Source organism: Pedobacter gandavensis (assembly GCF_032678465.1).
GTDB lineage: Bacteria > Bacteroidota > Bacteroidia > Sphingobacteriales > Sphingobacteriaceae > Pedobacter > Pedobacter gandavensis_B.
The window spans coordinates 173015-403700 of record NZ_JAVTSK010000002.1; the positions used below are offsets into that span (position 1 = coordinate 173015).

The window sequence follows — 230686 nt, forward strand, 5'->3', positions numbered from 1 at the left end:
TTTCCAAGATATAGGTATTGAAAACTGAGTTCAGGCGCTACAGAAAGCCGCTTGTTGAAGATAAAATCATGGCCAAAACCTAAACCAACTGTTGCTATTTTTGCCGTGTCTGAATAGTTTTTTCCAACAAAAATCACATTGTAAAGGTTGGCATTCCCGGTTTTTAAAGCCACATTGCTGGGGATCAGTTCATTTGCAGAAAGGCTTACTTTATAATAACCATCAGCCACGATATTAATGAGCCCTAAACTAGTACCAGTAGAGGATCCTGAAAAATTCAATAGTGCCAATTGAAAACCGGTATTCTTTTTTGCAAAATTAAATAGTCCGGCAATTTGAATGCCTTTGGCCGTTTTGGAAGTGATATTACCCAAGCCGGCAATCTCAGCACCTTTAGAGCTTTTAGAATTCATATTGAGTAATCCCGCAAGCTGAAAAGCGTTTGTCTCTCCACTGTTCAGATTCATTAACCCTGCAGCCTGGAAACCTTTCATATCACCCTTTACAATATTGCCGAGCCCTGCCATCTGAAAGGCTTCCACCTTGCCTCTCACAATATTCAGGAGTCCTGCAGCTTGAAATCCAATCATATTCTTCCGCACATCATTGTGCAAGCCTGCAAGCTGAAGTCCTTGTACTGAACCGCCAACCACATTAAAAGCGCCGGCAGCCTGCAGGGCCCTGACTTCGCCTTTGTTGATGTTGAATATACCTGCCATCTCAAATCCATCCACACCGGCCGTATAACCACCAAAAACATTTAGAGAAAATTTATTGACTACCTGGGAACTCATCATTCCATGAGAACTCAAGCCTGGGGTAAGGGAAGCCTGGAAAGGGGTGTTCGCGAAAAAACTGGGGATATTCAGGTTTTGTATTTTCTGCTTCGAAGAGATAAAAAAACGTCCAATACCCAGCTTGTCGATGGCATTTGAAAACATAGCCCCTTTTTCTTTGTCCGGGTCATCATAAGATTCCGGTTTCACGGTAATATCCGATAAGAATACCAAAGCAGTATCTCTGTAGGTTTCTTTACTGGCAGTCAGAATCACCTCTTTATGTTCTCCTTTGAAACGTAGTTTAAAATAACCCTCATTATCTGTCAGGGTAGATTGCAATAATCGTTTTTCATAAACACTGGCTTGCTTTACCCTCCGTCCGCTTTCTGTATCGATCACGTAACCGCTAATCAGATATAGGTTGTCGGCAGTGGTAATGTTCTCCGGTTCAATGGTCAGGTGATTGACAGCATATCGTAAGATGATGTAATTTTCAGATTCTTTGTAATCCACCTTGCCCTGAAACATTTGGTCCAGCACCGTTCTTACCGGTATGTTTCTAATATTGAGGTTCACCAGGCTATCCTGATTAAATAAGGCTCCATTATAGGCAAAATAAAAATCCCCTGCTTTACTCATTTTGTCGAGTACCTGACTAATCGGTTCCTGTTTAACGCTAAAGCTCAGGCGCCTGGAAAGGTTTCTTTGGAAGTTTCCGCCAGATCCAGGAAGCTGTTGAGCTACCGCAATGCTGAAAAGGGAAAGAAAAAGTAGGGTTAGTTTGATCTTCATTACTTTTTGTTTGACAACAATATCTCTTTTCCGTTACCGATATATGTTAAATTTAAACCCTCACAAATGATGTTCAGGTTGTAATCTAAAGGTGCTGTCAGTTTTAAAGTTGTGTTTAAAGTGAGGTTTTTTAGGTTTGGGTCTATTTTGATTTTAGCATCATACGCTTCATTTAAAACGTTGATTAATTTCCATAACTCTGTGTTTTTAAGTACAAAAACTTTTGTTCTATAGTAGTTGTACAGCTGGTCCTGATTTTGCTCTTTCATCAGTTTTTCGGAAGTAGCGCTGATCAGTATCCGTTCCCCGGCAAGGAGGTCTACAGTTTCTCCGCTTAGGCTCACTTTTACGATTCCAGTTTCCACAATTACCTCTGTCTGATGGTTCTGGTACCTGACATTAAAGGAAGTACCCACTACTTTTACCGAAACTTTATCTACTTCTATAGTAAAAGGGTGGCTTTTATCCGGAACCACATTAAAGAATACCTCCCCGGAATCGAGACGAAGGCTTCGATCTTTCTTAAAATCTGAGGCATAACTCAGTGCAGATTTCTTATTTAAAGTCAGCTCTGATCCATCCGGAAGTTTCTGGACCAAAATTTCCTGGTTTGCAATCAGCTCCATGTATTTTTTCGGAGTAAATACCTCGTAAAATATCAAGGCTCCAACCATCAATACGAAAACAGCAGCAACATTTATCCAGGTATACTTTCTTCTCAATGGCAATACCCTTTCCTCTTTTTTTACTTGTTCTTTAAAACGCAGCCAGGCATCCATTTCGTTTACCTGAATTTGGGGCGCGAGGAACTGGCTGCTTTCCCAAATCTTCTCTAATTCCAGAAATTCTGAAACATGTGCAGGATCGGCTGCCAGCCATTTTTCAATAGCAGTGCTTTCTTCTTCACTGGTCTCCTTCAATAGAAACTTTATCAATAATTCATCAGTCATCGCCATGGGGTTAATTAAAATAATCTTTGAAGTATAGAATCCCTAACAGGATGATCACCAGGAAATCGGCTAACTTTAACCGCAGTATCCGAAGCGCTTTGCCCATCTGATTTTCAATCGTTTTTACAGATAGCCCTAATTGATCTGCAATTTCACGGTATTTGAGTTCTTCAAATCTGCTCATTTGAAAAATAGTTCTGCATTGTTCCGGTAAATCATTCAGGGCAATACTCAGTTTGTATTGCAATTCTGTCATCTCTACCCTGGAAGAGGCAGGCTCTGAATGGGTAGGAACCTGATGTTGTGTGTACTCCTGATGTTTAAATTTTATCTTTTGGTGTTTGAGGTAGTTCAGACAATCATGGTAAATACATTTGTACAGATAGGCGCTTAAGGATGATTGTATTTGGAGCAGTTCCCGTTTCTCCCAGAATTTCATAAACATTCCCTGTACCATCTCTTCAGCGGCATCCTGATCTTTTAGCATCACAAAAGCATAGGCGTGTAATGCCTTGTAATATGTCTTGAACAGTTGTTCAAAGGCCACATCATCGTATTGATTCAGGTTGGGGGATAAGGGGACTATGATTTTCACGCGTAATTTCTATTCAAATATATTAGTTTCTTTGACTTAATCGCATACTCAAATTGATCGTAATGATTATAGCTTTCGATTAAAAATCAATTCTTTTTAGCATTTCTATTCCACTTTCAGAGTTTGTGGTAATCAGATCAATGTAAGCGACTTTCGGAAACCAGAATGAACCGCCTTTAACTTTTACAAACACTCTTTTTAATAAGTGATGCTGCCCTTCATCTCTGATGTAGATATGATATTTTTGATCTTCCGTGGATTTAAGCAGGTACATTGGCATCTTCTGGTAGGCCGCCAATCGAATTTCATATTCCTCATTTCCTAATGCTTTTGATTTTACGCCATAAGTAAACTGCTGTTCAATGGAAGTCAATGGTTTTAGGCGCCCCTGCTCTTCATATCTGATCCAGGATCCCTTTACAGGTCTCCTGGGATCTAACTGTCCATCGGGTTTATAATTTAGCTCATAGAGCACTATATTGACATCTGGTGTTCTTTGTAAAAAGAACAAGAGGTTTTTTTCAGCTGGAATAGAGAGGGGAGATTCTGATTTCAGGGGCTGAGCATCTACCATCTGTGATAAGAGTAACATCATGATCAATACAATAGCCGTTGTCTTCGTATGGGGCTCTTTTGGTAATGGTACCTGCTGGTTTCTATCCAGCTTATGTCGGTATATTTTTCCTGGACTGGCAAAAATGAAAAACAAACATTCTTTGATCCCATCGCTTCCTTTCACATCTTTTAACATGTCCCGGTATTCATGAAAATTCAATACCAATGGATTGGTCTTGTTTTCAAGCGGAGTAGTTAATCCATAAACCGGTTTTTCTTCTTCATATTGAAAAGTACCAAACCAATGGTCCCAGATCATAAACGTTGCACCAAAATTCTTATCCAGGTATTTCTCCTGACTGCCATGATGCACCCTGTGATTGGAGGGGCTTCCAAAATATTTCTCAAAAAATGGAGATAGCTTTCCAATGGCCTCTGTATGAACCCAAAATTGATACAGTGTGCTAAGCTGACTCGCCACCAGAAAAATCACCGGATGAAAGCCCATTAATGCAACTGGAATAAAAAAAACCGTTTTGAGATGCTGTACCCAACTCTGGCGGAAAGCAACCGTCAGGTTATAGTGTTCCGCAGAATGGTGTACCACGTGACTGGCCCAAAAGAAACGGTTAATGTGAGAGATCCTGTGGGACCAGTAGCTACAGCAATCATACAGCATAAAGCAGGGAATCAATGTCCACCAATTCAGTTCCATGCGCCATGGCAACTGGTTGTAAATCCAGATCGCTCCATAAATCAACACCACTTTCATCAGGAGATTGAGGCAAAGGTTCCCTAAGCCTACGAGTACAGATCCAAGTGTTTCTTGCTTTTCATAGGTCTTATGCGAACCAAAGTGAGCGACCAGAAATTCTATTAGCGTGAGGATAATTACTGCTGGGAGCGCATAAGCAATAAGGTTTGGAGCTTCCTTTTGCATCAGGTAACTGTCTGCAAAATCAATTTTTGTTGCACCAAATAATGGAAAATTCGCTGACCATAGGGTATTTAGGGTTGCCATGGGCTTTGGATTAGGAAATGAATGAAATGATGTTAGAAAATAAATTGGATCCCTCCCGAATAACCGAAATACAAGGCCTGGAAATCGTTGTTGCGATCGCCCCAGGTATGAATGAATTTTTTATGCAGGTTTCTGCCTTCAGTAGTATTTGTGCTTAGGAAGTTAATGGATGGGCCGGCGAATAATTCCAGGTGATTTCCAATCTTTAGCGCTGGTGAAACCCTGAAAGAGGATTTAAAATATTCTCCTGCTTTGAAACTCTCGAGAACGCTTCCCGTTATTTCAGTATTTAACCTGAAAGCATCAGTTTGAAACCAATGCGCACCTAAACCAATTTCCATTCCATACACTTCTTTTTTATTTTTGAGGTTATAGCCAATGCCCAGAATTCCATAGGTTACCCTCCCTCCGGAACGGAAAGAAAGCATGGAGGTTTGCGTTTCATCCAAAGTTAAGCTGATGCTTTTTTCGCCTTTTCTTACCAGGTTAATGATCCCGATAGGGTACTCGCAGCTATCGGCAACATTGATAAATCCGGCAGCCTGAATGCCTTTTACTTTCTTCGCAATATTGATGAACCCGGCAAATTGTGAACCTTTTACATCCTCCGCTTTATTGATAAATCCTGCCAGTTGTGAAGCAGACAGATTTTTCTTGGCAATATTGATAAAGCCTGCCAGCTGAGATCCTTTAACCGCATTCGCTTTATTGAGGAAGCCGGCAAATTGTGCGCCCTCCAGGTCTTTGGCGATATTGGTAAAACCTCCCAATTGCAGACCTTTAACATTTCCTTTGGAAACATTGGCAAAGCCTGCAAAAGCAGCCCCCTCTCCGGCACCATAGCTATTTAGAAAACCAGCAATTGTTAAGCCCTTAACTTTTTTGCCAATATGGTTGGAAAACATAGCGATCTGTGTTCCGGTAGCATCATTCCTGACAATGTTTGAAAAACCGGCAAAGCTGAAACCCTGTTCTGCTGAAGAAATTCCAGCCAGTAAATGAAAAGAAAAATTGTTCGTGTCTAATGGGGCATGTGTTCCATTACTACTCAATGGATAAATTAAGCCGATATGGATTTTTCCAATTCCTTTTTCCTGATCAGGATTGACATTGCTGGCCTCGCTTTGCGCAAAACCAGCTAATCCCGGTAACAATAGGCTTGCCAGGACAATTGCCCTGTAATTTGGCTGAAATGATTTTAGTGTTTTAGTGTAATTTGTAATCCTCATTTTTGTCTGATTTTGAAATGAGACAACGCAATGAGGATTTACCCCTACGATCTTTTGAAAAATTAATGAATAAAAGTACTGGCCTCTTTACTTTCTGCGAGCTGAACTTTGATATTCCTTCTTCCAGCCACTAATAGCACCAGGGCCAGGATCGTGGTTCCGCTCATAATTGCCACCATTGGGACTGCAGATTTTACTTCAAACATGCTGACACCAAACGAAGCTAATGCCCCAAGTCCCATTTGTACAGCGCCCATTAAAGCAGAAGCACTACCTGCATTTTTGCTAAATGGAGCCAGAGATAGGGCGGAGGTATTTGGATTGGTTAAGCCCAGACAAGAAAGAAAGATGAATAGGAGCAGTACGGTTTCGGTAAGACCAAACCAGTTGTTGATGCTGCCCAAAAGGAAAAATAAAACCACCAGAACCTGTGTACTCAACGCTGTAAAAATGACTTGCTCACTTTTATATCTCCTAAGTAAAAGCGTGTTAATCTGACTGGAGCCAATCAGACCGGCGGCTAATAAAGCGAAAATCCAGCCGTAGGCTTCTTCGGAAACTTGAAAAATATCAATGAAGACCAGTGGTGAGCCAGAAATGTAGGCGAAGAGTCCTGAGAAGGCCAGGGCTCCGGTAAAGGCATAAGTGTAAAACTGTGGTTCTTTGACAACAGCAAGAAAGTTCTTTAGAATAGGAAGCGGTTTTAAGGAAAGGCTGGTGTCTGGTTTATAGCTGTCCGGTAGCCAAAGCCAGCTGGCTACTAAATTCAATATACCTAAACCCATCAAAATGATAAATACAGAATGCCATCCCCAGGCTACTGTCACGTAACCGCCTAAAGTAGGGGCAATCATTGGAGAAACACCTACAACAAGCATTAAGAGTGCAAAGACCTTCGCATTTTCTCTAACCGGGAAAAGATCTCTTACCATAGCGATTGAAGCAACGGCTGCGGCACAACTTCCAATAGCCTGCAGGAAGCGTAAAATGATCAGGGCATCAAGACTGGCTGCAAACACACAGCATGCAGAAGCAAAGATGTAGACTGCTAAACCGATGAATAATGGTTTTTTTCGCCCAAATCGGTCCAGTAATGGACCGTAAAGTAGTTGCCCTGCCGAGATCCCAATGAAATAGCTGGAAAGAGATAAGGAGACTTTGAGTACAGTGGTATTCAGGTCTTTTGCAATAGCTGGAAAGCCAGGAAGGTACATGTCGATTGAAAAGGGGCCCAAAGCAGTTAGGGAGCCTAATAGTACGATCAGAAGGAAGTATTTTTGTTTTGTCATTAGTTGTTACAAATATAGGAATTGTATATTGGGATCTGTTTGAATCTGTGTTTCTACCAAACATAATTGATCTCTTTTCGTTTTTAATTATATAAGTTTTAAGCAGGATTATGTAAGGACTAAAAAAGGAAATACATTATTTTTGCAATTAGATTTAAACCGCTTCGGAGATAGATATTATGGTGTTATATGTGAAAAACATGGTTTGTGACCGCTGTGTGATGATTGTTCGTCAGCAACTGGAGCAACTTCATTTCGAAGTAAAAGACATCGTGTTGGGAAAGGTGGAGGTGGTTCCAGAGCCAACTGTAAATCAAATACAGGACATTTCTGCTACCTTGCAGATGTTGGGTTTTGAACTGATGGATAGGGAGAAGGATCAATTGGTAGAACAGGTGAAAAATAAAGTCATCGAACTGGTTCATTATTCTGATTTAAATGAGATTAACCAAAGTCTGATTACGATGATCGCCGATCGCCTGGATAAGGATTACGCTTATCTTAGCCGTCTGTTCTCTGATGTAGAGGGAATTACTATTGAAAAGTACATCATTCAACAGAAAATCGAAAAGGTAAAGGAGCTCCTGGAATACGGGGAGTTGAATCTAAACGAAATTGCTTATAAAATGGGCTACAGTAGCAGTGCGCACCTCTCTGCACAATTTAAGTCGGTGACCGGTTTGAGTCCTAGTAAATATAAAGATTCCAGTTTAAATAAGAGAAAGCCGCTGGATAAAATCAAATAAGTCAGGTGAAATATGTAACATTACCTCGCTAATTTAATTCTAAACTGGAAATTTAACATACAGATGCCCTTTTATAAACACTATTCATTTGATTTGTGGTTAACACTGATCAAATCCAATCCTGATTTCAAAACGGAGCGGACAAAATATTTTCATACCAATTTTAATTCCAGAAAGAAGTCTATTGAAGAGGTTGCGCTAATATTTAGGCAGGTCGATTTAATGGTGAACGCCATCAATGAAAAAACCGGGAAAAACATTGATGCTGATGAGATGTACCTGATGGTGATCAGTATCATCAATGATTATTCAACAGAATTTCAGGATTTAGATATGGACGCATTGTATCTGGAAATGGAGGTGTTATTGTTAAATCATATGCCTTTGCTTTACCATCCTGAATCGCTTCATGTGTTAACTGAATTGAAATCCTCAGGAAGGAGTACGGTGAATATTTTAAGCAATACCGGTTTCATTAAAGGGAAGACCCTGAGAAAGGTTTTGGAGAACTTGCAACTCTCGGAATTGCTGGATTTCCAACTGTACTCAGATGAAGTGCGGTTGTCTAAACCCAACCCAGAGTTTTTTCAACTAATGTTGAACACGATCGACCAGGATAAGCATCCTGAAATCCGACTAGAGGAAATCATCCATATCGGTGATAACCCTATTGCAGATGTAAAAGGTGCCAATGCAATGGGAATCAATTCCCTATTGATCAATTCTAATGAATTAACCATTTCATACTTACGCTCATGATTCCATACAGCTATTCCCTTCATAAAATAAATGATACGGTTAATTTCGGATTCTCTGCAGATGATTATAGCCGCTTTAAATTTGGCGATGACTCGGTGGCCAGATATTTTGGACAAGACCTCGCTGAAGGCTTCATCAGATATTACCTTCAGGAGAACTTTATTACCGGACAGATTGTGGTCATTTCCAGTCCCTATTGCTTTATTCCGACCGCGACTTTTGCGATGAAAAATGCATTTGTATCTCATTTAAACCGTTGGTTGGTTGAACATGGTGGATTAGTGGTGCAGGAAGCCAAAGTGCACAGGACCATTACCTATAAGGAAGATTACGGTGGCCTGAGTGCTGAAGAAAGAATGAATTTAATTGGCAATGATTCCTTTCATATCGATAAAGATTTCCTGGAAGGCAAAACCTTGCTTTTCCTGGACGACATCAGAATTACAGGAAGTCATGAGCGTATGATCTTAAAAATGGTTAAAGAGTACAATCTTAAAAACGATATTCATATGCTTTATTTTGCGGAATTAGTGAACAAGAATATTCATCCGAATATTGAAAATCACCTCAACTATCATCAGGTGAAGTCTGTTTTTGACCTGGACGAGATCATTAAAGCTGGAAATTTTGCGGTCAATACAAGAATCGTTAAGTATATATTGAACAGTGACTTTGAAAGTTTTTCTGTTTTTATTGCGCAGCAAAATATGGCGTTTATAAACAACCTCTATGATTTGTCATTAGGAAATAGTTACCATACCATCCCCGCCTACGAGGAAAACTTAAACCACCTGAAGAGTTACCTACAATTGCAGCAAAATTGCAAAGTCAGCTAAATCAATAGTTTCTTTTAGAAAAGGCTCTTGCATCAAATGCAGGAGCCTTTTTGGTATAATCGTGCCGGTTGGGAGGCTTCGCAATGAGTTTAGGATGCCTTCTGCTTGCCTTATATATGCCTAAAGCTTTTCAAAGTCTTTAATAGATCTTTAATAGGTGGTTGATAGGTCCTTGATAGGTCTAAATGACCTTTCAAAGTCCTTTTAATGATGAATGAAACATGAGGAAAACAACAAGTCATTTTAAACTCAACCTAAACTCATTCCGAAGTATTAGGCAAGGATATCCTGGTTTTTACTGAAAAACCTTGAAATCCAGTCAGGGAATCTGTGATAAGAAATCTTTAGCTAAGAATAATTGTCATCCGATCTTCAAATAGGACTTAGTAAAGGTACAAAAAACATCTTTTTTGCATTAAAAAGCTAGTTTTTTCCCCTAAAAATTGATATTTTGCAAGTACTGATGCAGGCCGATGATTTTGTTAGGAGGAGCTTATAAACTTTGGGAATTTTAACACATCATGCGCAAAAATCGGTAGTGTAAAAAGATTATAATTTTAAATTGATTGAATATGGCAATTAACTTGCAAAAAGGACAAAGGGAGAGTATTGATGCTCCTAAATTTACGATCGGTCTTGGATGGGATACCAATAGTTCTACTACAGGTACAGCATTTGATTTAGATGCTTCCATTTTTATGTTAAACGATCAGAAGAAATTAGTGTCGGACCAAAACCTGGTATTCTATAACAATCTGGTTTCTCCAGATGGTTCTGTAGAGCATACTGGTGATAACCTGACTGGTGATGGCGATGGTGATGATGAGCAAATTAAGATTGATTTAACTAAAATTGATCCTAAAGTGAATGAGATCTGTGTGGTGGTAACGATTCATGATGCAGAAAACAGAAAACAGAATTTTGGTCAGGTTAGAAATTCTTTCGTACGTATTTTTGATGCTGTTACAAATGAAGTGATCTTAAAATATGAACTGGAAGAAGATTTCTCTATTGAAACGGCTGTAGAATTTGGTAGAATTTACAAACGTGAAGGAAAATGGAAATTTGAAGCGGTTGGAATGGGTATGAAAGGTGGTTTACAGGATTATTTAAATAAATATCAATAGAAATTATGGCAATAAATCTTCAAAAAGGACAGCGTATCAGTCTTGAAAAGAGTAACGGAAGCAAACTTCAGAATATCTGTGTAGGAATCAACTGGGGTGCCATTGAAAAAAAAGGCATGTTTGGTTTTGGTAAAACAAAAGAAGCAGTAGATTTGGACGCAAGCTGCGCCTTATTTAATGACAAGAAACAACTGGTAGATGTTGTTTATTTCGGTAGCTTAAAATCTAAAGATGGAGCAGTAAAACATAGTGGTGATGACTTAACCGGTGATATGGGCGGAGATGATGGCCTGGATAATGAGGTGATTACTTTAGATTTCAGTCAGCTAAACCCTGCTGTAGAATATGTGGCGTTCGTTTTAAACAGTTTCAGAGGTCATGATTTTGGAACTATTCCTTTTGCATCTATCCGTATTTATGAAGGGAGTCCGAAACAAGTAAGAGAGGTATTTGCAACTTATGATATTGCAAATGGCGCAGGTTTTGCTGGTCATGTTTCTATGGTATTGGGTGTATTTTATAAGAGAAACGGAGAATGGAAATTCAATGCGATCGGAGAACCAACCAAAGATAAGAAATTAGAAGAAACAGTAAATACAGTAACACAAAGCTATCTGTAGACTCTAAAGGTAAAGGAACATTTTATTGAATTATGGAAATAAACCCGAATAATACCCAAAGCCTTAGTCCGGTTCCTGTAAAATTGGATAAGGATGGAAATGTTGATTTAACAACAATCAGCCCTGAAGAGGTCAAAAAATATAGTGAAATTAATAAATCATTAGAACCGTCTGATGTTAATTCTATTCTTAATTATGGAGTAGAAGCTCAGAACTCTATGGAAAAATACAGTAATGATTTTTTATCATCTGTACGAACCTATAATAGCGGAGACGTTGGTGGATTGATTAATGAACTACTCACTGAGCTGAATTATATTGATGTGACGGAGTTGGAACAAAGTGGTTTTAAATCTTTTATTTCAAAAATCCCTTTCCTCAAAAACCTGGTAGTTGATGTAAAAAAACTCTTTCAGAAATATGATGTGGTGGTCAATAATATTGACAAAATCACCAATAAGATTAAAGCAGGCCGTTTAAATTCCATCAAGGACAACAGTTCATTGCAAACCATGTTTGATAACAATGTAGGGTATATCCATCAAATGGAAGAACTGATTATTTCGGGACAACTGAAGTATGAAGAACTTAAACTAAAGCTTGCAGAAATGGAAGGCAGACCTGCTGATTTTCAGGATTATGAAATCGCCGATTTAAGGGATTTTGTAAGCAGGCTGGACAGACGTCTGGCTGATATGAAAATTGTTCGCTTTATCATGTTACAATCTCTGGCACAAATCAGAGTGGTACAGAATAACAACACTTCCATCGCTGAAAAAGCACAGTCTATCGTTTCTACAACCATTCCGGTATGGAAGAATCAGTTGACCATTGCTGTGGCCTTACAAAGGCAAAAAGCCAATGTGGAAATGCAGAAAAAAATCTCTGATACCACGAATACGATTCTCCAGAAAAATGCAGAAATGCTGAAACAGAATAGTATTGATGTGGCTAAAGAGAACGAGAAGACAGTGGTTTCTCTTGATACACTGAAAATGACAACGCAATCGTTGATCGAAACCTTGAATGAGGTGAAGAAAATTCATGAAGAAGGAGAGAAGAGCAGAAGAGTGTTGGATGGAGAATTAAAAACTCTGGAATCTGAATTGAAAAAAAACGTGACCCGCGTTAATTAAAAAAATCGATGGATGACCGCCGTAACTATATTTTAAAAGAATCCCGCACAGAGATCAGCCGCTTACAGCTGCTCTCTGTGTTTTTTGAAGAGGAAGCGGTTTATAAAATATACCTGCGTAGCCAGGTGATTCATCAGCTATTTGAGCAGAATGAAGAATTGGATATTGATAAACTGGAGCTTTTTCATGTACAGTTTACTTCCAGTGTAATTGAGCTGCTCAGAAAAATCAAAAAAAATAATGAGAAAAATGTCAGCCTGATTTATGATGAAATTGAGCTGAATAAAGAACTGATTGAACGGATGAGTAATTCTGTTTTTACAGAACAGAATTTTAAGCTGGACAAACAGAAACAAGCCTTAAAGGTTAATTTATCCTTGAGGAAGTTGTTTGAAGTGCTTTCGGATTTAAGTACCGATTTTCCTTTTTCAAAAAACATCAACTCATTTAGCTCTAGATATGCTAAAGATTTTTATTATAACATTAGTCCGGATCAATTGAGCGAGTTAATTCAGTACGACCCTAAAGAGGTGTATTTGAATATTCATGCAACAATTGAAAGGAAACTAATGGGGACACTTTGTAAGTATGATTTTAAAACGGAATTTTTCTGCGGATTAAAGTCCGGTCAAATGATCATCGAGGTTTATAAGTTTATAGAAGTCGACCGGTATTTCCTCTTTTTCCCTAACCGGAACCTTTTTCTGTTCTGCGATATGCAAGTTTTGAAAGATGTGGACTGGACCAATAACCTCTCGGAAAAGGAAAAGATGATTCAGGAACTTTCTTATAAAAATGATAAACTGGAAAGTAGTGCTGCGGCACTTAAGACCCATATTCCACAGGAAATTATCGATCTCCTCGAAGAGAATTACCTAAAAATATCTGACATAGATTTCCTGGAACATTTGAACAATTTCGATGTACAGGCTAATATTTTAAAAGCAATGCTTAAAACCGATCTTTTTTAAGCATTTTTATCAAAGCAAATAACAAAACAATAATTTAAACATGGATAATAATTTAATTAATCATCCTGGTGTGATCATCGGGTTTGCAGTACTGGTCGTCGTTATGCTACTGCTGGATTTGGGCGTTTTTAATAAAAAGGTACATGCCGTATCCAGCAAAGAAGCTGCAATATGGTCTGTGGTATGGATTACTTTATCTATGGCATTTAGTGGCGTGATTTACGTGACTTCCGGATTTGAGAAGTTTACACAATTTCAGTCGGCCTATTGGATTGAGAAGGCCTTGTCTGTAGACAACCTCTTCGTTTTCATTCTCGTATTCGGCTTTTTCAAAGTACCAAAAGAATTACACCATAAAGTGTTGTTCTGGGGAATTATAGGAGCTTTATTGTTCCGCGCAATCTTCATTTTTGCAGGTGTGGGATTAATAAACCTGACTTACCTGCCAGAAATGACCTTGTTTGGTGAGTCAATTAGAATCAATGCTGTACTATTTGTTTTTGGTCTTTTCCTGATTTATGCAGGGATCAAATCATGGGTTTCAGATGATGATGACGATGAAGAAAAAGACTTTAGCAAAAGTGCAGGTGCACGATTAATTTATAAGTTCTTCAAAGTGAGCAAAGAATTTGATGGCGCCAAATTTTTTACGATAGAAAACGGGATTAAAATGGCTACGCCTTTGTTAGTGGTTGTTGCGGTAATTGAGTTTACCGATTTACTTTTTGCAGTAGATTCGATCCCTGCTATTTTTGCGATTGCTCCGGATGATCCGCTGATCTTATACACTTCTAATATTTTTGCAATTCTGGGCTTAAGAGCATTATACTTCCTATTGGCTAACTTCATCCATATGTTCAGTTTATTGAAATATGGCCTGGCTATCATTTTAGCATTTATCGGAGTGAAAATGGTGATTGCACCGTTTTATCATATCTCTTCACCACTTTCATTGTCGATCGTAGGTGGGGTATTGATCCTGTCGGTAATTGCCTCAATTATATTTGCACCGAAAGAGAAAGCAGTATAATTTTATAAACTAATTCGTTTAAAAAGGTCTGGGAATTAAAAAGCCAGGCCTTTTTTTGTTTCAGGTTTAGCCTGATCTGGTTTGTTATCTTTCGTTTAAATTGTAATTTTAGCGTTTAAGCCCTTAATTATGCAATATTCTTTAAATATAGGACTGCCTGATACTTTTGCTTTGGGGTATACCGAGGATCCGGAACAAGCATTGTTAGACCTTTTAGTTGGTCAGGAGGAAAAGATAGCATTCATGCTTCAGGGCTATCATAGCAGGGAAAAAGTTAGGCATGTAGATTTTGTTCAGGGGAGTTTACAGATAAAGGAAGATGGGCAGGGGAGCCTGACGGTAGTTTATCAATTGGAGGAGTTCAATGTTTGCAGTAATATCGACAGTGTAGATTCGGAGAAAATGACCTTGTCCTATTTAATTAATGAAAGTACACAGATACTCGAATTGAAGGGGATTGATATCCCGGAGCGGGAACCTGATTCTTTTGACTAAGCAGCTGGTTTTATAGGATTGATTTAATTCATCAGAACATCGAATTGGTAACACCAATTATGTAAAGGATAGATCATTTTGTTTATAGGAAGACTTATTTTTTTACCCTGAGAATCCCTTAGGTTTCCTCTTGGACCATGTTTAAAACCACTTTTATTCTTCGTCCCATTTACTGCATATCTAGCTTTTGCTCCTAGCGGAGATTTCTTACAACAAAGCTTTACCACATCATTTTTTAAAAGAACTTTTTCGAGAATATTATTGTTCGAAGGATCAATTACACTAAAGCCAAAATGATCTGCATATTTTACATTTGTGGTATCTAGTACGAGTGGAGGAGTTGGAACGTCGAATTTAATTAATATGGTATCACCGGAAACTGTAAATTTCTTTGGAATGAGACCATTACTTGGTTTTGATTCTAAGAGTCTGATGAGTGATAATCCAGCCATATAACCTATTCTTTTTTGAGATATGCCATCAATGTGAACACGTTCGTTAACAAATGAATATGGGTAGGTAGGACCGCTTGCTGTAAACATTTTGTCCTCAGAAATCAGGTCTAGTTGGGCCTGTGGAATAGCTGTTTCTTTACAATTATAGCTAGTTGCATTAAAATCATCAGCTAGTGTTAGGCAATTGGTCTGGTACAGAATACAAACCACATCCTCACGTTGTTTGGTAATCGCTTTAATATCTTTATTTAAGTCGGCTTGAAATCTTTTAAGGTCCTTTTTGTAGTTGCTGGACTTTCCCCATACAATATCATCTTCGCCTTGCATCCAGCAAAAGGCAGGCATTACAAAATCCCAGCCAATATTTGATGCTTTTTTATAAGCACCTTTTATTTCTTCGAGAAACTTTTTATAGGCTTTCGATCCTTTACTCATTTCATTAATTCCTGTTGCCCCCTTGCCACCAGGAAAAGTAGCGATTAACACACTGTCTCCCATTCCTTTTTTTAAAAGGTATTTTGAAGTCAGTTCAGCCATACCATAAACAGAGAGTTCGAATGATCTTTCTCTGGCATTCATCATCTTTTTTAGCCATTGTTTTAAATGTGTATCAGAGTGATAACCAAAGTTCTCGTCCAGATTTTCTGTAACCACCATATGATTTGTCTCTGAAGTTAAGGTATCAAAATCTGTAATTCTGATCGCTTCTTCTCCAAGTGCTAAACTTTGTCCATAAACAGGAATCGCCAATACTCTTTTCTTTTTTGAGCTTTTAGTTTGACAGGCTATAAATGAAAACACCACCAAAATTAGGACCAGGGAGAAGCGTTGTTTCATATTTATATGGATGATTTTTTTACGAACATAGCCATTATTTTTTAACTATGTGAAATGGGAAGATCCGGGTACTATTTTATGGTAAAAAAAAACCGGCAATTGCTTGCCGGCTTCTTTCTTATGATTGATTAAACTAATACAATGTAAATTCAACTCTACGGTTTTCCTGACGTCCTGCAGCAGTTTTGTTGCTTGCAATTGGTTGGTTTGGACCGTAACCTACTGCTTCAATGCGTGAAGGGTTAGCGCCTTGTGATACCAAATAAGCTTTTACTGCTTCTGCTCTGTCTTTCGATAAACGTAAGTTTAAAGCCATAGAACCAGTATTGTCTGTGTGACCTGCTAATTTAAGGCTAAAGTTTTTCTCTACTAAAAGTGCTGCAACACGGTTTAAAGTAGGATAAGATTTGGCACGGATTGTTGCTTTTCCTAAATCAAACTCTAAATTTTTAATTGCTTCAGATACTACTTTACGGTCAGCTTCAGTGATGATGATTTTTTCTTTGATGACTTCAGCTTTTGTTACTAAAGGACATCCTGAACCATCAACAACTACACCTGCTGGCGTGCCAGGGCATTTGTCAAATTTGTTTGCTACACCATCTCCATCATCATCTCCCATTTCTTTAGCATACGTTGCTCTGTCACGCTCTGCATTTTGTTCTGCTGTAGATAAGGCCCTTCTTAATTCAGCACTTTCTTCTGCACTTTCGCTACGTAAGTTAGCCAAAGAGCTGTAGTTCTGTAATTGAGGTTTTGATTTGCTACCCAATGCAAATTCGATACCTGCATGGCCGTAAGAGAATTTATCAAATTTTCCAGTGTTTAAACCATCAAAAGTAGCTGATTTTACAAAGTTTACATCGTAACCAAAGTCTAAATTAATCCCTTTAGCTACTCCTAATTTGAAACCAGCACCTACAGGAATAAAGTACTTTTCTTTGTAAGAATTTCCAGTTGTAACTGAACCTGCATAAGTATCACCACCAGAAGACATGTAGCCTACACCACCTTTAACATATGGGATCAACATGGCATTTTCATTATTGATGCTAATGTTAGCCAGGTTGTAAACTGCAGTTAATGCTGCAGACCATTCAATACGGGTGTTAAAGCCAGTGTTGTCCAGATATTGTGGTGTTCCAAGTGGGTTTAATGCTCTTGTACCTTTTACCTTTCCTGCAAGGAAATCAGCCTGAAGTCCTAAAGCCGGTAAAATTTGCTTTTTGATATAACCACCATATCCTAAGGATTCTTTGGCCGTGTTATAGTCACGTGTTGCGCCATTAAAGATTGTGTTTGAACTCAACACACCACCATGAACACCAATCGACCAGGTGCGAAACTCTTTCTTTCCAAAACGTCCTGTTGCATCTGGATTAGTATCTTGCGCGAATAATTGCGATGATGCGCCCAATAGGGTCACTACCATTGCGGCTTTTGTAATGTTAGATTTCATATTATTTTTCAATTAGATATTTGTGTTCTTTATTAGATGAACTACAATCCCTCTTGAAATAATCCTGCCAAACACATTTTAGCGCTAGAATAATTATGAATATCTTAGTAATGAGTTAGTTATTGGTTTTTTGTAAAAAGGTATGTTTTAGATGTATCTCGATCTGAACACTGGAAAAATGTCCAGTATTTGATACAGTTATTATAATTCGAAGCTTTCTCCAAGCTCAGGAATGCTCACTTTATAATCGATTTCCCGAAGCGCTTCGGCCAGACTTTGCAGGCTTTTGTCTTCTCCATGGACCAGGAAAACCTGCTTCAGTTTTGTAGGATCTTGTTGTTTTACAGTGTTAATTAGATCCTGATGATCACCATGGCCACTTAAAAGATCGGTTTTTTGAATGCTGGCGTATACCATCAGGTCGCGGTTTCGAAGCCTCACAATTGAGTCGCCGCGAAGTAAGCGGTGCCCTAAGGTGCCTTTTGAGCAGTATCCGATGAACAGGATGGTGCAGTAATAATTCTGGATATTATAATAAAGGTGATCTTGTATCCTTCCGCCTTCCAGCATACCTGCCGAAGAGATAATGATACATGGTTCGTGATAATTTGAAATGGAAATACTTTCGCGTTTATCATGTACATAGGAAAGTCCTTCAAATTCAAATTGATCTCCCTGATGTTTATAGAATTCCTGAGCTTCCTTATTTAATAAATGATGATGCTTCCGGTAAATACTGGTTGCTGATTCGGCCAGCGGACTGTCCACAAATATTTTTACATAAGGCAGAAGCCCTTTACTGAAGATCTGATTTAAAGCAAATACAAGTGCCTGAGTTCTACCAATACTAAAGGCAGGAATGATCAGTCGACCCGGAGATTTGATGCAGGATTCATGGATAATACTTACCAGTTTTTGTTCCAGACTCATTTCCTTGCTGTGGAATCTGCCGCCATAAGTTGCCTCAGAAACTAAATAATCGACTTCTGGAATGAGCTCAGGATCTCCCAGAATCGGGTAATTGCTGCGACCAATGTCGCCTGTAAAGGCTATCTTTTTTCGGATTCCCTGCTCTTGTAAAGTCAACACCACCGCTGCTGCACCTAGTAAGTGTCCTACCGGGATAAATTCCAGTGTTACCGCATCGTTGATATGGAAGGGTTTATGAAAATTCAGGGTCACCATTCGATCCATGGTTTCCATGACATGCTTATGCAGGTATAGCGGTTGTGGACCTGCACCTTTTTTTTTGCGTCCCTTCGATCTTTTAGTTTGTTTATTTAGAAAAATATTCACCGAATCGAGTAAAAGCAATTCTGTGAGGTCCGCAGTTGCCGGTGTACATAAAACCTGACCTTCAAAACCCATCCGGATTAGTGTAGGGAGATTTCCGGAATGGTCAATGTGCGCATGGGTAAGAATCACCACATCAATAACAGCCGGGTCAAAAGGAAAATACTGATTCTCTTCCTGATAGGTTTCTTTCTCATAATCCAGACCACAGTCGATGAGAATTTTGTAATGATCTAATTCCAGCAGATGCATACTCCCTGTTACCTGTCTTGCTGCTCCCCAAATGGTCAATTTCATATTTCCGGTGTTCCTTAAATGCAGCAATATATCAAATTATAAGCGATCAGTATCCATCCATTTGGAAAAATCAGTAATGCTGTATTCATAATTGACGCCTGAATTGTGTGTTCTACCGGAAATAATTTTCCATTTTAAAAGTTCATCAAGAAAAGTTGGCAGAGGAAGTTGAGACTGCTGGGCGGCTTTAACATAGAAGTCTTGTTTACTGGGGTGATCCGGGCTACAAACATTATATATTTTTCCAAATGCAGCCTGCTGAATCAGGGCAAGGGTAAACCCTATACAGTCTTCCTGATGTACCAGATTTACCGGTGCCTGACCGTTGGGGATGTTTTGTTTTCCAGCGAAAAATCTTCCTGGGTTTCTTCCTGGCCCAATGAGTCCGGCGAAGCGAAGAATGGTTGTAGAAAAAGAAGGGTTTGAGGTCAGGAATTGTTCTGTTTCCAGCATGGCTTTCCCGGAAGCGGTATCTGGTAGCGCAGGACTAGAAACCGTAATTTCTGAATTGGACTCTCCATACACGGCAGTGGAGCTGATAAAAATAAGCTGTGGTATTTGATGTGTCGCTGCTTGTGCTGCTATCTTTTGAATTTTCCCCAGGAAAGAGCTTTGTTCAGCCGTATTTCTTTTTGGAGGTATGGCGACTATTAATAGATCAGTATTAAAGAACTCCGGATCGGTTTCCACACTTTGTTCCTGGAAATTTAGTAAAAAGGGGAGGATAGATGAGGAGGAAAGGAGCTCCAATTTTTCTGGACTCGTGGTGGAGCCTTTAACTATGTATCCTTCATTGACCAGACGCTTTGCCATTGCTAAGCCATACCAGCCACAACCGAGAATGCTAATGCGAGGTTTTTTTTGAATTGAGGAATTGTTTTTCATTTTATGTGTTTAGGTAAAAAAAAAGGGGTGATGCCTTAGCATACCCCCTTTTGTAAATTGAATGTTAAGACTAAAGAACTACTACGTTTGAAGCCTCAGGACCTTTTTTTCCTTCATTCAATTCGAATTCTACGTTGTCTCCTTCATTTAATTCTCTAAATGAATCCCCTGCAATCGCAGAAAAGTGTACGAAAATATCTTTTCCTCCATCTTCTGGAGTTATAAATCCAAATCCTTTTGCAGAATTAAACCATTTAACTTTTCCTGTTGTACGCATATTATTATGTATATATTTCGTGGTGAAAATAATGAATTGAATATTAATATCAAAATCTTAAAATAAGGCTGTACTTTATTTCAAACTAATGAAATTTTATTCTGTTTAAACCTATCTTAGGGAAGCTTATTCATTAATCAAGATGATTATCCTGGAGATTGATTTCTCCATGTGATGTTCTTAATCAGGGTTATTCTATAATTGAAGGCCTGGATAGCAGCCGATTTTTGAGGTAAGTATTAGATGAGAATGATTAAATGAATTTCGTTATGAATGATCGTAAAAAACAACGTAAAAGCAGAATTTATGAAGAAAGAAATAACCTTGGTTTGGATGCTGATGGCTCATCTGAGGATTTTTCGTTTAATAGTTATTTGAATAGTGACCATGACCGGGTTACTGGAAATCCAGACGGGGAGAACGACCTTGAAAGTCCAAACAGCCCTGTTGATTACAACCCTTTGATGGACAAATAGCGCCTTGGCGTAACCAGTATAAAACCTCCTTTAGCTATATAAAATGCAAGATTATAGTTTGAAGAGTTGTAGAAAAATGCCCACAATGGGGCGTTTATTGGGAAAATTAACCTCCTTAATTAGAAGTTTATGACCTCCTCATTAATATTTTTAATATCGAAAATGATGCCCAATTGGCTTACATCATAGTTTAAGCCTTTATTTTTAGCTTGATTTTCCCAAAATAGAGGCTTGGCTTAATTTTTTCCTTCCCCATCTCATTAAACTATAGAAAAATGAGAGTATTATATTCATTATTGTTATTTGTTGTTGTGTTTTTAAGCAGCTGTAAAAAGGATAATTCTTTAGATAGCTCGTCCGACGAAAGTTTAAGGAAGGAAGGACTTTTAAGAGTTGAATGTAATAAATGCGTGATCAACTATCAGGTGAAAGGTAAAAACTATAAAGTGAGAGTAGATAGAGGAAGCGATGATATTGCTTTTTACTATGTGGATAACTTTTCGTTATTCACAGAAGTGGAGTCTAAAGAGCAGCAAAAGATTCGCGTTTTAGTGATGGATGCTTTCGGAAGAGTTGTGGGAAATGAATTAAAGGACTGGACAGAAGGTGAGATACGGCAGCAGACATTTTTGATTAAAATTAAATAATTGAGCTAAGCCGAAATACGCTGAGTAATAAAATTCCTGTTTTTTTTTAATCAAAGGAAGTTTAATCAAGGGTTTAACTAGAAAAAGTATTATGTTTACAGGTAAAATCAGTAACAACAATAGTACAACTAGCAACACTAAAACTGATCATGTCCATTATTTGGATATGTTTTTGATGTGGACTGCAGGTCTAACGCATACTAAAGAATACATGGAAAGTAAAAACGGTCACAAAAAAAACATACTAATTGTAGATGACGAACTAAGTATTCTTAAGTTATTGAGTTTTATATTAGCAGGAGACTATGATTTAATCATCAAGAAGAGTGGGATAGAGGCGATCGCCTGGTTAGAAGAAGGAAATGATCCGGATTTAATTATCTCCGACTTAATGATGCCTTATTTTGATGGAAGTTCTTTAATTAGGAATCTTAAAATTAGTGGTTTTTATAGAAATACTCCAGTTATCCTGCTATCAGGTGCTGAAGATCTTGCTGATAAAGTAAAAAATATGCCGTTTAAAATAGACAGTTATTTAGAAAAACCTTTTAATCCGGCAACCTTAAAATCTCAAATAGCTCAACTTATTTTATAATGAACACGTCTACAATTAATCGGCCTCAAATAAATGCGAAAATTGTGCATTTTGGGAAACTTCTAAAAAGTGTAATTACTGAGGAGTTTGATGCTAATGTAGAGCAAATGGATGATCCTGAGGATTTTAAAAGATATCTGGATCGTCAGTCTTTATTGACTCTACCAGACATTATTTTAATTGAAGTAGATGACAATAAGAACTGCTTCGATCAAATTAAAGAAATCAAAAGAAATCCTCTACTTCAGGGGTTGATTATTGTTTTGCTTGGAATCAAAGAAGATAAAAAATGGAGAAAACAAGCATTGGAGCTTAAGGTGAATGATTATTATACCTATCCATTTCCTTTGGAAGATTTTTGTGAAAGATTAAATTTTTTGGTTAAATTTAAGCTAATCAAACCTAAATTAATGGAACTCGCTCAACAGGTAGAGGTTGAATATCAAACCCCATTTGCCAAACGCGCTTTTGATGTCATTGCATCAGGGATAGCGCTGTTGCTTTTATTTCCTTTGTTTATAGTAGTAGCTATATTAATCAGAATCGAATCAAAGGGCCCGGTAATTTATAAAAGTAAAAGAGTGGGCGCAGGGTATCGTATTTTTGATTTCTATAAATTCCGCTCCATGCGAAGCGATGCAGATAAAATGTTGGACTCTATAGCTAATCTGAATCAATATGCCAGTGAATCTGATAAAAAGAACAGCAAAGCAGCTTTTGTAAAGTTTAAAGATGATCCAAGAATTACCAAATTGGGTTCTTTTTTAAGAAAAACAAGTATCGATGAATTGCCACAACTTATCAATGTTTTTATAGGAGATATGTCTCTGGTAGGAAATCGGCCACTACCATTATATGAGGCAGAACAGTTGACCACAAACGAATGGTCTACTCGATTTCTTGGCCCTGCAGGTCTGACTGGGCTATGGCAAATCAGCAAAAGAGGAAAGAAAGATATGTCTGAAACAGAACGTAAAGAATTAGACAACTATTATGCCGACAATTACTCCATACTCTTAGATCTTAAAATTATTTTAAAGACAATCCCTGCATTAATACAAAAGGAAGAAGTATAGCTGGAAACTAACCCATAAAATTAAACGCTTAGACACAACCCTCTTAACCACCTCAAATCATGAAAAATTTATTTAAACTCTCATTAATTGTATTAATGTTTATAAATCTGGATTCGTATGCCCAGGAATCCATAATTGGAGATATCAAGTACGCTGATTTGGAGAAATATATTTCATTAGCGAAGCAAAATTACCCAAGAAGAAAAGCGGTAAATGAAACAGTTACTAAAGCTAAAGCTGAAATACCTATTACTACCTTATCGTATTTAGACATTTTTAACGGCTCCTATTTTTATAGACCTCAGGATAAGACGGTAATTGATCCTATTAATCCATATAATGTAAATGGATTTCAGTTTGGTATAAATCTGAATCTTGGTGCATTTCTACAAAAACCATTTAATGCTAAAAAGGCAAAGTCTGATTTAAAAATTGCACAATATCAAGCTGAAGAATATGAACTGGCCATTGAAGTAGAAGTAAAAAGAAGATATTATGCCTATATACAACAACTAAATCAATTGAAGATAAATACACAAAGTGTACAGGATAATAAAAACGTAGCAGATAATTTAAAGTATAAATTTGAGAAGGGTGAAATCTCATTAGATATTTACAATCAATCTAGAATTAATTTATCGACTTCCTTAACCTCGAAAATTCAATCTGAAGTCAGCCTTTTGTCGGCGAAGGATTCATTGGAAGAGATGATAGGCATGAAATTAACAGACGTTAAATAACAACACTTATTATTATTTTACCTCAATGGATTTTAAGGATTTTTTAAAACATTTAAACCGATACAAGTGGCTGGTTATCATTGTGCCTGTTGTTACTGTTGTAATAACATACTTCATGGTAAAAAACATGCCAAAGGAATATAGTTCTGAAGTACAGATTTCTACAGGATTAGTAGATCAATCAAAGCAAGTTTATACAGAAGCTGGACAAGGGAGAGATTATTATCAAACGAGTCAGCAATTTGCTAATATTATGGAGAAGATGAAAATGAAGAAAATCATGAGTATTCTTTCTTATAGTTTGATACTACATGATTTAGAAAATCCAAAAAATCCATTTAAAAAATACAGTTCAAAGCTTGACTCATTATCTGCTACCCAAAGAGAGGAAGTCATTGCCCTTGTGAAAAATAAACTCGCATCAAAAAGTGTCTTAACGGTAGCTGATAATAATGAGAAATACCCACTATATGCTATTATTGAATCAATGGGCTTTGATGAAAAGTCAATTGATAAAAAGCTGAGTATTAGCCATACAGATGGTAGTGATTTTATAACGGTAAAATATCTTTCTGCTAATCCTGAGCTATCTGCTTATGTAGTGAATACCCTCTCAAAGGAGTTTATTTCGAACTATGCTTTAGATGTAAACTTCAATCAGAATAATTCTATGGTGATGCTGGACTCATTGCTTCGAAAGAAGGAGGAGGTCATGAATCAGAAGAATGAGGCGCTAAGGAATTTCAAGATGGCAAATGGTGTCCTTAATCTTGATAAGCAAAGTGAAATCGTTTATAGTCAGATCTCTCAGAATGAAGAGCTAAAAGCTCAGGCTATACGTTCTATACAGTCGAATCAAGGTGCAATTGCTGCAATTGAGGCAAAGCTTCGGGGTAGTGATCCCTATGTCGGTGGAAATATAGTTTCAGACAACAGAGATATCGTCAATATAAAAAATCAACTTAAAGTTGCCAACGATCGTTATATTGATGGTGGTTTTAAAGTTTCTGATAAGCGTAAAATTGATTCACTCAGTAATATCTTGAGTAATATGACTGCGCGCAATTCAGACAATAACATCACAGATCCAACTGTCTCAAAGCAAAATTTAATTCAGCAAAGAGCTGCCTTACAAATAGCCACAGATCAGGCTAAAAGTAGTATTGCTGCAATCGACAAGGAATTGGCGATGTTAAGGGGAAAGTATAATAAAATGGTGCCATTTGATGCAGGCATACAAAACTACGAACGTGATGCTGATCTTGCTACCAAAGATTATATGGAGGCATTAAATCGCTATAATCAGACAAGGACAGAACAGAACATTGGATTAAAGTTAAATATTGCGCAGTATGGTCTGATCGGTACGCCAGAGCCTTCTAAAGCCATTATTTATCTCGCCCTTTCAGGAATTGGAAGTTTCTCACTTTGTTTTATAGCTGTAATTGGTCTTTATTTTCTTGACAATAGTATTTATTCACCAAAACAATTGGAGCAGGTCAGCGGCTTACGTGTAATTGGCAACCTGACTTTAGTAGATGTAAAAGGTAATTCTATAAAAAGTATCTGGAATGATACGAATAATCCAGAGTATATTGCCTACAAAAACTTACTCAGATCTATTAGGCTCGAGATTTCCAATGAGATGGAAGCTGACGACAGTAAAATTCTAGGCATCACAAGTCTTGGAGAGTCTGAAGGGAAGTCATTTTTAGCCTCTAGTCTTGCACAGGCATTTGCTGTGACGGGGAAAAAAATTCTTTTGATTGGAGGGGAAAACCATGTTCCGGTAGCAAGTAATACAAAGGAACTCGTAACCAGAGAGAACTTTGAGACTTTCCTGGTTAAAAAGGAAATTCGTTCTGATGACCTTATTACTGTCTTGAATAAGAACAATGAAAATACTTCTCTTTTAGAACTGCAAAGCAATAAAAGTTTGAAAGCGGGTTTCGAAGCTCTAAAAGGAGAGTTTGACCTGATTATCGTTGATATCAATAGCATGAGAGATCTGAATGTGGCTAAGGAATGGTTGATGTTTATGGAGAAAAGTTTAATTGTTTTTGAAGTGGGTGGTGTGATTTCAGACACAGACAGAGATGCCTTGAATTATTTAAAGGAACAACCAGGTCTAATTGGATGGGTTCTCAACAAAATTCGGACGAATAGTAAAAACTAGACCTTAGTTTTAGCGTTCTATCTTCAATGAATAGATTTTAAAAGAGTTCAAATGCACAATACTCCCGGGTTAAATCAGCGTAGCAAAGTTGCGATTACAATCATCTCACTTGTCATACTCATTTGTCTCTGTACCTCTGTATTTATTGTGGAATTGGGTGTTTTAGCCCCTGCATTGGTCATTGCCATCTCTTGCGGGATTGCAATGCAGATTTGTTTTATACAAGAGCCTAAAATGATCATCTGGATGATGATTTTTTACATTTTCACTTTTGGTATCCTGGGAAGAGAAATAGGTGGTTTTCCTTATGGAACACTGCAGGAAGTGATTCTTTTGATGGGTTGGTTTACTGTGATCTTTACTGCCAACAGATATGATTGGAAGGTCTTGAATAACGATTGTGTCTGGCTGCTTCTAATCTGGCTGGGTGTTAGTGTTTTGGAGATTGCAAACCCTGCTGGAGCCAGTCCACAAGGCTGGTTACAAGAGATTAGGGCTGCGGCATTGTATCCTTTTCTATTCGTCCCCCTCGGTTTTCTTTTGTTAAAAAAGAACAAAGATTTAAATACTTTTTTGTATTTGATCCTGGCCTTATCTTTACTTGCCTCCTTAAACGGATTAAAACAGATGTATATCGGTTTATCCCCAGGGGAGCAGCGATTTTTGGATGAAGGAGCCGCAAATACCCATCTTATTTGGGGGAAATTGAGAGTTTTCTCTTTTTATAGTGACGCTGGACAATTTGGCGCATCTCAGGCGCATCTGGCATTAGTAGCCTTAATTTTGGCTTTAGGGCCGTTTAAATGGTGGAAGCGTGCATTGTTATTGATTGCATCAATGATTATGATTTATGGAATGATGATTTCAGGTACGCGAGGAGCTTTATTTGCTTTAATTATTGGCCTTATGTTGGCATTGTTGTTAAGCAAAAAATTTAAAGTCATGATTGTTGGGGGATTAATTGCCCTTTCTTTTATTGGCTTTTTAAAGTTTACCAATATTGGAAATGGAAATTATCAGATTCTTCGACTGAGGTCTGCTCTCGACACAAAAGATGCATCCTTGAACGTTAGATTGGTAAATCAAAAGATTTTACGTGATTATTTGCAAAGCAGGCCCTTTGGCGGTGGATTAGGAGTAATTGGCGTTTGGGGAGAAACCTATAATAAAGATAAATTTCTATCCACAGTACAACCTGATAGTTATTGGGTAAAGGTATGGGCAATGTATGGCATTGTTGGATTCATTTTGTGGTTTTGCATCATGATGTATATTCTTGGCAAGTGTTGTGGTATCGTATGGAAGACAAAGGATCATGGCTTGCGTATAAAGACTATGGCATTGACTTCGGGATATGCAGGAATTTTGTTCTGTAGCTATGCCAATGAGGTGATCAATACGGCACCATCTTCTTTTGTGGTGTATATTTCCTGGGTACTGGTATTTATTAGTCCTAAAATCGAAGAAGAATTAAAAAATCAACACATTAGAAGTTTAAAACCAAATAGATAATGCCATTCGAAATATTCGCTATCCCGGCTTTGATTTGCTTCTTAATTGGGTTTTTCAAAGGAAAAAAGAAAAATGAAAACTAATCTTAGTATTAATGTCTATAGTTGAAAAGATAAAATCTAGACCTGAATTAAAGAAGTTTGCGCTAAAATTGATGATTCCCAGCAATGAACATCGTCCGAGGCTTTGGGTGAGGTGGTTCGTAAATCCTTTTGTACATAAAAAAGGAAAGGATTCCATCATTAGGAACAGAACACGCATGGATGTCTTTCCTTATAATAAATTTACAATAGGTATTCAGTCTGTAATAGAGGATTTTGCTACCGTTAACAATGGTGTAGGTGATGTAATTATAGGTAATCAAACAATAGTAGGAATTGGTAATGTGATTATTGGTCCTGTAAGGATTGGGAATGAAGTTATGCTTGCTCAAAATATTGTGATTTCTGCTTTGAACCATGGCTATGAAGATGTTTTGATTTCTCCTAGAAGACAAAAAGAAAGCTGTAAACAGGTCACAATTGAGGATGATGTCTGGGTAGGAGCCAATTCGGTAATTACTGCTGGGGTGACACTCGGAAAGCATTGTATAATAGGTGCAGGAAGTATAGTAACCAAAGATATTCCTCCTTTTAGTGTTGCTGTTGGTAATCCGGCAAGAGTCATTAAACAATACAATGCAATTTCTGGAATTTGGGAAAGGGTAGCACCAAAAGACAATTAATTGATAACAGTAAGAATCAAAAAAACTAATCTTTCTACATGAGTTATATGATCAGGAATAGAGATATTATAATTATTGGGCAACAACCCTGGGATACGGACATTGGAAGCAATTGTAAGAACATCGCACTCGAATTTAGTAAACATAATCGGGTATTGTACATTAATTCCCCATTAGATCGAATTACTCTGTATAGAAATAAGCAAGATATTAAAATCAAAAAACGATTAGATATTATACAGGGAAAAGAGGAAAATCTAATCTCAATTAAAGATAACCTGTGGAATTTCTATCCGGATTGTATGGTGGAATCTATCAACTGGATTGGAAGTACCAAGCTCTTTAATATTTTAAACCTTCGTAATAATAAAATCCTCGCGCGTTCGATTTTTCCAGTGTTAAAACGATTGAAATTTAAGGATGTGATCCTTTTTAATGATAATGAAATTTTTAAGGGTTTCTTTCTTAACCAGCTCTTAAAGCCTTCCTTAAGTGTCTATTATTCTAGAGACTATATGGTGGCCGTAGATTATTGGAAAAAGCATGGTAAAAGTCTGGAACCGAAGTTGATTAAAAGTAATGATTTATGTGTAGCAAATTCTACTTTTCTTGCGGATTATTGTAAGCAATATAATCCTCATTCCTATTACGTTGGACAGGGTTGCGATCTGGATATCTTTGTAGCGGATCCTGAAAGGAAAGCTCCATCAGACATTTCTGGTTTAAAAGGACCAGTTGTTGGTTATGTTGGAGCGCTTCAAAGTATTCGTTTGGATATAGAGATCATTTCTCATTTAGCCTTGTCTAAACCTGATTGGAATGTGGTGTTGGTAGGTCCTGAAGACGAGGTTTTCAAGAATAGCAAGCTTCATGATATTCCCAATGTGATTTTTACGGGAATCAAGGAAATGGGGCAATTGCCTGATTATATCAACGCCTTTGACGTGTGTATCAATCCACAGTTGATCAATGAGGTCACAATTGGTAATTATCCTAGAAAAATCGATGAATATCTGGCCATGGGTAAACCTGTGGTAGCTACAAAGACAAAAGCTATGGAGACCTTTAGTGATTTCGTTTATCTTGCAGATTCAAAAGAGGATTATGTAGATCTGATAACGAAAGCACTGGAAAACGATGATCAAGAGTTACACCAGTTGCGCAGAAACTTTGCACTGGAACACACCTGGGAAAATAGTGTGGCAGAAATATATCATGCAATGGATTTGGTTCAACAAGGCCATGCAAAAAAATAGGTATTCAATAAATTTAAAGGCCTTTCAAGCCGCTGAAAATGATCTTTAATATGGAGATTTTATATTATTTTTTTCTGGTATTACAAGTTTTGATAGGAATCCATTTGATCCTTCCGTTAATCTTGTATATACTTCATTTTACTAAAAAGCCTGATTTAAATGCCTTTGTTGCTCAAAATAAAGGCTATGATTATGCGATTATTGTGACTGCCTACCAGCAAACCAATTTATTGCCTTCTGTTGTAGACTCCATCCTAAAACTAAATTACGAGAATTACCTGATATATGTAGTGGCCGACAATTGTGACATTACTGGGTTAAATTTTAATAGTGATAAGGTAATTTTGCTGAGGCCGGAAGAAACTTTGGCCAGTAATACTAAATCTCACTTCTATGCAATAAAGCATTTTAGAAGAGATCATGAATACCTTACAATTATTGATAGCGATAACCTTGTAGAATCCGAGTATTTAAATGAATTGAATGTCTTTTTTGAAAAAGGATTCATAGCGGTTCAAGGTGTTCGGAAAGCAAAAAATCTAAATACAGATTATGCTTGTCTGGATGAGGCTGGAGATATGTATTATCGGTTTATCGATCGTAAATTGTTATTTGATGTCGGTTCTTCAGCTTCATTGGCTGGCTCAGGAATGGCCTTTTCAACTAGCTTTTATAGAGAATGTCTGGAATTCTTAAATATTGAAGGTGCAGGTTTTGATAAAGTATTACAAATGGAGATTTTAGCTCGTGCAAAGCGTATTGCTTTTGCTGAAAGGGCCATAGTATATGATGAGAAGACTTCTAAACCCGATCAATTGGTCAACCAAAGAGCACGCTGGATTAATACCTGGTTTAAATATTCAGGTAAAGGTTTGAAGTTGATTGGAACCGGTCTAATAAAACTGAACTGGAATCAGTTTTTATGTGGATTGGTTTTCTCCAGACCTCCTTTATTTATTATTGTTGGCTTAACGGGCTTAAGTGTTTTACTGGATTTATTCCTGATGCCTGAAATGTTACTGTTTTGGGGATTTTCTGTTTTTAGCTTTTTCCTGATCTTCTTTCTGGCTTTGAAATATTTTAATGCACCTAAAGCAATTTATCGTGCGCTTCGTAAAATCCCGATGTTTGTAGGATTGCAAATCCTTTCTTTATTCAGAGCCAAAAGGGCGAATAAAATTTCTACAGCAACAGTCCATTATCACGAACACAAAATTGATGAAGTCTAACCTTTTTCCATTGTATTCAAACTTATGATAAAAAAAATAAAGATTCTCCAGGCCATCAGACAGGGGAAAGTAGGGGGTGGAGAAACTCATGTTCTGGACCTGGTCAATGAATTGGATAAGCAGGTATTTGAATCTGTTGTGTTATCCTTTACGGAAGGTCCGATGGTGGACAGACTACGTTCCGATGGTTTTAAAGTTTATGTGGTACCTACAGAAAAGCCATTCAATTATAAGGTGTGGAAGGCGGTAAGGAAGATTGTGGAGCAGGAGAAAATCGATTTGATCCATGCGCACGGAACAAGGGCAAATTCTAATACGTTTTCAACTGCAAAGTCATTAGGCATTCCATTAATTTATACTGTTCATGGCTGGTCTTTTCACCCAGACCAATCTTCTACAGTTAAAATTATTCGAACCTTAAGTGAGCGTTTTCTTGTGAAAATGGCAAATAGAACAATTTGTGTTTCTCAAAGCAATTTAAAGGAAGGCCTGTCAAAATTTCCAATGCATGATGCTCAGGTAATTTTAAATGGGATCAATCAGCAGAAGTTTAATCCAGATCAGCAGTTTAAAGATGTTAGAAAGGAATTGGGTATTCCAGCTGAAGCTGTCCTGATCGGATATATTGCCAGAATTACGGCACAAAAGGAACCACTTAATTTTCTGCGTGGCATTGCCCAGGTTCCTACAGACTTAAATGCGAAGTACCTGATCGTTGGTGATGGTGAGCTTAAATCCGAGATGCTGGAATTGGCCAGTTCCCTAAATTTGAATGATCGTCTGATTTTTCAGGATTTCAGAAGTGATATACCAGATATACTAAATGCTGTGGATATTTTTTGTCTGCCTTCTCTCTGGGAAGGTTTACCAATTGCACTATTAGAGGCTATGGCTATGAAAAAGGCAATAATAGCTACTGAAATAGATGGGATTATTGATTTGATTCATCCTGGTGAAAATGGCGTGCTTATTCCGATTTCAAACCCGGATAAAATTGCAGAAGCCATTTCCTTACTGATCGAAGACCCGGTATTAAGAACTAAGCTTGGTGAACAAGCAGGAGCTACCGTGCGTGAAAAATTCAATGTCGACAAAATGACCAGGAGTGTTGAAGATGTATATAAAGCCTTAGTTCCGCTTACGTAAGTGAGTAAAACTAAGGTTTTTTACTAGCCTGTCTTTCGTTGCCTTATAAATTCCTCCATCGATTTGAATCCTTCTGTCAGTAGTCCATACAATACTCCTGTTGCTGGTTACCCAATGAAATTTTCCATATCCTTTTTCACGGAGTTTAATGGCTAGCCAACCATCTTCATTTGTTCCTGGAGGATGATTAAAACCATCTACAGCAATACATTCTAATCTTCGGCAAGAAGAATTAAATCCATAAACATTGAGTGCTTCTTCTTTAAAAAGCTGGCAGATTTTTCTGTTCAGATCTGAGATATATTCGTAAAAGAAGTATACGAGTCTAGGTGTTTTTGCGATTGGAATAAAGGAAAACTTACCATAGCTTAGACATATGGATGGGTCATTGATTAAGATCGATACCATATCGTCCAGCCATGGGGCAGGGTAAATGGTATCAGCATCGGCATTTACTATATAGGTTCCTTTCGCAACAGCGAGTCCACTATTTCTTGCGTTAGTTATCCCTTGTTTTGGTTCTGTAATACAAACTACTCCACAAGCTTTAGCTAATGCCTCAGTTTCATCCTTAGAATTGTTATTTACGACGATTACTTCAATTGGATGTAAAGAAGAGGTTAAAGAAAGAGAATATAAAGTTTTTAAAATATTTTCCTCTTCATTATAAGCAGGTATAATGATGGATATCAATGGATTTTCAGAATGTAATCTTTTGAAATTTTCGGAAATAACTGGGATCTTTTTTTCTAGCTCGGCCCGTCCTTTGTTAAACTTAAAAATATTGTTTGGAATAGATATGGGTCTCATTAAGTGATTCTGGCGATAAATTTTGATAAATATAATAAATTACTTACAATACTCAATAAGTGTGCCTTTTATAGATTATACTTGTTTTCTTACCGATGATATTCCTTTCGGAATTTCGTATTATATCTATATATTTACGATGAAATGCTTAGGTTATTTAAAATAAAATGAACAGAAGGACACTAATAAAGGGTATTGCTGTTTTTTCATCGTTAGGGCTCTCATCTTTTTCAATTTACAAATGGTTTAGTCTAAATGCAAGACCGGACCATCATTCACTTCATGAGATGCAAGGTTTAATTGCTGAACTAGCTGAAGTCATAATCCCTAGAACAAATACACCAGGCGCAAAAGATGCAATGGTAGAAGTTTTTATTGTAGATATGATCAAATCCTGTTCGGATCTGAAGACTCAAAATAATTTTATCAACGGTTTAACTGAGCTGAAGAAGTACACTTCAGACCATTATAATACCTCATATTCTAAATGTTCATTGAGTGATAAGGTGTTGATTCTTAAGTTTTTTGAAGATAAGGCTACTTATCATTATAATATTTTGAATAAAATCGATCGCAAGCTTCTAGGACAACCTTTTTTTACAAAACTCAAAGAACTCACCATTGAAGGATATTGTAGTTCCAAAATCGGGGCAACTGAGGGCTTGGCTTATGATTATATCCCACATAATTTTCAATGCTGTATTCCGCTTACCAAAGACCAGAGATCCTGGGCAACAAAATAGTTTTATATGTATAGTTCAAATGCTGCAGGTACAAGTTATGATGCCATAGTTATTGGATCAGGGATTAGTGGTGGCTGGGCCGCAATGGAATTGTGTAAGAAAGGTATGAAAACATTGCTCCTGGAAAGAGGCAGAAAGGTTGAACATCCTGTTGATTATTCTACGGCAATGTTAAACCCCTGGGATTTTAAGCATGGAATGAATCATACACTCGAAGAAATTAAAGAAAGTCCTGTCCAATCCAGAAATTCTGATCCTGGAAATGCACACTTTTATGTGAATGACACGGAGCATCCATATATTCAGGAAAAGCCTTTTGATTGGGTTAGAGGATATCAGGTTGGTGGGCGTTCACTTATTTGGGGCCGACAATGTTACCGCTGGAGTGATCTTGATTTTGAGGCGAACTTAAAAGACGGTCATGGAGTAGATTGGCCAATTCGTTATCATGATCTTGCACCATGGTATAGTTATGTTGAGAAGTTTATCGGAATCAGCGGTAAAAATGAAGGGCTTTCCCAACTTCCTGACGGGGATTTTTTGCCTGCTATGGAATTGAATTGCATAGAAAGCCACCTTGGTGATAGTCTGCGGAAAAATGATCAGAACCGTTTACTTACTATTGCAAGAGTTGCCAATTTAACAAAAGGATGGGACCACAGAGGGCCTTGTCAGAATAGAAATCTATGTTCCAGGGGATGTCCCTTTGGAGGATATTTTAGCAGCAACAGCTCTACCATTCCTGCTGCTTTTGCAACAGGAAATCTGACTTTACGCCCTTATTCCATTGTCGCAGAAATTTTATATGACGATAAACTTCAAAAGGCGATAGGCGTTAGGGTAATTGATACCTTAACAATGGAAAGTTTTAATTATTATGCAAAAATCATCTTTTTGAACGCCTCTACAATTGCGAGTACAGGTATATTGATGGCTTCAAAATCAGGAAGATTTCCCAATGGTATGGGGAACGACAGTGGAGAGCTGGGACGGAATTTAATGGACCATCATTCTTCTGCAGGGGCCTATGGCATTCATGAAGGTTTCCAGGACTTCTATTATAAAGGGCGAAGACCCTCAGGTTTTCTTATTCCCAGGTATAGGAATCTAAAGAATGAAAAGGGAAATGACTTTATACGTGGCTATAATATCCAGGGCCATGGTGAACGATCGGAATGGACTGATCGTGCTAATGAACCTGGTTTTGGTGCGGAATTTAAAAATAGACTTACTACTCCAGGTCCTTGGACGGTGTGGATGGCAGGCTGGGGAGAATGTTTGCCTTATCAGGAAAATAAAATTAGTCTGGATGGCAATCAGCTGGATAAATGGGGACTGCCTTTATTAAAGATCGATTTTGAATTTAAACAGAACGAGCGTTTGATGATGAATGATATTAAATATAGTGCTGAGGAAATGCTCAATGACGCAGGATTTAAAGGGATTGAAGGGTTTAATTACCATAGACCAGGCGGGGCTACAGTGCACGAGATGGGAACTGCCAGAATGGGAAGAGAGCCAAAAACTTCAGTTTTAAACGGCTTTAACCAGATTCACTCGGTTAAAAATGTATTTGTGACTGATGGAAGTTGCATGACTTCTTCTGCTTGTCAGAATCCTTCATTAACCTATATGGCCCTAACAGCAAGGGCTTGTGAATATGCGGTTACTGCATTAAAGAAAGGAAATTTATAATCAATCGGGTTAATTTGGCTATTCAACTGTCGAAGTACTTTATCAGTTCAAAAACCTGTGTGATTGATGAGGATGAATTTCTAATTGATAAAAGGTTTTCCAATGCAGGTTGACCATTTTGATTTTTTTGCAATTGGTAAAAAATATTATGCTTTTAATTCCTTTGATATAAAGATCCCTCTAATCACATTAAACGATAGATAAAGCTACGAATATTCTAAAATATGAATTAACTTGCCCTAAAATTTATCCCGATCATGGTGTTTAAGGAATGATTAATTTTAGAGAACTGATTTAAAAGTTCTTTATAAAAGTCTATTCAAATAAATAGCATGATTATGGATTTTAAATCTTTGCTCCAACTATTAGTTAATTATGTCATTTGTAAAAACAATACTTTCATCCTTTAGGAATATACATTTTCAATCCTTACTCGGCAATGGCGTCATGGCTGTATTTGGAGTGGTCACCATTGCAATCCTTTATCGTGCATTACCGGTCAAAGAGATTGGATTATATGTTTTTTTTATGATGATTTGGGGCCTGGTAGATACCATCCGATCAGGTTTTTTAACCATTGCATTTGTGAAATTCTATTCAGGAACCACACCTGAACGTGGACAGGAAGTAATTGGTTCTGCCTGGTGTTTTGCATTAATCATCACAGGAAGTTGTATCCTTTTGAATGGAATTACCTACTTTTTATCTCCATTCATAACAAATGAAGGGATGTTATTATTTCTAAAGTATTTTTCCTTAATCTCTTTGGCCACTTTACCATTGTTTATGGCCAATCTTGTTGTCCAGGGTGAGAAGCGATTTGATCGATTACTCTGGCTTAGATTGATCAATCAAATTCTATTTATGGGAACGGTGATCTTATTGATTGTACTTGAAAAAGCATCTTTAACGGCCATCGTACTCACTTATATTGGTTCAAATTTTATCGCGAGTTTATGTGTGTTGTTTTTGGGCTGGACTAAAGTAGGAGCAATTAGAAAGATGACAAAGTCCTGTTTTATGGAGATTTTTCACTTTGGGAAGTATAGTGTTGGTTCTGGATTAAGTGCCAATTTGTTTAGAGTTACTGATGCATTTTTTATCAATTTTTTCCTGGGCCCCTCAGCATTAGCGGTATATAATTTAGGTGGCAGGTTAATGCAGATTATAGAAATTCCATTAATGAGTTTTGCTGCTTCAGGTATGCCTAGTCTTTCTACACATTATAACAATAATCAAAAAGAAGAGATGATGTACGTCATGAAAAAAATGATTGGAATGTTGTCGATATGTATTTTTGGAATTGCCGTAGTGTCCATTATTTTTGCCGAACCAATTATTGGATTAATTGGAGGTGCTAAATATATGGATACAGAAGCGCCTAATTTGTTCCGTATTTTTATGACAATGGCCATCTTGTTTCCAGCGGATCGCTATTTCTCTTTAGGGCTGGATGTCATTCACCTGCCTAAAATTAATTTTTATAAGCTGCTGATCATGCTTGCGGTAAATTTAACCGCAGATTTTGTTGGTATATATTTATTTAAATCTGTCTATGCGGTTGCAGCAGCAGATGTTTTCCCAGTAATAGTAGCTGTGGTGATCGCTTATTTCCCTCTTAATAAGTTTCATAAATTTAGCTTTTGGGGCATGTATGTCATCGGCTATAAGGAGCTTGTTTTGTTTGTTAAAAAGATCTATTTTACACTTTTCAACCGGGATAAGACTGTAAACGGCTAATCATATTTAATTCATTTAATGTGCCTCGAATAGCCTGAGGGATGAATCTAATTTTTACAAAAAAGGGTAGCTTCCAGTGGAAAGCTACCCTTTTTTGTACTTGTATTTTCTTTTACATGGCTGGTGCTCCAATGCCTGTATACTTGGATTGAAATGTATTGGTGTCAAATACAGCTTCAGCCTGGCTTGCAAGGTATTTGTTATTTACATCCTTGAGAATCTTGGTGTCACTCATATTATTGATCATATTGCTGATCGTTTTTTTACTGTTTAAGTCAAAACCAAGGTTGTTGTAATATTCTAAACTCCCAAATGTATTATATAGGTCAAGAATCTGACCTTCAAAATCGTGGGAAGTATTCATTTTACCAGCAGTGTTATTGTACACTTTAGCATTTGCATAAGTTGATTTACCTGCATAAATATTTCTGGTAAATGCCTGTAATTCGAAGGCGCCATACTTGCGGGTATTGTAGCAAATGTTATTGTAGATTTCATTTGTTGCCGGAGTACTGCCTCTGGAATAAAGCCACATTCTTATCGCATTTCCCTGGTAGTTGGTGAGTTTGTTGTCATGGAACTTTCCGTTTCCCTGCATGTAAAATATACCATTGTGGTTATTGTTGATTGCATTTATATTGTTGACTACGTTATGGTGAATATCGTAATCCTGGACGTTACTAAATGAACACAGGGTGCCAACATCTGCACTATTTAAAAAGGTGTTATAAGCAATTTCAACATTTTTAAATAAACCTGAATCTTCTCCTGTATCGCTGTTTAAGTTTCCTCCAAAAGCAATCGAACCTGCATTGTCAAAAAGACAGTTTAAAATTCTAAAATTTTCGGTCCTGCTTTCTGGGGTTCCTTTATATGGGAAAGCATCACCATTATTTTTTTCTCCTGCAATTACATAATCTCTTACATTTTTGAAGCTCATATTTCTGATGGTAACACCACTCATTTTTCCATCCATCATAATTGCTCTAAAACTGATATTCTGAAACTGGAAGCCATACTTTTGACCCTCTACATAATCTCCTGAAATCACCACATTGCTGATGTTACTGGTATGCATGACGTTGGTAATGGTGACAATACCATCATTTTTTACAAAGAACGGTTTGTTTGCCGGAGCAGATATGTTTTTAATCACAATAGCGCTATATCTACCCCCTTTTATTTTAATAAAAGCATTTGATGTAACCTTCAACGCTGCACCATCTATGGTCAGTTCTTCACCCTCTCCACGTCCAAGTTGTATAATGGTTGCATCGGCAGGAACATCACTTGGTGGGGATGTGGGTTCAGGGGGTGTGGGAATACTTGTTGGAGGCAGAACTTCAATATCCGGTGGAGGCGTGTTGTCTCCTTTCTTACATGCCATAAGGACGAAAAATCCAAATACAAGAAATGGCATTTTATATTTTACTGTCATAAGTGTTTGAAGTTAATAGAATTTATTCCCCTAATATTTTTGCAATGGTAAGGAATTTTCCATGAACAAATGTGATGAAGATCATCTCTGCTTTTCAAAGTTTTCAACCTGGATCAGTAAAAAAGTTATTTTCCTCAATGTGGGGAATGTTTTTCCCATAATTTCAAGTAAAATAAGTTTTTTTGATCGAATCATTTTATGACATTAATATGACTTAGTGGTTTTTTGTGTCTTGTCAAAATCTAGTTATGAAGGGGTTAGCTATTCCGTTCGATAAAAAAAATCCGAAATCTGTGTGTTCTAATTAAAATATACTGCTTTTAGAACTTTTTTGCTTTCATATTTATTTGGAGATCACATCAACATCATTGATCGTTTGTTTATAAGAATCGAGATTTCTAAATAAAAATAGCAATTCTCAGTATTTTGGTTTTTTGAGCATAGACTTTGATGAGTAGCGAACAATGGTTATATTGGTAGTCGCAAAATATTTAGTTTTTTTCAGCCTGGCAGCCTGATCATCCCTAAATATCTTGATAGTAAGAGGTGGTTAATTCATAATAATAGTCGGATTCTGTTTAAATTAATTAGAAGAAAATGAAAATTGCCCATTTAATAATGGCATATAAAAATTCAAGACAAGTAGAGCGGATGGTTAAGGCTATGAATCACCCTAATTTTCATTTTTACATTCATCTAGATCTAAAGATCGATATCAGGGAATTTGAACATTTAAAGCAGATTGAAAACCTAAGTTTCATCCGGAATCGGGTATTGTGTAACTGGGGTGGTTTCTCCTTTGTAAAGGCCATTATAAGCTCCTTATCAGAAATTTTAAAAGCAAATGAATCCTATGACCTGATCAATCTGATGAGTGGGCAAGATTATCCAATCAAGCCTTTGAATAGCCTTTATGCTTTTTATAAAGCACATCCTGGTAAATGTTTTATTTCCTATGATCAGGATCCCAATAAATTGTGGTGGAATGAAGCGGTGTCAAGAGCAGAGCTTTATCATTTTACAGATCTTAATTTTAAAGGAAAGTACTTCATCCAGGGGATTTTTAATAGATTCTTGCCTAAAAGGTCATTTCCCTTGTCAGTTCCATTGTATGGAAGTAGTGATTCCTCCTGGTGGACTATAACCTCTGAATGTGCTGCTTATATTGTCGACTTTATGAAAGGGAACCCGAGACTGGAGCGATTTATGCATTATACCTGGGGTGCTGATGAATTTCTTATTGCAACCCTCATTATGAATTCCCCATTTAAGGATCAGGTAATTAATGATAACTTACGTTTTATATCCTGGGAAAGTGGTAAGCCAAATCCTAAGGTGTTGACAGAAAACGATATAGATGCCATAAAAAATTCAGATAAATTTTACGCCAGAAAATTTGATAATCAGATTAATGATAAGGTCCTTGATCAACTAGATGAGTTTATTGCGGAAAAAAAGCATAGCTAATTAATCGATTTTCCTTGTAGTTTTTATCAAGCAGTAATGTAATGTTGACATACACAAAATAATAATAACAATGAAAAAAGTTCACGCTCTAAACTTTGTACTCTTATTAAGTCTTCCGCTCTTTTTAACTGAATGTCGAAGCGATAACCATCAAAAGGAGGAAGTTCCTGTTGTCTCAACAGGTACAAAGGTGAAAATGAAAGATATGTTGGGTATCAACGCTTTCGAATGGGATTTTCTTCAGGATCCCAATAACCCCAATGATGGCAGTAAGATTTATGAGCCTAAAATGGAACTGATGAAATCATTTTCCTCAGTTAGACATTATATGGATTGGGAAAAGCTCGAAGACAGTCCTGGGATCTATTCTTTTAACCCTACAAAAAGGGGAGGCTGGAACTATGATGCAGTTTATGCCAGAGCGAAACAAGAAGGAATTGTGATGTTGGCCTGTTTAAAGAATGTACCTGACTGGTTGTTTAACAGTTATCCAAAGCATCAACGCGAAGTGGATGTGGTTGCGGTAAAATATGGAGCCAATCGCGAACAACCTGCGTCTTATATTGAACAGGCAAAGGCGATTTACCAGTTTGTAGCCCGTTATGGTTCCAATAAGCATATTGATACAAATGCTATAGTGTTAAATACCAAGCCAAGGTGGCATGGGGATGAGGTAAATAAGGTGAAAGTGGGTCTGGATTTGGTCAACTATGTAGAGTGTAACAATGAACCCGACAAATGGTGGAAAGGTCAGATGGCTCAGCAAACCGGAAGAGAATACGCCGCAAATCTTTCTGCTTTTTATGATGGTCACAAAGGAAAGTTGGGTAAATATGTGGGTGCAAAGACAGCTGATCCAAATATAAAAGTAGTGATTGGAGGACTGGCGAGACCCGATATTAACTATATCAAAGAAATTGTGGAATGGTGTAAAGAGAATCGGGGATATAAAGCAGATGGCTCAGTGGATCTATGTTTTGATGTGATCAATTATCACCTGTATTCCAATGATAATACGGGATGGTTTGCCAAGTTTTATTCTACCAAAAGAGGAATTGCTCCAGAGCTGGGTAATATGCCCGAAATAGCAGATACATTTGTTAATTATGCAAAAAGTCTGGGCAGTGATATTGAAGTATGGACCACCGAGACTGGCTACGACTTAAATAGTAAAAGTATTCAAAGAGCTATTCCTATTGGCGCAAAATCGGTGTTGTTAACCCAGGCAGACTGGATTCTAAGAACTTCGTTAATGTATGCCAGGCAAGGTGTAAACCGGGTATTCTTTTATTTGGCTTTCGATATTTTAGCTCCGGGAGCTGAAGACACAGAAACGCCTTTTGGGACTTCCGGATTGTTAAACGCGGATAAACGCAGGCCTGCTGCAGATTATCTTTTACAAACAGGTAAACTGATGGGGGAATATGTTTATGAAGGAACCATTAATAAAGACCCTTTTGTAGACGTTTATAAATACAATGGAAAAACAATGTATGTTTTAGTGGTGCCCGATGAAAAGGATAGAAGAGAGACTTATGAACTGGACTTAGGGAAAGCAAAGATGGCAAGAATTCATGAGCTAAAACCTGGAGCTGATCAGATGGTTCCTAAAGATATTGCGATAAAAGATGGAGTGTTAAAGTTGACTGTAACCGAGACTCCAATCTTTGTGGAAGCCTTATAAATTAATCTGTTGCAGGAATTCTACGGGTATCAAAGAGTTCCTGCAACTAGATTTATGAAATTATTACCTTCTTTTTCTTCCCTAATTTTAATTTTCGGTTTAAGCCTAAAAACAAGATGTTTGGGATCGTTTTAAGCGTAAAAGGAATATCCACTGCAAAGGAAGTCCCAAGGAGTTTTAAGGAATCTATTATTTTAAATTCTCTCAGTAGGTTATGTTTGGACAATTCAACAAGACTAGACATGTATCTTTCTTCCAGTATTCTTAACTCGGCTGGTTGAAGTAAATGACCCAGTTTATCCATATTTCTTTTCAGGTCCGCGATATGGAGAAATTCTAAGACTTCACTCCATTTTCTACCGTCATATACATTAATGTCGTCGACTCTTTTTCTCCATAACTTTTCAAGCGTAAATGCTGCCCGACAAGGTTTTGAAAGGATCATTTCCAGGTACATAGCCCAATCGTCACCAATGTTCATTTTCTCATCCCAACCAGATACTATTGATGATTTTCGAATCACCATTGAGGAAGATGGGGATGGGCAGGACTGGATGTATAGTGAACGTACTTCGTGATTCTCTAAATTTATCCAGTTGTTTTTTTGTTTTTCAAAATATGAGGTGAGGAAAGGATCATTGATGAGAAAGTCCCAGCTTGAACCGATTTTTGCATCCTGAGACCAGTTGGCAAAGACAAAATCCAATTGTTCTGATTCGAGTTTGTAAATACACTTTTCAAGAAAATCCATATTCCACATGTCATCAGAATCCAGAGAGGCGATGACTTCCCCATTAGCAAAACTCAACCCCTTGTTTCTAGCTGATGCTTGTCCGGCATTTTTTTGATAATAGTAAGCAACCTGTGGGTATTTTTTAACCAAATCGGCAGTTTCATCTGAAGAACCGTCATCAACTACAATAATCTGAGTGTTTTTATAAGTTTGATTAATTGCGCTTTCTATTGCATCAGGAAGTTTGGATGCTCGGTTAAATGTGGGAATAATTATGCTAACAAGTGGATAGACGTTCATTAATCTTTTGTTTATAAAGGAAAAGTGCCAATTACCTGGCTGTCCTTTTTTATTGCACTAATATAGAAATATAGCAACGGGTAGGCAAGATAAATGAGCGTTTTGTGTTCCAGAATGATAATTAAAATGATTCTTAGATTGTTTTTTTAAATAAAATGAACTTAATAAATTTCAGGTAATCTATTATGGCGTTTTTTAAGCCTGTATTAAACATGACCGAATGAATCGCTAATATGATCCAGTTCTGTGGCTGAAGCTGAACGGCGACCAGTAGGAGGGCAATTGGAAAAAAAACCTGATAATAATCAGCCATTAGAATCTGAAAGGGCTTGTCTTTTCTGAAAAGAATTAGAATCAGTTGGGTATGGTACATCAGATATCTAGCAAGGACCAATAGGAAATACAAGGCCAGGAAGACCAAGGCAAGCAAGGATTGTAACACATAAAGCATGATTATAAAACAAATGGACTCCAAGCACATGATAAGTACTGCCCGTTGCTTAAAATCTGCAGGAAGAACATGACTGGCGTAGGTATTGAGATTTACCTTAATATCGTTCTCCCGATCGGAAAACTGATGCCATAAAATACCTCGAAGACCATAACAAAATGACCAGCCGGCAATGGCGATAAACCATGGCAAATTTAAGTCCTGATGTGTTAGGTAACTCACACTGGAAACCATAAATAAGCTGGTAAATACATGTGAACCTGCCGCATCAGCCAATACTCCCCAGATCCCTCTGTTTTTTAAGCGGATTGGTTGTATAGAATAAAGACTGAAAACTATCCAGGAACATAAGTAGAGCACACAGGAAAGTAAATCTGGATAGAGGAAATAACCAAACATCAAACCCAGGGATATACAGAAGATAGGGATTAACCACCTCAGTTTTACTGGGATTTTCTGGATCCTGTTAGATTTACCGCTGGCCAGGTCTTCCTCAAGATCAGTAATGTCATTGATAACGCTCACGTAAATTGCACCGACGATTAAAGCTGCGAGTAAAAAAAGCAGCTGAAGGGCTATCTGATGTAGAGGGACATCAGACATTAAGGCCGTTGCATAGCCAATGGCCAGTAAAGGAGGGAGTTTATAGCCCCACCATTCCTGAGATCGGATTACTTTAAATACGCCCATTTTGTTGTTGTTTTTGAATCGAGTATAGCCTAAGTGCTTCCAAACAAAATCCGGTGGTTAATTCCTCCGATCCGTAGCATAAACGCTTTTTAGGACCTCCATAATACAATGCCCATCGGGGCCAGCCTCCGGATTTTTTCTGTTTACTGATGATAAACTCAACTGCCTGGTCAAGGATTGCTGTTTCATGGCCTCCGTTGATAAGCGTGATCAGACCTAATGCGGTATCCAATATTCCGGTTCCAAATGAGCCATCAGCATTGGCGGCTTTCAAAACCCGATCATTGATGGCAGATCTTGCAGATTCCATCTCTTTAATCCCTGCTTTGTAAATTCTGGAAAAGAAGTAATAAATCGTAAAAGGATTGCGGTACCAAAGATCACAATCAGCCTCTTTTTCCATTTTAATAATTTGAAGTAGGAAAGGAACAATAGCTGCAGTTTCTTCCTTATAGCCCAAATGAAAAAGTACATTGGCATTGACCACAGCATCGATATCGTAGCGTGAGGCCTCAGTGTTTTTCCAGAATAAAAAACTGCTGATTGGATGCTTCAGTTCACGCAGGCACAACAACCAGTAATCTTTGACTGGCACGAAAAATTTCCTGAAAGTGTACCAGGTATATAGTAAGCCTGACTTACTGCGGTTGGCTAGAATTATTTGTTCGTTTGAAGGATAGTCTTTATTTAAGGCATTTAGAACATAGGAAGCGCATACTGTGTTGTCGACATCTGGTGGACAAATGGGAAATAGGGGATTCAATACTGTGAAATTGTTCCAGACTCCAGCCCTCATGGTCTGGTATTGTAAAAACGCAGCTGTCCGGTCCAGTATCTGATTCACTACGGGCAAATGCCTCAATTGGAGTAGGGAATAGGCGATCAGGGAACTTGGAAAAATATTACTCTGGGTAATACACATTTTCATTGTATCTTCATCCCCGATATAACAGCAAAACTCTCCATTTGGAAATTGATGATCCTCCAGGAAATCCAGCCCTTTGAGTATAGCTAATTCAGTTAAGCTTTCAAGTGTTTCCATCGTTATTCGGTTAAAATTTCAAGGATGAGGTCTGCAAAAACTTGTTCCGGATGGTCAGGAACATTGGCTTTGACAAATTTTGACGCATTTTCTCCAATGGTTTTCCATTGTTCACGGTGTTGCCATGCACGTTCCATCGCATTGGCAAAAGAACGCTCATTTGCCTCTCCGATAAATCCTGTTACACCTTCCTCTACAAGTTCGGTATTTCCACCCGCATGGGTAATGATCACAGGTCTGCCTACAGACATGGCCTCTACCATGGAAAGCGGAAGTCCCTCACTCCTGGAAGGAAGTAGGAGTGCATGGTGACTTTCCCAGATCTTTCCGATGTCCTCTATTTGACCTGCAAAGGTCACATTAGTGATGTTGAGTAAGTTAACCATGTCTTTTAAACCTGCTTCATCAGGACCTTTTCCGATAAAAGAAACCTGAATCGGTCTTGATCTCCATTCCTCCTGGGCTAAAATTCGCAGCAGGATATCCTGGCCTTTATCCAATACGAATAACCTGCCTACACAAGCTAATTTATAAGTACCCTCAGCTGAGGGATAAGGTATCGGAGCACCAGCCAGTTTCACTGGATTGAATACTACTGAGGAATTGGACAATCTTTGGCCAAATTGCTCTTCAGTGAGCCTTTTGTTATGATGGGAAACAAAAAAGCAATGTTTTGCCTGTTGTAATACGTTTAACATCATTGCTCTGTCGTTTGGAGAAGGCCAGTAAAAGTCTACCGCTTTCTGCGAAATGATGACATAAGGTATCTTTAAACTTAAGCACTCATTGGCAAGCTTAAGTCCATCAAAATTGATTCCCTGCCCAATAATGACGAGTGCAGGTCGCTGTTTTTTAATGGCTTTTCTAAAAGTTTTCAGTTCCTGGTGCTGGTGTTTTTTTATTTTTAGCGTTGCTGCTACTTTATGAAAAGCACTTTTTGCCTTTTTTAAAAGTTTATATAAAGTGGGACTGCCTGGATCCAGTTCAATTAATTCTACGCCAATCTTTGCAAGTGCAAGGAATTCTGGCTGGGATTTGTTGATGTTGGATTTTAAGAGCGCAATCTGATAGCCATCTTGTTGAAGATAAGGAATACTTCTGGCCCAGAGTTCTTCACTACCTCCCCAGTCTGCCACGCAGCTTACAATTGCGATCTTTTTCATGTACTGTGATTTGTAGTGTTCTTACTAAACAATTTATAATAAGCACCGGCCATGGAGATCAGTTCATCATGTGTACCGGATTCTACAATTCGACCATTGGCAAGCATATAAATGTAATCAGCATGTTTCACTGCCGACTGTCGGTGGCTAATGATTAAAGCGGAACGGTTGCCGATTCTTTCCCGGAAGGAATCAAATAACAATTTCTCTGCAGTTGCATCTAAGGCACTCGTGGCTTCATCTAAAATGATAAAGCGGGAATTGCTGTAAAATGCGCGGGCAATGGCAAGTTTTTGCCATTGTCCGATACTCACCTCATGGCCATCTTCAAAGATTCTGCCCATGATGGTTTGATAACCATTTGGAAATTTATCCACAAATATATCTGCACCAGCATTTCTTGCCGCTTCTATAATTTCCTCCTGTGGACGATCGCCATAGATATCACCAAACCTGATGTTATCAGAAACGGTTACATTGTATTTTCCGAAATCCTGGAAGACAGCACAGATTTGTTTTCTGTACTCCACACTATTGAATGCCCTGATGTCCGTTCCATTTAATGTAATGTGCCCGGAGCTCGGATCATAAAGTCTGCACAACAGTTTTATCAATGTTGATTTTCCTGCCCCATTCATACCCACTACGGCAATTATTTTCCCAGAAGGAAGTTTAATGTTGATGTCGGATAATGTGGGTTTACTGGAATGAGGATAGCTAAAACTCAGGTTTTTTAACTCCAGATCGATATGGGGATCATTTGGAATTGGGAGTCCCTGCACAGGTTCAGGTAAACTACTTTCCAAATCAAATAACTCGAAAATACTTTTCACAAAAATATTATTTTGATAAAGTGTAGAAATACTAGAGGATAATCCTTGCAAGATACTGAAAGACTGAGGGAAAGCAACGAGGAATAAGGTGATGTCACCCACACTGGTGGTTCCATGAATACTCCCTATTGCGATGTATGCAATACAAGAGAAAAAACCCACTGCTGCAATGGTAGAAGTCATGAGTTCCTTGTAAGTCCGGCGTTTACTAATGTTAAGACGGGCGGCCAGTAAATCTAATCGAATATCGGAGTACAATTTACGAAGGTGCGGACCAAGCCCAAAGCTTCTGATTTCCTTCGCATGCACATCAGTAGTCAGGAGCGTACTCAGGTAACCGGATTTCCTCTCTAAAGCGGTTTGCGCAATCCTCAACGCATTTTGACTATCTGCAAAATTAATCCTGACCCATAAGGTTGGAATTACGAAAAAGGCCAGAATAGGAAACAACCTCCAATCAATAGAAACCAGCATTGAGCCGATAACTAAGAGGCTAAAGCTGTTTCTTGCAATGTCTACGATGGTAAAAACAATCAGATTTGGACGGTCTGTCCCCATATCCCTGGCTCTTTTCAGGATATCAAAATATTCCGGGCTCTCATAGAAAGAAAGGTCTAGTCCGATGGCACTTTCATGAATTTTACTGTCAATGTATTCCGCAACTTCTCCCGATTGTTTCTCCGTAATATAGCCGGAAATGGCTTTAATTGCCGTATAAAAAACGGCAGATAATGCGGCTAAAATTAAATATTTGATGACTTCTGATTCATTTTGAATGTTGTTGATTCCATGTTTGGAAATGGTGTCAATCAGCAACTTCAGCATATATAAGGACGAGAAGAACAAGGCACTTTCTAAAACAATAAATACCAAAGATATGGTAGTCCATGTTTTTGAAGCAGTCCATATCAGTTTTAAAATTCTTAAAAGATTAAGATTTGTTCTTAACTTATTAATTTTATTAGCGAATGATTCAATCATTTTATTTGGTAACTAACATACGATTTTAGATTTCCCAAAAGGAACCTTCATATCGGAAGGGTTTTAATTGAAGGTAATACTTTTCCTGAGCAGAAATGAAACTATACTGTTTTTTGTAAGCGACTTTCAATGCGTCTTCTATTTGGTTTTGGTCCGGGAAATTGCAAGGGTAGGATGCCTCAATTCCATAAAATACAGGGGGTACATACTGAATGGTCATTCTATCCCCAGCCTGGTCATTGTAAGCGATAAAATCAAGCATTACATGCGGTATGAGACTTTGTTTTACTTCCTCTAGCAATTGATACGGGTTTGGAAGGTATTGAAGTACATTGCAGATCAGGAATAAATCCACCTTATTTTCTGCCATACAATCTGCAATTGAACCATAAAAAGTAATGTGTTCATTTTCAAATTCCTTTTTGCCAGCTTCAACAAATGCGGGTTGTTCAATAATGCACCATTTCAGCCGTTTTAAATGTCTTAGAAAAGCTATGTTTTGGTAATAAGTTGTACCTAAGGAACCTCCAAAGTCAATTAGCGTAAGTTCATTGTCATTCTTGGATGCGACATACAACAATACACTAAGCAAAGGAAAGTTCATTTGAACCTGATCGTAAGCAATCCCATCGCGTTCATAGGGAATTTCCTGATTGATTACCCTTAAAGTACTCTGCTTGATTTTGTTTAGAATATGACCTTCATCATAGCCTCTGCAATGTTGCTTTGCAGTGTCATAATTAGGGTATTTTCCCTTCCATCCATATTTAAAACTATACCATCTGAGACTATGGACAATAGGAGGAATGGATTCTTTTACAAGATAATACATGAGCGATTAAGGATTGAATTTGTTCAGGACTTCAACCACCCGTTGAACATCCTCTTTACTATGGGCAAATGAACAGGGTAAACTTAGCGTATGCAGGTGAATTTGACTGGAAATTGGATATTCGAAATGAGTTAGGTGATTTTTTAATGCGGCCTGGTTTTGAGGAGCCACCGGGTAATGAATCTCAGTTCCAATACCATGGTCCAATAAATATTGTTTTAACTGATCTCTTTTCGGGTGTAGTATATTGAAAATATGGTAAACATGGTGAAAATCAGGATCAACAGTTGGTTTGATGAAATCATCTTTCAGGCCCTGGTGATAAATGCTTGCTAAGCTTCGTTTATGATTGTTGATTTCATCCAGATGAGGTAGTTTTACCCTTAAAAAGGAAGCCTGAAGTTCGTCCAATCTGGAGTTATAGCCAACTATACTGTTATGGTACTTTTTCTCTGAGCCATAATTTCTTAGTTGCCTGATTTGATGACTATCTGCTTCATTCTTACAAATCACGGCTCCTGCATCGCCTAGCGCACCTAAGTTTTTCGTAGGATAAAAACTGAAAGCACCAAAATCACCGAAAGTTCCTGCAAGCTTATTTTTGTATTTTGCACCATGAGCCTGCGCACAATCCTCTATAACTTTAAGTCCATGTTCTGCGGCTATTTCCAAAATAGGATCCATTTCACAACATAATCCATAAAGATGAACGACCATTATGGCAACTGTTTTGGGCGTAATTGCCGCATTAATTTTTGCAGGATCCAGGTTATAGGTTTTTGGATCAGGTTCTACCAAAATAGGGGTTAAGCCACAATGCAGAATGGATAAAATAGTAGCGATGTAAGTGTTGGAAGGTACAATTACTTCTTCTCCAGGCTGGAAGTTACAGCATTTCAAGGAAAGGATTAATGCATCCAGCCCATTGGCCACACCAACAACATGTTGTTCATTGTGGTATTCTGCAAATTCCTTTTCAAATAAAGCAACTTCATCTCCCAGAATATACCAACCTTTAGCTATGAATAGATCGAATTTGTTTCGTAATTTTTCTTCAAATGGTCTATTTAAAGTTTTTAGATTTTCATACTGTATCATAGGGCTCGTAAATATAGTCTTTAGGATCAAACGCAGTGGAAGCAAGGACTAGCAAAATTGCATCCGACGAAAAATCATGCATCACATGCCAGTCTTCCGGCAATAAAAATAAACACTTTTCAGGACTATCGAGATCGAAAATCTCAGTTTTTGAACCGTTGTTATTGGTGATTTTGCAGGAACCTTTAATACAGATTGCTGCTTGGTGGGTTTCATGATGCCTGTGTCCGCCACGATCAGTCTGATCGACATCATAAATGTAAAATAATCTTTTAATTTCAAATGGAACAACCTGATCCAATACGGTCAGTACGCCTCTGCTATCTTTAAAAGTTTGAATGTTAGTAATGTGGGCCATTTTTTAGGATATGGTTGTCAATTAAATCTAGAATTTCAGGGCTGTTGACCACATCAAATTTTCTGGCAAACAACATTTCTGTCTTTTCTAGTTTTTCGTAATCTGTTTCATTTAATACTTTAGGGTTTGCACCACCAGCACTCCAGTCAATATACCTGTAGTTATTATTTACAACCCTATCTTTGTATTTAGAGTTGAGAATTAGCGTCTGGAATACAAATTCATCACTCGCCCAGCTAAAAGAGAAGAACTGGCGCAGCTTTTTATCATTTTCTACTTTATGCACTACATACATGGCTACTTCCGGACTCAACATCCAAAACATGGATTTGCCATAAGGATGCAGATTGTGAGGTAGTTTTCGATTGGGCATAATTTTATTAATGATTTTTTCCAGGCGGTGTTTCCCGGGAAAACTGTAGCTCGATAGAAAATAGTTTTCCATACGGATCAAGCCTTCCTTCCAATCGTTTTTGAAATCCCTGTAACTCAAAAATTCCTTGCCTACATTTTCTTTGAAGAAGCTATAGATTCTTTGAGGGGATTTTAGAGGGTAGTCCTGGCCACTTAAAAAATTAATAAATTTATAAGGAATTCCCGTCCCAACAATTTCCTTAATGCATTCGAAAGTAGCAATGACCGTACTAAAGCCCGCCCATTTTACATCCACCCGGTTGTTGATGAAATAAACATTTGGAAGTGCCTCAAGAAATAAATGTGGATTGATATCAAATTTCTTATCTACATGAATATAGAAGTCGAAATTCTCATGATACATCATTTTGATCATTCTTTCGGTCTGCTTGGGATTGGTATAAGTTAATATCAAATGGGCGATACGCATGTTAAAGTAAAAGTTTCACTATGAAAATATAGTGCCAATATGTTAGGAATCCAAGAAGTTCTTAGATTGTGCCTAAAATATTACAGGCTGTTTAATGATTTCTGACTGAATTAGACCGATCAATTTTCCTTTAAAAGGGCTAATCCAGCATAGGTACAAACGCGATAGGAATGATCATCTTCCTGAGCTGCATCCCCACGTTGCATGCGATAATAGAAAGTTTGTTTTTCTGTAACAGGATTTTGAAGTAACAATTGCCATGTTTTTCCAGAGCCTCTTAATTGTAAGACTTTGTTTCCTGGAATTTCATAGGCTTCTGCTTTGCGCTGCTTTACCGGTAAATCATAAACAATAGTAATGATGTTTCCTTTAAAGCTGATTTTTAAAATTTGTGGAGGTAATTTATCTTTAAAAGGATCTCGGATTCTGGACCTGTCGGTTTTGTAAATATTGACCAGGCCGGTTTTAGGATTAAAAGTAACATCGTTGATTCCAGTGGCTTTGACATTGGTGATCTCTCCGCCCTGTACAAGAAAACTCATGTTCCTGTAAATGACATTTGGATCAACTGCATCCATATCCAAAACAATGTGGTATTTTCCTTTTGCCGGATCATACTTTTCTTTAATGACCTTTACTTTCGCTTTTGTCTTTACATAATCCATCAATTCTTTTGAGGAAGTCATCCATACGCTATCCCGGTTCCCAGGGTGATGCTTGATGTAATTTATAAAGTCAAAGAAAATTTTAGCGCCTTCTTTGTGATCTCCAAACGGACCATGACTAAATGCAGCACCAATTAGTTTTTTTGATTTTTCGGGATGATTCAATACGTAATCAACAAAACTTTTTGAGTTCTTAAGCTCGGAGGAATTCCATTGGTCGCCTAAATTTGTCCTGGAAATTAATACTTTATTAAAGTTCTGGCTTTCCATGCGAATCACACTTCCCCAACTTATATTTTCATTGCCGGGATTATTATTACCATCTGGTACAGGTTCTCCGAATTCTGAGCTGATCAAAGGATAGCCCAGCTGAATCCCAGTTTCTACGAAACCTTCTTCATTTGAAGGAATCGCAATTTCCGTCATCCGATAATGGGTATGACGCCACAGATTTTTTTCGGCATCTTTTAAGGCCTTTAATTTATCTGTCCCACCGTGATTTAAAGTATGGTTCATCATGGAATGCCCCTTAGACACCATTTCTGAAATCTGTGACCAGGACGTTACGTTTGAAGAACTGCTGTGTTCTTCATTGGGATTAATCGCAAAAGAATATTTATAGCCAATATTTTTACCTGCACCATCAGTATAGCTGAAGCCAGGATAGCGTTGCCCATCAATTATCCCACCAGACAATACCTTATAAACAATGTTATAATCTGAAGCCAGCCCGTCGTCTTTCATCAACAGAAACCCCTTACTTTTATTAAAGGCTAAGTCGGTAAAATGCAAACCAGGTTTTTTGACTTTTTTTAGGTCTATATCTATAGTTACCAATCTCGAAGTATCACCTAAACTGAGCATTGGGATTACTATAGCCGAATCATTAGCGCTGTGCTCTAATTGTCGCCCTACAGTAACCGGTCGGTTACATTGCGTCAGTGACGTACTCATAAGTATGCCCAGATATTTTAATACCTTTGATAGCTTATTTAGTGATGACATCTTTTTTAAGCATGGGTAACTGCTGTTTTATTTTTACTTAATTTAACGATTACAATGATAACGTTTTTAACAATTAAATCCTTAAAAAATGAGTAATCAAAATCCTATTTTTACACCAGATGAAACTGACTTCTATAATTTCTGTAAATTTTAACCAGCCTGAAGTAACATTAGCCTTCCTGCAATCGGTAAAGGACAATACGATAGGCATCCCAATTGAATTGATTTTGGTAGATAATGGGAGTAAAGAGGATAATGGTCCCAGGTTTTTAGCTGCATATCCTGAATTGATCTATTTGCGTTCTGAACAAAATCTTGGCTTTGCAGGCGGAAATAATATGGGAATTAAAATCGCTAAAGGTGAGTTCTTGTTGTTATTAAACAACGATACAGAAATCAGCCCTAATCTGATTACCGTACTAACAGAGACCATGGAGCAGGACCAGGAAATAGGCATCATATCTCCTTTAATACTTTATTATGACCAGCCAGACATCATCCAATATGCGGGTTTTACAGAAATGAATTACCTCACGGCGAGGAATAGAGGGATCGGTAATATGGAAAAGAACGAGGGTCAATTTGATTTGGATAGTCGAGAGACGGGCTTTTGCCATGGTGCAGCAATGATGTGCAGGAGGAAAGACCTCAATCATGTTGGACAGATGGCGGAAAACTATTTCTTATATTATGAAGAGTTAGATTGGTGTGAACAGTTTAAGCGGGCAGGAAAGAAAATCTGGTTCTGCGGAAAAACAAAAATCTATCATAAGGAATCGATAAGTGTAGGTAAGGAAAGTAGCATCAAAACTTATTTCATGACCAGGAACCGGATGCTATTTATACGTAGAAATACCAGTTTTCTAAATCTCTTGCTTTTTTCTTGTTTTTATATCGGTGTTGCTTGTCCAAAACAAATATTTATTTATCTTAAAAAAGGAAGAACAGATTTGATAAAGTGGGTATTTAGAGGAATCATGTGGAATTTTAGCCACAGTAAAAGCAGTGAGAATTTAGGTTTTAAAATATAGCATTAATGATTATAATTTTCTGGATCAGCATTTTTCTGATCATTTATACATTTGTAGGATATGGTTTCGTACTTTACTTTCTGTTAAAGATCAAAAACCTAATTATAAAACCTTTCATTTTCCAGGAAGGAAAAGAGTTGCCAAGAGTAAGTTTGCTGGTGGCGGCCTATAACGAATCCGAAATTATTGAAGAGAAAATCAAGAACACACTGGCTCTGAACTATCCTAAGGACAAGATTCAGTTAATTTTTACCACAGATGGATCCTCTGATGACACCCCAGATAAGGTGCGCCAATTTTCAGAAATTACCTTACTTCATATAGATAGCCGAGCAGGTAAAATGGCTGCTATCAAAAGAGCAATACCATTTATCAATGGGGAAATAACGGTTTTTACCGATGCCAATACATTTTTGAATAAGGATGCGCTCCTGGAACTGGTGAAGCATTATCAAAATCCAAAAGTAGGGGCAGTTGCAGGAGAAAAAAGAATACTTGTTCCTGAAACCGCAGATGCAAGTTCTGCTGGCGAGGGCTTTTACTGGAAATATGAATCCTTGTTGAAAAAATGGGATTATGCCTTGTATTCAGGTGTAGGTGCCGCAGGCGAGTTGTTCAGTATCCGAACGGCATTATATCAGCCTGTAGAATCAGATACCATCATTGATGATCATATGATAGCGATGCGCATCGCTGAAAATGGATACATCATTGCTTATGAACCCAATGCTTATGCTATGGAAACGGCTTCTGCCGATGTAAAAGAAGAGTTAAAGCGAAAAATTAGAATTGCTGCAGGAGGAATCCAATCGATTTTAAGGTTGAAAAAATCTGCCAATCCATTTCATAATCCCATTTTTACATTTCAATATATCAGTCACCGTGTTTTAAGGTGGACCATCACACCATTTCTTTTAATACTGGCTTTCATTTTAAATGGGATTATTGCCATAGAAACAGCTGCTCCGTTTTATCAGATTCTATTTGGCCTGCAGGTCATATTTTATACGCTTGCGCTCATCGGGTTCTATTTTGAAAATAGAAATATCAGAATTAAAGCCCTGTTTATTCCCTATTATTTCTGTATCATGAATTATGCGGTGATGGCAGGCATTATCAGGTATTATAAAAAGAACCAAAGTGCCGCCTGGGAAAAGTCTAAAAGAAAGTAAATGCTGTCGTCAGATCCCAGAACACAAATGGCTTTTCTATAGCGGGGTTGGCTGTTGTGAAAAGATGATTTGCTGTTGCAAGATAACTGGTTACTTGGTAGTTTGTTCCATTCCTTAGGATTTGTCTTTGAAGGCTGGGTACTGTCTGAAGTTGTTCTTCAATTCCTTCTCCGGTAGCTTTGATAATGGCCTCTTTTCGGGTCCATATCAGGTAAAATGCCAGCATAGGTTGATCTGCCATTTCTACCAGCAGTATTTCTTCTTTTGAGAAACAAAGAGCCATTATATCCTGGTATTGGAAATTCGGATCGATATATTCCAGGTCAATTCCAATGTCGGTGCTACTGAAAGCAATGGTGATTAAATCCCTGGAATGACTAACATTGAAAAACAAACCATCCATACCAGGTTTCTTATTTGCCATCAGTTTAAAAACCAATTCGGTAGGAGGGATCCCCGTAAAAACAGACAGTAGTTTTCTCAGGAAATACTTGCGCACCGTGTAGTTTTCTTTACTTTGTTGCTGGAGAAACCGGGCAGCTTTAGCGAGTTCTTCGGCAGAAAGAATGTCCTCTGCTCTTATTTTTTTAAAATAATCACTGGCTTTAATTTTGAAGACCTGGACAAGATCTTTCAGAGAAAGATCCTGCCCGTCGTAAGGTCGCCAGTGAACAGCTCCATTTAATAAGGTTTCAGCAGTTTCCATTAAATTTTGTTGAGCGCATCCTGTAGAATTCTTGCAAATTCTTCATTGTTTGGTGGATAAAGGAAAGTCTCATGGTCGCCTGGCACATAATGACGTTCAATTCCTTTTTTCGCATATTTTGCCCAGCCGAGTGAATGGTTGTCATCCAGGAAATACAACCTTTTTCTTACCGTAAACAGACTGATTTTAAGTGCTTCCGGAACCATTGTGTAGTGGTTGTGTGCCTGATCGTAGCTATTGTAAATCTTCTTTTCGTATGGACTGAAATGGAGGGTGTAATCTTCCCCCATAGGTAAGTTCTTACCATTTATCTTGCGTTTCAACATTTCCAGCTGATAAGAGAATGATTCAGCGGGGTACCGGAAGAAATTACCGATAAGAAAAGGAATCTTGTAAAATTGTCTTTTAATTTTATTAAACAGTTTTGTAGATTTTGTAACTGAGCTTCCTACATCTCCGGCATAGGTGTCCATGATACCTAAAAACTTAACTTCTTTGCCCATACTGATGAGCTGTTTAGCCATTTCATAAACGATGAAACCACCCAGGGAATAGCCGGATAAAGAATAGGGACCTTCTGGCTGCACTTTTATGATTTCTGAGACATATACAGCAGAAATTTCTTCGATGCTATCTGGAAGATTGGCTTCCTGGTTTAATCCTATGGCCTGTAAACCATAAAGTGGTTGGTCTTCATCCAGGTATTTGCTCATCGACTGGAATACCATTACATTTAATCCACCTCCATGAACCATAAAGAGGGGGTGTTTTGATCCCGAAGTTTTGATGGGTACCAAAGCTTCCCAGCTTACTTCCTGTTCAGCCGGACTTAGTTTTTTTGCTAGTTTCTGAATATTGGCATTTTCAAATAATGTAGCCAGCGGTAATCTCTTTCCGGTTTCTTTTTCAATTGCTGCCATTACTTTTACTGCCAATAGGGAATGTCCGCCAAGCTCAAAAAAATCAGCAGTGGTATCCATATATTCTAATCCCAAAACAGCCGACCAAATGTCAAAGACCATTTGCTCTGTCTTATTTTGAGGAAGCTCTCTCGCTTGCCCTTGATGGCCAGATTTCGGCTGGGGTTTCGGCAATGCCTTCTTGTCGATTTTATGATTAGGAGTAAGTGGAAATGCTTTTAAAGCGATAAAGTCTGTTGGTACCATATAATCTGGCAGTTGACGGGCCAGCGTTTCCTTCCATTCTGTTATCGTTTTTTTAGAGAGAAACAGTTCATTTGTGGAATCAGGCGTTTTGGCAAAGTCCAGTAAATTTAGATTTCTGAGGTCCATTTCAGGAGCTGCCGGAACAAGTTGTTCTGTTCCGTTCTTGATGAACACCACATCATATTTACCATCTGTACCATCCGAACTCCAGCGAATATGTGTACGGAAACCCAGTTTTGCACCTAATTCCCAAAAATCGTCCGGATGAATTCCTGTTGATACCTGTGTCAGTTGTTTTTTAATGTCGCCGACGAGGGCGGTGGCAGGAGCAGATTGCAACCAATCCAGTAAGGTATGGTCTTTTGCTGTTCTGGAATTGAAAACTCCATTGATCGCAATGCAGTTTGTAGCTTCCTGAGATAATAGTGTCGTTACCGCATTCAGGTCCTGCAATGTGGCGAAATCCAGAGATACATCCGGATGGATCGTTTTATGATTGGAATTTACATAAATCCAAACATCATAATGATATTTTGTGGTTTCATTTAGGGAGCTTCCTTCCCTAAGTTGTACATCTACCGCAGAAATCTCAGGCATTAATTGAGGTAAGAGGTAGAAAAAGGCAGGGTCTGCAACAAACTCGTCTTCAATCCTAACCCGGTTGTTTACCACTTCATGGAAATCCGGTAGTGTGCTGGTATCTTTTGCATTGGCGAGATAGTCCATCGCATGATACATGGTTAAGCTGTTTTTACCTTGCATATCGCCAATAAATAAACAGCCTCCAGTTTTTAAACGCGCTATCGCAGCAGTGATCACCTTCAGGAAATACGCGGTGTCTGGAAAATACTGTGCCACACTGTGGATCAGTATCAGATCAAATGAGGAACCATTGAGGCCACTAAAATCATCAGCAGCATTGGCCATGGTTTTAACATGAGGCCATTTTCCGGGATGTGTATCCAGTTTTTCCTGTAGCTTTTGAATCGCCGTCTCCGCATAATCTGTCGCCAGATAGGACTTGGCAAATGGAGCAAGCTCAAACATGAGCTGACCACCACCGCTACCAATCTCTAAAATATCCTGAGCATTTAATGCCTTAATCCTTTGTGCAGATACCTTCAGCCATTCCGCCGCCTGTTCCACCAAGCTTTCGCTATTCTTCCACTGTTCCAATAAAATCCCATCAATTTTTTGTTCAGATTCTGCTTTTCCAGCTGAAGATGATGCGGCCATATCATAAATGGTATCCCAGCGGTCTTTCCAGGAAGGAGTTTCATTATTTGTAAGTAATGTTTCCGGAACCACATAAGCGACCAGTTTTTGTTCCGCCGATTGGTCGGCTCTGGCCAGAACTACAGCTTGCTTTACATCCTTGAGTTCAGTAATACAATTTTCGATTTCCCCAAGCTCTATCCTGTGGCCGCGAATTTTCACTTGCTGATCAGATCTGCCCAAACAAATGATCTCGCCCTCTTCTGTAAATTTTCCAAGGTCGCCGGTTTTATACAGCCTGCCTCCTGGTTTTCCACTGAAAGTATCTTTGATGAATTTTTCTGCGGTCAATTCCGCTTGATTCAGGTAGCCTTCCGCCAAACCTTCGCCACCAATTAAAATTTCTCCGACATTTCCTGGAGGCACCAGTTGTCCATGCTCATTGACCAGATAAATACTGGTATTGAAAATTGGCCTTCCAATCGTGATCTGTTCATCATCTTTTTTAACTTCTTTTAAAGTCGACCATATGGTGGTTTCTGTAGGACCATACATATTCCATAAAGACGCACAACGCAGTAATAATGCTGTCGCCAGGTCTTTAGGCAGCGCTTCACCACCACAAAGTACCTTTAAAGGGAGCTCATTGTTCCAGCCGGATTCTACCATCATTCTCCAGGTAGAAGGTGTGGCTTGCATGATGCTGATGTTTTTTGCCTGAATCAAATCTAATAATAAACGTCCATCTCTTGCAGTTTCTGTATCACATATTACCAATTCTGCGCCGGTAATGAGTGGCAGGTACAATTCCAGGCCGGCAATATCAAATGAAATGGTAGTAATGGCCAGTAAACGGTCTGAAGGAGTAATTCCAGGTGAGCATTGCATACTCAGTAGAAAATTCAGCAAATTGCTATGGGTAATTTTAACTCCTTTAGGTCTTCCTGTAGATCCCGAGGTATACAATATATAAGCGAGGTCATGACCTGAGAGATCGACAGCAGCTATTTTTGAGCTTTGGTTTTGCAATTCAGGCCAAATCTCCTCTATGATTAATTCAGTGGCTGCTGTGGGATATTTACCTTGAAGGTTTTGGGAGACCAACAATATTTTCACTTTGGAATCTTCCAGCATGTAGACAATACGATCCTGTGGGAAATCCGGATCCAGAGGAAGATATACGCCACCAGCTTTAAGGATCCCGAGTAAAGCAACCAGCATTTCTATTGAGCGGTCGGTTGCCAGGGCAATGATATCTCCGGTTTTGATTCCATGGTCAAGTAAATAAGCAGCAAACTGATTTATACGAACAAGGAGCTCTTCATAGCTCAGTTGCTGAGCTTTAAAAGTAACCGCTTTATGAGCCGGAAACTTTAAGGCGGCTGCTTCGATCAGCTCCAGTAAAGTACTTTTTTTATCAATATCAACTTCCGTTTGATTCCATAGTTTCAACTGATCCAGCCAGGCTTCTGAATTAGCCTGGGTATGGTCCTGTATTGTTTTTCCAGGTTCTGCGATAATTTGATTTAGCAGTTGTTCAAAATCTTTGGCCATTTTCTCAATGGAACCGGCATTGAACAATTGGGTATTATAAGTCCATTCTAAAGTAAGTCCACGTTTAGAACTGGTGGCATTCAAAAACAACTCAAACGTTTCGTAAGCTCTGGGATTAGAAATCAGCTCATAGCTCAATTGATCAAATGATACCGAGTTGTCCATGCCCATGTCAATGTTGAAAACAACAGGGACCAATGGAATCCTGGAAGGATCTCTTTTTAGGTTTAGTGCTTTGACCAACTGTCCAAATGTGAACTTTTGATGGTCATAGGCATCAAAGAATGCTTTCTTTCGTTTTTTTAAGTACTCAGCGAAGCTGAGCTCTGGTTCAATCCTTGTTTTCAAAGGAAGGAGGTTTACACAGTGGCCAACCAATCCGAATTTCTCTGTTGCCGCTTGTCCGGCAGCAGGGAGCCCCACTGTCAGTTCCTGCTGATGGGTTTGTAAGTAGAGAAATACCTCAAATGCGCTCAGCAAAGTGTTCACCAGACTCGCTCCGGAACTTGCCCCGGTTTTTTTGAGCTGTGTGACCATTTCCAAAGGAAGATGTAAATCAAACCTGGCTGCTTTATAGGTTCTAACTGCTGGTCTGGGGAAATCGGTAGGTAGATCTAAGACCGGCACATGGTCCTGGTACATCTGTAACCAATAATTGAGTGTTTCCCGGTATTCCGGACTTTGCTCAAAAGCCATCATCTCAGTCGCATAATCGCTGATCTGCGGAGGCGGACTTAAGGCCAATGCTTTTCCAGCTAACTTTGCATTGTAAATCTTACTCAAATCTTCCAGAAATACACCGGTAGACCAACCGTCACTAATGACATGGTGTTTAACAATGGTAAAGAAATGGTGATTATCGCTTTGTTTGTGTAAGAATAAGCGCAATAACGGACCTTCCTGCAAATCGAAAGGATTTTGCATTTCTTTTTCTACAAACGCTTTCAAAATGCTTTGCTGATCGATTTCCCCGGAGAGGTCATAGATTGAAAGAGGGATGTCCAATGATTTATAGACGATCAGAGTTTCCCCATTCGGACTAACTGTAGCTCTTAAGGCTTCGTGCCTTTCTACGACTTCCTTAAGGGCAGCAGAAAAATGGGACAAGTGGAGTTCGCCCTTAAGATCCAGGGACACCGACTCGTTATAAGCCAGGTTCGCGGCAACTTCTCCAATCATACAGGAAAGCCAGATTTCTTTCTGTGGCTCATTTGTGTATACGATCTTCGAAATCACTTTTGCTTCTTCAAAAGGATTAAAATCAACTGGGGTAAAAGTATATTGGGACATTAATTATTTGATTTAATTTACCTGAAGGTACTTTCCTGGATTTTTTTCATCCTCAATAAACCAGGCCGGATTACCTGCTTCGTCTTTTCCTAATCTGGCATTGCTTAACGGCGGATGACTAAATATATCTTTTTTTAATGAGATTTTCTCTTCTTCCACTGGATGATGATAGACAGGTATAAAACCGGCAGATTTTAATTCTGTTAAGCAGACTTCAAAAGTATGTATGATCTTGTCAATGTCGTCCTGACTATGGGCGGTGGTCAGGAAACAGGAGAAACCCTCTAAAATATGAATGCCTTTTAACCTCATCAAGGTAAAGAACAACTCAGTATAAGGATATTCTTCCAAAAACTTAACGCGCCATAAAGAACCAAATTGTGCAATAAACATCGGTACCTCCAGCTTTTTGATGATCCCGTTTAGGGTGTCTGCAATGTATTTGGTTTTTTCATTTAAATCGGATTGCAAACCAGGGCCCTGTTCCTTCATATAGTTTAAAGAAGCTTTGGCTGTGGCCAGAGCCAGGGGATGGCGAACAAAAGTACCAGCAAAATAGGTGACGCCAATTTCCGGAATGGAATCGTCTCCGTATTGCCAGAAACCACCATCTAATGCATCCATAAACTTCCTTTTACCAGCGATGATGCCGATAGAAATACCCGCACCAGCAACCTTCCCATAAGTCCCCAAGTCGGCTTTGATGTCAAAAAGACCCTGAGTGCCCCTTGGATGGAAGCGGAAACCCGAAATTACCTCATCAAAAATCAAGGCCGTGCCAGACTGTTCTGTTAATGCTCTTAATTCTTTCAAAAAGGCAATAGGCTGGAACTCTGGTCTGCGACTCTGAACAGGTTCAACCAATACAGCAGCAATTTCATTTGCACGTTCTTTAATGATCTTTAAAGATTCTTCAGTCCCATAATCCAGAATCAACATATTCTGTACTGCCTCCGGCATAATGCCTGGTGCAGCCGGGAAAGACTTCAATTTCTTACTGCCCCTTACAATCACTTCATCCACGATTCCATGGTAAGAACCGGTAAAGGCAACAATCAGGGACCTACCGGTTACGGTACGTGCAATACGCATTGCGCCTAAAACCGCCTCAGAACCCGTGTTACATAAGGCAGAACGGTCGAAATCAGTAAACTCACAGATGAGCTTACTGACTTCTCCTGCAAGTTCATGCTGCGGGCCAATCTCATAACCTTTTTCTATCTGTTCTAATAATGCGTTTTTGATCACTTCAGGTTGATAACCCAGCATATTTGAACCAAAGCCATTTAAGGCGTCGATATATTCATTGCCATCTAAATCCCAGAATTTACTTCCTTTGGATTTATTGATCACAATAGAATAAACCAATTCCTTCGTTGCCGGTTTAAATCCTGAAACGACCCTGGGATCGGCCATATGTGCGCGGTTTTCCTGGGTGTAGGCCTTGCTGGCCTTTGTTTTTTGAGTATATCTGGACGTTAAATCGTCCAGGTATTGTTGCTGGGCAGGATTTAAAACCGCAGATTGTTTTTCTATCTTAGGACTCGCACCAAAAGGTTTTTTTATCTCAATGAGTTCTTCGGCTGTTAAATCAGGCGTTTTTCCATTGGTTAAGGTCAGACCAGGATTAGAACCATGGTTCGTTTCTGGAAATGGGGCGGGCGGTATTACAGTCACTGTTTTACTAGCCAATGGTTGCCCTTGTAATAAAGCCACTTGTTGCGACAGCAGGCTGATCTGCTGACTGATCAATTCCATTGCTGTGGCGGTATGTGATGTAGGGTAAGCCGATCCATTATGCTGTTGACCATTTACCGGATTGGGAATAGCGATAGCTGCTGAAGGTGTGGCAGCATGGTTTACACCTGATGGAGCTAAATTTTCCGGAGGCAGCTGCTGATCCAGGTAATTCGCCAAAGATTCAAGATTATTGAATTCTTCATTTAACTGGCGAAAGGTAATAGGTACATTAAAACTCTTTTTTAAGGCAATTGCGATTTGTGTCAATAGCAGGGAATCCAATCCCATTTCTATGAAGCTGATTTCTGCAGGTGCATCCTGCATATCTATTCCTGAAGTATTTTCCAGAATGTCTTTGATCTGACCGATTAAGGATTGCTTTCTCATTACTGGTGAAGGTTGTAGGGTTGATGTAATAGGTGATTCTTCCATATAAACTGGAGGAGTAAAAGCAGCCGTTGAAATAGGAGGCTGAACCCAATATTTTGTTTTGTTAAAGGCGTAAGTAGGCAGGTTTGTTAACCTGGTAGGTTTGTCTTGACCATAGAAAGCAGACCAATTGTTTGGATAGCCATTTGACCACAACTGTCCAAAAGCCCTCAGGATACTGTGGTAAGCTGATTCACTTTCCTTTGGCATTTCCATTGAACTCAGGATCAGGTTATCTTTCCCCAGTGGCTGCTGGCGTAAAAACGTAGCAGTAGCATTACCCGGTCCCATTTCAATAAATGCTTTGCCCTGATGCTCAGAAAGCAATAATGCCGCGGCATTGTCAAACTGTACGGTAGCGCGTAAATGATTGGCCCAATACGATGGATCTGTAGCTTCTTCATCTGTAAGTTTTCTTCCTTTAACGGTAGAATAGATAGGTAGTTGCGGAAGATTAAATTTCAGTGCCAACAATTCTTTTGTGAAAGGCTCCAATACAGGATCCATCATAAAGGAATGGAAGGCATGGCTGGTATGTAATAACCTGTTGGCAATTTCCTTTTCATTTAACAGCGTACTGAATGCAGCGATACCTTCATAAGTACCCGCCAGGACACAAAGATCGGGGGAGTTGACGGCGGCCAAAGCCACATCTTCCGGAAGCATTGGTTTTATTATTTCTGCTTTCTCACGAACAGAGAGCATACTTCCTCCGGGAAGCTCACTCATGAGTTGTCCCCGGGTAGCAATGATATTTAAGGCATCTTTTAAATCAAATACACCTGCAAAATGGGCAGCAACAAATTCTCCAATACTATGACCGATGAAAGCAGAAGGAAATACCCCCCAGCTCATCCAGAGTTTAGTTAAAGCATAGCCGATCATAAATAGGGCGGGTTGGCTGTACTTTGTGTTTTTTAAACGTTCCTCTGCCGCGGCATCAATTTCCTGAGGATAAATTATAGCCAGGAGACTTTCCTTTAACTTAGGACTTAAAAGCAGGTTACATTCGTCCATTGCAGCACGAAATACAGGTTCATGATCGTACAATGCCCTGCCCATGCCCGGAAATTGTGCTCCCTGTCCGGGGAAGGTAAATACCGCTTCTCTAATGACACCTGGATTTTTTTTAGTTTGTGCAGGGGATAAATTTTTTCCTTTTTGTAATTCTGATTTTAGCGATTCCAGATCTGAAGCGAGGACAAATCTCCGGAATGGAAAAGTTTGTCTGAACTGATTCAAAGTGTAAGCGAGGTCAGCAAGCTCCAGCTTTTCCTCCTGCGCCAAAAATTCTAATAACTTTTCGCCATACTGATTCAAGCTTTGCTCGTTTTTAGCAGACCAGCAAACTACTTGTAAGGGAAGGGAGGTTTTTTTTATTGCCTGAGCTTTATTCAGGTGCTGATCTTCATGCGACTCCAGAATCAAATGAACATTTGTACCTCCAACACCAAAAGAACTGACTCCCGCCAGTCGACGCTCGCCTTTCCATTCCTTTAAACTGGTGTTCACGATAAAAGGACTATTTTCAAAGTCGATATTTGGATTTGGTTTGTTGTAATTGATGCTGGCGGGAATCTGCTGATGGTATAAGGCCAGACTGGCCTTAATTAATCCTGTCACACCTGCGGCACAGGTGAGGTGACCGAAATTACTTTTCACCGATCCAATGGCACAATATTGTTTGTGCTCCTGTTGTCCAAATGCAAGATTCAAGCCTTCAATTTCAATAGGATCGCCTAAAGGGGTTGCTGTGCCGTGTGTTTCTATATAGCTGATCTGAGCAGGATCTATTCCTGCATCATTAATGGCCATTCGTATGGCTGCCGCTTGTCCTTCTGCACTTGGTGCAGTGAAACTGCCTTTGCCTCCTCCATCATTACTGATCCCTATCCCTTTGATGACGGCATAAATCTGATCGCCATCTCTTAAAGCAGCATCTTTATCTTTAAGTAATACTACGCCGGCGCCATCACTAAATACCGTGCCTTCTGCTGCGGCATCGAATGGCCTGCAATGTCCATCATTACTCAGCATTGCACCTTCCTCATAAAGATGTCCCACATTCACCGGCGAATTAATGGTTGCGCCGCCAGCAAGGGCCATCTCACATTGGCCAGTTCTAATGCTCTGTACAGCCTGAGCGATGGCAAGGAGAGAAGTAGAGCAGGCAGACTGAACATTTACCGCCGGGCCTTTTAAATTAAGTGTGTATGCGGTTCTGGTGGCAACATAGTCTTTATCATTTACGGTGACCACCTGAAACTTTCCTACATTGTCGATCAAGGCTGTATTTGGCACTACATTATTTGCATAATAGGTATTGACGCGGACACCAGCAAAAACACCAGTTGGCCCTTCATCGTTACTGGCCGCATAACCCGTTTTTTCCAATAACTGCCAGGCTATTTCCAGAAAGACGCGTTGTTGAGGGTCCATAAGTTCTGCTAGCTTTGGACTGATGCCAAAGAAAGCAGCATCAAAGCCTTGAACTTCCTCTATGATACCTCTTGCCTTCACATAGTCAGGATGGTTCCTGATCTCGGGAGCTACGCTTGGGTCTAACTCTCCATCAGAAAAGAATTTTGTACTTTCTTTTCCAGCCTTAAGCAGCTCCCAGAGCTCATTTACTGAATCTGCACCTGGAAAGCGGCCAGTCATGCCAATAATGGCCACCTCAGTATCCTGGTTTTTCGTTGTTTTTGTGTTTTTATAGGTTTTGGCCTGGTCTTTTCCATCCAGAAATTCTGCAATGTCCCGGATTCTTGGGAATTGGTATAGTTTGGTGACCTGCAAGTGTAAGCCGTGTTTCAGTTTTAATAAGGCAACAGATTTTTGTGCCAGTAAGGAATTTCCTCCAAGTTCAAAAAAATTGTCATCAATGCCTACCCGGCTCAAACCGAGGATTTCTTTCCAGATTTCTGAAAGGTAATTTTCTGTTTTATAATTGGGTGCCTGATAACTGTTGGTCAGGAGCTTTTCTACCTCCGGATCTGGTAATGCTTTTTTATCCACTTTTCCATTTGGACTAAAAGGCAGGGCCTCCAGGGGTACAATCAGCTGCGGCACCATGAAAGCTGGTAGTTTGCTTTCTAAATAGCCGATTAACGTTTTCTTATCGTAATGCTCATGAACTACTACATAAGCCACTAGTCTTTTGTCACCCAGCAGATTTTCTTTGACCAACACTACGCCTTGTTTAATGCCTGGTGCAGTCTGCAGGATGCTCTCAATCTCTCCAAGCTCGATTCGATAGCCGCGGATTTTTACCTGATCATCAATTCGGCCCAGGTATTCAATTTCTCCATCTTCCCGTTTCTTTCCAAGATCGCCGGTCAGGTATAAGCGTGCATTGGGTTCATTAGAGAAGAAATCTCTGACAAAGCGTTCTTCAGTAAGCTCTGGACGGTTTAAATAACCTCTGGCTAAACCAGAACCTCCGATATAAATTTCGCCAGTTTCATTAATTCCTGCTTCTTTTAAGTCTGGATTAACGATATATACCTTTGCCTTGCTAAAAGGTTTGCCAATGGGAATGGTGTGGTCGTAAACGGTATTCCCATTGACAAGGTGTAAGAGTTTACCAATGGTTGTTTCTGTAGGTCCATAGTGGTTTACGATGCTACAGGTATTTCCAGCTGGAGGCTTGATTTCTTTAACCATACTGGCACTTAGCGCTTCACCTCCAAAAATCAATATTTGCTGAGGCATTAAGTCAATGCCCGCTAATGCCAGAGATTTCCAATGAGATGGTACAATCTTCAGGCAGTCGATTGCATGTGTGTTGAAATAAGGATGTATATATTCCGGATGGTTAAAGTTCTCCTTGCTGAATAGATGTAAAGTGCCTCCCAGCGCCAATGAACTAAATATGGCCGTGTTTCCAAGGTCAGTGGCCATAGTTGCACCTACCGCATAGTTTTTGCAGTCAGATAAAGGCAAATGAGCAGCCAGTCCAAGTATATAATCTGTCAGGGAATGATGTTCAATCATGACACCTTTAGGAACTCCGGTAGAGCCTGAGGTATAAATCACATAAGCGATTTGATCCGCTGAGACTGTCGGGACAACAGCATGATCTGGTAATCCGGAAAGGATAGACCAGTCCTGATCTGCCAGAACAATTTGTAATCCCGTAGCGGCGCTTAGAAAAGACAAAGATTGTAGATCTGTGATCACTAGTGTAGCTCCGCTATCCTGAACCATGTATTTCATGCGTGCTACAGGAAAATCTGCATCAACAGGCACATAGGCGGCTCCAGCTTTGAGTATCCCAAGAATACCGATCAGCATGTTTTTAGGATCATTCATGCAGATAGGAACCAGCGATTCCTGCTGAATTCCCTTGCTCATCAGATAATAGGCAAGTTGGTTGGAAATCTGGTCTAATTCCTGGTAGCTGACATTTTGGTTTTCAAACGATACAGCAGTTTGAGAAGGTATTATTTTGACTTGTTCTGAAAACAAATCCAGTATCGTATTTCTATCTGAAAAATGGGAGAGGTTATTCATATGGATTCACGTTAATCTCTTTTTATATTTGGTTCTTTTGCAAAAAACAGACTCTTTTTATTGAAATGATCATGATCAAAGGAAATTAAACATTTTGTCATAATCAAAAATACTAAAATAGCCGGTTTATTTATAGGGAAATAAACCTGAACAGGCCAGTTTAGACTGGTAAACCTTTGTCTCAGAATAAATCCGGGATCCTGAATTTTTATTTGTTGATTTGTTTCCTAAGGAAAAAGGAAGGAGTTGTTTTCAATGTTGAAAGAAAAAAAAAAAATCCCCTTCAGAAATAGAAGAGGACTGGTATGACTTATTGCCTGTATTTGTGGCATTGTGTACCCAATTTGCACAAAAAAAAGCCGCTTAAAAGCAGCTTTCTAAAGATATTATTTCTTTTCTGGTCCTTTTACTGAGGGGTTTTCCGGTGGAGTGGATACAATCTCTCCGAATTCATTCACATAAGCCATCATGCTTTCCAGATCACCACCAGTAGAGTTTTGTTGACGTTCAAGCTTACGCTGTTCTTTGTCTTCTTTTTTCTTCTGTCTGTTTTTTTCTAGTTGCTTCTTCATGAAGGTAGCCTGAGATTTAGCCATAAATTATATGTATTAGTTAAAAAATAACCTTCTCCTCTGGTTTTACCTATTCTATAGAGCCTGATTATCTGATTCCCCTATGGATCAATAATGGCAAGAATGTAATTTAATTCTCGGGAGGCAACGGATCAGCAACCTGGAGAAATTGAAACCTAATCATAAGATTGATCATGATTAGTGGGTAAGTAGTAAGAGAATAGTTGTAATGATATCCCGTTTCATGCAAATATAAACAATTTTAAGTTCATAATCAATTTTGAAGGCCCTTAAATCGCGGATATTGGCAGAAATGGATGTTTAAACGTTTTTCCGGCGCTTAATCTGAATGAATCTAAATTGCAATCAGGCGCCCTGGTTGAAATTTCAATTTCTATTTTTGTCAAAAATATTTAAAGATGTCAAAAACGAAATTAACGATAAATAATAATGGATCTGTGAAGATCGAGGGAGACTTTGAAATCGTAGATATGCAAGGTAACGAGTACGGATTACAAGGTAGAACTACTTTGTCGATTTGTCGCTGTGGATTGTCTGCAAATAAGCCTTTCTGTGATGGTGCACACCGTGGACATTTTGAGCATGATGCAGTTGCCTTTGAGCTGCCTCCACGAAAAGTATAAACTAATCTGGTTTTCTACCGCTTAGTAAGTAGGGTGTCCAATTCATTTTGGACACCCTATTTTTTTATCCAGCATGCATTAACTACAAGTTAATCCATTAAAGCTGATGAACCCAGGCTTCATAGTGATTTATCTCTTTAGTTTTTGTGATGCTTTTCTTTTGCTCAGCTAATACAGGAGTAAAATAAAAGGAAAAGAAAAGCAAAAGAGTAGCAAAACAGATAGCGATCTCTGGCGCTTCAAGAGCAAGCAAAAACAGTGGGAGTTGTCCTCTATATTTTTGAAAAGCAATCAGGAAATGTGGAGAAGGATTGAAAAAAACGAGTTCAATCTTACTGGAAATGATGGTTTCTTCTCAGCTTATTTTTATTTCTTTATGTGATGGCTATTTCTTAAGCGTCATGGTGTAACTTGTTCCTATTTTAGCCTTAATGGTATCAATAGTTGATTTTCTTGGTTTAATCACGAGGCTGTACTTTAGGTTGCCGTTATTGAGGTAGTTTCTTAATAGATCATTACTCATGACCTGTTTCAGCGTAAGTTTAGCGGAAAAGGAATCTAAAGAAGAGTTGTTGGTGATTTCGGCCAGCTTGTCCTTTTGCGTGCCGCTGGATAAATTGGCGTTAATCAAACCAATACTGCTAAAATTACTTCTATTGTTTACGGTGTCGTTCTTATTAGGAATGAGGTCTACCGTAAAGTTAGAAAGACGAATCTCGCTGATGTTGTTGACACTATAGATTTCTCCTCCCTGTCTATTGAGGCTATCTAAAAAGTTGTTTATAACGAGTGTGGTTGGGAGGTTGTCTATCACGATTGAATCTCCATTAACTGTCATCGGGGGGATGGAGAATTTGATGGAATCCGGACTGATGATGAGGTCACGCTGGATGTCTTCTGAAATTTTATTGCAGGCAGAAAATGCCAGGATTAGGATAGCCACTATTAAAAGTAAATTCGCTTTCATCTCACAAAAGTACGTATAAACTGGCGGATTTATAAAATGCTTTTAAGCTTGATTTGCAGTTTTAAATCCGGAGGGATATGACCCGATTATCGAAGTTTTTGGCAGGGCATTCTAGTGTTTCCTGCCTTGAAAATAGGAGGGAAGATGCTTGTGTTTTAAGATAAAATGGTACCTTAGTGCTACTTCTTTTATACGCTGTTTTTTTAAGATAAAAACTCAAAACCTCCCTATTATTTGGCTATTTTACCTGCCCATACAATATTTTGTTAGATTACTTAACTGTTTGTTTTTCAGTAATATTATTTTGATTTGCTTAATCTAATACTATATATAGGTGTAGTTTTGAGTTTAAATTTATCCTTATTTTGCAGAATTAAATTTTGTGTTTGAATTAATCGTACTGTTTTACAGTTAGTTACGTATATCTTTGTCTACTAATATTGTTGACGCTGATAGGCGGCTGAAAAATCCGTTCTCATCTCTTTGAACCTGGCTACAACGGTAGCGATAAATGCTTCGTCCAGGATCTGGAAAATTTCATTGGCGCCACCTCCTGAGAGGTCTAATTCTGATAGCTTGTAGCTTTGTTCAAGTCCGCCTTGTTCAAACTTAATGATGTATTTCTGGTTCATGTTGAACAGGGTGATTTTGCATTCCGGATGCGGTAGTTCTGCGATTACTCTCATTGGATCTTCTGTAAAAAGGGCCGCCTTAATGGTAATTAAAGACGGCCCGGTGATTTGATGTTTCTATTATAATTTAACGCCCATTTCCTTGATCAGGTAATCGGCTTTGTCGATTTTTGAAGCTACCCATAATACGTAGCGGATGTCTACACCTATTGATCTGCTATAGCTTTCGTTCCAGGCGTAATCATTGATAGTAGCACCATAAGCGCGGTCAAAGTTAACGCCAATCAATTCGCCATAAGCATTCATAATTGGTGAGCCTGAGTTTCCTCCTGTGGTGTCCATATTGTATAGGAAAGCAACAGGAACATCATTAAGGTCTTTTTTGGCATAAGGGCCAAAGTCTTTAGCCTCCCATAGTGCTTTGATTTGTGCAGGATAGCCGAAGTCTGGATTTCCAGTGGTTCCTTTCTCCAAAATGCCCTTAATGGTGGTGTAAGGTCTCATGTAAGAAGCGTCTGCAGCCCAGTATCCCCTTACGTAGCCATAGGTAAGGCGTAGGGTACTATTGGCATCTGGGATGAAGTCTTTTTTCATGAACTTCTCTTTAACATTCACATAGTCGCCCATTAACTTATTTAAAAGTCCCTCTCTGCGGTCTTTCTCAGGTTTTAATTCATTGATTTGTTTGGCGATGTCCTTTTCAAACAACAATAGGCCGTCGTTGTAGTCGGCAATTGATTTAGGAGATTTTAATAAGGTATTCATCACGTAGGATTCGTCTTTGAGCTTGCTTAGGCCGATGCTGTTGTCTATGAATTGCGCTATGATGGCATTGCTATTTGTTCCTTTGCTGGTGATTTTGTTCACTGCGGTTACTTTTTGCATCGGATTAAAAGCTGCTGCGTCAGAAAGCATTCTGTTGAAGATCTTTTTGTCGACGTCCAGATCATAAGCTTCATAATTTGCGGCCAGGCTTTGTTTGAGTCTATTGATGTTTTGGTCAAAGAAAGCTTGTTTTTGAGCTGCTGGCTGTGCATCAAGTGCTGTTTTAAAGGTGTTGATGTTTCTGGATACGCCTAGCAGGCTGGTTGAATTGTAGATTTGAGAGAACCATAAATCTCTTTGTGCGTCTCCATTGATCAATTTGTAAAGATTGTCAATATCAGCCATCAAGCTACCGTATTTTGCTTTTACATCAACATTGTTGTTTATGAATTCAGCAAGCGCCGCATCTTCCTGTTTCTTTTGAGCAATGAGGTCAATGCCTTTCAGTCCCTGAAGCTTGCCTTTGTAGTTTTTCAATACATTGGCGTTTCTTTTGATTCTGGTGGCCAGTTTGATCTCTGTAGTTTTGTCTTTTTTGCCTGCATTTTCCATTGTTGCATTCTGGAAATCATACAATTCAGAAGTGTATGGCAGTAAAAACTGTTGCTGATATTGGATGAATTCAGCTGGGCGGTGACGAAATGTTCTTCCTGGGTAGCCTAAGATGAATACAAAATCTTCTTCATTTGTACCTTTTGGGTTGACCTTAAGGAACTTTTTTGGGGTATAAGGAACGTTGTCTTTTGAGTATTTAGCTGGAGAACCATCTTTTGCAACATATGCGCGCATGAATGAAAAGTCGCCGGTATGACGTGGCCACACCCAGTTGTCTGTTTCTCCCCCAAACTCGCCAATCTGACGGTTAGGTACATATACCAAACGCACATCCTGAATGGTTTTGTAGCGGAACAATACATAGGTCTTTCCGATGAACATTTCCGAGACTTCTGCTTTGATACCTGGGTCTTTTTTTTCTGCTTCCAGGGCAATGTTTTTCATCGTATTGTTGATGATCTGTAGTCTTGAAGCGGGATCTTCTATTTGAGCAACTGCACCTAATACTTTATCCGAAACGTCTTCATAACTGTCAGTAATTCGACAAGTTAATCCTTTTGCTTCAATTTCTTCTTCATGTGATTTGGCTACAAATCCATTGGTCAGGTAGTCGTGTTCAGGCGTGCTGGCCAACTGTACGGCACTAAAAGCGCAATGGTGGTTGGTGATGATCAGACCTTCATTTGAAACAAAGGATCCGGTACAACCACCTACGTTTACAAGTGCGTCTACCAGGCTGGTGCCATTAGGATTATAAATTTCATTCTGATTTATCTTTAAGCCTGCTTTTTTTAGGTCAAGCTTATGAATCTCGCTTAAAGGAAACATCCCTTCATCCCATGGCTTGTAGCCCGATTGGATCAGGCCAAAAGCGAGTAGGGAAGTGATTAATAAGATTTTCTTATTCATTTTGATGGTGTATGTGATTATAAAACCACAAACTTAGATAAAATTTCGCAATTGAATTTTATTGCTTTTACGGTGGCATGGCAGGAAAGGAGGCGGGCTTTTGTATCTTTGGTTATTAGAGAAAAAGAAATGGCAGAAGATTTAAAAATAGTAACAGATATCAGTAAAGCGGAGCAGTATCAATCATTGATTCCTCAGATAGCGGCTTTGATTACCGGAGAAAGGGATCAGATCGCGAATTTGGCTAACATTGCTGCGGCACTGAAAGAGCAGTTCAACTGGTTTTGGGTGGGTTTTTATCTGGTGAAGGAAGGTGAATTGGTGTTGGGTCCTTTTCAGGGACCAGTAGCTTGTACCAGAATTCAAAAAGGAAAAGGGGTTTGTGGTGCTTCCTGGTTGCAAAAGGAAACCTTGATTGTTCCGGATGTAGATGCTTTTCCTGGACATATTGCCTGTGCAAGTGCTTCGCGTTCAGAGATTGTTTTGCCCTTTTTCAATGGGGAGGAAGTGATTGGAGTGTTGGATGTGGATTCTGAATATCTTGCTCATTTTGATGAAGTTGATGCTAAATATTTAAAGGAAATAATTAATTTATTGCATGGCTAAATTGCCCTTCTCTTTTTATCAGCAGGAAGATGTGAATGCTCTGGCGAAAGCGCTATTGGGTAAGCAGTTGTTTACTTTTGTAGATGGAGAGTTGACGGGAGGAATGATTGTAGAAACCGAAGCTTATAAAGGAGTTGAAGATAAAGCTTCACATGCTTATGGCGGGCGGTTTACGGATCGGACCAGGGTAATGTATGAGTCCGGAGGTTTGTCTTATGTATACCTCTGCTATGGAATTCATCATTTATTTAATGTGGTGACTGCTGCAAAAGGCACACCTCATGCGGTGTTGATTCGCGGATTGGAGCCGCTCATTGGCATAGACGTGATGTTGCAAAGAAGAGGGATGGAGGTGTTGAAGCCGAGCCTGACCGCAGGTCCGGGAGTATTGGCCAAAGCAATGGGAATAGACCGGCGACTGAATGCTAAAGAGCTGGATGGCCCGGAGATTTGGATAACCGATGCGCCGGAGGAATGGCTTCCGGGTACGATCATTGCAAGTCATAGGATAGGCGTGGATTATGCAGAGGACCATGCTTTGCTGCCCTGGCGATATTACCTGAAAGGGAATCGTTATGTGAGTAAAGCCAGGGCCTGATCTGGTAGATTGGGGATAGGTTGTGGATAACAAAAAGGGAGCCGACCTTATTTATTTCCCTTTTTTATTGATATTTGAGACAATGAATTTTGAATACAGTTTAGCATTTGCAAAAGACCAGGATCTTGCGGATCCTCTTTCAGGTTTTAGAAAAGATTTTTTATTTCCGAATCAAAACGGGGTTCCATTTATATATCTGTGCGGTAATTCTTTAGGGTTGCAGCCTAAAGTAGCACGTGAGGTTTTAGAACAACAGATGTCCAACTGGGAAAACCTCGCGGTTGAAGGCTGGTTTGAAGGAGAAAGTCCCTGGATGTTCTATCACAAAGAGCTGAAATCACTGATGGCACCAATTGTTGGTGCAAGCCCAATGGAGGTTTGTCCGATGAATACGCTGACCCTGAACCTGCATTTGCTAATGGTGAGTTTTTATAAGCCTCAGCCCGGAAGATTCAAGATCATTATGGAGGCTGGTGCATTTCCTTCAGATCAGTATGCGATCGAAAGTCAGGTTCGCTTCCATGGTTATGATCCTACTGATGCGATTATTGAAGTCAGTCCGAGAGCGGGAGAATATACCCTGAGAACCGAAGATATTGTGGCGAAGATTGCTGAAGCAGGTGCGGAAACAGCATTGGTCTTGTTTGCTGGGATAAATTATTTTACCGGGCAATGGTTTGATATGGAAGCAATCACCAAAGCCGGCCATACGGTTGGCGCTATGGTTGGATTCGATCTGGCTCATGCGGCTGGAAATGTGCCCTTGAGCTTGCACGACTGGGGTGTTGATTTTGCTTGCTGGTGTTCCTACAAATACCAGAATTCCGGTCCCGGGGGGATCAGTGGTATTTTTGTCCATGAGAAACATTTTGGTGATAAAACCCTGAATCGCTTTGCAGGTTGGTGGGGTTATCAGGAAGATCAACGTTTTAAAATGGAAAAAGGCTTTGTACCGGAGGCTGGAGCCGATGGATGGCAGGTGAGCTGTACGCAGGTGATGCCGATGGCTTTATACCATGCTTCCCTAAAGATTTTTCAGAAAGCAGGTTTTATGGAAGGCTTAAGAGCTAAAAGTGAAAGTTTGACTGAGTACCTTATTTTTGCTGTAAACCAGGTGAATATAGAGTTAGGATTTGTGCAATTCAATATCATTACACCAACTGAAGCTATAGATCGTGGAGCGCAGGTCTCGATCATTGCAAAAGAGAAAGGGAAAGAAATATTCCAGCAGTTGGTGGCGAATAATGTGCTTGGCGACTGGAGAGAACCGAATGTGATCCGGCTGAGTCCGGTACCGTTGTACAATTCTTTTGAAGATGTTTTTAGAACAGCTGAGCTCATGCTCAAAATTAGCAAGGAGATAGGCTTATGATCAATTATAATCCAAAAGATTGGATCAGTTTTATATTTCATGTAGACCAGGCAGATGTCTTTAGAAAGCTATGGGCCTTAATGATTAGTGTAGCAATCTTTTCTGCTGGTATTGCATTTTTGGAATTGAACTACCTGAAACTATCCGCCACCCAATATGTGAAAAACATAGGGATGATGCACAGCTTGCTGGGTTTCGTAATTTCCATGTTATTGGTTTTTAGAACAAATACTTCCTACGACAGATGGTGGGAAGGCCGAAGGTTATTAGGAGGATTAACCAATGTAAGTCGCAATTTTGCGATCAAAATTAAGTCCTTAAGGTTAAGCAAAGAAGATGAGGAATTCTTTGAATATGCCATCCCTAAATTTGCTTTTGCCCTGAAGGAACACCTTCGTGAAAAGCAGTATTTCGGGAAGAATAGTTTACTGATTGAAGTGGATGGAGGAAAACACATTCCAATACAAATTGCGGCTAGTATTTCCAGTCGGGTTTACGATTTACAGGCTGCTGGAAAGATCAGCCAGGAGCAGTTGATTATACTTAATGCAGATGTTGAGAAGTTTATGGATATCTGTGGTGGTTGTGAGCGGATTAGGAGAACGCCTATTCCGTATTCTTACAGTGCTTTTATCAAGAAGTTTATCTTTGTTTATGTGATTACCTTACCGATCGGCTGGGTATTCAGTTTAGGGTATTATGTGGTGCCGATTGTGCCATTTATCCTCTATGTTCTGGCTGGTTTGGAGCTGATTGCCGAGGAGATTGAGGATCCATTTGGCGAGGATGCCAATGACCTTCCTGTCGAGGAGATTTGCAATAATATTGAGAAGCATGTGGGAGAAATTTTAAACTAAATGGGGAGAATTGCCTGGCATCCATTATTTGCACATCCTTTGCCAGAAGGTCACCGTTTTCCAATGTTAAAGTATGAGCTGATTCCAGAACAATTGCTTCATGAAGGGGTGATCACCAGGGCGCAGCTTTTTGAGCCTTCAGTGGCATCAGAAGCCACTGTATTGCTGACGCATGATGCCGCTTACTGGGCGCAGTTGAGGGACCTCAGTTTGCCGGCCAGGGAGCAGAGAAGAATAGGTTTTCCTTTAAACGCACAATTGCTGGAAAGGGAGCTGAGGATCGCTCAGGGAACGATAGATGGGGCAATTTTTGCATTGCAGCATGGTATCGCTTTTAATGTGGCAGGTGGGACCCACCATGCAGGCAGCAATTGGGGAGAAGGCTTTTGCCTGTTGAATGATCAGGCGATTGCCGCAAATTACTTGTTGAACAAGGGGCTGGCACAAAGGATTTTAATTATAGATCTGGATGTGCATCAGGGAAATGGTACTGCAGAGATTTTCGAAAATGAAGATCGGGTATTTACCTTTTCCATGCATGGGGATAAAAATTTTCCCTTTAGAAAAGAGATTTCAAACCTTGATCTCCCTCTGGAAGATGGATTAAAGGATGATCAGTTTTTAAAGAAGCTGGAGGCAGTGCTTCCGGAACTGTTAAAACATCAACCTGATTTTGTATTTTACCTTTCCGGCGTAGACGTGCTGGAAACAGATAAGCTAGGTAAACTGGCTTTATCAAAAGAAGGCTGCAAGGCCAGAGATAAGATGGTTTTTGATTTTTGCAAAGACAACAACCTGCCGGTACAGGTGAGCATGGGCGGGGGATATTCCCCAAACATCCGGGACATTGTGGAAGCACATTGTCATACTTTTAAAATTGGTTTAGATATTTTTGAATAATTATGAAGATTGTAATTGCAGAAAAACCCTCCGTAGGGCGTGAGTTAGCTAAAGTCTTCGGTGCTACGACAAAAAAAGATGGTTACATTGAAGGAAAAGGGTATTCTTTTACCTGGGCCTTTGGTCATTTACTTCAATTGGCGCCACCGCAGGAGTATGGTTTTATAGGATGGAGAAGGCAGCACCTACCCATGTTACCCAAAAAATTTAAACTGGCGATTCGTAAGATCAAAACCAAAGATGGTTTGGTGGAAGATCCAGGCGTTCGTAAACAACTGGATACGATTAAGATGTTATTCGATGAAGCTACAGAAATCATCGTGGCGACGGATGCGGGGCGGGAAGGTGAACTGATTTTTCGCTATATCTACTATTTTCTGAAATGTAAAAAGCCTTTCAAAAGACTCTGGATCTCTTCTCAAACTGACGAAGCGATCAAAGAAGGATTTAGAAACCTGAAACCCGGAACGGATTACGATACTTTATTCAATTCTGCACATTGCAGGTCGGAGTCGGACTGGCTGGTCGGGATGAATGCAACTCAGGCACTGAGTATTTCCGCTGGAAATCGCTCTGTGTTGTCTTTGGGAAGGGTGCAGACCCCAACATTGGCCATGATCTGCTCACGATATCTGGAGATCAGGAACTTTGTACCCCAAACCTATTACCAGTTGGCTATCCAGCTGGATAAAGACGGACAGCTATTTAGAGCGATGTCTATTGCTAACTTTAACAATAAGGAAGAAGCACAAGAGCTGTTTGACAAGATCGAGGATGTTGCCACAGGTTTCCCGAATGGAGGGAAGATTCTCAATGTAGAAGCGAAACCAAGAAAGGAACCACCTCCGCTTTTACACGATTTAAGTAGTTTACAGCAGGAAGGAAATAAAAAGAAGGGATTTACTGCTGATCAGACTTTGAGTTTATTACAAGGGCTGTATGAGAGTAAATTGATCACTTATCCCCGTACAGGGAGTAGATATATTGGCGATGATGTTTTTGCAGGGGTGCCGGCATTGATCGACAAGCTGAAAGACCATAAAGATTTCGGTAAACAAGCCGAATTTTTGAGTACAGCCAAGTTGAGCAAACGCAGTGTCAATGCGAAAAAGGTAACGGATCACCATGCCATCCTGCCTACAGGAGAATCTCCATATCAGCTGAGTGGTGATAAACAGGCCATTTATGATATGGTAGTTGGCCGTATGCTGGAGGCATTCCATCAGGAATGTGTCAAGGAGATTACTAAAATAACTGTGGAGTCCGGTTCTGTATTTATTGCCAATGGTACCGTTATCCGTTCTGCAGGATGGAGATCAGTATTTAACGATGCTGATGAAGAAAAAAAGGATGAGGAAAACCCTGCATTGCCTAAAGTAAAGGCAGGAGAGCTGTTGCCAATCCTGAATAAGGCCTTCATGGAGAAACAAACCAAACCCAAACCGATGTACAATGAGGCTTCTCTTTTGAAAGCTCTGGAAACTTCAGGTAAGGACATCGAAGATGAGGAGCTGCGTTATGCGATGAAAGATAGTGGTTTGGGTACTCCGGCCACCAGGGCTGCGATTATCGAGACCCTGATCAACAGAGAATACATCCTCCGGGAGAAGAGAAATCTGGTGCCTACACCGAAAGGACTTGCCGTGTATGATGTGGTGAAAGACCAGAAAATTGCACAGGCAGAATTGACGGGGCAATGGGAGAAACGCCTGGAAGAAATTCGTTCAGGAGCTTCTGTGGCCGATTTTAAAGCGGAAATCACAGAATATACCAAGGAGATTACCAATGAGATGTTACTGGCTGGAAATGGGATTGCAGCGAAATTAGCGCCAGCACCGGCTCCAGCAGCAGCTGTACCCGTTCCGGAAGCTAAATAAAAGCGGAGCAGAAAATGGCTGAAAGCAGGATTTAAATGAAGAAGTTTATGTATATTTTTTTAGTACTGGTCATTTTGATTGGTGGTTTTACCTTTTGGGTAATCAGTTTGCCGGTGTTTGGAAGTTTGTCGGAGGGCACACGTCTCCAAAGGATCAAAGCTTTGCCAAATTATAAGGACGGTGGATTGGAAAACCTATCACCTACGGCGATGAAGCCGGATAATGTGAGTTATTTGGATATGCTGATTGGGATGATCAAAGGAAATGAGCATTCGAGTCCAAAGAAAATGCTTCCACATGTGAAGCCTGATTTCTCAACCAGAGATGGGGTTAAATTGATATGGTTTGGCCATTCTTCCTATTATCTACAGGTAGATGGTCTGAATATTCTGGTAGATCCGGTATTTTCCCCGCGTACTTCCCCATTCTCTTTTTTAGGGAATAAGAACTACGAAGGAACCGATTTTGTTAAGACAGAAGATTTTCCGGCTTTAGATGTGGTTTTGATTACGCATGATCATTACGACCATTTGGATTATCAAACGATACTTAGGTTAAAAGATAAAACGAAGCATTTTGTGACTTCATTAGGTGTTGGCGCGCATTTGGAACGTTGGGGGATTCCTGGAGATAAAATTACAGAATTGGCCTGGGGAGAAGCTACGGAAATAGCCGGCTTGAAATTTTTAGCGAGACCGGCCCGACATTTTACAGGTCGGTTGTTTAAAAGAAATCAGTCCTTATGGTCTGCTTTTATTTTTCAAACACCAAATCACAAGCTATACCTGGGTGGAGACTCTGGGTATGATACTCATTTCAGGGAAGACGGAGTCAAATATGGCCCTTTTGATCTGGCAATTCTGGAATGTGGACAGTATAATGTTTATTGGCCATTGATCCATATGTTTCCTGAGCAAACTGTTCAGGCAGCGGTAGATTTAAAGGCTAAAGTGCTGCTGCCGGTTCATTGGGGGAAATTTACACTTGCGATGCACGATTGGAATGAGCCGGTGATCAGGGCGGTGAAAAAGGCAGAGGAACTGAATTTAAAAATCAGCACCCCGATGCTGGGAGAGGCCATTGTATTGGATGAAAATTATCCGCTGAAGAAATGGTATCTGGACTAGGTTCTTGTAAACAATATCTTGTGAATCATGTTATTATGGAGTTCGTTGTACTCAAATTTAAAACCAATACTCATGAAAACTGATCTTGTAGAAATTTTTCAAACCATTAGAGCCACCATGCAGTCTTACGAAGCAATGGGATTCAATAATCGGGTGAATAGTGATACGGCATATGAACTTTGGACTGAAAAAGAAGTGTTGGTTCAAGGGAAGAAAAGATTAGGCTGGTTTTTTGCCAGTGTAGTGATTCTAAAAAATGATGTAGGGTTTTATTTTATGCCGGTCTACGTAGAACCAGAAATGAAAACTACTTTTGATCCAAAATTATTGAAGCACTTAAAAGGAAAGTCTTGTTTTCATATTAAGAAGCTTGATTTTGATTTGCTGTCTATGATAGAAAGCGCCCTTGCAGATGGATTTAAATTATATAAAGAAAAGGGTTGGGTAGATTAAGGCCGGATTGGCAAATAGATTTTATAACCGAATTAGTGAATAAAGGTATCGCTTTTACGGAAGAAGAAGGAAATGACCTGGTTTTTCTGGACCATCAACAAGTAGCCATACATTTGGTTTCCTTAGCAGATAGCGGCAATCCTGAAGATTTTATTGCCTTACAAACAAAGTACCAGGAGCAAAACTGCTATTTAGTTCATTTATGGGAAGATGTTTGGCACAGTCGCAGGTATCAGGTTCTGGGAAGAATTGCTTCTATTTTAGGTTTAAATAAGACACTTCATGGTCGTAAAGGCAAAATCTTAGCGATTAATCAGGTTCAGGCAGATGAATTCTTATGGAAGCACCATTTGCAGGGTTCTGCAAAAACAAAATACAAATTTGCATTGGTCATTGGAGAGGAAATCGTGGCTGTTGCTTTATTTAGTGCGGCAAGGCCGATGAAGCGCATTGCCCCGGATTATCGTTCTTATGAGTTGGTACGTTTTGCCAGTCAGATTGGTTTCACCGTAACCGGTGGTTTTAGTAAATTACTCAAACATTTTATCCATCTCGTAAAACCCAATGATCTGATGAGTTATGCGGATAGGGATTGGTCTTTAGGAAATGCTTATGCTTCTTCGGGTTTTAAACTGGTCAATACCACGGAACCTTTAGCGATGTGGTTGGATTTAAAGGATTATACCCGAAAAACGATGCCCAGGCTGCCCTTAGCGCTATCTGATTTACTAAGTTCCCTGGATCAAAGGGCAAAGCAACAATTTTTAATTGATCATCATTATCTTCCTGTATTCAATACCGGAAATTTAAAATACATCTTATACTTGTAAATGGAGCATCACCCACTATTAGTTGTACTCGGACCTACAGCGTCAGGAAAAACTAAACTTGCAGTAAAACTTGCGGAAGCTTTAGGTGCTGAGATTATTAGTGCCGACAGCCGACAGGTTTTTCGAAATATGGACATAGGGACCGGAAAGGACCTTCAGGAGTACCGCATTCATGGAAAAGATATTCCTTATCACCTGATCAACATCAAAGATGCTGGGGAGAAGTATAATGTAAATGAGTATAAGGAAGATTTTTACCAGGTTTTCGAAGCGCTGACCGCCAGAAGGAAGTTGCCCATCTTATGCGGTGGCACCGGAATGTATGTGCATAGCATCTTACAGGAGCAGGAATATACCGCAATTCCGGTAAACGAGGGTTTACGGGCGAGGCTTTTACCGAAAGATATTTCGGAGTTAAGGGCAATGCTAGGGAATTATCCGGAGAAGTTGGTGGCACACGCCGATCTTTCTTCCCATAAAAGATTGATTAGGGTTCTGGAAATTGCCACATATTTGCAACAGCATGAATTCTCTCCTGTAAAAAGGCCATTAATCACTCCCTTTATTGTGGGATTGCAAACAGAGGTCGCTTTGCGCAGAGAGAAAATTGTGGCCAGAATGGAAGCCAGATTCAAAGAGGGGATGATTGATGAGGTGAAAAGTTTGTTGGAAATTGGCGTGTCAAAGGAGACTTTAATTTTTTATGGCCTGGAGTATAAGTTTATCATTGCCTACCTCGATGGAGCGCTGGATTATGAAACGCTTAAATTACGTTTAGGTACAGCGATATGCCAGTTTTCGAAGCGTCAGATGACTTTTTTCAGGAAAATGGAAAAGGATGGATTGAAGATTCATTGGTTTGATGCGGCTCAGGATGAAGCAGATTTATATGGGAAAGTGATGACCGCTTATCAGCAGGATTTGTCTTTTTAAAGGATAAAATATTTCCAATGGCATGCATTTTGTAAATGTTGGCGCATAACAACGAAATTACAACATGAAAAAATCGACCACCCTTATTGCCTCAACAGCAGCTGTTGTGGCTTTATTCTTTAGTACGAATGTAAATGCGCAGAAACTCGGTGTGGGTGTTAATTTAGGTGTTCCTACCACCGATGGCTATAGTTTTGCTATAGGTGCGGATGCGAGAATGCAGTTTGATGTTTCAAAACAGATTTCTGTTCCTATTACTACGGGTTACACTCATTTTATCGGAGAAAACAAAAATGGGTTTGATGTTCCGGATTATGGATACATCCCATTGAAAGCTGGTATGAAAGTGTTTTTTGATCCCAGCGGTTCAGGACTATATGGAATGGGAGAAGTAGGTGCAGCCTTTGGAGTAACGAAAAATTCGGGTACTTCATTTTTGTATTCTCCGGCAATTGGATATGCCTGGAGCAGCGGATTAGATCTTGGTGTTAAATATGAGGGCTTGCCAAAGAACGGTTTTAATACCGGACAAGTTGCTTTGCGTATTGCCTATGGCTTTAAATTATAGGTCTGAAAAAGACTTATTTACACTAAGCCCCTGTTTTTTTCAGGGGCTTTTTTATTTATTTAAAATTAAAACTGTAATTTAACCAAAAAACAGAATATCATAGATCTGTTATTCATAAAAACAAAAAAACTTATATGAAAAGATACTTCGCTGTAGCAGCAATTATGATTGCTACATCTTGTACGAACAACACTAACCAGAAAGTTGCATTAAGTGCTCCGGATTCTACTTCTGCAACAGCTGCAGCCCCCGGGACAACTGCAAATGTAAAATTGAAAGATGCCAATGTTCAGTCTATTTATAATGGCTACATCGTTCTGAAAGATGCTTTGGTAAGTACTAAATTTGAAGAAGCTACGAAAGCGGCAGCAGCATTGAAGGTAAATCTGGCCAATCAGAAAGGTTGTGAAAGCACAGCGCTGATCGCAGATAAAATCGCTACAGCAAAAGATATCGCCGCACAAAGAAAAGATTTTACGGCATTAAGTACCGACCTGATTGCTTTGTTTAAGCATGCGGAGCTGGAAGCAGGCACCATCTATGTGCAACATTGCCCAATGGCCAATAAAGGTGATGGTGGTGATTGGTTGTCTTCAGAACAGAAAATCCAGAATCCATATTATGGAGATGAAATGATGGAGTGTGGTAGAGTGGCCGAAGAAATCAAATCAGCGAAGTAATTTCGCAGATTCTTACTTATTCTTGACTCACATTTAATAATTATTTAACAGCTTTGTTAGCGCTGATCAAATGCTAATCAATTTCGATTAGCTAATTTTGTTTATTATAAATTTAAGATATATATATGTCAGATATTGCAGAAATTAAGATTGACGGAAAAGTCTATGAATTTCCCGTTATTACCGGTACCGAAGGGGAGAAGTCTATAGATATTTCGAAACTTAGAGATTTAACCGGTCACATTACCTTAGACTTTGGTTATAAAAACACCGGATCCACAAAAAGTGCAATTACCTTTTTAGACGGAGAAAAAGGGATTTTAAAATACCGTGGTTATTCTATCGAAGAGCTGGCGGAGAAATCTACCTTTCTAGAAGTAGCATACCTGCTTATATATGGCGATTTACCAACAACGGAGCAATTATCTGATTTTCAGGTTTCGATCAGCCGTCATACGCTGATTCATGAAGACATGAAAAAGTTCTTAGATGGTTATCCTTCTAAATCTCATCCGATGGCGCAATTGGCTTCATTGGTATGCTCATTATCTACATTCTATCCGGAATCTTTAAATGCAAATTCTTCGCCTGAAACCATGGATCTGACCATGATTAAGTTATTGGCGAAGTTCCCAACAATTGTATCCTTCATTTATAAAAAATCTTTAGGTCATCCACTGATCTATCCAAAAAATAAATACGACTACGTTAGTAATTTCTTAAACATGATCTTTGGTCAGCGTACAGAAGAAATTGATATTGATCCGGTAGTGGTAAATGCAATGAATACTTTATTGATCTTACATGCTGATCATGAGCAAAACTGTTCTGCTTCGACGGTAAGAATGGTAGGTTCATCAGACTGCAACCTTTATGCTTCTGTTTCTGCAGGAATCGCTGCTTTATGGGGTCCACTTCATGGTGGTGCCAATCAGGCTGTAATCGAAATGCTGGAACGCATTAAAGAAGATGGTGGTGATACTGAAAAATGGATCAATAAAGCAAAAGATAAAAACGATCCTTTCCGTATGATGGGTTTTGGTCACAGGGTGTATAAAAACTTTGACCCAAGAGCGAAAATCATTAAGAAAGCTTGTGATGACATTTTAGAGAAATTAGGCATCAATGATCCTGTATTGGAGATTGCCAAGAAATTAGAGGAAGCAGCATTGAACGATCCTTATTTTGTAGAGCGTAAACTTTATCCTAACGTTGATTTCTATTCTGGTATTATTTACAGAGCCTTAGGTTTCCCTACGGATATGTTTACCGTATTGTTTGCTTTAGGCCGTCTGCCGGGATGGATTGCACAATGGAAAGAAATGCATGAGAATAAAGAACCAATCGGTCGCCCACGTCAGGTGTACGTTGGTCATACTAACAGAGAGTTTGTTCCTTTAGATAAACGCTAGTTAAGTTCTGATCCATAAAAAAACCGCTTCATGCCCAGGCATGAAGCGGTTTTTTTATGGATTGATTTTGCATTACATCATTGCTGATAATACGCTAAGACCTAATAGGATGGTAAAGGTCATCACAATGGTATAACAGGTAATCAGCAGGAAATATTTTAATATGGTCACCCATATACGGTCGCCATAAAATGTTCTTAATGATTGATAGATATACCAGGTGATATAGAAAAAGCAAAGTACAAAGGTAACCTGGCTGATGTCATAAACAAAGCCAACCACCCAGGTGATTAATGTGCTGATCAGAACAACAAGAAATATGGCACTATGAACATGAAAGGAGTAAATTAAATGTTCAAAATAGTACTTTTTCTTATTGAAGTATACGAGTTTAAGTAGCAATGCAAAAAGTGGCAGCAGTAGGAACATGAGTTTTGGAATGTTGTGTAATAAACCTTCCTCCAATTTTTCACCCCCTTCCTTTGAACGGTTAATTTTAATAGATTTCTTTATAAAGTATCTGGTAAAATAACCATCACGATCTTTTTTTGCTAAAGACACTTGTCGCTTTTGGTAAGCCTCAATGGTTGAATCAGAGGACATGTTCCACTGTAGGGCTCCGCCTTTTTTTTCTGAACTGTCATTGATCCGTTTGGCCTCCTCTGCTTTTTTCTTGATGCTGCCTATAATACCAACATTTCCAATATTTAATGAGGGATTAGTTTCGGTAGAATGAGCTGCAGTTGTTGCCTTTTTTTCTACTTTTTCTTTCTTGTCATTCCCACTCAATGCGACCAGGAAAAATACAATACTAATAAAGATGTATAGTTTTATTGGGTGTAAATAAGTTGCTCTTTTGCCTTCTACATACTTTTGCGTTAATACACCAGGTTGAAATAGCAGTGGTTTGATGGTACCAAAGAACTTCGATTCAAAATGAAAATAATCAGAAACAGCATGCACTACCATATGTAGTGCATCTTCTTTTACAATGATATTTTCCTGCCCGCAGTAGGAGCAGAAATGAGCTTCGACCTGATGGCCACAGTTTAAACAGTCTTTTTCTTTACGGTATTTACCAGACATAGGAGAGGCATTATTGTTTTTTAGTGGTTCAATGCATTGATCGCATTTAACTCCGCTTTGTTGTGTTTGTACTTAAAGATGAAAGGGAATGTGATGGCCAGTACTAATGTATAAGCTGCAAAAGTTAACCAGATCCCTTGCCAATCTTTACTTTGGTTTGCAGCAGTAAAGAAGTGTTCAATGATCAGTCCGCTGGTAAAACTTCCAAATAAGGCACCAAATCCGTTCACCATCATCATGAATAGTCCCTGGGCACTACCTCTGATTTTTTCATCAATCTGGGTTTCTACGAATAGAGAACCTGAAATATTAAAGAAATCGAAGGCCATACCATATACGATACAAGACACAATGATCATCCATAATCCGCCTGCAGGATCACCAAAAGCAAAAAGACCAAATCTCAATACCCAGGCTAGCATACTCAACAACATCACATACTTAATTCCAAATTTCCTTAAGAAAAAGGGAATAGCTAAAATAAACAAGGTTTCAGAGATTTGTGAAATAGACATGATAATTGCAGGATATTTTACAGCAAGTAGATCCTTAAATTCAGGAATTTCTTTAAAATCATGCAAATAAGTATCTCCATATGCGTTGGTGAGCTGTAATGCTGCACCTAAAAACATAGAGAACAGGAAAAAAACAGCAAACTTCTTTTGCTTAAATAAGGTGAAAGCCCTTAATCCTAAGGCATCTACAAAAGATTTGCTTTCTACTTTATTTGATAATGGCGGACATTTCGGTAGGGTAAAGGCATAAAGACCTAAAGCCAGAGAAACACCTGATGCAATGTAAAATTGATTAGAAGAGGCTTCGTTTCCGGTTAAGCTCACTACCCATAAGGCCGCAATGAAGCCAATGGTACCCCAGATTCTGATCGGAGGGTAATCTTTGACGACGTCCTGTTTCGCATTCTTAAGCGCAGTATATGCAACGGTAATCGATAAGGAGAGCGTTGGCATATAAAAGATCATATTGAGTAGAATCACCCAGAAAAAAGTACTTGGGTTTGTTACCATTGGCAAGCAAAACAGCACACATGCACCTAAAATATGCAAAGCTCCGTATAGTTTTTCCGCATTAACAAAACGATCTGAAATAATTCCGGCAAGTGCTGGCATAAAAATGGAAGAGATTCCCATGGTAGAAAAGATCACTCCAAATTCTGCGCCTGACCATCCTTTATTCTGGAACCAATACACGCCAATAGTAATAAGCCATGAACCCCAGATAAAGAATTGTAGAAAATTCATCAGAGTTAAGCGTAACTTAACATTCATAAATAATAATTTAGTTGTTTTTTGAATTAATACTTCAAGATAGAACTATTTTGAATAGATCCTCTAAATTGAGATAAGATATTTAAAATAATAAACGATAGGGAGTTATGCGGAATTTCTTCTGTTTAATTCATCACGAATCCTGGCTGCTTTCTCATAGGCTTCTTCGGCAATGGCCTCCTGAAGTTTCTGATTTAATTCTTCTATGCTAAGTGATTTGTAATTTGGCCCTGAGATAGGAGGGCTCATGTCTTCTGAACTGTGTTCTTTAGAAATGTTATCCATGTTTTCTAAGAAAAGGAAGTCATTGCCTTCAATGACAATACCGGCCGAAGAAAGGATAAATTCGTAGGTGTAGATGCTGGCATTGAAGCGAACGGCCAATGCAATGGCATCAGAGGTTCTGGCATCAATTTCCTGAATCGTTTCGCCATCCGTACAAATGAGCTTGGCAAAAAATACACCCTCTACCAGGTTGTAGATCAATACCTCTGTGATTTGTACATGATAAGTCTGCGCAAAAGTTTTGAACAGATCATGGGTAAGTGGTCTGCTTGGGACCATCTTCTCAATTTCAATGGCAATAGCTTGTGCTTCAAACGCGCCGATGATGATCGGAAGACGTCTTCTGCCATTTACTTCGCCAAGAACCAGTGCATAAGCACCTGATTGGGTTTGGCTATAAGACAAACCGATAATTTCGAGTTTTACTTTTTTCATCTTAAGTAATACCCGGCTGAAACAAAATTTCAGCCGGATATTTATTTAGCCTTTATGTGCTTTTAATGCTTCTATTAATTGAGGAACAACTTCAAAGGCATCACCTACGATACCGTAATCCGCAACTTTGAAGAAAGGTGCTTCAGGATCCTTATTGATCACGACGATTACTTTTGAAGAACTTACGCCTGCTAAATGCTGGATTGCTCCAGAAATACCAATGGCGATATATAGATTTGGACTGATGGCGATACCAGTTTGTCCAACGTGTTCTGAATGTGGTCTCCAATCTGCATCTGATACTGGTTTAGAGCAGGCTGTAGCTGCACCAAGTAACCCGGCAAGCTCTTCAATCATTCCCCAGTTTTCAGGTCCTTTAAGGCCTCGCCCTGCGGAAACTACCAATTCGGCATCCGGTAAAGATATTTTATCAGTGGCCCTCACGATTTCTTTAACAATCGCAGCTAAGTCTGTGCTTTTCAGTTCCGGAGCGAAAGTTTCAATGACAACGTCCACCGGAGATTCCTTTACGCCAAAAGCATTAGGATTTAAAGCAATTACCTTAATTGCCGATGTCAGTTCAGTAATGGCAAATGCTTTACCAGAAAAGGCATTTTTCTTTACTGAAAAAGTGCCAGCATCTAATTTAGGTAACTCTACTGCACCATCTACCAAACCGGCTTCCAGTTTTACAGCAACACGTGGTGCCAAACCTTTTCCAGAGAAAGAGTTAGACAATACCACTACATCTGCGGTTTCTTTTTTAGCAGCTTCTGCGATGACCGAAGCATAAGCCTGGTTTACGAAGTTTTTTAATTGGTCGTTGGTAACATTTAATACTTTAGAAGCGCCGTATTTACCCAACTCTTTTAATTCGTTTTCTCCAACATTACCGATAGATATTGCGGTTAAATTAGTTCCTTTTGTATCTGCAATGGCTTTCGCATAAGCTACTGCTTCAAAAACAGATTTCTTAAACTTACCATCGACTTGTTCTACATATACTAAAACTGACATAAGATCTTTATTAAATAATTTTAAAAATGAGAATAGAACGGTTTAGATGACTTTAGCTTCTGTATGTAAAAGTCCGATCAGTTGTGCTGCAGATTCTGCAGGGATCAGTTTTACGGCACCACGTGGGGCAGGGGTCTCAAATTTAGTGACCTTGCTGATTTGCGCGATGTCTTTGGCTTCAACAACTTGTAGCGGTTTAGATCTTGCAGACATAATACCTCTCATATTTGGGATAGTAGGAACAGCCGTACCTTCCGCACAACTTGCAATAAACTTGCCAGTTACGGTAACTACTTCTTTTCCACCTTCAATTTCACGTTCTATTGTCGCTGTCGTTCCATCATAATCCAATTTCTTGATGATAGAGATCGAAGGGATATCTAAAAATTCGCCAACCATAGCTGCTACCTGAGATCCATTATAATCAATAGATTCACGACCGCAAAGGATCATATCGAAGTCTTTGGTTTTCGCATATTCCGCAATTTGATAAGCGGTAAAATAGGCGTCTCTAGGTTCAGCATTGATTCTGACAGCATCATCTGCTCCGATAGCAAGTGCTTTTCTTATGGTTGGGTCTGTAGTACTCTCTCCAACATTGATTACGGTAACGGTTCCTTTACCACCCTCACACAGTTCAATTGCTTTAGATAAGGCAATTTCATCATATGGATTTACAATAAATTGTACGCCTGATGTATTGAATTGTGTATTATCGTTAGTAAAAGTTATTTTTGTCGTTGTGTCGGGCACATTACTGATACAAACTAATATTTTCATAAAATTGTCTTTTTGCAAATCTAATTAAAAAAGCAGGGATTTAAAATGCAAAGTACCCGATTAGCAAAGTTATTGGAGTTTTTATCCAATGACCCTCATGATCCATTCGTTCTGTACGCTTTAGCTACAGAATACAACAATTCAAACGACGTAGAAAAGGCATTTGAATTTTACTTAAAACTGACCAGTGATCACCCGGATTATGTAGGTACTTATTACCATCTTGGTAAGCTATATGAGAAAGTTGGACAAAAGGAAACTGCATTGGAAATTTATCAGAAAGGAATGGCAGTAGCTAGGAACAAAAGAGATATGCATGCATTTTCAGAATTGCAGGGCGCTTATAATTCGGCTGCCGGACTGGATTACGAAGACGATTAACCATGGGGATGGTGAACAAAAGACAACTGTTGTTTATCAGAGATGTGTTCCTTTTTACTTTTACTGCCTTTGGAGGGGCACAGGCGCATCTTGCATTACTGCTTAAATATTTCGTGAAAAACGTCAGGTATATTACAGAAGAGGAATTGCTGGAACTCAATGCACTCTCTCAGGTATTACCTGGTCCGGCTTCCACCCAGACTTTGGTTGGGATCGGGTATAAGGTGGGCGGACTAAAACTGGCTTTGATTACTTTTCTGATCTGGATCATTCCTTCAGCGGCGCTGATGACTTTTGCGGCCATTAGTTTCGCAAAATGGGATCAGCAGCAGAAGTTTTCTGAAATTCTAGAGTACATTCAGCCCATTGCTTTGGGAATTGTTGCCTTTGGCGCCTTTAATTTAGCAAAAAGAGTCCTGGTTTCACAGTTGACCATCTTTCTGGCCATTGCTGCGGTGGTCATCACCATGGTATTGAGGAATGCTTACGTTTTTCCAATCGCCATTTTGATTGGAGGAATGATTTCTTCTGCTATCGGGACACCTAAAGAAGAAAGTGAATTGAGAGTAAGGTTGTTTTCTAACATCAACCCTAAAAAATTGATTTATTTTATTGGGGTATTGTTGATCCTGGCCTCTTTAGGTGCGATTATCAATCGTACTTCCCTATTTAGTTTACCGATCAGGTTGTTTGAGAATTTTTACCGGAATGGGATTCTCATTTTTGGTGGTGGACAAGTTTTGGTGCCTTTGATGTTTACGGAGTTCGTAGAAATGAAGCATTACCTCAATGGTACTAATTTTCTTTCAGGTTTTGCATTACAGCAGGCTTTACCCGGACCAACCTTTTCATTTACGAGTTATGTAGGGGCAATGAGTATGAAGACCTTTGGCTATGGCTTAACAGGTCAGATACTCGGAGGTTTTGTAGCGGTAATGGGAATAAATCTTCCAGGTTTGATCTTGGTGTTGTTTATTGTGCCGTTCTGGGAAGATTTGAAGAAGATTTCGAGGATTAAATACTCTATGGTAGGGATCAATGCCGTGAGTGTGGGCTTTATTATTGCTGCATTTATCCTGTTGGTACAGCCGATCGGTCTGAATCTGATGTCGATCGGAGTAATGATTGGCACTTTTCTGGTGCTTAATTTCACAAAAATAAGCCCACCAATAATTGTATTGGCGGGCATTTTATTAGGTTATTTCTTATAATCTTATCCTTTAAAAAGGAGCGTCATCGTCATGCATATCATCCATTCTGGATGGTTTGATGATGACGTTTCCAGCCGGGCGGTCAAAATCCTGTGAAGGCGCCATACCTGCACTCGTACTGTCCATTGAGAAGGAAGTCGGTGCTGCAAAATTATCCTCCAAATCTGCGAATTTAACGTATTTACCAATGAAGCGTAATGGAACAATACCAGTTTCACCGTTACGGTGTTTCGCGATAATTACTTCTCCAATACCTGCTTGTGAACGTCCCTGCTCATCCTCAGTAATACCATAATATTCAGGTCTGTAAAGGAAGAGTACCATATCCGCATCCTGCTCAATGGAACCGGATTCACGTAAATCCGAAAGCATCGGACGTTTACCGTTCTGACCAGGCCTGCTCTCTACCGCACGACTCAACTGAGATAGCGCTAATACTGGAACGTTTAATTCTTTAGCTACAGATTTCAGGGCTCTGGAAATACTACCGATTTCCTGCTCCCTGTTTCCACCACCACCTTCACCTTTACCATGCATCAACTGGAGGTAATCGATGATGATCAACTGTAAATCGTATTGAGATTTTAATCTTCGGCATTTTGCTCTGAATTCAAAGATATTCAGGGCAGGGGTATCATCAATTAATAATGGAGCTTCTGTTAAAGTACCGATTTTGCTATGGAGCTGTTGCCATTCCCATTCTGCCAGATTTCCTTTTCTGATTTTCTCCTGTTCAATTTCCGTTTCTCCGGAAATCAAACGATTCACCAACTGAACAGAGGACATCTCCAGGGAGAATACCACTACCGGACGTTTGAAATCTACTGCGGCATTTCTCGCACAAGTTAGAACGAAGGCGGTCTTTCCCATTGCCGGACGTGCCGCGATGATCACTAAATCTGATGGTTGCCATCCACCGGTAATGCGATCGAGGTCGGTAAAGCCGGAAGGTACACCTGTTAGTCCATCGCTTTTTCCACGAAGTGCTTCTAAAGTGGCCAGGGATTGTTTTACAATCTCGTCCATTTTCTGGGTATCCCTGCGTAAATTGTTCTGTGCAATATCAAACAGGTTTTTCTCGGCATGATCCAACAGGTCGAAAATATCTGTAGTGTCTTCATAAGCGTTCTGAATGATCTCAGATGAGATCCTAATCAGTTCTCTTTGAATGTATTTTTGAGAAATAATTCTGGAGTGATATTCAATGTTTGCAGCAGAAGCAACTCTATTGGTTAAATTGGTAATGTAATAAGCACCACCTACCATTTCCAATAAGCCCAGATTTCTAAGCTCGGAAGTAACAGTTAAAATATCAACAGGTTTTGATTTCTGGAATAATAAAGCAATTGCCTCGAAGATTTTTTTATGTGCTTCAGCATAAAATACTTCAGGTTTTAAAATGTCAATTACGGTAGATAAGGCATCCTTTTCTAACATTAAAGCACCTAGAACAGCTTCTTCAAGATCTAATGCCTGGGGAGGTATTTTTCCCATGGTGTTCATAGAGTTGCTTAGTCTGGCCTTTCTGGCGCTGAAAGTCGCTTTATCTGTTCCCTGATTTCCGTTGTCGTTACTCATGGCTACAAAAATATGGAAAAATTAGTGCCTTTACTTAATTCTTTATGAACATTTAAAAAGGGTAAATATCCAATTTGCGCTGCTGAATTTCAGGAAGTCCAGTTTTTGCTCACTAAACTATGTGGAAAAGAGCAATTTAGCTTGCCTGGAAAATAGGTTTCCTTTAATCGCATAATTTCAGCTATTTTTGCGCTTCAATTTTAAGAAAGATGGAACATTCGAGGAGACCTGCAAGAGCTAAAGAAAATAATGAATTCGTATTTGGCATACGCGCTGTAATAGAGGCTATTAAGGCTGGTAAAGATATTGAAAGTATTTACATTCAACGTGGATTAGGCGGTGATTTGATTCTGGAGCTGAAAGGGATTTTGAAAGGGGTAGACGCGCCGATTCATAATGTACCGGTAGAAAAACTGAACAGAATGACCCTAAAGAATCACCAGGGTGTGATTGCAGTGATTTCTGCGATTTCTTTTCAGAAAATTGAAGACATTATCCCTGCGGTTTATGAGAAAGGTGAGGTGCCATTGGTATTGATCCTGGATGGCATTACTGATGTGCGTAACATGGGGGCAATTGCCAGAACAGCAGCTTGTGCTGGAGCGCATGCCATCATTGTGCCTACTAAAAATTCCGCACAAATTAATGCAGATGCCATTAAAACTTCGGCTGGTGCTTTATTCAGTATTCCGGTATGCAGACATCCAAATCTTCATAAAATCGCTTTGTATTTACAGGATTGTGGTTTGCAGATTGTTGCCTGTACCGAGAAAACAAATGATTTGATTTATGCACCGGATTATACGGCGCCTACGGCAATTGTAATGGGAGCAGAGGACGAGGGAATCTCAAATGAGATTATGAGAATGGCCAATCACCTGGCAAAAATACCGATGATTGGAGAGATCAGTTCATTGAATGTTTCTGTTTCAGCAGGTGTTATTCTTTACGAAGCAATCAGACAACGTCAGTTGTCATAGTTAATTACGATATTTTAATAGGATGGGAGCCTGTGTTACACAGGCTCCCATTTTTTTTAAGCTTCCTCAAATAAGTATCCGCTATAAGCCAGTCCTTTAGCTACACTAATGAAGTTGTCACCAGAGTTGACCGGTACTTCAGGGAATCTACTGTTAAACAATTCTTTTACTGCAGAGACCATAGAAGTTCCTCCAGTCAGGAATAAACTGTCGATCTCCGAAGGGTTGATTTTGTTTTTCGTTAAAAACTCATCCAGATACATGCTGATCTTTCTCAAATCTCTTTGGATAATTTTATTGTATTGTTCCAGACTTACGTTCTGGTCAATTTCTATGTCCATATTCCGATATACAAATGGTGCCTCTTCGTCTTTGGATAAAGCTACTTTTGTTTTCTCTATTGATTGAAATACGGAATAACCCAGATTGTGATCTGTCAGGGTGATCAGATTTTTGAATTTTGGATCTTGTTTCGAATAATGATAATAAGTCTGGATGTCATTTCTCACTTTGATTCCATTAAAGAAGTTCATCTGTTCCCAGGAGCAGATATTGCTGAAATAGGAGTTAGGTACAGTCAGCATTTTACCTGGCGCAGCTTCGTAAAGGGTATCCTTTCCAAAATGAGGAGTTCCCTGATCCCACATAAAAGAGGAATCAAAGCTATCCCCACCAATATATATACCCCCGGTGGCAAGGATGTCATTTTTACGGTCCTTACTGCCCACTTTGGCAGGATCTAATTCCAGGTAGGTGAAATCTGTGGTACCGCCTCCAAGATCGGCAACCAGTACTTTTTCCTTTTTGGTGATGCTTTGCTCATAAGCAAAGGCTGCCCCAATGGGTTCAAATTGAAAACGGATATTGGTAAAGCCAGCATTTTCTGCTGCCTTGTTTAAACGTTTTTGAGCTAAAGCATCTTTTGCAGTGCTTTCATCATCAAAGAAAACAGGACGGCCAATAATTGCTTTCTGGCAGTCATAGCCGATAATTTCATCTGCTTTTTGTTTCAGGTCTTTTAAGATCAGGGTAACCAGGTCTGAAGCATTATATTTTTTGGTGAATACCCGGGTTTCAATGAAACTGGTTCTTGGGAGTACTCTTTTAACTGATTTCATGAAACGGCCTTTCATGCCATCACTGATGTAAGCGTTTATCGCATCTTCCCCAACGAAATGAGTAATAGAATCTGTTTCGGAGGCTTCGTCTTTGAAGTAAAGGATGGATGGAACGGTAATGGTAGCGATGATTTCTTGTTGCTCATCGTCGTAGATAGATAGTGCAGAATTGGTAGTTCCAAAGTCAATTCCGTATAAGTACTTAGTCATTGTATTGGTAATTTTGGGCAGGGAAAAATGTTAAAAACAATACATCCGAATTCTAGCATTGGCCAGAATCCGGATGTATTGTTAAATGGTAACGAATTGTTTATATATATTTTGTACCAAATTTCGATTTTACATCGGCGACAATTTGTTTTATATTTTGTTCTTCTGTTCTAGGACAAATCATCAGGGTATTGTTGGATTCTACTACAATATAGTCGTGGAGTCCTTGAAGGATCACAAGTTTATCTTTTGGTACATTTACCATACAGTTGGAAGAATCGAACATCATTACTTTCTCTGCCGGAATTACAGCATTTCCTACGTAATCATGTGCTGCAATTTCGTAGATGGAGGCCCAGGTACCCAGGTCGGACCAGCCAAAGTCAGCAGGAAGGACATACACATTGTCTGCTTTCTCCATGATTCCAAAATCTATAGAGATATTGGTGCACTGTTGATAAGCGTCGCTGATGAAGCTTGCTTCTCTTTCGGTGTTGTATACCGGATTCCCCTGAAGGAAGATCTCATGCATATCCGGAAGGTGCTTAGCGAAGGCTTTAGTGATGGATTTGGCGGACCAAATGAAAATCCCTGCATTCCATAAGAAATCTCCACTTTGAATAAAGGATTTGGCGAGTTCCAGATTCGGTTTTTCAGTAAAGATTTTCACCTTATGAATTTGCTCATCCGTAGGAAGGGTGTTTTCTATGTACTGGATATAGCCATAACCGGTGTCAGGTCTGCTTGGCTTGATTCCTAAAGTAATCAGGCAGTCGTTTTCCGAAGCTGCTTTTAAAGATTGCTCTATGGCGGCAATAAATGCATCCTGATTGGTAATCGTATGATCTGAAGGCGCTACAACAATGGTCGCATTAGGATTCAGGTTAAGGATTTTCATGGAACCATAAGAAACGCAGGGAGCTGTGTTTCTCATAATTGGCTCTGCAAGGATCTGATTTGTGTTCAGGCCCGGAAGTTGTTCTTTCACGATATCTGTATAGATCTCGTTGGTCACTACAAAAATATTTTCCGGTGGACAAACTTTCAAGAAACGCTCGTAAGTGCTTTGAATCAGTGTTTTTCCAATTCCAAAGAAGTCAATGAACTGCTTAGGGAACTCTGTTCTGCTCACTGGCCAAAATCTACTGCCAACGCCACCGGCCATTATTAGTGCGTAATTATTTTTATTCATGCTAAATTGAAAGTATTAAATTATGCCTTCCTGAAGAAGGTCATGTAAATGGATCATCCCAAAGTACGCTCCGCCATCTGTCACTAATAATTGAGTGATGTTATTCTCCTTAATCATTTCTAATGCATTGATAGCTAAAAGATCTTTTTCTATAGTTTTAGGATGAGGGTTCATTAAATCACTTGCTTTAATGTCGGCTAAATTAGTATGTTTTTCTAACATTCTCCTGATATCTCCATCAGTAATGATTCCTAAAATCGTATCCGCCTCAATAACAACCACTGCGCCTAAACGGTTTTGGCTAATTTCAATAATGACATCTTTAACGGAAGCTCCTGGAGGTATGGAGGGTTTCTGGTTCTTAAGGGCGATGTCACCTGATTTTAAATACAGACGTTTGCCTAATGCACCTCCGGGATGATACCTGCCAAAATCTTCCTCATTGAAATTTCTTGCATTGAGCAGACAAATGGCTAAAGCATCGCCCATGGCCAATTGGGCAGTAGTGCTGGTGGTAGGAGCCAGGTTATGCGGACAGGCTTCTTTTGTAACGGTGGTATTCAGAATTAAATCTGCCTGTGCAGCCAGTTCCGAATTGAGTTGTCCAACCATGCCAATCATCAGATTGCCGGATTGTTTTAGTAGTGGAGCGAGTACTTTGATTTCAGGTGTATTTCCGCTTTTTGAAATACAGATGACAATATCGTCTTTTTGAATCATTCCAAGATCGCCATGTACTGCGTCAGCAGCATGCATAAAGCTGGATGGTGTGCCCGTAGAATTAAAAGTTGCCACTATTTTTTGAGCAATAATAGCGCTTTTGCCTATTCCGGTGACGATCACACGCCCCTTACATTGCAGAATATGGTCGATAATCTGGCAAAAATCATCATTTATATGGTCAATTAGCCCAAGGATGGATTGTGATTCCAGTTGTAACGTGTTGACTGCGTCCTCGATAATAGCTTTTTTACTTTTCAAACAGAATTAATTAGTATATTGATGCTTTGAATTAGTGCAAAATTATGTTATTTTGAAGTAAATATAGCACTGAATATTTTATACGCGTAATGGATGTGAAAAAGTCGTTGTTTGATAACTTGCAAACCTTTTTTGGTTTTGATAATTTTAAAGGTGACCAGGAGTCTATCATCACCAATGTTCTCGAAGGAAAGAATACGTTTGTGATTATGCCTACAGGTGGAGGGAAGTCCATATGTTATCAGTTACCGGCGCTTATGAGCGAGGGGACTGCAATTGTTATATCGCCCCTGATCGCGCTGATGAAAAATCAGGTGGATCAGCTGAGGGCCTTTGGTGGAAGCGACAGTATCGCACACTTTTTAAACTCTTCTTTAAATAAAGCGGAAATTACTCAGGTGAAAAGCGATCTGTTGAGCGGACAAACTAAGTTATTATACGTTGCTCCGGAATCATTGTCGAAGCCAGATAATATTGAATTCTTAAAGCTGATCAAGATTTCTTTTGTCGCTGTTGATGAAGCCCACTGTATTTCGGAATGGGGACATGATTTCCGTCCTGAATATCGAAAAATCAGACAGGTCATCAGCGGTCTTGGTGAAGAAATTCCAATTATCGCTTTAACCGCTACAGCTACCCCGAAAGTACAGCAGGATATCATTAAGAACCTGCAAATGTCTGATGCCACCTTGTTTAAATCGTCATTTAACAGGCCGAACTTATTTTATGAGATCCGCCCGAAAAGAGATGTTCTTAAGGAGATGATCAGGTACATCAAGTACAATACCGGAAAATCAGGAATCATTTACTGTCTCAGCCGTAAAAAGGTGGAAGAGGTTGCAGAAGCAATGAATCTGAATGGCATTAAGGCTTTGCCTTATCATGCCGGTTTGGAGCCTAAAGTACGGGCAGATACGCAGGATAAATTCCTGATGGAAGATGTGGAGGTGATTGTGGCAACTATTGCTTTTGGAATGGGCATCGATAAGCCGGATGTACGTTTTGTGATTCACCATGATATTCCTAAGAGTATGGAAGGCTATTATCAGGAAACTGGTAGGGCTGGAAGAGATGGCGGAGAAGGGGTATGTATTGCTTTTTATGCGCAGAAAGATGTAGATAAGCTGGCGAAATTCATGAAAGATAAGCCAGTGTCTGAACGTGAAATCGGTACACAGATTCTAAAAGAAGTGATTGATTATGCAGAATCAGGTGTATGCCGTAGAAAACAGATCCTGCATTATTTTGGAGAGAACTTCAATGAAACAGGCTGTAACTGTATGTGCGACAATTGTAAAAAGCCCAAGAAACTTTTTGATGCAGAAGAATCTTTACTGGTATTGTTGAAACTGATTCAACGTATCGGGGAGAAATTTGATGATGCACACATCTTAAACATCTTTACTGGGTCTGAAACCGCTCAAACCATCGCTTATGAGCATGGTAAAATTCCTGAATTCGGTTTAGGAATGGTAGAAGGAGAAAACTACTGGAAATCTTTAATCCGTCAGTCGGTGTTAAATAATTTCCTTTCCAAAGATATTGACAATTATGGCCTTTTAAGGTTAACTAATAATGGTAGAGATTTTATTGAAAATCCATATAGTCTTAAATTTGTACTCAACGAGCCGATTGAAAGCGCTGCAGATGATGATGAAGATGACGTGAAACATGGATCAGGAACTTTAGATACCCAGTTGCTGCAACTGCTGAAAGACCTGAGAAAAAAAATCGCCAAACAAAAGAATGTGCCACCATTTGTGGTGTTTCAGGATCCTTCACTGGAAGAAATGTGTACGCATTATCCGATTGCAATGGATGAATTGAAGCAAATCTCAGGAGTGGGAAATGGAAAGGCCATGAAATTTGGTTCACCATTTATTGAGCTGATTAAAAAATATGTGGAGGACAATGATATTGAACGCCCGATAGACCTGATCATTAAAACTCAGGCGAATAAATCGCAGTTGAAAGTATCGATCATCCAAAATGTAGACAGACAAATCAGTTTAGAAGACATCGCTAAATCTAAAGGCATCACTTATTTTGATATCCTTAAGGAAATCGAAGCAATTGTGAACTCCGGAACTAAGCTAAATCTGAATTATTTTGTAGATGAACTCATTGACGAGGACCGTCAGGATGAAGTGTTTGATTACTTCCAGTCTGCGGAAAATGACTCTATTGACGAAGCATTAAAGGAATTAGGAGAAGCAGATTATTCCCGGGAAGAGATCCAATTGATGCGTATCAAGTTCATGTCTGAACTGGGTAATTAATAGATTGAATTAGGTAATTATTACACAAAGAAAAATGATCAATTTCCCATTAGATAATTTAAAACACCAGGAATCAGGTAATTTCTTTTTAATGGCAGGACCATGTGCCATAGAAGGTGAAGAGATCGCAATGCGTATCGCTGAGAAGATCATCACGATTACAGATAAACTGGAAATCCCTTTCATTTTTAAAGGTTCCTATCGTAAAGCTAACCGCTCTAAAGGGGGTTCTTTTACTGGAATCGGAGATGAGAAGGCCTTGAAAATTTTAGAGAAGATCGGTAAGACTTTTAACGTACCTACGGTAACCGATATCCATGAGAGTGCAGAAGCTGCCATGGCCGCTGCATATGTGGATGTACTTCAAATTCCAGCTTTTCTTTGTCGCCAGACTGACTTGCTGATTGCTGCAGCGAAAACAGGTAAAGTGGTTAACGTTAAGAAGGGACAGTTTTTATCTGCAGGTTCCATGAAGTTTGCTGTAGAAAAAATTGTAGAGTCCGGAAACAATAAAGTTATCCTGACAGACCGTGGAAACACTTTCGGCTATCAGGATCTGATTGTCGATTACCGTGGATTACCTGAAATGAAGAGTTTTGGTGTACCGGTAGTAATGGATTGTACGCATTCCCTGCAACAGCCAAACCAAAGCTCTGGCGTAACCGGAGGTAAACCAGAATTGATTGAAACTATTGCTAAAGCAGCAATTGCTGTTGGTGCCGATGGTTTGTTTATTGAAACACATCCTGATCCTGCAAATGCAAAATCAGATGGAGCAAATATGTTACACCTGGATTTACTGGAAGATTTACTGGTAAAACTAGTTAGAATAAGAAAAGCGGTGATTTAACCGCTTTTCTTATTTACAATACTTTGTTAATTCACATACCAAAGATCCGATCTTTAGATTTTAGTGACGATGAAGGAGGTTCTTCTATTTTGTTTCCGCTGTTCTTCGGTATCGTTTCCAGCAATAGGTTTTGTTTCTCCATAACCTTTAAACTTAAGCCTGCCTGGATCTATCTTTTGAGCAATCAATTCATCATACACGGCTTTAGCACGATTCAGTGATAGCTTTTCATTCTGTATATCGTTTCCTACATTATCCGTATGCCCCTGGATTTCTATTTCCACATGAAGGTTCTGTTTCAATAGTTCAATTAAGGTACTCAGTTCAGTCAAAGAGCTGGGGAGCAATCGATATTCATTGGTGTCAAAAAAAATATTTTTTAGTACCATATTTGTACCCACTTTTAAGCGCTCAAGGTTGATCTCCAAAAGAAAAGGCTGGGTTCTGCTACCTAATCCCAGCTCATAGTTTTCTGAATAAAATAAATAACCGTCAGCGCTGGCATTGAAGGCATAATTAGCACCTATAGGCATTACCGCAAGGAATTCTCCATTTTCTTTAGCGGTATAGTCGTTGTAGACAGCATGTTTAGTCAGCAGATTAACCACCTGAACTTTTGCATCTAAAAACTGGCGATTATCTTTATCACGAACGATTCCCTTGACATATGTAATGGGCATCGGCTGTTTGTCAGCAGGTAGTTTAAACTGATAGACGTCCATATCACCATAGCCATCTTTTAGGTCAGCAGAGAAGAAGGCAGTACTGCCATTAGGGCTAACGATCAATCCACTCTCTTCATTACAGGTATTGATAGGGTAGCCCATATTTACAGGATTACTCCAATGTCCATTGTCCAGCATACGGCTCATGAAGATGTCTTTGTTACCCATTCCAGGCCATCCATCCGAAGAAAAGTAAAGCGTTTTCCCATCTGCATGTAAGAACGGTGTGTTTTCATCATATGGTGTATTGATTTCCGGACCAAGGTTAACGGGAGCAGACCATTCACCGGCTTCGTTGAGGCCGGATTTCCAGATGTCATAACCGCCAATCCCACCAGGTCTGTTGCTTACAAAGTACAGGGTATTGCCATCTGGACTGATTGCGGGTTGCGATTCCCAGTAAGCAGTGTTTACCGGAGGTCCCAGGTTAAAAGGTTCTCCCCAATCATTCCCTTCTTTATGGCTCAGGTATATGTCGCAACGTCCAAGGCCGTTTGGACGGTTACAACCTGTGAAAAACAAGTATAAGCCATCCGGTGATAAGGATTGAGCACCTTCATTAAATTGTGAGGTATTGATCTTACTGCTTAAAGGGACTGCTTTGTTCCATTCGTTGTTCGATTTCTTAGACAGGAAGAAGTCTTCGTTTCCATCTATATTACGACTAAAGATCAAGGTTTCATTGTCTGCGGTGATGGCTGGAAAGTAATCCCTGTAAGCAGTATTGATCTGAGGGCCGAGGTTAATTGGCTCATAGGCTTGTGGTTTTTTTATGGCCTCAATGGCAAACTCACAATCTTTCTGGTATTTTTTTGCCCTGGCAAGAAAGCCAGTATCATTACCTGTAAAATTAGTGATGAAGTAATGGAAGTGCTTTAATGCATTTGTATAATCAGCACTAAACAATTCAGATTCTCCAAGGCCGTAATACATACGAGGATCGGAATTGGCCTGAAGTGCTATGGCTTTGAGGTAATAGATTTTTGCCTCTCCATAAGATTTGATTCTTCTGTTGAGTTCAGCAAGTTGGAGAATGGCATTTTGAAAACCTGGATCAGCCTGCAACGCTTCTTTTAATGCTTTAATCGCTTCTGGATACTGGTTGTCATTTAATAAGCCTTGGGCTTTATCAAAGCTGGCCATTGCTTTCCTGACCGTAGATGTTTGGGCTCTTGCAGAAAAAAATATCAGGAAAGACAGAAAAAGAGCAACAGATATTTTTTTCAAAACGCTATTGTTAATGATGAATAATTAAATATAGCGAAAAATCTATCTGCGCAGTTAAGGGATATTTAAATATTTATGTGTTTGCAAAGAAATTTCCCATTTAGGATTTGCCATTACATAATCGATAATCAAAGGAGTGATTTCCTTAGATTTAGACCATTCAGGCTGCAGGTATAATTTGCAGGTATCAGAAACAGTCGCAGCATATTGTTCTGCCCATTCAAAATCACTCTTGTTAAATACAATGACTTTTAATTCATTGGCAAATGGGGTAATGTCTGGACGAGGGGCTTTAAATTTCTTTGGAGAAAGGCAAATCCAATCCCAGGTTCCTGAAAGGGGATAGGCTCCGGAAGTTTCAATAAAAGTAAGAATGTTCTTTTCTTTTAACTTTTCGGTTAAATAATCCAGATTGTAAATCAATGGCTCACCGCCAGTAATGACTACAGCTTTACCAGGAAAGGTATCTGCTTTGGCTACAATATCATCAGCTGAAGTTAAAGGATGTAATTCTGCATCCCAGCTTTCTTTAACATCGCACCAGTGGCAACCTACATCGCAACCTCCCAGACGGATAAAATAAGCCGCCTTTCCTGTGTTAAATCCTTCGCCCTGTATGGTGTAAAACTCTTCCATTAAAGGAAGTAATGTGCCGTCTGCTGGTATATTGTGTGCCATATATTAAGGATGCAAAGGTAAATAAAATATTCACGGGAAATGAGATTATATGTATATTGAAGCGGATTAAATGACCAATCTGTGAAAAAGAAGGTTCATTTTTAATCATTTATCTAAATATGTCATATGCTAAAGTGGTATAAATTGGAAGAAACCTTTCCGGAAGGAGATTTTGTTGAGCAGATTAAGGTAAATGGGAAGAAATTATGCCTGGTGAGACATCAGCAGCATTTCTTTGTAGTTCAAAATAGTTGTCCGCATGCCGGTGGTATCTTAAGTGGAGGAACCTGTAAGAATGGGTATTTGATTTGTCCTATACATCGTTGGGAGTACAATTTACAAACCGGAAGAGGGGCAGAGGGCCAGGGAGATTATATTGATATTTATCCTGTAGAAACCAGATCGGATGGGATCTATGTGGGCTTAAAAGAAAGCTGGATAAAAAAGCTCTTTAGTTAATTCAACTAAAGAGCTTTTTAAATATGGAGATATTTATGAATAGATTTCTCTTTTTGCAGAGGCCAATGTATTCTTTAATAAGCCTACTATGGTCATCAGACCTACGCCTCCAGGAACTGGAGTAATCCATGAAGCTTTAGGGGCAACATTTTCAAAATCTACATCACCATACAGTTTAAAACCAGATTTAGTTTCTGTAGAAGTTTCTCTGTTGATGCCCACATCAATGATGATCGCACCTGGTTTCACCATATCAGCGGTTACAAAGTTCTTTTTACCAATTGCTGCAACGATAATATCAGCCTGTAAAGCCAGTTCTTTTAAATTGGCTGTTTTACTGTGTGTTAAAGTTACGGTACAGTTTCCAGGATTGGCATTTCTGGCCATCAGGATACTCATCGGGCTGCCAACGATATTACTTCTGCCTACTACCACGCAATGTTTTCCGGTCGTATCAATTTCATAAGCCTGAAGCATGAGCATAATACCATAAGGAGTAGCAGGAATAAAGCAAGGAAGGTTCCTCATCATACGTCCAAGATTTACGGGATGAAATCCGTCTACATCTTTACGGTAATCAATGGTTTCAGTTACTTTTTCAGGATCGATGTGCTTAGGAAGTGGCAATTGAACAATTAGTCCATCTACACCGGCATCCTGATTGATCTCTTCAATCTTTTGTAGTAATTCTGCTTCTGTTACGGATTGGTCATATCTGATCAGGGAAGATTGAAAACCAACCTTTTCACAGTTTTTCATTTTGCTGGCAACATAGGTTTCACTACCACCATCATTCCCCACCAATATTGCAACCAAGTGTGGTTTTCTACCACTCTCTGCTAAAAACGAGGCAGCTTCTGCTGCGATTTCCTGTTTTATTTTTTCTGATGCGAATTTTCCGTCAAGTAACTGCATGTAATCCTTTATGTTGTTGTTTATTAATCTAATTTAAGTACGGCCATGAAAGCGGTTTGTGGAATTTCCACATTACCTACCTGACGCATACGTTTCTTTCCTGCTTTTTGTTTTTCAAGTAGTTTACGTTTACGTGAAATATCACCACCATAACATTTAGCGGTTACATCTTTACGTAATGCACTAAGTGTTTCTCTGGCAATTACTTTTGCACCGATAGAAGCCTGAATTTTAATTTCAAATTGCTGGCGAGGAATTAATTCTCTCAGTTTTTCGCAGATTTTCTTTCCAAAATCATAAGCATTGCTGCGGTGAATTAATGAAGATAATGCATCAACAGGCTCCTCATTTAACAACATATCTAGTCTTACCAGGTCCGATTTACGGTAACCTATCTGATGATAGTCGAATGAAGCATATCCTTTTGAAATTGTTTTCAATTTATCATAAAAGTCGAAAACAATCTCTCCCATAGGCATTTCAAAGACCAGTTCTACACGGTCTGAAGTTAAGTATGATTGATTTACAATGGTTCCTCTTTTCTGAATACACAATGACATTACCGGACCAACAAAGTCAGATTTGGTAATGATATTGGCTTTAATATATGGCTCTTCTACAGAATCCAGTTTACTTGGATCTGGTAAGTCAGATGGGTTATTTACAATTACCACATCACCTTTTGTTGTTTTTGCAATATAGGAAACGTTGGGAACGGTCGTAATTACCGTCATGTTGAATTCACGCTCTAAACGTTCCTGGATAATCTCCATGTGCAACATACCCAGGAATCCGCATCGGAAACCGAAACCTAATGCTGCAGAGCTTTCCGGTTCGAAAACGATAGAGGCATCATTCAGCTGCAATTTATGCATGGCTTCACGTAACTCTTCGAATTCGTCAGTATCAACCGGGTAAATACCCGCAAACACCATTGGTTTAACTTCTTCAAAACCTTGAATGGATTCCAATGAAGGTCTGTCAATAGTTGTAATGGTATCACCAACTTTTACTTCACGAGCTTCCTTAATTCCAGAGATGATATAACCCACGTCTCCAGTTTTTACTACGCTACGGGGAGCCATATCCAGTTTAAGGATACCAACTTCATCCGCAATATATTGTTTACCTGTATTGATAAATTTAACTTTATCACCTTTTTTAATCTCACCATTAACTACTTTATAGTAGGCAATGATTCCTCTGAATGGATTAAAAACTGAGTCAAAGATCAATGCTTGCAGGGGAGCTTCCGGGTCACCAACTGGTGCAGGAACACGGTCAACAATAGCCTGAATGATATCAGGAATACCCAAGCCTGTTTTACCTGAAGCAGGAATAATATCTTCACGCTTACAACCGATGAGATCAATGATCTGATCTTTTACTTCCTCAGGCATAGCCCCAGGTAAATCCATTTTGTTTAAAATTGGAATAATTTCGAGATCATGTTCTAATGCGAGGTATAAGTTTGAAATGGTTTGTGCCTGAATTCCCTGAGATGCATCTACAATAAGTAATGCACCTTCGCAAGCTGCGATGGAACGAGAAACTTCGTATGAAAAATCTACGTGTCCTGGGGTATCAATCAGGTTGAAATTGTATTCAATATCACCAACCTTATAGTTCATCTGAATGGCGTGGCTTTTAATCGTGATCCCACGTTCACGTTCCAAATCCATATTATCCAGCAATTGAGCCTGAGCTTCACGGTGGCTAATGGTTTCAGTATATTCTAACAGACGGTCAGCAAGTGTGCTTTTTCCGTGGTCAATATGTGCAATTATGCAAAAATTACGTATGTGCTTCATCAGTGGCGCAAATATAGGATTTTGAGTCGATTAATTTATCGGAAATTAATCTTAGTAGGTTGTGCTGACATTAGCATTATTATGAGTTGGCCAGTTGGATCAGATTTTTTACTGTATTGGCATCAGTTTGGTCAAAGCTAAATTCATCTTCACTGGTTCCCATGCTTAAGTTAGGGTTTCTAAATTGCATCGTACTTTTTATCGCATGTTTCGCGGAGGCATGGAATTCTGTAGCACCTGTAATTCGGATGATTTCTGCAATATTCTCAGTTTTAACTCCGGCTCCTGGCATGATTTTGATTCTCCCAGCAGCCTGTTTGATTAAGGCTTTGATCTGGTTTGCGCCTGCTAAAGCAGAGGCTGCTGCACCCGAGGTGAGCACCCTTTCGCAGCCCAGTTCAATCAGGTCTTCCAGCCCTTGTTTCAGGTCGTTACACATGTCAAATGCCCGATGGAAAGTGATTTTCATCGGTTTAGCGAGCTCAATTAATTCCGCACAACGTGCTTTGTCGATGCTGCCGTCTGCATTAAGGATGCCGATGACTACACCATCACAGTTTAATGATTTGCACATTTTTATGTCTTCTTTCATTAAACGGAATTCCAGCTCAGAGTATAAAAAGTCTCCACCTCTTGGGCGGATGATAGGATACACTAAAATGTGCAGTAATTCTTTTGCCAGCTTCAGCTGGGCATAACTTGGAGTGGTACCTCCTTCTGGTAAATTATCGCAAAACTCTACCCTTACTGCGCCACCTTCCTGTGCTGCCAAAGCAGAAGAAAGAGAGTTGGCGCACACTTCCATTTGAATCATTTTCTACAATTTTCGGGTTTAGTAATAGCTTTTTCCAGGGATTAATAGATCGTTCTTTTTCTGGTCACATACTGCATAGCTGAAGCCTTTTTGGATGGCGTAAGCACCGTATTCCCCTTTTTTATTTAAAGCAAGGAAGCCTACCTGAATATTTTTAGCAATTTCAGGTTTCTTCTTAATGATTCTCATGACCGCCTCTTTACAAGCTGCTTCAGGAGTATAACCTTGTCTCATCAGTTCTACCACTAAAAAGCTGCCTACATTACGGATGACTTCTTCACCAACACCGGTAGAAGTAGCACCGCCAACTTCATTGTCTACAAATAAACCGGCGCCGATGATTGGGCTGTCGCCCACACGTCCATGTAGTTTATAAGCCATTCCGCTGGTGGTACAAGCACCCGAAATATTTCCTTTTGCGTCTAAAGCAAGCATACCAATAGTGTCGTGGTTGTATTGATTTCCCGGTAATCGGGTAGGGGCAGCTTTATCGTATAATTTATTTTCGATATTCATGACTGGTGCGTATTTCGCTGTTTTCAGCCATTCTTTCCATGCCTTCTCACTTTCTTTCGTCAGGAGATTTTCTTTTTTGAAGCCGTTTTCTAAAGCGAACTGAAGTGCGCCATCACCTACAAGCATCACATGTGGTGTTTTTTCCATCACCATTCTGGCTACAGAAATGGGATGCATGATATGTTCTAATCCAGCAACAGCACCGCAATTCCCTAAATCATCCATTATACAGGCATCCAGGGTCACATGACCGTCTCTGTCTGGTAATCCGCCATAGCCTACGCTTTGGTTCTTAGGGTCAGCTTCAGGTACATGAACACCTTTTTCTACCGCGTCTAATGCCCTTCCTCCAGCAGATAAAACCTTCCATGCCGCCTGATTGGCGGCAATACCGAAATCCCAGGTGGAAATGACGATAGGTTTTACAGGTTCATTAGTCAGGCTTGGAATCATAGCAGTGGCACTGTTTCTATCGATTGCCAATAAAGAGGCAGAAAGAGCTGATGCTTTGATGAATTTTCTACGGTTAAACATGGTGGGTTCAGGAGCTTTTATTAAAGGATATTAAATAATTTGAAATTGATCAGCGTCTTTTAAGAATGGAAATGCCTTACGGGTTTTTGCCAGTTCTTCGTAGCCGATACTAAAAGTATATAGATCTTCGTCTTCAGGTTTATAATATATGGTTTTGCCCATAGGGTCTATACATTGTGAATGTCCGCTGTGGTATACCTCTTTTCCATCATGTCCTACACGATTAGCGGCAATCACATAACTTTGATTTTCAATTGCGCGGGCAGGAATTAAGGCATTCCAGTGAATGGCACGTTTATCTGGCCAGCTGGCGATCAATAATAAAATGTCGTACTCTTCATTCTGATTGCGCAGCCATACCGGGAAGCGGAGGTCATAGCAGATGGCAAGGCGAATTTTCCAGCCTTTTAGTTCTACGATTACTTTATCCTGTCCTGGGGTATAGTTTTGATCTTCTTCTCCTAAACCGAACAAGTGTCTTTTGTCGTAATGACTGTAGCCACCATCCGGCAGCATCCAGATCAATCTGTTGTAATAATGGCCGTCTTCCTTAATGATCAGACTGCCGGTAACCACACATTCATATTTTTGCGCAATGTCTTTCATCCATTGCATGGTTTTGCCATTCATTTCTTCAGCAAGAGCTGGAGCATTCATGCTAAAACCGGTATTAAACATCTCAGGAAGTACAATCAGGTCTGTTTTTTCTTTAACCCCTGATGACAATCTTAAAGATAGATTTTGTAGGTTCTTGTCAATATTCTCCCAAAATAAATAGGCCTGGAAAATAGTGATTTTCAGGTTTTTAATACTTAGGTAATCTGGACTTTCCATTATTGTAATTTAAAGGGATGTAAATTATAATTTAACTAGTCTTTCAACGGCTTTTTCCAATGTTTCTTGCTTTTTAGCAAAACAAAACCTTAAAACATGGTGGTCCGTATTCCTAATGTAGAAGGCTGAAACCGGGATGGAGGCAACTCCATATGTTTTGATTAACCTTTCGGCCATGGCGACATCTTTTTCATCGCTGAGGTGCTCATAGCTAACGCATTGGAAATAAGAACCATTACAAGGTAGTAATTTAAACTTAGTTTCAGCAAGAAGCCCCCGAAACAAATCTCGTTTTTGTTGGAAGAAGCCGGACAGGCCAAGAAAGGTTTGAGGGTCTTTTAAATATTTTGCTATGCCTACCTGCATAGGTGTATTTACACTGAACACGTTAAACTGGTGCACTTTGCGAAACTCTTTCATCAACTGTTCCGGAGCCAGGCAATAACCTAATTTCCAGCCTGTGGTATGTAGTAGTTTACCAAAGGAAGCTACCACAAAGCTTCTTTCACGAAGTTCTGGATATATAGCGACACTGTGGTGCTGCTTTCCATCGAAAATAATATGTTCATATACTTCATCACTTAAAATCATGATGTCCGTATTCCTGGTTAATTTGATGAGTGCTTTAATGTCTTTGTCAGACAAAACACAGCCTGTTGGGTTCTGAGGGCTATTCAGAATGATCATTTTGGTATTGGCAGAGAATAGTTTTTTAACCATTTCCCAGTCAATTTCATAATTTGGAGGAGCAAGCTCATAAGGTTTTACAAGTCCACCCAACATCTTGATGGTAGGTGCATAAGCGTCGTAAGCCGGCTCAAAAATAATGACCTCATCTCCAGGATGAATGTAAGCGCTTAAGGCCGTAAATATAGCCTGAGTACCACCTGCAGTGATGTTGATCTCTGTTTCAGGATGATAATTTGCCCCGTAAAGCTGGTTCATCTTTTCAGCGATGATTTCTCGTAGGGCAGGTAGACCTGTCATAGGTGCATACTGGTTAAATCCTTGTCGCATGGCATCAGCAACATATTCGATGAGCTTCGGATCACATTCATAATCGGGAAATCCCTGAGACAAATTAATGGCCTGATGTTCTTCTGCTAATTTGGACATGACCGAGAATATATTCGTTCCTGTGCCAGGTAGTTTTGATTGTGTCGCTATCATGTGGGAACGAAAATAGAAATAATATTTATCCTCTTATATCAGATTAATTTAATAATTTCATCCTGGTATGACTTTTAAAACAAAAGAAAGCAGATTATTGCTCATTCTAGGCTCCTTTTTTGTAGCCAATGCCATCCTTTCAGAATTTATAGGGGTAAAGATATTTACAGTTGAAGGTACCTTGGGAATTAAGCCATTTGATATTAATCTGCTTGGCGTTCCAAACCTTTCTTATAATATGTCAGCAGGAGTCCTCACCTGGCCTTTGATCTTTATCATGACCGATATCATTAATGAATACTTTGGACTGAAGCAAGTACGTTTTTTATCGATATTGGCGGCGATCTTAATTTCTTATGCTTTCTTTGTGGTAGCTGCAGCGATGAAACTTACGCCCTCTGATTTTTGGGTGAACCAAACTATTGATGGACAGGCATTAGATATGAATGTGGCTTTTGCAGGGATATTTGGGCAGGGTATGTGGATCATTGTGGGATCTGTGATTGCTTTTTTAGTTGGACAAATTGCAGATGTCCTTATTTTTCATAAAATCAAGAAAGTAACAGGGGAGCGTGCTTTATGGCTGCGAGCCACAGGATCTACGCTGATTTCTCAATTCATTGACAGTTTTGTAGTGATCTTCATTGCCTTCTATCTGAACCCGCAATACCATTGGAGTTGGCAAATGGTGGCTGCAATAGGGTTGGTAAACTACACCTATAAATTTGTCGTTGCCATTTTGATGACCCCTTTCCTATACCTGGTGCACGGTATTATTGATCGTTATCTGGGGAAGGACCTCTCACAACGGATGATAAAAATGGCAGGCAGGTAAAATGCTTACATTTTAATCCTTTTGTCGAATACAAAGGCTTCGCATTTCAGTAGTTTAATGTATTTAAAATCCGGGTGATTGGGATTGATGAGGTAATTGGATTCTGCAGGGATAATGGAGGAGGGGACTTTTAATATGGCCGTTTTACCTTGTCTGATCCAGGCTTCACCAAGTTCCTGACTGTGGTGCATTTGTTCAAAAGTAAACCAGTCCTCAGGCAGTGTTTTTAGCGCAATGTTGCCAATAGGGAGGTCATCTGGAATTTCGATGGTCATGACCTGAAAAGAGTTGTTGAGCCCAAACTGGTTTCTGTGGACAACATTTTCCAAACAGGCGAGGGAACGTGATCCTGCGCTGTAAATAACGGAGCTGTCGTTGGGATTCCATCTTGCAGCTCTGCCCGAGGCCACTAAAGCAGTAGCGTATCTGCTTAAAACAATTCGGAATACCTGCATTTTTAAGCCAGATCTCCGTAAGCAATCCTAATGAGTTCTTCTTCGATCAGGATAATTCCTGTGAAGGTATCCATTAAATCAAAAGGAATCTGGTTGCCAAGACCATAGGCCGGGGTGTTGAGCCAATGATGAAAAGCCTTTGCCGAACCAAAAATTTCAATTCCTTTTTCAAAAAGAGAGAAAGATTTTAAGAGCTTCTCACTTAAGGCAGCATCCAGTTTTGAGGAATTTGAAACATAATTCTGAATGGTTTTAACATTAGTTTTAAATGTATCCTGGAATTCATCTCTACTGAAACCCGAAAGACTTAGAAAATCCAGTGCAGCTTTAGCAGATAATCCGGATTTAGAATTCTTGAGCAGACTGATGGAATCATGGTATAGTGACTGGTATGGAGCGATTAACTCGGTCTCAGCTACTATTGATGCACTTGATTTATCTTTAAGAGGTTTTGGTGTAGTTGCCATGATCATTGATGTTGCTCTATTCGAATATACAGAAAAAATTCCGTAATTATTGGAATATTTTCCTGATAAAAAAAACCGCCTCCTGGTCATTGTATTTCAAATACAAAAATGGATGCGGTTTTTATTCGGATATATTCTGAGTTTAGCTCATTTTCTTTACTTCCAGGATCTTGAACTCCTGAATGCCATCAGGCATCTCCCAATTGATAATGTCGCCGGTCCTATAGCCAAACAAAGCAATACTGATGGGCGCAAAGACAGATACTTTCTGTATTTTAATATTGGCTTCTTCGGGCATTACAATTTTAAATGTGAACTCTTTATCCGTTTTAGTATTGGCAATTCTGGCTTCAGATTTAAGACAAACTACGTCTTCAGGAAGGTCCTGATCTGCATATATAGTCGCTTCTTTGATTTCTTTTCTTAATTTTTCTTTATTGTAGGAACTCATGTTCGACTTGTCCAGGTGTTCTTTTAATAATTTTAAATCACTTTTTGAAAGGGATAATGTTTTTGTTTCCATGTTTTAAATGTCTTAATGTGAGGATTAAATAATTAATTTCTTTTAAGGGTACAGGGAGCCACAACTGAAAAAAATACGATATTACACCTTACCTGATTAGGTTTTTAGTGCAAAAAAAATAAATAAAAAAGTATACTGCTATTTTTCTAAATTTTAAAATAACGAAATTCATCAGAAGAAAAATGCCCCTGAACCGAAGAGTAGAATGAAATGATTCGGGGCTTAATTAATAAAGTCTTTACTTGTTATCTGGTAAGTAAAGCCGAAGGGATAGTTCTCCCTGAAAAATCTTTTGAACAGGGCATAGGCTTGCAACTGACTCTTATTGTAAGTCATTAATGTTGCCTGATATCTACCTGTTCTTTGTTTCATTATTGCTAATCTCGGTAGGTTTTTTATTAAATCAAAGTAAAAGGAGATTTAAATTGAATTCCTGGAATTAATTGACACTGCTGTTATCGTTCTACAGGCTTAAATCAGAAGGGAGGAGGAATTCGGTATGGCGATGAATCTATAAATTTTAAGTTAATTAATCAGCATCTGGACAAAGGTAAAGCGATGGAAGAATCTGCATTCTGCTGCATTAATGAGGCTTGTTTAACGTTAAAATTCAGCTTTAGGAGGGGTAATAATGATAAATAAAGGCCGATTTATCATTAAAAGCGCAATAGAAGGGAAGTTATGTACGTTTATTTCCAAAATAATATATATTTGGCCACAAATTAAATAAACAAAACATGGAAAAATTTTCAAAAGTTAAAGAATTATTAGCTTCTATCGAAGCTGACGCTGAGAAGTTTTATAGTGCAGGAAACAGTGCTGCAGGAACGAGAGTACGTAAAGCTATGCAGGATTTAAAAGTTCTTGCTCAAGAAATCCGTACCGAAATTACAGAGAAAAAAAACAGCGATAAATAATATCGATTTATTCGAAAACAACAGCCCTTTCAACAGGGCTGTTGTAATTTAATTCCCCAACTCATGCCTTATACCGCCGCCCCAAACAGATATACTCAAATGCAATACCGCAGATGCGGAAATAGTGGATTAAAACTTCCGGCAATTTCCCTTGGATTATGGCATAACTTCGGACATGTTGATCAACTGGAGAACTGCAGTAACATTTTAAAATTGGCTTTCGACAATGGAATTACCCATTTTGACCTGGCCAATAATTATGGCCCTCCTCCAGGATCTGCTGAAGAGAATTTCGGACGTTTATTGAAAAGAGACTTCGAAGGGTATAGAGATGAGATGATCATTTCTTCAAAAGCAGGCTATACAATGTGGGATGGTCCTTACGGGGACTGGGGTTCTAAGAAATACCTGGTTTCCAGTCTGGATCAGAGCCTGAAAAGAATGGGTTTGGAATACGTAGATATCTTTTACCACCATCGTCCGGATCCTGAAACTCCATTAGCTGAAACCATGGCGGCATTAGACCTGATCGTTCGACAGGGTAAAGCGCTTTACGTGGGGATTTCAAATTATAAGGCAGATGAAGCTGAGGCTGCCATGAAGATTCTGGAGCAATTGGGGACACCTTGCCTGATTCATCAACCAAAATACTCTATGTATGAGCGTTGGATTGAGGGTGGATTGCTGGATTTGTTGGGAAATAAAGGAGTTGGATGTATCCCCTTTTCACCGCTAGCCCAGGGAATGTTAACTGATAAATACCTGAAAGGTATTCCTGAAGATTCCCGCGCGGCAAAATCGCATGGCGCATTACAGCAGGAACAATTAACCCCGGATAGACTGAGACAGCTGAATGAATTGAATGTTCTAGCTGAGGGCCGCGGACAAAAACTCGCACAAATGGCTTTATCCTGGATTCTAAGGGACGAACGTGTCAGCTCTGTATTGGTTGGAGCCAGTAAACCTGAGCAACTCTCAGATTCACTAAAATGTTTGGACAACCTCAGCTTTAGTTCTGAGGAACTTTTCCGGATTGATCAGATTCTAGCTTCATAGTGTCAGAAAAAGCAAAGTCTTCAATATACATTAAAGACTTCGCCTGATCATTTTTATGCAATTATAGCTGAGCTGAATTCAAGCTCTGCCTTTAAATCATTTACAAAATGGTCAATTTGTGCCTCGGTTACACCTGGCATACAAATCACATGACTATTTCCATCTTCCGTAGCAATCTGCCATTTTTGTCGCAATGCGATAGAAGGGGCAGGAAATACCACCGTTAAAGCAGAAGGATTAGTCCATGCCGGTACACCAATGTCATTTAAACTTTTTACCGTATAGGCAGCGGTTTCCAGACATTCTAATGCACGCTGTTTTAGTCCTTCTTTACCCAGTTTTTTAAGGGCATACCAGATGAAAACAGGACTATGGCCGTTTCTGCTTCCGGTAATTGTAGTATCTACAGTACCGATATATGGAATCGCTTTTCCAATTCTGTCTTTATAGTTCTTTTTAACCAATACCAGCCCGCAAGGAATAGGAGAGCCAATAAACTTATGTCCGCTGATGGCCATACTATCAGTCCCATAGTTAAAATCAAAACCTGGTTTTAAGTCCAACAAAGCACTATAGGTGCCTGCTAGGGCAGCATCACAATGGATATAGTGATTTTTGATGGCTTGCTTACGTAAGATCTGCTGAATCTGCTGCAAATCATCCTTAGCCTCCATCATGGTAGTTCCAATGTTTGCCAGAATAATTACTGGCTGATCTCTATGCATTTGTACCATGGCGTCCAGATCCTCATAATCCATCTCTCCGTTTTTCTGTGTTCTGATGACAATACTACGTAGGTTAAGGAGCTGAATGTTCTTTTGAACGCTATAATGGGTAGCTTCAGAGTAATACACAATCCCGTTAGGGTAGAGTTCTCTGGCCACGTATAATCCATATAAATTGCCTTCTGATCCACCGTTGGTCACATAGCCCCACCAGTTATGCTTTGGCGCATTGAACAGCTCGGCAAAGAATTCCAATACTTCCAGTTCCAGGGAACGGGAGTTTAGATCATAGGTAGATTCTACCCAGGGATCTCCCACATTATTTAAAGGTAGTTTTAATAGTGGGTACAGTTCTGAATAGTCAAAATCCTGTGCAATTGGGTAACCGATAAATTGTTTAGCGCGCTCCTCAGCGAGCTGCATATAAGTGCTAAGGCGCTCGTTATCTTTTGTATTTAGTGGAGTTTTCATTGGGTAGTAATTATATTTGGTATTTAATTCTTCAAAATTAGATAAGTGCCATATTATTTTCTTCGATTATATCATATTCAATTAAAAACACTGTATTTTTTATTTTAAACAGTAAAAACCACCATATTTGTGCCCTGCTGAATCCCATTTCAGTAAAATGCTATGATGGAGAAATTAGATAAACTGGATACCAGGATTTTAAATATCCTCCAAAAGGATGCTTCTTTAAGTACAAAAGATATCGCTGCTGAAATTGGCTTGAGTGTTTCCCCAACTCATGAACGCATCAAGCGACTGAAATCTGAAGGATATATCGAAAAATATGTGGCTTTGGTGAATAGAGAAAAGCTAGGAAAACATCTGTTGGTTTTGTGTACCGTCACTTTAAAGGAACAATCCATTGCGACCTTAAAAAATTTTGAAGAATCGGTGATTCAGTTTAAAGAAATCCTGGAAGTACTGTGTATTGCAGGTGGACAAGATTACCTGCTGAAGATTGTCGTAAATGATGTAGACGATTACCATACTTTTGTGGTGACTCATTTATCCTCTCTTTCCAATATTTCTACTTTAAGCAGTAGTTTTGTGTTAAAAGAGATCAAAAGAGAAACTGCATTCCACCTTATTTTCTAACTTTAGGCATGGAATCTATACAAACTTTGCCCGAATTAAACGCAGAGGAACTTCGTGTGCTAGGCGTTTTAATGGAGAAATCTAAAACCACTCCTGAATATTATCCAATGACCATCAACAGTCTTACAGCTGCCTGTAATCAGAAAACCTCACGTAAACCAGTGCTGCAGTACGACGAACAAACGGTGGTACTGGCTCTGGATAGTCTCAAAAGAAAAGGGCTGATCTCTACAGCAACAGGAGGATCCAGCAGGAGTATAAAATACAAACATAATTTTGCCATTGTCTTTCCTGTATTACCTCAGGAAGTGGCTATTCTTTGTCTATTAATGCTCAGAGGCCCTCAGACTCCGGGAGAACTCAATACCAATTCTGGTAGGTTGTATGAATTTGAATCTTTGGAAGAAGTACAAGCTGTATTGGAACGCCTTACTGAGGCCAGACCTCCATATGTGATTCAATTGCCTAGAAAGGCAGGACAAAAGGAAATGCGATATGCCCATCTACTATCTGGTACACCGGATTTTAATGCAGATGATTCCTTTGAAGAAGCTGTTCAGAAACCTTCATCAGAGCTGGAAAACCGGGTGCTTAAACTGGAAACTGAATTGGCAGAATTGAAAACTGCTTTTGATCAATTGATGAAAGAGCTGATGGGCTAAAATGAGATCCGATTAAAACTATCAACAAGGCTTGGTGTTATCCTACATAGCATCCAGGCCCTATTGTCCTGTGGTGTTATTGTACTTAAACATCATACTATGTCTAAAAAAGTAGCAGAACAATTGGTAGATATGCTGGTTGCAGCAGGTATTAAGCGCATTTACGCGGTAACTGGTGATAGCCTGAATGAGTTGAATGATGCGGTAAGACGCAACGATCAGATCCGCTGGATTCATGTCCGGCATGAAGAAGCTGGGGCATATGCTGCAGCCGCCGAAGCGGAATTACATGGCCTGGCCTGTTGCGCAGGAAGTAGTGGTCCCGGGCATGTTCATTTGATTAATGGACTGTATGATGCCCATCGTGCCGGTGCTGCAGTACTGGCGATTGCTTCCACCTGTGCAACTACGGAATTCGGTTCTGGTTATTTTCAGGAAACCAACACGATTAAACTATTTGATGATTGCAGTAATTACAATCAGATTGCAACTACTCCAGCTCAATTGCCAAGAATGACGCAAGCGGCTTTGCAACATGCATTTCATCATAAAGGAGTGGCCATTCTTGGCTTACCTGGAGATGTAGCCAGTATGGATGCGGAAGACAGCCTATCATCAGATAAAACCTATTTTTCTAAAGCGAGTATATGTCCTGCAGAAGAGGATTTACGGGCACTTTCTCATTTGATCAACCAGCACAAACGGATCGCCATATTTTGCGGGATTGGTGCTGCTGAAGCACATGATGAGGTGGTTAAACTAGCTGGAATGCTTAAAGCCCCAGTGGGCTATTCCTTCCGTGGTAAAATGGGGATTCAATACGAAAATCCTTATGAAGTAGGGATGACCGGCCTCCTCGGATTACCATCAGCCTATCATAGTATGCATGAAAGTGATCTGATTCTTTTATTAGGTACAGATTTCCCTTATGTTCCTTTCATTCCCCAGGATAAAATTTTAGTACAGATCGACAGTAAACCAGAAAGATTGGGTAGGAGGGCGAAACTGGATATGGGGCTTTATGGTGATATCAAAACCAGTTTAAGCGCTTTAATTCCTTTATTGGATGTAAATACAGATGACAGCTTTTTGAACGCGCAGTTGCAAGTATATGAAAAAGTAAAAGAGCAGCTCAATACCTATGTGGAAGATAATGGAGAAAAGGAAGCCATACATCCAGAGTCTGTTGCTTTTGAAATCAATAAACTAGCTACCGAAGATGCCATTTTTACGGTAGATACAGGAATGTGTTGTGTTTGGGGATCCAGATACATCCATGCGACAGGAAAACGAAGTATGTTGGGCTCTTTTAACCATGGTTCAATGGCCAATGCAATGCCACATGCGATTGGAGCAGCCTTGTCCAGTCCTGAGCGACAAGTGGTTGCCCTATGTGGCGATGGTGGGATTTCCATGCTGCTGGGTGATTTGGCCACTATAAAACAATATAATCTACCCATTAAACTCATTGTTTTTAACAACCGCTCCCTTGGCATGGTCAAATTAGAAATGGAAGTAGCAGGACTTCCTGATTCGGAAACAGATATGGTAAATCCGGATTTCGCAATGCTGGCTACTGCTATGGGCATTAAGGGGATGACGATAGATGATCCTGAACATTTGGAAGCAGGAATGAAAGCCGCATTCGACCATGATGGGCCAATATTGGTCAATGTAATGACCGATCCTAATGCCATGGCTATGCCACCTAAGATCGAGTTCAAGATGATGAAAGGAATGGCGCTTACCATGACCAAGCTCATGTTAGGTGGAAAATTTGAAGAAGTATTGGATACTGTAAAATCCAATTACAAACACCTAAAAAGTATCATCAATTAAATAAAAAAAGCGGTTGACTAAAATGTCATCCGCTTTTCATGCTAAATTTTATGATTATTTTTCAAGGATAACCTTCAAATCTTCCAATCCTTTTTGCAAGTCTTTACCCAACATGTCTTCCATATTCATACATAATATCATGAGGTTCATTGGGTACTTCATGCTGCCACTAAATCCCCATTTTACCTTCGTTTGTCCATCAGTTACAGCTTCAGTAATCATATAAGCCTGATCATTGGCCTCAAAAGGTACCTTAAAGCGTAAAGCCATATCCATGCGTTCGCCCTCAGTAATTTTGGTGATTTCCTGCTCACCGGCACTTTCTTTGTCGTCCCAGGCATAAACAAAACCAACGGTGCCGTCAGTGCCCTTGTAACTGGTTTTTTTATTAGGGTACATTCGGTTCCATACGCTGTAATTGTCCTGGTTCTTAATGAATTTAATGTAATCAAAAACCTGCTGCTTCGGCTTATTGATCACGATTTCCCGTTCTACAGCGTATTCTTTCTTCACAAATAATGCGACGATTAAAGCCAGAACGATCAGACCTACAATTCCAGTAAGGATCACTTTAAGAATTTTCATTGTTGTTGGGTTTAGGTGATTTTTTATTAGTTTATCGTATTGAAATTACATAATTTATCCATGTTTATGCTTCTTTTTGATTAAAATTTATAGGCTTAATGATTGCGCTGTTATGATTTACTGGTTTATCAAATAAACTGTTTCTGATGTATTGTCAGGTTTTATGAGTCAGAATTAAAATGAACATGGTATTTTTGAAAGAAATGTGAAAGACTTATGCAAATACAGCCAACTCCTGCACTGACCTCTATTCTTGATAATGATTTTTATAAGATCACGATGCAGCAAGGGGTGATACGCTTGTTTCCTTCAGCAAAGGCCAGATACAAATTCATCAATCGTGGGAAACACGTTTTTCCTGAAGGATTTGCAAAGGCATTAAGAATCGCAGTAGACCAGATGGCCTTACTCAAACTGACCAGGGAAGAGAAACATTTCCTCAAAGTGACCTGTCCTTACCTTGATCCGGTATACCTGGATTTTCTGGAAGGTTATCGCTATCAGCCGGAGGAGGTCCATATTGAGCAACACGGTGCTCAGTTGGAAGTACGGGTAGAAGGTTTATGGTATCGGACCATATTATGGGAAGTTCCTCTGATGTCCTTGATCTGTGAATTGTATTATGTACTGAATGGGGCACATAGAATCAGCAACGAAGAAGTGATGGAGCTGACGGCCAAAAAAATTGAGAAATATAAAGCCTTGGGCGTCACTGTTGCCGAATTTGGAACCAGAAGAAGGTATTCTTATCAGGTACACCGTTCGGTTTTACAGGCTTTAAATGAGCATGGCACCGGGTCATTTATTGGTACCAGTAATGTCCATATGGCGATGATGTATCAAACGAAGCCGATCGGTACGCATGCCCATGAATGGTTTATGTTTCATGCGGCGAGGTATGGCTTTAAAATGGCGAATGCCATGGGATTAGAGCATTGGGTGAATGTATATCGTGGAGATTTGGGAATTGCACTTTCTGATACCTACACTACAGAAGTGTTTTTTAGTCAATTTGATAAAATGTTTTCCAAGCTGTTTGATGGGGTTAGACATGATAGTGGAGATCCTGTATTATTTGCAGATAAAGTGATCAATCATTATCAGAAAATGGGAATTGATCCAAAATCGAAGACCATTATATTTTCTGATGGACTTAACTACGATAAAGTAGAAAGAATTGCAGCCCATTGTCAAGGGAAAATAGGGATGTCATTTGGCATAGGTACTAACTTAACCAATGACGCGGGGCCTGATCCGATGAATATTGTGATCAAAATGACAGAAGCACAACCTAAAGATGGAGAATGGACTGAAGTGGTGAAGTTATCTGATGAGCATGGGAAATATACAGGTACAGAACGGATGATCAATCTTGCTAAAACAATTCTCCAGATCGAATAAAAAGTACTGTCCTGAAATGGGGCCGGCAACCGGAAGAATCCAGCGCCAATAAGAAAGGGCAAGCATAAATGATCGCTTGCCCTTTCTTTTGTTCAGAGTAAAGACTACGCGCCTTGTTTTCTGGTGTATTTAGTGAGAATGACAATAACTTGCCCTTCGATTTTCCCTTCAATTTGATCTGTATTGTTTTCTACTAGTCGGATGTTTTTTACAACTGTACCCATTTTTGCGTTTAAAGTAGAGCCTTTTACATCTAAAGACTTTGTTAATACAATAGTATCTCCAGCCTGAAGTATGGCACCATTACAATCTTTATGTAATTCAACTGCGGAATCATTGTCGAGGTTGGCAGCTTTAGCCCATGCCAGGCGATCTTCATCCAGGTACATCATATCCAGGTAATCCATCGCCCAGCTTTCATTGCTGAGTCGGTTCAATAGACGCCATGAAACTACCTGTACGCCAGGTGTCTCAGACCACATGCTTCCACTTAAACATTGCCAGTGTTTGCTGTCCAGTTCTTCCTTTTTCTCAATTTGCGCCAAACATTTATTACAAATAAGGATACAGTTATCTGCAGTATTTGCTGTTTGAGGAGGTACTTCATATACGCTAAGTGTTTCTCCGGATTGGCATAGTTCACATTTGTTTTCGCTTCTACTCAGCAGTTGTTCTTCCAGTTTCATGGTCCTTATTTTAATGATTTTATTGTAATCGAGTCAAAGTGCGAAGATAATTATTTTAGATCGTATACTGACTTTCTTGATTCAAAGTTAATGCAGCGAAGAGGCGTATAGCGTTGGTTTGTATCTCAATTTTTAAGGTTTTTTAGAGTAGATGAGAAAAGAAGGGCAGATCTAGTTATTTACGAAAGACCAGCGTTATTTTGATGTCTGCAGATGAATAATACTGCGGAAGTTTAGGGCTTTCAAATATTCGTATTTTGTTTCCTGGAATATCTCTATATTTGCAGAAATTTCAAAAATCAATTTTGAAATGGCTGTAAAACAGTGCCTAAACAATAAAAAACATGAAAATTAAAGGGTATGCCCTGGCCGCCATTTCGGCGATTTCTTATGGATTGATTCCCTTATTCATTTTACCTGTTAAAGCAAGTCATTTTTCATTGGATACGACCTTGTTTTACCGGTTTTTTATTGCTTCGATATTTATTCTGGGCTACCTGATTTATAAGAAGGAGCGCCTAAGGGTAAGCCGCTCAGAATTTATGATTTTAGCCTTACTTGGACTTTTCTATGCATTATCTGCAGAGTTTCTGTTCCTGGGTTATGATTATCTTTCACCGGGCATCGCTTCCACCATACTGTTTGTGTATCCGGTTATTGTAGCCTTGATTATGACATTTTTCTTCAAAGAGAAAATTACTGGACTGACCATCTTATCCCTGATCATCACAATTGGCGGAATCGTAGCTTTAAGTGCAAAGGATGGAGTATTTGATATCAACCTGCCTGGTTTATTGATTACATTATTGAGCGCCACTTTTTATGCCCTTTACATGGTGGTGGTGAATAAAGCAAAGATTGCGGCCTCCGGATTTAAAATTACTTTTTACTCCCTGATATTTTCGGCGGTTTTTTACCTGGCGAAAACAATGATATTCAAAGAATCACTAGTGATTCCTAATGTGGAACTCTTTCTCAATTTTACTTCTTTTGCTTTTGTTACGACAGTACTTTCTATGTCTTCCCTGGTGTATGCAATTAAAACAATTGGCTCCACACCAACGTCCATCCTTGGTGCATTGGAACCTGTGATCGCAGTGGCAGTTAGTGTGGCACTATTTCATGAAAACCTGACCTTCAGTTTAATCCTTGGCATCGCCCTGATCTTAACCGGTGTCCTGATCAATATCATTTCAGAAAGGGTCAAAGAGAAAGTAGCAACAGCTTAAGCCGTTTCTTTCCCATTTGGTTCCCCCTTACCAGTAGTGATGAGGTTGTATAAACTCTCATTTATGTATTTCGACCAGGAGTCATGGCAAATTGGATAACATTCATAACCAGGTTCCAAACCCCAATGCGTAAACTTAATCTGCGTTTTATTATCTTTTATTGCAATCTCAAAACTAATCTTATTGCCTGTCCATTCGCTATGGTCTTTAGTGAAATTAAAATAGTTGTCGACCACCAGCCAGACCACCCGTTCTTTGGGTACAACTTCAACCAGCCTCATCGTGCAGCGGTGGATGTCCTTAAAGTGATATGTAAATTCATCGTTTAATCTTTCTGTTCCTCCTTCAATGACTTCCGACCACCATCCCCGAACGTTATTGATGGCATCGAATGCTTCAGCAGGTGTCTGATCTACTAATATAGTTGTGGTAAAATTGTGATGACTCATGGTTTTAATCATTTTAAAATTTGATATTTATTGCGCTGATCTAATTTACTGATCTTTATTGATCATTAATGGTGGGATTTGGGACATAGCATAGGGGGAATCAGGCCAGCGAATTTTTTTTGCCCTAAAAATGATGTTAATGAAGAATAAATACCTTTTAATGAGCTGTTGCTTAGTGGTTTTGTTGGCCTCTTGTAGCGTACTTCCTTATCGCAAAACAGAAAATTACATTTATCTACAGAAAGAAAGAGCAAACAATTCAGGTTGGAAACTGATTTGGAAAGATGAGTTTAATGGTTCCCTGATTGATACCAATAAATGGAGTAAAATCCCTAAAGGTGGAGCAGATTGGAACAAACACATGAGTAACGATCCAATCTGTTATGCACAGCAGGGTGGGAAGTTGTACCTGAAAGGGCTTAAGAACCCGGATACTTTAATCGATCCAAGACCATTTCTTACCGGTGGATTATACACTAAAGGTAAATTTGCCTATCAATATGGTAAAATTGAAATCCGTGCAAAACTGGAATGTGCACAAGGCGCATGGCCAGCCATGTGGATGCTGGCTGAGCAAAATAAGTACGGTAAGTATCCAAATAACGGGGAGATCGATATTATGGAACACCTGAACAGCGATTCGATCATTTATCAAACTACACATTCTCATTATACCCTCAATTTGAAGCAAAAGGATAATCCTCCGCATGGTGGAACAGCGAAAATAGACATCAGTAAATACAATACTTTTGGTATGGAGTGGTACCCTGATCGATTGGTATTTACCTTAAATGGAGTAGAAACCTTCCGTTATCCACGTGTAGCAGGACTAGACCCAAGTCAGTGGCCATATGATCAGCCTTTCTATGTCATGATTGATCAGCAATTGGGAGGCAGTTGGGTAGGAAAAGTAAAGCCAGAGCAATTACCTGTACAGATGATCGTGGACTGGGTTAAAGTTTATCAGTAAGCTGTAAATAGGTGCTTTATCACTCTAAATTTTAATATGAAAATACTGAAGTAATTTAGAATTGAATTCTTCAGGGTTAAAAATTAAAATTTCCTCATTTTCAGCCCGGCTGATTTTTACCTGTTGATCACTTAGCGTAATGCGTCCATCAAGGCTGACTATGGAGATCATCTTTTTCTGAGGGAAAGGAGAATACTTGCTGGTCTGGTGGTAATGGCACATTCCCTCAAATTCTGAAAAGCTCCTTTCTGTGGTTTTAAAGAGGTACTGTGGACTTAATTTACCCCCGATCAGCATACTGATTTTGAGATAGCCATCCTGATCGTCATCAAATTGAAATTGTCCAAATGGGTCATCAAAGAGAAAGCCCTTTTTAATTTCCAGAGGTGCTAATGAAAATTTCCCAAAACCTACGTCTACCAGGTATTGTCGCTGATCTATGGTAGCGATAATGGCTAAATGATCATATTCATTTCCGTAATCTCCATCCTTACTGTGCACTCTTCCTGAAATCATTTTAACATCAAAACCCAATGCTTTGAGCAGTAGATGAAACAAACCGTTCAATTCATAACAAAATCCACCTCTTTGATTTAACACTACTTTTTCAAAAATAAGCTCAGGCTCCAGCTTGATTTTCTTCCCATAATGAATGTCCAGATTTTCAAAGGGGACATGCAATAAATGAGCTTCCTGCAGATTAAATAGTGTATCTCTGTTGACCAGTAATGTTTTACTGAAATTAATTCTATCGAGGTATGCTTTGATGAAGTTTTCTGAATTCAACATCCCCAAACTTAAATATTTTGTGAACTTTACATGATAATAATGCTGATCTAAATGCTGAATTTACACAAGTATGAAAATGAAACCTCAAATACAACCATCTAACTTTGCTTTTTTAAATAAACTAATGGATCATAACGACCGGGATTGGTTTAATGCCCATAAAGCAGAGTTCTTACAGGAACAGGATCTGGTAGTAGGTTTTGCTGAGGCTTTATTACAAGATTTGAATACCCATGATGTGATTGAAACCCCTTCAGGATCCAAAAGCGTGTACCGAATTTATCGGGATACCCGTTTTTCTAAAGACAAAACTCCCTACAAAACGCATTGGAGTGGCAGCTTTAAACGTGCTGGTAAAAACCGTAGGGGCAGTTATTATTTTCACCTTGAACCTGGAAATAGCTTTATCGGTGGTGGCTTCTGGGGCCCAAATGCCGCTGATTTGAAATTAATCAGAGATGACTTGTCTTTTGATCCAAACCCATTAAGGAAAATATTAAACACGGAATCATTTATTTCAAGCTTTGGAAACTTAAAAGGAGAGCAGTTAAAAACGACACCTAAAGGTTTTGATGCGAACGATGAGGCCATAGACCTATTACGTTATAAGCAGTATCTGTTACTCCGTAGGTGCTCTGATGAAGAAGTTTTAAGTGCTGATTTTCTAAAAACAGTAGGGGAGACTTTTAAAAACATGCGCCCCTTTCTGGACTATATGACTGAAGTATTGACTACTGATATTAATGGTCTGAGCATTTAAAACTAATCTGATAATATTTCTTCCCATCATTGTAAGTGGTAATCCCATGGGCAGTTAGCTCTTCAGTTGCATTTAAATTTTTCTTTTCCGCCTGCAGGTTGAGATATTTTGCTTTTGTAGGCAGATAATAGGTAATCGTGGAGGTTTTCCCGGAATCTGTGTAATGGATGAACAGATATTCCTGCGCCTGCTTACTGTGGTATAAGGAGAGGAAGCCACCTTGTTTTTTCGGGCCACTATAGACTTCTGAAAATCCTTTTTTCTTTAACATTTGCGGATGAAGACTGCCCGAGCCCTTCCAGAAATCAAATATTTGAGGAGAGTTAAATGTTTGTGCCATCATTTTCTGAGGCACAAACGCTAAAATGCACATCACTAGAAAAGGTAAGAATTTTTTACAGCGGGCTTTGTTCATCAGGGCTAAAGGTACCAAATTGGCGGTTCAATTTTCCCATACTTTTTCTGATTGTAAATATGACCAGCAGGAAAATAAACCAGTCAATCATCGCGCTGGCCCAGTAAATACTACTTACACCATAATAGGCAGGCACAATGAGCATCACCGGGATGTAAAGGGCAAGCTGCCTTAAAATACTAATCATACTGGCGGGTTTGGCTTCTTTTATAGAGGGAAGCCAAACCATCGCCATAAAGATAAATGGAAGGCTGAGCAGCACACTCATATAGATGCGGAAATCGAACAATTGGGTTGCTGTAAAAACCTCATTCGGAATCATCACCGAAAGTACAGCGGAAGGATAAACCATCACCAAAATCCAAAATGGAGATAGAAGGGCAAGCCCGGTGAAGGAAAACAAGCGGTAAGATGTGTTCAATCTTTGGTATTGTCCGGCTCCATAATTCATTCCTGCTACAGGTTGTAAAGCCCTCATCATCCCCCAAAGTGGGGTGTTTAACAAGATGTAAAAACGATTAACGGCTGTATAAAAAGTAACATCGCCGGCTTTACCGTATTTGTTGAGTGCATTAAATACCACTACATTTTGGATCACGATCATCACCATCATGATAAAAGCAGGCATACCTAAGCTGAGCGTCTCTTTTATGATCGCTTTATCTGGTACCAACGACCAGAATCGTGTTTTAAAAGATGCCCGACCAGTGCCGTAGTACCAGATTCCTAAAAGCGTGTAGACGATCATTGCTGCGTTTGTAGCCCAGGCCGCTCCCGAAACGCGGTTTCCAAATGCTTCAATCAGGATCGGTTTTAGTGCCACATCTACAATTAAGCCAACGGCAATCATCCAGGCTGCGGTTTTCATTTTGCCTTCCGCACGAATCATCATGTTTAAAGCCAGTCCATGAATCCAGAAAAAACTGCCCAGAACGGTGACTTGAAAATATTCCGTTGCCAAAGTCGCAATCTCTCCACGTCCGCCCATCAGGTAGACCAGATGATCTGCATAAAAATAAGCAGGAATGGTCAGTAGGATAGAGGAGATTAAGGAGAGGTAGTTTACGGACCCTAAAGCCTGACTGAGTTTCCCGGTGTCATTGGCGCCAATCCAGATACTCAGGGCCGAACCGATTCCAGTGCCGATTAAACTACCCAATCCTTGGGCAAATTGTGCCAAAGGATAGGCGATACCCACTGCTGCCAATGCGGTTTTACTGATCATGTGCCCAACAAATATTCCATCCAGAAAATTGTTCAGTCCATAGAGGACCATTGCCAAAACAGCAGGCCAGGACATTTGCCACATCAGCCCGGCCAGGTTTCCCCGGAGTATCATTTGCTTTTGTTTATCCATGATCTGGAATAGATTCTTTTTCCTGATGTCTTTCTTTGCTCGACTGATCTTCTGCCACACCTGCTTTCCAATAGGAATAAGCATACAGTTCCTGCTGCTTCCAGTTTTGGTCTTTTCTAAGATAGGTTCTAATGGCTTTTACAGCAGAGAATTCAGCCGCGACATAGGCAAATCTGTCTCGTTCAGGCAACAATTGTTGCTTTACGATCTCTGGTAAATTGCTGGAAAGTTCAGGTTGGGAATTGTGCAGCCAAATGAAGTTAATGTCAGCTTTAGTGCTCAACACCTGCTCGTCACTTTGATCATGGACTTCAAGGATACAAGTGCCTTTTGCCCTGGCTGGGAGATCTGCTAATATTGCGCCCAAAACAGGAATTGCAGTGGCATCTCCAACCAGTAAGTAATGTGCGGCCTGAGGGTAAAGTTCAGCTTTTCCATCACGCATCAATACCCCTAAAGGATCGCCCACCTTAGCATTTATGGCCCAGGCGGAAGCTGGTCCTTCTTCACCATGTGCAACAAAGTCAATCCAGATCTCGTTCTTCTCCAAATCTATCCCTCTGTGGGTATAAGTGCGAATAGAGGGCCTCACTGATAGCTCCGGTTGTATCCATTCCATTTTTTCATGATCAAGTTCAGGAAAATGAATTTTGTTAATTCCGGTAGGGGGGATCATGATTTTGTTGTTGACTCCAATTGTCGTATTCTCAATCAGTTTAACGTCCTCGCCACTTAAATATACCCTCAAATAATGAGGTGTAATGTATGTTTTACGGGAAAGCTTTAGTTCAGCTCTGATGGTTTTAAATTCTTCTTTGCTCATTATAATTTTATACTGGTTTATCGTTTGATTAGGAATCTTGCCACTTGTGTAGATTCATTCTAAATAATAACTAACTTTGCGAAGGTATGCCTTTCCCTCGATTCCGAACCTACGTGTGATGGATTAAAAAAGCCGTTGAAAGGAGTAATTTAAACTATAAGAAATCTATGAGTATCAGTTTGTATGCATCAGACCTTTCCGAATTAATTGTAGAACGTGAGTATCCTCCGGTTTTCGATTCCCTGGATGGCGGGCCTCAGGAGCATTGTTTTCATATGGACAATGCAGTTGGAAAGGGTTTTTATAAAGAAACTTATTTTGATGGTGTACATATTGGGTATGGTGACCTTGCTTTAGCAAACAAGACATTGGTTCACTTTAAAACTGATTATGAAACGGTAGAAATGCATTTCACTTTAAGTGGAAAGACGGCCGCCAATTCAAAGACGCTGGAACAGGAGATTAGTTTTGAGACCCAGCAACATAATATCATTTATGTAAATGGAATGGATGGAAAAATGGAATGGTCCGATAAAGAATTACGCGTATTTGAAGTTAATTTAGCACCAGCTTTTTTTAGAAAATACTTACCGGAAGATTCTTTGTTCTTCAGTCAATTTAAAAAGGCAATGGATCAAGGTTATTCCAGTTTACTGCGCTCCAGTCATAACCTGATCAACCTTCAAATGCATCAGATCATCAGAGATATCATTTTTTGTGAGCGTAAAGGTGCTTTTAAAAAGATGTTTCTGGAGGCTAAGGTCATCGAATTGCTATTGCTACAATTGGAACAATTGAGCGAAAAGGAAAGTTTGTCTGGCAACCTGAAAAAAGCCGATATTGAAAAGATTTACGCTGTCCGGGAGTTTATCCTGGCCAATCTCAACACCGCCTGTTCCCTGATCGAACTTTCCCATAAAGTGGGTACCAATGAATTTATGCTCAAAAAAGGATTCAAAGAGCTCTTTGGAACAACCGTTTTTGGTTTTTGGAATGATGCTAAAATGGAGGAAGCGATGAAATTACTTCAAACACAAGGAATGAAAATTAATGAAGTTGCGGAAACCATTGGATATAAAAACCCGCAACATTTTTCAGCGGCCTTTAAACGGAAATTTGGCGTAATTCCTAGTAGTGTAATGGCTAAACACTTTTCTTCCTAATTTGCTTATTTCTTATATTTGTCCTGGCTATGAACATCGAAGAATTACGTGATTATTGCCTGCTGAAACCAGGCTCAGTTGAAGGCTTCCCTTTTGGGGAGGATATTTTAGTTTTCAAAATAGGAGAGAAAGTATTTTTACTCTGCAGTTTGTTAAATGCCAATCGTTTTAACGCTAAATGTGATCCTGAACGTGCTATCGAATGGAGGGAACAGTATGAAGAGGTAGTACCAGGTTATCATATGAATAAAAAGCATTGGAATACCATTTATATGGATGGTCGTTTAACGAGGCAACAATTACATGAGCTGATAGATCATTCCTACGACCTGGTTTTCAGGAGCCTGCCGAAGAAAAAACAGGAGGAAATCAACCTATAAGTCCTCCGTTTCGTATTGTCCCACTGATTGAATCAGTCTTTTTTTAATTCTGGAAGCAAGGTTTCGGGGGGCCATTACTTTCATACATTCCCCAAAGCCCAGAATTTCTCTTTCCAGCTCAAAGTTTAACACCACGTCAATTCTAAAAATCAGACCATCAGTATCTTCTTTTAATAGCTGTTGACTATGATGCAATGGCTTGGTGAGTATATAAGGTGCTGTTTTTTTATCTATTTTAAAAATAACTTTATGTGCCCGGTCCTTTTGGGATTTGGTTACTCCCAGCAGATCTTCAAAATAACGGTCAAAATCTATACCCTTATATTCCACATAGGGTTCATTCGGGAGTTCCTGAAATTCGATGATCCGATCGAGAGCGAGGGTGAGCAACTGTAATCCCTTCTTAGGCTTCACAATAACAAACCATCTGTTCCTATATTCTTTCAAAAGATAAGGGAAATAAATATTCTGACTGGCTTGCACGGCTTTAAAAGAGCGGTAAACAATCAGCAAAGATTTTTGCTGAAGAATGGCCTGATATAATGGATTGATGTATTCCAAACCCCGCAACTGCTGGTTACTTTCAAATTGAATATAGTTTTTACTGGGATTGGTAGACTTGTAAAGGTTGTTTTCCAGTTTGGTAATCATATCGCTCATCTCATCGAAATAATTAAAGCCATTGAACTGTTTGAGAACGCCAACAATTTCTTTCATTTTCTCTACATCAGTGGAATTGATCGGAATCTTCGTGATACTGTATGTTAAATCACTATAACTATAGAATTTTCTGTCTGAAACCACAATTGGTGCATTGTATCCCAATTTATCACTGCGCATCAATTGAATATCGGCCTGAATGGTTCTTTTGCTTACGCCAGAGGTAATTCCTTCATACTCGTAAAGTCTGGAAGCTACTTTTTCAATAATATCATCCAAAGTCCACTTTCTGAACCTGTTTTTCAGGCATTCATCAATGGTTTTATATCGAATTAAGGCAAGTTTATTTACAGACATGTCAGGGATAAAGGATGAAGAAGTCAAAAGCGACAGTATATAAAGATAGGAAATGAATTTTGCTGCGCAATACAATTGCGCAAATGAAATATAAAAACACTTAATATAATAGTTTTGTAAAATAATGCTATTGAATTCCAGTGTCTTATGAAATTTTTGTGATTTATTTTTTATTGCGCAAATCTGCTGCGTAGTATCTGGGCCATCTTTGTAATGTCAACAATAAGACAGGTTCTTTGAAAAATCTAAGGTACGAAAGTACATGAAGATATTCCCGGAAGGGAATGGCAGTCGAAAGGATAAACATCCACAGTTGAGAGTTTCTAATGGCTCCATAGTATTGCGCTGTTCAGCGGCAATATTCTGATGTTTAAAATGGCGGATTGTCCAATTTGTGGGTCGCAGGTTCGAATCCTGCTCCTGGTCAAACAGGATAGCTCAGGGGGTAGAGCAACAAACCAATTGCAGGTTCGAATCCTGCTTCCAGAGTATGGAATAGCAAAATGGTAATGCACCGGACTTCGGTCCTCAGAAAGTAGGAACACTTTTCAAATGTTCCATTCCAAAAAGCACCGGGAAAAGACATTCAGTTTTATGGAAATGACGCTCCATACCATTAAACAGTTTGAATTATGCTTTGCAGGTACAATGAAGAAAGGCAGATTTTGCTGCAGCTATCTGTTCTTAAAAGATCAAAATGTTCAAAACGCTTTAAGCGTTCATGAGCGCTCTAAAGAACAGGATAAATGCTTTAAAAAGAAACTGAGTATTGTTTGCCTCCGTATGAAACAGACGAATGTCTTTTGAAGGTGTTTTTATTAAAAAGAGAAAAAATGATGCCGGAAGGAGTGGCTCAATAAAGCAGATAGCGCTCCTTCCTTAAGTCAGGAATTAATTTATAGCAACCAACTAATAAAAAAAATATGAAAAGAGTATTGATCAATACCAACGCTGTAGGGTTGGTGTACAGGAAAGATGAATTTAAACGTGTATTGACTGCCGGCAACCATTGGTTGGGTTTTGGTGAGTCTGTGGTCAATTACGATATGGCAAAAACATTTATTGCTAGTACTGAACTGGAGGTTTTGTTATTGAACAAAGATTTCAAGGAATTGGTCACTATAGTTGAGGTGGCCGACAATGAATTGGTGTTGGTCTATCAAAGTAAGAATTTCAAACAAGTATTGACAGCAGGAAAATATGCGTTCTGGAAAGGCTTAAACAAATACTCATTTGTGACCGTCAATCTGAACCATTATGAAATTGCAGCTGATATCGACAAGAATACCTTAGAAAAGCCACAACTATCAGCTTACATCAGGGTTTTCAAAATAGAAAGCTATGAAAAAGGAATATTGATTGTTGATGGGAATTTTGAAAAGGTTATGGAACCAGGTAATTACATATTCTGGAAAAACAGAACTGTAATCCAGTTCTTAAAGACAGACATGCGTCAATTGAATATGGAAATCATTGGTCAGGAGATATTGACTAAAGATAAAGCACAATTGCGGATTAATTTCAGTATACAGTACAGGCTGACTGATCTGATCAAAGCGCTATTGGAAAATAAAGAGTTCGACAAGCAGTTGTATGTAAGCATTCAACTGGCTTTAAGGGAGGTTGTTGGCAAAATGACTTTCGATGAGCTCATGGAGAATAAACACCAGATTTCCAACAGTGTATTGAATAGCTGTGCAGGCAAAGCTGAAGGTTTAGGTGTGAAATTGGTAGACTGCGGGGTAAAAGATATCGTGTTGCCAGGAGATATCAAGGATATCATGAATCAGGTGCTGATTGCCGAAAAAAGGGCACAAGCTAATTTAATAACACGTAGAGAGGAGACTGCCTCTACCAGAAGTTTGTTAAATACAGCAAAGTTAATGGAAGACAATGCGATGCTCTACAAATTGAAAGAAATGGAATATGTAGAGAAAATTGCAGAAAAAATCAACACCATCAGCTTGTCTGGAAGCGGGCAGATCGTTGATCAGTTGAAACAAATATTTGTAAAATAGGTAGGGCCATGGCCTTACCTATAAAAGAAAAATAATGAAAACAAGAATACTTCATCAATTACAGGAAATAGTGCATGCTCTCGGAGGCTATCGATGGTCAAAAATTAGAAAACATCCTTATTGAAATGAGGAACGAACTTTATTGAAAAAACAATGACAACAAAAATAAACGGAAATGACTTGCTGGAAGTAGGTTATACACCAGGAAAAATATTAGGTATTGCTTTAGCAACTGCAGGGCATTTATCTGAATTATCATTACGAGAGGTAAAAGTGTTGCTTAAAAAAGTAAAAGATCATCCGGAAAATTTCTTAAATGATATCCTATGGAAAACTTTGGCTTCGGAAATTATGGAAGAAAAGAAAATTGATCCTGAAATCTCCTTAAAGGAAACCGCGCTGCCTTATACTTTATATGGAGCTGAGTATATTGAAGAGGGGGCAAGAAAACAAATGGACATTGCCATGCGCCTTCCTGTAACTGCTGCCGGTGCCCTGATGCCTGATGCCCATCAAGGTTATGGTCTGCCAATTGGTGGTGTTTTAGCGACGCGTAATGCGATTATTCCCTATGGTGTGGGTGTTGATATTGGTTGCAGAATGGCACTATCCATATTCGACATTTCATCAGCTTACTTTCATGAAAATGAAGCGAAATTTAAAAGGGAATTGATTGCACATACCAGGTTTGGTGCAGGCAATGGTTTTCATGGACAATACAAAACTGACCATGAGGTCTTAAGCAGGGAAGAATTTAACCTAACGCCTTTTATCAAGAAACTCCATGATAAGGCTTACTCACAATTGGGAAGCTCGGGTGGGGGAAACCATTTTGCAGAATGGGGGATCATTGAGTTTGAAAAAAGGGATGAGGTGCTGGATATTGAAAAAGGGAGTTATCTGGCTTTGTTAACGCATTCCGGATCACGTGGATTGGGTGCAACGCTAGCCGGTCATTACACCAGGCTTGCTAAAGAAAACTGTAAATTACCTGCCGAAGCAGCAAATCTGGCTTATCTGGACCTGAACTCCGAACCTGGTCAGGAATATTGGTTAGCGATGAATCTGGCCGGCGACTATGCCTCCGCTTGTCATGAAGTCATCCATAATAAACTGACTAAGGCAGTGGGTGCTGAGGTATTGGCAAAGGTGGAAAATCACCATAATTTTGCCTGGAGGGAAACCTGGAATGGCGAGGAAGTGATCGTTCATAGAAAAGGGGCTACACCCGCAGGAAAAGATGTGATGGGAATTATTCCTGGCTCAATGACAGCTCCAGGCTTCCTCGTCAGAGGTAAGGGACTTACAAATGCGATTAACTCAGCTTCGCACGGTGCAGGTAGACAAATGAGTCGTTCGAAGGCCATCAAGAGTATCACTAAAGATGAAATGAAGCGGGTATTGAAAGCGCATCATGTCACTTTAATCGGTGCAGGTTTAGATGAGGCTCCAATGGCTTACAAAGACATTAATCTGGTAATGGAAGCTCAAAAAGAACTGATTGATGTTGTTGCTAAATTCACACCTAAAATGGTAAGAATGGCCGATGATGGTAGTCGGGAAGATTAATGTTGCTGAGCAGCTGATCATGATAAGCCAGGTTGAGGTAACCCGATCTGGGAACTTTGATGCTGAAAAATAAAAAATTCTTAAAACCCCCTTAAATTGCGCAATCGTTTGATATCTGTTTTTCAAACGATTGCGCAACCTTTTTTAACATACCTCGATTCTTTTTACCTGATTATTTTATTACAATTGTGAGGGACATAGATAAAGACAGGGCAGTACTACATAGCCAGGTGCTTTAGAACTTAAGAATGGGGAGTATCATGAATAGGTATCACAGTTTTACTGATCCGGAATTAACTGATTTACTGGAGAATGGCAACCATGCTGCCTTTACAGAGATCTATAACAGATACTGGAAAAAACTCTTTATTGTCGCTGCACAGAAAATTAAAGACCTGGAAGAGGCAGAAGAAATTGTGCAACATATTTTTGTTTCCCTTTGGAACAGAAGAACAAGTCTTAAAATTACCTCCAGTTTATCGGCCTATCTTGCGGTCTCCGTAAAATACAGAGTCATTAAAGCGCTGGATAAGCAGTACCATCAGCAAAAATATACAGATAGCCTGGGCATGAAGGGAATTGCTGATGACTCCACTCAGGAATGGCTCGACTTCTCCGAGCTAAAGGATCGGTTAGAAAAATTGGTAGGTTCCCTGCCAGAAAAATGTCAGCTCGTATATCGCATGAGTAAGGAACAAGGTCTTTCTCAAAAACAAATTGCTGAAGAACTGGTAATTTCTGAAAAAACGGTAGAAGCACATTTATCTAAAGCAATGAAAACTTTGCGCGCAGGGCTAAATCAATTTATGCTAATGCTTTTGTAATTTTTTTTTCATCTGACTAAGGGATTTGCCTTTCAGAGGAGACTTCTAAGATATAGCCCTATCATAGATGTACGATTCTAGAGAAAATAAACGATATCAGGAACTAGCTGCTAAATGGCTGAGTAGATCAATTTCAGAAGACGAAGCTATTGAATTTGCCAACTGGTACAATCGTGACCAGGATCAGGAACTGGAAGTTCCGGAACACTTTGCTATAAGCGAAGAAAGCCATAAAAAAAGAATGTTTAAAAACATTCAACAGCAGATACAACCATCTCCATCTAGACCTATTCTGATTCGTTACCGTTGGGCGATCGCGGCCATACTGTTTATTAGTGTTTCAATTGGCCTCTTATTTTATCCCATTTTGGAAAGTCAGGAACCGGCTCAGAATTTCACGAAAAACGACGTCTCAGCTGGGACCAATAAAGCTTTTTTAACCCTTTCGGACGGGACTAAACTCTCCCTTACAGATCAAAAAGCAGGGAAATTAGTCGAACAGGCAGGTGTCAGAATTTCTAAAGGCAAAGATGCTCAGGTGATTTACACCCAGATGCCTGGCACAAGCAATAAATTAGAATACCATACCATCAGTACACCCAGAGCCGGACAATATCAGCTGAATCTTCCGGACGGCACAAAGGTATGGATCAATGCAGCCACTGTTATCAGATTTCCAACTAGTTTCTCCAAGAGCAAAGAACGTAGGGTAGAACTGATTGGTGAGGCCTATTTTGAAGTCGCCAAAGATGCCATAAAACCATTTATTGTGAAATCTGCCGGGCAGGAAATCAAGGTGTTTGGTACTCATTTTAACATCAGCAGTTATCCTGAAGATCAAAGTATATATAGCACTTTATTGGAAGGTAGTATCAGTGTAAACGGGTACCTGCTTAAGCCTAATCAACAATCAATTAATAATGGAAAAAAGATAACTATTGTTCCTGCCAACATCGAAAACGTAATGGCCTGGAAAATGGGATACTTCAGATTTGATGATGCATCCCTAGAGGATATTATGAAGAAAATCGCCAGATGGTACGATGTAGAAGTGGAATTTCAGGATACTGAACTAAAAACCCTGGAGTTTGGCGGTATCGTGAGCAGGTCGGAAAAATTATCCAAGGTACTCCGTATGCTGGAATTGAGCACCTCCATGAACTTTAAGCTGGAAGACAACAAAATTATAATCATGCGTAAAAAGTAAAAATCAAACCTTATAAATCAAATATCGCTAACCAAAAACCAAACCAAATGAACAGTATTTACAAAGATCCCTAAGGCCAAAGCGCTGTTCGATTTACAGGCGATAAAGCCAGGAGCGTTGGACCGCCCCTGACCTTGTTCTGTGATCGTTGAAAACAATTGATTTAACTATTTTCTTAAATCCTTCTCTGATTGCCCGAAACCTTAGAAAGCAGTGGCATTCAGATGATAAAGAACAACCAAATGTATAAAAATTACACTAAAAGTCTTGGTGTGCCTTTCGGTTACGCCCTTAAATTTCTGGTGAGTATAAAGTTAATCCTGTTTTTTTTAATCCTAACCGCCTTACAGGTGAATGCAACAGGTTTTGCTCAGAAAGTAACTTACTCCAAAAAAAATGCAACACTTAAACAAGTGTTCAATGAGATCAATAAGCAGACAGGATATAGTATCATCTGGTCTGCAAAAAAAGTGAAAAACACGAATACCGTAGATGCTAATTTTAACAATGCTTCTTTGGAAACGGTACTGGATGTCTGTCTGAAAGACCTGCCCTTATCCTATGTGATCGAAGATAAAATTGTGGTCATTAAAGGAAAGGAATCAATTATTTCTCAAAAGTTAGAACAACTTCTGCGTTTTATGGAGGTGCGGGGGAAAGTACTGGATGAAGATGGTACAGGTCTTCCAGGTGCATCTGTCAAAGTAAAAGGAGCGAATAAAGGTGCCGTAACTGATGCTAATGGTTCCTTTGTGCTGACTGATGTGGCTGAAAACGCAACACTCGAGGTTTCTTTTATCGGGTACATTCCGCAGGAAATAAAGGCTTCTGCTCAAAATATGGTCATCAGATTACAGGTAAAACCAAATGAGTTGAATGACGTAGTCGTTGTGGCTTATGGCAGTCAAAAGAAAACACGACTTACCGGAGCTATAGCCCAGGTTTCAGGGAAAGATCTGACTGACCGGCCGGTTACCCGGGTAACTCAGGCTTTACAAGGACAGGTAGCCAACTTAAATATTAGTATCGGTGGCAGTGGAGGATCTCCAAATGCAACCCAGAATTTAAACATTCGTGGCTATACAGGTCTGGGCACCTCGGCTTCTCCCTTGATTGTAATTGATGGAATTCAGGGTGGCGATATCAATAGCCTTAATCCTGATGACGTGGAAAGTATTTCTGTTTTGAAAGATGCCGCATCAGCCGCAATCTACGGATCAAGTGCTCCCTTTGGCGTGATCCTGATTAAAACCAAACAAGGTAGCAGAGGTAAGGCACCAAGTATTACTTATAACAATAACATTTCCATGAACACCATCTTCAATTTGCCTACCATGGTGAATTCACTGGATTTTGCAAATATTTATAATGAAGCTTTTGTCAATGCGGGACGTTCCCCTTTTTATTCGGAAGCGACGATCCAGCGGATTAAAGATTACCAGGCAGGAACATTAACTACGGAAACGATTAAAGATCCAAATCCAGCTAATAATAGCTATCTATCCTGGAATGCAGCCAATTCCAATAATGATTGGTTTAAAATTTATTATAAAGACCGTTCTTACAGTCAGCAGCACAATTTAAGCGTGAATGGGGGCTCTGAATCATCCAGCTATTTTGTAGGTGCAGGATATAACGATAGAAATGGAATGTATAATTATGGAAATGACCAATATAAACGCTATAACCTCAGAACCAACTTAAGTTCAGATGTGACCAAATGGTTGACTTTCAGTTTCAGAGGAAGTTTCTCCAGAGAGTTATTTAATACTCCTAATCTGTACGCCGGACAAACTGGTGGAGGGGACAGAGCTTATATGCACCAGATCGCCCGTAAGTTTCCTACCGTTCAATTGTATAATCCTGATGGACGTATTTCTTCAGAAAGCAATGTTCAGTTGCAAAAAGAAGGTGGCAGAGAAATGACAACCAGAGATAAAGGCCTTTTAACCGGTGAATTGAATTTTAAACTGGCAAAAGGATGGACAGCAACTGCGAATTATACTTTTGATGCCACCTATTTTGATCGTTCCACTCACCTGAAAACGTTATTCACCTATTTGCCGGATGGTTCACAAGCGGCAATAGGAGGGACAACTCCAAATGCTTTCTCAAGATATAACGAGCGGGTACAGCATGAGGTAGTCAATGTATTTACCACTTATGAAAAGCAATTGGATGATCACTATTTCAGTGTATTGGGTGGTTTTGTAAGTGATTATAATGGTTTTCAATCTTATGGTGCCAGCAACAATAATTTGTACTCTGATAACATTCCTTCTCTTTCCACTTCCTATGGAACCACGCCATCTATTTCTGATGGGGTAAGAAAGCTGGCGTCAGAGGGTGTTTTTGGAAGATTCAATTACAATTACAAAGAGAAATACCTATTGGAAGTTAGTGCCCGTTACGATGGAACTTCGCGCTTTTTATCTGATGTCAGGTGGAAAGCTTATCCGGGAGTTTCCGCAGGATGGAATGTAGATAAAGAGTCCTTTTTTCAGCCTGTAAAGAAATATGTGGATGGTTTAAAATTTAGAGCTTCCTATGGACAGTTAGGAGACCAGTTGTTTTTAGAAAATGATTATTATCCTTTCTATCCGGCATTAGGAACATCTAGTCCAACCAGTACTTCATGGTTGTTTGGTGGCGCCCGACAAGCATCAGTGCGTTTACCTGGCCTGGTAGACCCGACATTAACCTGGGTGAGTACTACTACTTACAATTTAGGTACGGATGTGGCCATGTTTGGAAACAGGTTGAACGCTTCGTTCGACTGGTATATCCGTAAAGCAAATGACGTAATGGGGCCTGCAGCAGCATTACCAGCTATTTTAGGTACAGATGCTCCAAGAATTAACAACTCTGCAATTGAAACCAGAGGATGGGAATTGACATTAGGCTGGAGAGATCAGGTGGGGAACGTAAAATATGGGGTAAAAGGAGTATTAAGTGATTATAAAGCTAAAGTAGTTCGATATCCCAACCCAACCGGCGACCTGGGAAATTGGTATACCGGACAACAAATGGGGGAGATCTGGGGTTACCAGACTGCAGGTTTTTTCAAAACAGCAGAAGAAGTTGCAGCAGCACCATCACAATCGAAAATTGATGGCAATCAATGGACACCTGGCGACATTCGCTATGTAGACCTGAATGGTGATGGAATAATAGATGCGGGTACAAATACGCTTAAAAATCCTGGCGACCGTAAAATTATTGGAAACAGTACGCCTCGATATAGTTATGGTTTAAATGTAGACGCCAATTGGAAAGGTTTTGATGCCATGATTTTTATTCAGGGTGTTGGTAAACGTGATGCCGCAATTGGAGGAAATTATTTTTGGGGTATTGTTGGTGATGAATGGCAGAGCTCTTTATTTACCCCTAACCTGGACCGATGGACGGTAGATAACCCTAATGGATATTACCCTAAGTACTATATGAGTGGGCAGAATAATAAAAATACGCAAACGCAGACCAAATATCTTCAAAATGCTGCCTATATGAGGATTAAGAATGTTCAGTTGGGTTATACTATCCAGAAGCCACTTTTGGATCGTCTGAGCATTAGTAAGTTGAGGTTTTATCTGAGCATAGAAAACCTGGCCACTTTTACCAAATTCAATAAATCTCTGGACCCTGAGCTGACCTTAAATGAAGGAAAGGTATACCCCTTACAACGCAGTTATTCTGCAGGACTAAGTGTGACATTTTAATTCTATCTGCAATTATAAAAAATACGATTATGCGAAATAAATTATACCTGTTGATCCTTATAGGCCTGACGTCATTGGCCGCCTGTAAGAAGGACTTTCTGAATCAAACCCCGGAAACAAGTATCAGTGAAGCTGAATTTTGGAAAACGACCAACGACCTGCAATTATATGTCAACAACTTTTATACTACTTTTCCTTCCACCATCGGTGAATTTGGAACGATAGGCCCTTATGGTCTGGATGCAGATCAGGGAAGTGATAATATGATCAACATGGGAGTGAATGGGACCCTTAATGGAACAAGAGTGGTTCCAGGTGTAGGCGGTGGCTGGGGTACTGGCGATTGGAGTATGTTGAGGAATATCAACTACTTTATGGCCAATTACAATAAAGTGAACGCTTCCTGGGATAATCAAAAGCCATTTGTTGGAGAAGCATTATTCTTCAGAGCCTGGTTTTATTTTAACAAGTTGAGGCAGTTCGGGAACTTACCCTGGGTAAATAGCCCAATGAATCCAGTTTTGGATCAATTGAAGGGGCCACGTTTATCCAGGGGGATCATTGTAGATTCGATCATGAACGATTTGGATAAAGCGGTGAGTTATCTGCCTACCAAGACTAAAGCTTCCTCTTCCAGAGTCAATAAACAGATTGCACAGTTGTTACAAGCGAGAATTGCACTATTTGAGGGAACATGGGAGAAATATCATGCCAATACTCCTTTTGGGGTAGCAGGGGCGGATGGTTCTAAATTCCTTAAAAAAGCAGAATTGGTGAGTGCTGATCTGATCAATAATCCGGATGGAAATGGACTTGCAGCTACTCCTGGAGCGGATGGCTACTGGAGGTTGTTTAACCAGACCAATTACAATGGAAATCCTGAAGTGATGCTCTGGAGACAGTACGATTTGAACCAAAATGGGGGTCATTACTGGCATCGTTATACCAATTCAGGCGCTGGCAGAGGAATCACCAAAAATCTGATCGATTATTATTTATGTAAAGATGGGAATCCAATTACCGGAAATTCATTGTACCAGGGTGATGCCACTTTGTTGAACGTGGTTAAAAACAGAGATCCAAGGATGGCACAGACACTTTACGTAAATGATGGGAATCACATTGTGACCAATAACAGACCCGGCGGTCTTGCGTCGGCAATTTTCGAAACGCCTACTTTCCCGGCTCCAAATGAGCAGAAACCAGCTACCGGATATCAGGTTTATAAAGGGCATAATCCGGATTATAACCAACAACTGGACAGAGGAACAACAGGTTATATCATTTTCAGATTTGCAGAAGCATTGTTGATTTATGCAGAAGCGAAAGCAGAACTAGGGACTTTTAATCAGGCAGATGCTGATTTATCCATCAACAAATTAAGAAGCCGGGTAGGGATGCCAGGACTAAATGTGGGAGGAATTATGAATGATCCTAAATGGGAATTCCCAACACTCAGTCCCCTGATCAATGAAGTGCGCAGAGAAAGAAGGGTGGAGATGGCCTGCGAAGGATACCGTAGAGATGATATATATCGTTGGGCTGCCGCAGATGAATTATTGGTAGGTTGGAAACCAAAAGGGGCAAAGCTGAGTCAGTGGACCGGAATAGTTCCGGCGGAAAGCCTGGCTACTTATCCTGTAGATGCAAATGGTTATATAGAGTTGTTTAAGAACATTCCAGCCATGGGTGCCGGATATCAATTTAGAGTGGATAGGGATTATCTATCTCCACTTCCAATTGATCAGATGACCCTGAATCCTGAAATTAAACAAAACCCGGGATGGTAATTCAAGAGTTATTAAATTAGCATAAGCTGATAATATCAAAAAAGAAGGGCAGGATCAATAATGATCCCGCCCTTCTTTTTTACTGTTTATGGACATCCCGGAATGCCGCCAAATTGATTTTTATCTGGCAGATTGAAAAACATTAAAAGGGATAGATTTTCCCTTTAATTTTAAAGTAACCACGCCATGCGCTGGAACGTCAAAACTCAATTTTTTTGATTTTGTCTGCGGTAGGTCCTGGTGCTTCCATAAATCACGAATCTGATAAGGTTTTGAGGCATCGACTCCCACACTGTCTGGTTCAAAATCAATGCTTGCAGCTTGTTTTGATCTGTTGAACAAGGTCACTGCAACTGTTCCACTCATGGTAGAAATCAATGGTTTTGCCCAGACTTCCAGTTCCCCTGTCTTTTTCAATCGGCGGGATTGATAACCCAGAGGATCCTGATTAAGTGCTATGATCTCCTTATTGGTCACCAGTTTCAATGTTTCTTTAGACATTGTCCTTAGATCATTCCCCAACAATAATGGAGAATTCAGGATGCACCACATGGTGAAATGGGATTTATCTTCTTCAGCGCTCATCCCACGTCCCACCTGTAACATATCCATATCATTGACATGCCCTGGCGAGCTGTACTTCCATAAATCGACATTTTTGTCGATGATGTGCAGAATGGATTCAAACTGATTGTTAATGTCTCCTGAGATGCGCCAGGAATCGGCAATATTCACTGCCCAGATTCCAGGAAACTGCCAGCGGCAGATGTTAAAAATCACTTCAGGTTTTATACTTTTTATCTGATTTGCAATTTGAGTATAGCGTACTTCTTCATTTAAGTTGAGCTTTTCTCCACCACACCAGTCTATTTTGATAAAATCATAGCCCCAGGTATTGAGCATCAGATTTAAGTCCTGTGCATCATGGCCGTATAGTCCTGAGCCTACTCCCACTGTATCCTTATCCCAGATAGAGGCACAGGTGTTTATTCCAGCCTCTGCATATATTCCAGCTTTCAAGCCTTTTTTGTGAATATAGTCGGCCACAGCTTTCATGCCATTAGGGAAACGTGTTGGATGTACCAATAGTTCTCCTTTGTCATTCCTGCCCCCGAAGAAGCCATCATCAATATTTACAAATTGGTAACCCGCCTCTTTAAGTCCTGTTGAAATCATGAAATCGGCCTGGGCCTTAATCACCTGTTCATCAATAGCTACCCGGAAATTGTTCCAGCTAGACCAGCCCATGATTGGGGCTTTTGGCTTGTGGGTTGGGCTCTGTGCTGTAAGTGTGTTACTGAAGCAGGAAAAAAAGAAAAAGGAGGAAAAAAGAAGTGTTAAAGGTTTGGTTTGCATTATAGCTAAAAGTTTAGTCTGCTAATATAAAAATTAAAGGGCATCCTCTTTTTACAGAGGACACCCTTTTTCGTATTTATTTAGAGTATTTAGTGGTATTAAAAAGTATAGCTTGCCTGAGCAGTTAAGATTGTACCGGTTGATTTTCCATCCGCTTTCTTAACACCATCCACCCAGATTTCTACAACAAGGTTAGAGGAGGCATCTTTCCCAAGACCATTGGCACCAAAATTAACCACAAGTGCTTTGGAGTCGATTGTGTATTCGGTACTTGTCCAGGTTTGTCCGGTTAAACTGGTAAAAGTTTCAGTTTTTCCATCTCCAGCCGTATAAACTGCAGTATTGATTTCACTTCCTGCGCTGGCAATTGCTTTAAACACAACTTTGTGCGAGCCAGAAGGTGAATTGTCTTTGTCTTTTGAGCAAGATACTAGTAACATGATACCCAATACGAGGGAGAGAGAGAGGATTTTCGTGATTCTTTTCATTGTTTGTTGTTTATTGATGATTAAAATAAATGCTTAAGCAGAGCCCAAATACAAACTCTATACCATTATTGCTTAATAGGATATTTGAAGCAATAAATTTTTGCATTTTTATTTAATTTTTCTTAATAAACGGAATATTTAACTTGTGTTCAATAAGCAGGAAATAAAACATCCTCATGATTGTAAAAATCATGGAATTTAGAAGTTACTTCCTTGTCTAAATTATAATACAGGAATTATCGTCGCAAAAAGAAATCTAATTATTAATCATTGGTGGCAGTTTTTCGTCTTTGTTTCTCAGGTCTAATCCGCCTTCATAAATGGATTTTAGATTCACTAAATAAAATGCCCAGCCACTTGCGCAACCCAATCTGATGTAATGCTTTGATTGATCATCTGTAGGAATGTTATGCTGTCTTAATTCTACTTTGGTGTAACCGGCTTCTTCACTGAGTTTCAGGTCTACGAGACATTCCCCCTCAAAACTGAACTGCAGAAAGTCTTTACCATTTGCCTTTTTAATCTCACCGGGCATTACTTCATCATATAGGTGCCAAAGCCAGGTGTACGATGTACCAGCAGTAGCATGCTCATTGCGGTCAATCAGTTGATCTGTGTCGTCTTTAAAAACCACTTGTTTGAGAAACCATTTTTCTAATTCTTCAGCTTGCGTCCAGGCATTATAGATGTCTTGTATCGGTGCCTTTATGGCAATAGTTTTGGTAAATGAGGTCCAGTCAAAATTCTTCATAATTGAGTAAATAGAGTTAAACTAAGCAAATGGGCTGATTGAATGTCATCAGTTATTTAACTCTAATTTAAGCGATTTCTTTTAAAAAATAAAAGCTGCTCCATTGCTAAGTGTTTAATTTTTAGGGGCGCTTTTTAGCGCTGTCAATTTGTATCTTTAAGCTTGGTTAGGTCATAACTGAAGGTCATTTTACACCAATCAGAAAACATGCTGAATGATCAAATCACAGGGATTTTGAGCATTATCGATATTTGTATATAGTACATTGTTTTAGATACCTCAAATAAAATTACTATTTAGTTTTAGATATGATATTCATTGAATTGCTATAGGCGGTAATTCCAGGTTGATATAAGCACTGTAACATGGCTGATCCGTTTCTGAAATTTCCTTCCTGACTTACCCTAACTTCATAACTGAATTCAGATCTGCCTGAGGGTAAGAAGTCAATAAAAAATTGTTGTCCACTATCTCTTATGGCCAGGTAATGTGGGATTCCATTCACGTACTTTTGTCCACTATTATTGTCAATAGGTTCAAAAGCTCCTGCTCGTTTGTCTTCAACTTGCAGAAAACGCAGTGGCTTCTGGCTTTCCACAGTAAGTACTACTTTAATTTTATCTCCTACTTTAACGCCAATACCAGGTTTAAGCTCCGACCAAACCGCTTGTTTTTGCTCAAAAATAAATAGCTTCTTGCAGAGCTTAACCTTGCGGTTGAGCGTATCAATAGGAGAGGATCCGCTAAAATAGAACCAGGTTAATCCCCCGGCAACTGCTTGTTTTGTACTGGTATTGATGGTCAACGGTGCGGAGAGCGGGACAAATTTTGTGGAGGTCCCGGTGAGGAGATCGTTGGAGAGACTAATGTTTTGGTCAGCGACCTTTGCCTGTAAAGTATCTGCCTGAAAACCTGATGTGATTTCAGTTGAAGATCCAATCATATTTATCGCAGCAGCAGTTCCTACCGTGCTGGCCCAATTGTTGTCTTGACGGGTACTTAATATCCATTTAAGCATTCCTTCTTTAACTGATTTGTCATCTGGGAATGCTTCAAATAACATTGCAATGGTTTCTTCTTTGGAATTGTCTAATTGATCGGCATCAGCGATCTCCTTCCAGCGCAATCCATGTTGCTCATCTTTAATTGCCTGTTGAAGAATATGCTTGCGTTGGGATTCAATTTTTGAGAAGATAGGCTCATTTGAATTTGTGTATTTTGAGGCGGTATTGATCCACAATGCCTGGTCATACAAACTGTTTTTAGCCTCTGTTTTTATTCCAAGATCAATAGTTTCTTTAATTTGCTTAGACACAAGAGGGGCTATGGGGTACTGTTCTTTCCACCAGGAACGGGCATAGGCATAATAAAGTGGGGCACTGACCTTGTTGTTCATGAAATGTAAATCTGCATAGGCGATCATTTTTTTGATGAATTCCTCATGACTTACAGGATTGGGTGCTTTCCAGCCTTCCTGATGAAGTTTGCCAAATCCGTTGATCAGGTAATTCGAAATCCAGTTGTTGTTTTGCCCTCCTTCAAACCAGGGCAATCCACCGTCTCCGTTTTGCATTTTGTATAATTTTTCCAGATGCTTAACTAATTTTTTGGCATTGGCAAGGGTATCTAAAGCTTCGTAAAGTAGGTTTTGCTGTTTTTTTGTACGATTATTCAGGTTTAACCATGGCATCGCCGCTTCAGTCAATTCATCGGGAAGTATGGTTGGCTGACTGCTGGTATCTGTAGCGTTTTTTTTGCTGGCCATTTTGAAGGACATCCCAATTGCAGCATCTGTTTTTATCAATTTCTTAGCCATATAGATGGCAAATACTTTATTGAAAGTCTGTTCTGCGCAGTCGTATGGATAATTCATCAAATAGGGTAAAGAATTAAGCACCGCGGCTTGTGGTTTAGGGTCTACAAAAAGACTAAGACCATAGATTTCGGCGTCTTTAGGTAAAGCAGGAACTTTGATCAAACTGTCTTTTTTAGAAAAGGCGATTGGGATTTGCTGGCGTACAAATATTTTCCTGGGAAGGATGGGAAGCGTATGTTCTTCTGCATCTGCAAAGCTTCCACCAGTAACAGTGGTTACAATTTTTAAAGGGTTCAACTGTCCCTCCGGTACTTTCAGGTAAAAACCTGCACTCGTCGTTTGTTTTGCACCTATTTTAATGCTTTTAATCGCTTCCCGACTGATAATTTTAGTGGTTAATACTTCTCCGGTTACGGCATCTTCAATGCTACAGCTCAGCTTCAATTCCATTCCCGCCGTATCTAAATTGCTGATCCTGCTTTTTAAAAACAACTCATCACCCTGATACAATAACCGGGGCATATTTGGCTGTACCATTAGACTAAGTTGTGTATGTAGTTTCCTTTCTGCATAAGCAAACAGACCTTTTTGTGTATGTGCCAGCATTTTCCAATTCCAGGCCGTTGCTGTTTGTGGCATAGTAAAGCTAAAAGTGTACAAGCCATTTTTATCCGCATAAATGTTTGGATAGAAGAAGGCGGTTTCATTAAAATCTTTGCGGATCACCGCTTGTGGTTCTGAAACATTCGGCAATATAATTTTACCTTTAGTGCTGATAATGAGTACGCCTTCAGCTGCCTGGGCGCCATAAAGTGCAGTGGCTTCTGCCCCCTTTAATTGCATGACATCCAGGTCTGAACCGAGCTGGTCCATCGATCCGGTGTAGGGAAGTCCGTCCAGGATAACCAGAGTTTTGTTCGTATTTAAAGTGCTGGTTCCACGAATTTTTATACTAGTGCTGGAATATCCACGCATAACCACAACTTCCTGTAAGGAATTGGATGCTCCTGGAGTACCTCCGATACTTAAGCCGGCAACTTTACCTTGTAATTGGTAATTAAACTCATTTTGATAGATATCGAAATCATTGATGTAAAGGTCATTCGTAAACCATCTACTTTCGTTTGCAATGCTATTTTTCGTTTGACTGATCTGATGACTCCAAAGGCTATAAAAAGGCCGATAATTATTATTCATTATAGGATTATTCCAGTAGTGTGGCTCGAGTAAATCCAATGAGGCGTCATACATTACGGTCATCAGCTGTGCAGCAATATTTTCTTTGGCAGTTTTAATGGAAATGCTAAAAGTCTCTTTTGCACCTGGAGCCAGTATTTTTCTGTACTTTTCAATAATAATTTCCGGTTCTGCTTTTACGTCTGAATTTAAATAGAGGTATTCCTGATTTTTATACAGTTGATTGTTCAGTACATAAAGTTTTGTGAATATCAGCTGATCTACAGCATTCTTTGGAATGATGAGGGGATAGCTCTGCAGCCCCTTAGGTTGATGCTGTTGATCATATGTTGTTTTTACAGTCAATCCCTTTGCTGTTTTTACATAGTAAGTCAAGGAGTAAGTTACATAGGCTTTGTCTACCGAAGCACTATAATAGTTTAGATGATCTCCAGCACTTACTATATTTTCTGGAAGATAACTAAAGTCTTTTAAAGCAGCCGGAACGGTTTCCGTCTCTGTATCGAAAATTTCAAAATTCCCTATGTACTTACCGCTGAGCTGATCCGATTTCTTAGTGCTGATGACCAACTCATAAACACCTGCGGGTAACAGATCTTTGTTGAATTCGTACTTTGCCTTCGCGTCAATTATCCGGCGTTCTATCTTTCGTTTTTCTTCTTTAGGAGCAGCGAAGATTTCCAGGTTTGGAAACCATCTTTTTAAATCGGAAACTGGGTATATCCACTGGTCCACCTCTTTATACGTATTGCTGTCAGTGACTTTTACCAGTTGATAAACGCTAATATCCAGTTGATCTGGCTGATAACGTTTGATTTCCGATTGCGCAGAAATCGTTAGAACCGGCAGTTTTTTTTTGTCATAGATTCGAGCCATAGTTGCATTGATTTTTACTGGCCAGGAAGAAATCAGATATTCAGCTTCCAACGTTGTGCTTTCGCCAGTAGATTCAGTAGCGACTGCTTCGAGACGATAATTAAATTGTTGCTCTTGCTCTTTGGTATTAAGCGAGTCCAGATTTATTGACTCTTTGACGCGAATCAATAATTCACCTTTTTCGTCGGTATAACCAAGGGTGTCGAGCAGTTCTATATTTGTTCCAGCGTATTTTATATATGGACTGGTATTTCTTTCCAATGTATATTCAATTTTTACATTTTGTATTGCTGCTCCACTAAATGATCTTATTTTGATTTTCAATTCAAAAGGTTCTCCGGGCATAGGTTGTTCCTTTGGCTTTTCCATGGTCATTTCCAGGCTTGGACGTTTGTATTCTTCTACTTTAAAATGCAAATCATTTGTGTTTAAAAATCTGCAGTCAATTTTCCAGGATCCTGGAATTGCATTTTTCGGTAGGAGGAAAGAACCGGAAGTACTACCATAAGCGTCTGGATCAAGTTTGATCGAATCTAATACCTGACCACTGGGATTTTGCAAATAGAGTTGAGATTTATTTTGCAGCAGCCACTTTTTGAAATGGGAGTTTGTGGCCTTACTGAAAACTTCATTTACTCCGGAGATGGGATTTTCTGTCAATAAAATGGCTTTGTAAAAGACCCTTTGCCCCGGCCTATAGATACTTCTGTCGATATAAATTGCTACACTTGCTTTGTCATCATAGAATTCATCAAGATCATCATATTCCTCCTTGTTATAGATTTTCAATTGTTGATTTAAGGTTGAATATTCATATTCATGCAATAAACTGTCTCCTTTTAAACTGAGGAGAAGTCTGTTGGCTTTTCTATCTCCAATTTGTACAAATCCCCGACTGTCGGAATGGAAGAGTTTTGATGTGATTTTATTATAATTATTAGGTTTGTAACTGGCGCTAACTGTTACATTTGAAATTGGCATCCCTGTCTTTCTGTTGAGCACCATAAACCGTTCACCATGATTAACCGCTACAAGATTTGTTACCACAAAAGGATGGATCTCCATCGCTGAAAAGTCACTGTTATTTTCTATCTCTTTTACAGAACTTAAAAGATAATATGCACCTGGAGGGAGTGCTTCCAATTTTAAATAGGCTGCATGTTTATCATAATCCTCTGTTAAAAGGGGTAGACTAAAAGTAGAGTCTCTAAAAGCGGGTTTGTGTAATAAGGTATTAATGAGTGTCCTGTTTTTCTCTGAGAGCTGTTCTTCAACTCCAACTTTGATGATTCTATAGTAAACCTTACTGATATTTCTATATTTTCCAGTAATTAAAATCGGTTGATCAGGAAGGTGTTTGTCTTGAGATTGGAACTGAAATTCTCTCGCGTTTATCTTTTTAAGCAGGACTGTTAAATGTTCCCAATAGACTGGGAATTGTGCTAATGCCTCTTTGTGCTGATCATATAATTTTACCGCAAGTCTCAGTTCTCCTTTGTATTGCGTTTCAAATTTGGCACCATATTTAATCCCGTTTAAATAATGAATCAAAAACAAGTGGTAAGCAGCGGTCGCATTAAGGAGGTTATATTTAGAATTTAGGTTTTCTTGCAGATACTTCTTCCAGGCAATTTTAACATCATCAATTCTATAGTTTTGACTGTAAAGTAGGTATTTGAAAAGCGCCTGGATATATAAGGATTTTTCTGGCCGAGCACTGTACTTTTCCATCCAGTCCAGATAGCATTTAATTAAGTGTTTATCTTCGGTTTTTGACAAAACTATTTTATGCAACTCCCTGTGCAATTCTTCGGGTTTGGATCGGATTAAACTGGCAGCTTGTTGCGCTGTTATCGAAATAGTTTGATTCTTATTTTTGGTCTCATAGCCTATGTTTTCAGAAATACTGAGATCAATGAGGTCAGGTTTGAATGGCAATTGCTTTGCATTGGAAGACAGCCAGCTGATGTCCTCCTTTATGGGTGATAATGCCGGGCTAAGCAGTATTAGAATATTGAAATGATCCCTGATGACACTATCTATTTGCTTTGGATTCATTGCCGCATAGTTGTATTTTAGGTTTCTGGTTTCATAAGTACTTTGTCTAAACCTTAAGTTTTTACGTTGAAATTGATCAAGTCGCCTGGCTTGCAAAAGGTGTATTACTGCTTTGAGCGTATTTGAAGAATGATCAACCAGCAATATGCTGTCCATAAAAGCACTATTTCTGAAATACAGACTATCCTCTGTTTTTAGATCTTTAATCTGCATATTATAGTAAGCATACCTGGCAAATTCGATGTCATTGCCTTTTGATCGGGCTCCCGATTGCCCTTTAATAACCTGACTTTGCGTTTCTTCGAGATTTTTTTTGGTGCTGATTGCGGTTTCGATCGGAGTCCAATTGTCACTAACCAGACTTTGGGCATGTGTAATATGTGTTGCTGTGATGAGGGTAAATACCAGGGCAACAAACAAGAAATGAGGCTTCATGGAAAAATATTTGAGCGTAATTATAATTCCGTTGAATATAGGTAATAAATTTCTTTATTAGAAGCGTGTTTTTTTTATGAATGAAGAAGGATTGAACTTAAAATACTCAGTTCTGCTCAAACTGTTTCCGCAGAATTCCCTTGAATTAGGATTTTATTATTAAGGGTTTCCCTTGCTATCAATTGCAAGGGAAACCCTGGATTATACGAGGTCTGCAATCTTTTTTAAGGCATCCAGACTCGGTAATATACAATAGGCAGTGCCTTTAGCGGTGACAAATTGCGGTAGCTTTTTGATTTCGATCTGTCCATTCTCTAACGGAATGCTAAAAGAAGTATCCGCTAGTTCTACACCTCTGTTGGCAATCAAAGCATCCTGTCCATGTGGCTTTTTTGGTTTTAAGGTATTAAAATTAGTGGCGTTGATCCAGGAATAGATCAATTCAAACTGAATGTCCAGGGAACCGCATAAAAACAGGCCAATTAAGCCACGTTCACCATGATAATCTTTCAAAACTACTGGAGCACCATAAGCCATTCCCCGCCTGATCAGTCTGGGTATTGGGCCCGGATGTTTCAATGGATCAGATCTCGGGTTTGATACTCGGTTATGGGCGGCAAATGGACATTTTTTGCCCTGCAGGTCATTGGTGTAATCAAAATCTGTGGACCGAACAGTATCTGGATCAGGTTCCTCAGGAGACAATTCCAAAGGTGAACCAATCAGCCATCGGCCATTGAGTTTTGCAGCCAGCCATTCCTTTGCGTAGTCCTGATCCCTGTTTAATTTAGGCGCAATGACCAGAGCTTGTTCCTCCAGGAAATCATCAAAGCACTTTACGTCCTGGGCTAACATTCTGAAGGCATTATAGCAGCCATCTTTGGCAAAAATGCCAGCAGCTGTGGCTGGTGGAGGACCAGGATCGGAGCCTGGAACAAAGCCAATTAAGAAATTTCCAAGACTGCTACTATCATCCAATGGGTCATCAGGTTTTAAATCTGGTTGGTCAATTCCATCCATATACCCGAAATGAATACTGTTTCTTGGATTTGTAGCATATTCTTCCAGTCTTTGACTGCCATTGTTGATGGGAAAATACTCTGTCATCTTTTGATCGTCGGCAGCTTGTTTTACAATAGATACCAGTCTCTGAAGATGCTCATCGCTGAGTGCATAGCAATGAACGATACAATCTACCGGTTTCTGCTCTGAACCAAAAACCCATTTACCGGGATCACTTTCACCAAGATCATTCAAAGAGAGTTGGGAATCATTACTGGTTGGACCATTTTTAAATACAGTTGGAAATGCCCCCAATTCATTTTTACTAAGATCACTGACGGTGCTGATTCCTGAAAATGTAAATCCGATATTCACCATCATATCAGGCTTAAGCAAGCCCCAGTTGTCCGCCGACTGTACATATGGATAGATTGCTTTAGTGAATTTTTTTGCGCCGGTTTTATCTTTATCCTGAAATTTAAAGATCATATGGCAGGAAAATGGATGGGTAAATCCACGAATCACCATGCCCTGAATATTGGATAATTGAGGGGAAGGGCTTTGATTGATAGTTGACATGATGGAGTTCATCTAAAAAATGGAGCAGCGATTAATTACTAATGAGATTGTGGCAGTATCGTTTCAGGAGGGAAACTGTCCGTGATGTCTTCAACAGTCTGTGGATAGGCTTGATAAAGTGCCGATTTTGCCCCAGATGGAGGCGTGTTGTTCAGGTTGTTATTGTTGATGAAATTTTGAAAACCAGTCAAATCAGTCACAGGTGGAGAAGGTGGGTCCAATGCAATTTTTGCGATGCCTGCAAAAGCTGCCTGAGTAGAAGGATTTTTCCAGAAAAATTCGAGATATGGATTCATTGGTCCATCAAAAGTGGTGATCAACAGGATGGCATTTATGCCTTCACTATTGGCATTTGGGATCAGTGCAACACGGGCATAATGTACAATACCAGATTTATCGAGTCCCGCCTGAACACTGCTCACAAATGTACTGTAAGCCAATTGAGCAGCTGCCTGCGAGAATCCGTCTTGTTTGATTGGTACGTAGAGCGTTAATGGATTTGCCATAAGGATGGTGATTAATAGTTTTACCTACTCTGTTTAGGCTTTTGGGTTTCCGCCTTTAGTTATACTGAAGCGTTAGGTCATTTTAATTACCTAAAGTTATTACTGAAGTGTGGTGGTTTTTAGGGTAATATTACTGGAATTTAAAATCAGGTATTTATACTCTTTTTTTGTGTGATCTGGAGATGGTATTCCTGAAATTAAATGGATGGTGTGTTTGTCCTACTGAAACAATTCCTGGTGCCGTTAGTTCTATGGGAAACATTATCAATTAAAAATCTATGGCAAAGCACAAATCCCTAAAAAAAAAGGGCAATCCACTGGATAATGAAAAGACTAAAAATTTGCATTCCCATACTGTGGATGCTACGGGAGAGTTCATGACCACTGATCATGGGCTCAGGATTAATAATGACCAAAATTCGCTCAAAGCCGGAGAGCGTGGAGCTACATTACTTGAAGATTTTATTTTAAGGGAGAAAATCACCCATTTTGATCATGAGCGAATTCCTGAGCGAATTGTTCATGCCCGTGGTTCCGGGGCACATGGTGTATTTAAATTGTATGAATCGCAATCCGCCTTTACAAAAGCCCACTTTTTAAATGATACCAATACAGAGACCCCTGTTTTTGTGCGTTTCTCTACAGTAGCTGGCTCCAAAGGTTCGACGGATTTGGCCAGAGATGTGCGGGGTTTTGCAGTTAAGTTTTATACTCAAGAAGGTAATTTTGACCTGGTGGGGAATAATATGCCTGTTTTCTTTATTCAGGATGCCATGAAATTTCCGGATCTGATCCATGCAGTAAAGCCAGAACCGGATCATGAAATGCCTCAGGCAGCCTCTGCCCATGATACTTTTTGGGATTTTATTTCAGTTATGCCGGAGTCAGCGCATATGATCATGTGGGCAATGAGTGACCGCGCGATTCCAAGAAGTTTAAGGATGATGGAGGGCTTTGGCGTCCATACCTTTAGATTGATCAATGAAAAAGGAGAGGGCTGTTTTGTCAAGTTTCATTGGAAGCCTTTATTGGGGCTGCACTCGGTGGCCTGGGATGAAGCTCAGAATATTTCCGGGAAGGATCCCGACTTTCATCGAAGAGATTTATGGGAAGCAATTGACAGTGGGGCTTTCCCTGAATGGGAGCTGGGTTTACAGATCGTTCCGGAAGCTGATGAATTCAGATTTGAATTTGACCTCCTTGACCCAACAAAACTTATTCCTGAAGAGTTGGTGCCAGTGCAGCGCATTGGGAAAATGACCTTAAATCGTAACCCTGAAAACTTCTTTGCAGAAACGGAGCAGGTTGCCTTCCATGTTGGTCATATTGTTCCAGGAATAGATTTTAGTAATGATCCGCTGTTACAAGGAAGACTGTTTTCTTATACAGATACCCAATTGATCAGACTTGGAGGACCCAATTTTCATGAAATTCCTATTAACAGGCCAGTTGTACCTGTTCACAACAACCAACGTGATGGTTTTATGCGTCAAACCATCAATAGGGGTAAAACAAGTTATGGACCAAACATCTTGGGCAACAATGATCCACAACAAGCCAAAGTAGCAGAAGGAGGTTTTACTTCATACCAGGAACGTATAGATGCCAAAAAGGTAAGGGCTAGAAGTAAGAGTTTTTTTGATCATTTTAGTCAGGCTACCTTGTTCTTCAATAGTCAATCAGAACCAGAAAAAAATCATATTAAAGATGCCTTGAGCTTTGAACTCGGGAAGTTAAAGACGGTAGCTATCCGGGAAAGAATGCTGGGTATTCTGATGATGATTGATCAGAAGCTTGCTGAAGATGTAGCCTTGGCACTCGGATTACCAATGCCAAAAAAACCTCAGGAACCGATCAACTATAGCATTCCAGCTGATGGCAATCAAGCTGATTTTGAGCCAATAGTAGTAAAAAGTAGCTTGAAGGAATCTGCGGCATTGAGTATGCTGAATACAGTAAAGAATACCATTAAAACAAGAAAAATAGCTTTTCTGGCTGCCGACGGCCTGGATGCTGGCGCTTTGGATACTGTTAAAAAAGCGCTACTTGCTGAAGGTGCTGTTGTTGAGATTATTGCACCAAAACTGGGTGCTGTGAAGGCGCAAGATGGTACTGAGTTTCCTGTAGATCAAAGCTTCCTGACTGCTGCTTCAGTGCTTTATGATGCAGTTTATGTAGTTGGGGGTGCAGCAGAAATACTGAAAGGGGAGGCTAATGCCCTTCACTTTGTCAATGAAGCTTTTAAGCATTGCAAAGCAATTGCGCTGGATAAACAATCCATCAAATTTATAGAGTTGACGTATCTTTCAGAAAGGCTAGCTAAAGATCCTTCAGATAAGAGTATGCTTGATGAAGGTATTATCGTTGAAGCCGATCAGGTTTTACTGGCCAAACAATTTATAAAGGCGATAGCCCAGCATCGTTTCTGGGAGCGGGAGAAAATGAGAAAAGTTCCTGCCTAAATATTTATTTAAAACAAAAAATGCCCGGTATTGCCAGGCATTTTTTGTGGTGATCGGAATTTATGGAGCAGTCAGTAGTTTAATCGCTTCCACATTACCTTGTTGAGCCGCCAGATCTATAGCAGTTAGTCCACGGGAATCAAGTAATGTGCGATCCGCACCATGCTCGAGTAGTAGACTCACGATATCATTTCTGCCAAACATGGCCGCAAACATCAATGCTGTTCCTCCATTGCCATGCTGGATGTTTAGGTCAGCGCCATTACGAATCAGCAGTTCCACAACATTATGGTATCCTTTAAATGATGCTCCCATTAGGGCGGTATTGCCTCCATGATCCTGGGAATTGACTGCTGCCCCGTTTTCAATCAGTAATTGGGCTGCAGGATATTGACGATTGTAGCAGGCAATAATTAATGCGGTATACCCCTTTTCGTCGCTGGCATTAAGATCCGCCTCCAGTCGTATTAATTCTTTTAAAATCTCCAGATTCCCAAGTCGTGCAGCATGAATGGTAGTTTGCGGATGGTGTATCATATGCTTTAGCATTTTTAATGAGTCAGTTGAATCCCTAGAACATTCCGCAGTAAAAGTGGTTTTAAATTTCTGAATTCATTGTTTTGCTGGAAGGAATCATTGAATTGGTACAGCAATTGAATGCAGTATATCATCAAATAGAATAAAATAAAAGCAACGATCAGATGACAAGAACAAAAAGAGCACATTTTAAAGGAGTATGGAACATATTGAAAGCCACCTTTACAGGGTTCAACGACCATAAAGTGACCAAATTGAGTGGGTCTTTGGCTTATTACACTGTTTTTTCTATGGCGCCACTTTTAGTAGTGGTGATCTCTCTTTGTGGGATTTTCCTTGGTCAGGAAGCTGCACAAGGTAAGATTTATGAGCAGCTGGCGGGTTTCATGGGGAAGGCAACGGCACTACAACTCCAGGAAATCGTTGCTAAGGCAGCGATAGCTGAGAAAGGAACGGTTGCATTTACCATAGGAATTGTGACACTTTTAATAGGAGCGACTACCGTATTTGCTGACATTCAGGATTCTATCAACAGTATTTGGGGACTCAAAGCGAAACCTAAGCGTGGCTGGCTAAAAATGCTGCAAAATAGGTTTCTTTCTTTTTCAGTCATCATCAGTCTGGGCTTTATCTTATTGGTATCATTGGCCATTACTGCAGTTCTGGATGGTTTTAATGCGCGCCTTCAAGCCCGGTATTCAGAAGTCTCAGTCGTGGTGTTTTATGTGTTGAACCAGATCCTGACGTTAGCGGTCATCTCCCTCATTTTTGCAGTGATTTTTAAAGTGCTTCCGGATGCCAATATTAAGTGGAAGGATGTACTCTTTGGTTCTGTAGTCACCGCTATTTTATTCATGTTGGGTAAATCCGGTATTTCAATTTACATCGGACAGAGTGATGTAGGAAGCACCTATGGAGCTGCAGGTTCACTCGTTATTTTATTGTTATGGACCTATTATTCGTCCATCATTCTGTATGTAGGGGCAGAGTTTACAAAAGCATATGCAGTGGCTTATGGTTCTGAAATCCTTCCTTCCCAATATGCAGTAACTACTAAGGAAATTGAAGTAGAAACAGGGCATGATTCTGTTCAGCAAAATGCGAAAATACCTCAGTAAATAAAATAAAAAGGTATTATTTACCAGTTTCCATATGCGGAGTATCAACTGGCTTGGATTCGGGAGAACCTTTTTGTCGCAGGTAAATCGTGAAAAATACAATGGCACCTACAGAAAGGAATTCGCTTTGCCAGTTTTGAAAAGTCTCAAACCAGAATTCTGGTAGACCAAGATAGGCCATCAATGATTCCTGAGGCAAATTCTTTGCTGCATGTTCCACGTTATGGTTCTGCCAGCTACCATAAAGATGCAATCCCCAGCTCAGCAGGAACAAGATCGCAAAAGTGATAGATAGGGAGTTACTATATAGCTTTAACATCCATCCGCCTTTTCTTACCGGCCAGGGAGCATTTTTAGATACTTTGGGGGTTCTGTCTACTTCCTCAGCTTCAGTTAGCGATTTGGATTCTGCAGAACCAATCTGGCGTAAAGAAACGGTCAGCAATACATAGAGGGTCATTTGCAGGAATTCACTTTCGAAATTTTCAAAAGTGGCAGAGATGAAATGACCGCTTTTTAAGTAAGCACCTAAAGAAAGCCCGGCGACATTATTTTCCTTTAAATCCTGGTTATGCTGATTCCAGCCGGTTAGGGCCTGGGCAATAAGTGTAATGAAGAATAAAGACAGGAAAACTATGCTGAGTCCGTTCCTGTAAAAGTAACTGTGTTGTTTCGCCTTCGATTTCATAGGGCCTGCTTTCCGACCATAACCGTTCGACGAATATTTTGTTTTACTTTACAAATAAATAAATTTGCATTTCATGAAGCCCATCCCGATCCGACATATCAACGGTACCCTCAAAGAACCTGCCTTTTCAGAAAGCTTTGATATCGTGGATATCCATCAATACCTGTCGGGAAAGATCATGATACAGGAACTCCACCGCCATAGTTTTTATTATGTATTGGTGTTGGAAAAAGGAAGCGGAGAGCATCGGATCGACTTTGAAACCTATATGATTCAGGATTATTGCCTGTTTTTTATGAGACCCGGACAAGTTCATGAAATCGTAATTTCAAGTGAAAGCACAGGCTATTTACTAAAGTTTAGTAAGGATTTTTATGCGCCAACAGAGGCCTCTTCCAAACAGGTACTCAGGAAAATAAGCAACAAAAACTTCTGGGTATTGGAGGAGGGCAAAATGAAGGAGATCCTCTTGATTTTGAGCAATATCTTTAGGGAGAACAATGCGCAGCAGGAACGATATTTGGAGACAATTCAGGCTTATTTAAGCGTGTTTTTTATTGCGCTTTTAAGACAGCGGGAAGCCAAAGATCTGGAGAATAGTCACCATGACTATATGCAGGAGCGCCTGGAAGAATTTCATGAACTCATCAGGATTTCAGCAACGCAACACAAACAGCTTTCTTACTATAGTCAGCAGCTGAATCTAACCCCGTACCAGTTAAATGCAATTACTAAAACTACTTTAGGTAAAACCAGTAGAGAAGTGATCATAGATTACCTCATCTTAGAAGCCAAAAGAAACCTTTTGGCAAGTTCCAATCAGGTCAGCCAAATCGCATGGCATCTTGGTTATGAAGATGTGTCTTATTTTGTAAGATTTTTCAAAAAACACACGGGTTACTCACCAGAGGCCTTCAGAAAAAACTTCAAATTATAGCTTTCGGAGAGAAACTCATCATCCGTCCTATACTATTCAAATTTTGTCCTATCCCTTCCTTTCTGTTAATAGAGACCTTTGTATAAGAAATTCAAAATACAACAGATATGAAGGACAACAATCAATTCGATATCATTATTATTGGAGGCAGTTATTCAGGACTTTCTGCTGCGATGGCACTCGGGCGGGCATTAAAAAATGTACTGATTATTGACAGCGGAAAACCATGTAATGCACAAACTCCTTTCTCACATAATTTCCTAACCCAGGATGGGAAAAGACCAGCAGAAATTGCTCAGTTCGGACGGGCTGAGGTAGAAAGATATGATACTGTGAAATTTTACAATGGTTGGGCTGGATATGGTTCAAAAACAGCTCAGGGCTTTGAAATCCAGGTCGAATCTGGAGAGACATTTAAAGCTGATAAATTAATTTTTGCAACCGGAATTAAAGATGTTTTACCAGCTATCGATGGATTCGCAGCCTGCTGGGGGATTTCGGCCATTCATTGCCCTTATTGCCATGGTTATGAAGTAAAAGGTCAAAAAACAGGGATCCTGGGTAAGGGCGAAGCTGGTTATGACCTGACTGCCCTCATCTCAAACTGGACATCCGAATTAACCCTCTTTACAAATGGTACTTCCATGTTGACTACTGAACAATTAGAACAGCTTAAGCAGCGTAAAGTCCAGGTAGTAGAAAAAGAAATTGAGCGATTTGAACATCATAATGGTTACATCGAACAGCTGATTTTTAAGGACCATACTGCTTCAGCAGTTCAGGTTATTTACTCTAGAAATCCTTTTGAACAACATTGCGCCATCCCTGAGTCTTTAGGCTGTGAACTTAGTGCAGATGGTTTTGTCAAGGTGGATCAATTTCAGCAAACCTCTATAGCAGGCATTTTTGCTTGTGGAGATAATACCACACGTTTGCGTTCAGTAGCCAATGCAGTGGCTATGGGTGCCATAGCGGGTGCTAGTGCAGCTAATCAAATGATTTTTGAACAATTTAAATCCATATCATGAGTAAGAAAACCTGGAATGAAGCCTACAAAGAGAGGTGGGATGAGCGATACAAAACGCCTGAATTTGCCTACGGAAAAGAACCCAATTTGTTTTTCAAAGACTGGCTGCAGAAATTAAAACCTGGCTCCATATTGATGCCTGCAGAAGGTGAAGGGCGTAACGGTGTGTATGCAGCGCAATTGGACTGGAAGGTAACGGCCTTCGATTTAAGTGTAGAAGGACAAACAAAGGCATTAGCACTGGCAAAAGAGAAAGCGGTTTCCATTAAATATCTTGTTGGGAGTCTGGAAGACCTGGAGTTTGAAGAGGAATCATTTGATGTAATTGCACTGATTTATGCTCATTTTTCTGCGGATAGCAAATCTGTGTTTCATCAAAAATTACAAGGTTATCTTAAACCAGGTGGCCTGATCCTGATGGAAGCTTTCAGCAAAGCTCATCTGAAATTTAATGCGGTTGATCCTAAAGTTGGCGGTCCAAAAGAAGAGGATATGTTGTTCTCTATTGCAGAAATCAAAACCGATTTTAAAGGATTTGAAACCTTATTGCTGGAAGAACAAATCGTCGTTTTAGAGGAAGGTCAATACCATAGGGGAGAAAGTGCTGTTCTTAGATTTGTAGGTAAAAAATTAATGAATCCGTAAATAAAAAAGGAGACCCGTTCATTTCAATTAATAGGTCTCCTTTTAAGTTCATTTATGCATGCTTTTAACCATTTAGGGTGATTTTACCGATCCTGTCGGTCATCATTTCAGTAAACCAAAGATTCCCCTCATGGTCTTTCCTGATGCGGTGCATCATTACCGAACGACTTGGAACAACATGACTGGAAAAAGGGATGCCATTGACCGCCTGTCCACACAATTCTCTGATTGATGGATCAAACTTAATGAAATAGTCGCTACCTCCTGGCACCGGGTTGTTCGTATCTACATAAACCTGTACCCATAAATTCATTTCATTATCAAAGCATAAAGAGGCTAGAATGTCGTTATTTTGAACCACTGGGACAGGATATTCACTGATCTTACCCATTGCATCTATTTTGCAGACATGGCGTCCACTTTCCTGAGTAAACCACATGCAATCATTAATAGGATTCGGAATAATGGCTATTGGTCTGCTGTTTGGGGTAGGTATTTTGTATTCCACAAGTCCGTTTGCAGAGAAATTGAGGATTTGGTTACCTAATAGTTCTGTTCCCCAGATCCCTGTTCCCCTGCCTGCATTCAGAAATATCGGTAAAGCAGCCAGTAGCTAATTCGTAATGTGTAACTGTTCCATCTGCCGAAATTTTGCCAATCGTACTGGTTCGCTTTCCTGTAAACCAAATACTTTCTCCGTCAGCATCTAATCCAATGCCGTGTGGCGCAGTATTCAGTATAAATCCTGAAGCGTCGTTCGTATGAATTCTAACATCCACTCTTTGTACAATATTGCCATCTTCATCTAAGCGAACGACCTCTCCGGAAAACTCAAGAGATACCCATAACCTGCCTTTGCCATCAATCAGGAGGCCATGAGGGCCAGTGTCAAGATCTCCATGACGCATGTCATAATAAGTAATGACTTCCCCCTGAAAATTGAGCTTAGCTACGAGGTTCATATTCTGTCCGCTCACAAAAATGAATTGCTCATTCATGACCAACTCATGCGTGGAGCCGCGTTCAGACGCACTGCGTACAGGCCAGTTTAATGGGAATTCTGTTATGTTTCCAAGAGTTGATGGGGCAGTACAGTTCGTTTCGGTGAATTGCATATCCATGTCTATTTCCATAAGATCAATTTTTAAGTCTGATTGCCTAAAGCTATCAACTTTATGGTTTGATTTTTAGCGTATTAATAGGGGTATTTAAAAACAGGTATTTATACTGTACTGCTATAGGTATCTCTTTATTATTTTTTGTTTTCTGATCAGGACAGTGATACCCCAACTGGCGGTAATAGAAACAAGGAAAGTGAGGATAAATTTCCATAGTGCTGAAAGCTCCAGTTCTAATAACAGGAACTGACACCAGATCACAAAAACATAATGTATCAGGTATATGCCATAAGCATTATCTGCGAGCGATTGCCAGTATCGATTGGTTCGATGGAATGTTTGTTTGAACAGGCTGATTAGGGCAATACTGCTTAGGCTGCAGGACAGTACCCAAATAGAACGGTAAATTAAGGTGGCTGTTGTCCTGCTTAGTACTTTCTGCTCATGCCATTTGGTTAGGGGGGATTCCGTCATTTTTAATAAAACATAGGTTAATATACAGGCAGAAATCCATAATGGCCATTTCCTGATCCATACGCTTTTGCTAGAAAACACACCAAGATCAGTTCCCAGACTTCCAAGAACTGTTCCAAGGAGAAAATAACTAAAGTAAAGTAGAATTCTGGAGGTTTGAAAATCAAATGGACCTGTCCCTGTCCAGCTCCCAGGGCTAAACCAAAACATGAATGGGACGTAGGAAATCCAAGTGAGGAGATACCAAATCAGCAATGTTATTATAGGTTTATCATTTAAATCTTTGATTTTTTGCCCTGCTTTCTTAATTAAAACGGTCCAAAAAGGTAATGAAACTGAAAAGATCAGGTTAAATGAAAATAGCACCCAAAGAAACCAGGGTGGGCCTACAGGCCATGATTCTATGGTAAAGAAGTCAATGATATAGTTTCTTAAACTCCAGTTTCCATGCGTAAGATGATATGCAGGGTAATGGGCAATGAGCATGAGCAAGGTTACCCCAGTAAAAAATGGGACCATTAATCGGTAAAATCTGTCTTTAAGAAATAATTTAGTGCCTTTTTTTTGAAGGCTACTCCATACAAAAATGCCGGCGATAAGAAACATTAAAGACATGAAAAATATGTCGTTGAAATCTTCAAAATAATCCATCCCTTTCCACCTTACCCTGTCAACAATCGGGTGGGTAGAGGAAATGTAGGCCGACCGGTTAAAGTAGGCAAAAGTCGTATAGGCAAGGGAAGAGTGGTGCGCCACCACCAGGAGAGTGATAAATCCCCGTAAATAATCTATCCATGGTGATCTTGAAGTTATAGTCATTCCATTCGTTTTTAAAGTAATTACGCAAACATAGCTGGTGGTTAAATACCATCAAATGAATTGTGACGGACAACTAGTCTTTGTGATCAGCAACAAAAACAGAACAGAAATATTTTATGGGTTCAAGGCTTGATAGCGTTGGTCGAACGTTTCCAGCTGAGCTCTCGAGACCGGAACTTTGTCTGTAGTGTGCGGAAAGGAAAGATAATAGCCTTGAGAATTTCCGGAAACCGCAGACACTTGTTCCATATTGATTAAGTAAGTTCTATGACATCTCAGGAAAGAAGAGTGATTTTCTAGTTGTAATTCAAGCTGTTTTAAGGATATTCTTTTTAACACTTTTTTTAAATGATGATCAACAACTAAGCTAAGCTCAACATAATTACCTTCTGCCCGTGCAAAAAGAAAATGTGCCGGGTCAAACTGAAAATTGTCAACTTTTACCTGCGCCTGAATAAAAATCTGAACGGAGTCGGATGGCCCGACTGTAGATGTATTTTCAGTTAGTGGGATATCCTCCGCTTGCTTCTTCCTGGTATAAAAGTAGAAACTGGCCAAAATAAAGTAAGAAGTAAAAAGACTACCAGCTAAATAAGAATTCCTGATTTCTTCCCAGAAATAACGCAGTGACCAATTATGAGGATTGGTGTAAATTAAATCCCTTAATAAGAAACTGGCAAGACCTATGATGAAAAATAAAATTACGAAGCAGCTAAGGCCATGAAAAATAGACCGGCGACTTCGTTGTGTACCTTTGTCTTTAAAATAAACGAGGATTGTTAGAAATGCAAAAACGATCAATGCAGGTGATAAAGCGTGTAAAAAGCAAACGAATAAAAACGGGTATTTGAGTTCCGCTTCATTCACCGTAAATGGCCTGAAAAGAAAAAGAAAGAAAAATGCAGCTAAAAAAAGGAGTGTAGCCGTTTCTTTTGCTTTTTTGGGTTGGACCCAATTATATAAATACTGTGATTCCGCCATAATTTACACCAGTAGTTCAGATTTCAAAATGTAAATATTGCAAAATTCAAGCAAAGCAGCTAATGATGAAATACAAATGAGATGGTTATGGATGGGACTGATGCGCATGTGACAAAATTCAATGTCTTATCAAACTATGTTCGGGTATTTCAACAATCATCATTAAAAAGCCCCTGCTGATCCAAAGATCAGCAGGGGCTTTCCTCAAAATGGCTTTGTTTGGATTAGAACTTATAGCCCAAACCAAAACCCAATAACCATGGTTTTATTTTTACATCAGCATCTATTCGACCAAGTACAGGAGCTAGCTGTGGACTTCCTGCAGGTGTCAGGTTGGAAGCATCAACTGTTGCGGTTGTAGAAAGGAAAATCTTTTTCAAATCCACATTAACAAAGAATTTATCGCTGATATCGTAGTCAAAACCAGCCTGGGCGGCAAAAGCAAACTTATCTTTGTATTTGATGTCTTTTACGGTTGGCCCCTGGTCTGCACTATAAAAGATGGTATAGTTGATACCTGCACCCAGATATGGATTAAATTTTCCTACAGGGTAATGATATTGCAGTGTAAGTGTAGGAGGAAGTAGCCATACTTTACCCAGATCCACATCTGCTGAGCTTGAAGCACCAATTGCACTTAGATCTGAACCCAGGGTTTGAACCTGATGTCTGGTGGTACCCAGAATCAATTCTGCCGCAAAATTCTTGTTAAAGAAATACGTGAAATCAAGTTCAGGAATGAAGGAATTTGAAATCTTTGCCTCTCCTCCGATGACTCCTATTGTTGCACTTTCCTGCGGCATTACCGCCACACCTCTTAATCTGATTCTCCATTTTTCTGTAGGCTGATTGCTTTGTGAAAATGCGCAAAATCCAGCCATGATCATGACCATAAGTATACTTAACTTTTTCATAATTTTGATATTTATTTAGGACAAATCTATCCGCGAAAAAAGATCAAAAAAATGCGCAGAAACATAGATTAAACTGATGTTCGGCAAGTTTTGTGAGCTGATGATGTGGAGTTTTTAATTTAATTGATCCCGGTCACAATTTAGTCCTGATACCTGCAAAAACGCCCTGCTTATCCATGAGATGAGCAGGGCGTTATTCTGGAATGAACAGATTCAGATCAGTTAAAAAGCAATTTTAGTACCTGTGGTCAGTTTATTGTTTTTTGCAAATACACCACACAAATGGAACAACAATCTGGCACCAACGTTACCATCCCAGTCGTCTTCACCAGGTGCAACTTCAACCAGATCAATTCCGATAATGTTTTTATCACTATTCGCCAACTTACTCAATAGGTAAGTAGCTTGCTCGTAAGACAATCCACCAGGTACCGGAGTTCCTGTATTTGGACAATACCAACGTTGTAAGGCATCAATATCAAAGCTTACTGCAACATTTGCAGGCAACTGAGCCAAGATTTCATCACATTGATCTTTCCAGTGCTTTCCTTCAAAGCTATTGGCTTTTAAGTCAGTGTCTGTGTATACTTTAACCTTGTTTGAAGTCCGAACGGCAGCCAGTTCTCCTTCGCTAAAATCACGAATGCCTACCTGTACAATTTTCTCAATTTCCGGTAGTTTAATGGCATTGTACATAATGGAAGCATGGGAGTAGGTAAAACCTTCATAAGCCTCACGCAGGTCCATATGAGCATCAAAATGCAAAATTCCAAATGAACTGTGTTTTTCAGCTAAAGCCTGGTAAAATCCCATTGGGGTAGAGTGGTCTCCTCCTAATAGAATTACCTTTTTACCCTGATTCATCCAATACAATGCACGTTCTTTAACTTCCGCATTGAATTGTGCCGAGGCTTTATTGATTTCTTCCAAATCGCTTTTTAAGGCAGGAATTGAATCGATTTCCTCTCCGTTCTCCAAAGCTTCAATGATAGGTTGTGCTAAACTTTTATATTTTTCACTGTTCTGCAACCATTGTTCAGGAGCTTCATCCATGAAAATTCCTAATTTCCATAATTCTGGGAATTCCTGGTGCAATAAATCTACCTGAAAGGAAGCATTTAGAATAGCCTCAGGACCATTACTGGCGCCACTGCCATAACTCACAGTTACTTCCCATGGTGCAGGAAGGATAATAATATCACTTTCTTCCGCTGTAAATGGTAACCCATATATACTTGAATCTGGTAAACCAGGTTGTGATGGATCGAAACTTTCAATCTTCGTTTGCTTTGTCGACATTTTTATGATTCACTAATTGAACTGCAAATATAAAAAACCTAACTGCGTTTGAAAAAGTAAAATCACCCTGATATTGCTGGAAAGAATTTTAACTTTGCCTTCCGACATGAAAAATGATGAACTGACTCAGCAACAAAACTCCCACCAGGAGTTACTGGTCAAACTGTTTAACGATCATCTGAATTTCAGAATTACTGATTTTCCAGCCATCAAAACGCATTTTCATTTTTCCTATAGTAAGAAGAAAGAGTTCCTGGTAGAAGAAGGGGCTGTCGCAACTGATTATTTCTTCATCCTGGATGGCTATGTACGCACATTTTACCGTACGGAAAATGGAACAGAGGTGACCATTGATCTTTTGAGAAAGGGGGAGTTCGCGTCCTCTATGTACAGCATTTTAAAAAAGGTACCTTCCTTCGAGTACATCCAATGCATCACTGATGTGTTGGTCTGTAGAATCGCGGAAAAGTCTTTTGAAGCAATGGCGATGGAAGATCCCAAGTGGATTGATTTGGGGATGAAATGCCTGAAGTCGGCCTTGTTGAAAAAAGAAGAAAGAATCCTGACCTTTGGCAAACTAAAGGGGAAGGCACGCTATGAGCAGTTAATAGAAGAAAAACCAGACCTGATTCTCCATGTACCGGTTCAATATCTTGCCTCTTATATTGGTGTTAAGCCAGAGTCTTTAAGCAGGATAAAAAGCTAATTTCCTAACAATTGTCATTTTTATTGGCCTGGATTCCTCTGATACTTGTATTTCAAAAATCGAACTACATAAATGGAAGAGGTATTTAACAGGAAAACACAGATTGGAGCAGTAGGTTTTTTTCGCAATTGTTTGAAAAATAGAGATCTGAAAGGGGCAATGAGCTGCTTTGACCCTCAAGGGCTTTACATCGATAGTGATGGTACAGAAATAAGGGGGCAATCCCAGATTGAAGCCGCAATAGCACAACTCTGCGCTTTAAGCCCTGAAATTAAAGGCGGACAAGCTCATGTCAGTACAATAGGCGACCTGTCACTTTGGATGGATGAATGGGGAATGACAGCTGCAATGCCAAATGGACATGTGATTAAAAGTACTGGTCATACGGCTTGCCTGATGAAAAGAAATGAGCAAGGACTTTGGCTATGGTTAGTTGATAATCCATTCGGCTCCGCAGTGTTAAAAGCTAAAGTCAGTTAAGTTCTTTTGCTGTCTTCATAAGTAGGACCGTACATGCCTGGAACTTTATTTCCTGTTGCACGAAGGTATACCACCAATTCACCACGATGGTGATAAATATGGTTAAAAAGAAAGCCACGGGATACAATACCTCTTGGGGTCGGACCAAGAACCACTTGTTCGCCTATTTTCATCGTCCAGTTGTCTTGTAATTTCTGTTCGGTAAGTGTGGCCAAAGCAGCTCTGGCTTTTTCTACATTACGCTCAAAAAGATCCAGTGTGGCTTTAATATCATTGGGGTTTCCACGCTCAGGATGGTCGCTGGCCATGTCATAAACGTCCTGAGTAAGTGTGCCTTCGTACCAATGATAGATAGTGGCAATGTGCTGGGCAAGCTCGCCCATGTTCCAGGAAATCTCCGAAGGTTTATATCCAAGGTCTTTTTCTGGAACTGCTTGTAATAATTTGCGGGTGCTGCTAACTTCATGCTCGAATTCAGCGGTCAGAAATGGTAAGATCATATCAAATTGTTTATTTAAGAATTAATGATAGCAAGCTTACAACACACAGGATGGTATTAAGTTTTGATAGGTTTTCTTTATTTATTCATTGTATCGTATTTTAAGGATTATAATGGCTGCTGCTGCTGTAATTTTCAATAAACCATTTCAATGCGGGATTTCTATTATTGGCTTTATAAGCCACAACTACCTCAGTGTTTACAGGGATATCCCTGAGTTCAATAAAGGAAAGTTTTAAGTAATCATACTGTTTTTTTAGTGATAAGGGAAGAATAGACACCCCCAGACCTGCTTCCACTAACTGTAAGATGGAATGTACATTGTTAGCCTCGTGGGTAATGTCAGGAGTAAACTGCATGCGTTTGCAGATCTCTACAAGCTTATGGTTGTAATGTGGTGCAAACTCTTTATTGAAGAATATAAATGGACTCTTTTTTAAAAATTCAGCCAGCTCCTCATTCGTTTTGAATTTTTGGTCTGAATAGGGAACCACCACTACAAATGGATCAAAAAAAAGCGTTTTAATCTGCAGTTTTTCAGATAGTACAGGCGCTCTTAAAATACCTACATCCAATTTTCCTTGTTCCAATGCCTCGATCTGACTTACCGTTGGCATTTCATATAAACCGGTTTTTATGTATGGAAATTCTTTGCGCATTGCCTTTAAGATTTCGGCCAAATCAGATTGATACACAGAGCTGATGTACCCTATTTTTAATTCAGCACTCACACTTAAATGAATTTGGCGGGCGATACTTTTGCTTTCTTCCAGCCTCGCGAATATTTCGTCTACTTCTTTTTTAAAGTATACTCCGGCTGCTGTTAAGCTTACCTGTTTGTTGCTGCGTTTAAACAACTGTAATTCCAATTCTTCTTCCAGTTCCTTAATCTGCCGACTCAATGGAGGCTGAGAAATGAAAAGTCTGTTGGCAGCTTTCGTAAAATGCAGTTCTTCTGCAACGGTTTTAAAGTATAAAAGATGTCTGAGTTCCATATTGATGATACCTGATGAGTATCGTAAGTTGATAAAATTGGTATTTTTCAAATATGATTAAAGCCTTTAGCTTTGACAAATAAAAATAACAAATATGAAAACAGACTATTTGAAAAAGGCAAGTAATGAAGAGATAAAAGCAAGATTTGATCAGGATGTAGAACGGTTTTCAAATCTTGAATCCGGACAACAAACCACTATAGATGCTCCTTTAACCATGGAGTTATGCAGCTCAGCTGCAAAATATATCAGTCCTGATGCAAAAGAATTACTTGATATAGGATGTGGTGCTGGCAATTATACATTGAAAATGTTAAGTAAAATTCCTGATTTGAATTGTACACTGAATGACCTGAGTTTACCAATGTTGGAAAGAGCTAAAGAGAGAGTTTCCTTAGAAACCACTGGCAGGGTCACATTGATACAAGAGGATATGCGTAATCTTAACTTAGCTGAGGATCACTTTGATATCGTGCTCGCCGCGGCAACTTTCCATCATTTACGTACTGATGCCGATTGGGAACTTGTTTTTACCAAAATTTATCGTGCACTTAAACTTGGGGGCAGCATTTGGATTTCTGATTTAATTACCCATGATTCTGAGCAGATTAACAGACTTTTTCAGGATAAATACCGTATGTATTTAGAAACATTGGATGGGCCGGAATATGCACAAAAAGTATTTGATTATATCGCTTACGAGGATACTCCACGATCTTTAAATTATCAATTGGATTTGATGGCTAAAGTGGGCTTTAAAGGAATTGAAATCCTTCATAAGAATTCTTGTTTCGCTGCTTTTGGTGGGATGAAAGTCAAAAGGGAAGAAGCGCTTTAAGTACGTTCCTTCCAATGATTGAGCTCCTCATTAATGAAGTAATGCACAAGATCGGTATAGATCTTTTCAATCACGTTAGGATCAAGATCTTGCTGCTCTGCCCATTTTCTTCTTTCTAAAAGCATTGATGCAAATCTTTCCGGTGCTTTGACGGATGATTCACTGGTTTTAAATTGAGCAGCCGATTTTACATATTGGTACCGCCGGCCAATTAAGCCGATGATCTGCTGGTCTATATGGTCTATTTCCTGGCGGATATCTATCATATTCTGACATTCTTCCGGTTGCTTTCTGCTGGTTTCAATGGTTTGATCTGGCATCAGGTGATATAAGTTGATAAATTTCATCAAACTTACGATTCTGTGGGAATAAAAAACCTGGAAATCCTGCAGTAATCTCCTGATTTTGTCGGTTTTGTTCTGTTTTTTAGTTTTACTATGCCATAATTTTGAATAAAAAAAGCAATGGAATGTAGTTCAAAAAAACAGCCCCGAAAAAGTTCATTAGCCTTTAGACGACCACTCAGTAAAATAATGCCGCAGGGAATGCCTGCGGCAAAAGGTCTTGGAAATCCAAATTCTTTATTTTGATGTTACCGCTTTTTTCTTTTTACGTCCGTACCAAATTATAAATCCTGTAATGGGTAAACTCGCAGCAATTAAACTCGCCAGAAAAGCAATGATCTTCCCTGGTAATCCTGCTATTGCACCAATATGAATATCATAATTCATGCGGGTTATTTTATCGGCTACACTTGCATTTTTTAGTTTCCCATAACTATGACTCACTTCCATTTCTTTTAAAGAATATTGATCATAATAAAGATAATCAGCCTTCCAATAAGTTTCTGTATCAGGATTGATGGCTACTTCTATTGCTGATTTCGCATTTTCAGGCACATGTACTTCAATACCTCCGGTATAGCCAGGTAAGCCATTCAGGGTTTTTGCCCATAAGACATCCATCGCTGGTTTCTTCCCTTTTGCAGCATTCAGCAGGCTGGTATCCGAGTAACTCTCTACAAATTGTTTCATTGGTTCTCCACCAGAGGAAATCCAATACACAGATTTTGCAAACCACTGAAAGCCCATTACCAGGCCTGTTATAGCGATAAAAATAAGTACCCAGGTCATGTAAAAACCAAGTACATTGTGTAAGTCATAATTTACCCGTTTCCATTTTGCATTCCATTTGATGCTAAATCTTTTTTTGCTGGCTGCTTTATTTTTTGGCCACCACAATACCAGTCCTGAAATCAGTAAAAACAGAAACATTAAAGTCGCCGTCGCAAGGATCGGCTGACCAATGTTAGGAGGTAACCAAAGGTAATAATGTCCCATAATCACAATCCTGAAAAAGTCATCATCCATGTTTTTAACTTTCAGGACTTCACCTGTATAAGGGTTCAAAAATACGATCCAGTAATAAGATGGATTCTCCGCAAAATAAACAACCTGTGAAGCCTTTCCTTCCTGGTAACCTACACTATGGGCGTGTTTGCCAGGCAGGGCTTTATCTGCAATTTTTTTAAGCTCAGACGGAGCGATTTTGGCGCGCTGTTCTACTTTTGCAAAGCGATAGGGCTGTGTAATGTTTTCAATTTCGTGTTCAAAGGCTAATATACATCCGGTAATCCCTAAAAAACACACAAATAGCCCGGATAGTAATCCGAGCCATAAGTGTAATTGTCCTGTCCAATATTTGAACTTGTTTTTTTTGTTGCTCAACGTTTATTTTTATTAAAATTTGTAAGCTATGCTCAGTCTGTAGTTTCTCGGTGCCTCAGTTTGCCAGTAATAATAATTCCCATAGGAAGCACCACTGTATAGGTATTTGTCCAGAACATTAAAGACATTCCCAGTTAAGCGGATTTTATCTTTTTCCCAAAATAGACCAGCATCCAGTTTAAAATAGCTAGGCATTTCCTGAGTTCCTGAACCACCCCATGACCATGAGCTGCGGTCTGCCAGGTAACTGAAACCGCCGGATACACCTACACCTTTCAATTCTCCGGTTTGAATTTTATAACTCAACCAGGCATTCGCATTGTGCTTGGCATAACCTGTAATCTTAGTACCCACCGGAATGACTACTCCATATACCTCTGTTTCTTTACTCACTCTGGAATCTGTAAGCGCATAGTTGGCAATGAGGTTTAATCCAGGCAAAATCTCTCCGCGTAAATCAAATTCAATCCCTTTTGTCGTACTTTGACCCAATTGTAAAGAGAATGGAAGGGCAGGAGTACTCGTCGGATCAGGAGACAACTCATTGTTTTTAAGAATCCGGTATGCTGCAATAGTCGTATTCCACCGTCCATCAAACCAATCCTTTTTTATCCCGAATTCCAGGTTGTTTCCGGTAATAGGTTTAGGTTGTTCACCGCTTTTTAGGGTACCGGTTTGTGGAATGAAAGTTTGGTCATACAATCCATAAACGGAAGTTTGATCATCCACAGATACACTTAAACCCACACGAGGAGTGAACCTTTTATCCTCTGTAGCGACACCATATTCAGATTGTTTAACGTAGGTGAATCTCCCTGCAAGTGTCAAGCGAATTTTGTTGTCCATAAACCCCAGCTCGTCTTGTAGGTACAAGCCAGTATAGGATTGATTTACGCGACTATTAGCCCCTCTTTGGTATAAACTTTTGCTGCGGTCAAATTGAGGTATTCCATTTGCCGGGGCACCATACACAGGATGGTAAATGTTAAATGGTTTAGTGGCATTGTCTAGGGGAAAGGACTGTCCAAAGTCATAGTAACGTTCTTTATCACCTACATCTAAACCTGCTAAAATGCGGTGACTAATGCTTCCGGTGCTAGCCTGACCATTCAAAAATACCTGACCGAATTTATATTTTAAAGCCGCATCAAATAGGTAAAGATCGCGAATGATGTCACCATTGCTAGCTACAGATGCAGGCCAGATATCACTTGATTTCTGATTGAAATCAACATAGGCCAATTGTGTAGTCAGCTTCCAGTTGGCATTAAAATGGTGTTGCATGTTTAAAAATAGGCTATGCTCTTTTGCAATATTTGGATCTAAACCAGGCTCAGACATGCTGAAATTCCTTGGCAGTGTGGCAAAACCATCAGGGGCAAAAACATAAGCCGAACCAAGATCAGATAATTTAACATGCTGATAATTGTATTCTGCCGTGATCAGGGTCTGGTCATCAATCTGATAACTAAGTACCGGAGCAATGCTGTAACGGTTGTTGTACTCATAGGGGCGGTGCGAATTTTTACTCTGACCCATTAAGTTTAGCCTGTAGGATAATTTTCCTGTTTTGTTCAGTTTGCCATCCAGATCAAGTGTACTGCGGTACATGTCATAACTGCCTAAGGTAAAGGAGGCCTCACCATTAAAATCTCTTCCCGTAGGTTTTTTCGTAACCACATTGTAAATACCACTTGGTTCGCCGTTAGACATCATGAAACCAGAAGGACCTTTCACAAATTCAATGTGGTCTACAAAGCTCATGTCTTCAGTCAGTGGACCCCAGTCGGATGTCAAATTTATTCCATTTCTAAAAGCTGCAGCTCTTGCGCCACGGGTGTTCACACGGGTATATAGATCGCCCCAATGTTCCAATCTGGTTACGCCGCTTACATTTCTGATGACACCATCACTCATACTGGTAATTTGTTGATCAGCAAGTGTGGAAGAAGTAATAATCTGAATGTTCTGTGGAACCTGTAATAATGGTTCATCCAATCTTAATGAGGAGGAGGGGGCATCAACTTTGTATTTTCTTTTGTTTCCAGAAACCACCACCTCATTCAATTGATCTGCGCTTTCCGATAAACTGAAATTAACATAGACAGTTTGGTTGCCTGAAACTGATACTGCTTTCTCCGCACTTTTTAAACCTATGGCAGAAACACGGATGGTGTAATGGCCATCTTTTATTTTTTCAAAACTATAATCACCTTTATCATCGGTGGTCACGGCAATTCCTTTGCCTTTTATACCTACACTCACAGCTGAGGCGGGTTGCCCGTCAGCGGTGAGCACTTTTCCTTTTATGCTATTATTCAACTGAGCATTCGCCGAAATGGCAAATAAAGAGAAGAGTGTTATTAAATTGAGGAGTCGAAGTCTATTCATGTTATTGTTATTTAGATTAATTCTAATTGGAGGCAAATATTGCATCTATTCTGTTACAATCAAAATTTATTTAGAATAATTCTATTTAGTGGAATTTAATAAGATGAAAGATATTTCTATGAAAACTATTTAAAGGCTCTTGTCGTTATACCGGATAATCATATTTTACTGATCAACTATATGGGGCTGGAAAAAATTCATCATCTCATCAGGTACATTGAAGATCATTACCATGAGGAGCTTTCCATTGAGAAGTTAGAGGATTTATCTAATTATTCCTATCGGAATGTACAGCGGATATTTAAAAGTATCTTCAATGAATCAATAGGGGCATTTCAAAAAAGGCTAAAGTTGGAAAATGGATATAAAAAGCTGATTTATAGTCGGCAGTCCATTACTGATATTGCTTATTCCGTAGGTTTTGAGAGTCTCCATTCCTTTTCTAAATCTTTTAAAAAGCAGTTTCAACTTTCACCTGAAAAAGCCAGAAAGGAAAAGGAGGGTATTTTCGAAGGTTTCATCAAAAATACTTCTGAGGAAAAGAAAACGATCAGTTATGAGCTGGTCTTTTTAAAACAACTAAAGGTATTTTATCTGGGTGCTCAGGCAAAGGATTATGAGCTTAGAGAAATAGATCAACTGTGGGATCGGATTGATGAGGCTTTTGATGACTACCTAAATGTACAGTATTATGGGATTATAGTTGATCAGCCTTTGATTACAGAAAAAATAAAATGCAGATATGAAGCCTGTATAGATCAGGATCCTCAGGATCAGGCATTCAGTTCAACTTATATTTTTGGGGCTAGATATGCGAAATATGTTCATAATGGTAGTTTCGACCTGATTGAGGATACCTACCGGCAGATTTATAAGGACTGGCTTTTTCATGCTGCTTTGGAATTTGATAATACCCCCATGATCGAACATTATCTAAAAAATGAATACCATACTGAAAATCCAGAGGATTATGTTACCGAAATTCTGGTTCCAATTAAAAAGTGACAGTTGTCAATTTTGGACAACATCCCTGGTCGGGATATCTTTTTCTTTGTGAAAAATTAAATATCTAATCTAAAATGAACAACAAAATGCTATTCTTAATGATTTCTGTATTAACTATTTTTTCTTCCTGCCAGAAGGCCGAAGAAGATGTTCAACCAGGAGATACCACCAAAACTCCCATTTTATATACCATGCCTGAGGAATCTGCCGTACATGAAGGCACCTGGTTGCAATGGCCACATGAGTACCAATATGGGATTACCTACCGCAATAGGTTGGATGATACCTGGGTAAAAATGACTCAGGCTTTAGTATCAGGTGAAAAGGTTCATATTATTGCCTATGATGAAGCCGAAAAGGAAAGAATCATAGGGCTGCTTTCTAAAGCAGGTGTTTCTATCAGTAAGGTAGATTTTAAAATTTATCCTACAGATGATGTATGGGTAAGGGATAACGGGCCCATCTATGTAAAAGATAAGAATGGAAAATTGGTAATAGAAGATTGGGGTTTCAATGGATGGGGTAAGAAAGCAGATGCTCAAAATTGCAATCAAATTCCATCAAAAATTGCATTGGATCAAAATCTTCCAAAAGTAGATTTGAATCAAGTGATGGTCAATGAAGGTGGTGCTGTTGAAATCGATGGGAATGGGACTTTAATGGCCACTAAAAGTGCGATCTTGAATAAAAATAGAAATCCGGGAATGTCACAGGCAGAAGCTGAAGCCATATTTACCAAATATCTGGGAGTCACCAACTTTATCTGGCTTGATGGAAAGGCGGGTCTGGAAATCACAGATATGCACATTGATGGATTTGCAAGGTTTGCAAATGCCAGGACCATCGTGACTATGAATGAGGATGATTTATTGGATTGGCAGGTTCCTGAGCAGGATATTCAAAAGCTATATGCTGCTAAAGATAAAAATGGCATACCTTATCAAATGGTAAAACTCCCTTTAACCCAGCGAAATGTGGTCACTGCCTATGGTAAAAAACTAGATTATAAAGGCTCCTATGTCAATTATTACATTGGAAATGATCAGGTTTTAGTACCTAATTACAATGATCCCAATGATGCTGTGGCCAATAAAATCATACAAGGTTTATATCCTAACAGAACTGTGGTTGGTATTGATGTGCGAAATTTGTATGCCAATGGTGGCATGATACATTGTGTGACACAACAACAACCTCAGTAAATTATTTTTCTATGGGTTTAATTCGTTTTAAAATCAGGGACAATATAGATACGTAGATCACATAGGCTACAAAAATATAATAACCTGGTTGCAGGGAGGTGTTGTTTTTAGTGACAGTAGAAAGCAACTCCTCCTGTATATTCAGGCTTGATAGCTGGCTTTGCAAGATCCCATTCAAGCCAATGTAAGTCATTGCAATACCAACAACCATTACGTCGGCCATATCCCATTTCCCTAAATCTAAAGCTAAGAACCTAACCAATTTGTTGTTGGCATATTTCTCCCTGCCCCAGATCAGAATCCCTTTGCCCATCATTCTTAAGACCGGTAGTATGATCACAAAGAGCAGGATTAGTATGCCCACCAATACCGCATCTGGTTTAGGTTGCTCTACTAATGAGGCAATGATCCCTGTGATACTCTTGCTTTGAAAGAATAAAACCTGGTTGTTAAAAGCCAACTTCTCACTAAGGAGTGTAAAGTTTAGAGACTGAATGCGGGCATCAACCTCTATAATCGTGGCTGTGATACCGACTAATAACATCACAAAGGCAAACAAAAGAGAAAGGATATAGAGGGTAGTATGAAGACGTACCTGCTTTTTAAGTAGCAACCAAAGGCAAAGGGCCAGTAATACACAACCAATCATCGCAAAGGTGTAAGTATACATCTCTCTCTGTATTTCATTTAACTGAGCCTCGATTGTTTTCTCAAAATCCACGTTATTATTGACATGATATTTTTTATAAATATGTCTCTTTACCGTAACACTTGCCGGCTCAGTATTATCAAAAGTTTCATTTTCCAGTTGATCAACTTTACTGGTAATGATGTTTTTTATTCTTTTCTTACTTGCCGGTTTATTAATTCGGTTCACGATGGTTGCAGCAAAAGTAGGTACTTCCGATTTGATTTCTTCAGGATCAACTACTGCGTTAAAAGCCAGCTTTTTGAGTTTACCACCAATACTCTTTTGTGGTTTATTGATATCAGCCACAGCTTTGTCTACCAGCTGGTTTAGTTGTTTTTCTACCTTTTTTTGTAGGTCTTTTTTTTGTTCGGCAGACATGTCAAATTCCTTGACCTTTTCATCAACTACAGCAGACATTTTCTCCCGCCATTGGTCTACAGACAATATGCCGAAACTAATGTTGTTGGATGCACTATAATCACTTTTGATTTCCTGTTGCTGACTGGATAGGGTAGATATGCGGTAACCAAACCAGGCTTCTCCGCAAAGTAGCAGACTCAGTCCAGCAAGGAGCAGGATCTTGGGCAGGATTGATTTTCTAATGGCTTTCATGTGGGGAAATGAATTTTAGGATGGTCGACAAAATCAGTCCATATAAAACAAAACTGATAAATATGATAAATCCGGGTTGCAGTGCAGTATTGTTGGTGGTGATAACGTTTAAGTCGTCACTTTTTATATTCAGACTCCTCAGTTGACTGTCGAGTAGTCCGTTTAAGCCAATGTAAACCATCAGGATAGCGATCACTATTACATCTGCCATGCTCCATTTTCCTGATTGAAAAGCAAAATATCTGATGATTTTGTTTCTGGCAATTTTCTTTTTACTCAGGAGGTGGATGCCGGTGGCACTAAGCTTCATTACCGGAAATAAGATGCTGAAAATTAAGATTAGAATACCAACCAATACCGCATCTATGGCAGGCTGGCCGATCAGTACTTTAACTACATCCAGGATACTCTTACTCTGGAAAAACAATACCTGATTTTCAAAAACGATATGTTCGCCCAGTAGTACAAAATCGACGGACCTGATGCGTGCATCGACTTCTATCATTGAAGCGGTTAGGCCTATAAAAAGCAGGATAAATGCAAACATCAGGGACATGATGAAAAGTGAGGCATGCAGATCTACCCGTTTTCTTAACATCCACCATAAGGAGAGCACAACCACAACGCAACCTAGCATGGCAAAGGAATAATTGTAAGTTGCAGTCCTGATGCGGGAGAGGGAATTGATCAGTTTTTTATTTAATTCTTCGTTCGAAGATGCACCGTATTTTTCATAGATTTTATCATTTGCGGCCTTTGTGGCAACAACCGCACTATCCAGGTATTCCGCACGCTCCAAAGCATCAAATTTGGACATCACTACCTTGCTCAGCTGTTTTTTATTATCGGGGTTGTACACTTTGGAAATAATGTCCTTTGCAAAAGCAGGAGCCTTATTTCTGAAGTCATCCGTATTGACAAAGGTTTTCACGATAAACTTCTTAATTTTCCCGTCAATGGTTTTCTTTGGCTTGTTGATCAATGCTTCTGCTTTATCAATCAGTGCAATGATGACAACTTCAACTTCCTTTTGGAGATCTTTTTTTTGCTTTGGGCTGAGTTTAAAATCACGGATCTGGTGACTTACAATTCCCGCTACTTTGTCTCGCCATTGCTCCACAGAGAACAAACCTGAATTGATATTATTGATATTCGAGTATTCTTCTTTGATCTCTTCCTGCTGTTCGGAAAGTTGGTGCAACTGAAAACCGAAGTATCCTTCAGCACATAATAAAATTGCAAGTCCGAAAATCAATAGCAGTTTTGTATGCATCGATTTATTCCTGACTTTAATAGGTTCCTGTGTAGGCTCGGTCATAGGCTGATAATGGGCAATGGATCGCTGTGTTCATCCATTTCCTTGAACAAGCCTGATTGGCAATTGTTTTAAATTCAGCTTAAACTTTTAAGTAATTACTGCCATTTTATTTTCTGGTTGAGAAATCTGTTCCAATCGTTTTATCCCGTAAATCGGTCTTCTACAATTATATACTAGTTTGGCTCATTTAGCAAGTTCCGGGTTTTATCCTTTTTAATTTTATATGAATTTTGTACCTATCTAAAGGGGATTGAAGCAAAATAGGGTCTTCATAAATTAAAATATCCCGGTATTAAATATAAAATTATGGAAGAAAAAATAACCTCAATTCACTGGGGGAGCCTGACTGAAGATCTTCATGAAAAAGGTTTTGGTATTGTTTCGGAATTCCTGACAGCAGCGCAGTGTGAGGAGCTGATCAAAGCATATAACGATCCGGATTCTTATAGGAAAACGGTAGTGATGGAACGCTATCGTTTTGGTATGGGCGAATACAAATATTTTAATTATCCGCTACCAAGGCTCATTCAGAGTATAAGGTCCCTTGTCTACCCCAAACTCGCAGTCGTTGCAAATCTCTGGATGAAAGCCCTAAATATCCCCATCACTTTCCCCAATACACATGCAGAACTTTTAAAGCAGTGTCAGGAGAAAAACCAGACCAAAGCCACGGTATTGATTCTGAAATATGGCAAGGGCGGATACAATACCATGCACCAGGATTTGTATGGCGAGGTTTATTTTCCACTGCAGGTGGTTTTATTTCTGAATGAGCCAGGGGAGGATTTCACTGGAGGTGAATTTGTGTTGACTGAACAAATCCCCAGAGCACAATCAAAAGCCATAGTTTTGAAGCCAAAGAAAGGGGATATGCTCATCTTTACCACTAATTTTAGGCCAGTTAAAGGGCTTAAAGGCTATTATCGAGTAAATATGAAGCACGGAGTAGCTGAAGTTCAGGATGGAGAACGACATACTTTGGGCATCATTTTCCATGATGCGTTGACTTAGAAAAGTTAAAATACTCTGATATCAATTCCTGATTAATTTCATTGTACGGTTAAATAAAGCCATCGCAAATTCCTGTTTTTGCAAAGTGAGAAAGAGCTGTATTTCTTCTGCAATTGAGCTCTCATTGTCTAAGAATTTCAGGATTTTCATGGCACTGTTTTTTTTGAACATCCTGGAGAAGATTTCTTCACCGGGAATATGACCAGTGCTTAATAAGTTTAGAAGTATTGCATCGTATAAGTTAAACCTTGATGCCGAAAGTGCCGAAATATTGGGATTCCCGGAATTGATTAATTGTTTAACAATAGCAGCAGTGTGTTTTTGTATAAAACGAAAAGTATAACCGGTAGAGCCTTTGGTAAAGCCTCCTGCGGTGCCCAGATAAATCACACGGGCTTGTTGCTTTCTGATTGGGTGATCAGACATTGGAATTACCCCGTGTTCCTGCTCTTTTATAGAATAATGCTCACATTGTAGTTGTTCCCGAATGTATTGCTTTAAGGCAATACTATAGGCCTCCTTTGTTAACTCCTGCTCAGAGAATACGGTGTACTCCACCAGTGCTTGATTCGGGCTTAGGGGCAATACATAAACAAAGGAGCTACCAGCTTGTTGTGAGGTATTGAAGTCCATTAATGTGGCACATTCTGGGTCAAACGTAGGATTTTCTGTTTCAATGATCCAGCCTTCAAAGTGCTGTAATAGATAATGGTAACGATCTGGCTTTTTCTCCTGAATCTGTGGGATGCTGCTGAATACATAATCAGCACTATAAACCACTCCATCAATAAGTACATAAGCGCGGTCTTTTTCTGAATAGCTCTTTTCTACATTTCCTTGAAGACAAGTGACCAGAGGATGCGGTGTTAGTATTTTGTCGGTATAAGCATAGAAATCCCCTGAGCGTATCATTTTATATTGATAGGGATGAATGTCAAGGTTTTTGTTTGTAAGACTGCTGGCAAAGGATAATTGATTCCAGGTTTTGAATACCACAGGCTCGAATAAATCTGCATTTTTTTCCCAGAAACACCAGGTTTTATCGTTGGTTTTTTTCTCTGCTTGGTCTACCAGTAATAGACGCTTGTTTGTGGCCTCCAGGTAAGGCAACATCCTTGTCGCCAGACTTCGACCAGAACATCCAGCTCCGGCAATGATATAATCAAACTGCTCCATGCTTATTCTTTTGAGAGTGCTGCCAGTATTTTCGGGCGGCGAATAACATACCAAAGGACTCCCCATGATGCCTGTCGAGATGCTTATGATGCATTTTATGGGCTCTTTTTATGGTTTTAATGTAAGTGTTATTGCTCCTTGAAAACCATTTGAAACGTTGGTGAATGACCACATCGTGAATCATAAAGTATGCAATTCCATAAAGTAAGATACCCAGACCCATATAAAACATCCAGTTAAAACCTTCTTTTGCGCCAAAGAAGAATAAAAGAATACTGGGAGTAGCAAATATTAAAAAAAATGCGTCGTTCTTTTCAAAGAAATGGGGCTTCTTTTGATGGTGGTCTTTATGCAAAACCCAGAGCAATCCATGCATTATAAACTTGTGTGCAAACCAGGCAACTCCTTCCATAAAAATAAAAGTGCCCAGGGTAATCAAAAAATATATCATCCAGTTACTCATCATTTAACCTTATTTTGTACTTCACTATTCGTAATTCGCGTTCCATTATATTTCCAGTCTTTTCTTTTCTTCCGCGCTGCAATACTTAGAAGCAGACAAATATTTAACGATGTTTTGTTTCAGTTTTTTGTCTTGTGTCGTTTTTAAATTACTGAGTAAATACTTCTTGTCCTTCTGTATTTCGTCATTATAGTTTAGAAAACCAGGGAGGTTGGTTTGAATAGCAAATCTCAAAAACCTGATTTCGATTTGTTCGGGGGCTTTTTTTACTGCATCTTCCAAGAGACGTTTTCCGTTGTTAAATCTCTTTATCTTGTTGATGGGGTTAAAAGCATATTTCGCCTGCATCATTTCTGCAGCTCCTTTATAACTGATCAAAAGAGGGGCAGAGGATTCATTTACATTTGATAATAATTTCAAAAGCTGATCTGCCGCCCCCTTATTATGTGCAGAAGCCTGGAACAGACTTTTCACTTTTTCTATTTCTGGTTCTGTTGCGTAGCTATTGATCGCAAATAAAAGCAATATAAAAAAACCGGTTAATTTCATATCATATTTGTTTTGTAGCGGAATATAGAGTCGAACATTAATCCAAATTTATGGGCATTGGAAATCCGGATCCTTTGAGTCATGACTTTTTCAGCGGTACTACATTTTATTTTATGGAACAATTTAGAGTAATAGACATAGGCCAGGTAAACTCCGTTTCTTGATGAAGCTGGCAATTGCCGTATGCCAATCAATGCAAGTTTGAATTCTGCTTCTATTTCTTCCTCAATCAATTTTTTCTCTGTATTTGAGAACGAAGATAAATCAACATTTGGGAAATAGCAGCGACTTAATGTATAATAGTCTGCATTTACATCGCGAAGGAAATTTACTTTCTGAAAGGCAGAGCCCAACATCATTGCCGAATCTTTAAGTTTTTCATACTGTGATTTGTCACCTTCCGTAAAAACATGTAAGCACATCAGGCCAACCACCTGTGCAGAACCAAGAATATATTGATCATACTTTTCAGTGGTATAAAGCTCCTGTTTCAGGTCCATTTCCATACTGTAAAGAAACAATTCTATCAGTTCCAGATTTATTTGGTATCTGTTTACCACTTGCTGAAAGGAATTGAGTACTGGATTTAGGCTAATGCCATCTTCAATCGCTTCAAAGCAATCCCTTTTAAATTTAGAGAGTAAACTGGCTTTGTCATAATCATGGAAGCTATCTACAATTTCGTCTGCCAGTCTAACAAAGCCGTAAATGGAATAAATGGGCTGACGAAGCTTTTCGTCCAAAAAATAAATACCCAAAGAAAAACTGGTACTATAACGCTTCGTGATCATTTCGCTGCACTCAGCAGACAGCTTATCAAATATCTCTTTCATGGCTATTTATTTAAGTGCTTAATCAGTTGTTGAGCTGCCAGGTTCCCTGAAATAATCGAGGGTGGAACCCCTGGTCCTGGAACGGTAAGTTGACCTGCATAAAAGAGGTTGTCGATTTTTTTATTCTTTAAGGAGGGCTTAAGGTTAGCAGTTTGCATTAAGGTGTTTGCCAGCCCATAAGCATTTCCTTTAAAGGAATTATAGTCTGCAACAAAGTCACTCACACAATAACTCTTTTTGTAGTCCAGGTGCTCCCGTATAGGGCTACCAGTATAAGCTTCCAGCCGGTCCATGATTAAATCGAAATATTCTTCCCGTAAAGCTTCAGGATCCTTTACATTGGTAGCTAGTGGCATCAATACGAATAAATTCTCATGGCCATCTGGTGCTACTGAATTGTCGCTAATGCTCGGGCAGCATACATAAAATAAGGGTTTAGAGGGCCAGGATGCCTGTTTGTAAATCTCTTGTGAATGCTGTTTTAAATCTTCGTCAAAAAATAAGGTATGGTGATTTAGTCGTGCGACCTTCCTTTTAACACCCAAATAGAAGATCAGGCAGGAAGGAGCCAGTACCCGATTGTCCCAATATTGAGCCGAGTAATTTCGATGTATAGGCTTGAGCAATTTTTCTTCCACGTGATGATAGTCGGCAGCAGCAATGATACCATCGTAATCCTGTGTTCCATTTCTCGAAGTTAAATTTACAATTTGATTGGCTTTTACATCCAGTGCGGTAACAGGGGCATTGGTATGAAATTTTACCCCATGCTTTTCTGCGATGCTTTTCATGGCCTGGATTACTTTCCCAAAACCACCTTTTGGATACCAGGTACCGAGTTTTAAACCCGCATAATTCATTAAACTATAAAGTGCAGGGGTTTCTTCTGGCATCGCGCCAAGGAATAGAACGGGGAATTCCATTAGTGCTACTAACCTTGGGTCTTTAAAGTGTTTTTTAACGTGATCACTGAAAGAAGTAAATACCTGTAATTTAAAGAGACCTTTTAGGAGATCTGCATCTGCAAATTCCAATAAGGAAAGTCCGGGTTTATAGACTAATTTGCCCATGCCAATGTTGTACTTATAGGCGGCCTCTGCTAAAAAGGACTTTAACTTATCCGCAGTTCCTGCTTCAATAGATTCAAACAATTCACATAGTTCTTCAAAATTGGCAGGAATATCCAATACATCATTGTGCCCGAAAACCACACTGAATCCCGGATCAAGTTGTTGTAGTTCATAAAAATCAGCGGCGGTATAGCCAAAGTCATTGAAGAACTTTTCAAATACTTCAGGCATCCAGTACCAGCTAGGGCCCATGTCAAATAAATATCCGTTATCGGTATGAAGTTGCCGCGCCCTTCCGCCGAGGTCTGCATTTTTTTCATATACATCTACCTGGTATCCCTGTTTGGAAAGGTAGGCTGCCGAACTGATTCCGGCAAAACCAGATCCTATAACTGCTACTTTAGCTTCTTTCGTTTTAATTGACATGCTGGTTTTCGTTTTTTGAATAGGTTGATCTTATAATTACCAAAGTGCTGATTAGCTTCTTGCTTTTGACTCATGAAAGTCCTCTAGTTTTGTCAGTAGCATGATCAATTCCATTTTCTCTTCATAAGATAGTGGTTCTGTAACGTTTTTTGTCGCCGCTCTTATGTTTTCCATGCTTTCGTTTAAAAGCTGTCTGCCTTTGGCAGTGATGTGGATCATTCTATTCCTTTTGTCGCTATTTATGGTAGTCTGTTCTACCAATTCTGTACTAATGAGCCGGTTGATGATCTGTATACCCGCTGATTTTTCATGGACGTTTAACTTGATTAAGGCGGTTTTGTTCATGCTACCAAATGCAACCAGACTGATTAAATAAATGAAATCATCAGGTGTAGAAAATGCGGTGTTTGCAATTGCGGCTTTTGCCTGCAATTTCGCATATCTGGATAGGTGCACTAATGAGGTATTAATCACACTATCTGCAGAGCGTCCTTTTGATTTTCCTAGCCATTCGGGTTCTTGAAGTGCAGGTGACTCGTTTTTTTTGAAACGATCATTTAACCATTGACTAAATGACTCGACGTTCGGATTCTGGTGATCGGATTCATTTTCGTAATCTTCTATTAAATCAACCACTTCTTTTATTAAATCGTAATACATAGTTATGTAGATAATCGAGTCATAAAATTAAGCTATTATAGTATTAAATTGTACTAATATATTTATTTTTTTCAATATTTGTGCCTTGAATAAGTATTAAAACATACTATTTTGTCCATTCATGATTATAATTAGCAGCGGATGAGGGCAGCTTAGGAATTAAATCACCTGGGTTAAGTCAAAAACGAATTTGGATTGTTGTAGATCTTAAAGTCTGATTAGTCAATCGGTTAAGTAATTTAAAAGAAATATATTAAAATATAAACATTATGAAAAAACTATTTCCTATTGTCAATGGTATTGCTTTAGTGGTCACAATTGCAGTCAATTATCTTTCGAATTCGGGAATGTTAAATGGGAATACCATGAAGAGTATTTCAGATAAATATTTCAATTATTTTACTCCTGCAGGTTATGCATTTTCGATCTGGGGGCTGATTTATATTGGATTACTGGGCTTCGTATTTTATTCAGGACGGCATCTTTTTAACAAGAAAGAAGAGGATCCGATCCTGCAGCAAATTGGCTGGTGGTTTTTACTGTCCTGTGTGGCAAATTCACTTTGGGTGGTGGCTTGGTTGTACGATTATACAGGATTGTCTGCGTTGCTGATGACGGTGATTCTAATCTCCTTATCTAAAATTGTGATCAATACCCGTATGGAATTGGATGCCCATCCACTGAAAAAGTACCTCTTTGTTTTTTGGCCCTTCGCGCTCTATTTTGGTTGGATTTCTGTGGCATTGATTGCCAACATTGCGGCCTATCTTACCAAAATTAAATGGGAAGGACTGGGAATTTCTGATGTGACCTGGACCATTATGATGGTTGTGGTAGCTGGTTTGATTAATATTCTGATGATCAGCATGCGAAATTTGCGTGAGTATGGGGTAGTTGGTGTCTGGGCAATCTTAGCGATTTCTGTTTCAAACAATAATAACAACGCTCCTCCATCTATTGTTTATACCTGTTATATAGTTGCAGCTGTTGTGCTAGTTTTTATCACAACGAGCGCCCTCAGAAATCGCTCTGCCTCCCTTGAAAAAATGTAGCCTTCAAAATACCATTAAAAGGTAGTCAAAGATTAAAATGGCCGGTACATGACCGGCCATTTTTTATTGAATAGGAACTGCTTCGTTAAGCATCTGGTATTTCAGGTTCTACCAGTTTAATTAATTTCTCAAGGGAGTCCTGCCATCCGAGATAACACATCTCAAGTGGGATCACAGCGGGAATTCCTTCTTGCTGGATGTTTATAGCTGTACCAACCAGTGTTTTTTGGAAAGATACGGAAGTAGTGATGACTCCCGGCATATTAGGATCATCAAATTTATCTGTATACTTTAAAAACTCATTGGGCTTTAGTTCTAGAAATTCACCCGTCCAGGAATGACTATGACCAGTCGTGAAATTCTGAAATGACATTTTATAGCCGCCACCAACCTTTACATTTCTTTCCTGAATAGTGCATAGGAAGCCATATGGGGGTAACCATGCAGCTATTGCGGTGTTGTCGGTAAAAGCACGGTATAATTTTTCAGGGGAGGTCTTGATTACTCTGTGTAAGGAAACTTTGTTGTCTGACATACAAGTTTATTTTTGTGGTTCTACTCTTTTGGCTTTTCGCTTCGCCCGTTTTTTAAGTGGTTACTGCTCCACTATGTTATAACAAAGTTGAAACTAAAAAAGATTATAGAAGGGTGTAGATTAAGACAATTTGCTGGTGAATTTACGTCAGCTGAATGACCTTATCGCAATAAGCACTAGCGGTTTGAATTTTTTTGTTATTTTAGTTAGCAATTGCTAATATTCTAACCAAAGCTAATGTATGGGCCGGAGACGTATCTTCCTGATTTTTTGTATTCTGGCGATTTTTGTGTTTGCGGCTGTGCAGTGTACACAGGTAGAAAGTATAAGTACTGATAGTAGGGGGTCAGGGTATGCAGGAAGTGCTACCTGCGTAAGCTGTCATAAGGACCTTGCTACATCGGCCTTCCATAATTCCCATTTTAAAGCTTCAAAAATGCTGAATAAGCCTAATTCTGCCGACAGCATGCATATACCAGATGGAACATTTATTTTTAATGAAAACACTAAGGTTCAGGTGAAAAATCGTCCTGATGGTTTATATCAGTCTGCGCTGATCAAAGGGATTGATCAAAAAACGGAACATACAGATATGGTTTTTGGTGCAGGAAATAGTGCATATACTTTCGCGTTTTGGTACGGAAACCAATTGATGCAGATGCCGTTAAATTACCTCACTAAGGAACATCAATGGGTAAACAGTCCGGGTTTTCCGGAGGAGCAGGTTTATTTTGGCAGGGCAATCGCTATGCGTTGTTTAGAATGTCATAGCTCATACGCGGAGGTAAAGCTGACGCAGGCTGAGAATTTTTCGATAAAGGAAGAATATGTTAAAAACTCCATTATTGCTGGGATCGATTGTGAACGCTGTCATGGACCAGCCGCTCAGCATGTTAATTTTCATCAGGAAAACCCAACAGTGAAAACAGCCAATTTTATGCCAGCTTATAAAGAACTGTCCTTCTCACAAAGAGTAGATGCTTGTGGGGTATGCCATTCAGGAACAGGCCTTCAAATGTTGAGCCCTACCTTTAGTTTTAAACCTGGGGATACATTAAAAACACTGCCAGAGTATAGTGCTTATAGAGGAGAAGATCCGGATGTACACGGCAAGCAAAAGCAACTGCTGGAGGCGAGTTTATGTTATAAAATTGGTAAGGCAGAATGTATTACCTGTCACGATGTACATGAGGACAAAAAGCCTGGTCTGGCCCTGTATTCCGCTAAATGTATTAGCTGTCACCAGGAAGTGAAACATGAAATGTTGAAAGAAAAAGCGTTACTGGCAAAGAACTGCATTGACTGTCATATGCCCATCAAAGAATCTCATGCAATTTCATTTCAAAGAAGCAATAGCAAGAAGAAGATTCCTTATAAGCTACGGACACACCGTATTGCAATATATAAGGATCTGATTAAGGCTAAATAATAGGTTTTTTTTGAAAGTGGCATCTTATTTCTGTGATTGTCCCTTGTTGTTGACCATATTGACTGCGGCTGTCATATTACAGGCGCCAGTTTTAGCTATGATGTGTTTTCGATGACTTTTTACTGTTTCAATAGCTAAATATAGGTGATAAGCGATTTCTTTTGTGGTATACCCTAATCTTACCAGTTCCAGTACCTGCTTTTCTCTTTCAGTAAGTTTAGTTTGAGCTTCCGAAAATTCCTGTTCATGACACAGCAGATAAGTGCCCGCATCAGATAACTGATGAATGGTCAGATTGATGTGGTTGCTGTGTTTAAAGCCAGTGATGTCTGTACTGTGAACAGATTCAATGGTTGGTTTTCCATCTACAGAAAATCTGATAAAAGTACTCTGCCTTAAAATGTGAACATAATTGTTGTCTGCCGTTTTTACTCTGAGGTTATAGCTAAATCTTATTTTCGGCCGTTGTGCTGCTGGTATACTGTAAAAGTAATTAAAGATAGTTTGATGCAGTTCTTTAAATTTTAGCATGTCTTCTGGATGAATGATGCTAAGTGTAAAATTCAATCCTTTCTCTAGAAAAGACTTGCTGGTATAACCTAAGATATGCTTAACAGAATCACTCATAAAGAGGTATTGCATGGAAGACCAATTGAAAATGCAGGAGTAACCCTGGTTGACCGTGTTTTCTAAATTATCTAAAAGGGGATAGTTTCTTAATAAGGTGATGGATTCAACCTCTAATGGCTCAGGATAACCTGCCAATTGATAAAGATCACTTGTTGTTGGTTTTTGAGAAGCATTCATGTGTTCTTTGGTTAAATCACTTAAATATAAAGAATTGTTTGATTTTTTTCAAGTGATACATTATCACTCTTTTGAGGGATTGTAGGTGGAGATTATTATTTAGACCTTGTAGAAGACTTATTTGTGGTTAAGAAATTTGCTATTGTTGCATAAAGGGGGGATCCTTTATAGCTGATTTTAGGGAGTCAGCTGATTTTAACTATAGTAGGAATATCACTGTATGGTCTGGTATATAGAAAGAAATGCTGGGAGAGGTAAATCCTATTCAAGTATTTTTTTGCCAGGCTATACAGCTTTCCTCTGGTTTGCTTCCGTCTTTAATTGCCAAGGGTAAAATTTATTGAATTTTCCAGGTAAATATCAAAACAAAATGGAGGATTAATGTGATCTAAATCATATCCAATGGACTTAGTACAATCTATTCAAATCGAGCAGGTAGCTTCCCCTTATGCGCAAATGCATGCCATTATCAACCTGGTGATGCAAAGTGAATTTCATTTGAATGAAATTGGTGATTACGTGATTGGTGAAGTCTTAATGGAAGAAGAAGCGTCTATAAAGAATAGCAAAATGAATCGGTTTGGCCTGAAAATTTACGACCAAAACGATTTGGAGATACAGGATTTTTGGCCAGCTTATTTTGAATTCTTTTTTCCACAAGAAGAGAACATTGCTATTGAACCTGATTTGTTCGAAGCTCTTGGGCAAAAGAATCAAAAGGTACATTTCTTTTTTCAACGCAAGATGCCAATCAATAAAACCGATTATAAAGGGTATTTCTCCACTTCAAAGCTTTATTCACCAGAAGGTGAAAATGGGACTTCAATATTATTGCATCACGCTTTTGAACTGAATCAATCCGGACAGGAGCTAAGGAGTGTGGTAAAAGAGGATTTTACTCAGACATATCACACGCGCGTTTTACTTTTGAGTAAGTCTGAAAAGGAGGTGATTAAACTCATTGTTGAAGGTAAAAGTAGTTGGCAGATTTCCGAAATTCTTTATTTATCGATACCTATTGTTAACCACCAGAAAAAAAATATCATTCGGAAGTTAGGGATCAACAATTTGTGCCAGTTAATGAAATTTGCATTGCTGTTTAACCTTGTACAGCCCATCTAACAAATTGACCATTGGTGGCCATTACCACTATCAGTCCAGCAGGTGTTTTTCAAATGCTGCTTTTCCTGTTTTATGGTTTTAGTTTAAGACCAATATAGCATTCAAGCTGTAAAATTTGCAGCCCTGGATTATCTTTTAAAGCGTATTGATATTGAAGAATTGATTATTGCAGTAGGCAAAGCCGAATATAAATTGATCGCCCAAAGACAAACTTCCGAGCTCGACTTTTTATTGCAACAATGGAAATTGCCAGAAACTAAAGTCAGGGTTTTCCTCAATAGAGATCATATTTTAAATGTTTGATCTATACAGTTTCTCTCGCATCTCGATTTGGACGGTCTAATCTGGACCTAATGAAATCTGGAACAAAACAGACCATTAGGTGTGTACGTTTCCATCGGTAACATTTTAAGAAAAAGAACATGGCTGCAAACAGAAATACGCCAGTCCCGATTGCTACTTGAAAGGGGTAGGATAGGAGGTCGTTCTGGGGAATGATCATTGGAACTAATGCAATCGCACATGCTGGTGCAAAGGGCTTATCGACCATTTCAAAGAGAAGAAAAAGACCTGCAAATAAAAACAATACGGTGTAAGCTAATGGCAAGCCTAACCTGGTATGTAAATAATATTGGCTTAAAGTTCCTAGAATGGCAGAAATCAGCATTAAGAAATATACCTGAACAGGGCGGTTTCTAAAGCCTGCAGAAGAAGAACTGAATTCTATAAACATAACGACCAATGGTGGTACTATAAAATAAAGTTTACCGATAGATAGGGGAATAAAGGAGATGAGCAATAGCGTAAGGAGTAAAGAAGCCCATTGCATTGGACTGTGCTTATACGGTCCTTTTTTGGTCTCGAATATAATAACCTGACGTAATTTGGAGCGCTCAAGTAGCCATTGTCCTGAAACTAACAAAATACACATCATGAAAACAGAAAGAGGGTAAATCAGCGATGTTGTTCCCAACATCACCGGCAACATTGATGCGGATGTTATCGGGATTAAAGTACTGCGTGTGATACTGAGGCAAAATGAAGTAAAAACAAAAGACAAGGCAATGTTGGCAAGTAATGGGAGCGTGGAGTAACGAACCAGCAGTACGCCAAAGAGGGCACAAATTGTCATTAATAATACCAGCATTGGCCTTCTGACTGTCCAAATTTTTTTATCAATCACCCAAAAGCCAAATACGAGTGCTGCCATTTCAGGAAATAAAATTTCTGGTTCTGCCAACCATTCTGAAATTCCAGCCATTAAGCAAATCATGAGTAGCGCAAAGAGGTATCTGATTAATTTTAGTCTATTCATCCCATTCCAAACTAATGTTTTCCAAACTGATGAAAACATACTTCAATATATAGGGTCAAAATTAACAAGATTACAGGCTCATGGAGATGGACAAACAAGTCTATTATCTGGACAGATTTGCTACAATGGAGATTCCAACCTGCTCACGAAAAGCAGTAGGACTAATTCCTGTGTGCTTCTTGAAGTATCGGCTAAAGTAATTTTCATCGTCAAAATTTAGTTCAGCAGCAATCTCTTTCATACTTTTATAGCTGAGATGGATTAACTTTTTGGACTCCAGAATTACCCGGTCATGAATCAGTTCTGAGGGTGTTTTCAGAAAGACCTGTTTGCATAACTTTGAAAAATTATTAGGTGAAATGGCCATTCGGTCAGCATAGAATGAGGGCTGTCTTTCTTTATGAAAGTTGCTTTCTAACAATCCTTTAAACTCCATAATGGGGTGGTGTCTGTTTAGTTCCTCATCGATGATGTTGTCGTTCGATTTAATTTTGCTAGACAATGCCAGGATTAACTGCAAATAAGCTCTGGTTACTGCTGCAGAATAACTACCATTGTTTTCAAGTTCGGGGATCAGCTTTTCTAAAATGTAATTCAGATCGGCATAATCATCCATTTCAAGATTCACAAAAGGTTTTTGATATATGTTATTAAATAGAAGACCATTACAGGCAACTTCTTTTTTATGGTACTCTATGCAATAAAAATCTCCATGAAACTGAAGCATCCGTGCTTCAACAGGCCTGGGGGTATTAAAGTAAATGATTTGATATGGGGTGGTAAATAGGGCAATTTTGCCTTCAAAAGTATATTCTACCAGATCCACACTTACTTTACCGGTTCCATCCAGAAAGATGATGTTGTACATAGCTGAACCTCCGAGTTGATTGATGTAACCGGTGTTGCAGTCCTGTACGATACAATCCTTATAATGGCTTTGCTTTTCATTCATTCTATACGAAGATAAAAACACTTGAGGAGAAAACAGTTGAGATTCCTGTTTTTCATTAAGGAGGAGATGGAATAGACAATGATTTGTTTTTAACAAAATGCAAAAGCGCCCGATGCTATGATCGGGCGCTTCCATTTTTTACCTGGTTTCAGCCGGTACATCTCGAAATTCATTAACAAATACTGCACAAAACCATACCTCTGCTATTTCAAACATTGCGTTTCCTGTTTTATGGTTTTAGTTTCGCTATTATTGCAACAAGTTTGATGAAAATTAAACTTCATATTATGAAACGAATCATTTTCACACTTCTCAGCTTCATTATTACACTAACTACCGTAAATGCACAAAAAGGCATCAATTTTTCCCGGAGCTACGCTGCCGGAGGTAAACTACTAATGTGTGTAGATAGTTCAGCCAAAAATGTATTTTACGGAAATGTATTTCCTAATCAGCCTCGTACCTCATTTAATTATTTACCTGAAGTCAACAATGTGAGTATCCAAATCTATTTTAGAAAGGATATAAATATTGCGCACTATCGCTACACAATTTTGGAGAATAACAAGCCAATAGTAGTAAACAAGCCGATCAACCTGGCGCAACTGAAGGATGTCGACAGGGGGGACGAAGAAGTATTCCGCTCTACCACTCTTGGGATTTTTCCTATTAAAGGCAAAACTATAACAACATTAATTTACAGCATCGAAAATCCTCTTGATGTTGATAAAGCTGTTTTTTACGGAAAGCCCATTCCAAGGGCAAAAATCAAGGGTTTTTCAAAGCGCTTCAAAACTGATATCGGTGTTGATTACAGCTGGATAATTGACCCAAAAGAAAGAACAAACCTTGTTTTTACCGAAAAAGATGAGGAGCTAACGCTTGTAAAAGACAAATCAGATATAGACTATCTCTACTACACCTCCATAAAAGATAAGCAAACAAATAAAATAATCTTCGAATCAACTGCGTGGAAATATGGTGGCGTACTTGAAGACCATGAGTTTTTGCCTAATGTAAATATCGACAAGAACATTTTCAAAAAATCAGGGGATTATGAAGTAATTATTCAGCCACTGATTAAATGGAAGGGATGTCTTGACTGTGATATTTCAGCAAAAGATATAGAAAAATATACCACCAGACATATGCTTTCTATCACCTTAGAGGATGAAAGTTATACCCAAAAAGAACTTTTCATATCTACGCTTATCGTCGCATTTGCTATTGGATTGGCCTTTCTTTTGATCCTTTACTTCATCAAAAAAAGAAACAAAAAGAAGCTGGGAGAAGAGGAGCAGCAAAAAAATATGGCAAAGCTTCAACTTAACTCCATCCGTTCCCAGTTGAACCCTCATTTTCTATTTAATGCCCTATCCGGGATTCAAAATTTAATGAACAAGAATGAAATAGACAATGCCAATAAATACCTTTCTAAATTTGCCCGGTTAACTCGTAACGTGCTTGATGATAAAGAACTGATCAGTTTGTCACAAGAGAAAACTTTACTAGACGATTACCTGCAAATGGAGCAGTTGCGGTTTGGTTTTGTTTACGAAATTAATCATTCCACAGACTTGGATCTGGATAATACAGAGATACCGAGTATGCTATTACAACCTTTTGTTGAAAATGCGGTGAAGCATGGCATATCGCAAAAAGCCAACGATGGGAAAATTGTAATCACATTTAATCAGCAGGCAAATGATTTGGTTCTGACGGTTTCTGATAATGGTGATGGATTTGATACAGGGAAAAAGTACAATGGGTTGGGGCTGGCCTTAAGCAACAGTAGAATAGCACTCTTGAATAGTGTTTATAAAGAAAATCGCTTTACCTTAGTGATACAATCGACTACTAATGGCACTAAAATATGTGTAACATTAACCGATTGGCTGTAATATGATGAGAGCAGTTTTAATAGATGACGAAATTTCCAACTTAGAAAACCTGAGGACATTGCTAGAAAAGCACTGTCCTCAGGTCACGATAGTTGCCACAGCGCAAAATGTAAATGATGCGATTGATACAATAGAAGCTCATTCGCCTGATTTGGTATTTTTGGATATTCAAATGGGTAAGCAAACAGGTTTTGATGCACTAAAACAACTTCCCATCCGTAATTTTGAGGTTATTTTTGTGACCGCTTACGATCAATATGGGATACAAGCTGTAAAATTTGCGGCCTTAGATTATCTTTTAAAGCCGATTGATATTGAAGAATTGATGACTGCGGTAAATAAGGCCAGTCATAAATTGGCCACACAAATACAAACCTCGCAACTCGATTTTTTACTGCAGCAACTAAAAAAGCCAGAAACGAAGGGGAGTAAAATTGCGTTACCGATGCAAAGCGAGATCAGGTATGTTACTTTGTCGGAAATTATACGTTGTGAAGCAGACAATACTTATACCCATTTCTTCCTTTCAGGTGACGAAAAAATATTGGTTTCTAAATCACTGAAAGAATATGCAGACTTACTTCGTCCCAACGGATTTTTAAGAACTCACCAAAGCCATTTGGTAAATCCTAAATACGTAAAAAGTTGGCTAAAGGAAGACGGTGGTGTTTTACTCTTAATGTCTGGAGAGAAGATACCCATTTCTAAACCCAACAAGGACACTGTAAAACAAGCCTTGCAACAGCTATAAATGACTAGATTTTAATGTCCTGATATCAGCAGTTTATGATGAGCTTTCCAGTGATGGATACAATATAACGTACATTGATCATGTCGCTCAGGTCAATGCCCTCTCATTGCTAAGTAAGTGCGTTTAGCTGTAATTGGACTTAAGTTATCATTAAGATTTACTGCGATTATAGAAAATTAAATTACTTTTGTAAAACATTGATCGCTCTCAAATTATGGCAGTAGGCTTTATCCCTAGGTACAACGACGAATTCCCTTTAGCTGACTTAACACAGCAACAATATATTGCACTCGGCATCGAAGCGGCAAAGTCTCTTGGTTGGGACATCGTTTATACAAGTAGTGCAGGGTTTAAAGCATATACAAATAAAAACGCTTTCTTCTTAACAAATCAGCTTATAAAAGTTGTAATAGTAGCCAATAATGTAAGAGTTGAAAGTTTTTCTTTAGGAAACGAGATGTTCGATTTTGGTAAAAATAAGAAGAACATTAAACAACTGATTTCTGCTATTGAGGAATTAAAACCGAATTTCAATCTTGAAGAACTGGAGTTGAAATATGAAGCATTAACCTTGGTTGCTGATGAAGATGATGAGCTTACCCAGGCGCCAGCAACAGCAGCCCAAAATTTCAAAAGCTTTCTTTCTATTTTCGTTCCTGAAAAGGGATACATTGTTACCCCTGTTTTGCTCAACTTAAATTTACTGGTTTTCATCCTGATGGTATTGACGGGGGTAAGCGCTTTTGATCCGGATGGTGAAAGTTTGATTAGATGGGGAGCAAATTTTAAACCGATAACAACTGCCGGTGAGCCTTGGCGCTTGCTGACCAATTGTTTTTTGCATATAGGAATTTTCCATCTTTTGATGAACATGTATGGCCTGGTCTTTATTGGAGCAATATTAGAGCCTTATTTAGGTAAGACTAGATTTGCTGCGGCATATTTTCTTACTGGTATTGGTGCCAGCGCAGCTAGTTTGTGGTGGCATGATATGACCATAAGTGCCGGTGCTTCTGGTGCTATTTTTGGCATGTATGGTGTTTTTCTGGCTTTGTTGACTACAGATTTTATTCATAAGGATATGCGTAAAAGTTTGTTGACCAGTATCTCGGTTTTCGTTGGGTATAATCTATTAAATGGAATAAAAGGGGGTATAGATAATGCGGCTCATATTGGAGGTCTTCTTACCGGGCTGATCATGGGTTATGCTTTGATCCCTAGTTTAAATAAGCCTCATGTGTTTAAGCTGAAATTAAATACCATCTTGTTGTTAACGGTATTCCTATTCTTCACATCATTTATGGTATATAACCAATCATCTTATGATTTTGCAAAGTATGAAGCTAAGATTAACGCATTTGTTAGAAATGAATCTCAGGCCATGGAAGTTTATTCATTACCTGCGGATGTGTCGGAGGTTGAGTTGATGTACGAAATAAAAGATCGTGGAATTTATTACTGGAATGAAAACATTAAACTTGTAACAGAATTAGATAAACTTTATCTCCCTGAATTGATCCACAAAAAAAATGAGGCCCTCATAAAGTATTGTGAACTTCGCATTAAATGCTATGAGTTGATGTATAAGGCTGTTGCAGAAAGGAATAACGAGAAATATGATGCAGAAATAGAAAAGTTAGGTCAGCAGATAGATAATATGCTTAAGAAGTTGAACGGGGGGACTGAGTAACACGATCAAAAAAAGCGCCCGATGCTACGATCGGGCGCTTTCATTTTTTACCTGGTTTCAGCCGGTACATCAATTGGTATGTGATGATAATTTACCTGCCAAAGCTGATAGCGCTCAAACTGCTGTTTCAAACGCTTTTGAAAATCATCCCAGTTTCTGTTTTCCTTGCTGCTCCATACCACCTCACTTAAGGCAGACATCCTCGGAAAGATCATGTATTCTATTTTTGAGGGATTATTCATATACTCCGTCCATACATTTGCCTGTGCGCCAAGAATGTATTTACCTGACTCCAAAGGAAGATCCGCTGGAATAGGCTCATAGCTGTACACTTTTTGTAAAGTAGTGGTGCCAGGCATGGTTAATGAATCTCTTTTTATAGATGGGGCATAATCAAAATACATATAATTGCCTGGGGTCATGATTGCATAATGATGTTGTTTTGCGGCTTCAATACCTCCAGCTTCACCACGCCAGCTCATTACCGTCGCGTTTGGCGCCAGTCCACCTTCCAAAATTTCATCCCATCCGATAATACTTTTTCCTTTCTTATTGATGTATTTCTCCATGCGCTGAACAAAATAGCTTTGTAACTCATGCTCATCCTTTAGCTGATGGTCTTTCATCCGTTGTTGACATTTCGGGCATTTCTTCCAGCTGGTTTTCGGACATTCGTCACCACCGATATGAATGTATCTGGCTGGGAAAAGCGCAACCACTTCATCGATTACATCCTGAAAGAAAGTAAAAGTCTGCTCATTTCCTGCACAGAAAACATCGTCAAAAACACCCCATGTTTCCTGAACTTTGTATGGGCCTCCGGTACATCCTAAATAGCTGTAGGCGGTTAATGCTGCTGAAGCATGGCCGGGCATTTCAATTTCCGGAATGACGGTGATGTAACGATCAGTCGCATATTTAACGACCTCTTTGATCTCTTCCTGCGTATAAAACCCTCCATGAGGGATATTCGTATTTCCATTACCTGGCAGGAAACCTGTGATGGTTCCTTTCCGCATTGATCCCAGTTCAGTAAGCTTTGGATATTTTTTAATCTCAATTCTCCAACCCTGATCGTCTGTCAGGTGCCAATGAAAATAATTCATTTTGTGAAGCGCCAGGTAATCAATATATTTTTTTACAAAAGATACCGGAGAAAAATGTCTGGCAACATCCAGGTGCATCCCGCGGTACTGGAAACGGGGTTCATCCCTGATTTGTACAAAAGGAATTTCCATGGTTTTTCCCTTAGCGGTCGGGTCTAACAATTGAATGAAAGTCTGTATGCCATAAAAGATACCCTCCTCAGTTTCGGCTGTAATGAAAACACCTTCATTCTTAACCTGAAGTGCGTAGTTACCGGGATTGCTGCTTGTTTTATTGCTTAAACTAAGGTAGATACCTTTTATTGCAGCAGCCTTGCTTTGCTTCAAACTAAAGCCATAAAACCTGCTTAAATAACCATTCAGAAAAGATGCTGATTTCTGGAGGCTCTGCTGCTTAAAGACTATGGGGGTTTTGTCAGTCAGGTTAAAAGACCCGCTGGAAGTACTGTTGACTTCCAGGGGTTTAGGGATGATGTTGAATTGGGCATGAAGTTCTGCTTTTAACAGCAGTAATGTAAAAATGCAAAGAAAGAACTTGTTCATTTGTGTGAGTGTTTGCAATAGAATTATAATTTGTTAAAGTAAAAGTCATCGCCATAAGCAGTACCGGCAACCGGTTTATACATATAAACGGTCACAGAAGAATTGGTAGATCCGGTAGTAAAAGTAACCGAGGAATTGGTATAGCTGGTATTGGTAATGGCTGTATTTACGGCAGCGCCACCATAGTTTTTAACACCGAACATCGCAGATTCCCCAGCGGTGCTTACTCTTGCGTATCCACCAAAAACGTAGGTCGTATTTGGACTCAGACCGGTAATCACCTGCTCTAATGAAGTCTCGCCACCTTGCTGTCTGATTGCTTTTGTACCAGTTCTGAAATTAGTGGTCACCACAGCGGTATTCCCTGCCGGATTCCAGGCGCCCCATGGCGATAATGCCGTTTCCTCGAAACCTGGATTACCCAATACTGGTATTTCCTTGTACACCCTGATATAATCTACATTCATATTAAAAGGGAGGTCTGCATTGGTAATTGCTCCGGGCCATCCTGCACCGCCCGACTGATTTAAAATCAGATAAAATGGCTTGTCGAATGGCCATTGGGCGGAGGTGGCACCAGCTGCTCTGTTATAGGTGTACTGTAAGACATTGTTGACATAAAACTGAACGGCTGTAGGGCTCCAGGTGATGCCATAGATGTTATAATCGGCAGTGTTATAGGCGGTAGTTTTAGTAGCAGAACTTCCGCCGGATGAACCGGTCACGCTACCGTTGTGAATGGTTTGGTGTACGGAGTTCTCATAATTTACATGCTCCATGATGTCGATCTCACCACTATTTGGCCAGTCGCCATAAGCTACAGGTGTTTCTGGCATCATCCAGATGGCAGGCCAGGACCCTTGTCCTTGTTTAAACTTGGCCCTGACTTCTACTTTTCCATATAAAAAGCTGAATTTGCCAGAAGTCTGAATTCCTCCTGAATGGTAGGGTACCGGATCTCCTGGGATGACTGCATTGTCCATTTTCAATACCAGATCGGTTCCATTCTGGGCGACATAATCTGTGCTGGAGGTCAGGTATTTTGCCCATGCCGGCGACCATCGTGGGCTATACGTCCATTTACTACTATCGAAAGTCCCTGTGGTATTAAATTCATCAGAGAAAACAAGTTCCCATGAGGAACTCAGTGTACTGGCGGATTGGCCAACTGCAGCATTTGCCTGGATTTTCAGGGCGGCCTGGTCAGGACCTGTTTGCAGGGCTTTTGAGCAAGAAAACAAGAGGATGGAACTGCCCATCAGCAGAGTCATAATTTTCATAATTTTGTGTTTAGGGAGGTTAATTATGGATTGGGTTAATTATTTAATGATAGGTAAAGGGGACCAGTAAAATTCATGTGTGGCATCATTTGGTATCCCTTTTAACGGCAGTTCTGAAGGATCGCGATCTGCGGCAGCTTTAGCTACCGTTTCTGTTCTGATCAGGTCAAACCATCTTGCTGTAGGTTCAGGGCCTGCAAATTCCCAGCCTTTTTCTGCAAGCACTGCATTTCTGAAATCAGCCTGATTTAAACCTTTAGCCAATTCAGCTAATCCAGCTCTGTTTCTGACTTCATTGATGGCCTGGTAAGCGCTCTCCTCTGGTCCGCCGCCCGACATTGCTTTTGCTTCTGCATAGGTTAGGAGTACTTCTGCATAACGAATCATATAAACGGTTGCGCTTCCCCACCAATCGTTCATTTTATGAGTAACCGGATCATAGGACTCGTCATCTCTGTATTTTAGGAAATAAGGGTGTTTGTGGGTCAGTTTTGTATAGTCCACTGCTTTAGCAGGGTCATTACCCAGGAAGTAAACCATTTGGTAAGTGGCATCTTTTCTTGGACCTGCAGGAAATTTGTTGTAAAATGCAATCTCCCCGAAAGCTTCATCCCAGCCACCTTCTTCAGCAGGAGCAAAGTTAGGAGGTCCCATCTGACTGCCGTTACCCCAGTTGTCTCCGTAATCCCATATACTTGGCATATTCTTATTGTAGTAGCAGGCAAAAACAGCTTCTTTATTCAACCTGGAATCTTTATCCCAAAGTTCAGCATAGCCATTTACCAATCCATAACCCCAGGTTGCTTTACCATCAATTACTTCTTTGGCTTTTTTAGCGGCGAGCTCATATTTATCAGTTTGTTTCAATGGCCAGCCTGCCATGGTCAGGTAAACATTGGCCAGCAAAGCTTTCGCCGAACCTCTTGTTGGCAGGATATCCGTACTGCCTTGTCTTCTTGGAGCTGTCCATGCATCTGGAAGCATCGTCTCCGCTTTTTGGAGATCTGAGATCAGTACCTCATATATTTCCTGTGGAGTAGCATTGCCTTTAGGCTCCAGACTTGCCTGTAAGGGCATGGGCACCGCACCCCAGGTACGGGTCAGGAAAAAATAGGACATGGCGCGGTAAAAATAGCCAACACCAGCCGCATTGTTCCGTTGCAGTTCGCTCGCATCCGTTGCTTTTGGATAATTCTCAATCAGGGAATTGGAAGATTTGATGGTTTTATAGAAATAGTTCCACCAGATGACCATCCTGTCGTTGGAAGAATTGGCCTGAAAGGTGTCAAAATTAGAGAAGCCCATTTTATTTCCTCCGGCATGGGTCGTAATGTCATCACTGCCAAAAGTAGTGGCCAGTCCACCGGTTTGATTCCAGGCCAGATTATAGGTTAAAGCAATACCAAGGGTGGCTGAGTTCAGGTCTTCGGCGGTCTTGTAAAAGGTTTGCGGAGTAATGCTCCCTTTAGGATCTTCCTTTAAGAAATCTTTCTTGCAGGAGGAGACAAACAGGGTAGGTATCAGGAGGGTAATCAGGTATTTTTTCATTTTATTCGTTTTAAATTTGTAAGGCCATGTCAGGCTCAAAAAACTGATGCTACAAGCTGAGGTTCAGTATGATGGTGAATGTTTTTGGCGAAGGGTAGGCGCCTAAATCAATGCCTGCATCGGCATCACTATTGGCATTGGTGGAAGTCGCCTCTGGGTCAAATCCTTTATATTTTGTAATGGTAAATAAGTTTTGACCGCTTACCGTAAGTTTAGCATTACCATATTTCAGCATGCTTTTAGGGAATTTATAGGATAAGCTGATGTTCTTTAATCGGGCATAACCTGCATTTTGTAGAAACTGAGTAGACTCAATGTATTCTTTGGCTTTACTTGCCGGATTTGCCCATAGAGATCCTGTATTTTGAGGTGTCCAATAGTTGGCTGCCGCAGCAAGGGTCGGGTAGGCTACATCACTGCTGGCAATTGCTGCCGCTGCATAGGTGGCATTGAATACTTTGTGCCCATAAGCACCTTGAACAAATACATTGAATTCAAAAGCCTTATAATTGAAATTGTTGTTAAAGCCCCATTGTACTTTTGGTGTGGCATTTCCGGCAATGACCATATCTTCATATCCGATCACGTTATTTCCACTCACATCCTTGTATTTGTAGTCACCGGCTTTATGGCCATCAACGTCTGTTTGGTAAACACCTTCCCATGGAATCAGGTAAAATGAACCTAATGGTTGTCCTACCTGAATGACCTGGATATCAGAATTAATTAAACCACCACCGATACGGGCGCGCTTAATCATGGTTTGATTGCCAAGGCTGACTACCTTATTCTTATTAAGGGCAGCATTAAAGCTGGTGTTCCATTTGAAATCGGTCTGGTCAATGGCATTGAAATCTATCAGAAATTCAAAACCTTTATTGTTCACTGAACCGATATTTTTCAAGAGCTGACCACCTCCCAGGTAATTGTCGATCTGGGTAAAGAGCAGCATGTCGGTCGTGTTTTTGTTGTAATAATCAGCGGTAACATTCAACCGTCTGTTGAAAAAGCTCATGTCCAGTCCGATATCCGTTTGTTTCGTCGTTTCCCATTTGATATCAGGTGTATTTGGATTGCCAAGGGTATATCCCTGGAAAGAAGTAGTGCTGCCATAAGAATAATTTACCGGGCTCAATAAGCCGAGTGTACTGTATGGACCGATAGACTGGTTACCGGTTACACCCCAACCTGCTCTAAGTTTAAGCGCAGAAAAGACATTCAGTTTTTTGATAAAGGCCTCTTCAGACATATTCCAGCCCAGACTTGCAGATGGGAAATTACTCCATTTATTGTCGCCTTGAAATTTCGAAGATCCATCTCTTCTGATGGTCACTGTAGCCAGGTATTTGCTGTTGTAACTGTAGGCGGCTCTAGCCATAAATGACAGGATAGACCATTGGGAGTATCCTGAAGAAATACTTTGTGCCGTATTGAGACCTAAATTGTAATAACCATTAGAGGTGGTACTCAAACCAGATCCATTTGCACTGAAACTATTGGACGTGTTTTGGGTGCTTTCTTCAACAGCAGTGACCGTTAAATCATGTTTTTCATTGATGAGCTTATGGAAGGTCAGCACGTTACTATTCTGGAAGTTATAGTTTTCAGAAGATGTTTGTGCGGATTTCATATTGCCTGGCGAGATCCAATTGTTGGAAAGAGAGGCTGCTTTCGACAGGTTAAGGTCTAAGCCAACAGTGGAAGTAAAGCTCAGCCAGTCGGTAATGTTGTACTTCAGGTGACTATTCAGCATCGCAACATTGGCAAACACATTATTGTCGCTTTCCATGCTGGTCATATATGGATTTGGCCAGATAGGGGATATCCCGGTACGGTTGTATTGTTTGGTCGCCTCGTCATCGTAAACAGATTCTGTAGGTGCCCAGGCGATAGAAGCCATCACCGGATTTGCTTTTGAGGTTTGAACGCCGTTGTTTTTTGAATTGATGCGTTGCGCAAAAAGGTTTACGCCTAAGCTGACCTTACTACTTAATTTGGCTTCCAGATTTGAGCGAAGTCCAAATTTCTTTTGGTTGGTATTGACTAATAATCCATCCTGGTCCGTATAGAAACCGGAAACATAATACTTCAGGTTTTCATTTCCTCCATCTACAGAGAGCTGGTGATTTTGGGTAATGGCATTTTTAAAAAGCAGACTTTGCCAGTCTGTAGTTTTACCTGCATAGGATTCCGGATTGGCAATTACGGTAGTTCCGGCAGAAAGATTGGCCATGTTTGCGTAAGTCACCGCATCCATCAGTTCATATCTTTTCATTGGGCTGTTGAAGCTGAGGAAGCTGTTATAAGCGACCCTTACTGCTCCTGATTTTCCGCTTTTTGTAGTGATGATGATTACACCGTTTGCACCTCTTGACCCATAAACAGCGGTAGCAGAGGCGTCTTTTAAGACATCCATAGATTCAATGTCATTTACATTGAGGTCTTGTATGCCGATACTGCCGAGGGCCAAACCATCTACAATGTATAAAGGCTCATTGCTGCCACTTACAGAATTGGCTCCCCTGATCCTGATTTTTGCTTGTCCGCCCGGAGCGCCAGAGCTTTGGGTAACCGAAACCCCTGCAACCCTTCCTTGTAATGCGGCAGAGGCATTGATCACCGGCTGGTCTTTATAAGCATCGGCTTTTAAGGTGGAAACAGATCCAGTAAGGTCTTTACGTTTTTGTGTACCATACCCAATTACGGCAACTGCCTCCAGGGTTTTAACATCAGACTCTAAATCTACGTTAAGCGATTTTTGGTTGTTTACAGGGACCTGCTTTTCTTTCATGCCTACATAATTGAATATAAGCGTAGCATCTAAAGGCGCATTGATTGAAAATTTACCTTCAGGATTTGTTTGTGTGGATATGGAGCCTCCTTTTATCCTTACGACTACCCCGGGTAAAGGGGCGCCTTCATTGGTTACTTTCCCGGTGATGACCTGTTGGGCAAAAGTGGTAAACCCAGAAAAAACAATGAGCAGGAGTAGCATCAGCCGGAGCATGAGCGGGTGTTTAAAAGGAGAAAGATGGGGTATTCGATTGGTCATAATTAATGGTGATTTGGTTTGTTTTTTTCTATTTAGCATTAAAGAATTTTTGTTCCGCCTGAATCGCAATCCGGTCAGAATAATACAGCGCCTGAGGAGTCCTGTGTTTTTATAATATTTGGTTTAGGTTAAGTTTGCGATGGTAAGATGTGGTGAATCGCATCGCTAAGATATATAGGAATCGTAGGCAGGAAAGGGGGTGAAGTAGTTAAAAAAGGGGGGTAAATTGAGTATTCCTCATTCCAGAAAGCCAAATAATTCCTACATTCAGCGATACATATCAATACCAAATACCCAACATGTTCATTCAGCTTAAGCGTTTTGCAATAACTGTTTCCTTATTATGGATTACATCACCATTGTATGCAATAGATTTTTCATCTGTATTTTATTTGGGGATTGAGCATGGCCTTTCCAACAACGAGGTGAACTGCATTTTTCAGAGCAGGAATGGTTTCATGTGGTTTGGTACTTTTGATGGATTAAACCGATATGATGGTTATAATTTCAAAATTTTCCGGAAAAAGCTGGATGATAAAAACGCGCTGGTCAACAATAGGATCCAGTGTATCGCGGAAGATGCAGCTGCGAACCTATGGATAGGAACTATGGGAGGCGTGTCCATCTATCATTCCGCACAGGAGAAATTTACGACACTTTACCTTAATACCTTTTCAAAAGCAGGAAGACAAAGGGTCGACAATACGACGGTGTTGAAAAAAGACCTCAACGATGATATGCTGATTGGTACTGCTAAAGATGGTCTGCTGGTTTACATCAAAGAAACCGGTAAGACCATTCAGATTCCATTGCGTTCTTCTTCCGCCGACCGAATTTCGTATCAGGTGACTGCTATTGAAATTGATCAAAAAAATCAGGTATGGTTGTTTATTGATGGTATAGGATTATGCAAATACGACAGAAACAGCCATACTGTTGTGATCCTGAACAACACTTTAAAACATGCTTCCTCGGTTAAAGCCGATGGATCAGGAAATCTATGGTTAGGAACTACTTCTGGAATTTATAGTTATGTGGTAACTACAGGAAAGTTTTCATTTAAGGCATTGCCCCGGGCAGTAACCAGTTTATATGTGGAGCAGCCTGATCGCCTTTGCATCAGCACAGACGGTGGAGGGATCTTTATCATGAACATCAATGATGAGCAGATCAGGCACCCTTTAACCATGAATGGGGAAGAGGTCTTTACCAGCACCGCCATAAAGGGGATGTTAAAAGACACCAAAGGCCGGGTTTGGGTGGCTACTTTAAGAGGAGGGATCAACATCATCGACGACCAGAGGTACCGCTTTAAAACGCTTAGTCCGGGGCCATTGCAAAGAAATGAATACCATAACTATTTTATTTCCTCCTTCGCAGAAGATGCTTCAAACCAGCTGTGGATAGGAACGGATGGGAATGGCCTGAATCGTTGGGACCGCAGTAAGAATCAATATGTAAACTATAAAAAAGAGGGCAATAGTGGTTTAAGCAGTAACAACATTACCACCATTTTAAATGACCACCAAAATACCATTTGGGTTGCAACCTGGGGTGGTGGTATTCATCGGTTTAATAAATCAACAGCGAGTTTTGAGCATTTTAGCTGTATTCATCCTGCCAATGGTTCAGAATTTAAGAACGTATGGAAATTATATGAGGATGCCTCGAAAACGCTTTGGGCCAGTACTTTTGATAATGGAGGTTTATATCGGTTTAATCAGGTGCTTAAGCGTTTTGAACTCTTTGATGATAACATTGGGAATGTACTTTGTTTCCTGGAGGACAGTAAAGGCAATTTATGGGCGGGTACAGACAATAAACTGATTCTTGTGGACAGAAGAACCAAAAAACATCTCGTTTATCATATAGGGCATCGGCTGAGGTCTATTCTGGAGGATAAAGACCATACCCTATGGCTGGGAACAGAAGGTGGAGGTTTATTTTTACTAAACACCTTCAATAGAAAATACAAGCGGTTTACGGAAAAAGATGGCTTGCCAAATAATGCGGTATTGAATGTTTTGCGGGATAATGAAGGTAAACTCTGGTTGAGTACCTTTTCCGGCCTTTCAAAATTCAATCCTCAGGATAAAAAGTTCCATAACTTCTTTGCATCAGATGGATTGCAAAGTAACCAGTTCAGCTATCTGGCCGCAACCAAATTAAAATCAGGAGAACTGATGTTTGGAGGGATCAAAGGTTTTAATTTGTTTTCACCGGAAAAAATAAGCTTCTCTAAGGATAAGCAGCAGGTTTTGCTGACTGCAGTAAATATTGATGACGTCCCCTTAAGTGATAGTCTAAATGCTGACTTTATCAAAAAAAGAACAGCGGGAGGAATTGAAAAGCTAGTGATACCATATCATAAGGCTTCCTTGTCATTCGACTACATCTCGCTGGAATACTCCAAACCAGATAAAATCAATTATGCCTATTTTCTTGAAGGTTGGGACAACAACTGGGTGAATGCCGGCAAAGTTAGAACTGCAAACTATAGCAGGCTAAAAGAGGGGGCTTATACCCTGCATATCAAAGCAAGTAACAGTGAAGGAGAATGGGGAGCAGAGAGATTGGTCAATATTGTGGTCTTACCGCCATGGCAACGTACCTGGTGGGCATACGGTCTTTATGCTGTGGTCATTTGTGGACTTATTTATGTTTACATCAGGTATAAACGAGAACAGATTGATCTTTCCTATAAGGTACGCCTGGCGCAAATTGAAACTGAAAAAGAAAAAGAACTCAATGAAAAGAAACTTTCCTTTTTTACCAATATTACCCATGAATTAAGAACGCCGCTGACCTTGATCGTTAACCCTGTTAAAGAGTTGATCGGTAGAACTGAAGATACCTTAAAACAGGAATTGAACATCATTTATAGAAATGCGAGTAGACTACTGACTTTAGTAGATCAATTGATGCTTTTCAGGACTACAGATCAGGAAAGTACTAAGATTCAGATCGATGAATTGAACTTATACCAGTTGTGTAAAGATACTTATGAAAGTTACCTAAAGATTGCTTTAAGTAAGCATATCCGCTATGAATTTGAATGTGAAAATCAGGAATTGAAGATTTTTGGGGATTATGAGAAGCTGGAGATCATCTTTTTCAATTTGCTTTCCAATGCCTTTAAGTTTACCCCTCCAAATGGTCATATTCTGTTTAAGGTGCAGGAGCATGATTCTGAGGTGGAAGTTTTCATTAATGATACGGGCTGTGGAATCAATGAAAACGTAAAGAATAAACTGTTTGATAAGTATTATAAGGAAAAAGACAATACCAGGAACAAGGAGATTGGTTTTGGTATTGGATTGTACCTTGCCAAGCAATTTATTGATTGCCATAAGGGGGAACTTAGCTATTCCAGTGCTCCGAATGTTGGGACCTCTTTTCATATGAAACTGAATAAAGGTTTGTGGTTTGACGCCTCCATTAAGGCCGAAATGCAGCCCAATAAATTAGTCGGTAGGGCAGAGCAGATCCCTGAAGAAGTAATTGCTCCCCATCCGGTAATTAATACCCTGGAGATCACAGAAAAACGATCTATACTCATCGTTGATGATCATGTTGAACTTAGGCAATACCTGAGGCGGATCTTCGAAAAACAGTTTGTAATTTATGAAGCTGAAAATGGCAATCATGGGTTTGAACTGGCACAAAAGCACTTACCCGATATAATGATTAGTGATGTACTCATGGAGGAAGGAAATGGTGTGGAACTTTGCAAGAAAATAAAAAGTGACCCTGCGCTGAACCATATTCCTGTGATTCTTTTAACTGGACTTAGCTCTTTGGATAGTAAGTTGAAGGGGATTGAAAGCGGGGCAGACGATTACATCATTAAGCCTTTCGATAAGGAGCTTTTGCTGGCCAAAGTAAACGTTGTTTTAGACAATAGGGATGCCTTACATCAATATTTCAGAGATAACATTACCCTTCGCAATAACGACCATAAAATATCTGCGACTTACAAAGACTTTCTGGAGAAATGTATCCGCATTATAGAGGAGAATCTAAATAATGAAGATTTTAATGCGCAATTTCTGGCCAGTTCTTGTAACTTAAGCTATTCTATCCTCTATAAAAAAGTAAAGTCAATTTCCGGGCTGTCATTAAATGTATTTATTAGGTCGATACGTTTGCGTAAAGCTGCGTTGCTCATGTTGAGCACCAATACCAATATCAATGAAGCTGCGTTTAAGGTGGGCATTTATGACATCAAGTTCTTTAGGATGCAGTTTAAAAAGCTTTATGGGATGAATCCCTCGGATTATATTAAGAAATACCGCAATTCTTTTAGCAAGGAGTTCAATTTGATAAAGCAGCAGGATGTTTTGGTGTAAGATCTTTAAGTAAAAATGATGTCTTTCGCTGTTGACTAGTTTAATCGTATAAAAGCCTGTACATTCTATTCAATTCATTAGATTGAATATTAAACTATGTGTAACCATCCATGAGAATTGGACTGCTTTTACGGTATCGGGTGAGTTATAACATACAATGCCCATATTGGTCCCGGCGTACAGAATAATAAAGTCAATACTCTCCACTTAAGTATTTTACCAGAAAACAATGCCTTACTCCTTTTTATCGAAATTACAATAGCCGTGATTATGGCAATTAACCATAATAACGGCATTTCCATAAATATAAAATACATTCCAGCACCAGTTCCTCCTGGCTGGCCCGATGCATTGGAATATAACATCAGAGTAAAAAGATTAGCTATTGTAGCAACGGTAAATAAAGGCAGCAACTTATTCATATTTCATTCTATTGATTTTTGAATTTTTTACCGAAAGTAAAAACATATATTACATGCAAAGTGATTGATCGATGATTAATTATCGAGATTCCATCTGCAAATTGATTACTATAAAAGCTTAAAGATTATGTTTTCAGAGAAGCGAACTATTTACTTTCTATTACTTTCAATTGTTCTAATTTATAGTTGTAGAGTAGGCATAAGTGATGATGACAGCTTAAAGTTAGGAAAAACACACGCTATAGAAGAATTAAAAAAGGCACTTAATGATAAAGAAGAACCAAATTACCTGGATCATAAACAGATCCTAATCAAAGATAGTTTAACTGCCATCAAAATAGCTGAACCCATCCTTTTTGGAATCTATGGTGAAAATAACATTAGCGCCCAGCGTCCTTATGAGGTTTACTTAATTGGCAATTATTGGGTTTTAAACGGGACACTCGCTAAAGACAAATTAGGTGGAACGTTTCTTATTATCATAAACTCAATGGATAGCAAAGTGCTAAAAATCATACATGGTAAGTAGATAGGAATGAGGTTATTGATCAGCAAATTGTAGAATATTGATAGAAGATTATGAATCTTATTGAATTGTGCCAGGATATTCGGAAAATGAAGAAAAACAATCCGGGTTAATTGGATAGGTGTTACCTTTACCAAAGAGATAATTATGGAAATACTGGTTATAGAAGATGAACAAAGAGTTGCAGGGCTGATCCAACGGGGACTGGAGGAACAGGAATTTAAGGTAACCCTTGCCTTTGACGGAGAGATGGGAAAAAAACTGGCCCTCACCAAAACCTATGACCTAATCATTACAGACATCATTCTGCCTAAAATAAATGGACTGGATCTTTGCAAACAAATAAGGTCAGCACACCCTAACATTCCAATCATAATGCTCACCGCACTTGGAACAACTGACGACAAGGTGGAAGGCTTTGACGCCGGAGCCGACGATTATCTGGTAAAACCATTTGAATTGAGGGAACTTTATGTACGGATTCGTGCTTTGCTAAAAAGAAATAGCATTAAAGGCAAAAATCCGGGGTTTTTATTAAAATATGCCGATCTCGAGCTGAATAACCAAACAAAAGTAGTAACCCGATCCGGGACTGAAATTAATCTTACTCCAAAAGAACTAAAGCTACTGGAGTACATGATGCAAAATAGTGAACGTGTGCTATCCAGATCAGAAATCGCGGAGAAAGTATGGGATACACATTTCGATACAGGTACCAATTTTATTGATGTGTACATCAATTACCTCAGGAAGAAAATAGATAAGAATTTTCCTGGTAAACTGATCCATACGCGACCTGGCATGGGATTTATATTCAAATCAGAATGAAAATAGGTAATAAACTAACTTTGTTATTTACCGGGATCATTGCTGGGCTGCTCCTCATCTTCGCACTAGCAGTATATGTTTCCTATCATAAAAATAGACAAGAAGAATATTACAAAGAACTTGATAAAATTGCCATCACCAAAGCAAACCTCCTGCTTAATGCAAAAGTAGCACCCTCAGTATTACAGCTGATTTACCGAAATTCCCGAAACATCTTATTTGATGAAGAGGTCGCTATATATGACACCTCTTTTAACCTTCTTTATCACGATGCAGTGGAAATTGATAAGGTAAAGGAAACAAAAACAATGATTGATGAGATCATTAAAAAGAAACAAATCCAGTTTTATCAAGGTCAAATGCAGGTAATCGGGCTGATTTATCATCATAAAAGTGGTGATTATATCCTTACTGCTGCTGCTAAAGACAATTTCGGATATGCCAAACTCAATAATCTCAAATACACACTAATCATTAGTTACTTAATCAGTGTGATTTTTATTTATCTGTCGTGTTTGTTTTTCGCAAAAAGAGCTTTAAAACCTGTTTCTGATTTGGTAGATGAGGTTGATGAGATTACTGCGACTAACCTCGACCTTCGTATCAATGAAGGCAATGGAAAAGATGAAATCGCTGAGCTGGCCATCACTTTCAATGCAATGCTCAACCGACTGGAAAAATCATTTGATGCACAAAAAGAATTTGTTTCCAACATTTCTCATGAATTACGCACCCCACTTACTGCAATGCTTGCAGAGTTGCAACTCACCCTTAACAAGGAGCGGTCTAACGATCAGTACAGGGAATCAATTCATCAAGCCATATCTGATGCACAAAAGGTGGTAAAGCTGTCTAACAGCCTACTGGACATGGCGAAAGCAAATTACGATCGGACTGAAATCACCTTTAAAGAGTTAAGAATTGACGAGGTTTTGCTCGATGCCAGAAGTGATCTCTTAAATGCCCATCCAGGATATAAAACGAACATTATATTCGAAAAAGAAATTGAGGATGATGATTTTATATCCATAAAAGGCAATGAATACCTCCTCAAAGTAGCTTTCATCAATTTAATGGAAAATGGTTGCAAATTCTCAGCTGAGCAAGAATGTGCCGTGGCCATTACTTACCATAAAAACAAAACTATACTTCGGTTTCAGGATCACGGGATTGGAATACATCAAGAAGAATTATCCCAAATCTTCAGCCCTTTTTTCCGTGGGGAAAATAAGCACTTTACTGAAGGCAATGGCATTGGACTTTTCCTTGCAAAAAAGATCATAGATCTGCACCAGGGTACTATAGCTGTTGTGTCTCATGTTGGGGAAGGAACCATGTTTACACTTGAATTTATCCACGTCTGATCACAGACTTGTAATTCTAATGATTTTCTAATCATATTCTAAGACTCCTCTAACACCCCGGCAGGCCGGGGTTCTTTACATTTGTAGCACATTTAATAAACAGATCAATTAAAACCATAAATCAAATGGATACAGGTCCGAGTAGAAATCTTTTTTTGTTAAACCCTCCAGGTTAACCGGATCACCTTTTCTTAAGTAAGCCGGTTCATCCGGAACAATCTTTAAGAAATGAACACTTTTGAATTTACTTCCCGTCTTTTATTTGTCCTGATATGGGCTGTGTCTATCGGTACAGACCGCCACAAAGCAATTGGCAGACCTTTCTTTTTACCGCAACAACAACCTCCGCCCGCAATTAGCATTGCCTCCTGGAAAAAATGGTGTGCACAAAACTATTGAACTATAAAATTGAACAAGACATAAAGCTAAAATACGCATCGATATGATGACCAAAATCAAAAATATTCGTCAAAAATCAGTTTCAGGATTTGACGATACAGGAGCTACAAAACTTCAGCAAGTTGCCGCCGCAGAAAGTAACTTATACTATGCCATGCTTGAAAGTAGTACATCCGGGCTAAGCGCCGCAACTGTTGAAGAGAAAAGGAGAAATTTCGGATTAAACGAAATAGAACATGAAAAGGCACCAGCATGGTATACGCAGTTGTTTCAGGCATTTATAAACCCATTTATCGGCGTACTTGTGGTACTTGCCTGTGTTTCCCTGATTATTGATGTCTGGCTTGCTGAACCTGGAGAACGCGATTACAAAACAGTTATCGTTGTAAGTATCATGGTGATTCTTAGTTCTCTGCTCCGTTTCTGGCAGGAATACAGCAGTAATCGTTCAGCAGAACAGTTAAAAAACATGGTAAAAACTACCACTACTGTAGTGCGTAAAAATTCGGGTAAAGAGGAGGTCGATATCAAAAACCTGGTTCCAGGTGATCTAATCCTTTTAAGTGCAGGAGTCATGATCCCAGCTGATGTCCGTATTACCCAGTCTAAAGATTTATTTGTCAGTGAGGCTATACTTACGGGAGAATCCATGCCCCAGGAAAAAAGAGATCACCGCATTAAAGATGCAGGCGAAAAATCACCTCTTGAACTAGAAAACATTTGTTTCATGGGCACCAATGTAGTCAGCGGCTCAGCCACAGCCATTGTCGTTACTACAGGTAATCTTACTTACTTCGGCTCCATCGGAAAAGCAATAACTGGTAAACGGGCTGAAACCAGTTTTGATAAAGGTGTAAATAAAGTAAGCTGGCTTTTGATCCGCTTCATGATGGTGATGGTGCCCTTGGTCTTTTTGATCAATGGATTTACAAAAGGCGACTGGTTTGACGCTTTACTATTTGGTGTTGCGGTAGCTGTAGGCTTAACACCAGAAATGCTACCCATGATCGTTACCGCCAATCTTGCTAAAGGTGCAAAAAATATGAGCAAACGGAAGGTCATTGTTAAGCGTCTGAACGCCATTCAAAATATTGGCGCAATGGATATTCTCTGTACCGACAAAACAGGGACGCTGACTATGGATAAAATCATCCTGGAGCGACATCTGAATGTATTCGGTGAGGAAGATGATGAAGTTTTAAAATGGGCTTATTTCAACAGTTATCATCAAACAGGGTTAAAGAATCTTTTAGATGTTGCCGTTCTGGAACATGCTGAGCTACATGATTTCCTTAAGGTAGAGACACATTACAAAAAGATCGACGAAATTCCATTCGACTTTCAACGTAGAAGAATGAGTGTAATTCTGGAACAGAAAAATGGGAAACACCTGCTGATCTGCAAAGGTGCTGTAGAAGAAATGTTGCCATTGTGCAGTCATGCTTTTGACCCGGGAGAAGACCACCAATTACACATTGAAAATGATGTGATTGTGCCCATGGATACTGCAATGCATAAAGTCATTTTGAATACTTCCAGGAAATTGAATGAAGATGGCTTAAGGGTATTGCTTGTTGCTATAAAAGAATATGACGAGCGTCCGCTAACTTACTCCGTAGCAGATGAAAATAAAATGGTATTAACTGGTTTTATAGGTTTTTTAGATCCTGCAAAATCTTCAGCCAAACCTGCAATTGAGGGCCTTCAAAAACTTGGAGTGTCCATAAAGGTACTTACTGGAGATAATGATATTGTCACTAAAAAGATTTGCAGGGATGTAGGAATTCCAATTCATCATGTATTATTAGGTGGAGAAATTGAGCATCTTAGTGATAAAGAGCTTTCTTCAAAATTTGATGAAACGAGCATTTTTGCAAAACTAAGTCCTATCCAGAAATCAAGAATAGTTAAGTTACTGCAGCTTAAGGGGCATACAGTAGGTTTTATGGGCGATGGCATTAATGATGCATCAGCGTTGAGAGATGCTGATGTAGGTATCTCTGTAGATACAGCCGTTGACATCGCCAAAGAAAGCGCAGACATTATTTTACTTGAGAAAGATCTGATGGTACTACGAAAAGGGGTTATCTATGGACGGAGGACTTTTGGGAATATCATCAAATACATAAAAATGACTGCGAGCAGTAATTTTGGTAATATGTTCAGCATGATAGGGGCAAGTGCTTTATTACCATTCTTACCCATGTTACCCATTCATTTACTAATACAAAACCTGCTGTATGATATCTCCCAGATCTCTATTCCCTGGGACAGAATGGATGAGGAATTTTTAGAAAAGCCACAGAAATGGGATGCAAGTGGTATTAGTAGATTCATGATTTTCATAGGTCCGATCAGTTCAATTTTTGATTATGCCACCTTTGCTGTGATGTATTTTTTCTTTAAGGCGAATACTGTTGAACATCAGACCCTTTTCCAGACAGGTTGGTTTGTGGAGGGGTTACTTTCACAAACATTGATAGTCCACATGATCCGTACACGCAAAATACCGTTTATTCAAAGCTGGGCAACTGCTCCGGTTGTGGCGCTCACCTCGCTAATCATGGTAATTGGAATTGCATTTCCATTTACTCCATTTGCAGGTGCTTTAAAACTACAGCCTTTACCACTAAGCTATTTCCCATGGCTAATAGGGATCCTGGTCAGTTATTGTCTGCTTACGCAATTTGTAAAAGGTTTTTTCATTAAAAAATTTAATCAATGGCTATAGTGATATCGCGAATAAATTAAGCCTGATTAAAAAAATAACGGAAATAAAATGAAATTAATTTATGTTTTGGGAGGGGTGCCGGCAATTCTTTGCTGTTTCAGTTGCAAAAGTGTACATACAATCACTCAACTGCCGGCTGATACCTATTTTATATTGACAAAAAAATATTCAATTCTGGACAGCGGATTGGTACAGCACTTATCAGGGAAAAAGATCATTGCAGACGTCATGCAATACGATAGCATTTTAAGTGTTTTTCCACAGGATACCAGGTTGAAACCCTTAAAAGTTACACTGAAAGACAATAAAGAACTGACGATGTTCAGGTATACCTTTGATATTGATATTTTAACCATACCATTTAAAGTCAGGCCTTCGGTGAGAGGTTTTCCCGGGCAACTGAATCCGAACTTTAGTGCTGCTTTGTATTTTGGCCGGCGCAGGGATAATTATAGCGTAAGAAGGCTCAGATCTAACCATTCCTCAAAACTGAAATTCAGTGGAGTCGGTTATGGATATGGGGCATTCATCGGGATTGGATCAGTGACTATGAATCCCTTTGTTACCCGACAAAAGATTGATTATGAGTATGATGGCTTTGTCTTCAACAGTGGTGTAGCGGGTATTTATGATGCGAAAAAATTCAATATTGGGCTAGCCTTTGGAGCAGACTTTTTGATGGATAAGAATAGAAAAGATTGGATCTACCAAAGTAAACCTTGGTTTGGTTTATTGTTCGGTATTAACCTGAATTAATTATCAAAGAAATAATTTAATCGCCCAGAATTCTACTTGATCCATTATTGTTTTTTGAAAAACGCTTTTTAAACACGAAAGGCGCAATTTCTTGCGCCTTTCGTGATCCCGCTTGGATAATAATACACTGATTTAAGGTTCACTAAATAAGTGAAGTATGAATAATATTTAATCGTCATTTCAATATGGACACCAAATTAGTCACCAGTTGTTTCGAGACTGTTTGATCAATTGTAAAGGCCGATGGTTATTTTCTGATATGTATAAAAGTAATTAAGTTACATGAATAATTCTCATAAAGTATTTCGAGCATCATAACTGTTGATATGCTTTTTTAAGTGATTTGAATCAGAATCTGGGACTTTTGATGAGTAACAGTTTTCAAACTGTCCGCCAGATGACATCCTCTAGGAGTTTTGTAAACAGCATTGGCATCAGATAAAAGAGAACTGAGGTCGCCATTGACCTTAATGACTCCCCGAATGACGCACCTTTTTTGTAATTCGTTTTAGCTGCAAATGCTATCATCAGAAAAGTCGGGTCAAATTTTGCATTGGCAATGCGCTCTTTAACATCGCCACCAGTCACACCTATTTTATGAACAATTTCCTGGTTTTCTTTAAAGAGAGGATGATCCGATAAACTACGAAGTATATATATTGTACCACTTTCGAGATCATCTTCACTATTTTCACCGGAAAAGAGAGGTCCGGCATTATTTTCAGTGATAAACCTGCTGGTTTCATCTTTATACATTGCGCGGATAAGAGACCTCAGTAAAATGTTGCTTTCCGTGCCGTTAGCGTAAATAACCCGCAGTCGGGCATCCTCTTCACCATTTGGAGCTTTTAGTTTTTCCCCTTTTTCGGCTATATAAGAAATGAGGCCGCCTCCAATAAGAAATTGCCCTTTTTGGAGTGTCGTTTTAGTAAAGCCAGCATCCTTTTTAAATTGAACTACTTTCCGATATCCTTGGCTATTTCATCGGCGGCTTTTTTCTCTGCGCGGGGATTTCCGTGTTTAAAATATGTAATAGAATTTTCTTCATTTTCATCCAGACCCACGTTCCCCAGGGTGGTGGATTTCATTATCAATAAAGTAAAAAATAGAAGACCAAACCGTTCCCTGGTATCTGCCAAAGATGGTAATCTGTTCTCCGAATCTTTCTTCAGGAATCTGTTCCCAATAGGTATTGATCTTTTCCGTTGCCTCATCCCATAATTTCAGCAATTGTTCTTCTCGGTAGCAATTTCCTATATTCCTGGGGTACCAATGCCTAAAAGTTCCATGAACATTCCGGAGAAAGTACGCATATCTCCAATAGAATATTCGAAAAGATCCTTTTCCGGAAAGGCCTCAATGGTTCTTCGGGTTAAATTGCGGTGTCCTTGCCAATGTGCCAGTAATTCTGTTCGGCTGATGACTTGTGTGGTGCTTGTATTCATGGTTTATTTTTTTAGATGGTGATCAATTAATAAGACAAATCTAAAATGGAGGGATGACAAAAGTAGGTCAGGAGATTTTACAGCCCATAAAATAAAAGCAAAAACCCGAAATACTGGAGAAAGCCATTTCTTTACTGAATAAGCTGAGAGTTCCTGGTTTTTAAACAAGAGTGGTAAGGTCTAGTTAATTTTTACCCTATGCTATTCAACTTTATTCAAGATAATGTTAAGATCATGAGGGACCTTTTCAGCACTAAGCTTTCCAGATTTAGTGCCAAGTTCGCTAAGGGATTGGCGCCTTTTTTCACTTTTTAGTTTGAAAAGTATTTTACCCGGATTCTCATTCACGAAATTTAAAGTACCATGCCTTAATTCTTTTCGGGTCAGATCTTTAAATGAAAAATTCAGCGAATCGTTCTCTTTTGTAAGTGTTCCTGTCAAACCAGCATGTTTTATGCTATTAGAATTGTCTAATTGATCAACTACTATTTTACCATCCTTAATAAAACGATACCAACCAGCGATCACATAGAAGTTATCACCTGCTTTCCATTTTTTTAAGATCAAAGTATAAGTCGTGTTTTTAGATTTCCACTCCCATGTACCAACAAACTTATCCATTCGAACTAGATCAAGATCTCTTTTTGGATCGAAGGTTTTTGTCTGCTGTGCCTGTGCATAGTTGAGTATTAAAAATAAAACTCCAAAAAATATGATTTTCTTTTTCATGTCTATTTACATTTAGTAGTGGTTAATTGATTGTTTTCGTAACGGAGTGTGTTAAATGTTCCACTCGTATCTTTGTTTAATAAGGTTTTGGAGTCGCTACATTTGAGTGGACACCAAGTTAAGGGAATTTGATAACTTAACAGAAATTATGTCAAGAGAAAGAAAAGCATACCCTAAAGAGTTCAAGATGATAAGTTTTGAACTGAGTAACACCCGCACAAATCTGAGTGCCCTTGCCAAAGAACTAGATGTTAGTCCTGCGTTGTTGTACCGCTGGCGGAAAGAATTTTCGAGTAAACAAGGTAGTGGCTTTCCTGGGAACGGTAAAGTTATTCTCAGCGCAGCTGAGCAAGAACTAGCTCTACTGAAGAAAGAATTACGAGAAACACAGATGGAGCGTGACATGTTAAAAAAGGCTATCAGCATCTTCTCCAAGGGCGACAACAAATATTCAGGTTCATAAAGAATCATAGCAAGATATTTTTAGTTGGGAAGATGTGTTCAGTATTTAGAGTAAGTAGAGCTGGATTTTACAAATGGACCATCAGTAGTCCATCGAATAGAAGTATTGAAAATCAAATGATTGAAGCTGAGGTGTTACAGGATTTTGAAAACAGCAAAAAGATATATGGCAGTCTCAGAATTACCTTGGAGCTCCGTAAAAAAGCGATTAGGATTTCCAGGCCAAGGGTTGCCAGAATCATGCGAAAAGCAAAGCTGAGAAGCATTGTGAAGAAGAAATTTAAAGTTACAACAGACAAAAGACTTACAATCATTTGATTTGTAAGGATTTAAGTCTTTTTGATGCTTTTGTTTGTGATCCCGCTGGGATTCGAACCTAGCCCAAAGATCAGCCTTTAAATAGTATTTAGTACGGTTTTTAAATTCGACTCACCGAATCGCTCACCATTTATTTTGTACGTTTTTGCTGCAAATGCTGTAATGTAAATATAATCTTTAAAGGGTAAAATATTAGATAAGCTGATAGCCTTCTAACTTCTTTTTTCGGATATGACAAATCAGCGTAGATTTGTCAGGGCTCTTTTGTTGTAACTAGATTAATTATTTATATTAAGATGGCCGTGCTTTATACTAATTAAATTGATTAAACTCCAATTCTTGATCAAATAATCTCAACTATACAACACTTAAGTCTCGAAATTAACTTAATAAATCTGAGAGATTGATCTGGTTTAAATTGTATTATGTGTATTTTAGTCGGCAATAGTCAATAAACTAAAAATAAATGAATCAGGATTTAATGTTACGTCTTTTCAGAACTATAGAAGGTGATGCAGCAGATGACATCATAAAAGTTGCTGGGGTAATTATTGATTCTGAACGCCAAAAGGGGCACAATAAGCTGGCTGATAGGCTTGATTCGATACTGAAACGGAATATTCATTCCACACAGTCACTTAAAGGGGAACTGAATAGCATATTTGGATCTAATATATCAATCCCTCTCGATAAAAGAAATAATGTACCTCTTGCAGTTGAATTAAAACGTGATGAACTACGTCATGAAATGATTTTATCATCGGAAATTGAAGCTAAAATTAGCCGTATAGAAAAGGAATTTGTCGCTAGGGAACGTTTAGCCCATTTTGGCTTAAAACCAAGGAAAAGAATTTTGTTATATGGTGGCCCTGGCTGTGGAAAGAGTATGACTGCAGAAAGAATTGCTTGGAACATTGGGTTGCCATTCTTGAAAGTAAGATTTGAAGCAATTATATCTTCCTATTTAGGAGAATCAGCAACAAATCTTACGAACATTTTTACCGCGGTTGAGAATTATCCTTGTGTACTGCTTTTAGATGAATTTGACTTTATTGCCAAATCCAGAGAGGGAAAGCAGGATGTCGGCGAAATGCATCGGGTGGTAAATATCTTATTGAATGTTTTGGAGGATTATAATGGTCAGGGAATAATTATAGCAACAACAAATCTAGAAGGGACCCTAGATAAGGCTTTGTTCCGACGCTTTGACGATATTATTGAAATACCCAAGCCAGGAAGATATGAAATAGCTAAGATTTTGAAATCTACATTAGCATCTATTAAAGCTTCGAAAACAATTTCTTGGGACAAATTTGCTGTAGAGTTGGATGGATATTCAAGCGCTCTTATAGTCAAAATTGCTAATGATGCAGCTAAGTTGGCGGTTATAGCAGGAAGAAGCAGTATTGAACAATTTGATTTGATGAATTCACTAGAAGAAAATAGACACTATTATAAATAGTTACAAATAACGCTCCTTATGGCTAAATTTCCGCATCTACCGTTAAAGTCTATCTTAGATGGGAGCTATAAATTTAAAGGATTTCCTGGAGCTGCCAAAAGTTATAGAACTCTTCAAAACTTAAAAAATCGTGAAGCACATGGCTCTCTATTACAGAGTATGGTTGACAATGTTCAAAGCTTCAATCAGGATATTATAGTATGGAGACGAGAACAAGGTTTACCAGATCTGCCTAACGAATCAATAGTTCCGATCTTGATCAAAGTGGATCCTAATGGATTTAATATTGAAGGTCTGAAGGGGTTTGGGGTGGAGATTATCGCTGAAGAAGGAGCAGGCTTTATTCTTGGAGCCAGCGTCGATCAATTTACCTCTCTACGCGATAAAATCGAAAAATTTAAAAATTCAGAAAATCAGGGAACCGCACAAATATGGGAAATCATTCAGGGTAATCAATGGAGGCCAGAATACATTCTTTCAGAAGATTTATGTATTAAGTGGCATTCGGGTATTGTAGATGCTGAGATTATTATAGTCGATATTTCTATTGCCTGCTATATCAAGAAGTCTGTACAGCCGTCTAAAAAAGCTGGGGGTAATGACAAATCTTTTAAGAAGAGTTTAGCGCGTTGGTATGATGGATCCTTACTTATTGATGCAGAGCGAGAGAGGTTGATGATGGAGAGGCAGGATCAGGTACAGACGTTTATCGAATTGGGTGGAGGTAGTATACTTGGAAGTTTTGTGGAGTTTCCAGATAGTTTTGGCTTTAGAGCTGAACTTAGTGGACTTGCCTTGAAAGATATTATACTAAATTATCAATATGTCTTTGAGATAGCAGAACACATTGAAGTTGATAATAATGTGCTTATACATGAAGACTATGGAGAACTCGATATTAATATTGTGGCTCCTGAAATTGGTAGCCCAAAAATATGTGTTATTGATAGTGGGATCCAAGAACACCATCTATTGATTGCCCCTGCAATGCTGCTGGATCGATCTATAAACTTTGTGCCTAATGAAACTACTACTACTACTACAGACACAGTTCCAAATGGTGGCCATGGCACGAAGGTGGCTGGAGCAATCTTATATGGTGGTATTATTCCGCGAACAGGAAATTTTCAAGCACCATTTTTCCTTGCTAATGCGAGGGTATTGAACGCTGATAAAGCAATGTCTAGTTCACTATTTCAACCAGCGCTTATGTGTGAAATTGCGGATCATTACTCGGATATAAATATCTTTAACCTCTCAATTAATGCATGGGGACCTTGTAGGATCAAGCATATGTCTCAATGGGCTTCGGCTTTAGATTCTATCTCTCACCATCAAGAAAAGATATTTGTGGTATCAGCAGGCAATCTTGAAGGAGAAAGTTTACGAGTAAATAGTCCCGGAATTAAAAATCACCTAAGCGCAGGAAGAACTTATCCAAGTTATTTGTTAGAAAAGTCATCTAGGATTGCAGATCCAGCACAAAGTTTATTTGCCATTACAGTGGGATCAGCATGCATTGACGAGTTTTCGGATCCTGATCGAATCTCTTTTGGTAAAAAAGATTACCCCTCGTCATTTTCTAGATCTGGTCTTGGGATGTGGGGCGCAATTAAACCAGAACTGGTAGAGTATGGGGGTGATTGGATTAAAGAAAGGGCGGGCAACAACTTAACCCTTCACTCTTCAACTACCCCTGAACTAGTGAAAACTGGTATGTATGGGGTTGGTAATGTTGACATCGGAATATCTTTTTGTGCCCCAAAAGTAGCTCATATTTTGGCTTCACTTGAAAAACTTTTTCCTAAAGAAAGTGTATTATTTCATAAGGCTTTGCTCATTCAGTCTGCTAGATTACCCGAAATTATTTGGGCTAAACCCGAGATACGGCATTTACAATATTTCGGGTATGGTATACCAAACCTCGATCGTGCTATTGATAATACTCCCCATCGGATTACCTTTACTGAAGTAGGTAAGATTGCCCCTAAAAAGGCTAAAATATTCTCAGTTAAAATACCAGAAGAGCTAAGAAAGCAAGGCGAAGCATATGATATACTGATCGAAGTATCTCTTTGCTTTACTGCGGAACCAAGGAGGACACGTAAGTATTTAAAATCCTATTTGTCTGCCTGGATAACTTGGGAATCTAGCAAGTTAGGACAAAGTTCTACAGCTTTCCAAAATGATGTTTTAAAAGAACTTGAAGATGTTGAGCAAGATGATGAAATAGAGGAGCCTGAGGACCCATCGTCAATACGCTGGGCAATTTGGAGCAATTCGAAATGGGGTAAAATAAAAGATGTAAAGCGTCAGGGAAGTGCTAATCAAAAAGATTGGACTATACTAAAATCATATCAATTACCTTCAGAACTATCATTCGCTGTCATTGGTCACAAGGGATGGGAAGATAACCTTCAAAAAGAAGTACCCTATGCTTTCGTGGTTACGTTCGAAATTATAAAAGCAGAGATTGAAATATATGAAATTATGCAAAAAGTCAATATGGAAATCCCTATAACTGCACAACAACAACAACAACAACAAGTTGAGGTTAGGTAGAGTTAATTTATTGTAATTATCTTAAAGATTCACTGACTCCAAGAAAATTTTTATGATTATTGATCTTGCGTCTTCCCAAAAAAAAATATGCGAATCTTTTGCATTACACTTAATCTTTTAGGGACAATCGGTACTATCTGTCTATTTGAAAATATTTTCTGTTGAGTCATTGTAAATGGTATTAACAAGGGGGGTGTTTTTTTATTTTCTTCTTCTTGTTGCTGTAGAATAGCCTTTGTTTTTGAAAGTGCTTCATCTCTTTCCCTTAATTCCCGTTCTGTTTCCGCGATTTCTTTTTTTCTTTCATTGAAGTACTTACGGAAATTGGGATTATGTAGTGACATGGCAGGTTGTGACATTTCAAAGAATCGAGTGATTTGAGTCTGTAATTTGTAAAGGTCATTTGTGTACTTAATCGCTTTATTCAGATTGATTTCAATGGCCGCAATATTCTTTACGCGGTAATACTCCTGTTTTGATCTATGAACTTTGTTTTTCCAGTGTAGCTCTATTGCTAAGTAAGAACCTACAGCGTAGTCAAATTTATTCTCCTTTGCTATTCTAGCATACAAATCAGGTATGTATTTTCCATTTTCAAGACGATATTCAATTTTCACCTCTGAGAAAATCAAATAATCCTCTTTACCCCACATTCTTATAAGCAGCTTTTTTAGATCAAAGACCGTTTTTTTTGATAAATCGTGTTCCAGACTTTCGCCACCACCAGAGTTCTCATTACCTCCTGCTCCAACTTTAAAAGCAAAATGAGGAGTAATTTTTGTTGAACTTACTTTGGCAATCATCGGAGTAAGGTACCATAACGAATAGTATTCCCGTTTTTCCCATATGCCAGGGTTCTTTGAGTTCATTCCGGCATGAACATCGTAGATGGAGATCATTTCACTACCTAATGAATCTTCCACATGTGCTAAATACTTCATCCTTTATTTCATTCTAAATTATAACCAAACGGGGTATTTCCAGTATAGTTTCTCCGTAAGATACGTTTCATATCTGTATTTATATGGATTATGTAGTTTTGAAGATGGAGGGAGAGCCAGAAAATCCAGGTTATTGACAGGATTTTAGATTATTTTTTATGCTGCGCATGTGAATGCTCTTGACTTTCCAGCTTGTGATCTTTTACTTGTTCTTTTTTTTCAATTGATTATATTCAATACTTAGAAAGTATTTTTATTTTTTGATTGAAAAAAATCAAATCAAGATGTCTTCTACGGAAGCGATGTTTTTTAGTGTGAATTTCTGCGAGTCATCTTAAGTGTGGTGTCATTATATAATCTATGTCACTGACATAGGTTGAAGATTGCGTGTCATGACATATTAACTGTAGAATATTTTTCAATTAAAAAAAACGTTAATTTCTTTCTATTTCATAAATGGGCATCAAATTCCTCAATATCCGAGATGAAACCCGATTTATGTTTAAGATTCATGTCTTTTCTTAAAACAACAACTTTTATTCCAATTTTTAGCATCTATAATAGGTGGATCAAATAAACTGACAGAAATACCTTCTGGCTATCTTATTGCTTAAATAAATCTGGTGAGCCTGCAGAAATTTGCCGATGGATGCAGGCTTTACCTATTGTATTTTAGTATCAGGAGGCTAATCAGCTAACTAATACAATATCTGTATGACTGCCGCAAAGGTAAAAATAGTTTTGATAGTTCAAAATATTATTAAATAACGGTCTTGTAATACTCCTGGTGCCGGATGTATTCTCTTATCACGTGATAGAATGGAGAAAAAAGTAATAATATAATTCAATACTATGGCAGAATTAAACTACCAAAAAAGATTACAAAATCTTCAAAACCGAAGATTTGACAAAGATTTAAATGAATCAGCATTATCTAAATCATTCACTACTTCTGATTTGCCTGAGAACATCAGATATATGGTGGAATCAATGCAGCCCATTGATAGCAAGTATAACGCAAAAACTATAACCGCTGCGACTAATGTACAAAAACATCTGGAAAGAGATCTAAACGTACATTTTAAGAGAGCTTATAAGACTCAGGGATCGGTAATGGCGGGTACCAATATTAAAGTTCATAGTGATATTGATTTGCTAACCGTAATTGACCGTTACTTCTATCTACAAGGTCAACCATTAGTACCTTATACTGAGTCAGATCCAAATTCTGATATTAAGGATCTAAGAAAACAAGCCGTTGATGTTCTGAAAAGGCAATATGATATCGTTGATAATACAGGGGATAAAAGTATTAGCATAGTTAATCAAAATTTAGGACGTAAAGTAGATATTGTCCCTTGTTTCTGGTATAAATCAGATAAATACAACGAAACAAATAATGAATATTATAAGGGAATTTATCTTTTTGATTTTCCGAAAGAAGCTAAACTTCTTGACTATCCATTTGCGACACTAAAGAATCTCAATTATAAAGGAGATTCTACAAATGACGGTTTTAGACGTGGGGTTAGATTACTTAAAACATTGAAAGCTGACTGTGACACAGAGCTTAAAACCCTTAAAAGCTTTCAATTGACGACTGTAGTTTATAGCATCAATGATATATCGTTAAACTATTATGCTGGCAATGATCCAAATATTGCAAAGGCGATTTCAATTGAGATGGAGAAACTTATAAATGATTCAGCCTATCGATGTTCGATTAAAAGTTCAAATGGAATGGAAAAGCCATTGGATAAAATTGGAATTGTTCCAGATCTAATTCGTTTAAAAGAGGATCTGGATGATTTAATAAAAGATTCTGATAATGATTTGAGAAATAGTTTGATTGTTAAACGTAATATTTTGACTTATTAATATGACTGATTTAAAGCCGAAAATTTTTATAGGATCTTCTAAAGGTGGTTACAAAGTAGCTGAAAAAGTTAAAGCATGTCTATCTAATGTGGGTCATTGTTTTTTATGGCAAGATGAAGGTGTGTGGGAGCCTAACAAAAGTACATTTGATAATTTGTTACGAATGGCCAGTTTTTTTGATTTTGGTGTATTTGTAGCCACTGCTGATGATGCTACTCTTACTAATGATAAAATCGTTATTGAGCCGAGAGATAATGTCATTTTAGAAATGGCACTTTTTCTGGGAGCATTAGGTAAGGATAAATCATTTCTACTGGTTGAAGAAGATATTAAATTACCTTCTGACTTCAATGGAATATATATGCCTCGTTTTAAAACTGGAGATGAGGAGAGTATTGAGGCAGGCTGTAGAGCTTTTGAAAGTAAGATAGCAGAACACTATAGATTAGGTCATTTAAGCCTATATCCTACAACAGCACTAGCAATAGGTTATTACAAAAATTTTATCGCTGGACTTGTAGATGGAGTACAAAATAACCCTGTTCTTGAGTACAATGGCGTTCGTTTCACGGATTTCAAATTGAAAGTCATTATTCCGGGTGATCTTCATGGAATGATAAGGGAAAAAGCGTCGCAGTTTTATAAGAAACATGGCTTTGTTGAAGACGCTGTGCAAACTAAGTTCAGAAAACATCCTGCATGGTTTCAATTAGATGCCAGCAATGCACCTCATGCTGTAATGTATGACATGCCTAGCACTTTAACGGGTGTTGATGATGCAATTGAAATGATTCTTCAAAAAGGATTTCAAGGTAGAACTAAGCTACAGGAGGTTATTGAGCAGCGTGAATTAAATAACTTTAGAAGGGTATTGCAAATGCAAATAGATAAGAGTCCATTTGCAAAAGCAATGGTCGAAATTGTTGACGAATTCTAAGTCTAATAAATTATGAGGGGCTAAATTTTAGTCTCTCATAATTTAATTTGGACTCTTTGAATCTGCTGTTGTAATGAATGTTAGTCCCAATTATTGATGGAACGTAACTAAATTCATCATTTAGTGATTTTAACCGGACCTCTAACTCAACCTTTGTTTTTGGAAATGGATATGAAATCCTTCCAAGACTTGTATGACAATAAAAACACGCTAACCCATAACACCACAAGGTTTTTGTGAGGTGGGTACAGAAAGGACTAAGATTTTGAAAAGAAGGAAATGGTTCAGTCATCTATCAGCATACTTTTTAAACTTTCGATTTCCGCATGCTGTCTGGCTAGTGTACCCTGCTGAAAGTTCTACTCTTTTTATGTCTATATCATCCAGCTCGTATTTGGAAAAGATAAACGCTGATAGGTGTTTTTCTAAGACCTTATAACGGTTAAATGTGCCTTGTACGTAACCTTTACCAACGAGAGACTGCATCTTTTCGTTTTGATCTTTGACAGCCTCTAGCAAAGTGTGTGAGCCATCCATTTTACCTAGATACCGGCATTTAATAGCCTCAGAAGTTATCCCGATACCAAAACTAACCAACTCCTGATGTGCCTGATAAACGGAATTTTGCAGTTGATCTAAATTGGAATTAAGCATTTTCACATCTTCTTTAGTTTCGATCAATCGGCTGGATCGCTTACTCCAACGGCTTGGGGTACAATCCCTGCTGGTCGCGATTTCTGCGCGTTTACCATCAACCGTAATTCTCATGTAAATAGGGGTGTTGCCGCTGATGTAGTTCTTTTGCTTTTTCAGATAAAAAAGCAGGCTGAAGTTCGTTTTCATCATTTAATGATTAAGGGTGAAACAAAAATAGCTTTGCAGTTTAACGCTTACAAGATGTTCGGTTTGTAACTGCCTGTTCACTAGTTGAATATGTGGCATTCGGTGAGTAGGGCGAATTTTCCAAATGACTCACCGAATCGCTCAATTTTTTATGAGAATCGGTGCAAGTTTTGGTACCCACATAAAAGTAAAAAGGCCGTTAATCATGCGATTAACAGCCTTTTGTACGTTTTGATTTTGAATCTGGTGATCCCGCTGGGATTCGAACCCAGGACCACTACATTAAAAGTGTAATGCTCTACCAGCTGAGCTACGGAATCATTTATGTTCCCTTGTTTCGGGATTGCAAAGATAGAAAAAAATATTAAAAAACAATTATCTAAACATAAAATTATCGTAATTAACCAGAATCACCACTCTTTAAACCTTGTTTTTTGTGATTATCTCTTTGATAGTCAGTTTTTTGTTTTCCTTCTTAAAATTAAGAAAAAATAAACCAGGCATGTAAAAAAAGAACAGAATTCATATTTATTTTTTAAACTTTCCATAAGTTAATTAGTTCCTTCACTGGGGATACATATGCTGTTCTAAATAATATAATAAGTCATTAATAGATATCAAATAGGTAGTTGATAGGTCATTATTAGGTCTAAATGACCTAATAAATATAAATTAAAGACCTAAATAATATGAATTAAATTTATTATTTGCCTATACTCATATCGAAATCATTCCGTATCTTACAAATACAAAATCTTGAATATCAATTAAAAAACGCGCTTATGGGTAAGTTAAATAATGGGCTGTTTGGAGGATTTAGTGGGCGGGTAGGCAATCTGGTCGGTTATATGTTAAATGGTAAGCCTGTGATCAGGTTAATTGGACATAGTACCAAGAAGCTGACCCCTGCAAGGAAAGCAAACTGCCAGAAAATGACTGTTGTAAACTCTTTTTTAAGGTCAAACATGACCTTTATCAGGAATGGCTTTAGGCTAATTACTGCAGGAACAGATCAAAATTTCTACAATGCAGCGGTTTCTTATAATAAAAAACACGCGGTAAAAGGTGAGTATCCAAACCTTAATATGGATTATAGCAAAGCTATGGTCAGCATGGGAAGTTTGTTAAAAGCAGGAAAAACGGAAATTTCGCAACATGAAGATGGTGTCGAATTTAATTGGGAAGTTCCGGCAGACCTACCTTGGTTGAATAGAAACGATCGGGCAATGTTACTTATTCACTTTCCTGACGCGGATGTTTCTACTTATGTATTAAGTGGATCCAGACGTCATGTGGGTAAGGAGGTCGTTGCTATCGATCCGAATCTCGCAAATAGCCGCATGGAGGCATACATTTCCTTTATCAATGAAGATGCAACTGAGATTTCAGACAGTGTATATGCTGGATCTTTGAATATAAAATCCATTGAACCCGAAAATGTCGAGGAAGAAACTCTGGAGAAACCAGCTGAAATCAGAGAAAAAACCAATAAAATAAATCAACATAAAAAAGCGACTGCAAAACAAGTGTTCAAAACACCAGTTCGCAAAAAACTAAAGCAACAGCTCAGTGGTTTTCCAGCACCCTCTTGAACAGAAAAGACACCTCTGTTTTAATGGAAATTTGAGATTTTGAAAAAAAGAGAGCAGGAAAAACCCGCTCCCCTGGAGGTATTATGCTTTAACCGCAGTAGCTCTGTCTTTTTGCATCGGTGTTAAACCTAACAATTCAAACATTTTACGGTCGTCGTCTAGTTTAGGATTCGGTGTCACCAACATTTCCTCACTTTCGCTCGTGAAAATAGAATTTGCACCGGCCATGAAACACCAGCTTTGCTCTTCTGTAGTCATTTCGGCACGCCCTGCGCTCAATCTCACCATCGATTTTGGCATTAAAATTCTGGCAGTCGCAATCATTCTCACCATTTCCCAGGTATCAACTTTTGGTAAATCCGCTAGAGGCGTTCCTTTTACCCTGGCTAGTGCATTTACAGGTACAGATTCTGGATGTTGTTCCAGGTTAGATAAGGTATGAAGCATACGAATTCTATCCTCATGTGTCTCTCCAAGGCCGATAATTCCACCTGAACACACAGAAATTCCTGCTTTTCGAACATTCTTCAAGGTAGATAAACGGTCGTCGTATGTTCTGGTATTGATGATCTCCTGATAATACTCTTTTGAGGTATCCAGGTTATGGTTGTAGGCATGTAATCCTGCTTCCTGTAACCTTTCAGCCTGTGCTTCATTGATCATTCCTAAAGTACAGCAAACTTCCAGGCCAATTTCATTCACGCCTTTTACCATTTCAATGATTTTATCAAAATCACGGTTGTCGCGCACTTCACGCCATGCTGCAGCCATACAGAAACGGGAAGAACCTGCATCTTTAGCTCTTTGTGCAATGGCTACTACATCATCTTTGTCCATCAAGGCCTTTACCGTAATTCCAGTATGGTATCTGGCTGCCTGACCGCAGTAAGAACAATCTTCAGGACATCCGCCTGTTTTTACTGAAAGTAGGGTGCAAACCTGGACCTCGCCAGCCTTATGGTATTCCCTGTGCACAGTTGCAGCCTGGTAAACCAGTTCCAATAAAGGCTGGTGATAAATGTTTTCTATTTCCTGGATAGACCAGTCATTTCGTATGGTTGTATTAATCATTTGATATCTTGTTTTGTTGGTTGTCGATAGGAAGGTTGGGTTAAGCAGATATGGTATTGGAAAGATCAGCTATCCAGTTGTGGTAAAGCCGGCTTTCTATGGCAATGATTTCTTTCGCATGATCCTCCCATGCAGGAGAGAAAGTTTTAAGCTGTACAATCATTTCCTCCAAATGGCCCTGTTCTTCTAAAATGATAGAACGAACACTCACTTTACTGTTGTTTTTACTTAAAACATCTTGATAAACGGGATAAATTTCGTCTGCACGTACTTCAATGGCATAAGTAACCAATAAGTAGGCGGCAAATTTTAACGAAGACCCATGGAGTTGCAAGGTGTTTTTTAAATAACGACTGGTCAGCAAATCCAGTTTGTTTAAATAGTATTTGCTGCTATATGGCGCCAACAGGTAGTCCGGTTCATAAGTAGGGCAGGCCGCTGCATTTAAACGGGAAATTTGTTTTTTCAAATAGAAAGCATGACGGTGTTCTTCGGCCGCATGTTTTAAGACCATGTAAGTCGATGTTTCCGGCTGTTCGTTGGCAGAGATCTTTCTAGCCCCTATATTTTCCTGTAAGGAGAGGGTGTTGAGGAAACGCGCATGCACTTCATCATTGTTCACTATCTGTTGCAGCAATTCTTCTAGTTCCATTGATTTCATTTGTTTTGCCAAAAGTATTACCTTGCCGGATAGTTAATAGGTACCAGTTTTAAGTTTATGAGTAGTCCGGTTCAAATTCCCTTTCAAAGTGTAATCCGTATCGATCGTTTATTAGATCGTCCGGTATACCTTCAGATCGCACATCAAATGATCAATGCCATCCAGCGTGGGGTGCTTTTACCTGGGGTACAGTTACCCGGGACAAGAAGTCTGGCCATTGATCTGGAAGTCCACCGGAAGACCATAATTGCAGCTTATGATGAGCTGGATGCCCAGGGCTGGACAGAAATCAGACCCAATAAAGGGACTTTTGTAAGTAGTAAAGGGCCACAAGAGCATACCGAATTACAAACTTACGATGAAAAATTCCTGACCAGCTATCCTTCAGAAACCGGCTATCGTTTTAAAAAAAGCATTCTTTTAGACGTACTTCCTGTAGCAGCTTCGTCCAGACTCGAATTTAATGACGGCTTGCCCGATATCAGGCTTTTACCACTCGAAAGGTTGTCGAAAGTTTACGGCGGAATTTTAAAAAGTAAAACCAATTACAAGCATTTTGGCTATTCTCATGTAGAAGGCAATGAATATTTTAGAGAAACTCTGGCCCAATACCTCAACAATACCAGAGGTTTACATAACAATAAAAACAACATCCTGACAACCAGAGGTATTCATATGAGTATTTATATGGCTTCGAGTATGTTGATCGAGCCGGGTGATTTGGTGATTGTAGGCGACTTAAGCTACTATCTTGCCAATATGTGCTTTCAGCAATCTGGAGGGAAGATCATC

General features: G+C 39.2%; 201 protein-coding genes and 1 tRNA gene (2 of these 202 cut by a window edge). 98 read left to right on the plus strand and 104 right to left on the minus strand.

Features of this window, described 5'->3' with window-relative positions; genetic code table 11:
* The 6 genes from R2Q94_RS03790 to R2Q94_RS03815 all read right to left on the minus strand — a co-directional run.
* Positions 1-1571, minus strand: the 5' portion of a protein-coding gene (locus R2Q94_RS03790) for an STN and carboxypeptidase regulatory-like domain-containing protein (protein WP_316820106.1). The gene continues 229 nt to the left of window position 1, outside the view; 1571 of the gene's 1800 nt are visible here — the first part of the coding sequence; it begins with the start codon at positions 1569-1571; its stop codon lies off the left edge, out of view.
* On the minus strand, positions 1571-2521 hold the full coding sequence (locus tag R2Q94_RS03795; RefSeq protein ID WP_316820107.1) for a FecR domain-containing protein: 951 nt from the start codon (positions 2519-2521) through the stop codon (positions 1571-1573). Before R2Q94_RS03795 ends, R2Q94_RS03790 begins: the two co-directional genes overlap by 1 nt.
* A 10-nt stretch (positions 2522-2531) precedes the next feature.
* Complete coding sequence (locus R2Q94_RS03800) at positions 2532-3116, minus strand: RNA polymerase sigma-70 factor (RefSeq protein WP_316820108.1); 585 nt, start codon at positions 3114-3116, stop codon at positions 2532-2534.
* 79 nt (positions 3117-3195) lie between these two features.
* Positions 3196-4692 (minus strand): DUF4833 domain-containing protein, encoded by a 1497-nt coding sequence (locus R2Q94_RS03805; protein ID WP_316820109.1) that lies wholly within the window; start codon positions 4690-4692, stop codon positions 3196-3198.
* A gap of 32 nt (positions 4693-4724) precedes the next feature.
* Positions 4725-5921 (minus strand): hypothetical protein, encoded by a 1197-nt coding sequence (locus R2Q94_RS03810; RefSeq protein WP_316820110.1) that lies wholly within the window; start codon positions 5919-5921, stop codon positions 4725-4727.
* 62 nt (positions 5922-5983) lie between these two features.
* Complete coding sequence (locus R2Q94_RS03815; protein WP_316820111.1) at positions 5984-7210, minus strand: multidrug effflux MFS transporter; 1227 nt, start codon at positions 7208-7210, stop codon at positions 5984-5986.
* Positions 7211-7410: 200 nt separating this feature from the next.
* Between R2Q94_RS03815 and R2Q94_RS03820 the strand changes: the two genes are divergently transcribed.
* The 9 genes from R2Q94_RS03820 (at position 7411) to R2Q94_RS03860 (ending at position 14930) form a co-directional block, all read left to right on the plus strand.
* Complete coding sequence (locus R2Q94_RS03820; protein ID WP_316820566.1) at positions 7411-7956, plus strand: helix-turn-helix transcriptional regulator; 546 nt, start codon at positions 7411-7413, stop codon at positions 7954-7956.
* 63 nt (positions 7957-8019) lie between these two features.
* Positions 8020-8715 (plus strand): HAD family hydrolase, encoded by a 696-nt coding sequence (locus R2Q94_RS03825; RefSeq protein ID WP_316820112.1) that lies wholly within the window; start codon positions 8020-8022, stop codon positions 8713-8715.
* Entirely contained in the window at positions 8712-9551 is an 840-nt protein-coding gene (locus R2Q94_RS03830) for a phosphoribosyltransferase family protein (protein WP_316820113.1), read from the plus strand. Before R2Q94_RS03825 ends, R2Q94_RS03830 begins: the two co-directional genes overlap by 4 nt.
* A 572-nt stretch (positions 9552-10123) precedes the next feature.
* Positions 10124-10678: a TerD family protein gene (locus R2Q94_RS03835; protein WP_316820114.1), complete on the plus strand. Its 555-nt coding sequence runs from the start codon at positions 10124-10126 to the stop codon at positions 10676-10678.
* 5 nt (positions 10679-10683) lie between these two features.
* Entirely contained in the window at positions 10684-11298 is a 615-nt protein-coding gene (locus tag R2Q94_RS03840) for a TerD family protein (RefSeq protein ID WP_316820115.1), read from the plus strand.
* A 32-nt stretch (positions 11299-11330) separates the two neighbouring features.
* Positions 11331-12434 carry a toxic anion resistance protein gene (locus R2Q94_RS03845; protein ID WP_316820116.1) on the plus strand — a complete coding sequence of 368 codons (1104 nt, stop codon included), beginning with the start codon at positions 11331-11333 and terminating at the stop codon, positions 12432-12434.
* Between the two features lie 8 nt (positions 12435-12442).
* Positions 12443-13405, plus strand: coding sequence for a hypothetical protein (locus R2Q94_RS03850; protein WP_316820117.1), 963 nt, complete (start codon positions 12443-12445; stop codon positions 13403-13405).
* A 40-nt stretch (positions 13406-13445) separates the two neighbouring features.
* Positions 13446-14435, plus strand: a complete 990-nt coding sequence (locus tag R2Q94_RS03855; RefSeq protein ID WP_316820118.1) for a TerC/Alx family metal homeostasis membrane protein — start codon at positions 13446-13448, stop codon at positions 14433-14435.
* Positions 14436-14564: 129 nt separating this feature from the next.
* Positions 14565-14930, plus strand: a complete 366-nt coding sequence (locus R2Q94_RS03860; RefSeq protein WP_316820119.1) for a hypothetical protein — start codon at positions 14565-14567, stop codon at positions 14928-14930.
* Positions 14931-14953: 23 nt separating this feature from the next.
* On the opposite strand, the gene R2Q94_RS03865 is transcribed toward R2Q94_RS03860, so the two are convergent.
* From R2Q94_RS03865 to R2Q94_RS03885, 5 genes are all read right to left on the minus strand, one after another.
* A complete protein-coding gene (locus R2Q94_RS03865; protein ID WP_316820120.1) occupies positions 14954-16222 on the minus strand; it encodes a sialate O-acetylesterase in 1269 nt (422 codons plus the stop codon).
* Between the two features lie 133 nt (positions 16223-16355).
* Complete coding sequence (locus R2Q94_RS03870; RefSeq protein ID WP_316820121.1) at positions 16356-17681, minus strand: OmpA family protein; 1326 nt, start codon at positions 17679-17681, stop codon at positions 16356-16358.
* A gap of 201 nt (positions 17682-17882) precedes the next feature.
* Positions 17883-19271: an MBL fold metallo-hydrolase gene (locus R2Q94_RS03875; protein WP_316820122.1), complete on the minus strand. Its 1389-nt coding sequence runs from the start codon at positions 19269-19271 to the stop codon at positions 17883-17885.
* A 36-nt stretch (positions 19272-19307) separates the two neighbouring features.
* Positions 19308-20156 (minus strand): SDR family oxidoreductase, encoded by an 849-nt coding sequence (locus R2Q94_RS03880; RefSeq protein WP_316820123.1) that lies wholly within the window; start codon positions 20154-20156, stop codon positions 19308-19310.
* 70 nt (positions 20157-20226) lie between these two features.
* Positions 20227-20433 carry a cold-shock protein gene (locus R2Q94_RS03885; RefSeq protein WP_316820124.1) on the minus strand — a complete coding sequence of 69 codons (207 nt, stop codon included), beginning with the start codon at positions 20431-20433 and terminating at the stop codon, positions 20227-20229.
* 269 nt (positions 20434-20702) lie between these two features.
* Here R2Q94_RS03885 and R2Q94_RS03890 point away from each other — a divergent pair, with 269 nt between their 5' ends.
* The 11 genes from R2Q94_RS03890 (at position 20703) to R2Q94_RS03940 (ending at position 32010) form a co-directional block, all read left to right on the plus strand.
* Positions 20703-20909, plus strand: coding sequence for a hypothetical protein (locus R2Q94_RS03890; RefSeq protein ID WP_316820125.1), 207 nt, complete (start codon positions 20703-20705; stop codon positions 20907-20909).
* Between the two features lie 275 nt (positions 20910-21184).
* Positions 21185-21556, plus strand: a complete 372-nt coding sequence (locus R2Q94_RS03895; protein WP_316820126.1) for a hypothetical protein — start codon at positions 21185-21187, stop codon at positions 21554-21556.
* A gap of 91 nt (positions 21557-21647) precedes the next feature.
* Positions 21648-22151 carry a response regulator gene (locus tag R2Q94_RS03900; RefSeq protein WP_316820127.1) on the plus strand — a complete coding sequence of 168 codons (504 nt, stop codon included), beginning with the start codon at positions 21648-21650 and terminating at the stop codon, positions 22149-22151.
* Positions 22151-23227 (plus strand): sugar transferase, encoded by a 1077-nt coding sequence (locus tag R2Q94_RS03905; RefSeq protein WP_316820128.1) that lies wholly within the window; start codon positions 22151-22153, stop codon positions 23225-23227. Before R2Q94_RS03900 ends, R2Q94_RS03905 begins: the two co-directional genes overlap by 1 nt.
* Before the next feature lie 59 nt (positions 23228-23286).
* Positions 23287-23967 carry a TolC family protein gene (locus R2Q94_RS03910; RefSeq protein WP_316820129.1) on the plus strand — a complete coding sequence of 227 codons (681 nt, stop codon included), beginning with the start codon at positions 23287-23289 and terminating at the stop codon, positions 23965-23967.
* Positions 23968-23992: 25 nt separating this feature from the next.
* On the plus strand, positions 23993-26143 hold the full coding sequence (locus R2Q94_RS03915; protein ID WP_316820130.1) for an exopolysaccharide transport family protein: 2151 nt from the start codon (positions 23993-23995) through the stop codon (positions 26141-26143).
* A gap of 51 nt (positions 26144-26194) precedes the next feature.
* Positions 26195-27655, plus strand: coding sequence for an O-antigen ligase family protein (locus R2Q94_RS03920; RefSeq protein ID WP_316820131.1), 1461 nt, complete (start codon positions 26195-26197; stop codon positions 27653-27655).
* A gap of 94 nt (positions 27656-27749) precedes the next feature.
* A complete protein-coding gene (locus R2Q94_RS03925; RefSeq protein ID WP_316820132.1) occupies positions 27750-28379 on the plus strand; it encodes an acyltransferase in 630 nt (209 codons plus the stop codon).
* Positions 28380-28417: 38 nt separating this feature from the next.
* Positions 28418-29635, plus strand: coding sequence for a glycosyltransferase (locus R2Q94_RS03930; RefSeq protein ID WP_316820133.1), 1218 nt, complete (start codon positions 28418-28420; stop codon positions 29633-29635).
* Positions 29636-29757: 122 nt separating this feature from the next.
* Entirely contained in the window at positions 29758-30864 is a 1107-nt protein-coding gene (locus tag R2Q94_RS03935; RefSeq protein ID WP_316820134.1) for a glycosyltransferase, read from the plus strand.
* 24 nt (positions 30865-30888) lie between these two features.
* Positions 30889-32010, plus strand: coding sequence for a glycosyltransferase family 4 protein (locus tag R2Q94_RS03940; protein ID WP_316820135.1), 1122 nt, complete (start codon positions 30889-30891; stop codon positions 32008-32010).
* Here the strand turns inward: R2Q94_RS03940 and R2Q94_RS03945 are convergent.
* Entirely contained in the window at positions 31993-32820 is an 828-nt protein-coding gene (locus R2Q94_RS03945) for a glycosyltransferase family A protein (protein WP_316820136.1), read from the minus strand. The genes R2Q94_RS03940 and R2Q94_RS03945 overlap by 18 nt on opposite strands.
* 287 nt (positions 32821-33107) lie before the next feature.
* Here R2Q94_RS03945 and R2Q94_RS03950 point away from each other — a divergent pair, with 287 nt between their 5' ends.
* The 3 genes from R2Q94_RS03950 (at position 33108) to R2Q94_RS03960 (ending at position 36998) form a co-directional block, all read left to right on the plus strand.
* Positions 33108-33563, plus strand: a complete 456-nt coding sequence (locus R2Q94_RS03950) for a gluconate 2-dehydrogenase subunit 3 family protein (RefSeq protein WP_316820137.1) — start codon at positions 33108-33110, stop codon at positions 33561-33563.
* A gap of 6 nt (positions 33564-33569) precedes the next feature.
* Positions 33570-35258, plus strand: a complete 1689-nt coding sequence (locus tag R2Q94_RS03955; RefSeq protein ID WP_316820138.1) for a GMC family oxidoreductase — start codon at positions 33570-33572, stop codon at positions 35256-35258.
* Positions 35259-35633: 375 nt separating this feature from the next.
* Positions 35634-36998: a lipopolysaccharide biosynthesis protein gene (locus tag R2Q94_RS03960; protein ID WP_316820139.1), complete on the plus strand. Its 1365-nt coding sequence runs from the start codon at positions 35634-35636 to the stop codon at positions 36996-36998.
* A 112-nt stretch (positions 36999-37110) separates the two neighbouring features.
* On the opposite strand, the gene R2Q94_RS03965 is transcribed toward R2Q94_RS03960, so the two are convergent.
* Positions 37111-38436 (minus strand): hypothetical protein, encoded by a 1326-nt coding sequence (locus tag R2Q94_RS03965; protein WP_316820140.1) that lies wholly within the window; start codon positions 38434-38436, stop codon positions 37111-37113.
* Between the two features lie 597 nt (positions 38437-39033).
* Here R2Q94_RS03965 and R2Q94_RS03970 point away from each other — a divergent pair.
* Positions 39034-39903: a beta-1,6-N-acetylglucosaminyltransferase gene (locus R2Q94_RS03970; protein ID WP_316820141.1), complete on the plus strand. Its 870-nt coding sequence runs from the start codon at positions 39034-39036 to the stop codon at positions 39901-39903.
* Between the two features lie 70 nt (positions 39904-39973).
* Positions 39974-41587, plus strand: coding sequence for a hypothetical protein (locus R2Q94_RS03975; protein ID WP_316820142.1), 1614 nt, complete (start codon positions 39974-39976; stop codon positions 41585-41587).
* Positions 41588-41639: 52 nt separating this feature from the next.
* On the opposite strand, the gene R2Q94_RS03980 is transcribed toward R2Q94_RS03975, so the two are convergent.
* The 10 genes from R2Q94_RS03980 to R2Q94_RS04025 form a co-directional block, all read right to left on the minus strand.
* Entirely contained in the window at positions 41640-42620 is a 981-nt protein-coding gene (locus R2Q94_RS03980) for a glycosyltransferase family 2 protein (RefSeq protein WP_316820143.1), read from the minus strand.
* Between the two features lie 133 nt (positions 42621-42753).
* Complete coding sequence (locus R2Q94_RS03985; RefSeq protein ID WP_316820144.1) at positions 42754-43761, minus strand: UbiA family prenyltransferase; 1008 nt, start codon at positions 43759-43761, stop codon at positions 42754-42756.
* On the minus strand, positions 43748-44803 hold the full coding sequence (locus R2Q94_RS03990; protein ID WP_316820145.1) for a hypothetical protein: 1056 nt from the start codon (positions 44801-44803) through the stop codon (positions 43748-43750). Before R2Q94_RS03990 ends, R2Q94_RS03985 begins: the two co-directional genes overlap by 14 nt.
* A 2-nt stretch (positions 44804-44805) precedes the next feature.
* Positions 44806-45966: a glycosyltransferase family 4 protein gene (locus tag R2Q94_RS03995; RefSeq protein ID WP_316820146.1), complete on the minus strand. Its 1161-nt coding sequence runs from the start codon at positions 45964-45966 to the stop codon at positions 44806-44808.
* Entirely contained in the window at positions 45963-47780 is a 1818-nt protein-coding gene (locus R2Q94_RS04000; protein ID WP_316820147.1) for an ABC transporter ATP-binding protein, read from the minus strand. The genes R2Q94_RS03995 and R2Q94_RS04000 overlap by 4 nt, the downstream gene beginning before the upstream one ends.
* Positions 47781-47805: 25 nt before the next feature.
* The gene (locus tag R2Q94_RS04005; RefSeq protein ID WP_316820148.1) at positions 47806-48612 is read right to left on the minus strand and encodes a methyltransferase, TIGR04325 family; all 807 of its coding nucleotides are present in this window, start codon (positions 48610-48612) and stop codon (positions 47806-47808) included.
* 6 nt (positions 48613-48618) lie between these two features.
* Positions 48619-49710 carry a DegT/DnrJ/EryC1/StrS family aminotransferase gene (locus R2Q94_RS04010; RefSeq protein WP_316820149.1) on the minus strand — a complete coding sequence of 364 codons (1092 nt, stop codon included), beginning with the start codon at positions 49708-49710 and terminating at the stop codon, positions 48619-48621.
* A complete protein-coding gene (locus tag R2Q94_RS04015) occupies positions 49697-50068 on the minus strand; it encodes an FdtA/QdtA family cupin domain-containing protein (protein ID WP_316820150.1) in 372 nt (123 codons plus the stop codon). The genes R2Q94_RS04010 and R2Q94_RS04015 overlap by 14 nt, the downstream gene beginning before the upstream one ends.
* On the minus strand, positions 50052-50912 hold the full coding sequence (locus tag R2Q94_RS04020) for a beta-1,6-N-acetylglucosaminyltransferase (RefSeq protein WP_316820151.1): 861 nt from the start codon (positions 50910-50912) through the stop codon (positions 50052-50054). Before R2Q94_RS04020 ends, R2Q94_RS04015 begins: the two co-directional genes overlap by 17 nt.
* A gap of 119 nt (positions 50913-51031) precedes the next feature.
* Positions 51032-52531 carry a hypothetical protein gene (locus R2Q94_RS04025; protein ID WP_316820152.1) on the minus strand — a complete coding sequence of 500 codons (1500 nt, stop codon included), beginning with the start codon at positions 52529-52531 and terminating at the stop codon, positions 51032-51034.
* Between the two features lie 170 nt (positions 52532-52701).
* Here R2Q94_RS04025 and R2Q94_RS04030 point away from each other — a divergent pair, with 170 nt between their 5' ends.
* Positions 52702-53613 carry a glycosyltransferase family 2 protein gene (locus R2Q94_RS04030; protein ID WP_316820153.1) on the plus strand — a complete coding sequence of 304 codons (912 nt, stop codon included), beginning with the start codon at positions 52702-52704 and terminating at the stop codon, positions 53611-53613.
* A gap of 5 nt (positions 53614-53618) precedes the next feature.
* Complete coding sequence (locus R2Q94_RS04035; protein WP_316820154.1) at positions 53619-54785, plus strand: glycosyltransferase family 2 protein; 1167 nt, start codon at positions 53619-53621, stop codon at positions 54783-54785.
* On the opposite strand, the gene R2Q94_RS04040 is transcribed toward R2Q94_RS04035, so the two are convergent.
* The 4 genes from R2Q94_RS04040 to R2Q94_RS04055 all read right to left on the minus strand — a co-directional run bounded on the left by R2Q94_RS04040 (position 54772) and on the right by R2Q94_RS04055 (position 67969).
* Positions 54772-55491, minus strand: coding sequence for a 4'-phosphopantetheinyl transferase family protein (locus R2Q94_RS04040; RefSeq protein WP_316820155.1), 720 nt, complete (start codon positions 55489-55491; stop codon positions 54772-54774). The genes R2Q94_RS04035 and R2Q94_RS04040 overlap by 14 nt on opposite strands.
* Entirely contained in the window at positions 55491-60716 is a 5226-nt protein-coding gene (locus R2Q94_RS04045) for a non-ribosomal peptide synthetase (protein ID WP_316820156.1), read from the minus strand. Before R2Q94_RS04045 ends, R2Q94_RS04040 begins: the two co-directional genes overlap by 1 nt.
* A 12-nt stretch (positions 60717-60728) precedes the next feature.
* Positions 60729-67397, minus strand: coding sequence for a polyketide synthase (locus R2Q94_RS04050; RefSeq protein WP_316820157.1), 6669 nt, complete (start codon positions 67395-67397; stop codon positions 60729-60731).
* Positions 67398-67783: 386 nt separating this feature from the next.
* Entirely contained in the window at positions 67784-67969 is a 186-nt protein-coding gene (locus tag R2Q94_RS04055; RefSeq protein WP_316820158.1) for a hypothetical protein, read from the minus strand.
* 419 nt (positions 67970-68388) lie between these two features.
* On the opposite strand from R2Q94_RS04055, the gene R2Q94_RS04060 reads away from it, so the two are divergent.
* Positions 68389-68613, plus strand: a complete 225-nt coding sequence (locus R2Q94_RS04060; RefSeq protein ID WP_316749147.1) for a CDGSH iron-sulfur domain-containing protein — start codon at positions 68389-68391, stop codon at positions 68611-68613.
* A 385-nt stretch (positions 68614-68998) separates the two neighbouring features.
* Here the strand turns inward: R2Q94_RS04060 and R2Q94_RS04065 are convergent, their stop codons facing one another.
* The 3 genes from R2Q94_RS04065 to R2Q94_RS04075 all read right to left on the minus strand — a co-directional run bounded on the left by R2Q94_RS04065 (position 68999) and on the right by R2Q94_RS04075 (position 72501).
* Positions 68999-69580 carry a hypothetical protein gene (locus R2Q94_RS04065; protein ID WP_316820159.1) on the minus strand — a complete coding sequence of 194 codons (582 nt, stop codon included), beginning with the start codon at positions 69578-69580 and terminating at the stop codon, positions 68999-69001.
* A gap of 434 nt (positions 69581-70014) precedes the next feature.
* Positions 70015-70266 (minus strand): hypothetical protein, encoded by a 252-nt coding sequence (locus tag R2Q94_RS04070; RefSeq protein WP_316820160.1) that lies wholly within the window; start codon positions 70264-70266, stop codon positions 70015-70017.
* Positions 70267-70332: 66 nt separating this feature from the next.
* On the minus strand, positions 70333-72501 hold the full coding sequence (locus R2Q94_RS04075; RefSeq protein ID WP_316820161.1) for a S46 family peptidase: 2169 nt from the start codon (positions 72499-72501) through the stop codon (positions 70333-70335).
* A gap of 129 nt (positions 72502-72630) precedes the next feature.
* Between R2Q94_RS04075 and R2Q94_RS04080 the strand changes: the two genes are divergently transcribed.
* The 13 genes from R2Q94_RS04080 (at position 72631) to R2Q94_RS04140 (ending at position 84714) form a co-directional block, all read left to right on the plus strand.
* Complete coding sequence (locus R2Q94_RS04080) at positions 72631-73107, plus strand: GAF domain-containing protein (protein ID WP_316820162.1); 477 nt, start codon at positions 72631-72633, stop codon at positions 73105-73107.
* Positions 73100-73705, plus strand: coding sequence for a DNA-3-methyladenine glycosylase (locus tag R2Q94_RS04085; protein WP_316820163.1), 606 nt, complete (start codon positions 73100-73102; stop codon positions 73703-73705). Before R2Q94_RS04080 ends, R2Q94_RS04085 begins: the two co-directional genes overlap by 8 nt.
* A gap of 82 nt (positions 73706-73787) precedes the next feature.
* Entirely contained in the window at positions 73788-75077 is a 1290-nt protein-coding gene (gene kynU / locus R2Q94_RS04090; protein WP_316820164.1) for a kynureninase, read from the plus strand.
* Positions 75074-75934, plus strand: a complete 861-nt coding sequence (locus tag R2Q94_RS04095) for a bestrophin family protein (protein ID WP_316820165.1) — start codon at positions 75074-75076, stop codon at positions 75932-75934. The genes kynU and R2Q94_RS04095 overlap by 4 nt, the downstream gene beginning before the upstream one ends.
* Positions 75935-76834, plus strand: coding sequence for a histone deacetylase (locus R2Q94_RS04100; RefSeq protein ID WP_316820166.1), 900 nt, complete (start codon positions 75935-75937; stop codon positions 76832-76834).
* A 2-nt stretch (positions 76835-76836) separates the two neighbouring features.
* The gene (topB, locus tag R2Q94_RS04105; protein WP_316820167.1) at positions 76837-78711 is read left to right on the plus strand and encodes a DNA topoisomerase III; all 1875 of its coding nucleotides are present in this window, start codon (positions 76837-76839) and stop codon (positions 78709-78711) included.
* 47 nt (positions 78712-78758) lie between these two features.
* Entirely contained in the window at positions 78759-79838 is a 1080-nt protein-coding gene (locus tag R2Q94_RS04110) for an MBL fold metallo-hydrolase (RefSeq protein WP_316820168.1), read from the plus strand.
* A gap of 72 nt (positions 79839-79910) precedes the next feature.
* Positions 79911-80291: a hypothetical protein gene (locus R2Q94_RS04115; RefSeq protein ID WP_316820169.1), complete on the plus strand. Its 381-nt coding sequence runs from the start codon at positions 79911-79913 to the stop codon at positions 80289-80291.
* A gap of 35 nt (positions 80292-80326) precedes the next feature.
* Complete coding sequence (locus tag R2Q94_RS04120) at positions 80327-81121, plus strand: hypothetical protein (RefSeq protein WP_316820170.1); 795 nt, start codon at positions 80327-80329, stop codon at positions 81119-81121.
* Positions 81122-82054 (plus strand): tRNA (adenosine(37)-N6)-dimethylallyltransferase MiaA, encoded by a 933-nt coding sequence (gene miaA, locus R2Q94_RS04125; protein WP_316820171.1) that lies wholly within the window; start codon positions 81122-81124, stop codon positions 82052-82054.
* Between the two features lie 64 nt (positions 82055-82118).
* Positions 82119-82622: a hypothetical protein gene (locus tag R2Q94_RS04130; RefSeq protein WP_316820172.1), complete on the plus strand. Its 504-nt coding sequence runs from the start codon at positions 82119-82121 to the stop codon at positions 82620-82622.
* A gap of 134 nt (positions 82623-82756) precedes the next feature.
* Positions 82757-83302, plus strand: coding sequence for a DUF3347 domain-containing protein (locus R2Q94_RS04135; protein ID WP_316820173.1), 546 nt, complete (start codon positions 82757-82759; stop codon positions 83300-83302).
* Positions 83303-83427: 125 nt separating this feature from the next.
* A complete protein-coding gene (locus tag R2Q94_RS04140) occupies positions 83428-84714 on the plus strand; it encodes a citrate synthase (RefSeq protein ID WP_316820174.1) in 1287 nt (428 codons plus the stop codon).
* A 72-nt stretch (positions 84715-84786) separates the two neighbouring features.
* Here the strand turns inward: R2Q94_RS04140 and R2Q94_RS04145 are convergent, their stop codons facing one another.
* The 5 genes from R2Q94_RS04145 to R2Q94_RS04165 all read right to left on the minus strand — a co-directional run bounded on the left by R2Q94_RS04145 (position 84787) and on the right by R2Q94_RS04165 (position 89603).
* Positions 84787-85800 carry a DUF3667 domain-containing protein gene (locus R2Q94_RS04145; protein WP_316820175.1) on the minus strand — a complete coding sequence of 338 codons (1014 nt, stop codon included), beginning with the start codon at positions 85798-85800 and terminating at the stop codon, positions 84787-84789.
* 20 nt (positions 85801-85820) lie between these two features.
* Complete coding sequence (locus tag R2Q94_RS04150) at positions 85821-87086, minus strand: nucleoside permease (RefSeq protein WP_316820176.1); 1266 nt, start codon at positions 87084-87086, stop codon at positions 85821-85823.
* Between the two features lie 105 nt (positions 87087-87191).
* Entirely contained in the window at positions 87192-87806 is a 615-nt protein-coding gene (locus R2Q94_RS04155; RefSeq protein ID WP_316820177.1) for a bifunctional nuclease family protein, read from the minus strand.
* A 45-nt stretch (positions 87807-87851) separates the two neighbouring features.
* Positions 87852-88823: an electron transfer flavoprotein subunit alpha/FixB family protein gene (locus R2Q94_RS04160; RefSeq protein WP_316820178.1), complete on the minus strand. Its 972-nt coding sequence runs from the start codon at positions 88821-88823 to the stop codon at positions 87852-87854.
* 42 nt (positions 88824-88865) lie between these two features.
* Positions 88866-89603: an electron transfer flavoprotein subunit beta/FixA family protein gene (locus R2Q94_RS04165; RefSeq protein ID WP_316820179.1), complete on the minus strand. Its 738-nt coding sequence runs from the start codon at positions 89601-89603 to the stop codon at positions 88866-88868.
* A gap of 45 nt (positions 89604-89648) precedes the next feature.
* Here R2Q94_RS04165 and R2Q94_RS04170 point away from each other — a divergent pair, with 45 nt between their 5' ends.
* Entirely contained in the window at positions 89649-89984 is a 336-nt protein-coding gene (locus R2Q94_RS04170) for a tetratricopeptide repeat protein (protein WP_316820180.1), read from the plus strand.
* Positions 89985-89992: 8 nt separating this feature from the next.
* A complete protein-coding gene (gene chrA, locus R2Q94_RS04175; RefSeq protein ID WP_316820181.1) occupies positions 89993-91195 on the plus strand; it encodes a chromate efflux transporter in 1203 nt (400 codons plus the stop codon).
* Between the two features lie 9 nt (positions 91196-91204).
* On the opposite strand, the gene dnaB is transcribed toward chrA, so the two are convergent.
* Complete coding sequence (gene dnaB, locus R2Q94_RS04180; protein ID WP_316820182.1) at positions 91205-92773, minus strand: replicative DNA helicase; 1569 nt, start codon at positions 92771-92773, stop codon at positions 91205-91207.
* Positions 92774-92982: 209 nt separating this feature from the next.
* Here dnaB and rlmB point away from each other — a divergent pair, with 209 nt between their 5' ends.
* Positions 92983-93753, plus strand: a complete 771-nt coding sequence (gene rlmB / locus R2Q94_RS04185; protein ID WP_316820183.1) for a 23S rRNA (guanosine(2251)-2'-O)-methyltransferase RlmB — start codon at positions 92983-92985, stop codon at positions 93751-93753.
* Positions 93754-93809: 56 nt separating this feature from the next.
* On the opposite strand, the gene R2Q94_RS04190 is transcribed toward rlmB, so the two are convergent.
* From R2Q94_RS04190 to R2Q94_RS04200, 3 genes are all read right to left on the minus strand, one after another.
* Positions 93810-95081, minus strand: a complete 1272-nt coding sequence (locus tag R2Q94_RS04190; protein WP_316820184.1) for an Hsp70 family protein — start codon at positions 95079-95081, stop codon at positions 93810-93812.
* 100 nt (positions 95082-95181) lie between these two features.
* A complete protein-coding gene (locus tag R2Q94_RS04195; protein WP_316820185.1) occupies positions 95182-96273 on the minus strand; it encodes a mannose-1-phosphate guanylyltransferase in 1092 nt (363 codons plus the stop codon).
* 15 nt (positions 96274-96288) lie between these two features.
* A complete protein-coding gene (locus tag R2Q94_RS04200; RefSeq protein ID WP_316820186.1) occupies positions 96289-97254 on the minus strand; it encodes a KpsF/GutQ family sugar-phosphate isomerase in 966 nt (321 codons plus the stop codon).
* An 89-nt stretch (positions 97255-97343) separates the two neighbouring features.
* Between R2Q94_RS04200 and recQ the strand changes: the two genes are divergently transcribed.
* Positions 97344-99533, plus strand: coding sequence for a DNA helicase RecQ (gene recQ, locus R2Q94_RS04205; RefSeq protein ID WP_316820187.1), 2190 nt, complete (start codon positions 97344-97346; stop codon positions 99531-99533).
* A gap of 34 nt (positions 99534-99567) precedes the next feature.
* Positions 99568-100383: a 3-deoxy-8-phosphooctulonate synthase gene (kdsA, locus tag R2Q94_RS04210; RefSeq protein WP_316820188.1), complete on the plus strand. Its 816-nt coding sequence runs from the start codon at positions 99568-99570 to the stop codon at positions 100381-100383.
* Between the two features lie 53 nt (positions 100384-100436).
* Here kdsA and R2Q94_RS04215 read toward each other — a convergent pair whose 3' ends face one another.
* Together R2Q94_RS04215 and R2Q94_RS04220 are read right to left on the minus strand one after the other, a co-directional pair.
* Positions 100437-102335 (minus strand): OmpA family protein, encoded by a 1899-nt coding sequence (locus R2Q94_RS04215; protein ID WP_316820189.1) that lies wholly within the window; start codon positions 102333-102335, stop codon positions 100437-100439.
* A 54-nt stretch (positions 102336-102389) separates the two neighbouring features.
* Complete coding sequence (locus tag R2Q94_RS04220; protein ID WP_316820190.1) at positions 102390-103013, minus strand: 7-carboxy-7-deazaguanine synthase QueE; 624 nt, start codon at positions 103011-103013, stop codon at positions 102390-102392.
* A 126-nt stretch (positions 103014-103139) separates the two neighbouring features.
* Between R2Q94_RS04220 and R2Q94_RS04225 the strand changes: the two genes are divergently transcribed.
* Positions 103140-103472, plus strand: a complete 333-nt coding sequence (locus tag R2Q94_RS04225; RefSeq protein ID WP_316820191.1) for a Rieske (2Fe-2S) protein — start codon at positions 103140-103142, stop codon at positions 103470-103472.
* Positions 103473-103505: 33 nt separating this feature from the next.
* Here the strand turns inward: R2Q94_RS04225 and R2Q94_RS04230 are convergent, their stop codons facing one another.
* The 6 genes from R2Q94_RS04230 to R2Q94_RS04255 form a co-directional block, all read right to left on the minus strand.
* Complete coding sequence (locus tag R2Q94_RS04230; RefSeq protein ID WP_316820192.1) at positions 103506-104387, minus strand: bifunctional 5,10-methylenetetrahydrofolate dehydrogenase/5,10-methenyltetrahydrofolate cyclohydrolase; 882 nt, start codon at positions 104385-104387, stop codon at positions 103506-103508.
* A 23-nt stretch (positions 104388-104410) separates the two neighbouring features.
* The gene (gene lepA, locus R2Q94_RS04235; protein ID WP_316820193.1) at positions 104411-106198 is read right to left on the minus strand and encodes a translation elongation factor 4; all 1788 of its coding nucleotides are present in this window, start codon (positions 106196-106198) and stop codon (positions 104411-104413) included.
* 79 nt (positions 106199-106277) lie between these two features.
* Positions 106278-107003 (minus strand): copper homeostasis protein CutC, encoded by a 726-nt coding sequence (locus tag R2Q94_RS04240; RefSeq protein ID WP_316820194.1) that lies wholly within the window; start codon positions 107001-107003, stop codon positions 106278-106280.
* A gap of 27 nt (positions 107004-107030) precedes the next feature.
* Positions 107031-108062 carry a N(4)-(beta-N-acetylglucosaminyl)-L-asparaginase gene (locus R2Q94_RS04245; protein ID WP_316820195.1) on the minus strand — a complete coding sequence of 344 codons (1032 nt, stop codon included), beginning with the start codon at positions 108060-108062 and terminating at the stop codon, positions 107031-107033.
* 30 nt (positions 108063-108092) lie between these two features.
* Positions 108093-108896: a nitrilase family protein gene (locus R2Q94_RS04250; protein WP_316820196.1), complete on the minus strand. Its 804-nt coding sequence runs from the start codon at positions 108894-108896 to the stop codon at positions 108093-108095.
* Positions 108897-108920: 24 nt separating this feature from the next.
* Complete coding sequence (locus R2Q94_RS04255) at positions 108921-110066, minus strand: methionine aminotransferase (RefSeq protein WP_316820197.1); 1146 nt, start codon at positions 110064-110066, stop codon at positions 108921-108923.
* A gap of 67 nt (positions 110067-110133) precedes the next feature.
* Here R2Q94_RS04255 and R2Q94_RS04260 point away from each other — a divergent pair, with 67 nt between their 5' ends.
* Positions 110134-110901 (plus strand): queuosine precursor transporter, encoded by a 768-nt coding sequence (locus R2Q94_RS04260; protein ID WP_316820198.1) that lies wholly within the window; start codon positions 110134-110136, stop codon positions 110899-110901.
* Positions 110902-110906: 5 nt separating this feature from the next.
* On the opposite strand, the gene R2Q94_RS04265 is transcribed toward R2Q94_RS04260, so the two are convergent.
* From R2Q94_RS04265 to R2Q94_RS04280, 4 genes are all read right to left on the minus strand, one after another.
* On the minus strand, positions 110907-111356 hold the full coding sequence (locus tag R2Q94_RS04265) for an RES family NAD+ phosphorylase (protein WP_316820199.1): 450 nt from the start codon (positions 111354-111356) through the stop codon (positions 110907-110909).
* 2 nt (positions 111357-111358) lie between these two features.
* The gene (locus R2Q94_RS04270) at positions 111359-111823 is read right to left on the minus strand and encodes an antitoxin Xre/MbcA/ParS toxin-binding domain-containing protein (protein WP_316820200.1); all 465 of its coding nucleotides are present in this window, start codon (positions 111821-111823) and stop codon (positions 111359-111361) included.
* A 142-nt stretch (positions 111824-111965) separates the two neighbouring features.
* The gene (locus R2Q94_RS04275) at positions 111966-112346 is read right to left on the minus strand and encodes a GreA/GreB family elongation factor (protein ID WP_316820201.1); all 381 of its coding nucleotides are present in this window, start codon (positions 112344-112346) and stop codon (positions 111966-111968) included.
* Positions 112347-112568: 222 nt separating this feature from the next.
* Positions 112569-112718 carry a hypothetical protein gene (locus tag R2Q94_RS04280; protein ID WP_316820202.1) on the minus strand — a complete coding sequence of 50 codons (150 nt, stop codon included), beginning with the start codon at positions 112716-112718 and terminating at the stop codon, positions 112569-112571.
* Positions 112719-113083: 365 nt separating this feature from the next.
* On the opposite strand from R2Q94_RS04280, the gene R2Q94_RS04285 reads away from it, so the two are divergent.
* Both R2Q94_RS04285 and mgrA read left to right on the plus strand, forming a co-directional pair.
* On the plus strand, positions 113084-113263 hold the full coding sequence (locus R2Q94_RS04285; protein WP_316820203.1) for a histone H1: 180 nt from the start codon (positions 113084-113086) through the stop codon (positions 113261-113263).
* 63 nt (positions 113264-113326) lie between these two features.
* Entirely contained in the window at positions 113327-114319 is a 993-nt protein-coding gene (gene mgrA / locus R2Q94_RS04290) for an L-glyceraldehyde 3-phosphate reductase (RefSeq protein WP_316820204.1), read from the plus strand.
* 53 nt (positions 114320-114372) lie between these two features.
* Here the strand turns inward: mgrA and R2Q94_RS04295 are convergent, their stop codons facing one another.
* Positions 114373-115515 carry a histidine decarboxylase gene (locus R2Q94_RS04295; RefSeq protein WP_316820205.1) on the minus strand — a complete coding sequence of 381 codons (1143 nt, stop codon included), beginning with the start codon at positions 115513-115515 and terminating at the stop codon, positions 114373-114375.
* A 162-nt stretch (positions 115516-115677) separates the two neighbouring features.
* Between R2Q94_RS04295 and R2Q94_RS04300 the strand changes: the two genes are divergently transcribed.
* The 3 genes from R2Q94_RS04300 (at position 115678) to R2Q94_RS04310 (ending at position 118649) form a co-directional block, all read left to right on the plus strand.
* Positions 115678-116148, plus strand: a complete 471-nt coding sequence (locus tag R2Q94_RS04300) for an Lrp/AsnC family transcriptional regulator (RefSeq protein ID WP_316820206.1) — start codon at positions 115678-115680, stop codon at positions 116146-116148.
* Between the two features lie 8 nt (positions 116149-116156).
* Positions 116157-116810: a YceH family protein gene (locus R2Q94_RS04305; RefSeq protein WP_316820207.1), complete on the plus strand. Its 654-nt coding sequence runs from the start codon at positions 116157-116159 to the stop codon at positions 116808-116810.
* 99 nt (positions 116811-116909) lie between these two features.
* On the plus strand, positions 116910-118649 hold the full coding sequence (locus R2Q94_RS04310) for a thiamine pyrophosphate-dependent enzyme (RefSeq protein WP_316820208.1): 1740 nt from the start codon (positions 116910-116912) through the stop codon (positions 118647-118649).
* A gap of 54 nt (positions 118650-118703) precedes the next feature.
* Here R2Q94_RS04310 and R2Q94_RS04315 read toward each other — a convergent pair whose 3' ends face one another.
* Positions 118704-119234 carry an SRPBCC family protein gene (locus R2Q94_RS04315; protein ID WP_316820209.1) on the minus strand — a complete coding sequence of 177 codons (531 nt, stop codon included), beginning with the start codon at positions 119232-119234 and terminating at the stop codon, positions 118704-118706.
* A 216-nt stretch (positions 119235-119450) separates the two neighbouring features.
* Here R2Q94_RS04315 and pncB point away from each other — a divergent pair, with 216 nt between their 5' ends.
* Positions 119451-120635: a nicotinate phosphoribosyltransferase gene (gene pncB / locus R2Q94_RS04320; protein ID WP_316820210.1), complete on the plus strand. Its 1185-nt coding sequence runs from the start codon at positions 119451-119453 to the stop codon at positions 120633-120635.
* A 104-nt stretch (positions 120636-120739) separates the two neighbouring features.
* Here pncB and R2Q94_RS04325 read toward each other — a convergent pair whose 3' ends face one another.
* On the minus strand, positions 120740-121321 hold the full coding sequence (locus R2Q94_RS04325; RefSeq protein WP_316820211.1) for a PhnA domain-containing protein: 582 nt from the start codon (positions 121319-121321) through the stop codon (positions 120740-120742).
* A gap of 344 nt (positions 121322-121665) precedes the next feature.
* On the opposite strand from R2Q94_RS04325, the gene R2Q94_RS04330 reads away from it, so the two are divergent.
* Positions 121666-122550 carry a DMT family transporter gene (locus R2Q94_RS04330; protein WP_316820212.1) on the plus strand — a complete coding sequence of 295 codons (885 nt, stop codon included), beginning with the start codon at positions 121666-121668 and terminating at the stop codon, positions 122548-122550.
* On the opposite strand, the gene R2Q94_RS04335 is transcribed toward R2Q94_RS04330, so the two are convergent.
* Entirely contained in the window at positions 122547-122999 is a 453-nt protein-coding gene (locus R2Q94_RS04335) for an SRPBCC domain-containing protein (RefSeq protein WP_316820213.1), read from the minus strand. The two genes, R2Q94_RS04330 and R2Q94_RS04335, sit on opposite strands and share 4 nt — an antisense overlap.
* Before the next feature lie 139 nt (positions 123000-123138).
* Here R2Q94_RS04335 and R2Q94_RS04340 point away from each other — a divergent pair, with 139 nt between their 5' ends.
* On the plus strand, positions 123139-123969 hold the full coding sequence (locus tag R2Q94_RS04340) for a glycoside hydrolase family 16 protein (protein WP_316820214.1): 831 nt from the start codon (positions 123139-123141) through the stop codon (positions 123967-123969).
* Between the two features lie 24 nt (positions 123970-123993).
* On the opposite strand, the gene R2Q94_RS04345 is transcribed toward R2Q94_RS04340, so the two are convergent.
* Positions 123994-124758 carry an arylamine N-acetyltransferase family protein gene (locus tag R2Q94_RS04345; RefSeq protein ID WP_316820215.1) on the minus strand — a complete coding sequence of 255 codons (765 nt, stop codon included), beginning with the start codon at positions 124756-124758 and terminating at the stop codon, positions 123994-123996.
* A 76-nt stretch (positions 124759-124834) separates the two neighbouring features.
* Here R2Q94_RS04345 and R2Q94_RS04350 point away from each other — a divergent pair, with 76 nt between their 5' ends.
* Positions 124835-125518, plus strand: a complete 684-nt coding sequence (locus R2Q94_RS04350) for a DUF2461 domain-containing protein (protein ID WP_316820216.1) — start codon at positions 124835-124837, stop codon at positions 125516-125518.
* On the opposite strand, the gene R2Q94_RS04355 is transcribed toward R2Q94_RS04350, so the two are convergent.
* The 3 genes from R2Q94_RS04355 to R2Q94_RS04365 are packed head-to-tail and all read right to left on the minus strand — an operon-like array spanning position 125499 to position 128113.
* Complete coding sequence (locus R2Q94_RS04355; protein ID WP_316820217.1) at positions 125499-125891, minus strand: hypothetical protein; 393 nt, start codon at positions 125889-125891, stop codon at positions 125499-125501. The two genes, R2Q94_RS04350 and R2Q94_RS04355, sit on opposite strands and share 20 nt — an antisense overlap.
* Before the next feature lie 22 nt (positions 125892-125913).
* Positions 125914-127374: an MATE family efflux transporter gene (locus R2Q94_RS04360; protein ID WP_316820218.1), complete on the minus strand. Its 1461-nt coding sequence runs from the start codon at positions 127372-127374 to the stop codon at positions 125914-125916.
* Complete coding sequence (locus R2Q94_RS04365; RefSeq protein ID WP_316820219.1) at positions 127283-128113, minus strand: siderophore-interacting protein; 831 nt, start codon at positions 128111-128113, stop codon at positions 127283-127285. The genes R2Q94_RS04360 and R2Q94_RS04365 overlap by 92 nt, the downstream gene beginning before the upstream one ends.
* Positions 128114-128280: 167 nt before the next feature.
* Between R2Q94_RS04365 and R2Q94_RS04370 the strand changes: the two genes are divergently transcribed.
* Both R2Q94_RS04370 and R2Q94_RS04375 read left to right on the plus strand, forming a co-directional pair.
* A complete protein-coding gene (locus tag R2Q94_RS04370; protein ID WP_316820220.1) occupies positions 128281-129276 on the plus strand; it encodes an AraC family transcriptional regulator in 996 nt (331 codons plus the stop codon).
* Between the two features lie 29 nt (positions 129277-129305).
* Positions 129306-129656 (plus strand): MmcQ/YjbR family DNA-binding protein, encoded by a 351-nt coding sequence (locus R2Q94_RS04375; RefSeq protein WP_316820221.1) that lies wholly within the window; start codon positions 129306-129308, stop codon positions 129654-129656.
* Here the strand turns inward: R2Q94_RS04375 and R2Q94_RS04380 are convergent.
* Positions 129651-130673, minus strand: a complete 1023-nt coding sequence (locus R2Q94_RS04380; protein ID WP_316820222.1) for a WYL domain-containing protein — start codon at positions 130671-130673, stop codon at positions 129651-129653. The two genes, R2Q94_RS04375 and R2Q94_RS04380, sit on opposite strands and share 6 nt — an antisense overlap.
* A gap of 594 nt (positions 130674-131267) precedes the next feature.
* Here R2Q94_RS04380 and R2Q94_RS04385 point away from each other — a divergent pair.
* The 7 genes from R2Q94_RS04385 to R2Q94_RS04415 all read left to right on the plus strand — a co-directional run bounded on the left by R2Q94_RS04385 (position 131268) and on the right by R2Q94_RS04415 (position 141800).
* Complete coding sequence (locus R2Q94_RS04385) at positions 131268-131480, plus strand: hypothetical protein (RefSeq protein ID WP_316820223.1); 213 nt, start codon at positions 131268-131270, stop codon at positions 131478-131480.
* A 116-nt stretch (positions 131481-131596) separates the two neighbouring features.
* Entirely contained in the window at positions 131597-132691 is a 1095-nt protein-coding gene (locus tag R2Q94_RS04390; RefSeq protein WP_316820224.1) for a slipin family protein, read from the plus strand.
* 153 nt (positions 132692-132844) lie between these two features.
* On the plus strand, positions 132845-134260 hold the full coding sequence (locus tag R2Q94_RS04395) for an RtcB family protein (protein ID WP_316820225.1): 1416 nt from the start codon (positions 132845-132847) through the stop codon (positions 134258-134260).
* A 260-nt stretch (positions 134261-134520) separates the two neighbouring features.
* Complete coding sequence (locus R2Q94_RS04400; protein ID WP_316820226.1) at positions 134521-135084, plus strand: RNA polymerase sigma-70 factor; 564 nt, start codon at positions 134521-134523, stop codon at positions 135082-135084.
* Between the two features lie 67 nt (positions 135085-135151).
* Positions 135152-136291, plus strand: coding sequence for a FecR family protein (locus R2Q94_RS04405; RefSeq protein ID WP_316820227.1), 1140 nt, complete (start codon positions 135152-135154; stop codon positions 136289-136291).
* A 242-nt stretch (positions 136292-136533) separates the two neighbouring features.
* Positions 136534-140010: a TonB-dependent receptor gene (locus R2Q94_RS04410; protein ID WP_316820228.1), complete on the plus strand. Its 3477-nt coding sequence runs from the start codon at positions 136534-136536 to the stop codon at positions 140008-140010.
* Positions 140011-140039: 29 nt separating this feature from the next.
* The gene (locus R2Q94_RS04415) at positions 140040-141800 is read left to right on the plus strand and encodes a RagB/SusD family nutrient uptake outer membrane protein (protein WP_316820229.1); all 1761 of its coding nucleotides are present in this window, start codon (positions 140040-140042) and stop codon (positions 141798-141800) included.
* A 120-nt stretch (positions 141801-141920) separates the two neighbouring features.
* Here the strand turns inward: R2Q94_RS04415 and R2Q94_RS04420 are convergent, their stop codons facing one another.
* From R2Q94_RS04420 to R2Q94_RS04445, 6 genes are all read right to left on the minus strand, one after another.
* Positions 141921-143048 (minus strand): glycoside hydrolase family 27 protein, encoded by a 1128-nt coding sequence (locus tag R2Q94_RS04420; protein ID WP_410478518.1) that lies wholly within the window; start codon positions 143046-143048, stop codon positions 141921-141923.
* Positions 143049-143254: 206 nt separating this feature from the next.
* A complete protein-coding gene (locus R2Q94_RS04425) occupies positions 143255-143644 on the minus strand; it encodes a hypothetical protein (RefSeq protein ID WP_316820231.1) in 390 nt (129 codons plus the stop codon).
* Between the two features lie 256 nt (positions 143645-143900).
* Positions 143901-144395 carry an SRPBCC domain-containing protein gene (locus R2Q94_RS04430; protein ID WP_316820232.1) on the minus strand — a complete coding sequence of 165 codons (495 nt, stop codon included), beginning with the start codon at positions 144393-144395 and terminating at the stop codon, positions 143901-143903.
* A gap of 292 nt (positions 144396-144687) precedes the next feature.
* Positions 144688-150777, minus strand: coding sequence for an MG2 domain-containing protein (locus R2Q94_RS04435; protein WP_316820233.1), 6090 nt, complete (start codon positions 150775-150777; stop codon positions 144688-144690).
* A 201-nt stretch (positions 150778-150978) separates the two neighbouring features.
* Entirely contained in the window at positions 150979-152358 is a 1380-nt protein-coding gene (locus R2Q94_RS04440) for a hypothetical protein (protein ID WP_316820234.1), read from the minus strand.
* Positions 152359-152396: 38 nt separating this feature from the next.
* Entirely contained in the window at positions 152397-152864 is a 468-nt protein-coding gene (locus R2Q94_RS04445; protein WP_316820235.1) for a hypothetical protein, read from the minus strand.
* Positions 152865-153142: 278 nt separating this feature from the next.
* Between R2Q94_RS04445 and R2Q94_RS04450 the strand changes: the two genes are divergently transcribed.
* Complete coding sequence (locus R2Q94_RS04450; RefSeq protein WP_316820236.1) at positions 153143-155326, plus strand: catalase; 2184 nt, start codon at positions 153143-153145, stop codon at positions 155324-155326.
* A 60-nt stretch (positions 155327-155386) separates the two neighbouring features.
* Here the strand turns inward: R2Q94_RS04450 and R2Q94_RS04455 are convergent, their stop codons facing one another.
* Positions 155387-155863 carry an ankyrin repeat domain-containing protein gene (locus R2Q94_RS04455; protein WP_316820237.1) on the minus strand — a complete coding sequence of 159 codons (477 nt, stop codon included), beginning with the start codon at positions 155861-155863 and terminating at the stop codon, positions 155387-155389.
* A gap of 164 nt (positions 155864-156027) precedes the next feature.
* On the opposite strand from R2Q94_RS04455, the gene R2Q94_RS04460 reads away from it, so the two are divergent.
* Positions 156028-156981: a YihY/virulence factor BrkB family protein gene (locus R2Q94_RS04460; RefSeq protein ID WP_316820238.1), complete on the plus strand. Its 954-nt coding sequence runs from the start codon at positions 156028-156030 to the stop codon at positions 156979-156981.
* Between the two features lie 16 nt (positions 156982-156997).
* Here R2Q94_RS04460 and R2Q94_RS04465 read toward each other — a convergent pair whose 3' ends face one another.
* Positions 156998-157669, minus strand: a complete 672-nt coding sequence (locus tag R2Q94_RS04465; protein WP_316820239.1) for a DUF6766 family protein — start codon at positions 157667-157669, stop codon at positions 156998-157000.
* Positions 157670-157742: 73 nt separating this feature from the next.
* Here R2Q94_RS04465 and R2Q94_RS04470 point away from each other — a divergent pair, with 73 nt between their 5' ends.
* From R2Q94_RS04470 to R2Q94_RS04480, 3 genes are all read left to right on the plus strand, one after another.
* Positions 157743-158606, plus strand: a complete 864-nt coding sequence (locus tag R2Q94_RS04470; protein ID WP_316820240.1) for a helix-turn-helix transcriptional regulator — start codon at positions 157743-157745, stop codon at positions 158604-158606.
* A gap of 107 nt (positions 158607-158713) precedes the next feature.
* A complete protein-coding gene (locus tag R2Q94_RS04475; RefSeq protein ID WP_316820241.1) occupies positions 158714-159634 on the plus strand; it encodes an NAD(P)/FAD-dependent oxidoreductase in 921 nt (306 codons plus the stop codon).
* The gene (locus R2Q94_RS04480) at positions 159631-160278 is read left to right on the plus strand and encodes a class I SAM-dependent methyltransferase (RefSeq protein ID WP_316820242.1); all 648 of its coding nucleotides are present in this window, start codon (positions 159631-159633) and stop codon (positions 160276-160278) included. The genes R2Q94_RS04475 and R2Q94_RS04480 overlap by 4 nt, the downstream gene beginning before the upstream one ends.
* A gap of 64 nt (positions 160279-160342) precedes the next feature.
* On the opposite strand, the gene R2Q94_RS04485 is transcribed toward R2Q94_RS04480, so the two are convergent.
* The 6 genes from R2Q94_RS04485 to R2Q94_RS04510 all read right to left on the minus strand — a co-directional run bounded on the left by R2Q94_RS04485 (position 160343) and on the right by R2Q94_RS04510 (position 165883).
* Positions 160343-160786, minus strand: a complete 444-nt coding sequence (locus tag R2Q94_RS04485) for a hypothetical protein (RefSeq protein WP_316820243.1) — start codon at positions 160784-160786, stop codon at positions 160343-160345.
* A gap of 31 nt (positions 160787-160817) precedes the next feature.
* On the minus strand, positions 160818-161411 hold the full coding sequence (locus R2Q94_RS04490) for a hypothetical protein (RefSeq protein WP_316820244.1): 594 nt from the start codon (positions 161409-161411) through the stop codon (positions 160818-160820).
* Positions 161412-161513: 102 nt separating this feature from the next.
* Positions 161514-162689 carry an acyltransferase gene (locus R2Q94_RS04495; RefSeq protein ID WP_316820245.1) on the minus strand — a complete coding sequence of 392 codons (1176 nt, stop codon included), beginning with the start codon at positions 162687-162689 and terminating at the stop codon, positions 161514-161516.
* A gap of 114 nt (positions 162690-162803) precedes the next feature.
* Positions 162804-163670 (minus strand): LytTR family DNA-binding domain-containing protein, encoded by an 867-nt coding sequence (locus R2Q94_RS04500; protein WP_316820246.1) that lies wholly within the window; start codon positions 163668-163670, stop codon positions 162804-162806.
* Between the two features lie 224 nt (positions 163671-163894).
* Positions 163895-164584, minus strand: coding sequence for an OmpW/AlkL family protein (locus R2Q94_RS04505; protein ID WP_316820247.1), 690 nt, complete (start codon positions 164582-164584; stop codon positions 163895-163897).
* 222 nt (positions 164585-164806) lie between these two features.
* Positions 164807-165883 (minus strand): agmatinase family protein, encoded by a 1077-nt coding sequence (locus tag R2Q94_RS04510; RefSeq protein ID WP_316820248.1) that lies wholly within the window; start codon positions 165881-165883, stop codon positions 164807-164809.
* Between the two features lie 73 nt (positions 165884-165956).
* Here R2Q94_RS04510 and R2Q94_RS04515 point away from each other — a divergent pair, with 73 nt between their 5' ends.
* Together R2Q94_RS04515 and R2Q94_RS04520 are read left to right on the plus strand one after the other, a co-directional pair.
* Positions 165957-166589, plus strand: a complete 633-nt coding sequence (locus R2Q94_RS04515; protein ID WP_316820249.1) for a Crp/Fnr family transcriptional regulator — start codon at positions 165957-165959, stop codon at positions 166587-166589.
* A gap of 72 nt (positions 166590-166661) precedes the next feature.
* A complete protein-coding gene (locus tag R2Q94_RS04520) occupies positions 166662-167069 on the plus strand; it encodes a hypothetical protein (RefSeq protein ID WP_316820250.1) in 408 nt (135 codons plus the stop codon).
* Here R2Q94_RS04520 and R2Q94_RS04525 read toward each other — a convergent pair.
* Positions 167066-167569, minus strand: coding sequence for a DinB family protein (locus tag R2Q94_RS04525; RefSeq protein ID WP_316820251.1), 504 nt, complete (start codon positions 167567-167569; stop codon positions 167066-167068). The two genes, R2Q94_RS04520 and R2Q94_RS04525, sit on opposite strands and share 4 nt — an antisense overlap.
* Positions 167570-167669: 100 nt before the next feature.
* The gene (locus R2Q94_RS04530) at positions 167670-168614 is read right to left on the minus strand and encodes a LysR family transcriptional regulator (RefSeq protein WP_316820252.1); all 945 of its coding nucleotides are present in this window, start codon (positions 168612-168614) and stop codon (positions 167670-167672) included.
* A gap of 43 nt (positions 168615-168657) precedes the next feature.
* On the opposite strand from R2Q94_RS04530, the gene R2Q94_RS04535 reads away from it, so the two are divergent.
* Positions 168658-169401 (plus strand): class I SAM-dependent methyltransferase, encoded by a 744-nt coding sequence (locus R2Q94_RS04535; RefSeq protein ID WP_316820253.1) that lies wholly within the window; start codon positions 168658-168660, stop codon positions 169399-169401.
* Here the strand turns inward: R2Q94_RS04535 and R2Q94_RS04540 are convergent.
* The 3 genes from R2Q94_RS04540 to R2Q94_RS04550 form a co-directional block, all read right to left on the minus strand.
* Positions 169398-169748, minus strand: a complete 351-nt coding sequence (locus R2Q94_RS04540; RefSeq protein ID WP_316820254.1) for an isochorismate lyase — start codon at positions 169746-169748, stop codon at positions 169398-169400. The genes R2Q94_RS04535 and R2Q94_RS04540 overlap by 4 nt on opposite strands.
* A 234-nt stretch (positions 169749-169982) precedes the next feature.
* Positions 169983-171128 (minus strand): PepSY-associated TM helix domain-containing protein, encoded by a 1146-nt coding sequence (locus tag R2Q94_RS04545; RefSeq protein ID WP_316820255.1) that lies wholly within the window; start codon positions 171126-171128, stop codon positions 169983-169985.
* Positions 171129-171140: 12 nt separating this feature from the next.
* A complete protein-coding gene (locus R2Q94_RS04550; protein WP_316820256.1) occupies positions 171141-173519 on the minus strand; it encodes a TonB-dependent siderophore receptor in 2379 nt (792 codons plus the stop codon).
* Positions 173520-173699: 180 nt separating this feature from the next.
* Between R2Q94_RS04550 and R2Q94_RS04555 the strand changes: the two genes are divergently transcribed.
* Positions 173700-174524 carry an AraC family transcriptional regulator gene (locus R2Q94_RS04555; RefSeq protein WP_316820257.1) on the plus strand — a complete coding sequence of 275 codons (825 nt, stop codon included), beginning with the start codon at positions 173700-173702 and terminating at the stop codon, positions 174522-174524.
* Positions 174525-174622: 98 nt separating this feature from the next.
* Positions 174623-175726 carry an agmatine deiminase family protein gene (locus R2Q94_RS04560; RefSeq protein WP_316820258.1) on the plus strand — a complete coding sequence of 368 codons (1104 nt, stop codon included), beginning with the start codon at positions 174623-174625 and terminating at the stop codon, positions 175724-175726.
* Position 175727: 1 nt separating this feature from the next.
* Here the strand turns inward: R2Q94_RS04560 and R2Q94_RS04565 are convergent, their stop codons facing one another.
* Positions 175728-177029, minus strand: coding sequence for a paraquat-inducible protein A (locus R2Q94_RS04565; protein WP_316820259.1), 1302 nt, complete (start codon positions 177027-177029; stop codon positions 175728-175730).
* Positions 177016-178347 carry a paraquat-inducible protein A gene (locus R2Q94_RS04570; RefSeq protein ID WP_316820260.1) on the minus strand — a complete coding sequence of 444 codons (1332 nt, stop codon included), beginning with the start codon at positions 178345-178347 and terminating at the stop codon, positions 177016-177018. Before R2Q94_RS04570 ends, R2Q94_RS04565 begins: the two co-directional genes overlap by 14 nt.
* Before the next feature lie 306 nt (positions 178348-178653).
* On the opposite strand from R2Q94_RS04570, the gene R2Q94_RS04575 reads away from it, so the two are divergent.
* Positions 178654-179358 (plus strand): 2OG-Fe(II) oxygenase, encoded by a 705-nt coding sequence (locus R2Q94_RS04575; RefSeq protein WP_316820261.1) that lies wholly within the window; start codon positions 178654-178656, stop codon positions 179356-179358.
* Positions 179359-179379: 21 nt separating this feature from the next.
* On the opposite strand, the gene R2Q94_RS04580 is transcribed toward R2Q94_RS04575, so the two are convergent.
* From R2Q94_RS04580 to R2Q94_RS04605, 6 genes are read right to left on the minus strand one after another with little or no spacing between them, the layout of a single operon-like run.
* Positions 179380-180534 (minus strand): lycopene cyclase family protein, encoded by a 1155-nt coding sequence (locus R2Q94_RS04580; protein ID WP_316820262.1) that lies wholly within the window; start codon positions 180532-180534, stop codon positions 179380-179382.
* Entirely contained in the window at positions 180521-181000 is a 480-nt protein-coding gene (locus tag R2Q94_RS04585) for a sterol desaturase family protein (protein ID WP_316820263.1), read from the minus strand. Before R2Q94_RS04585 ends, R2Q94_RS04580 begins: the two co-directional genes overlap by 14 nt.
* Before the next feature lie 42 nt (positions 181001-181042).
* Positions 181043-181546 carry a hypothetical protein gene (locus R2Q94_RS04590; RefSeq protein ID WP_316820264.1) on the minus strand — a complete coding sequence of 168 codons (504 nt, stop codon included), beginning with the start codon at positions 181544-181546 and terminating at the stop codon, positions 181043-181045.
* Complete coding sequence (locus tag R2Q94_RS04595; protein ID WP_316820265.1) at positions 181543-182379, minus strand: phytoene/squalene synthase family protein; 837 nt, start codon at positions 182377-182379, stop codon at positions 181543-181545. The genes R2Q94_RS04590 and R2Q94_RS04595 overlap by 4 nt, the downstream gene beginning before the upstream one ends.
* A 2-nt stretch (positions 182380-182381) precedes the next feature.
* Entirely contained in the window at positions 182382-183875 is a 1494-nt protein-coding gene (locus tag R2Q94_RS04600; RefSeq protein WP_316820266.1) for a phytoene desaturase family protein, read from the minus strand.
* Between the two features lie 51 nt (positions 183876-183926).
* On the minus strand, positions 183927-184535 hold the full coding sequence (locus R2Q94_RS04605) for a MarR family winged helix-turn-helix transcriptional regulator (RefSeq protein ID WP_316820267.1): 609 nt from the start codon (positions 184533-184535) through the stop codon (positions 183927-183929).
* A 269-nt stretch (positions 184536-184804) separates the two neighbouring features.
* Here R2Q94_RS04605 and R2Q94_RS04610 point away from each other — a divergent pair, with 269 nt between their 5' ends.
* Positions 184805-185587, plus strand: a complete 783-nt coding sequence (locus R2Q94_RS04610; protein ID WP_316820268.1) for a hypothetical protein — start codon at positions 184805-184807, stop codon at positions 185585-185587.
* A gap of 85 nt (positions 185588-185672) precedes the next feature.
* On the opposite strand, the gene R2Q94_RS04615 is transcribed toward R2Q94_RS04610, so the two are convergent.
* Positions 185673-186122: an SRPBCC family protein gene (locus R2Q94_RS04615; RefSeq protein ID WP_316820269.1), complete on the minus strand. Its 450-nt coding sequence runs from the start codon at positions 186120-186122 to the stop codon at positions 185673-185675.
* A 241-nt stretch (positions 186123-186363) separates the two neighbouring features.
* Here R2Q94_RS04615 and R2Q94_RS04620 point away from each other — a divergent pair, with 241 nt between their 5' ends.
* Positions 186364-187551 carry a multiheme c-type cytochrome gene (locus R2Q94_RS04620; protein ID WP_316820270.1) on the plus strand — a complete coding sequence of 396 codons (1188 nt, stop codon included), beginning with the start codon at positions 186364-186366 and terminating at the stop codon, positions 187549-187551.
* Positions 187552-187575: 24 nt separating this feature from the next.
* Here the strand turns inward: R2Q94_RS04620 and R2Q94_RS04625 are convergent, their stop codons facing one another.
* Positions 187576-188358, minus strand: a complete 783-nt coding sequence (locus R2Q94_RS04625) for a LuxR C-terminal-related transcriptional regulator (RefSeq protein ID WP_316820271.1) — start codon at positions 188356-188358, stop codon at positions 187576-187578.
* Positions 188359-188760: 402 nt separating this feature from the next.
* On the opposite strand from R2Q94_RS04625, the gene R2Q94_RS04630 reads away from it, so the two are divergent.
* Complete coding sequence (locus tag R2Q94_RS04630) at positions 188761-189480, plus strand: helix-turn-helix transcriptional regulator (protein WP_316820272.1); 720 nt, start codon at positions 188761-188763, stop codon at positions 189478-189480.
* Positions 189481-189784: 304 nt separating this feature from the next.
* On the opposite strand, the gene R2Q94_RS04635 is transcribed toward R2Q94_RS04630, so the two are convergent.
* Positions 189785-190795: a hypothetical protein gene (locus tag R2Q94_RS04635; protein ID WP_316820273.1), complete on the minus strand. Its 1011-nt coding sequence runs from the start codon at positions 190793-190795 to the stop codon at positions 189785-189787.
* 103 nt (positions 190796-190898) lie between these two features.
* Complete coding sequence (locus tag R2Q94_RS04640; RefSeq protein WP_316820274.1) at positions 190899-191747, minus strand: helix-turn-helix domain-containing protein; 849 nt, start codon at positions 191745-191747, stop codon at positions 190899-190901.
* 287 nt (positions 191748-192034) lie between these two features.
* On the opposite strand from R2Q94_RS04640, the gene R2Q94_RS04645 reads away from it, so the two are divergent.
* From R2Q94_RS04645 to R2Q94_RS04655, 3 genes are all read left to right on the plus strand, one after another.
* A complete protein-coding gene (locus R2Q94_RS04645) occupies positions 192035-193648 on the plus strand; it encodes a sensor histidine kinase (RefSeq protein ID WP_316820275.1) in 1614 nt (537 codons plus the stop codon).
* A 1-nt stretch (position 193649) separates the two neighbouring features.
* Positions 193650-194399, plus strand: a complete 750-nt coding sequence (locus R2Q94_RS04650; RefSeq protein ID WP_316820277.1) for a LytTR family DNA-binding domain-containing protein — start codon at positions 193650-193652, stop codon at positions 194397-194399.
* A 214-nt stretch (positions 194400-194613) separates the two neighbouring features.
* Positions 194614-196089 (plus strand): rhomboid family intramembrane serine protease, encoded by a 1476-nt coding sequence (locus tag R2Q94_RS04655; RefSeq protein ID WP_316820278.1) that lies wholly within the window; start codon positions 194614-194616, stop codon positions 196087-196089.
* A 47-nt stretch (positions 196090-196136) separates the two neighbouring features.
* On the opposite strand, the gene R2Q94_RS04660 is transcribed toward R2Q94_RS04655, so the two are convergent.
* From R2Q94_RS04660 to R2Q94_RS04675, 4 genes are read right to left on the minus strand one after another with little or no spacing between them, the layout of a single operon-like run.
* Entirely contained in the window at positions 196137-197738 is a 1602-nt protein-coding gene (locus R2Q94_RS04660) for a beta-N-acetylhexosaminidase (RefSeq protein ID WP_316820279.1), read from the minus strand.
* A gap of 23 nt (positions 197739-197761) precedes the next feature.
* The gene (locus R2Q94_RS04665; RefSeq protein WP_316820280.1) at positions 197762-199018 is read right to left on the minus strand and encodes a family 16 glycosylhydrolase; all 1257 of its coding nucleotides are present in this window, start codon (positions 199016-199018) and stop codon (positions 197762-197764) included.
* A gap of 39 nt (positions 199019-199057) precedes the next feature.
* Entirely contained in the window at positions 199058-200566 is a 1509-nt protein-coding gene (locus tag R2Q94_RS04670) for a RagB/SusD family nutrient uptake outer membrane protein (protein ID WP_316820281.1), read from the minus strand.
* A 49-nt stretch (positions 200567-200615) separates the two neighbouring features.
* Positions 200616-203618 (minus strand): TonB-dependent receptor, encoded by a 3003-nt coding sequence (locus R2Q94_RS04675; RefSeq protein WP_316820282.1) that lies wholly within the window; start codon positions 203616-203618, stop codon positions 200616-200618.
* A 299-nt stretch (positions 203619-203917) separates the two neighbouring features.
* Here R2Q94_RS04675 and R2Q94_RS04680 point away from each other — a divergent pair, with 299 nt between their 5' ends.
* The 7 genes from R2Q94_RS04680 to R2Q94_RS04710 all read left to right on the plus strand — a co-directional run bounded on the left by R2Q94_RS04680 (position 203918) and on the right by R2Q94_RS04710 (position 214993).
* Positions 203918-207967, plus strand: coding sequence for a two-component regulator propeller domain-containing protein (locus R2Q94_RS04680; RefSeq protein ID WP_316820283.1), 4050 nt, complete (start codon positions 203918-203920; stop codon positions 207965-207967).
* Positions 207968-208516: 549 nt separating this feature from the next.
* Positions 208517-208918, plus strand: coding sequence for a YbbC/YhhH family protein (locus R2Q94_RS04685; protein WP_316820284.1), 402 nt, complete (start codon positions 208517-208519; stop codon positions 208916-208918).
* Between the two features lie 144 nt (positions 208919-209062).
* On the plus strand, positions 209063-209743 hold the full coding sequence (locus R2Q94_RS04690; RefSeq protein ID WP_316820285.1) for a response regulator transcription factor: 681 nt from the start codon (positions 209063-209065) through the stop codon (positions 209741-209743).
* Complete coding sequence (locus R2Q94_RS04695; RefSeq protein WP_316820286.1) at positions 209740-211107, plus strand: HAMP domain-containing sensor histidine kinase; 1368 nt, start codon at positions 209740-209742, stop codon at positions 211105-211107. Before R2Q94_RS04690 ends, R2Q94_RS04695 begins: the two co-directional genes overlap by 4 nt.
* 228 nt (positions 211108-211335) lie before the next feature.
* Positions 211336-211506: a hypothetical protein gene (locus tag R2Q94_RS04700; protein ID WP_316820287.1), complete on the plus strand. Its 171-nt coding sequence runs from the start codon at positions 211336-211338 to the stop codon at positions 211504-211506.
* Between the two features lie 43 nt (positions 211507-211549).
* The gene (gene mgtA / locus R2Q94_RS04705; RefSeq protein WP_316820288.1) at positions 211550-214237 is read left to right on the plus strand and encodes a magnesium-translocating P-type ATPase; all 2688 of its coding nucleotides are present in this window, start codon (positions 211550-211552) and stop codon (positions 214235-214237) included.
* A gap of 48 nt (positions 214238-214285) precedes the next feature.
* Complete coding sequence (locus R2Q94_RS04710) at positions 214286-214993, plus strand: hypothetical protein (protein WP_316820289.1); 708 nt, start codon at positions 214286-214288, stop codon at positions 214991-214993.
* A gap of 381 nt (positions 214994-215374) precedes the next feature.
* Here the strand turns inward: R2Q94_RS04710 and R2Q94_RS04715 are convergent, their stop codons facing one another.
* From R2Q94_RS04715 to R2Q94_RS04730, 4 genes are all read right to left on the minus strand, one after another.
* Positions 215375-215749, minus strand: a complete 375-nt coding sequence (locus R2Q94_RS04715) for a hypothetical protein (RefSeq protein WP_316820290.1) — start codon at positions 215747-215749, stop codon at positions 215375-215377.
* Between the two features lie 294 nt (positions 215750-216043).
* Positions 216044-216223 (minus strand): hypothetical protein, encoded by a 180-nt coding sequence (locus R2Q94_RS04720; RefSeq protein ID WP_316820291.1) that lies wholly within the window; start codon positions 216221-216223, stop codon positions 216044-216046.
* A 23-nt stretch (positions 216224-216246) separates the two neighbouring features.
* Positions 216247-216438, minus strand: a complete 192-nt coding sequence (locus tag R2Q94_RS04725; RefSeq protein WP_316820292.1) for a hypothetical protein — start codon at positions 216436-216438, stop codon at positions 216247-216249.
* 201 nt (positions 216439-216639) lie between these two features.
* Entirely contained in the window at positions 216640-217167 is a 528-nt protein-coding gene (locus R2Q94_RS04730; protein WP_316820293.1) for a DUF6705 family protein, read from the minus strand.
* Between the two features lie 148 nt (positions 217168-217315).
* Between R2Q94_RS04730 and R2Q94_RS04735 the strand changes: the two genes are divergently transcribed.
* From R2Q94_RS04735 to R2Q94_RS04750, 4 genes are all read left to right on the plus strand, one after another.
* Positions 217316-217630, plus strand: coding sequence for a transposase (locus R2Q94_RS04735; RefSeq protein WP_316820294.1), 315 nt, complete (start codon positions 217316-217318; stop codon positions 217628-217630).
* Between the two features lie 32 nt (positions 217631-217662).
* A complete protein-coding gene (locus R2Q94_RS04740; RefSeq protein WP_316820295.1) occupies positions 217663-217947 on the plus strand; it encodes an IS3 family transposase in 285 nt (94 codons plus the stop codon).
* Positions 217948-218413: 466 nt separating this feature from the next.
* A complete protein-coding gene (locus R2Q94_RS04745) occupies positions 218414-219409 on the plus strand; it encodes an ATP-binding protein (protein ID WP_316820296.1) in 996 nt (331 codons plus the stop codon).
* Positions 219410-219427: 18 nt separating this feature from the next.
* On the plus strand, positions 219428-221971 hold the full coding sequence (locus tag R2Q94_RS04750) for a S8 family peptidase (protein ID WP_316820297.1): 2544 nt from the start codon (positions 219428-219430) through the stop codon (positions 221969-221971).
* Positions 221972-222027: 56 nt separating this feature from the next.
* Here the strand turns inward: R2Q94_RS04750 and R2Q94_RS04755 are convergent, their stop codons facing one another.
* Positions 222028-222912, minus strand: a complete 885-nt coding sequence (locus R2Q94_RS04755) for a hypothetical protein (RefSeq protein WP_316820298.1) — start codon at positions 222910-222912, stop codon at positions 222028-222030.
* A gap of 852 nt (positions 222913-223764) precedes the next feature.
* Here R2Q94_RS04755 and R2Q94_RS04760 point away from each other — a divergent pair.
* Together R2Q94_RS04760 and R2Q94_RS04765 are read left to right on the plus strand one after the other, a co-directional pair.
* Complete coding sequence (locus R2Q94_RS04760; protein WP_316820299.1) at positions 223765-224790, plus strand: hypothetical protein; 1026 nt, start codon at positions 223765-223767, stop codon at positions 224788-224790.
* Between the two features lies 1 nt (position 224791).
* Positions 224792-225727, plus strand: coding sequence for an STING domain-containing protein (locus tag R2Q94_RS04765; protein ID WP_316820300.1), 936 nt, complete (start codon positions 224792-224794; stop codon positions 225725-225727).
* A gap of 288 nt (positions 225728-226015) precedes the next feature.
* On the opposite strand, the gene R2Q94_RS04770 is transcribed toward R2Q94_RS04765, so the two are convergent.
* Together R2Q94_RS04770 and R2Q94_RS04775 are read right to left on the minus strand one after the other, a co-directional pair.
* The gene (locus R2Q94_RS04770) at positions 226016-226570 is read right to left on the minus strand and encodes an Arm DNA-binding domain-containing protein (RefSeq protein WP_316820301.1); all 555 of its coding nucleotides are present in this window, start codon (positions 226568-226570) and stop codon (positions 226016-226018) included.
* 244 nt (positions 226571-226814) lie between these two features.
* Positions 226815-226890: transfer RNA gene (locus R2Q94_RS04775), tRNA-Lys, on the minus strand.
* Positions 226891-227352: 462 nt separating this feature from the next.
* Between R2Q94_RS04775 and R2Q94_RS04780 the strand changes: the two genes are divergently transcribed.
* The gene (locus tag R2Q94_RS04780; RefSeq protein ID WP_316820302.1) at positions 227353-228162 is read left to right on the plus strand and encodes a DUF6266 family protein; all 810 of its coding nucleotides are present in this window, start codon (positions 227353-227355) and stop codon (positions 228160-228162) included.
* Positions 228163-228243: 81 nt separating this feature from the next.
* Here R2Q94_RS04780 and bioB read toward each other — a convergent pair whose 3' ends face one another.
* On the minus strand, positions 228244-229233 hold the full coding sequence (gene bioB, locus R2Q94_RS04785) for a biotin synthase BioB (protein ID WP_316820303.1): 990 nt from the start codon (positions 229231-229233) through the stop codon (positions 228244-228246).
* A 40-nt stretch (positions 229234-229273) separates the two neighbouring features.
* The gene (locus tag R2Q94_RS04790; RefSeq protein ID WP_316820304.1) at positions 229274-229885 is read right to left on the minus strand and encodes a hypothetical protein; all 612 of its coding nucleotides are present in this window, start codon (positions 229883-229885) and stop codon (positions 229274-229276) included.
* Positions 229886-229951: 66 nt separating this feature from the next.
* On the opposite strand from R2Q94_RS04790, the gene R2Q94_RS04795 reads away from it, so the two are divergent.
* A protein-coding gene (locus tag R2Q94_RS04795; RefSeq protein WP_316820305.1) for a PLP-dependent aminotransferase family protein crosses the window boundary here: on the plus strand, positions 229952-230686 show its 5' portion. 750 nt of this gene lie beyond the right edge of the window; 735 of the gene's 1485 nt are visible here — the first part of the coding sequence; it begins with the start codon at positions 229952-229954; the stop codon falls past the right edge of the window.

Coding starts and splice junctions, on each gene's coding strand:
- R2Q94_RS03795 (WP_316820107.1), bottom strand. CDS start 2,521: ATGACTGATGAATTATTGATAAAGTTTCTATTGAAGGAGACCAGTGAA.
- R2Q94_RS03805 (WP_316820109.1), bottom strand. CDS start 4,692: ATGGCAACCCTAAATACCCTATGGTCAGCGAATTTTCCATTATTTGGT.
- R2Q94_RS03810 (WP_316820110.1), bottom strand. CDS start 5,921: ATGAGGATTACAAATTACACTAAAACACTAAAATCATTTCAGCCAAAT.
- R2Q94_RS03815 (WP_316820111.1), bottom strand. CDS start 7,210: ATGACAAAACAAAAATACTTCCTTCTGATCGTACTATTAGGCTCCCTA.
- R2Q94_RS03820 (WP_316820566.1), top strand. CDS start 7,411: ATGGTTTGTGACCGCTGTGTGATGATTGTTCGTCAGCAACTGGAGCAA.
- R2Q94_RS03825 (WP_316820112.1), top strand. CDS start 8,020: ATGCCCTTTTATAAACACTATTCATTTGATTTGTGGTTAACACTGATC.
- R2Q94_RS03830 (WP_316820113.1), top strand. CDS start 8,712: ATGATTCCATACAGCTATTCCCTTCATAAAATAAATGATACGGTTAAT.
- R2Q94_RS03835 (WP_316820114.1), top strand. CDS start 10,124: ATGGCAATTAACTTGCAAAAAGGACAAAGGGAGAGTATTGATGCTCCT.
- R2Q94_RS03840 (WP_316820115.1), top strand. CDS start 10,684: ATGGCAATAAATCTTCAAAAAGGACAGCGTATCAGTCTTGAAAAGAGT.
- R2Q94_RS03845 (WP_316820116.1), top strand. CDS start 11,331: ATGGAAATAAACCCGAATAATACCCAAAGCCTTAGTCCGGTTCCTGTA.
- R2Q94_RS03850 (WP_316820117.1), top strand. CDS start 12,443: ATGGATGACCGCCGTAACTATATTTTAAAAGAATCCCGCACAGAGATC.
- R2Q94_RS03855 (WP_316820118.1), top strand. CDS start 13,446: ATGGATAATAATTTAATTAATCATCCTGGTGTGATCATCGGGTTTGCA.
- R2Q94_RS03860 (WP_316820119.1), top strand. CDS start 14,565: ATGCAATATTCTTTAAATATAGGACTGCCTGATACTTTTGCTTTGGGG.
- R2Q94_RS03865 (WP_316820120.1), bottom strand. CDS start 16,222: ATGAAACAACGCTTCTCCCTGGTCCTAATTTTGGTGGTGTTTTCATTT.
- R2Q94_RS03870 (WP_316820121.1), bottom strand. CDS start 17,681: ATGAAATCTAACATTACAAAAGCCGCAATGGTAGTGACCCTATTGGGC.
- R2Q94_RS03875 (WP_316820122.1), bottom strand. CDS start 19,271: ATGAAATTGACCATTTGGGGAGCAGCAAGACAGGTAACAGGGAGTATG.
- R2Q94_RS03880 (WP_316820123.1), bottom strand. CDS start 20,156: ATGAAAAACAATTCCTCAATTCAAAAAAAACCTCGCATTAGCATTCTC.
- R2Q94_RS03885 (WP_316820124.1), bottom strand. CDS start 20,433: ATGCGTACAACAGGAAAAGTTAAATGGTTTAATTCTGCAAAAGGATTT.
- R2Q94_RS03890 (WP_316820125.1), top strand. CDS start 20,703: ATGAATGATCGTAAAAAACAACGTAAAAGCAGAATTTATGAAGAAAGA.
- R2Q94_RS03895 (WP_316820126.1), top strand. CDS start 21,185: ATGAGAGTATTATATTCATTATTGTTATTTGTTGTTGTGTTTTTAAGC.
- R2Q94_RS03900 (WP_316820127.1), top strand. CDS start 21,648: ATGTTTACAGGTAAAATCAGTAACAACAATAGTACAACTAGCAACACT.
- R2Q94_RS03905 (WP_316820128.1), top strand. CDS start 22,151: ATGAACACGTCTACAATTAATCGGCCTCAAATAAATGCGAAAATTGTG.
- R2Q94_RS03910 (WP_316820129.1), top strand. CDS start 23,287: ATGAAAAATTTATTTAAACTCTCATTAATTGTATTAATGTTTATAAAT.
- R2Q94_RS03915 (WP_316820130.1), top strand. CDS start 23,993: ATGGATTTTAAGGATTTTTTAAAACATTTAAACCGATACAAGTGGCTG.
- R2Q94_RS03920 (WP_316820131.1), top strand. CDS start 26,195: ATGCACAATACTCCCGGGTTAAATCAGCGTAGCAAAGTTGCGATTACA.
- R2Q94_RS03925 (WP_316820132.1), top strand. CDS start 27,750: ATGTCTATAGTTGAAAAGATAAAATCTAGACCTGAATTAAAGAAGTTT.
- R2Q94_RS03930 (WP_316820133.1), top strand. CDS start 28,418: ATGAGTTATATGATCAGGAATAGAGATATTATAATTATTGGGCAACAA.
- R2Q94_RS03940 (WP_316820135.1), top strand. CDS start 30,889: ATGATAAAAAAAATAAAGATTCTCCAGGCCATCAGACAGGGGAAAGTA.
- R2Q94_RS03945 (WP_316820136.1), bottom strand. CDS start 32,820: ATGAGACCCATATCTATTCCAAACAATATTTTTAAGTTTAACAAAGGA.
- R2Q94_RS03950 (WP_316820137.1), top strand. CDS start 33,108: ATGCAAGGTTTAATTGCTGAACTAGCTGAAGTCATAATCCCTAGAACA.
- R2Q94_RS03955 (WP_316820138.1), top strand. CDS start 33,570: ATGTATAGTTCAAATGCTGCAGGTACAAGTTATGATGCCATAGTTATT.
- R2Q94_RS03960 (WP_316820139.1), top strand. CDS start 35,634: ATGTCATTTGTAAAAACAATACTTTCATCCTTTAGGAATATACATTTT.
- R2Q94_RS03965 (WP_316820140.1), bottom strand. CDS start 38,436: ATGACAGTAAAATATAAAATGCCATTTCTTGTATTTGGATTTTTCGTC.
- R2Q94_RS03970 (WP_316820141.1), top strand. CDS start 39,034: ATGAAAATTGCCCATTTAATAATGGCATATAAAAATTCAAGACAAGTA.
- R2Q94_RS03975 (WP_316820142.1), top strand. CDS start 39,974: ATGAAAAAAGTTCACGCTCTAAACTTTGTACTCTTATTAAGTCTTCCG.
- R2Q94_RS03980 (WP_316820143.1), bottom strand. CDS start 42,620: ATGAACGTCTATCCACTTGTTAGCATAATTATTCCCACATTTAACCGA.
- R2Q94_RS03985 (WP_316820144.1), bottom strand. CDS start 43,761: ATGGGCGTATTTAAAGTAATCCGATCTCAGGAATGGTGGGGCTATAAA.
- R2Q94_RS03990 (WP_316820145.1), bottom strand. CDS start 44,803: ATGGAAACACTTGAAAGCTTAACTGAATTAGCTATACTCAAAGGGCTG.
- R2Q94_RS03995 (WP_316820146.1), bottom strand. CDS start 45,966: ATGAAAAAGATCGCAATTGTAAGCTGCGTGGCAGACTGGGGAGGTAGT.
- R2Q94_RS04000 (WP_316820147.1), bottom strand. CDS start 47,780: ATGATTGAATCATTCGCTAATAAAATTAATAAGTTAAGAACAAATCTT.
- R2Q94_RS04005 (WP_316820148.1), bottom strand. CDS start 48,612: ATGTATTATCTTGTAAAAGAATCCATTCCTCCTATTGTCCATAGTCTC.
- R2Q94_RS04010 (WP_316820149.1), bottom strand. CDS start 49,710: ATGATACAGTATGAAAATCTAAAAACTTTAAATAGACCATTTGAAGAA.
- R2Q94_RS04015 (WP_316820150.1), bottom strand. CDS start 50,068: ATGGCCCACATTACTAACATTCAAACTTTTAAAGATAGCAGAGGCGTA.
- R2Q94_RS04020 (WP_316820151.1), bottom strand. CDS start 50,912: ATGCGTATCGCCCATTTGATATTAACTTATACCAATCCCAAGCAGACC.
- R2Q94_RS04025 (WP_316820152.1), bottom strand. CDS start 52,531: ATGAGTACGTCACTGACGCAATGTAACCGACCGGTTACTGTAGGGCGA.
- R2Q94_RS04030 (WP_316820153.1), top strand. CDS start 52,702: ATGAAACTGACTTCTATAATTTCTGTAAATTTTAACCAGCCTGAAGTA.
- R2Q94_RS04035 (WP_316820154.1), top strand. CDS start 53,619: ATGATTATAATTTTCTGGATCAGCATTTTTCTGATCATTTATACATTT.
- R2Q94_RS04040 (WP_316820155.1), bottom strand. CDS start 55,491: ATGGAAACTGCTGAAACCTTATTAAATGGAGCTGTTCACTGGCGACCT.
- R2Q94_RS04045 (WP_316820156.1), bottom strand. CDS start 60,716: ATGTCCCAATATACTTTTACCCCAGTTGATTTTAATCCTTTTGAAGAA.
- R2Q94_RS04050 (WP_316820157.1), bottom strand. CDS start 67,397: ATGAATAACCTCTCCCATTTTTCAGATAGAAATACGATACTGGATTTG.
- R2Q94_RS04055 (WP_316820158.1), bottom strand. CDS start 67,969: ATGAAGAAGCAACTAGAAAAAAACAGACAGAAGAAAAAAGAAGACAAA.
- R2Q94_RS04060 (WP_316749147.1), top strand. CDS start 68,389: ATGTCAAAAACGAAATTAACGATAAATAATAATGGATCTGTGAAGATC.
- R2Q94_RS04065 (WP_316820159.1), bottom strand. CDS start 69,580: ATGAAAGCGAATTTACTTTTAATAGTGGCTATCCTAATCCTGGCATTT.
- R2Q94_RS04070 (WP_316820160.1), bottom strand. CDS start 70,266: ATGAGAGTAATCGCAGAACTACCGCATCCGGAATGCAAAATCACCCTG.
- R2Q94_RS04075 (WP_316820161.1), bottom strand. CDS start 72,501: ATGAATAAGAAAATCTTATTAATCACTTCCCTACTCGCTTTTGGCCTG.
- R2Q94_RS04080 (WP_316820162.1), top strand. CDS start 72,631: ATGGCAGAAGATTTAAAAATAGTAACAGATATCAGTAAAGCGGAGCAG.
- R2Q94_RS04085 (WP_316820163.1), top strand. CDS start 73,100: ATGGCTAAATTGCCCTTCTCTTTTTATCAGCAGGAAGATGTGAATGCT.
- kynU (WP_316820164.1), top strand. CDS start 73,788: ATGAATTTTGAATACAGTTTAGCATTTGCAAAAGACCAGGATCTTGCG.
- R2Q94_RS04095 (WP_316820165.1), top strand. CDS start 75,074: ATGATCAATTATAATCCAAAAGATTGGATCAGTTTTATATTTCATGTA.
- R2Q94_RS04100 (WP_316820166.1), top strand. CDS start 75,935: ATGGGGAGAATTGCCTGGCATCCATTATTTGCACATCCTTTGCCAGAA.
- topB (WP_316820167.1), top strand. CDS start 76,837: ATGAAGATTGTAATTGCAGAAAAACCCTCCGTAGGGCGTGAGTTAGCT.
- R2Q94_RS04110 (WP_316820168.1), top strand. CDS start 78,759: ATGTATATTTTTTTAGTACTGGTCATTTTGATTGGTGGTTTTACCTTT.
- R2Q94_RS04115 (WP_316820169.1), top strand. CDS start 79,911: ATGAAAACTGATCTTGTAGAAATTTTTCAAACCATTAGAGCCACCATG.
- miaA (WP_316820171.1), top strand. CDS start 81,122: ATGGAGCATCACCCACTATTAGTTGTACTCGGACCTACAGCGTCAGGA.
- R2Q94_RS04130 (WP_316820172.1), top strand. CDS start 82,119: ATGAAAAAATCGACCACCCTTATTGCCTCAACAGCAGCTGTTGTGGCT.
- R2Q94_RS04135 (WP_316820173.1), top strand. CDS start 82,757: ATGAAAAGATACTTCGCTGTAGCAGCAATTATGATTGCTACATCTTGT.
- R2Q94_RS04140 (WP_316820174.1), top strand. CDS start 83,428: ATGTCAGATATTGCAGAAATTAAGATTGACGGAAAAGTCTATGAATTT.
- R2Q94_RS04145 (WP_316820175.1), bottom strand. CDS start 85,800: ATGTCTGGTAAATACCGTAAAGAAAAAGACTGTTTAAACTGTGGCCAT.
- R2Q94_RS04150 (WP_316820176.1), bottom strand. CDS start 87,086: ATGAATGTTAAGTTACGCTTAACTCTGATGAATTTTCTACAATTCTTT.
- R2Q94_RS04155 (WP_316820177.1), bottom strand. CDS start 87,806: ATGAAAAAAGTAAAACTCGAAATTATCGGTTTGTCTTATAGCCAAACC.
- R2Q94_RS04160 (WP_316820178.1), bottom strand. CDS start 88,823: ATGTCAGTTTTAGTATATGTAGAACAAGTCGATGGTAAGTTTAAGAAA.
- R2Q94_RS04165 (WP_316820179.1), bottom strand. CDS start 89,603: ATGAAAATATTAGTTTGTATCAGTAATGTGCCCGACACAACGACAAAA.
- R2Q94_RS04170 (WP_316820180.1), top strand. CDS start 89,649: ATGCAAAGTACCCGATTAGCAAAGTTATTGGAGTTTTTATCCAATGAC.
- chrA (WP_316820181.1), top strand. CDS start 89,993: ATGGTGAACAAAAGACAACTGTTGTTTATCAGAGATGTGTTCCTTTTT.
- dnaB (WP_316820182.1), bottom strand. CDS start 92,773: ATGAGTAACGACAACGGAAATCAGGGAACAGATAAAGCGACTTTCAGC.
- rlmB (WP_316820183.1), top strand. CDS start 92,983: ATGGAACATTCGAGGAGACCTGCAAGAGCTAAAGAAAATAATGAATTC.
- R2Q94_RS04190 (WP_316820184.1), bottom strand. CDS start 95,081: ATGACTAAGTACTTATACGGAATTGACTTTGGAACTACCAATTCTGCA.
- R2Q94_RS04195 (WP_316820185.1), bottom strand. CDS start 96,273: ATGAATAAAAATAATTACGCACTAATAATGGCCGGTGGCGTTGGCAGT.
- recQ (WP_316820187.1), top strand. CDS start 97,344: ATGGATGTGAAAAAGTCGTTGTTTGATAACTTGCAAACCTTTTTTGGT.
- kdsA (WP_316820188.1), top strand. CDS start 99,568: ATGATCAATTTCCCATTAGATAATTTAAAACACCAGGAATCAGGTAAT.
- R2Q94_RS04220 (WP_316820190.1), bottom strand. CDS start 103,013: ATGGCACACAATATACCAGCAGACGGCACATTACTTCCTTTAATGGAA.
- R2Q94_RS04225 (WP_316820191.1), top strand. CDS start 103,140: ATGCTAAAGTGGTATAAATTGGAAGAAACCTTTCCGGAAGGAGATTTT.
- R2Q94_RS04230 (WP_316820192.1), bottom strand. CDS start 104,387: ATGCAGTTACTTGACGGAAAATTCGCATCAGAAAAAATAAAACAGGAA.
- lepA (WP_316820193.1), bottom strand. CDS start 106,198: ATGAAGCACATACGTAATTTTTGCATAATTGCACATATTGACCACGGA.
- R2Q94_RS04240 (WP_316820194.1), bottom strand. CDS start 107,003: ATGGAAGTGTGCGCCAACTCTCTTTCTTCTGCTTTGGCAGCACAGGAA.
- R2Q94_RS04245 (WP_316820195.1), bottom strand. CDS start 108,062: ATGTTTAACCGTAGAAAATTCATCAAAGCATCAGCTCTTTCTGCCTCT.
- R2Q94_RS04250 (WP_316820196.1), bottom strand. CDS start 108,896: ATGGAAAGTCCAGATTACCTAAGTATTAAAAACCTGAAAATCACTATT.
- R2Q94_RS04255 (WP_316820197.1), bottom strand. CDS start 110,066: ATGATAGCGACACAATCAAAACTACCTGGCACAGGAACGAATATATTC.
- R2Q94_RS04260 (WP_316820198.1), top strand. CDS start 110,134: ATGACTTTTAAAACAAAAGAAAGCAGATTATTGCTCATTCTAGGCTCC.
- R2Q94_RS04265 (WP_316820199.1), bottom strand. CDS start 111,356: ATGCAGGTATTCCGAATTGTTTTAAGCAGATACGCTACTGCTTTAGTG.
- R2Q94_RS04270 (WP_316820200.1), bottom strand. CDS start 111,823: ATGGCAACTACACCAAAACCTCTTAAAGATAAATCAAGTGCATCAATA.
- R2Q94_RS04275 (WP_316820201.1), bottom strand. CDS start 112,346: ATGGAAACAAAAACATTATCCCTTTCAAAAAGTGATTTAAAATTATTA.
- R2Q94_RS04280 (WP_316820202.1), bottom strand. CDS start 112,718: ATGAAACAAAGAACAGGTAGATATCAGGCAACATTAATGACTTACAAT.
- R2Q94_RS04285 (WP_316820203.1), top strand. CDS start 113,084: ATGGAAAAATTTTCAAAAGTTAAAGAATTATTAGCTTCTATCGAAGCT.
- mgrA (WP_316820204.1), top strand. CDS start 113,327: ATGCCTTATACCGCCGCCCCAAACAGATATACTCAAATGCAATACCGC.
- R2Q94_RS04295 (WP_316820205.1), bottom strand. CDS start 115,515: ATGAAAACTCCACTAAATACAAAAGATAACGAGCGCCTTAGCACTTAT.
- R2Q94_RS04300 (WP_316820206.1), top strand. CDS start 115,678: ATGATGGAGAAATTAGATAAACTGGATACCAGGATTTTAAATATCCTC.
- R2Q94_RS04305 (WP_316820207.1), top strand. CDS start 116,157: ATGGAATCTATACAAACTTTGCCCGAATTAAACGCAGAGGAACTTCGT.
- R2Q94_RS04310 (WP_316820208.1), top strand. CDS start 116,910: ATGTCTAAAAAAGTAGCAGAACAATTGGTAGATATGCTGGTTGCAGCA.
- R2Q94_RS04315 (WP_316820209.1), bottom strand. CDS start 119,234: ATGAAAATTCTTAAAGTGATCCTTACTGGAATTGTAGGTCTGATCGTT.
- pncB (WP_316820210.1), top strand. CDS start 119,451: ATGCAAATACAGCCAACTCCTGCACTGACCTCTATTCTTGATAATGAT.
- R2Q94_RS04325 (WP_316820211.1), bottom strand. CDS start 121,321: ATGAAACTGGAAGAACAACTGCTGAGTAGAAGCGAAAACAAATGTGAA.
- R2Q94_RS04330 (WP_316820212.1), top strand. CDS start 121,666: ATGAAAATTAAAGGGTATGCCCTGGCCGCCATTTCGGCGATTTCTTAT.
- R2Q94_RS04335 (WP_316820213.1), bottom strand. CDS start 122,999: ATGAGTCATCACAATTTTACCACAACTATATTAGTAGATCAGACACCT.
- R2Q94_RS04340 (WP_316820214.1), top strand. CDS start 123,139: ATGAAGAATAAATACCTTTTAATGAGCTGTTGCTTAGTGGTTTTGTTG.
- R2Q94_RS04345 (WP_316820215.1), bottom strand. CDS start 124,758: ATGTTGAATTCAGAAAACTTCATCAAAGCATACCTCGATAGAATTAAT.
- R2Q94_RS04350 (WP_316820216.1), top strand. CDS start 124,835: ATGAAACCTCAAATACAACCATCTAACTTTGCTTTTTTAAATAAACTA.
- R2Q94_RS04355 (WP_316820217.1), bottom strand. CDS start 125,891: ATGTGCATTTTAGCGTTTGTGCCTCAGAAAATGATGGCACAAACATTT.
- R2Q94_RS04360 (WP_316820218.1), bottom strand. CDS start 127,374: ATGCTTATTCCTATTGGAAAGCAGGTGTGGCAGAAGATCAGTCGAGCA.
- R2Q94_RS04365 (WP_316820219.1), bottom strand. CDS start 128,113: ATGAGCAAAGAAGAATTTAAAACCATCAGAGCTGAACTAAAGCTTTCC.
- R2Q94_RS04370 (WP_316820220.1), top strand. CDS start 128,281: ATGAGTATCAGTTTGTATGCATCAGACCTTTCCGAATTAATTGTAGAA.
- R2Q94_RS04375 (WP_316820221.1), top strand. CDS start 129,306: ATGAACATCGAAGAATTACGTGATTATTGCCTGCTGAAACCAGGCTCA.
- R2Q94_RS04380 (WP_316820222.1), bottom strand. CDS start 130,673: ATGTCTGTAAATAAACTTGCCTTAATTCGATATAAAACCATTGATGAA.
- R2Q94_RS04385 (WP_316820223.1), top strand. CDS start 131,268: ATGGAAATGACGCTCCATACCATTAAACAGTTTGAATTATGCTTTGCA.
- R2Q94_RS04390 (WP_316820224.1), top strand. CDS start 131,597: ATGAAAAGAGTATTGATCAATACCAACGCTGTAGGGTTGGTGTACAGG.
- R2Q94_RS04395 (WP_316820225.1), top strand. CDS start 132,845: ATGACAACAAAAATAAACGGAAATGACTTGCTGGAAGTAGGTTATACA.
- R2Q94_RS04400 (WP_316820226.1), top strand. CDS start 134,521: ATGAATAGGTATCACAGTTTTACTGATCCGGAATTAACTGATTTACTG.
- R2Q94_RS04405 (WP_316820227.1), top strand. CDS start 135,152: ATGTACGATTCTAGAGAAAATAAACGATATCAGGAACTAGCTGCTAAA.
- R2Q94_RS04410 (WP_316820228.1), top strand. CDS start 136,534: ATGTATAAAAATTACACTAAAAGTCTTGGTGTGCCTTTCGGTTACGCC.
- R2Q94_RS04415 (WP_316820229.1), top strand. CDS start 140,040: ATGCGAAATAAATTATACCTGTTGATCCTTATAGGCCTGACGTCATTG.
- R2Q94_RS04420 (WP_410478518.1), bottom strand. CDS start 143,048: ATGGGCTGGTCTAGCTGGAACAATTTCCGGGTAGCTATTGATGAACAG.
- R2Q94_RS04425 (WP_316820231.1), bottom strand. CDS start 143,644: ATGAAAAGAATCACGAAAATCCTCTCTCTCTCCCTCGTATTGGGTATC.
- R2Q94_RS04430 (WP_316820232.1), bottom strand. CDS start 144,395: ATGAAGAATTTTGACTGGACCTCATTTACCAAAACTATTGCCATAAAG.
- R2Q94_RS04435 (WP_316820233.1), bottom strand. CDS start 150,777: ATGAAGCCTCATTTCTTGTTTGTTGCCCTGGTATTTACCCTCATCACA.
- R2Q94_RS04440 (WP_316820234.1), bottom strand. CDS start 152,358: ATGTCAACTATCAATCAAAGCCCTTCCCCTCAATTATCCAATATTCAG.
- R2Q94_RS04445 (WP_316820235.1), bottom strand. CDS start 152,864: ATGGCAAATCCATTAACGCTCTACGTACCAATCAAACAAGACGGATTC.
- R2Q94_RS04450 (WP_316820236.1), top strand. CDS start 153,143: ATGGCAAAGCACAAATCCCTAAAAAAAAAGGGCAATCCACTGGATAAT.
- R2Q94_RS04455 (WP_316820237.1), bottom strand. CDS start 155,863: ATGATACACCATCCGCAAACTACCATTCATGCTGCACGACTTGGGAAT.
- R2Q94_RS04460 (WP_316820238.1), top strand. CDS start 156,028: ATGACAAGAACAAAAAGAGCACATTTTAAAGGAGTATGGAACATATTG.
- R2Q94_RS04465 (WP_316820239.1), bottom strand. CDS start 157,669: ATGAAATCGAAGGCGAAACAACACAGTTACTTTTACAGGAACGGACTC.
- R2Q94_RS04470 (WP_316820240.1), top strand. CDS start 157,743: ATGAAGCCCATCCCGATCCGACATATCAACGGTACCCTCAAAGAACCT.
- R2Q94_RS04475 (WP_316820241.1), top strand. CDS start 158,714: ATGAAGGACAACAATCAATTCGATATCATTATTATTGGAGGCAGTTAT.
- R2Q94_RS04480 (WP_316820242.1), top strand. CDS start 159,631: ATGAGTAAGAAAACCTGGAATGAAGCCTACAAAGAGAGGTGGGATGAG.
- R2Q94_RS04490 (WP_316820244.1), bottom strand. CDS start 161,411: ATGGAAATAGACATGGATATGCAATTCACCGAAACGAACTGTACTGCC.
- R2Q94_RS04495 (WP_316820245.1), bottom strand. CDS start 162,689: ATGACTATAACTTCAAGATCACCATGGATAGATTATTTACGGGGATTT.
- R2Q94_RS04500 (WP_316820246.1), bottom strand. CDS start 163,670: ATGGCGGAATCACAGTATTTATATAATTGGGTCCAACCCAAAAAAGCA.
- R2Q94_RS04505 (WP_316820247.1), bottom strand. CDS start 164,584: ATGAAAAAGTTAAGTATACTTATGGTCATGATCATGGCTGGATTTTGC.
- R2Q94_RS04510 (WP_316820248.1), bottom strand. CDS start 165,883: ATGTCGACAAAGCAAACGAAGATTGAAAGTTTCGATCCATCACAACCT.
- R2Q94_RS04520 (WP_316820250.1), top strand. CDS start 166,662: ATGGAAGAGGTATTTAACAGGAAAACACAGATTGGAGCAGTAGGTTTT.
- R2Q94_RS04525 (WP_316820251.1), bottom strand. CDS start 167,569: ATGATCTTACCATTTCTGACCGCTGAATTCGAGCATGAAGTTAGCAGC.
- R2Q94_RS04535 (WP_316820253.1), top strand. CDS start 168,658: ATGAAAACAGACTATTTGAAAAAGGCAAGTAATGAAGAGATAAAAGCA.
- R2Q94_RS04540 (WP_316820254.1), bottom strand. CDS start 169,748: ATGAAATTTATCAACTTATATCACCTGATGCCAGATCAAACCATTGAA.
- R2Q94_RS04550 (WP_316820256.1), bottom strand. CDS start 173,519: ATGAATAGACTTCGACTCCTCAATTTAATAACACTCTTCTCTTTATTT.
- R2Q94_RS04555 (WP_316820257.1), top strand. CDS start 173,700: ATGGGGCTGGAAAAAATTCATCATCTCATCAGGTACATTGAAGATCAT.
- R2Q94_RS04560 (WP_316820258.1), top strand. CDS start 174,623: ATGATTTCTGTATTAACTATTTTTTCTTCCTGCCAGAAGGCCGAAGAA.
- R2Q94_RS04565 (WP_316820259.1), bottom strand. CDS start 177,029: ATGAAAGCCATTAGAAAATCAATCCTGCCCAAGATCCTGCTCCTTGCT.
- R2Q94_RS04570 (WP_316820260.1), bottom strand. CDS start 178,347: ATGACCGAGCCTACACAGGAACCTATTAAAGTCAGGAATAAATCGATG.
- R2Q94_RS04575 (WP_316820261.1), top strand. CDS start 178,654: ATGGAAGAAAAAATAACCTCAATTCACTGGGGGAGCCTGACTGAAGAT.
- R2Q94_RS04580 (WP_316820262.1), bottom strand. CDS start 180,534: ATGGAGCAGTTTGATTATATCATTGCCGGAGCTGGATGTTCTGGTCGA.
- R2Q94_RS04585 (WP_316820263.1), bottom strand. CDS start 181,000: ATGATGAGTAACTGGATGATATATTTTTTGATTACCCTGGGCACTTTT.
- R2Q94_RS04590 (WP_316820264.1), bottom strand. CDS start 181,546: ATGAAATTAACCGGTTTTTTTATATTGCTTTTATTTGCGATCAATAGC.
- R2Q94_RS04595 (WP_316820265.1), bottom strand. CDS start 182,379: ATGAAAGAGATATTTGATAAGCTGTCTGCTGAGTGCAGCGAAATGATC.
- R2Q94_RS04600 (WP_316820266.1), bottom strand. CDS start 183,875: ATGTCAATTAAAACGAAAGAAGCTAAAGTAGCAGTTATAGGATCTGGT.
- R2Q94_RS04605 (WP_316820267.1), bottom strand. CDS start 184,535: ATGTATTACGATTTAATAAAAGAAGTGGTTGATTTAATAGAAGATTAC.
- R2Q94_RS04610 (WP_316820268.1), top strand. CDS start 184,805: ATGAAAAAACTATTTCCTATTGTCAATGGTATTGCTTTAGTGGTCACA.
- R2Q94_RS04615 (WP_316820269.1), bottom strand. CDS start 186,122: ATGTCAGACAACAAAGTTTCCTTACACAGAGTAATCAAGACCTCCCCT.
- R2Q94_RS04620 (WP_316820270.1), top strand. CDS start 186,364: ATGGGCCGGAGACGTATCTTCCTGATTTTTTGTATTCTGGCGATTTTT.
- R2Q94_RS04625 (WP_316820271.1), bottom strand. CDS start 188,358: ATGAATGCTTCTCAAAAACCAACAACAAGTGATCTTTATCAATTGGCA.
- R2Q94_RS04630 (WP_316820272.1), top strand. CDS start 188,761: ATGGACTTAGTACAATCTATTCAAATCGAGCAGGTAGCTTCCCCTTAT.
- R2Q94_RS04635 (WP_316820273.1), bottom strand. CDS start 190,795: ATGAATAGACTAAAATTAATCAGATACCTCTTTGCGCTACTCATGATT.
- R2Q94_RS04640 (WP_316820274.1), bottom strand. CDS start 191,747: ATGAATGAAAAGCAAAGCCATTATAAGGATTGTATCGTACAGGACTGC.
- R2Q94_RS04645 (WP_316820275.1), top strand. CDS start 192,035: ATGAAACGAATCATTTTCACACTTCTCAGCTTCATTATTACACTAACT.
- R2Q94_RS04650 (WP_316820277.1), top strand. CDS start 193,650: ATGATGAGAGCAGTTTTAATAGATGACGAAATTTCCAACTTAGAAAAC.
- R2Q94_RS04655 (WP_316820278.1), top strand. CDS start 194,614: ATGGCAGTAGGCTTTATCCCTAGGTACAACGACGAATTCCCTTTAGCT.
- R2Q94_RS04660 (WP_316820279.1), bottom strand. CDS start 197,738: ATGAACAAGTTCTTTCTTTGCATTTTTACATTACTGCTGTTAAAAGCA.
- R2Q94_RS04665 (WP_316820280.1), bottom strand. CDS start 199,018: ATGAAAATTATGACTCTGCTGATGGGCAGTTCCATCCTCTTGTTTTCT.
- R2Q94_RS04670 (WP_316820281.1), bottom strand. CDS start 200,566: ATGAAAAAATACCTGATTACCCTCCTGATACCTACCCTGTTTGTCTCC.
- R2Q94_RS04675 (WP_316820282.1), bottom strand. CDS start 203,618: ATGACCAATCGAATACCCCATCTTTCTCCTTTTAAACACCCGCTCATG.
- R2Q94_RS04680 (WP_316820283.1), top strand. CDS start 203,918: ATGTTCATTCAGCTTAAGCGTTTTGCAATAACTGTTTCCTTATTATGG.
- R2Q94_RS04685 (WP_316820284.1), top strand. CDS start 208,517: ATGTTTTCAGAGAAGCGAACTATTTACTTTCTATTACTTTCAATTGTT.
- R2Q94_RS04690 (WP_316820285.1), top strand. CDS start 209,063: ATGGAAATACTGGTTATAGAAGATGAACAAAGAGTTGCAGGGCTGATC.
- R2Q94_RS04695 (WP_316820286.1), top strand. CDS start 209,740: ATGAAAATAGGTAATAAACTAACTTTGTTATTTACCGGGATCATTGCT.
- R2Q94_RS04700 (WP_316820287.1), top strand. CDS start 211,336: ATGAACACTTTTGAATTTACTTCCCGTCTTTTATTTGTCCTGATATGG.
- mgtA (WP_316820288.1), top strand. CDS start 211,550: ATGATGACCAAAATCAAAAATATTCGTCAAAAATCAGTTTCAGGATTT.
- R2Q94_RS04710 (WP_316820289.1), top strand. CDS start 214,286: ATGAAATTAATTTATGTTTTGGGAGGGGTGCCGGCAATTCTTTGCTGT.
- R2Q94_RS04715 (WP_316820290.1), bottom strand. CDS start 215,749: ATGTATAAAGATGAAACCAGCAGGTTTATCACTGAAAATAATGCCGGA.
- R2Q94_RS04725 (WP_316820292.1), bottom strand. CDS start 216,438: ATGAATACAAGCACCACACAAGTCATCAGCCGAACAGAATTACTGGCA.
- R2Q94_RS04730 (WP_316820293.1), bottom strand. CDS start 217,167: ATGAAAAAGAAAATCATATTTTTTGGAGTTTTATTTTTAATACTCAAC.
- R2Q94_RS04735 (WP_316820294.1), top strand. CDS start 217,316: ATGTCAAGAGAAAGAAAAGCATACCCTAAAGAGTTCAAGATGATAAGT.
- R2Q94_RS04740 (WP_316820295.1), top strand. CDS start 217,663: ATGTGTTCAGTATTTAGAGTAAGTAGAGCTGGATTTTACAAATGGACC.
- R2Q94_RS04745 (WP_316820296.1), top strand. CDS start 218,414: ATGAATCAGGATTTAATGTTACGTCTTTTCAGAACTATAGAAGGTGAT.
- R2Q94_RS04750 (WP_316820297.1), top strand. CDS start 219,428: ATGGCTAAATTTCCGCATCTACCGTTAAAGTCTATCTTAGATGGGAGC.
- R2Q94_RS04755 (WP_316820298.1), bottom strand. CDS start 222,912: ATGAAGTATTTAGCACATGTGGAAGATTCATTAGGTAGTGAAATGATC.
- R2Q94_RS04760 (WP_316820299.1), top strand. CDS start 223,765: ATGGCAGAATTAAACTACCAAAAAAGATTACAAAATCTTCAAAACCGA.
- R2Q94_RS04765 (WP_316820300.1), top strand. CDS start 224,792: ATGACTGATTTAAAGCCGAAAATTTTTATAGGATCTTCTAAAGGTGGT.
- R2Q94_RS04770 (WP_316820301.1), bottom strand. CDS start 226,570: ATGAAAACGAACTTCAGCCTGCTTTTTTATCTGAAAAAGCAAAAGAAC.
- R2Q94_RS04780 (WP_316820302.1), top strand. CDS start 227,353: ATGGGTAAGTTAAATAATGGGCTGTTTGGAGGATTTAGTGGGCGGGTA.
- bioB (WP_316820303.1), bottom strand. CDS start 229,233: ATGATTAATACAACCATACGAAATGACTGGTCTATCCAGGAAATAGAA.
- R2Q94_RS04790 (WP_316820304.1), bottom strand. CDS start 229,885: ATGGAACTAGAAGAATTGCTGCAACAGATAGTGAACAATGATGAAGTG.